Origin of the sequence: Pseudomonas corrugata (assembly GCF_001269905.1) — a bacterium.
In the GTDB taxonomy this organism is placed as follows: domain Bacteria; phylum Pseudomonadota; class Gammaproteobacteria; order Pseudomonadales; family Pseudomonadaceae; genus Aquipseudomonas; species Aquipseudomonas corrugata.
Window position 1 is genome coordinate 170,246 of sequence record NZ_LHVK01000015.1, and the last position, 197,278, is coordinate 367,523.

The window sequence follows — 197,278 nt, forward strand, 5'->3', positions numbered from 1 at the left end:
CCTGGCGACCCTGAATTGTTGACCCTCAAGGCCGTGCGCGCCCTGCGCGAAGCCGACGTGGTGTTGATCGACGATCTGGTCAACGAAGCGGTGCTGGAACATTGCTCCGGTGCCCGCATCATCGCCGTAGGCAAGCGCGGCGGCTGCCGCTCCACGCCACAGGCCTTCATCCACCGGCTGATGCTGCGTTATGCGCGCCAAGGCAAATGCGTGGTGCGCCTCAAGGGCGGCGACCCCTGCATCTTCGGCCGAGGTGGTGAAGAGGCGCAATGGCTGCGTGAGCATGGCGTCGAAGTGGAACTGGTCAATGGCATCACGGCCGGGCTGGCGGGAGCAACCCAGTGCGACATTCCCTTGACCTTGCGCGGCATCGCCCGGGGCGTGACGCTGGTCACCGCCCACACCCAGGACGGCAGCTGCTTGAACTGGCAAGCCCTGGCACAGGGCGGGACGACCTTGGTGGTGTACATGGGGGTGGCGAAACTGAGCGAGATCCGCGAGCAACTGCTGGCGGGTGGCCTGGCAGCGGACACCCCCGTGGCCATGATCGAGAACGCCTCCCTGCCTCATCAGCGAGACTGCCGCAGCGTCCTGGCTTCGATGGAGACCGACGCAGTTGCGTTTCAACTCAAAAGCCCGGCGATCCTGGTGATTGGTGCAGTGGCCGGTGCAGTTGAACTGGCAAAATCCCAATCCGAATGGCGCCAGGCTTCAGTCCTGTAACCCGTCATTGCTCGCGAAGGTGGCGGTGCATTCATACCGCTACCGCGAGCAGGCTCCCACAGGGTTTTTACTTCGTGTTGGGCAAATCGCAGGCAAGAAAAAGCCCGGCATAAGCCGGGCTTTTCCAAAGCTGTGGGCTAATTACTTAGCTTGGGCTTCAACCTGCGCTTCTACGCGACGGTTAACAGCACGGCCAGCGTCAGTGGCGTTGTCGGCAACTGGGCGGGTTTCGCCGTAGCCAACAGACTGAACGCGGGACGATTCAACACCGTACTGGTTGGTCAGAACCTGCTTGACGGCGTTTGCACGACGCTCGGACAGTTTCTGGTTGTAAGCGTCAGGACCGACGGAGTCAGTGTGACCTTCAACAGTGGTGGTGGTTGCTGGGTACTGCTTCATGAAGTCAGCCAGGTTCTTGATATCGCCGTAGCTGTTTGGCTTGACGACCGACTTGTCGAAGTCGAATTTCACGTCCAGCTCAACACGTACGGTTTCAGCAACTGCTGGGCAGCCATCAGCGTCAACGGTTACGTTGGCTGGGGTGTCAGGGCACTTGTCGACGTTGTCGCACACGCCATCGTTGTCGCTGTCGGAGCAGACTTCAGCCGGAGCTGGAACTGGAGCAGCAGCAGGCTTGGAGCCGCCACCGAAGTTCACACCGATACCGACGCTTGGAGCCCACTCGGTGTCGCCCTGGTCGATGTTGTACTGAGCTTCAACGCCGGCACGGGCGTAGAAGTTCTCGGTGAAGTACAGCTTGGCGCCGCCGCCAACGTTGGCGAAGGTCGAACGGTTACGACCGCTGGAACCGTTCTGACCGATGCTCTGGTCGGAGAAACCGGCCGAGACGTACGGACGCAGCATGTCACCTGGGTTGTTGAAGTGGTACAGAGCGTCCAGTGCAGTGTTGGCGCCCTTGATGTTACGACCGTCGTCGGAACGTGCGTTGTGTACTTCGTCGTAGGCCAGACGCAGTTCAACGTCGTCGGTCAGGAAGTAACCAACCGAACCGCCGAACAGGTTGCCGTTGTTCTTGAAGTTACGAGCGCTGTCGAATTGCTCTTTCTTGGCGAAGCCTTCGATTTCAACTGCGCCTTGGCCTTGTGCCAGCGCGCCGAACGAAGTAGCGGCAATAAGAGAACCAATGGCAAAGCCCAAGGTGTTTTTCAGTTTCATCCGTTAAATCCCCATCTGGTGATTGTGAAGCAGTCCCGCAAACCGGGGGACAACTCGGCGGCAAGTCTATCAGAACTTGCCTACACGTAAGAGATATTTGCGCCGAACTTAAGTTTCAGCAATGCCTGCAAATTTCTCACGCAGCTTATCGAGAGCGCGCTTGTAACGCATTTTTGTCGCGCTCAAACCCATGTGCATTATGTCTGCGATCTCTTGGAATTCCAGTTCTGCGACAAATCGTAGCACCAGAATTTCACGGTCGATCGGGTTCACATAAACCAGCCAGCGATCGAGTCCACCCTTTTCCTCGGGCTTGGGCGCCTTTTCCTCAGACGCTTCCTCGAGAGGGTCAAGGCTCAAAGCGTCCATCAAACGACGCTTTCGCCGTTCCTTGCGATACTGTGTGATGCATTCGTTGTAAGTGATGCTATATAGCCACGTCTTGAACTTAGATTTCCCCTCGAAGTTCTTCAGGCCATACAACACCTTCAACATCACCTCCTGACAGACATCATCAGCGTCGCGATCGTTCCCTAGATAACGTGCACAAACGTTAAATAATGTACGCTGGTAACGGCGCATCAACTCTTCGTAAGCACGTGTTACGTGGAACAGCTCCGTATGCGCGCGCGCGACCAACTCCTCATCAGAGAGATCACGGGGGTCATAGCGCGTGGACAACGATTGGGGTTTGTTCAAAACAAGTCGGACCGACGGTCTAGGTCAATGTGCGCCGCAGCCTGCGATAGCAGGCGTTTTGCGGCGGCATACATTAGCAGAGTTTGCCAGGTTAGCGGCTACTCACATGCTGCTCCAGGAGGATCCGATTGGAGAGCGACACCAGTTCGCCCTCCTCGGTCAGCAATGTGGTCTTCACCGTGCCGATCTCCTCGATCTGGCCTTCGACCTCGCCAACCCGCACTTGTTGCCCAACCTCATACAGTTCACGCACATAGATTCCCGCAAGAATCTGGCTGGCGATTTCCCGGCTTCCCAATCCCATCGCCAGCGCAATCGCCAGACCAACGGTAATCAATACGATCACGATCACATGATTGAGCAGGTCGGTCTTGACCTCCAACTGGCTGATCGCGACAGAAATACTGATGATGATCACCAGTCCCTGGGCGATTCGCCCCAGGCCCGAGGCGTAATCCAGCCCTACGCCTTCGGCTGCGCCGCGCACCAGCCCGTTGGCCAGCTGAGCCAGCAGCACGCCGACCAGCAACACCAGGGCGGCTCCGAAAACCTTGGGCAGGTACAGCGCAAGCATGTCGAGGGTTGCCGAAACCCGTTCAAGACCTAGAGATTCAGCCGCGGAAACGAGAAAAATAAGCAACACGAACCAGTAGACAATTTTGCCCACCAGGGTCGAGATCGGTACCTGGATGCCGCCACGGGACAGCAACTTGGTCAGGCCAGTACCGCCCATCAGGCGATCCAGACCCAATTTGGCCAGCAGCTTGGAAAGCAGCGTGTCCAGCAACTTGGCCACGACGAATCCCAACAGCACCACCACCAGTGCACCGAAGAGGTTCGGGATGAAATTGGCCACTTTGGTCCACAGCGCAGTCATTGCCGCGACGAGGCTCTGGGTCCAGAGATTCAGTTCCATATTCAGTCAGCCTTATCAGCGGTGCGGGTAACAGGTTTACGACGGGAAACCGGCGAGACATGGGCCGACCCGTTGTTCAAGGCGATCATCAGCGCGGGCAGCCAACGGCCCAGCAGGCTGAACAGATCGCCGGCGCCGACCTGGCGGTTGGCGGTTTTCAGCACACGCCCCAGGCATGCATCGTCGTCCCGACTGGACGGCGAGGCCTTGAGCATGTCGCGCAAAGACTGTTCAAACGGATCGTGCATACGCACCTCTCGTGATGTCTGTGAAAGACGCGATCAAATTTCGTCGGGTCACATGAAACCTGTCACACCCAGCGCAGACGACGGAACAGCCACCACTGTCCCAGGGCCACGCCGGCCATCAGCAGGCAGGCGACCAGAAAGCCGTAGGGGCTTTGGGAAAATGGAATACCGCCGACATTGATGCCCAGCAGGCCCGTGAGAAAACTCATCGGCAGGAAGATCCCGGTGACGATCCCAAAGCGGTACATCGTCCGGTTCATGCGCACTGAGAGGCGCCGATCCTCAGCCTCCAGCACAAGCCCCACGCGCTCTCGAGTCAATTCCAGCTCCTCGAGATAACGGGTCAGACTGTTGTTCAATTCATTCCAGTAATCGCCGTCGTCCTCGACGAACCACGGCAGTTTGATACGCGACATCTGCCCGAAAATGTCCCGTTGCGGCGCCAGGAATCGCTTCAACCCGGCGGCTCGGCGGCGAATGTGCAAAATGGCATCGTGCTCGGGCGTATACCGTTCGTCGGCATCAAGCATTTCTTCTTCGCCATCGACGATTTCCGAAAGCTGGGAAACCAGATCCTGGACCTTGTTGGTCAGGTACTGCGCCATATAAAGGATGAGTTCCGACGCGGTTTTCGGTCCCTTTCCTTCGGCCAGGTGCGCCAGCAGCTCATCCGTGGCGCGCAAAGGGCGAAGACGCAGGGAGATCACCCGCTGGGCGGACGCAAAAATCCGCACCGAAACCATGTCTTCAGGTTCAGCGCCCGGATTGAGGTTGATGCCCCTGAGGAACAGCAGCAGCTCGGCTTCGGGTAATGGCAACAAGCGCGGCCGGGTGTTTTCCTCCAGTAGCAGATCGCAGTTGAACTCACTCAGTCCGCTGGATTTGCGCAACCAGGTATGGGTCTGCGGATGGCTGCGATCCCAATGCAGCCAAAGGCTTTCGTGCGCCTGCAACTGTAGGTCGTCGAGCTCGGTCCGGGCGATCGAACGCGCGCCGCCCTTGCCATCCAGCACCAGGGCATGCACCAGCCCCCACTGCGCGTTTTCTTCCTCGAACATCCTCATCCCTTACAGCTGTGAAGCTTCATTCAGGCATTTTCAGCGGGCTTGGCGAGACGATCACGCCGTTATTGTCCGCATAGACATATTCGCCCGGACGAAACGTCACGCCAGCAAAGGTCACGGATACATTAAGATCACCGATACCGCGCTTGTCGGTTTTCATCGGGTGGCTGGCGAGGGCCTGGACACCAAGGTCGGTCTGGGCAATGACGTCCACGTCGCGGATGCAGCCGTAGATCACCAGCCCTTCCCAACCGTTGTTCGCGGCTTTCTCGGCCAGCATGTCGCCCAGCAACGCCCGACGCAGAGAGCCCCCGCCGTCGACAACCAGTACCTTTCCATTGCCCTTGAGTTCAACCTGCTCCTTGACCAGGGAGTTGTCCTCGAAGCACTTGATGGTCACGATTTCGCCACCGAACGAATCGCGGCCGCCGAAATTGCTGAACATCGGTTCCAACACCTGCACCAGGTCCGGATAGGTATCGCACAGGTCGGGCGTGAGGTAATGGTTCATCGAACAACTCCTGAAGGGCTGGAACGTCAGACTGAATGAGCAACCGTTTGTGACCGAAACCGTTTAACGCGTCATATCTTAGCCGCAAGCCGACCAGAGCGAAATGCCCTCGTCTCTCAAACCGCCTCGGCTAGAACCGGCCGGGGTGTCGGTAAAGGCATACTCTGCTCCTCCAGCCAATGCGCCACCAGAGGCCAGACCTCAGCGTGGGCAGCCTTGCTGACCAGCATCTCCACATGACCGAAATCGTCACCGAAGCCGTGCTCCCGGCCCAGGCAGACAAACCGCTTGTGCTCGGACCCCACCTGCTCGAAGAGCTTGCGGCAAGCCCAGGTCGGGTCCTGATGATCCCCGGCGGCGCTCACTGCCAGCACCGGCACTGGCACCTCGGCCAAGCCCGCCCACCAGTCCTTATTGGCATCGCCAAAACGCCCGAACAAGCCGTACCAACGCATGCTCTCCAAAGCCAGGCCGATGGGTTCGTCCTCCGGACCGCGCTTGAGTCGGGAGCCGGACAACTGCGCAAAACGCTTGAGGATGAACCGCCCGCTCCACTCCACCGGTGGGATTTTCAACGGCCAGTAGGTGCGACTGACCTGAGTGCCGAAGAACGCCGCCGATGCTACGGCCGCTTCGCCCAGGTATTGGCCGCCCAAGGCCGCCGCCAGGGTGATGCCCCCCAGGGAATGGCCGATCCAATGCGGCACTTGCCCGCTCTGCTCGCGCACAAAGGCGCCGATGGCCGGCAAGTCATAGCAGGCATAGTCGGCCACGCGATTGTTGCGGTAACTCTGGTTGCGCTGGGACAGCCCATGGCCGCGCATCTCGGGAATCCACACATCGAATCCCAACCGCGTCAGATACGCACCCAGGCCCAGCCCCTTGGGCGAGTACCAGAAGCGCCGGTTGGAGAAGCTGCCGTGCAACAGGATCACCGGGACGCCGCGGACCTGTCCGGCGTCGGCCATGCCCAGGCGGGTAACAGCCAGTTCGACGCTGGGGTCCGGGCTGTTGCCGGGTTTCAGCCGGTAGACATCTTCGCTCAGATCGCCACGCCGCTCGGCGCTGATCAGGGCGACAGGAAAAAGGTTGCTGCTGCTTTGCATAATACTCTTGCACAAAAAAGGGCGGCTTCCGACAGGAGCCCGCCCTACTTAAATCAAAGGGGCTTGGCGACAAAGCCTTGTGGGAGCGAGCCTGCTCGCGAATTCAGTGGATCAGGCCCATTGATGGCGACTGACACAGCGCTTTCGCGAGCAGGCTCGCTCCCACAGATTTGCAGCTCAACTCATCGGCATTGCCGTTAGAGGCCCCGCTCCACTCAGGCCGCGCCTTGGCCCTCGGCCAGGAAGAACCACGTTTCCAGCACAGAGTCCGGGTTCAACGACACGCTTTCGATGCCCTGTTCCATCAGCCACTTGGCCAGGTCCGGGTGGTCCGAAGGGCCCTGGCCGCAGATGCCGATGTACTTGCCAGCCTTGTTGCAGGCGGCGATGGCATTGGCCAGCAGCTTCTTGACCGCAGGGTTCCGCTCGTCGAACAGGTGCGCAATGATCCCGGAGTCACGGTCCAGACCGAGGGTCAACTGGGTCAGGTCGTTGGAACCGATGGAGAAACCGTCGAAGAACTCGAGGAACTCTTCCGCCAGGATCGCGTTGGACGGCAGTTCGCACATCATGATCACGCGCAGGCCATTTTCGCCACGGGCCAAGCCGTTTTCCGCCAGCAGGTCGACTACCTGGCTCGCTTCGCCCAGGGTACGCACGAACGGCACCATGATCTCGACGTTGGTCAGGCCCATGTCATTGCGCACGCGCTTGAGGGCACGGCATTCGAGTTCGAAGCAGTCACGGAACGTTTCGCTGATGTAGCGCGAAGCACCGCGGAAGCCCAGCATCGGGTTTTCTTCTTCCGGCTCGTAGAGCTTGCCGCCGATCAGGTTGGCGTATTCGTTGGACTTGAAGTCCGACAGACGCACGATGACCTTTTTCGGCCAGAACGCCGCCGCCAGGGTACTGATGCCTTCCACGAGTTTCTCGACATAGAAGCCGACCGGGTCGTCGTAGCCGGCAATACGCTTGTCGACACTGCCCTTGATCTCTGGCGGCAAGCCGCTGTAGTTCAACAACGCCTTGGGATGCACGCCGATCATGCGGTTGATGATGAACTCCAGGCGGGCCAGGCCCACACCGGCGTTCGGCAATTGCGCGAAGTCGAAGGCACGGTCCGGGTTGCCGACGTTCATCATGATCTTGAACGGCAGCTCCGGCATGGCATCCACGGAGTTCTTCTTGATGTCGAAGCCCAGCTCACCTTCGAAGATATAGCCGGTATCACCTTCGGCGCAGGAAACAGTCACGCCCTGACCGTCCTTGAGCAGTTGGGTGGCATTACCGCACCCCACCACCGCCGGGATACCCAGTTCACGGGCAATGATCGCCGCGTGGCAAGTACGTCCGCCACGGTTGGTGACGATGGCACTGGCGCGCTTCATCACCGGTTCCCAGTCCGGGTCGGTCATGTCTGAGACCAACACGTCGCCGGCCTGGACCTTGTCCATCTCCGAGACGTCCTTGATGATCCGCACCTTGCCGGCACCGATGCGCTGGCCGATGGCACGCCCTTCCACCAGCACGGTGCCGGTTTCCTTGAGCAGGTAGCGCTCCATGACGTTGGCCTGGGTACGGCTCTTCACGGTTTCCGGGCGGGCCTGCACGATGTACAGCTTGCCGTCGTCACCGTCCTTGGCCCATTCGATGTCCATCGGGCACTTGTAGTGCTGCTCGATGATCATGGCCTGCTTGGCCAGCTCGCTGACTTCGGCGTCGGTCAGGCAGAAACGGGCACGCTCGGCCTTGTCCACATCGACGGTTTTCACCGAACGACCTGCCTTGGCTTCGTCGCCATAGATCATTTTGATGGCCTTGCTGCCCAGGTTGCGGCGCAGGATGGCCGGACGGCCGGCTTGCAGAGTACCTTTATGGACGTAGAACTCATCCGGGTTCACCGCGCCCTGGACGACGGTCTCACCCAGGCCGTAGGCACCGGTGATAAACACTACGTCACGGAAGCCCGACTCGGTGTCGAGGGTGAACATCACGCCGGCAGTGCCGGTTTCGGAGCGGACCATGCGCTGCACGCCTGCGGACAGGGCGACCAGCTTGTGGTCGAAGCCCTGATGCACACGGTAGGAAATGGCACGGTCGTTGAAGAGAGAGGCGAAGACTTCCTTGGCGGCACGGATGACGTTGTCCACGCCCCGGATGTTCAGGAAGGTTTCCTGCTGGCCGGCGAAGGAGGCATCGGGCAGGTCTTCGGCGGTGGCCGAGGAGCGCACGGCGACAGCGATATCGGGGTTGCCTTCGGACAGTTTGGCGAAGGCAGTGCGGATTTCGCTGTTCAGTTTCTCGGGGAACTCGGCTTCCATGATCCATTGACGGATCTGGGCACCGGTCTTGGCCAGGGCATTGACGTCATCGACATCCAGGGCATCGAGGGCATCATGGATCTGCTGGTTCAGGCCGCTCAGTTCCAGGAAATCACGATAAGCCTGAGCTGTCGTGGCGAAGCCACCCGGCACCGAGACACCGGCGCCGGCGAGGTTACTGATCATCTCGCCCAGGGATGCGTTCTTGCCCCCCACATGCTCCACATCATGGACGCCGAGCTTATCGAGGGAAACTACGTACTCTACCAAGGTGATCTCTCCACTAACTGTGTTGGAAAAGCTCAAGGCACCGGCGACTCCTGGGGAGCGTTGGCCGGCGATATGGCCTGGACCTGGAAAATAAGTGAGAATGCTGGCCATTGGCGGCCGGCAAATCGCGCCTATCATATCCAAGAAACGCTATTAGCTTAAGGCCCAAGGTGCAAATGAAACGATCTGCTTTCTTTATCTCCGATGGTACCGGCATCACCGCCGAAACCCTGGGCCAAAGCCTACTGGCGCAGTTCGAAAACATTACCTTCGCCAAGCTGACACGTCCGTACATCGACAGCGTCGACAAGGCGCGGGCGATGGTACAGCAAATCAATAAAGCCGCCGAAACCGACGGCTTTCGCCCGATCATCTTCGATACCATCGTCAATCAAGACATCCGTGAGATTCTCGCAACGTCCAATGGTTTCATGATCGACATCTTTTCTACCTTCCTGGCCCCCCTGGAGCAGGAGCTGAGCGAGCATTCTTCCTACTCGGTCGGCAAATCCCACTCCATCGGTCACAACTCCAATTACATGGAGCGGATCGAGGCGGTCAACTTCGCGCTGGACAACGATGACGGCGCTCGCACGCATTATTACGACAAGGCCGACCTGATCCTAGTGGGGGTGTCGCGTTGTGGTAAGACACCGACGTGCCTGTACATGGCGATGCAGTTCGGCATCCGCGCAGCCAACTATCCGCTGACCGAAGAGGACATGGAGCGCCTGCAACTGCCCAGCGCCTTGCGTGCCCACCAGCACAAGCTGTTCGGCCTGACCATCGACCCGGACCGCCTCACCGCGATCCGCAACGAACGCAAGCCCAACAGTCGCTATTCGAGCTACGCCCAGTGTGAGTTCGAAGTGCGCGAGGTGGAAAACCTGTTCCGGCGGGAAAACATCCCCCACATCAACTCCACGCATTTTTCCGTGGAGGAGATTTCGGCGAAGATCCTGGTGGAGAAAGGCGTGGAGCGGCGATTCAAGTAACCGCGGACACACTGCGAGCCCCGTGGGAGCAAAGCTTGCTCGCGATTGAGGCCGCTATCGCGAGCAAGCTTTGCTCCCACAGGGATGGGCTTGACCCGCCTGCATTGGGCATCCAGCGCCCTGGCCTAACGCTTCAACCGCTTGCCCAGTGACTTGTGCATCGCAATGGCCGCGATGCCGCCAATGACAAACGCCTTGGCGCTTTGCTCAAACCCCAGGCGGCGATAGAACCCATGACTGGTGCCTGTGCTGTTCAGACGCACCTGGGTCAGTCCGCGGCCATACAACCACGCTTCCATGTCCTGCACCAGCGCCCGCCCGGCGCCACGCCGAAACCACTCCGGCTGCACATAGCAGAACGCGATCCGGCCACTGACCGAGGCCATCGCGACGCCCACCGGCCGCCCATGCAGGCGTGCCAGGGTCAGGCGCAACCGCGGGTCGGCCAGCCAGGGGCGAATACGCGCTGGGGCATTATTGCGGACCCAGGCGGCTACAATGCGCGGGTCATTACGGTGCTCTGCGGCACAACCGACCCGGATGGAGCGCTCGGCGATCCGGCTGATGATGCCGGCATCGCCAGGCACAGCGGTGCTGATTTCGATGAAGGTGTCCATTGTCGCTGTTTTCCTCAGTCCTTGAGTCGAGCTGAAAAAACATAGACCCGGATGACCCGGATGCGCCAATAGCAATGGTTGCAGGAAGCTTCGAGCAGTCAGCTACCGAACCCCCACCTGCACCGGCATCGTCAATTCCACCCGGAGCCCGTCCGGACGGCTGTCGAAATGCAGGCTGCAGCCACAACGCTGGACAATGGCCTGGACGATTGCCAATCCCAGGCCGCAACCGGTGCTCTGACCGTTGCGCCAGAAGCGCTGGGTCAAGTGCTGGATATCGTCGGCAGCGATGCCTGGACCGTGATCGCGGACCTGGAAACGTACCCGCTGACCAATCATCTCCAGGCTCAGCTCCACTTCGGTGCCCTCCGGGGTATGACGCAGCGCGTTATCCAGCAGGTTGCGCAATGCCGCGATGGACAACACCGCCGGCATCTGCACCGGCGCATCGGATACCCCAGCAGACACATGCAACCTGATTCGCCCGGGATCGCCACTGGCCGCATCCTGAATCGCCAGCCTCGCGACTTGCTCGGCGTTGCACTGTACCCCATCGTCGAAGGACAGACTGCCCTCCACCCGGGCCAGCAGTAACAATTGCTCGAGCGTGCGATGCAAGCGGTCGGCGCCCTCCTCGGCCCTGGCCAGGGACTGGTCGCGCGCGACGCCTTCGGTCATGCGCGCCACTTGCAGGTGCGTTTTGATGGCCGTCAGAGGGCTGCGCAGTTCATGGGCTGCATCGCCGGTCAGCCTTCGCTCGCGCTCGATGGTCTTGCCGATGCGCTGGAACAGCTGATTCTGCGTCTCCAGCAGGGGACGCAGCTCGCTGGGCAATGGATGGATCTGCAAGGGCTCCAGGGAGTCGGCATTGCGGCGCATCAGCGCATCGCGCATGCGGTTGAGCGGTGCCAGGCCCTGGCCGATGCCCAACCACAGCAGGCACAGGCACCCGAGCAGCGCCACCCCTACCGGCACCGAGGCCGCCAACAGAATCGACATGTTCAGGGCTTCCCGTTCGATCTGGCGGTCGGCGGTGGTAATGCGCACGTCGCCCCGGGCCAGGGTGAAACTGCGCCAGGGTGCGCCGTCGATCATCTGGTCGTGAAACCCCATTTTCTGGGCTTCCAGGACCTGTTCCGGGGTGCCATGACTGCGGGCCAGGATTTCGCCGCGCAAGGAACTGACCTGGCAAGCCATGCCACCGGGAATGCTCAACTGCTCGGCGCTGAAATGCGTGCCCTCGCCCTTGCTGGGCAGCGGCGGCAACTGCTCCAGCAGGCCGGCGACCATCCGCGCCGATGCCACCAGGCGCTGGTCGAGAGAAAACATCATCTGGTTGCGCAGATCGCTGAGCATCCATGCCGCCGCCAGGGCCCAGATCAGGGTGAACGCCGCGCCCAGGGTCAGGCTCAGGCGCAATCGCAGGCTCATCACTTGGAGGACTCTCCGCCATCGGCCGGTCCGAGGCGATAACCCAGCCCGCGTACAGTCTCGACAATTCCATTGCCGAGCTTGCGCCGCAGGTGATGAATATGGACGTTGAGGGCGTTGCTTTCCAGTTCGTCGTTGAAGCCGTACACGCTGTCCTTGAGCTGCTCGCTGGACAACACCCGGCCACGGCTGTGCAACAGCGCCTGCAACAGTGACTGCTCACGCCGGGACAAATCCACCGGCTGGCCATCCAGGAGGGCTTCACGGCTGCTGGGATCGTAAGTCAGTCGACCGTGCTCGATCAGGTTGATGCTGCGACCCGCCACGCGTCGCAGCAAGGTGTGCAGGCGCGCCGCCAGCTCCCGTAGGTCGAAAGGCTTGAGTAGATAGTCATCTGCGCCAGCTTGCAGACCGTCGACCCGATCGGTCACCGAATCCCGCGCGGTGAGGATCAGCACCGGAATCTCCAGCCCTTGCTGGCGCAATTGCTTGAGCAGTTTAAGACCGTCTTCATCGGGCAGCCCCAGGTCCAGCACCATGACATCGAACTCGGCCACGCCGATCATCGCCCGCGCCGCCGAGGCCGACCCCACGTGCTCGACGGTCAGGCCCTGGGCCGTGAGACCGGCGACGATCCCGCTGGCGATCAGTTCATCGTCTTCGCAAACCAGTACACGCATGGTAAGCCTCGTGGAAAAAGGTACATTAGGCCGCCGGCCGATTAAGCCGACATTATGCGACGAGTGCGGCAAACATGGGCGATCATTGCGGCAAACCGGCCCTCGCCGTTTAATCGACGGTTAATCGCCAGGCGCCATCGTGCTTTCCACTTGCTTCGTTCTAAGGCTTTATCCATGCGTCGATTGTTTTTGCTGTGGCTGCTGCTGATTTCGGGCCTGGCCCAGGCGGCCAACCCCTTCGAAACCAAACCCGATTTCCTGCCGGTGGAAAAAGCCTTCGTGTTTACTTCCGAACGCCTGGACTCCGGGGAAACCCAGCTCTTCTGGCAAATCGCCGATGGGTACTATCTGTATCGGCAGCGACTCAAATTCGATGGTCTTGCCAACGCGCAGAAACCTGAACTCCCCGAGGGAGAAGCCCACAGTGATGAGTTTTTCGGCGACCAACAGGTCTATCGCCAGGCACTGGAGCTGAAGGTTCCGGCAGGCGTCACCGGCAAGATCAAAGTGGGATTCCAAGGCTGCGCCGATGCAGGACTGTGCTACCCACCTCAGACCCAGGTGGTCGACCTGGGCGGCGGTGGCCCTGCAGTGGTCAACGGCGAAGCGCCGGACCAGGCCCTGGCCAGCGGCCTGCAGCAACGGGCATTGGGCTGGAGCCTGCTGGTGTTCTTCGGCCTGGGGCTGTTGCTGGCGTTTACGCCCTGCTCCCTGCCTATGTTGCCGATCCTCGCAGGCCTGGTCGTCGGCAGCGGTGCCGGGGCTCGACGCGGCCTGGCTCTGGCGGGCAGCTACGTGATCAGCATGGCCCTGGTGTACGCCGCCATGGGTGTGCTGGCCGCGCTGCTGGGCGCCAACCTTCAGGCCTTGCTGCAACAGCCTTGGCTGCTGGGCACCTTCGCCACGGTGTTCGTGGTGCTGGCGCTGCCCATGTTCGGTTTCTTCGAATTGCAACTGCCGACTACATTGCGCGACCGCCTGGAGAATGCCGGGCGTCAGCGCCGCGGCGGCAGCCTGGTGGGCGCAGGGATTCTCGGCGCACTGTCCGGTCTGCTGGTGGGTCCGTGCATGACCGCCCCGCTGGCCGGTGCGCTGCTGTATATCGCCCAGAGCGGCAATGCACTGCACGGCGGCCTGATCCTGTTCGCCATGGGCGTCGGCATCGGCCTGCCGCTGTTGCTGCTGGTGACCGTGGGCAATCGCTTCCTGCCCAAGCCCGGCGCCTGGATGGACCTGGTCAAGGGCGTGTTCGGCTTCCTGTTTCTGGGCACCGCGCTGCTGATGATCCGTCCGGTCATCGACGGCTCGCTGTGGGTCGGGTTGTGGGGGATGTTGTTATTGATCGCCGCCTACAGCGCCTGGCGCCAGACCGAAGGGTTCGGCCGCATGGCCTACACCTGCGGCAGCGCGTCACTGCTGTTTGGCCTGTGGGGCAGCGTGCTGCTGGTGGGTGCTGCCGGTGGTAGTGACGACTTCTTCCAGCCCCTGAAGGTCTACACCGGCGCCCAGGGCGGCGCGACCGTCAGCGTCCACGACGCCTTCGTCACGGTCAGCGAACCTGCCGTTCTGCAACAGGAACTGGACGCGGCCAAGGCCCAGGGTCAATGGGTGCTCGTGGATTATTACGCCGACTGGTGCGTATCCTGCAAAATCATGGAAAAACAGGTGTTTGGCCGAGCCGAGGTGCTGAACGCCTTGAAAGACGTCCGCCTGCTGCGCCTCGACGTGACCGCAGACAACGCCGCCAGCCGCGAGCTGCTCAAGCGTTATCAGGTACCCGGGCCGCCGAGCCTGCTGTGGATCGGCGCCGACGGTGAAGAACGCCGCAGCCAGCGCATCACCGGGGAAGTCGATGCCAAGGGCTTCCTGGAACGCTGGAACAGTACCCGGGACACGAACTGATGCTGACATTCACCCTGGGCACCTTCGCCATCGCCCTTAACCACCTGCTGCTGATCAGTGCCCTGGCGCTGGCGACCTTCGTGGGCTGGCGAGTGGCCAAGCGCGGTGGCGAGAACCCCGAGTCGGTGCTGTTCGTGCTGTTCCTGATCGGGCTTATCGCCGCGCGGATCAGCTTTGTCGTCGCCTATTGGAACCATTACCAGAACGATCCATGGCAGATCGTCGACTTGCGCGACGGCGGCTTCCTGGCCTGGCCAGGCATCGTGGCACTGGTGATCGGGACGTTACTGTGGGCCAGACGTCGACCGGCCCTGCGCCGGCCATTGGGATTCGGCGTCGGCAGCGGCCTGCTGTTCTGGCTGGTGGCGACGATGGCACTGACGATCTATGAACAGGGCACCCGGTTGCCGGACATCGAACTGCGCGACGCCAACGGACAGACCGTGAAACTTACCGACTATCAGGGCGGCCCCCTGGTAATCAATCTCTGGGCCACCTGGTGCCCGCCATGCCGGCGCGAAATGCCAGTACTGGAAGAATCCCAACAGCAGCGGCCGGACCTGACTTTCCTGTTCGTCAACCAGGCCGAAAGCATGCAGAGCGTCAGCACCTACCTCGCCACCCAGGGCCTGAGTCTGGACAACGTCTTGTTCGACGGCAGCGGTCGCCTCGGCCAGGCCGTAGGTTCCATGGCGCTGCCGACGACGCTGTTCTACAGCGCCGACGGCCGACTGCTGGGTAGTCACCTGGGAGAACTGTCGGAGGCGAGCCTGGCCCGAGCCCTGGAAAACTTCGAAACGCCGGGTTCAACTACGGCGCCCCACACCGCCACAAGGAAACCGCCATGCCCCGCCTCCGCCACCTGCTGACTCTGGCCGTCGCCACGGCGCTGTCGCAAGCGCCGCTGCTACAGGCCGAAGAACTGCCAGCAGCCATCAAGAAAATCGAAGCCAAGGGCGCGAAGATCGTCGGCACCTTCGAGGCACCGGACGGGCTACGCGGCTACGCGGCGCAATACCAGAACCGTGGCATGGCACTGTACCTGACCCCGGACAGCCAACACGTCCTGCTCGGCAACCTGTACGACGCCGACGGCAAGGACCTGAGCGCCGAGCCGCTGCAGAGACTGGTTTATGCACCGATGGCCAAGGAAATATGGGCAAAAATGGAGGCGAGCAACTGGATCGCCGACGGCAACAAGGACGCACCGCGCACCGTATACCTGTTCAGTGACCCCAACTGCCCGTACTGCAACATGTTCTGGGAACAGGCCCGGCCATGGGTAAAGGCCGGCAAGGTGCAGTTGCGCCACATCATGGTGGGCATCATCCGTGAAGACAGCCCCGGGAAATCCGCCGCGCTGCTGGCGGCCAAGGACCCGCAAAAAGCCCTGGAGGACCATGAAAGATCCGGCAAGGGCAGCACACTCAAGCCCCTCAAAGACATACCGCCCACCATTCAGGCCAAACTTGACGCCAACCAGCAGTTGATGGATGAGCTGGAGCTATCCGCCACCCCGGCGATCTTCTACATGGATGACAAAGGCGAACTGCAACAGCAACAAGGCGCTCCATCACCGGACAAACTGGTGAAGATCCTCGGACCGAAATAACCAACCCTGGAAATCGTTGTGGCAGCGGGCTTGGCAGGTCAATGTGGGAGCGAGCCTGCTCGCGATTGCAGAGGATCAGCTACGCAAAAACTCAAGCAATGCCTCGGTAACGAACCCTGGGTTCTCCAGATTGGAAATGTGCCCCGCCTCCGGGATCAGCGCATGGGGGCAACCGATCAACCCGGCCATTTCCAGAGACTCGGAAGGTGGCCGTGGTTTGTCCTGGTCACCGCACATCACCCAAGTACTGCCGGCATCCAGCTCTCCCAGGCGCGGCAGGATATCGTCCCGGCCGAAAATGATCCGTCCCAACGGCACGATGCTGTCGCGCAGACGATCAGCCGGCAGCGCGGCCAGTGCGGTGCGCAATTGCCGGTACAGGGGCGACTGCGGATCAATGCCTGGTCGGAAGAAGATCGGCACAACAATGTCCAGCAACGGTTCGGGAATGCTGCCACTGGCTTCGATCTTGTCGAACAGCGAGAAGTAATACTGGCGCGTCGGCTCCGGCTCGACGCCCACATAGGTGTCCATCAACACCAGCGCCTGGAGCCGCTCCGGAGCCATGAACGCCAGCCGTGCCCCCCACATGCCGCCCACCGAGAGCCCCACCAGACTGAAGCGATTGATACCCAACTGATCCATCAACCCCAGGGCCTGGCGAGCCAGGTCGTCCAGGGAAGTCGTGCCCTCAGGCAAACGCCCGGATTGACCATGGCCCCACAGGTCCGGGGCGATCACCCGGTAATGCCGCGACAACGCTTCGATCTGCGGTGCCCACATGCCGTGATCCCACAAATAGCTGCTACCCAGTACCACCACCGGGCCGTGGCCCTGGTCCAGGTAGTGAAGCGGTTGTCCGTCAAGGGTTGCAAAGGGCATCGATGACCTCCTTGTTTGCGTGTAAAAAACCCGGCCAGACTGACGTGCCGTACGACAAGCCGTCAATCGCCAGGCCATCCGTGTTGCGACCGGCACGTGTAAGGTCTGACAGTAGACCGACCCGGTTGCCGGCGATAGCGTGAGATTTCACAACAGTCGATGGGGAAACAGCCATGACCAAAGTCCCTCGCGAGACGTGAGCAAGAAGGGGAAACAGGGACTGCGGTCAATGAGCGTGAGTTGGCACCAGTTCAATCTGGTAAGGCTTGAAAATCGCCAGCAGTTGGCCGTTATCCCGAAGCTTCTGCATCAATTGTCCAAACGTTTCACTGGTAATCGGCGCCTGTGGCCGGATCAGTGCATAGTGGTGGTAAACCTGGTCGATACGTTCGGACACCAGCAACTGGGGACCGACCTCGGGGTTGCGCAGCACGTAATCGTTCAAGTACGAACGGGTCACCAGGGCGATGTCCGCCCGCCCCCGCAAGACCATCAGCAGGTTGCTGTCGTGGGAGTACGTCAGCGTGGCGTTGTATTGGCCAATCAGGAACTTGGGGTCGGCGTTGAACTCGGCAAAGGCGTAGTGGTAGCCGCTGAACAGCGCCAGGCGTTTGCCCCTCAGGTCGGAGAAGTAGCTCTGCTGGCGATCCGGCTGACGTTGGGCGACGAAGACTTCCGCATCTTCCAGCCCCATGTCCACTGCGGTATGAGGCACATCCTTCCAGCCCCAGTCGGGGTTCTCGAAGATCGCCATATCGACCCGGCCTTGCTTGAAATCATTGAAACGGCGGGGAATCGACGTCGGTACCAGTTCGAACTGATAATCGGTCTGGGAGTGATTCAGGGCTTCGACCAACTGCGGAAGCAGGCCGGTGTCGACGCCGTTTTCCGGGCGCACGGTGTAGGGTGGAAAATGCGCAGCTCCGATCCTGACCAGTTGCGCCGCCGAGGCCGGCACCATCAGGAAAACAGCCAGTGCAGCCAGCAAGACACGCGAGGTCATCCTCTTCGGCGAAAACGTCAAGGCACCACTCCCCAAAAGTCCATGCATACATTCAAGCTAGGCGGTTTCAACCACTTAGCCAGCTCTGCGACCCCTTGAAGCGGCCGCTTGATTATTGTTTTTGTTCCAGTACCAGAATCAACGCTTGCTCGGCCAGTTGGTCGAGGCTCAGGCAACCCTCGGCGCGAAACCAGGTAGTGGTCCAGGACAATGCTCCAGTGAGAAAACGCCGGGTAATGAACACGTCTGCGCGAATATACCCGGCATCCTTGGCCCGACCCAATACTTCGAGCCACAAGTCTTCGTAAATATTCCGCAATGCCAGCACTTGCCGCTGCCCTTCCTGAGATAGCGAGCGCCACTCATAGATCAATACCGCCATTGCCTCGCCGGTGCCGCCCATGATCGACTGCAATTCACAGCGGATCAGAGCAAGCACTTGTTCGCGCACACTGCCCGCCTCGGCCAGTGCCGCACGCATCAAGGCGGTGTTGTAGCGGATGGTTTCTTCCATCACCGCCCGCAGGATCTCGTCCTTGCTTTTGAAGTGGTGGAAAATGCTGCCGGACTGAATGCCCACGGCGCTCGCCAGGTCGCGCACCGTGGTGCGTTCGAAGCCTTTGTTGCGAAACAGATGGGCGGCGGTCTGGAGCAGTTTGCCGCGAGCGCTGCCTGGGTCGGTCAATTGTCCGAGGCCAACCAGCTCATGCATCACCGTCAGGGCTTTTTGCTCGTCCACCCATTCTCTCCCGCAGTCGTCGTGGCGCCGGCAATTTAAGCCGAGCCGGCCACCCAGGCAAGCGCTCGGGCAGAATTTGAGTACTCGAATTAACCGTACAGGCCACTAGGCGAATGTATCGCATTTGACTACGCTCAAAGCCATCTGCACGCCGACACCGGGAACCCCACGATGCCTCAATGGCTGGTGATTGATCTGGAGGCCACCACCGATGAAGGTGGCTGGCCGGTAGCCGAAATGGAAATTATCGAGATCGGCGCCACGCTGGTGAACCGTGACGGGCGCGAGCTGGATCATTTCCAGCGTTTCGTGCGCCCCCTGAGACGACCGCTGCTCACGTCCTTTTGCCGCGAGCTGACGCACATCACCCAAGCCAGCATCGACAGCGCGGCGCCCATCTCCGAGGTCTGGCCAGCGTTCGAACGCTGGCTGGCGCCCTACCACGCGAACCTGGGGGGCTGGGTCAGTTGGGGCGACTATGATCGCAAACAGTTGCTCCAGGAATGGCAGCAGCAACACTTGCACAGTGTTCTTGCCCACGTACCCCACATGAATCTCAAGCAACGCTTTGCCAAGGCCCGTCGGCTCGATCGGCCTCTGGGACTTAACGGGGCGTTACAACTGGCCGGCCTGCAGTTTTCCGGTCAACAGCATCGCGCCCTGGAAGATGCGCGCAATACGGCAAGGTTATTGCCCCTGGTGCTGGCGGATTGATCGGTCTGCGCCACAGATGACGAGTGTCGAAGCCTTGTGCATACTGGCCGGCCTTTTTCAGCCCTTTTTTGAGGAATCGCCCATGTTCAAAGTCAACGAGTACTTCGACGGAACCGTCAAGTCGATCGCATTCGGTACGGCTGAAGGCCCTGCGACCATCGGCGTCATGGCTCCAGGCGAATACGAGTTCGGCACGGCCCAGCGGGAAATCATGCACGTTGTGTCCGGCGCCCTGACCGTGAAGCTGCCCGGCGCCACCGAATGGGAAACCTTCGCGGCCGGCAGCCAGTTCAAGGTACCGGCCGACAGCAAGTTCCAGCTCAAGGTGGCGGTCGACACAGCCTACCTGTGTGAATACCGCGCGTAAGAGCTGTCGACACTGCCTACCTGTGAACACCGCCCGTAGGAGCTGTCGAGTGCAACGAGGCTGCGATCTTGTCCCAGGCAGTTGAGTCTTTAGCAAAAGACCAATATCAAAAGATCGCAGCCTTCGCCAGCTCCTACAGAGGACTGCGCAGGATTTACTCGAGCACTTCAACCGGCATGCCGACTTCAAGCCGGCCATTGCTGTCATTGACCAGGTTCTGACCGAACATCGGACCGTCCGGTGTCGAACGATACTGCTGCAAAGTGGCAAAAGGTTCACGGCCCGGATCGCGCTCGCCGGTCTGTGGGTCCACCGTGGTCATGATGCAACGCGAGCAGGGTTTGACCACCCGGAACACCACATCGCCGATACGGATGCGCTTCCACCCATCCTCGGCAAACGCCTGGCTGCCTTCGATCACCAGGTTGGGACGAAAACGCAGCATCTCCATCGGACGACCGACCCGATTCGACAGATCCTGCAGCGAGTCCTGGCCGATCAGCAGTAACGGGAATCCGTCGGCGAAGGCAACCTTGTCGTCGTCCTTGCCATAACCGGCCGCCGTGGTACGTGCAAGTTCCACCGGCACATGCACCAGGCGCGTGGCGTTGCCGATGAATTCGCTGACCCAGGCCCCCGCCTCGTCACCAGCATCCGGCACGCGCAGGGTATCGCGCCAGATAATCACCCCGCGGCGCTGCTCTTCCCCGGCAGAGGGCAGCGGCACGTCGATACTGCCGTAGCCCGGCGCACTGAGGGTCAGACCTCCCGCCTCATTCCACAATGCCGAGAGCTGGCTCATCTTCGCCACGGCCCGCTGGGTCAGGAAGCGCCCACTGGCTTCATCCACCAGCATCCAGCGTCGGTCACCGTCCAGGCCGAGCTTGTCCAGGCCAATCCCTTGCAGGGGCTGGCCCTTACCGGACTTCAACGGATAACGGTACAGCGCGCTCAGACGCAACATGGTCAGCTCCCGGATGGTGAAAAAACGCCACCATATACGAGCCCGCCATCGAAGCAAACCACGATCGGCTTCAGTCGAGCATCAGTCGCTGGCGCACCACGTCGACCAGTTTGTCCGGCTGGAATTTGGAGAGGAAATTGTCGCAGCCGACCTTCTTGACCATCGAGTCGTTGAAGCTGCCGGACAACGAGGTATGCAACACCACGTAAAGCCCACGCAACCGCGGGTCGTTACGGATTTCAGTAGTGAGGCGGTAGCCATCCATTTCCGGCATTTCCGCGTCAGTGAAGATCATCAGCAGCTTATCGGTCATCACCTCACCACTGTCGGCCCAGGCCTTGAGCATGTTCAGGGCCTTCAATCCGTCGCTGGCAATATGCATCTTTATGCCCAACTGACCCAGGGTGTCACGCAGTTGCGACAGCGCGACGTTGGAGTCGTCCACCAGCAACACTTCACGTCCACGGGCACGCTCCAGCACCGGGTCTTCGAGTTTGTCTCGGGAAACCTTGGCATTGTACGGCACGATTTCGGCCAGGACTTTTTCCACGTCGATGATTTCCACCAACTGATCGTCCACCTTGCTGATGGCGGTCAGGTAGTGTTCACGGCCGGCGCTGGTCGGAGGCGGCAGGATCGCTTCCCAGTTCATGTTGACGATGCGATCCACCCCCCCCACCAGGAACGCCTGAACCGAGCGATTGTATTCAGTCACAATAATGGTGCTGTTGGCTCCCGGCACCAGTGGACGCATGCCGATAGCCTGGGACAGATCAATCACCGGCAACGTCTGGCCTCGCAGGTTGACCACGCCACAGACAAATGGATGGCGTTGCGGCATCAGGGTCAACTTCGGCAGTTGCAGCACTTCCTGGACCTTGAAAACGTTAATGGCGAACAATTGCCGGCCCGCCAGGCGAAACATGAGAATTTCCAGGCGATTCTCACCCACCAGCTGGGTTCGTTGATCTACCGTGTCGAGAATGCTGGCCATCGATGACTCCTGGGATTGTTCGGATGAATCCAATAGAACAGCTATCGGCCGCCCAAAGCGGATCTTGACCCCTGACCAAAATAGCTGCGCGCAGGATTGATATCACCTTAACATCATGCTTTACTGCATTCACCCTTCACCCCGCTTGTTCTCCCCGCCGCGCGACCTCGTTTTGCGCATAAGGTTCCCCTGCCTAAGGGATTCCCCTAGGTACAATCAGGTCCAACCTGATATTCCCAATATCCAATAGCCATTAATGTGACGCCATTCTCATTGCTGAACGGAGTCAGGCCTTTGTGTGCGACCGCAGGACATCGGACTTCCAGCCTTTCGGCCGATCCCGCCAGTGCAATCGCTTGCAGGCTCGTCCTTACCCAAGGCAAGGGCGCAACGACGCAGGTTCGTTCGTTGCCGAGCGCTCGGTCCCGTCGTTCGCCTCAAGCGGTTTCCTTTCGCCTGACATGATGTTGTGGAGATAAGCATGCCGAACGATCGTAAGAATTGGCTCCAGCGCTTTCCCGAATTCCTGACCGAAGCCGAGACACTTCTGGCCAAGTCGGAGGAATGCCTGAGCCACCTGCAACTGATCAACAACGACAAGGACGCGATCGATTGCATGCTCAGCTCCCTGCTGAAGCTGGCAAACAAGGCAAATGCCTTGGCGCTGGAAGCCGTTTCGGAGTTTTCTCTGCATATCCATGGCTTACTCAGCCATGCGCAAAACCACATGGAATTGCACGATCAGGCGCTGGAGGCATTGAAGGACTGCTTCACGCTGATGGCATGGCAACTTGAATTGGTCGACCCTGCCACCGGCCAGCTCGGCCTGGACAACAGCGAACAGACCTCGTTGATCGAAGCATTTGCGCTCCAGGTGGGCCAGAATCCCTGCGAGATATTGACCGCAGCACCTCCACTGAGCCTGCTTACCTATTCACAGAAACAAGCGTGATACCGGCGATGCGGGCCCAGCCCGACGCGCGTGCTCCACGGTGCTTTCAAGCCGCCATGCCGAGCGCGACCAACCATGGATGAAGTGGTACTATGTCTCGCGTCAGAGGCTTCAACACGACGACAGGAAATACCGTCAATCTGAAGCCAGCCTCGACCTGAACCATTTACCGACCCGGGCCGTCCCCTGTGCTGACCGGCTCGCCCGCAGCGAACATTCATTGGCTCCATCCGTCATGTACGCCAGCCTCAAGTCATTCATCACCTGGCCACCATCCCGAGAAAACGCCCGCCGGTTCACACTGTTTCTGTGTACCTGCTCGACTCTCGGCTGCCTGCTGATCTATCTGTTCGCCCGTACACTGCCCTTGGGCTTGCTGATATTGAATATTGCGGCCCTGGCCTGTGTCTGGACCCAATACCAGTTGTCGCGAAAGTCCATCAAGTTCCAACCCCAGGAGTTGGCCGACCGGCTGCTCGAAGTCCAGGAAAATGAGCGCCATCGGCTCAGTCGCGAACTGCATGACGACATCGGCCAGCTACTGACAGCGGCGAAACTGCAGAGCGAGTGGCTCAAGCGCCGAGTGCCGGATGATCTGCAAGCGCAGTGCTCGATACTCGGCGAAACCCTGGACGAAACCCTCAACAAAGTCCGCGATGTATCGGCCATTCTCAACCCGAGGCAGTTGACCAGCCTCGGGCTTGAAGCCAGCCTGCGCGCCCACCTGCTCAAGACATTGGCCAATACCCCGGTAAAATGGAGCCTCGACTGCCAGCAGCGCATGACGGGCATCCCGGAGGAAATGGCAGTCGCCGCTTTTCGAATCACTCAGGAAGCAGTCACCAACGTCTTGCGCCATGCCCAAGCGAATAATCTGCTGGTACGCCTGCAGCGCCTGCCAGAAGGCCTGTTCCTGCTGATACGCGACGACGGTCATGGCTTCGCCCCCGCATCCCACCCCGCTCGCGAAGGACAACGCGGCATGGCCGGCATGTCAGAGCGAGTCGAACAGCTGGGCGGCACGCTGGAAGTCACCAGTGAAGCCGGCAAGGGCACGCATATCGAAGCCCGTTTTCCCTGGGCGCCTCGCGCCCTGGCACGGGCCAATAAAAATAAGGTTCTCCATTGACTTGTAACTTGCTTCTGGTAGATGACCATTCACTGATCCGCGCCGGCGTGCGCGCACTGATCATGGACCTGCCCGACTATGCCGTCATCGGTGAAGCCAGTGACGGTACCCAACTGCTGGCGCTGGTCGAACGGCTGGACCCCGATATAGTGCTGCTGGACATCTCCATGAAGAACACCAGCGGCCTGGACGCCCTGCGCGAGCTCAAGCGGGCACGGCCGCGCAGCAAGGTACTGATCCTGTCGATGCATACCGATCCGGCGCTGATCATGCAGGCGCTGGAATCCGGCGCCCACGGATATCTGCTCAAGGATACGACGGCCACTGAGCTGGAACACGCCCTGAACGCACTACGTAACGATGAACACTACCTGAGTCCCGCCATCGCCCATACCGTGATCAACCAGGCCCTGACCCGCACCCAGCAGAAGCATCCGCCCTCCCCTGCCCATACCCACAATCTGACGGCACGCCAGCTGGAAATACTGCGGCTGATCGTGCGAGGCAAATCCACCCGCGAAATTGCCAACGGCCTGAGCCTGAGCATCAAGACCGTGGAAACCCACCGGGCCCAGATCATGAAGCGCCTGCAGATCCACGACGTGGCCGGCCTGGTGCTTTTCGCTGTGCGTGAGCAGATTATCAGCCTGGACGATTGAGCTGCGCCGAGGCGACCAGCAAAGGCGAGTCGGGTGGCAAATGTACACGCAGCGCTTTCGGACGCACTGTGAAGCGCAGGTCATCTACCTGCAAGGGTTCGCCATCCAGATTGATATCCAGGCCCTGGGCCACCTTGATCTCCACCCATGGCAAGCGTGCACGCACGAACATGTTGTCGATGCCCAGACCACCGGCCAGCAAGTCCTTTAGCGTGCTGACCACTTCCTGGGGGGCCGGCAGGACACTGATGTCCAGTAATCCGTCATCGACCAGTGCCTGCGGACACAATTCATGGCCTCCTCCGGCCTGCCGGCCGTTACCGATGCCCAACGCCAGCAGATCGCCCTGCCAACTGAATCCGGGCCCCTGCAATTCGCCATAGGCCGCACTCAACTCACTGAAACGCGTGATTCCGGTAAACAGGTAAGCGGCGCCCCCCAGTACCTTCTTGAGCTCTTCGGAGGTATTCGCCGTGACCTGGCTGCCGAAACCGCCCGTGGCCATGTTGAGGAAAATCCGCCCGCCGACCTCACCCAGATCGATCGGGTGCGGTTCAACGTCCAGCAGATCCAGGGCACGATCCGGCTCCAGCGGGACCCCGATCGCCCGGGCAAAATCATTCGCGGTGCCCAGGGGCAGCAACACCAGACTGGCATCGCCGGGCTTGAGGGCCAGCGTTTCGGCGATATCACGCAAGGTTCCATCACCGCCACCGGCAATCAGCCGCGTATAACCGGCCTCCAGCGCTTCTTCGACACACCGCCGGGCATCGCCCGCCTCCCAGGTCAACCGGACCGCCAGGTCCCAGCCTTGCTTGCGCCTGAGCATCACTGCGGCGCGAACCTCTTCGTTGAGCGCTTGCTTGCCATGCAGAATCAATAGCGCCTTGCCCTTGCTCATCCCTATCTCCGTCGTTGGAAGGTTCCAGGGATTGGGACCGCGCATTTGGCTGAAAAAGCCCTCGCCACGTCAATTTAACCGGAAAATATCCATACCTGGTCCACGGCTAAGCCGCCAGCCGGCGCATCGGAGCGACGTTTCCGCACGCAAAGAGTTTTCTTACAAGACTTGGCGAAACAGCTCAATTGACCCTCCAGCAGTATTGAGACACCTTGGCACTCTGTTGTGCTGGACCGATAAAAAACACTTATTACACAAGGATGTGCTAACCCATGGATGGATACGTCACGGCCCGCAGGGTACGGATCAGTGGTTCGAACAATAGTGGCCGAAGGGATGAAGCGTCCCATGCATAGCCATGAATACAAGCTGTCGCCTCGACAGTTCGCACCTCTCGGGGGCGAGCGGGCCGATGCTCAGAACGAATGCAAAAGTTGCAGCAATCCCGTTGGAGGAGTCGATTTGGAACCGCGCGTCGTTGAACTGGAAACCCACCTTAAGTACATCCGCCGAGACATGGATGAAATCCGTACCGATGTAAAGGTAATCCGACACAGACTTGCCTACTCGGCCGGCGCGGCGGCAGTGATCGTCGGCCTTATGGGCTGGATCGCGAACAGCCGTTTCGATCAACTGGTGACGCTGCTGTCGCGATAAAGCGATGGACGCAGGCATCGGACATCGACTTGTGCCGGAATACACCGCCTGCAGAGGTGGTGTCCCGTCGCACAAATACAGTTTATTTCCGATGGCGTCTGTTGCCGTGAAAGCTGCCGTCAAAAAGTCTGTATCTGCGAGACGGGATATAAGTGGCCTGTGTGGCTATTTCGTGCAGGTCACTAGCCCAGAAGTTCGCTCAAGGGGATGAAGCCCACTTCATCACCCTCGACCAACGTCTGCCCCTCAAGCACCTCTACCAGTCCTTCGGCCCAGGCCGCACTGCGCAGAACCCCGGAGCTCTGATTCCGGTAGATGATTGCCCGGCCGTTTTCCATACGGCCTCGCAGGTATTCTCGCCGACTGCCTGCCTTGGACCAGACAAACCCGGCCGCCACCTTGAACTTCAGCGGCACCACCGATTGAACGCCTTGGCGTCGCAGCAGGTAAGGCCTGGCCAGCAACGCAAAAGTCACCAGGGTCGAGGCAGGATTTCCAGGCAAGCCTATGACCGGCACGCCACGGAAGTGCCCAACCGTCAGGGGTTTCCCGGGTTTGATGGCGAGTTTCCAGAGTGTCAGCTCTCCTTCCTCGCGTAGCACCACGCCCAGGAAATCCGCCTCCCCTACCGATACACCACCGGTAGACAGGATCAGATCAACATCCGACAGCTGGGCCAGGCGGGTCCGGGTAGTCGACAAGTCGTCCGGCAGGATACCTGCGTCAACCACTTCACAACCCAGTCGCTGCAGCCAGCCACAGAGCAGCACGCGGTTGCTGTTATAGATCTGGCCGGGGCCCAGAGGCTGACCGGGCTCGACCAGTTCATCACCGGTGGACAGGACCGCGACCCGGACCTTGCGTATCACATCCAGGGACGCGCAGCCCAGGGATGCGGCCAGCCCCAATTCGATCGGTCCCAGGCGAGTGCCGGCAGCCAGTACCTGTTCGCCAACGGTGGTTTCCTGCCCTTGGGGGCGGATGTTCTGTCCGTTGGACAAGGACTCGGTAAACCGTACTCGCTGGTCGCTTTCAACCAGGACGTTTTCCTGCATTTCCACGCAGTCGGCCCCGGCGGGAACCGGCGCTCCCGTAAAGATCCGCGCGCAGGTCCCGACAGCCAGCGGTTGCGCAGCCTGCCCGGCGAAGATCCGCTGGCTGACCGCCAGCGGTTCACCTTTCCAGTCAGCCAGCCGCAATGCATAACCGTCCATGGCGCTGTTGGGCCACGGCGGCAGATCCAGGGTCGACACCAGATCCTCCGCAAGCACCCGCCCTTGCGCCTCAGCCAGCGGCAGGCGCTCGTGCTGGGTCACCGGCGTGGCCGCGGCCATTGCCAGCAGTTGCTCCAATGCGACTTCGACAGCCATCAAAGCGCCGGTCTTGCCAGGTTTACCCACGGGATTCACAAGGAGCCGCCTGTTTCAGATGGGCCACGAAGTTGCAGGGTCGGTGCCGCGCATCCAGTTGCTCGGCGAGAATCCCGTCCCAACCGGTGCGCACCGCGTTGGTAGAGCCCGGCAAACAGCACACCAGCGTGCCATTGGCCAGGCCCGCCAGTGCTCGGGACTGAACGGTGGAGGTGCCGATGTCGGCCACGGAAATCTGCCGAAACAACTCACCGAAACCGTCGACCTGCTTGTCCAGCAGGCACGCGACCGCTTCCGGGGTGCTGTCACGTCCGGTAAAACCGGTGCCACCGGTGATCAGCACCACCTGCACTACCTCATCGGCAATCCAGCTCGCAACTTGCGCCCGAATCTTGTACAGATCATCTTTGAGCAGGACTCGCGCCGCCAGGTTATGCCCGGCCGCACAGAGCCGATCGACGAAAACCTGCCCGGACGTGTCGGTTTCCAGGGTACGGGTATCACTGACAGTCAGCACCGCGATGTTGAGCGGCACGAAAGGTACATCAGCCTTGGCTTTCATAGCTCGTCCAGTTGTAGGGGAAACAGCCCGGTGTTATATCACAGCGCTTCATTTTTTCGCCTGTGCGGAGACACACCATGACCTCGAATACTGCCCTGCCACCCTGCTCCATCCTGCTGTTGGCCGGTGGCCGCGGACAACGCATGGGTGGGCGGGACAAAGGCCTGGTGGAATGGCAGGGCGAGCCGTTGATCGTCCATCTCCAGCGCAAGACCCGCGCATTGAGCGATGACCTGATCATCTCCTGCAACCGCAACCCTGAACGTTATGCGCTGTATGCCGATCGATTGGTACATGACGATGAAGGCGATTATCCCGGCCCCCTGGCAGGCATCCGGGCCGGCCTAAAGGTGGCAAGGCATCCGTATCTGCTGGTGCTGCCGTGCGATGTACCGCAGATTGATTCCGGTCTTCTCGACAGTATGCGCACGATGGCCAGCCAGCATCCCCACGTGCCGCTGATGGTGCGCCACGGCGAACATTGGGAACCGCTGCTATGCGTCATTCCACTGGCCCTGGCGGCGGCGTTCGAAGAGGCCTGGCGCGAAGGCGAACGCAGCCCCGGCCGTATCATGCGCACACTGCACGCCATTGCATTGCAATGTCCGGCCGACGATCCCCGGCTGGCGAACCTGAACACGCCGGAACTGCTGACGCGACATAAAGGCCACTAGCCAGGAACTTGCGTGAGATGTATACGTCTGAAGGTCAGTAACCTGAAGAATTCATTTTCGGAGAAGTACCATGACACAACGGACCCTCGCCACTTTCATGCTCGCACTGGGCCTCGCCACTCTTGCCGGTTGCGCATCGCCTACAGTGATTACCTTGAATGACGGTCGCGAAATCCAGGCCGTCGACACCCCCCAGTACGATGAAGACACTGGCTTCTACGAGTTCGAACAACTGGACGGCAAGCACACCCGCGTGAACAAGGATCAGGTTCGCACCGTCAAAGATCTGTAAGCCCCGATGCTGCAACCCGATACAGAAAAGCCCGCAATGCAATATTGCGGGCTTTTTGATGACTGCTCGACAAGCGAAGCTACCACTGGAGCGTAATACCGCTTTCGAACACTCGCTCCTCCCCCGTGACCGGATCAATGAAACGCAGCCCCTGGGCCAGCAGTTTAAGGGGATTGGCGTAGTCATCCTCCACATCCCTGAGCACGTCAGGGTAGAACGGGTCGTTGCAGATACCCGCCCCCAGGGCATTCATATGAACCCGCAACTGATGCTTCTTCCCGGTGACCGGAGACAGGCCGTAGCGCCACAGCTCAGCGTTTTTTTCCAGAACCTCGATGGTCGTTTCAGTGTTCGGTTCGCCCGCTCCTTCCTGCATCCGGAAGAATGGTTCGCCATCAATCATCCGGCTTCTATGCACCCGCGGAAAGGTTAGCTGAGGCAACGCACGGGCAATGGCCTGGTAGCGTTTCTCGATCCTTCGCGTCGGGAACAATGACTGGTAAGCCGATCGGCTCTGGGGATTGGCCGAGAACAGCACCAGCCCGGCCGTGTGCCGGTCGATACGGTGCAAGGGCACCAGATGAGGATTGTCCAGCCGCCGGATCAAGCGTCGCAACAGGGTTTGCTCGACGTATTCCCCCGCCGGAGTGACAGGCAGGAAATGCGGTTTGTCCGCCACTACCAGATGTTCATCAACGTACAGGATCGACTCCACGACCGGGATCGGCTTCTCGTCGGCCACTTCACGAAAGTAATGAATGCGCAAGCCTTCACGGTATGGCAGATCAACAGGAATCGCCTTGCCCTCTGCGTCCAGCACCCGGCCCCGGGCAATGCGGTCTCGCCACTGCTCGCGGCTGATGGCACTGAAATGCTCGCACAGGCAATCCAGCACCGTCTGCCAGGAACCGGGGGGCAGGTATAAAGTGCTGGCCTGATGGTGTGCAGCGGAAAACGATGAACCGGACATCGGACACTCTTGAACATTTTGCGGGGCGACATTATCCGACAGTCGCACAAGCCAGCCCAGCAATGATTACCTCACGCCGGAAGCGAGACAGGACGTGCCGCCGCCTCGGTGAACTCCTTCAACCAGCGCAGCACTTCCACCGCCTCCCAGCGACCCGGGTCGTACAGCGCATACAACAAGCCCTGATAGCCCACCACATCCAGTTGCTTGTGATATCCGGCACGCTGGAACAGCGCTTCGATCTCAGCGAAGCAGGTGTTGAAATGCAGCTTGTTGAACGGTGTCTTGCCTTCGGTCACCAGCCCGTCCAGGCGCAGTTCCAGGACAGCCTCGCGCACAACGTCCACGGACATCCTGTTCACGCTGTTCTTCAATTGTTCGACATTGACCAAGGGATGCACTCCAGATAACTGTATAGGCATACAGTAACCGAAGAGCACCATTTTCGCCAATGGCGGTATGAGGACATGACGGACGGACCGGTCAGCGCAGAAAGGCGGCAACCCGATCGGGGTCATCGAAAGGCCAGTCAAGTTCGGCACCGGTATCGACCCGGCGCAGCACCGGAATGCGCAGTCCATAAGCGTCGGACATCGCCTCGCTTTCCGCAATATCCACCAGTTCCACCAGCAAGCCGTGCTCAACGAAAGGCATCAACACCCCTTCGGCAACTTCGCAGAGATGACAACCCAGGGTACCGAACAGTTGGCATTCAGGAGGCATGGCTGGTAGACCCACAAAAGATAGACGGTCATTCTAGGCGCACCCTCGGAAACCGTCGAGCCGGGCATTCCGCATCGGCAAAACGCTGATGCAAATCACTGAACGCAAATGTCTTTTCGACAACCCTGGTCAGCTTTCCCCTTCTACGCTGTCTACCGAGCCTTGAAACGGAGTGTCCCTTGTTTGCCAACCTGCTGATCATTCTCGCCTCGTCACTGGTGGTCATCGCCCTGTTCAGGCGATTGCACCTGCCACCGGTGTTGGGCTACCTGTGCGTCGGGTTGGCCATAGGCCCTACCGCCCTGGACTGGGTGAATGACAGCGAAGAACTGCCGGACCTGGCCGAGCTCGGGGTGGTGTTCCTGTTGTTTTCGTTGGGGCTGGAATTCTCCCTGTCCAGGATGCTTGACCTGCGCCGAGTGGTGTTCGGCCTCGGCAGCCTCCAAGTAGTCTGTTCAGGTGCGCTCCTGGGTGTGCTGCTGGTGCTCTGCGGCGCGCCGGTGCTGGCTGCATTGCTACTCGGCGCCGGGCTGGCGTTGTCGTCGACGGCCATTGTCAGCAAGGAGCTGACCAGCCTCGGGGAAATCTTCAGCAGCCATGGCCAGAACGCCATCGGCGTACTGCTGTTCCAGGACGTGGTCGCAGTGCTGTTGCTGACCCTGGTGCCGGTGTTCGCCGGCAGCAGTTCGCAGGCGTGGTACTGGGCATTGCCCGTGACGCTGGGCAAGACGCTGGTCCTGTTCGGCGGCTTGCTGCTGGCCAGCCGCCTGCTGCTGCCACGCCTGTTCCATGAAGTCGCCGCGTCCCGCTCTGCTGAATTGTTCGTGCTGCTGGCCCTGGTGATCGTGTTGCTGACCGCCTGGCTGACCCATCTGCTCGGCCTCTCACCGGCCCTGGGCGCTTTCCTGGCGGGCATGCTGCTGGGGGAAAGCCATTACCGACACCAGATCGAAGCCGATATCCGCCCGTTCCGTGACATTCTGCTGGGGCTGTTCTTCGTCAGCATCGGCATGCTGATCGATCTGCAACTGTTCGTCGATGACGGGCTGCTGATCCTCGGACTGACCCTGGGATTGATGCTCATCAAGGGCTGTGTGGTCGCCGCCCTGGTGAAATGGCGCGGCAGCGATGGTGAAACCGCCTGGCGCAGCGGCCTGGCCCTGGCCCAGGGCGGCGAATTCTGTTTCGCCCTGATGGCGCTGATGCAACAGAACCGCCTCCTGCCCGCCGACATCGGCGGTCTGCTGCTGGCGGCAACGTTCTGTTCAATGCTGCTCACACCACTCTTGCTGCGGGCCGCACCAACCATCGCCGCACGCCTGCATCGCAAACCCAACGAAGAAGCCCAACTGGACCAGATCAACGCGCTGAACGCGGACCTGTCGGGTCATGTGGTCATTTGCGGATACGGGCGCGTCGGTCAGTCCATCGCTCGGTTTCTGCGTCGGGAGGGCCAGGCGTTCGTTGCCCTGGATGATGACCCGGTCATCATCCAGGAAGCCAGCGTCGGGGAAAGCTGCGTGCATTATGGAGATTCGAGACGAGGGGATCTGCTGGTCGCCGTGGGGCTGAACCGCGCACGATTACTGGTGATCGCGGTCGACAAGACCGACATCGCCTTGACCGTGCTCAGGGCGGCCCGGCGGGTCAACCCGCAGGTTCCGATCCTGGTGCGCACCCGCGACGACAGTCAACTGGCCGAATTGCAGGCCGCCGGGGCCAGCGAAGTGGTCCCGGAGCTGCTGGAGTCGAGCCTGATGCTGGCCTCCCACGCCCTGATCATGCTCGGGCTGCCGGAACAGCAGGTCCGACAGCACGTGGATCAGGTCCGTCACGATCGCTATCGCCTGCTACACGGTTTTTATCCCGGTAACCAGGACAAGGACGCGTGACGACTCAGTCCTGGCTGACCGCACCGATCTTGTGAATCGACAGGTCAGCGCCGTAATACTCTTCTTCCTGGGACAAGCGCAGCCCCAACAGCGCCTTGATCACGCCGTAGACCGCGAACCCGCCGACCAATGCGATGACAATGCCCAGGGCAGTGCCGATCAGTTGGCTGACCAGGCTGACCCCACCCAGGCCGCCCAGGGCGTCCTGGCCAAAGATGCCGCAGGCAATGCCACCCCAGACCCCGCACAACCCATGCAAGGGCCAGACACCGAGCACATCGTCGATCTTCCATTTGCCCTGGGCCGCGGTGAAGCACCAGACAAACAAGGCGCCCGCAATGGCACCAGTCGCCAGCGCGCCTACCGGGTGCATCAGATCGGAACCGGCACAGACCGCCACCAGCCCGGCCAACGGACCGTTGTGCAGGAAGCCGGGGTCGTTGCGTCCAACGAGCAATGCCGCCACTGTACCGCCGACCATGGCCATCAACGAATTGACCGCCACCAAACCGCTCACCCCTGGCAGGGTCTGGGCGCTCATCACGTTGAAACCGAACCAACCGACAATCAGGATCCACGACCCCAAGGCCAGGAATGGAATGCTCGACGGCGCGAACGCCACCAGGCGCCCCTCCCGGTAACGGCCGTTACGAGGCCCGAGCAACAGCACGGCCGCCAGCGCCAGCCAGCCGCCCATGGCATGCACGACCACGGAGCCGGCAAAGTCGTGGAAACTGGCACCGAAGCGGGCCAGCAACCAGGCCTGGAGGCCGAAATTTCCATTCCAGACGACGCCTTCGAAGAATGGATACACGAATGCCACGATCAACACCGTGGCACACAGCTGCGGCGCAAAGCGTGCACGTTCGGCAATACCGCCGGATATGATCGCCGGGATGGCGGCGGCGAAAGTCAGCAGGAAAAAAAACTTCACCAGGCTGTAGCCGTGATCGGTGCTCAGCACCGCGGCCGGTTGCAGGAACGTCACGCCGTAGGAAATCCAGTAGCCTATAAAGAAATAGGCCAGGGTCGAGACGGCAAAATCGCTGAGAATCTTCGACAGCGCATTGACCTGGTTTTTTTGCCGGACAGTTCCAACTTCCAGGAACGCAAAGCCGGCATGCATGGCCAGGACCATGACCGCACCCAGCAGGATGAACAGAGTGTTGGAACTGTGGATCAGACTGTCCACAGCGCTTTGCATATTTTCCATGGTGTTGGCAGACCTGAAAAAGTTGAAAGAAGCACCAAAGCGGCTCGCTCGACCCGTCAACGCACCAAGTTGAGACAGCTCGCTTGCCGATTAAAAGCCGGCGAACCGCTTTGGTGCGTTAAAAATGGCAATGCGATGTTCCGTTGCGAGGTGCTTCGCGGGTTTTGATTATTTGGGTTAAGGTTTTGCGGGCTGCGCCCAGCTTCAGCGCAGTGACACGGGGCGACGCACCAGCACATGGCAAAACCTTGAGCCAAAACAGAGCAAAAGTTGTACCAGCCACTTTCACTGAACCTTCCGGCAAGGCTTACACTCGAACGATTCAGACGTCATTTACGGAGATTCACCCATGGCCAGAACCCAGGCAAAGACTGCTCAAGAAATCCTGATAGAAGATTTTCAGACGCTGGTCAGCGACACCGAACGGCTGCTGGACCATACGGCTACGCTGGCGGGGGACCAGGCCGATGAGCTGCGCAACCAGATCCACGAGACGCTCCTGCGTGCGCGCGACACTCTCAAGCTGACCGAAGATTCCATGCGTGAGCGCGGCCAGGCTGCGGTCATCGCCACCGAGGAGTACGTACAGGCCAACCCTTGGCAGTCTGTCGGCATCGCTGCTGGCGTGGGCTTTCTGATCGGCCTGCTGGCAACACGGCGCTGATGATGGATATCAACGACTCCAGCTCGTCCGAATCGGGCACAGCTTCTTCAGCGCGCCGCCTGGGTGCAGCATTCCTCGGGCTGCTGCACAGCCACGTCGAACTGTTCGGGATGGAGCTGCAGGAACAGAAAGCCCGGACTGTCAGCCTGCTGCTGTTCGCCGGCCTGGCGCTGGTGTTCGCCCTGCTGCTGCTGGTAGGCCTCTCGACCCTGGTGCTGATTCTGGTGTGGGACACCTATCGCCTCGCGGGCATCATCGGCCTGTGCCTGTTCTATCTGTTGGCGGCATTGTTCTGCGGCCTTCGACTCAGGGCAGCGATCTACGATGAATCGACACCCTTCCACGCCACACTCGAAGAACTGAACAATGACCGGGAGCGCCTGCTGCCATGAGTCTGCCTGACATTCCTCAAGCCAGGACCCGCCAGGAAATGCGCAAGGCACTGGTACGCCTGCGCATGGAAATGCATCGCCAGGAAATCCGCCAGGAAACGCGCCAGCTGTTGCAACCGCTGCAGCGGGTACGAGGTCTTGGACAGAGCTGGCACGAAGGCTTCGGTATAAAACATGCGCCACTCTGGGGCATGGCGGCCGTGTCCTTGCTCGGCTTCATCGGTGGCAAACGGACCCGCAGCGGACGCAGCAGTGGCCTGGTTCGCCTGATCCGGCTGGCAACGACGCTGGTACCGCTGATCAAACTGGCCCGCAACGTACGCAAGCCCTGACGGGCTTGCGGGACGCTTCACGAACCGGGAAGCTAGGGCATCTCTATATCAACGGAGCAACCGGCCTTGGATTGGCATACCCTGCTGACTCGCGAACGCCTCGGAAAACCCGTGCACAGCCCGGAAGAGCTGGGCCGTAGCCCTTTTCACAAGGACCATGATCGCATCATCTTTTCCGGAGCCTTTCGTCGCCTCGGACGCAAGACGCAGGTCCACCCGGTTTCCAGCAACGACCACATCCACACGCGCCTGACCCATTCGCTGGAAGTCAGTTGCGTCGGGCGCTCTCTGGGCATGCGCGTGGGGGAAACCATCCGTAGCGCCCTGCCCGACTGGTGCGAACCGAGCGATCTGGGCATGGTGGTGCAATCCGCCTGCCTGGCCCACGATATCGGCAATCCACCCTTCGGTCACTCCGGCGAGGACGCCATCCGCTACTGGTTCCAGCAGGCAGCAGGCCGCGGCTGGCTCGATGCCATGAGCGAGGCCGAGCGCAGCGACTTTCTCAATTTCGAAGGCAACGCCCAGGGGTTCCGGGTCCTCACGCAACTTGAATACCATCAATTCGATGGAGGCACACGACTGACCTATGCCACCCTCGGTACCTACCTGAAATACCCCTGGACCGCCCGTCATGCCGACTCCCTGGGTTACAAGAAGCACAAGTTCGGTTGCTACCAGAGCGAATTGCCATTGCTGGAACAGATTGCCCACAAGCTAGGCCTGCCCCAGCTTGAGGATCAACGTTGGGCACGGCATCCGCTGGTGTACTTGATGGAGGCCGCCGATGACATCTGCTACGCGCTGATCGATCTGGAAGACGGCGTGGAAATGGAGCTGCTGGACTACTCCCAGGTGGAATCGCTGCTCCTGGATCTGGTGGGCGATGATATTCCGGATACCTACCGCCAACTCGGACCTCTGGATTCCCGACGACGCAAACTGGCGATCCTGCGGGGCAAGGCTATCGAACACCTGACCAACGCCGCCGCCCGGGCGTTCGTCGAGCAGCAGGAAGCCTTGCTGGCCGGCACGCTACCGGGCGACCTGGTGGAGCATATGCATGGCCCGGCCAAGCGTTGCGTGTTGAATGCCAAGGACATGGCGCGCAAGAAAATATTCCAGGACAAGCGCAAGACCCTGAATGAAATCGGTGCATACACCACGCTTGAAATCCTGCTCAACGGGTTCTGCGGAGCGGCCCTGGAACAGCATGGGGGTCGCTCACCTTCATTCAAGAATCGTCGTATTCTCGATCTGCTGGGGAACAATGCACCCGATCCCAATGGCCCCTTGCACGCCGCGTTCCTGCGGATGATCGATTTCATCGCCGGAATGACCGACAGTTACGCCAGCGAGATGGCACAGGAGATGACCGGCCGTACCCGCCAGTGACATTCCCCCCGTGGGAGCGAGCCTGCTCGCGATAGCGTCCGATCCGTTTGCCCTCGTGGCGACTGACACTCCGCTTCGGAAGCCGGCTGACTCCCACAACGGATTTGCAACGTCAGGCTCTGTACGAAAAGCCTTGGTACTCGTTCATGCTGCGTTGCAACCTCGGAATGCTCATGTACTCCAGTACACAGCGCTTGCTCGGCTGTTCTCGCGTTGCCTGACCTTCGTCTCAAGACTTCTCGTACAGAGCCTGGTTACACAGTATTGACGACATAATTTCTCCCTGCTTATAAGAGCTGACGCTCTAAAACCTTTTCCTGACCTATAGTCCGCTCATAAAAATGCCCCCCTCTCATTCCCATTACCTACTAAAAACCCAATTACCTCGTAGTACCCCGCTTCTTTTTTTGTAGGAAACTTCCGAAATTGAATATGTACGCCCGTCTCCTCGTACGACCGCGACTGTAACTGGGCTAAGGTGCGCGCTTTATTAAGCTCGCAAGGGACTTTATTCATGAACTCCGTTTTCATTGTCGACGATCATCCGGTCATTCGCCTCGCCGTTCGCATGCTTCTGGAGCATGAGGGTTATAAAGTCGTAGGAGAAACCGACAATGGCGTCGATGCGATGCAAATGGTGCGCGAATGCATGCCGGACCTGGTTATCCTGGACATCAGCATTCCCAAGCTGGACGGATTGGAGATCCTCTCGCGCTTCAACGCCATGACAACCCCCCTGAAAACACTGGTGCTCACGGCACAGTCACCGACTCTGTTCGGTATCAGGTGCATGCAGTCCGGAGCCTCCGGTTATGTTTGTAAACAGGAAGACCTCAGCGAGCTGGTCAGCGCAATCAAGGCCGTATTATCCGGCTACAACTATTTTCCCAGTCAGGCATTGAATCCGGTGCGCCCAGATGATCCGCGCAGTATAGAGCTGGATCTTTTCAAGAACGTCAATGATCGGGAGTTGATGGTACTGCAACTTTTTGCCCAGGGCCGCACCAACAAGGAAATAGCCAAAGGCATGTTCCTAAGTAATAAAACCGTGAGTACCTATAAAAAACGGTTGATGCAAAAACTCAAGGTCAAGTCCCTGGTAGAACTGATTGAAATGGCGAAACGAAACGCATTGGTGTGAGAATAAACAGGATGTTCAGATGCATGAAAGGATGCCTCCTGCTATTGATAGCAGGGTTATATGCAGGATTTCTCGCTGCGGCGCCGGGTGCGCCCGAGCACTACACACTGCTGGGACGCTCCACTTCGGCCCACTCCGAGGTCAGCCTGGATGATGCCCAGCGTGCCTGGCTACTGGGGCGAAAGGAGTTGGTCCTGGGAACCTCCGCACCGGATTACCCGCCTTTCGATCTCTCCACCAGCGGACGCGACTACGAAGGCATGACCGCCGACTACGCCGGGCTCGTCGCCGACGCAACCGGCCTGCCGATCAAAGTCCTGCGGTTCGGTTCCCGTGAGGCAGCGATTGCGGCGCTCAAGCATGGGCAAATAGACTTATTGGGAAGTGCCAACGGTTTCGAAGCCCGCGACCCCGATCTTGTCCTGTCGGCTCCCTATGCCGTGGACCAGCCCGTGCTCGTCACCCGAACCAATGAAACCCGCTCCCTGAGCGAGGATCTCGAGGGGTTGCGGCTAAGCATGGTCTATCACTACCTGCCGTTGCAGGACATTGAAAAACTCTACCCAAAGGCGCACATCACCGCCTACCCGTCCTATCAGAACGCCATAAACGCCGTCGCCTTCGGCCAGGCCGACGTATTCCTCGGCGATACCATTTCCACCCATTACATGATCAGCAAGGGCTACCTGAGCAACATCCGGATGGCCAGCTTCGGCAAACATGAATCTTACGGGTTCGGGTTCGCGCTGCGACGTCGCGACTCCCGCTTGCTGGAGATTATCAACGCCACGCTGAGCCAGATCCCGATCGCCGAGCAAGCCGCGATCTCCAAACGCTGGAGCGCAGGCGCCGACCTCTATCTCACGGAACACAGAATTCAACTGACCGAACGGGAACGACGCTGGCTGACCGGGCATCCGGCAATTCGGGTGGCCGTGAACGAAACCTTCGCCCCGTTCACTTTCTTTGATTCGGACGGCGATTTTCGCGGGATCAGCGCCGATCTGCTGGAGTTGATCCGCCTGCGTACTGGTTTGCGTCTGGAAATTCAGCACAAGCGCAACGACAGCGATGCTATCGCCGCTGTCTTGAACGGTCAGGCCGACCTGATTGCGGCACTTGTGCCGAGCAGCGAGCGACAGCAGCAGTTGAAATTCAGTCGCCCCTACGTCGACAGCTCGTTCGTCCTGCTGACCAGAAAGCAGTCCGACACGCCTGTCACACTCGACCAGTTCGGGACCAGGAGCCTGGCGATCGCCAAGGGCAATCCGGTCATCGAGTGGTTGCGCAAGCGGTATCCGGAAATCAGGATCGTCGAGACCAACGACCCCGCGCACGCCGTTGAACTGCTTGCCCGGGGACAGACCGACGGCAGCGTGAATGCCCTGGTCATGGCCAATTACTTTCTCTCGTCGCATTCGTTCCGGGAGAGGCTGCAGATCAGCAGCACTGTCGGCACCCAGCAGGCCATGTTTTCTCTGGCCACAGCCAAGGACGCCACCGAACTGAACGCCATTCTCGACAAAGCCTTGACCAGCATCGACCCCGACGAACTGGGCGTGATCAACAACCGCTGGCGAGGCTACGTCTCGGCGTCGGAACATACCTGGCGTACCTATAACCGCCTGTTCTTCCAGATCGTTGCGGGCGTCGGCCTGCTATTGCTGATTTCATTGGCCTGGAACGCCTACATGCAAAGACAGATCCGCCAACGACAAAGGGCCGAACTGGCGTTGAACGATCAGCTCGAGTTCATGCGCTCATTGGTCAACGGCACACCTCACCCCATTTACGTGAGGGATCGCAACGGTGTTCTGCAAAGCTGCAACGACAGCTACCTGGAAGTGTTCGATACAAAACGCGAAGACGTCATCGGCAAGAACGTAATGCCCGGATCGATGAGCAATGCCTTCGAAGCCCAGGAATATCAGGCCGACTATCAGCGCGTCATGGCCGAAGGCACCGCCCTGATCGTGGACCGGCCGCTGCACATCGGGGACCGGAAGCTGACGATCTATCACTGGATCCTGCCTTACCGAAACTCCGCCGCACAGGTGCAGGGCATCATCGGTGGCTGGATCGACATCAGTGAACGACGCCAACTCTTCGACGAGCTGCGCGCGGCCAAGGAGCGGGCCGATGACGCGAACCGGGCCAAAAGCACCTTCCTGGCAACCATGAGCCATGAGATCCGCACCCCCATGAACGCGGTGATCGGCATGCTTGAACTGGCGTTGATGCACGCCGACAAAGGCCACGTGGATCGCTCGACAATCGCAGTGGCCTACGAATCGGCCTCCGGCATGCTGGAGCTGATAGGTGACATTCTGGACATCGCACGCATCGAATCGGGTCACCTGAGCCTGGCACCCGAACGGGTCAATCTCAGGGCCATGCTGCAATCGGTCATACGGGTATTCGAAGGCGTGGCGCGGCAGAAGAATCTTGCGCTGTCATTGCAGTTCGAACCGACGGACGACGATCCGGATGTGCTGGTCGATCCTCTGCGATTCAAGCAGGTACTTTCGAACCTGATCAGCAATGCACTCAAATTCACCGAACAGGGCTGGGTAAAGGTCGAGGTCAGACTGACCCGATCCGCCCAGGACGATACCCTGCACATGCAACTGGAGGTCAGCGACAGCGGTATAGGCATAAGCCCCACCGACCTGCAACGTTTGTTCGAACCCTTTGCCCAGGCCGACAACACCGGCCGGATGGCCCGAAAGGGTGCCGGGCTGGGCCTGGTGATCAGTCGCAACCTGTGCCGGATGATGGGGGGTAACCTGTACTTGAACAGCCAGCCGGGCACCGGCACCCAGGTCCGGGTCTGCCTGGAGCTGACCGTCCTGCCCCCGGTAACGGCTGGCGCCCCCCCTGAACCGGTGATAGAAACCGCTACGAACGCCCTGAAGGTTCTGGTGGTGGACGACCATTCGGCCAATCGCTTGTTGATGTCGCAACAGCTGGAGTATCTCGGCCATCACTATCATGTTGCCCATGACGGGGCTGAAGGGCTCAAGACCTGGCTTGAAGGGGACTTCGACCTGGTCATTGCCGATTGCAACATGCCCGTCATGAGCGGTTACGATCTTGCCGGGGCGATTCGCAAGCACGAGTCCGAACAACGACTGCCGCCCTGTACTATTCTCGGGTTCACCGCCAATGCACAACCTGAGGAAAAACAACGCTGCCAGGCCGCGGGCATGGACGACTGTCTGTTCAAACCGATCAGCCTGAGCGCCTTGAGCCAATGGATGAAGGCCATCAAGCCCATCAGCCGCTCAAACATTTTCAATGTACAGAATCTGGACGCATTGACCGGCGGCAACCCCTTGTATACCCGGCGCCTGTTGGAAGAACTGCTCAGCAGCAACAACTCGGACCGCCAGGAACTGCTCGATATCGCCCGCGGCGGGAACCGCCAGGCACTGACCGAAGCGGCGCACAAGATAAAAGGTGCCGCCCGGATCGTGCAGTCGCCCTTGCTGATCCAGCGATGCGAGGCACTGGAGCAGGCCTGCCATGAAGTACAGGCACGCGACCGGATCGACGAATGCACCAGTGCCCTGGAACACGCCATGACCGAGCTGGAGCAGATCCTGGAAACAGAGATCGCCAAGGCAAAATAAACTGGTGTTTACTATGCTGTTGACTCAGCAGTGCGCACCTGGGGCGTTCTCAATGGTGTTCCCCTCCGCGCCCTTGCCTGGCCCGCTTCAATGCACAACGCGGTGCAAAACCATTGAGAACGCCTGACTCCTGGAGTGATTGCAATGCCCAGCGCACCGCGTCCGGAACAACGCCGGTTCCCCCTGCATGTCCACATCAGCGTGATGTTTACATTGCTTCTGTTGCTGACGGGTGTGGTGCTGGGCGTCTTCAACTACCGGCAGACGACGCAGATCATCCTCTCCAGCAGTGAAAAGCTGTTCAACCGGATTGAGCAGGACGTGCGCCTGGACTTGTACGACACCTACGAGCCGATCCGTCACGTGTTGAGCCTGCTGGCCGAGTATCCGGCGACACAGGCATCCAGCCTGGACCAGCGCCTGGCCCTGCTCGGGCCCTTCAGCCAGGCATTGCGTGACAACCCGAACCTGGCGTCGTTGTACCTGGGCGATAACAAAGGCAACTTCCTGATGGTCCGGCCACTGCGCACCGGGGCACTGAAGACCACCCTGAAAGCGCCCGCCAATGCGTTTTATCAGGTCTGGACCCTGGAGCGCGCAACCCCTGCAGGCCCGGTTCGTTCCCAGTCATTGTTCTACGATCAGGCGCTGACGCTCATCGCCCGCGAGGACAACCCCGACGACACCTTTGATCCACGCCGCCGAAGCTGGTTTGGCAGCGCGCTGGAGACTGCCGGCCAAATCACCACCGAGCCCTACGTGTTTTTCTCCAGCCACGACATCGGCACCACCCTCGCCCAGCGTAGCGGCAACCAGGCGGTCATCGGTGCCGACCTGACCCTGGCAGCCCTGTCCCAGACCCTCGCCAAGCACAAGGTTACCGCCGGCACCGAAATTGTGCTGCTCGACCCACTTGGCAACGCAGTGGGCTATCCGGACAGCAACCGGCTGCTCACCGACAACCGCTCGGCTCGCCTGATCAAGGCCCGCGACCTCAATCCGGCCATCGCCGCCGCGCTGGACGAGCGCGATGATGCCTCGCGCCTGGAGGTGTCCGGCCGTCGATGGATCGTTTCCCGCAGCCACATGCAAGAAGGCGGTCCCCAGGGGCTGGAACTGGCGTTACTGGTCCCGGAAGATGAACTGCTGGCCGATGCCTATCGCATGCGCTGGCAAGGCGCGCTGATTACCCTTGCCACCCTGCTGCTGTGCCTGCCCCTGGGCTGGCTGACCTCCAGGATACTGGTCAAGCCTTTGGACGCGCTGGTGCAGGAGGCCGATGCGATTCGCAGCTTCGACTTTCATTACCCGGTGTCCCGCCGCTCCCTGGTGCTGGAGGTCGATCAACTGAGCCTCTCGATGGCCCGAATGAAAGAAACCCTGGCAAGCTTCTTCGAAATCACCGCCAGCCTGCGCGCCGAAACCCGCTTCGCTCCGCTGTTGGAGCGAGTGCTGTTCGAAACCGTGAAGATCGGTCAGGCCCAGGCCGGACTGATCTACCTGCGCGAGAACGACAGCGACCAGGTAAAACCCTATGGGTTGGTGATCGATCAGACCCCGCAGGACCTGGGCGCCTTCGAGTTGCAAGGCCATGCCCTGACCGGCAACGACAGTCCTCCCTGGCTTCAGCAATTGGCTGACGCGGATAACCTCGTCACCTCCCTGGGTTTCGAGCAGGCGGGGGACCTGCAAGGCGTCCTGAGGGCGCTGGACTCTCCACGGGTCCACCTGATCGGCATTCATCTGCGCAACCGTCACCAGGAAACCGTGGGCGTTCTGGTGCTGCTGATCGCCGACAGCGGCACCGAAGCCGACCTGGAAAAACTGCAGCCGGACCGCATCGCGTTCCTGCAGGCCGTGTCCGGTGCCGCCACCGTGAGCATCGAAAGCCAGCGTCTGCAGGCCAGGCAAAAACAACTGCTGGATTCCTTCATCCAATTGCTGGCCGGTGCAATCGATGCCAAGAGCCCTTACACCGGCGGCCACTGCCAGCGAGTGCCGGCCCTGACGTTGATGCTCGCCCAGGCCGCCGCCAACAGCCAGGCACCGGCGTTCGAGGCCTACCGACCGACTGAAGATGAGTGGGAAGCCCTGCACATCGCTGCCTGGCTGCATGATTGCGGAAAAGTCACCACTCCCGAATACGTGGTGGACAAAGCCACCAAACTGGAAACCCTGAACGACCGCATCCATGAAATCCGGACCCGCTTCGAAGTGCTGAAACGCGACGCCTGGGTCGACTACTGGCAAGCCATGGCGATGGGGGGCGAGCCGGCTGCACTGACCCATTCACGCGATGCGACGCTGGCCAGCCTCGACGATGACTTTGCCTTTGTCGCCCGCTGCAACCTGGGCTCCGAAGCCATGGCCGACGCCGATCTGCAACGCCTGCAACGCATCGCACAACGTCCATGGACCCGAACCCTCGACGACCGCCTGGGGGTTTCCTGGGAGGAAAGTCGGCGCCAGGCGCGTACGCCCAAGCCAGCGCTTCCTGTCATGGAACCATTGTTGGCGGACAAGCCCGAGCATCTGTTCGAACGCCACGATGCCGAATTGATCCCGGCGGACAACCCTTGGGGTTTCCAGCTGGATGTTCCGCAATGGAAATACAACCGTGGCGAACTCTACAACCTCAGCATCGCGCGGGGCACGCTGACCCGTGAGGAGCGTTATGTCATCAATCACCACATGGTGCAGACGATCCTGATGCTCAGCCAGTTACCCTTCCCCAGCCATCTGGAGAATGTGGCGGAAATCGCCGGGGGTCATCATGAGAAAATGGACGGCACCGGCTATCCCAAGCGGCTCAAGCGCGAGCAGATGAGCCTGCCGGCGCGCATGATGGCCATTGCAGACATTTTCGAAGCACTGACAGCGGCCGACCGTCCCTACAAGAAAGCCAAGAAACTGAGCGAAGCCCTGCGCATCATGGCCACCATGTGCCGTGACGCCCACATCGATCCCGAGCTGTTCGGGCTGTTCATCGATGAACAGATCTACCTGAGCTACGCCAGCCAGTTTCTCGATCCGCACCAGATCGACGACGTCGACGCGGACAGCCTGTTGGCCCGGGCGGGATTGCGCTCATGCTGATCATGCCGCAATCCCTGTGGGAGCGAGCTTGCTCGCGAGTCGACAGATCAGTGGGCGATGATGTCCACCGTGCCATGCCATCGCGGGCAAGCCTTGCTCCCACAGTGGGATCCATCCATTCAGCAATCGGTCAAACGCAGGAAAATCTGCGCCAGTTGCTCGATGCCTGCCTGGTCCTGTTCACTGAAGCGCGCCAGTTTCGGGCTGTCCAGGTCGAGCACACCGATCAGCCGTCCGTCCTTGACCAGCGGCACCACCAGCTCGCTGTTCGAGGCGCTGTCGCAGGCAATGTGGCCGGGGAAGGCATGGACATCCTCGACACGCTGGGTCTGGCCGGTCGCCGCCGCAGCGCCGCAGACACCTCGTCCGAAAGGAATCCGCACACAGGCGATCTGGCCCTGGAACGGCCCCAGCACCAGTTCTCCGTTGCGATTGAGGTAAAAACCGGCCCAGTTCAAATCGTCCAGCTGACTGAACAGGAAGGCCGAAAACTGCGCAGCGTTGGCGATGAAATCGCGCTCATCCGCCAACAGGGACTCCAGTTGTGCCGATAGCAAGCCGTAGCCATCAAGGCCTGTGCCCGTACTCTTCAAGTCAATCATGCCTTGTGCTCCAGCAGCTTCAGACCCACCCAATATCGGGCAAACTGATAGGCGCAACGGCCATTGCGGTTGCCGCGCCCAGTGGCCCAGCGTACCGCCAAAACGTCCAGTGCATCGTCACGTTGCCAAGCCAGCCCGGCCTTCGCCGCCAGCTCGCCGATCCAGTGTTCCACCACGTTGAGGTAATGCTCCTGGGTAAATGGATAGAACGACAGCCACAACCCGAAACGGTCGGACAACGCGATCTTGTCCTCCACGGCTTCGCTGGGATGAAGCTCGCCGTCGACCCGCTTCCAGTTCTCGTTGTCGCTTTCCTTCTCCGGCACCAGGTGACGGCGGTTCGACGTGGCGTACAACAACACATTGTCCGGCGCCTGTTCGAGGGAGCCGTCCAGCACACTTTTAAGCACGCGGTAATCGCCCTCGCCGGATTCGAACGACAGGTCATCGCAGAACAGCACGAAGCGCTGGGGCAGCCTGGCAACCTGTTCGACCAGCCGCGGCAAGTCGGCCAGGTGATCGCGCTCGATTTCGATCAAGCGCAAGCCATCTGCTGCGTGCTCGGCCAGCAAGGCACGCACCAGGGACGACTTGCCGGTACCCCGCGAGCCCCAGAGCAACGCATGGTTGGCCGGCATGCCATCAATGAACTGCCGGGTGTTGCGGCCCAGTTGCTCGACCTGGCGATCAACGCCGATCAAGTCCGACAGGCGCATGTCGAGGCTGACCTGCAGGGGCAGCAGATAGCCGCTGCGTCCGTCGCGCTGCCAGCGGGCAGCCAGGGTCGCGGTCCACTCGATGGCGGGCCGGGGAGCGGGCAACAGAGGCTCGATGCGGGCCAGCACGGCATCGGCGCGCTCAAGAAAAGCATTCAATCGGGCGTCCACGTCTTCTCCTCGGACAAATTCACAGTAATGATGGCGCTGCTGCGCCGAAACGCCGCTCTCAAGGATGGGTTCATCCCATCCGGCACACACCGGCCGCACCGGTATCCAGAGATGATCAGCTATGCTTGACCGGCGAAGGGAAACGTAAGTGGTTCACCATTCCATGGACATCAGATTCACCCAACGGCTGTCGTATAAGCAGGCCCGACTGACCGTCCTGGTGGGCTTCGTGCTGGGCACCTTGCTCAGCCTGATGCAGATCGGCATCGATTATGCCAGCGAAGACGCATCGATCAACCGCGAGATCCTGTCGTTGCTGGAAATCAGCCACAACCCGGCCTCGCGCATTGCCTACAACATCGACGCCGAACTGGCCCAGGAGCTGGCGTTGGGCCTGTTGCGCTCGCCCGCCATCATCAGCGCCGAGCTGGTCGATAACAACAATGCCGTGCTGGCCAGTGTCAAACGACCCGAGCTGCAGAACGGGTACCGTTTCATCAGCGATTTTCTGTTTGGCGCCCAGCGCCGGTTCGAAGACCGGCTCTACCTGGACCATCTGCCCAACGAATCCCTGGGTGTTTTGCGACTGGACGTCGACACCTATGCTTTCGGCAGTCGGTTTCTGCGTCGGGCCGAAGTCACGTTGCTCAACGGGTTCGCCCGCAGTCTGATCCTGACCGGCCTGTTACTGGCACTGTTCTACGTAATGCTGACCAAACCCCTGGTACGGGTCATCCGCGAGCTGAGCAGCCGCGACCCGAGCAACAACGAACAGAGCAGCCTGGAATGCCCTTCAGGCCATCAATACGATGAAATCGGCGTACTGGTATCGGTCGCCAACCAGCAGTTCGAAAATATCTCCACCGAAATCCAGCAGCGGCGCATGGCCGAAAATCGCCTTACCGAATACCTGGCGCAGCTGGAAAACATCGTCTCGGCTCGCACTGCCGAACTCAAGGCCATCAACGCCCGACTCAGCCAGTCCAACGAAGAACTGGAAGTGGCCAGGCGTACCGCCCTGGACATGGCCGAAGCACGCTCCGCGTTCCTGGCCAGCATGAGCCATGAGATCCGCACGCCATTGAATGGCCTGCTGGGAATGATCGCCTTGTCCCTGGACGGCCCCCTGACCGCCGAACAACAGCAACAGCTATCGATCGCCCATGACTCCGGCAAAGTGTTGGTCGAGCTGCTCAACGACATTCTCGACCTGTCGAAATTCGACGCCGGCCAGCTGGAACTCGAACGCATCCCGTTCGATCTCGGCGCCCTGATCGAAGACACGGCCAACCTGCTTTCGCAGAATGCCGCACCCAGCGTCGAGCTGGCCTGCCTGATTGATCCGCAATTCCCCGCGCAAGTGCTCGGCGACCCGACCCGTGTGCGCCAGATCGTCAGCAACCTGTTGTCCAACGCGCTCAAGTTCACCCGCTTCGGCCGGGTCGATGTGCGATTGAGCGCTTATGAAGGCGGGGTGCGGATTGCGGTCTGCGATACCGGCATCGGCATTCCCCAGGATGCCCAGGCGAGAATCTTCCAGCCGTTCACCCAGGCCGGCGCCGGGATTACCCGCCAGTTCGGTGGCACCGGGCTGGGCCTGGCGCTGACCAACAATCTCTGCGAAGCCATGCAGGGCCGCTTGACGATCAGTTCCGAAGCCGGTTTCGGCAGCCAGTTCTATGCCGATCTGCCTCTGCCCTGCCACACTCCGGCGACGCCGGTCGCCCCCTTGCGTGGCAATATCGTCGCCATTACCGCCAACAGCAGCGGGTTGGCCGAGCTACTGGGCATGCTGTTGCCCGCTTGGGGATTGGACTACTTGAGACGCTCTGTGGATGACAACCTGCTGGGCCTCAAGCCTGATGTCCTGATTACCGACTGCCCTGAATGCCTGTTCAACCTGCGGCCAACCTTCAACGCACCGATCCTGCTCGTCACCGCCTACGGCAGCTTCATGCCCAGCGAGCAGGCCGCCGCCTTGGCTCCCCTGCTTCAACAGGCCCGGCCACTGGCACGTCATGCGTTGTATCAGATCCTGCGTCGTGCCCTGCAGAGCGAGACGATCACCATCGATGACACGCAGATCGAAGCCTTGCCGCCGTCCAGGCGCGCACGGGTGCTGCTGGTGGAGGACAATCCGGTCAACCAACTGGTCGCCAAGGGCATGCTGGTCAAGCTCGGCTGCGAAGTGATTGTCGCCGCCCATGGCGCCGAGGCCCTGGAACAACTGGAACAGCACACCTTCGACCTGGTGCTGATGGACTGCAACATGCCGGTGATGGACGGCTACGAAGCCAGCCGGCAGATTCGCCGTAGCGGTCGCTGGCCAGACCTGCCGATTGTCGCGCTGACGGCCAACGCCATGCCCGAGGAGCGAGAACGCTGCCGGGGTGCCGGCATGACCGATTACCTGTCCAAGCCATTCCGCCGCGAAGAACTGGCAGCGATGCTGGATCAATGGGTGCCGACTACGTCAGCGCTTTGATCTGCCCCAGCAGATGATCGAGCCCCTTACGCAGTTCCCCCAGGCGATCGAGATCAATCCCGCTGTCGCACAGCAGACGGGCCTTGAGGGGACCAACCTGCTCGCGCAACGCCAGACCCGCCGGCAGCAGGCTCAGGTGCACCTCCCGCTCGTCCCGGGCCGAACGCTGGCGCTGGACCAGGCCGAGTTGCTCCAGGCGCTTGAGCAGCGGCGTCAACGTGCCGGAATCCAGCAGCAGCCGTTCACCCAGGGCCTTGACCGTGGGTTGTTCCGGCGCAGCGTCCTGCCACTCCCACAACACCAGCATCGCCAGGTATTGCGGGTAGGTCAGGCCGAGCTGGTCGAGCATCGGCTTGTAGCCCCGGATCACCGCCCGCGAAGCGGCGTACAGCTTGAAGCACAATTGACTGTCGAGCTTCAGCGAATCGACGGGCAGGTCATTCATTTGAGCAGGGCTTCGATCTCATGGGTCAGGTCCTGGGGTTTGGTGGTTGGAGCAAAACGCTTGACCACTTGACCGTCCTTGCCGACCAGGAACTTGGTGAAATTCCACTTGATGCCCTTGGACCCCAGCACACCGGGTGCCCGCTGCTTGAGCTGGACAAACAGCGGATGGGCGTTGGCACCATTGACCTCGATTTTCTTGAACAGCGGAAAACTCACGCCGAAGTTCAGCTCGCAGAACTCGGAAATCGCCCCTTCATTGCCCGGCTCCTGCTTGCCGAACTGATTGCAGGGGAAGCCCAATACCACCAGGCCCTGATCCTTGTAGGTCTGCCACAACTGCTCAAGCCCCTTGTACTGCGGGGTGAAACCGCACTGGCTGGCAGTGTTGACCACCAGCACGGCCTTGCCGGCGAAATCGGCCAGGGTCTTTTGCTCACCCTTGATGGTGGTGCAGGGAATGCTCAGCAGGTTGTCGCTCATGGCAAGGCTCCTTAGAAATGGGACTGGCGTGCAAGATAGCGAGCAATTCAATTGTGTGCAATTTAATTATTCAGCCACCTCCATAGGCCCTGACACAAACCTGTGGCGAGGGGATTTAGCGAAACGTCGCACCGCCCCGCTGGGCTGCGCAGCAGCCCCAAGGAGGGATGCATCGGCCTGATCCTTCAGGTAGACGCCTATTGGGGCTGCTACGCAGCCCAGCGGGGCGGTGCGACGTTTCGCTAAATCCCCTCGCCACAGATCTACTCTCGGGGAACGAGATCCAGGCACACTGAATTGATGCAATAACGCAAGCCCGTGGGCGGCGGGCCGTCGGGAAATACATGACCCAGGTGGGCATCACACTTGGCGCAGACCACTTCGGTGCGGATCATGCCGTGGCTGATATCCCGAACCTCCACTACCGCGCTGCCCTCGATTGGCGCGTAGAAACTAGGCCAGCCGCAACCGGAGTCGAATTTGGTCTGCGAATCGAACAGCGGCTCGTTGCAGCAGACGCAGTGGTACACACCATCGGTCTTGGTGCCGTTGTATTTACCCGAGAACGGCCGTTCGGTGCCCTTCAAGCGACAGACGTTGTACTGCTCGGGGTCGAGCATGGCGCGCCATTCCTCAAGGGTTTTCTCCAACTTTTCCATCATCCCACCTCGGCAATTGAAAAAGCCCGATCCGACGCTTTTCCGCGGGTCGGGCGGCACGTATGATTGCGCCTCGTCAGCGCCAGTCTGGCAGTCGCGTCATGGGTATTCAAACGGATTGTGACGCCACGCCGCGTCAGGCCCGCCTCAGACGCAAGATCACCAGCACGGCCATCCACACGCCGCCTGGATCGTTCATCTTCGGGAACACATCGCCATGCAGGTCAGCAAATCGAACAAGCTCGCCAACGTCTGCTACGACATTCGCGGCCCGGTGCTCAAGCACGCCAAACGCCTGGAAGAGGAAGGCCATCGCATCCTCAAGCTGAACATCGGCAACCCGGCACCCTTTGGTTTCGAGGCGCCCGATGAAATCCTCCAGGACGTGATCCGCAACCTGCCGACCGCCCAAGGCTACAGCGATTCCAAGGGCCTGTTCAGCGCGCGCAAGGCCGTGATGCAGTACTACCAGCAGAAGCAGGTCGAAGGCGTCGGAATCGAAGACATCTACCTGGGCAACGGGGTGTCCGAGCTGATCGTGATGTCCATGCAGGCCCTGCTCAACAACGGCGACGAAGTGCTGGTACCGGCGCCGGACTACCCCCTGTGGACCGCTGCCGTAAGCCTGTCCGGCGGTAACCCGGTGCATTACCTGTGCGATGAACAGGCCGACTGGTTCCCGGACCTGGCGGATATCAAGGCCAAAATCACGCCGAACACCAAGGCGCTGGTCATCATCAACCCGAACAATCCGACTGGTGCGGTGTACTCCAAAGAAGTATTGCTGGGCATGCTCGAACTGGCCCGCCAGCACAACCTCGTGGTGTTCTCCGACGAAATCTACGACAAGATCCTGTACGACGATGCGGTGCACATCTGCACCGCATCCCTGGCGCCGGACCTGCTGTGCCTGACCTTCAACGGCTTGTCCAAGTCCTACCGGGTGGCGGGTTTCCGCTCCGGCTGGATTGCCATCTCCGGCCCCAAGCATCATGCCCAGAGCTACATAGAAGGCATCGACATGCTGGCCAATATGCGCCTGTGTGCCAACGTACCGAGCCAGCATGCGATCCAGACCGCGCTGGGCGGCTACCAGAGCATCAATGATCTGGTCCTGCCACCAGGCCGCTTGCTGGAACAGCGCAATCGCACCTGGGAGCTTCTCAATGACATTCCCGGCGTCAGCTGCGTCAAGCCGATGGGCGCGCTGTATGCATTCCCACGGATCGACCCGAAGGTCTGCCCGATCCACAACGATGAAAAATTCGTACTCGACCTGTTGCTGTCGGAAAAACTGCTGATTGTCCAGGGCACGGCGTTCAACTGGCCGTGGCCGGACCATTTCCGTGTCGTGACCCTGCCGCGAGTCGACGATCTGGAACAGGCCATTGGCCGGATCGGCAATTTCCTCAAGTCCTACCGACAGTAAGCCGTAGCGCGCGAGGCGCCTCACCTCGCGCGCTGTTTGATTCAGCAACATATCCGCTCCGCCGGCTCCGGCAGGCCTTCTACACTGAAACCTCAGCAGCGGACGGGCGACGTGGCCCAACGTTCACGGGGCAAGGGCAGCATCCGGCTTTTCCACAGCCACTTTCAGAAAAGTCTTTCATTCATTTGGGACGTCTGTAGGACACAGTTTGAAATAGTCGCCGAGTTGAATAGCCTGCAGCTGCACCTTATATACCCCGCATAACGCTACATCTTTAGCATGAGGAGATTGCTACCACCATGATGCGCATCCTGCTGTTCTTGGCCACTAACCTGGCGGTCGTGCTGATTGCCAGCATCACCCTGAGCCTTTTCGGCTTCAACGGGTTCATGGCGGCCAACGGGGTTGACCTCAACCTCAATCAGCTGCTGATCTTCTGTGCGGTATTCGGTTTCGCCGGCTCCCTGTTCTCGCTGTTCATCTCCAAGTGGATGGCGAAGATGAGCACCAGCACGCAGATCATCAGCCAGCCGCGCACGCGCCACGAGCAATGGCTGCTGCAAACTGTCGAGCAGCTGTCCCGTGAAGCCGGTATCAAGATGCCGGAAGTCGGGATTTTCCCGGCCTATGAGGCCAACGCCTTCGCCACGGGCTGGAACAAGAACGACGCCCTGGTTGCTGTCAGCCAGGGCCTGCTCGAGCGGTTCTCCCCTGATGAAGTCAAAGCCGTGCTGGCCCACGAGATCGGCCACGTCGCCAACGGCGACATGGTGACCCTGGCATTGATCCAGGGCGTGGTGAACACCTTCGTGATGTTCTTTGCACGCATCATTGGCAACTTCGTCGACAAGGTGATCTTCAAGAACGAAGAAGGCCAGGGCATCGCCTACTACGTGGCAACCATTTTCGCCGAACTGGTACTGGGCATCCTCGCCAGCGCCATCGTCATGTGGTTCTCGCGCAAACGCGAATTCCGCGCCGACGACGCCGGCGCACGCCTGGCCGGCACCAGCGCCATGATCGGCGCGCTGCAACGCTTGCGTGCCGAGCAAGGCCTGCCGGTACACATGCCCGACACGCTGAATGCCTTTGGTATCAACGGTGGCATCAAGCACGGCCTGGCTCGCCTGTTCATGAGCCACCCGCCGCTGGAAGAGCGCATCGACGCACTGCGTCGCCGCGGCTGATAGGTTAGAGCGTCAAAAAGAAGCCCGCAGCAATGCGGGCTTTTTCTTGTACTGCTGTCCGGCCCCCATCGCCATCAACCCATGGAAATCCGATAAACCCGCTCATCCAGTCTGGTCACCCCGGCCTGCAGGAACTTCCAGCTCTCCCCCAGCACATCCTGCTCCTGCAAGACCTCCAGCTTCCAGCTATTCCCCAGCAGCCGCTGCACTTCATCATCACTCACGGAAAATGGCGGGCCGGGCATTTCAGCCTGGTTGTATTCAAGGGTAATCAGCAACCCGACGCAGCGTGGCAGGATGCTTTGCAGGTGTGCCGTGTATCGCTCACGCATCTGCGCAGGCAAGGCAATCAACGCAGCCCGATCGTAAAGCGCCTCGCAATCATCCAGGTCATCCTGGCCCAAGGCAAAGAAATCACCGCAGCGGATTTCCATGTTTCCGGCACGGAACACCTTGAAAGCCCCCTCCTCGCTTACACTCGGCACCAACTGATGCTCATCGAAAAAATCAGTGATGGCCTTTTCCGACAGCTCCACACCCAATACCGAATACCCCTGCTGGGAGAGCCACAACAGATCCAGGGTCTTGCCACACAACGGCACCAGCACACGGCTGCCCTGCTCCAGGCCCATCTGCGGCCAGAAACGCTGCAGGTACGGGTTCACTTGCGATGAATGAAAGCCGATCTGATTCGTTGACCAACGCTTATGCCAAAACTCGGGCTCCATGACTCGCTCCAAAAATTCGATCAAAACAGGTTAAAACTTATATTAGATTTAGATCATTGACCTGACAGAAGATGACCACATCTTAACGCTCAGGAGCTCGCCCATGCTGCCCAGCCTGTTTATTTCCCACGGCTCGCCAATGCTCGCGCTTGAGCCCGGCTACAGCGGCCCGGCGCTGGCTCGCCTGGCTGCACAATTGCCCAGGCCCACGGCCATCGTCATTGTGTCCGCTCATTGGGAAAGCAGCGAGCTGTTGGTCAGCGCCAATCGACAGCCACGCACCTGGCACGATTTTGGCGGGTTCCCCCCGGCCCTGTACCAAGTGCAGTATCCCGCACCGGGAGAGCCGGAACTGGCAGCCAGGGTGGCAGACCTGCTCAATGCCGCGCACCTGCCGGCGCGGCTCGACGTGCAGCGGCCATCAGACCACGGCGTCTGGGTACCGTTGTCCCTGATGTATCCCCAGGCCGATATCCCGGTGGTGCAGGTTTCACTGCCCAGCGACCAAGGCCCTGTGTTGCAGACGCGGGTCGGCCAGGCGCTTGCGAGCCTGCGCCAGCAGGACATCCTGCTGATCGGCTCCGGCAGCATCACCCACAACCTGCGCGACCTCGACTGGAACGCCGGCCCCGAGAGCGTCGAGCCCTGGGCAAAGGGTTTTCGCGACTGGATCGTGGAAAAACTGGCGGCCGACGATGAGGCCGCGCTGCATGATTATCGACGCCAGGCACCCAATGCCGTGCGCAGTCATCCCAGCGACGAGCACCTGCTGCCGCTGTATTTCGCCCGGGGCGCCGGCGCAAGGTTCAGCGTGGTCCACGAGGGGTTCACGATGGGGACATTGGGGATGGATATCTACCGCTTCGATTGACGGGAGGACCGGGTCGCGCCCTTCGCGAGCAAGCCCGCTCCCACAGTGGGGTTTGGGGTTGTTGCGGATATCACGGTTGGTACAGGTCAAGTGTGGGAGCGAGCTTGCTCGCGAATGAAGCACCACCAATCAACCCGAAAGAACACCAGACGACAGGCAAAAAAAATCCCCGAACCAGTCGGGGATTTTTTCATGCTCGATCAATCAACCCAAGGGCCGATCAATCTTCGCGATAACGACGCAGCTTCAGTTGCTTGCCGGCTACGCGAGTGTCCTTGAGCTTGGTCAGCAGTTTCTCCAGACCATCTTCCGGCAATTCCACCAGGCTGAAGCTGTCACGCACCTGGATGCGACCGATGGCTTCACGGGCCAGGCCACCTTCATTGAGGATCGCGCCCAGCAGGTTCTTGGCGGCGATGCCGTCACGGGCACCCAGCGCGGTACGGCAACGGGCACGGCCTTCGGCCAGCGGGATCGGTGCACGACGCTCACGGTCGCCACGGTCCGGACGGTCCCCGCTACGCTCGGGACGATCGCCACGTGGTGCGCTGTTCGGCACCAGTGGACGTTCCTTCTCGATGGCAGCCAGGTTCAGTGCCTGACCATTGGTGGCCTTGCGCAACAGGGCGGCGGCCAGGGCGCGTGGGCTGCAACCGATGTCGGCAGTCAGGCGATCGAGCAGATCACCGTGGGTCGATTCGGCGTCAGCCACCAGCGGCGACAGGCTGTTGGTCAGCTTCTTGATGCGAGCATCGAGAACGGCCTGGGCGTCCGGCAGGCGAACTTCAGCCACCTTCTGCCCGGTAACACGCTCGATGACCTGCAGCATGCGGCGCTCGCGCGGAGTCACCAGCAGCAGCGCACGACCTTCGCGACCAGCACGACCGGTACGGCCGATACGGTGAACGTAGGATTCCGGATCGTACGGCATGTCCACGTTGAACACGTGGGTGATGCGCGGAACGTCCAGGCCACGGGCAGCCACGTCGGTCGCCACAACGATGTCCAGGCGGCCATCCTTGAGGGAGTCGATCACGCGCTCACGCTGGTTCTGGGCAATGTCACCGTTCAGCGCAGCGGCTTTGTAGCCTTTGGCTTCCAGGGCGCTGGCCAGGTCCAGGGTCGCTTGCTTGGTGCGCACGAACATGATCAGGGCGTCGAAGTCTTCCACTTCCAGCAAGCTGAGGACAGCGGATGTCTTCTGGTCGGCGTGAACCAACAGGTGGGCCTGTTCGATCGCGGTGACGGTCTGGGTCTTGCTCTGGATCTTGACGTGTTTCGGGTCCTTCAGGTGACGCTCGGCGATCGCACGGATCGACTGCGGCAGGGTGGCCGAGAACAGTACGGTCTGACGGGTTTCCGGCATGGCCTTGAAGATCACTTCCAGGTCGTCCATGAAGCCCAGCTTGAGCATTTCGTCGGCTTCGTCGAGAACCAGGTGGTTCACGGTGGCCAGGACTTTCTCGTCGCGACGCAGGTGGTCGCACAGACGGCCCGGGGTGGCGACAACGATCTGTGCGCCATTACGGATGGCTTTCAATTGTGGGCCCATCGGCGCGCCGCCGTAGACAGCCACAACAGTTACGCCCGGCATTTGCTTGGCGTAGGTTTCGAAAGCAGTTGCAACTTGCAGCGCCAACTCACGGGTTGGGGCCAGGATCAGAGCTTGCGGCTCGCGCTTGGACGGATCAATGCGGTGCAGGATAGGCAAGGCGAACGCGGCGGTCTTACCCGTACCGGTTTGCGCCTGACCAATCATATCGTGACCGGCGAGAATGATCGGGATCGACTGCTGCTGAATGGCCGAAGGCTCTTCATAGCCGGTAGCGACTACTGCAGCGACAATATTGGGATGAAGTTCAAGAGCGGCGAAGCCGCCGATTTCCTGGGTCATGGGTCTGCCTCTAAGTGCATCCGCAAAGACCCATGCTCCAAAGCTGCACATGCCGTGTTGAGACTCAAGAGTCGCCCTGGCAGCTTTGTCGGCGGGGATTTGCGAAAACGAATGAATGAAAAAGAACGTCGTGGAAGCATCCGTTGTGGGGACATGCAACCGAAGCTGGCTTCGAAAAATTGCGCTACCTTGACGCGGCCCGGCTAAAGGCCGGCGCGCACTATACCGGAATTCGCCTGAAAAGGGAGATTTTTTTAGAGAGGCTAAAACGTTTCACCCGCCGCAGGAAGCTCCTGCTGCCTCAAGTCGCCGGTCGGATAGCCTTGATCAACGGCAGCAACGAATAACCCAATCGCGGTGCAAGCGCTTCGGCCCGTGCGGTCAGACCTTGCATATCCATCGCCTGTTCCAGGTCCGCCGGCACGATCAGGATCACATTGCCCTCCTTCACCGGCAATTCCCAGTAGTGCCGGTGATACAGGCCACGCAACAGCGCCGCGCCCAGCGGCTTGCCGTCGTCGGTGGCCCACTGGTTGATCACCAGCCAGCCGCCGGGGTTCAACCGCTTCTGGCAGTTTTCCAGGAAACCCCAGGCCAGGTGGCCCACACCGGGGCCTACATCGGTGTAGAGGTCGACGAAGATCAGGTCCGCAGGCTCTGCCGTTTCCAACAACTCCAGGGCATCGCCGACGCGGATGTACAGCCGCGGATCGTCATCCAGCCCCAGGTATTCGATGGCCAGGCGCGGCACATCGGGACGCAGTTCGATGGCCTCGACGTCCTCCAGCGGCAGGAACCTGAGGCAGGCCTGGGTCAGTGTACCGGCGCCCAACCCCAGGAACAGCGCGCTTTCCGGCTGCTCGTGGCACAACGCGCCGATCAGCATTGCGCGGGTGTAGTCATATTCGAGCCAGCTTGGATCGGCCGTGAACACGCAGCTCTGCTCGATGGCATCGCCGAATTCGAGAAACCGGTAATCGGCCACTTCGAGGACCCGGATCATGCCGAACTCGTCGTGCACCTCGGCGAGCAGATGCTCGACGCGCTCCTCTGTCATTTCATCTCCTGATGGCTGCCGGGCGGACGGCGGCAAAAGCGCGATTGTCGGCCAAGCGACGGGAACAGGTCACGCACTAATTTGCTGATAACATGGCTGTCCGAGCGTCAATCACCTAGAGATCATGATGAGCCAACCCTGGAGCCCTGACAGCTGGCGCGCCCTGCCGATCCAGCAACAACCCCGCTACCCCGACGCGGCGCACCTGCTGCAAGTCGAGCAGACCCTTGCCAGCTATCCGCCGCTGGTGTTTGCCGGAGAAGCCCGGGAACTGCGCCGCCAGTTCGCCGAAGTCACCCAGGGCCGAGCCTTTTTGCTACAAGGCGGCGATTGCGCCGAAAGCTTCGCGGAGTTCTCCGCGGCAAAGATCCGCGACACCTTCAAGGTGCTGCTGCAGATGGCAATCGTCATGACCTTTGCCGCCGGCTGCCCGGTGGTCAAGGTCGGACGCATGGCCGGGCAGTTCGCCAAACCACGTTCGGCCAACGATGAAACCATCGACGGCGTGACCCTGCCGGCCTACCGGGGCGATATCGTCAACGGCATCGGCTTCGACGAGCGGAGTCGCGTACCGGACCCGGAACGCCTGCTGCAGTCCTACCACCAGTCCACCGCCACCTTGAACCTGCTGCGGGCGTTCGCCCAGGGTGGGTTTGCAGACCTGCATCAAGTGCACAAGTGGAACCTGGATTTCATCGCCAACTCGGCACTGGCGGAAAAGTACAGCCACCTGGCCGACCGCATCGACGAAACCCTGGCCTTCATGCGCGCCTGCGGCATGGACAGTTCGCCGCAACTGCGCGAAACCAGCTTCTTCACCGCACACGAAGCGCTGCTGCTCAACTACGAAGAAGCGTTCGTGCGCCGTGACAGCCTGACCAACGATTACTACGACTGTTCTGCTCACATGCTCTGGATCGGCGACCGCACCCGCCAGTTGGACGGTGCCCATGTCGAATTCCTGCGCGGCGTGAACAACCCGATCGGGGTCAAGGTTGGCCCGAGCATGGACCCTGACGACCTGATTCGCCTGATCGACGTGCTCAACCCGGACAACGACCCGGGCCGGCTGAACCTGATCGCGCGGATGGGCGCGAACAAGGTCGGCGATCATCTGCCCCAGCTATTGCGCGCCGTGCAGCGCGAAGGCAAGCAGGTGCTGTGGAGCTCCGACCCCATGCATGGCAACACCATCAAGGCCAGCAGCGGCTACAAGACCCGGGATTTCGCGCAGATCCTCGGCGAAGTGAAGCAGTTCTTCCAGGTCCACGAAGCCGAAGGCACTTATGCCGGCGGCATTCACATCGAGATGACCGGACAAAACGTCACCGAATGCATCGGCGGTGCGCGGCCGATTACCGAGGATGGACTGTCGGATCGTTATCACACCCATTGCGATCCGCGGATGAATGCCGATCAGTCGCTGGAGCTGGCGTTCCTGATTGCCGAGACGTTGAAGCAGGTTCGGCGCTAACGTCTTTCAAACGCCATCGCGAGCAGGCTCGCTCCCACAGGTGATTCGGTGCACACAATAGTTGTGAACAGCACGGTCAATGTGGGAGCGAGCCTGCTCGCGATGGGGCCCGATCAACCACCGTCGATTCCAGCCAACGCCCCCGCCAACCGAACCCCACTCGCCCGTTGGCAATTGAGCTGAACCCGCTCCAACCCCAACCAGTCGGCCATGCGCCGCAGATTCATCGCCAAGACCTGTATCCCCTCCTCGTCCAACCCCGGCTGCTCCTCATGCACGGCGTGCACCGCCAACCGGCCTTGGGCTCTCTCTGCCCGAAGATCCACCCGAGCAGCGATTCGTTCGTTGTGCAGGAAAGGCAACACGTAATAGCCATACACCCGCTTGTGGGCCGGGGTATAAATTTCCAGTCGATAACGGAAGTCGAATAGCCGTTCGGTACGATTGCGCTCCCAGACCAGCGAATCAAACGGCGAGAGCAAGGCGCTGGCTGTCACGTTGCGAGGAATTTTCCCACCCGGCAGACACCAGGCCGGCTGCTTCCAGCCTTGCACCTGGCAACGCAACAGCTCACCGTTTTCCTCCAGCTCGGCCAGTCGCCCACGGCTGTCGGTCGGATCGAGACGGAAATAATCGCGCAGGTCTTTTTCAGTGCCGACGCCCAATGCTCCGGCGGCATGCAACAGTAAGGCGCGTTGGGCCTGGGCCTCGTCCGGAACCGGTTGTTCCAGGACCGAGGCCGAAAGTACTCGCTCCGGCAAGTCGTAGAGCCGCTCGAAGCCACGCCGCCCGGCCACCGTGACCTCGCCCGCGGCGAACAGCCACTCCAGCGCGTGCTTCTCGGCACTCCAATCCCACCAGGGGCCAGCCTTTTCCGCCCGTGTGGATAGACTGCCGGCGCCCAGGGCGCCTTGTTCCCGGACTGCCGCCAAGACGCGGCGGATGACATCCTGCCGCTCGCGGCCGAAGCGCGCCAATTGCTGATAGATGCCTTCGCCACGTATCGCGCGGGTCATGCGCCAGCGCATCAGCGGATACATCGACAGGGGCAACAGCGACGCTTCGTGTCCCCAGTATTCGAACAGCGTGCGACGCCGCCCCTGGCTCCAGGCCGCTTGATCGAGCAGATCGGGGTTGTAATGACCGAGGCGGGAAAACAGCGGGAGGTAATGCGAACGCACCAGCGCATTGACCGAATCGATCTGCAGCACGCCGAGGCGTTCGATCAGGCGGTTGAGACGTGCGGGTTGCACCGAAGCCGGCGCCAGCCGCCCATTGAATCCCTGAGCGGCCAACGCCAGACGCCGGGCCTGTTTGAGGGTAAAGGACACAGTCGCGGGCATGGAGATCTCCTTCTCTGCTCGCAACCTACCTCACCAGTTACTGATTTGTGTAGGGAGGGATGGCTCATTTGTGCATTGGGTCATCCCAGAATGGCCGAACCACTTCCTGTTCTACATCTGCACGGCTGACGCCGATGTCCTTGAGCGCCTCGTCGCTCAGACCGGCGAGCAATTCGCGCTCGTGGTGCAATTCATACCAGCGGCTAAACTTGTGCAGCAGGTCGCTGAGGGAAAAATGGAATGAATGTCTATCTATCGATACGTATCCTTTCTGACCTTTCATCGTGATGTCCTCCGTGGGGGGTGGTTCAAGTCTCGCCCCAAGGCTAAGATCAATCCAACGAATGTTTCTTATGCAATACATCTCGGAGATTGATCAATTGTCGAGTTACCCGAGCATCGATACGGAAGTGCTGCGGACCTTCGTCGCCATTGCCGACCAGGGCGGTTTTACCCGCGCCGGTGAATTGGTCAATCGCACCCAATCCGCCGTCAGCATGCAGATGAAGCGCCTCGAAGAAGATGTCTTGCAGCGCCGGTTGTTCGAGCGTGACGGGCGCCAGGTCAAGCTCACCGCCGAAGGCCAGGTGCTATTGGGTTACGCCCGGCGCATCCTCAAGCTGCACAGCGAGGTGTTCAACACCTTGCGTGAACCGCATATGGTCGGCACCGTGCGTATCGGCACGCCGGATGACTACGTGATGCGCTTTTTGCCCGGCATCCTGCAGCGCTTTGCCCAGTTCTATCCGCTGATCGAAATTGAAGTGCACTGCGAATCGTCCAAGCAGTTGCTGTTGCGCCAGGACCTGGACCTGTCCATCGTGACCCGTAAACCAGGGGATGAAATCGGCCAGTTATTGCGCAAGGAGCGCTTTGTCTGGGCCGAAGCAGCGTGTTTCAGCGCCCATGAGAAAACACCGCTGCCACTGGCGATGTTCAATAGCGATTGCTTCTGCCGGCAATGGGCCTGCAATGCCCTGGATGCCATGGGCCGCGAATATCGGGTGGCCTACAACAGTTCCAGCCTGTCGGCACTGATGGCAGTGGTGGGCGCGGGCCTGGCGATCACCGCGCAACTGGAAAGCCTGCTGACACCGGACATGCGCGTACTCGGCGAGGCCGAAAACCTGCCGGAGCTGCCTGAGGCCAGCATCATGCTGATCCGCAACCTGCACAATCCATCGCCCATCACCGAGTGCCTGGCCGAGCACATCGTTGAAGGCTTCAAACTTTAAAGGCGAGCAGCACTGCGCACAGCACCAGGAACCCGCAGAACAGTCCGCGCAATAGCCGCTCCGGCATCGCGTGGGCGACCTTCACTCCCCAACTGATGCTCAGCAAACCGCCGACGGCCAGTGGCAAGCCGATCCACCAGTTCACTTGATGGTGGAATGCATAGGTAGCGAGGGTAACGCCGGTGCTGGGCAATGCCAGCGACAGCGACAAACCTTGGGCGACTACCTGGGAGGTACCGAACAGGCTGGTCAGAACCGGAGTCGCAACGACGGCGCCGCCGACACCGAACAGACCGCCCATGGTCCCGGATGCCGCCCCCAATACCCCCAGCCATGGCCAGCCGTGGCGCATCTGCGCTGAAGCCGGTGCGGTGCCGGTAAACATTCGGATCAGGTTATAGGCCGCCAGGACCACCAGGAACGCGACAAATCCGACTCGCATGCTTTCGGCGTCGACACCTACGGCCCAGATCGAGCCGAGCCAGGCAAAGCAGAAGCCCATGGAAGCCAATGGCAGCACGTGACGCAACTCAATGCGATTGCGCTGATGATACCGCCACAGCGCGAGCATCACATTGGGGACCACCATCACCAGGGCGGTACCTTGGGCAATCTGCTGGTCCAGGCCGAACCATACGCCCAATACCGGAATCGCGATCAGCCCACCACCGATCCCGAACAATCCCCCCAAGGTGCCCAATGCAGCTCCCAACACCAGATACAATGCAACTTCGATCACGGACGTTCCCCCTTCATCAGGGCGTCTATCCTACGCAGTTGGTGTCAGTGGGGAAACGCAACATCTGATCAGAACGCAGGAATTATCTGGCGCCTTAAAGGTTCGCACGCTAGATTCGTTGGATTATCGATTGAAGGTTTTGCCATGAGCTCCCAGCGCGACACCCCCGAACCCTGCGAAGCCCTGTTGCTCGATAACCAGGTCTGCTTTGCCCTGCATTCCACATCGCTGATGATGACCAAGGTCTACAAACCGTTGCTGCAAGCCTTGGGCCTGACCTATCCCCAATATCTGGCGATGATGGTGTTGTGGGAGAAAGACGGCTTGACCGTCGGTGAAATCAGTACGCGCCTGCTCACCGACCCCGGCTCGCTGACACCCCTGCTCAAGCGCCTGGAGGCCGAAGGCCTGCTGAGCCGCACCCGCAGCCGTGAAGATGAACGCGTGGTGATCGTCGAACTCACCGAACAGGGCCGCACCCTGCGAGAGAAGGCCCTGGATATTCCACAGTGCATCCTTGGCGCCAGCGGCCAGACCATGGAACAGCTGAAGAAGCTGCAACTGGAGCTGCAGGCGCTGCGCAGCCACTTGCAGGACAGTCTGTAACCCCATCTCCAGGGGGCAGGTCTGCGAAGACATCAGCCCCTCTTCAACTGACCCACCGCTATCGCGAACAGGCTCGCTCCCACAAGGGGTTTGTGATGGACGCGTTTTCCGAGAACATCCCAGTACCACTGTGGGAGCGAGCCTGCTCGCGATGGCGTCACTCCAGCCTCCGCTAAAAAAATTTCATCCAATCAAACAGCTTTAACTCAAGGCTTTCATGGCTATTGAGTTTGAAAAGCAGAACCTCGACCAAAAATTTATCTTGCGCGCTAAATATTTGCTGACTATATTCTCTTCACACCTACTTAGCGCGCAAACATTTAGCGCGATAACACCACCCCAGAAACGAGGCTCTCACCATGCAAACTCTCTACACCGCAATCGCAACCTCCACCGGCGGCCGTGACGGTCGTGCGATCTCCAGCGACAACATCCTCGACGTAAAACTCGCCACGCCTAAAGAACTCGGCGGTGCCGGCGGTGCGGCGACCAACCCGGAACAACTGTTTGCTGCCGGCTACTCGGCCTGCTTCATCGGCGCCCTGAAATTCGTCGCCGGCCAAAGCAAACGCAAGATTCCGGACGACGCCTCGATCACCGCCCATGTTGGCATCGGTCAGATTCCCGGCGGTTTCGGCCTCGACATCGACCTGCACATCAGCTTGCCCGGCCTGGACCAGACCGACGCGCAAAGCCTGGTGGACGCGGCTCACCAGGTCTGCCCGTACTCCAACGCCACCCGCGGCAACGTTGATGTTCGCCTGCACGTGACCGTTTAAACCCACCGATCCGGACCGAATCAAGGAGACTCCCATGAACACGTTCACCAAGGCCCTGACCGGCACCCTTCTCGCACTTGGCGTCAGCAGCGCCTTCGCCGACGGCATCGTCGAGCACAATACCCAGGCGTTTCTCGACGCATTGAATGCCGGCACCGGCAAGCCCCTGGAACAACTGTCGCCGAAGGATGCCCGCGCAGTACTGGTCGGTGCCCAGGCGGGGGTGAAATTGGCCTTGCCGAAGGCGGATGTCAGCGAGAAGACCATCAAGGTCGATGGTCAGTCGATCAGCCTGACCATCGTTCGCCCGGCCGGGGTCAAGGGTGAGTTGCCCGTGTTCATGTTCTTCCACGGCGGTGGCTGGGTCCTGGGAGATTTCCCGACCCACGAACGCCTGGTTCGGGACCTGGTGGCGGGATCGGGTGCCGTGGCGGTGTTCGTCAACTACACGCCCTCCCCCGAGGCGCATTACCCGGTGGCGATCAACCAGGCTTATGCCGCAACTAAATGGGTGGCCGAGCATGGCAAGCAGATCAATGTCGACGGCAAGCGCCTGGCCGTGGCGGGTAACAGCGTCGGCGGCAACATGGCAGCCGTCGTGGCCTTGATGGCCAAGGACAAGGGCACGCCGGCGATCCGCTTCCAGGCGCTGTTATGGCCGGTGACCGATGCGAACTTCGAGACCGCGTCCTACAACCAATTCGCCGAGGGACATTTCCTCAGCAAAAACATGATGAAATGGTTCTGGGACAACTACACCACCGATGCCGGGCAACGTAACGAGATCTATGCCTCGCCGCTGCGAGCCAGCACCGCACAACTCAAGGGCCTGCCGCCCGCTCTGGTACAGACCGCCGAGGCCGATGTACTGCGCGATGAAGGTGAAGCCTATGCGCGCAAACTGGATGCGGCCGGTGTGCCGGTCACAGCGGTACGCTACAACGGCATGATTCACGACTATGGCTTGCTCAACGTGGTCAGCCAGGTGCCGGCAGTGCGTTCGGCAATGCTGCAGGTGTCTGAAGAGTTGAAACAGCATCTGAAATGAAGGATGGCGAGGGGACTGACAGGCCCCCGCAGAAATGAAAAAGCCCGACTCAATGGTCGGGCTTTTTTTCACACAAGACCTCGCTTATTTAGCGCGGCCTTTGTAGGAACCGCCTTCGCGGGTATCGATCTCGATCATATCGCCGATTTCGATGAAGTCAGCAACCGACAGCTCGGTACCGTTCTTCAGTTTGGCAGGCTTCATCACCTTGCCGGAAGTGTCGCCGCGCGCGGAACCTTCGGTGTAGTCAACCTGACGCACGATGGTGGTCGGCAGCTCTACGGAAACCAGACGGCCTTCGAAGAACACGGCTTCGCAGACGTCGGTCATGCCTTCTTCCACGAATGGCAGAACGCTTTCGATGTCTTCGGCGTTCAGCTCGTACATGGTGTAGTCAGTGGTGTCCATGAACGTGTAGGAGTCGCCGCTGATGAAGGACAGGGTCGCTTCCTTGCGGTCGAGGATCACGTCGTCCAGTTTGTCGTCCGCACCGTAAACGGTTTCGGTCTTGTAACCGGTCAGCAGGTTTTTCAGCTTGGTCTTCATGATCGCGCTGTTACGACCCGACTTGGTGAATTCAGCTTTCTGAACCAGCCAAGGATCGTTGTCGATACGAATCACGGTACCGGGTTTGAGTTCTTTACCAGTTTTCATTGCGAATATCCGAATTTGGATGGGATTTACAAAAATCTAGGCCGCGTATCATATCCAATTTCCATAAAACTTCACCAGCGCCGCGGCAAGATCGGGTCGCGAGGCCTGTTCCAGACACCATGCACGGGCATGTTCAGCCAGCGCCGGTTGCTGTTCGCAGGTGGTTTCCCAGTGTCCGGACATGTCCTGGCCGGCATTCCACGCCCGCCAGAGACCGCTCATCGCTTTTTCGGCCGGCCCTGGAAGCCCCTGGGTATATAGCCTGAGAAATGCGTCGAGCTTTTCCAGATGAACGTCTTCTTCCTGCTGGTAGATATGCCAGAGGAAAGGTCGACCTGCCCATTGGGCACGCACGAAAGAGTCTTCGCCGCGCACGGCATTGAAATCGCAGCACCAGAGCAACTGATCGTATTGGTCCTGCCGGAGGAACGGCAGCACCTGTACCGTAAGGGCGCCGCGTCGATGCAATGCACCGATCTTGAGGTTGGCAACCCCGAGCCAACGCTCGACATCTCCCAGCACCCGCCCTTCGGGAACCAGCACGTGGGACGGCTGGGTATCTCCGGCCATCGCATCGAACCAGCTGGCCAGCCCGGCGTTTTCGTAGGCGAACAGCGAAATCAGCCGCGCATCCGGCGTCCGCTCGACGCCCAGCCCTTGCAGAAACATCCGTTGCGCCGCGATATCCTGCTGAAACTGCCGACGTCGCTCCAGTAATCCAGACTCGCGCAGCAAACCTCCGGTCCCTTCGCGAAAGCCGGGGAAAAAGAAATACTTCTGGACATGCCGGTATTTGACCGACGGCAACCCGTGGCAACCGGTCACCCAATCCTCGGCACTGAGGTAATCCAGGTTCATCCACAGCGGCGTGGTCCGGCGCTCCGCCATTGCGTCCATGTAGGCACCCGGCAACTGGCAGGCAAACGCGGCGATCACTACATCGGCGGCATCGGCGCCCGGCCAGTCCTTGGGCCAATGGCGAACATCCACGCCTTGTTGCCATTGCTCGGCCAGCGTCACGTCGATTTCCGGACACAGCCGTTCGAAGGCACGCAGATCATCGACCCATAGCCGGACCGCGCACTGGTGTTCGGCCACCAATTGCCGCGCCAAGCGCCAGGTGACGCCGATGTCGCCAAAGTTATCGACGACGGTGCAAAAAATATCCCAACGCACGGCCATTCCCGATTCCCTGTGGCAAAGCCTTGATTGTCCCGAATAAACCGATGATGCAGAAGAGCCGACGGCGATTAATCTTCATGCGACAATCGTCGCCTATCCATGCCCTTGCCAGGAAGCAACCATGCCCGATCACCCTCCCGCCCCGCGCCTCACCGCCTTGCAACTGACCGTCAGCATCGCCCTGGGCCTGTGGCTGGGGTTCCTCGCCATCGTGCTGACGGGCTGGTTGCTGTCGAAATTCGTCCTGGGTGAACAACTCGCCCCGGTAGCTGCCGCCATGCATCAACTGGCGCAACCTCCGATCGTGCAACCGCCTCCCGAGCCGCCGAGTCCCATGTTCGAGCAATACCAGCAGAACCTTCAGCGCAACGAACAACGACAGGCCCTCGACCAGACCCGCAGCAACCCGCGCAATCAGTCCAACTCCAAATGCCAGTTCTGGCTGGAACAGGACCGGAACGCGCCGAGCGAGAAGACCCGCGCCAACGTTTTGCAATTCTGCGACTGATCATGAACAAACAGACCGTACACCAGTTGATCCTCGACAAGCTCAAGGTCGATCTCGATATCGCCGAACGCGCCGCGCAGACTGCCTACGAAACCGCGACCCACGAAGAGAACATCGCCGAGAACAAATACGACACCCTGGGCCTCGAAGCGTCCTACCTTGCCGCCGGACAGGCCAGGCGCGTGGAAGAAATCCGTCAGGCCCTCGCCCTCTGCCAGAATCTGACCCTCAGAGCCTATGACGAGCAGCGTGGCATCCAGGTGGGAACCCTGATCGGGCTGGAGGATGAAGACGGGCGCCAGCAATGGCTGTTCCTGGGACCGGATGCCGCAGGATTGAAAGTGTCGCTGGTGGGGCAGCCGATCACCGTCATCACCCCTCGCTCACCGCTGGGCCGAGGCCTGCTGGGCAAGTTCGAAGGGGATGAAGTGGAGATCGTCGTAGCGGGCGCCCGGCAACAGTTCGCTATCACCGAAGCGATCTAGTGGCCTGTATGGCTAATTCGTGTACCCGGATTAACGTACAGGCCCCTGGCGGGTGTCAGTGCACAGGTAGCTCGACGCCCTCGAACAGCTCTTCGAGTTCCTGCTTGTTGTGACACTGGATGGCCTTGGCCATGACGTCCCGGGTCAGGTGCGGCGCGAACTTCTCGATGAAATCGCACATGAAACCCCGCAGGAATGTGCCACGACGGAAGCCGATCTTGGTCACGCTGGATTCGAACAATTCGCTGGCATCCAGCACCACCAGGTCGCTGTCGAGCTTGGCATCGACAGCCATCTTCGCCACGATGCCCACACCCAGGCCGAGGCGCACATAAGTCTTGATCACGTCGGCGTCGGCGGCAGTGAACACCACTTTCGGCGTCAACCCGCGATGGCTGAAGGCCTCGTCGAGTTTCGAGCGGCCCGTGAAGCCGAACACGTATGTCACGATGGGGTATTCGGCCAAGGCTTCCAGGGTCAACTTCGGCAGCTTGGTCAACGGATGGCCCTGTGGTACGGCCACGCAACGGTTCCAGCGATAGCAGGGCATCATCACCAGATCGCCGAACAATTCGAGGGCTTCGGTGGCGATGGCAAAATCCACCGTACCGTCAGCAGCCATTTCGGCAATCTGCATCGGCGAGCCCTGGTGCATGTGCAGCGCCACGTCCGGGTATTGCTTGATGAAGTTGCTGATCACCGGAGGCAGTGCATAGCGCGCCTGGGTGTGGGTGGTGGCGATCGACAAGGTGCCTTTTTTCTCGTTGGAAAATTCCTGGGCGATCTGTTTGATACTTTCGACCTTGCGCAGGATCTCGCCGGCCGTGGTGATGATGCGCTCACCGGCCGGCGTCACGCGGGTCAGGTGTTTGCCGCTGCGGGCAAAGACTTCGACGCCCAGTTCGTCTTCCAATAGGCGGATCTGCTTGCTGATGCCAGGTTGTGACGTGTAGAGGCTTTGTGCGGTAGCGGAAACGTTGAGGTCGTGGTGCGCCACTTCCCAGATGTAGCGCAGTTGTTGAAGCTTCATATGTATCCCTCAAAGCAGTTGGACGCCACGGGCGCCAGCGGCGACATATAACTATATGAATGGTCGCAACAATAAATCTAGAACTTTTTATAAAAAGGCCATCATTAAGCCTCAAGCTTCCCCTTGGCGCCGACGCTGTACCAGCGGCACCAGATAGACCGGCACCCGAGCCAACTGCAAAACCCGGGCGGCGGTCCTGCCCAGGGGCGTCTCACCGCTGGCCCCCTGGCAGTGACTGCCCACGATCAGCAAATCGACAGAGAGTTTCGCCGCCTGTTCGAGAATGACCTGGGAAGGATCGCCCTGAAACACCCTGACCGACCTGATCAGCTTCAAATCCTGCTGCCCCTCGCCCAACTCCTCCCGGAAACTGTCGAGAACCCGTTGTTCGATATTGGCCATCACCGTATTCAGACCCTGTCGATGAAATTCGTTCAGCGCCTGCTCGTCGAGATAGCTTTGTAACACCGATTCGGCGAACAGCCCCATCGGTTCCACCGCATGCACTACATACAACTCGGCTTCAAACGTCCGTGCCAACGCCAAGGCATGCTGCATCACATAAGGGGCGTAGAGCCCCAAGTCTGTGGCGTACAGCATCGAGCGAATCATGTGACCTCCTCGCGTGCCAGAATGGCGGAGATGGATTCAGCTTAGCAGTGCCTTGAAGAGTGCGACGGGCCCGGAAAAACCGGACAGTCAGGGCTTCACTTCGTTACTGATACCGTGGGGCACATGACCGGTGGCGACCACCTCGCGAGCCAGTTCGCAATGGCCCGTCTGGTCGTCGAAAAACACATCGGCGGCAAAGGCTTCGAGAAACGCAGACTTGGTCAGGCCACCGAGAAACAGCGACTCGTCCAGGCGGATGTCCCACTCGCGCAAGGTCCGGATAACCCGCTCGTGGGCCGGTGCCGAACGGGCGGTGACCAGTGCCGTGCGGATCGGACAGGCGTCTTCCGGGAACTCCCGTTGCAGTGCGTTGAGCGCCGCCAGGAAGCCCTTGAATGGCCCGCCCCGCAATGGCTCGCGGGCAGACTGCCGCTCGCTGGCCTGGAACGCCTCCAGACCGCCGGTCTGATAGACCCGCTCCGACTCATCGGAAAACAGCACCGCATCGCCATCGAAGGCAATACGCAGCTCCTCACTGGCGGCGCGGCTTGCACCGCCCGACAGGATGGTGGCCGCAGCAAAGCCCGCGTCCAGGGCACTGCGTACGTCTTCGGCATGGGTGGACAAGAAAAGATCACAGCCAAATGCCTTGAGGTAAGGATAAGGACTGCGCCCGCCGACGAACGCAGCGCGGGAGATCGCCAAGCCATAGTGGTGAATCGAGTTGAACACCCGCAAGCCCGTGTCGGCGCTGTTGCGCGACACCAGGATCACCTCGACCCGGGCACGCCCCAGATGCTGGTTGAGGCTCAGCAACTTCTGCACGAGGGCGAACGCATCGCCGGGTTCGAGAACTTCGTCTTCATGTTCGATCTGGTACTGCCGATAGGCCTCGACGCCGCTCGACAGGTACACCTTGTGACTTTCGCTCAGATCGAACAGAGCCCGCGACGAAATCGCCAATACCAGCTTGTCATCGATGTTGCTAGCCATATCGCTCCCCCTTCGCCCGATCAGCGGTTGCGCCGGTCCATGAACGCCAACGCCTGGTACAAGGCTTCGATTTTCGGCAGCTCACAGCCCACCGCTTTCGCCGACGCCAATGGTCGGCCGTAGATCGCATCCAGTTCCAAAACACGTTTGTGGGAATAATCGTGATACATGCTCGGCCAGTAATCGGGCATCCTTTCGGTCATCGCGAACAAATACCCGGCGTAGTCAGGTGCAATGTGATGTCCGCAGGCCCGGGCACCGCGCACCACCTCAGCCATCAGCGCCTGGATCAGTCCGCGGCTGTGGTGGTCGGCCATCAGCGGCGTGGTACTGGCCCCCAACAGCACCGAAAGACCGTTATAGGGCACGTTCCACACCAGTTTCTGCCAGCGCGCCTGTTGCAGGTCGGGCATCGCCTGGGCATCCACGCCGGCGGTACGGAACAGCGCTGCCGCCGCTTCGGCAAGCGTCATGCGTTCAGCCTGGTCGTAACAAGGGCCGCTGTGATAACCGACATTGACCGAGCCGAGGGCCTGGTGGGTGATGACGCCTGGGCCAACGCGGTGCACGCAGATCAGGCACAAGCCTCCCAACAGATGCAGCGATTCAGGCAGCAAGGGACGAAGCGCCTCTTCGACATCGAGGCCGTTCTGCAGCAGCAGGACCTTCGCGCCGTCAGCCGCCGCCTGGACGATGGCCGGGGCCAGGTCGGCATTGCTGGTGGTTTTGGCACCGACCAGCAGCCAGTCGCAGGGCGGCATGTCCGCCGCGCTGTAATACACCTGGACCGGATCGAGGTTCAAGGGCCCGTGGACCGCGCTGTCAATACGCAAGCCGTTCTCGGCCACCGCTGCGAATTCGCTGCGCAACAAAAAGTGCACATCAAAACCGGCGCGCGCCAGCATGACCCCGTAGAACCCGCCGATTGCCCCGGTACCGATAATCCCGATCCGGGGCTTTACGCCTGCCTGCATCTTTGCGACTCCTCTGGTAAAGCTGTGGGAGCAAGGCTTGCCCGCGATGAAGTCTACGCGGTTTACCATGGAACCGAGGCGCCTTCATCGCGGACAAGCCTTGCTCCCACAAAAGCTGGGATAAATCCCCTTTAAACCAGCCCCTGCCCATTGTCGAGCAACCTCGTAACGCGATAAGGTTCGGCTCCCCGACGCGCTTAAATCCGCTGTGCACCGCCGCGCGGGGATCGCTGGCGGCCGGCACCCGTGACCTGACGAGTAACACGATGGCTGATTTACCGATCAATGACCTTAACGTCGCCTCCAACGAGACCCTCATCACGCCTGACCAGCTCAAGCGCGATATCCCCCTGAGCGACGCTGCCCTGCGCACCGTGACCAAGGGGCGGGAAGTCATTCGCAACATTCTGGACGGCACCGACCATCGCCTGTTCGTGGTCATCGGGCCCTGCTCGATCCATGACATCAAGGCTGCCCACGAATATGCCGAGCGCCTGAAAGTGTTGGCGGAGGAAGTCTCCGACACCCTGTATCTGGTCATGCGGGTGTATTTCGAGAAACCGCGGACCACCGTCGGCTGGAAAGGCCTGATCAACGACCCGTATCTGGACGACTCGTTCAAGATCCAGGATGGCCTGCACATCGGTCGCCAACTGCTGCTGGACCTGGCCGAAATGGGCCTGCCCACCGCAACCGAAGCCCTCGACCCGATTTCCCCGCAATACCTGCAGGACCTGATCAGTTGGTCCGCCATCGGCGCGCGCACCACCGAATCCCAGACCCACCGTGAGATGGCCTCCGGCCTGTCTTCGGCCGTGGGCTTCAAGAACGGCACCGACGGCGGCCTCACCGTCGCCATCAACGCCCTGCAATCGGTTTCCAGCCCACACCGCTTCCTCGGCATCAATCAGGAAGGCGGTGTGTCGATCGTCACCACCAAGGGCAACGCCTATGGTCACGTGGTGCTGCGCGGCGGCAACGGCAAGCCCAACTACGACTCGGTCAGCGTCGCGCTGTGTGAACAGGCGCTGAACAAGGCGAAGATCAAGCCGAACATCATGGTCGACTGCAGCCACGCCAACTCCAACAAGGACCCGGCGCTGCAACCCCTGGTGATGGAGAACGTGGCCAACCAGATCCTGGAAGGCAACCAGTCGATTATCGGCCTGATGGTCGAGAGCCACCTGAACTGGGGCTGCCAGGCGATCCCGAAAGACCTCGCCGACTTGCAGTATGGCGTCTCCATCACCGACGCCTGCATCGATTGGAGTGCGACCGAGAACACCTTGCGCAGCATGCACGCCAAACTCAAGGACGTGCTGCCAAAGCGTCAGCGCAGCTGATCGGCCATTTCATCGCACAATAAAAAACGCCGGGCTTTCAACCCGGCGTTTTTTATTGTGGAATCCGTTGCGTCAGAGCTTCGCCGCGTGCCGCTGGTGACGCTCCATGTAGCGCTCCACGTAAGAGCAGGACGGGATCACCGTGTACCCCATGTCCTCGGCGTATTGCAGCGCCTTTTCGGTAAGGGCCGCCGCAATCCCTCTGCCACGCAGAGCGTTGGGCACGAACGTCCGATAGATATCCAGGGTCTGTTTGCCCAGGTCCATATAGGTCAGATAGGCACGATGACCGTCCACAGTGGTCTCGAACTGATGACCAGCCTGGTCATGGTGGATGGACAACGCCTCGCTCATCACTACTCCTCGCGGGTCTGAATGCTGACCCCTACCTTACCGATGTTTTTCCGGCGAAGGAACATCTACGCCACCCCGTGCCTGTCCGGTCACCGAGCGCAAAAAATCAATCACTCAAACCCGAGCACGTCGTGAATAGTAGGCATCAATGACGCAAATGCTCAAGACACACCTGTGATCGGAGGGCAGCCTCGTCGGATTTAGCGACTTGAACGCCACCGTTGCGCTGAAGTCAGCGAAGGCGCAATAGCTGAACATCGCCAGTTGTTGAGTCTTGAGACGAGCGCGCGTAGTTAAAGTCACCAGGCCTTACCAATAAAGATGGCGGAACGCTGCGCAAAAAATGAACAAAAGTGTAACCGTATCAATAAACAGCGACTTTAGCGCCCCCGCAAGAGTTCCTCTCGCCAGCGGAACTTTTGTGCACTGGCGCGCTCCATTCAAGGGCCTGGCGCTGTATATTTTTCAAACAACAGCAAGAAAAATTGCTCGAAAAAGAATCACCGCCTACAATTTTTTTGCTTCTTGCGCTACGTCAGTTTACTTACTACAAGTAATGGGTAGTATGTACGCCGGCTAACTCCTCACTCTGAGGAGACAGTCACTTAATAGAAAGTCCTTGAAGGGGAAAACGATGAACAACGTTCTGAAATTCTCTGCTCTGGCCCTGGCCGCAGTTCTGGCTACCGGTTGCAGCAGCGCATCGAAAGAAACCGAAGCACGTCTGACTGCTACCGAAGACGCAGCAGCTCGCGCCCAAGCTCGTGCAGACGAAGCCTACCGTAAAGCTGATGAAGCTCTGGCTGCTGCTCAAAAAGCACAACAGACTGCTGACGAAGCTAACGAGCGCGCTCTGCGCATGCTGGAAAAAACCAGCCGCAAGTAATAGTCCTTCGGGATTGTTATCGAGCCGACCCATTTTTGGGTCGGCTTTTTTATTGCCCGACGTTTCCCACGGCAATAAAAAACCCGCCGGCGTCGCGAAACCCCGGCGGGCCGAAACAGGACCTTATTGTTGCACGTCGATCGGTGCGCTCGACACCATCGGCGCAGCAGTATTCGGAACAGCGATCTCGACCGGCAGGCCATCTTCGGCGGCCACCACGTCACGCACCACGTTCCAGTCCATGCGCAGGTTGCTGGTAATGTCTTCACGCTTGAGCATCGCGTTGATCACCGCGGTGTGCTTGTCCACCACCGATGGGTCGCCCTTGTCGTCGACCGGTGTATGAGCTTCCAGGTAGACCTTGCCACCGCTCAGGCCCAGCTTGTAGGGGTCGTTGATGATCCGCACCGACGTACCTACCGGAACCATGCTGGCCATCTGCAGGACGTTGTTGTTGAACATACGGAAGCAACCGTGACTGGTACGCGTGCCGATGCCGAATTTCTTGTTCGAGCCATGGATCAGGTAGCCCGGGGTGCCCAGTGTGAACTTGAATGGCCCCAACGGGTTATCGGGACCCGCCGGCACCACGCTTGGCAACGGGTCGCCGTCGGCGGCATGTTCGGCCCTGATAGACGCTGGCGGGGTCCAGCTCGGGTTCGGCGTCTTGGCAATGATGCTCGTGTGGGCGACTGGCGAGCCCCAACCTTCACGACCGATCCCCAGCGGGAAGGTGTAGACCACGTTCCGGCCCTTGGGGAAGTAGTAGAGGCGGTACTCGGCAAGGTTGATCACGATGCCTTCGCGCGGACCTGGCGGCAGGATGAAACGGGTCGGCAGCACAATTTCCGTACCGGCTCCCGGCAGCCAGGGGTCGACGCCCGGGTTGGCAGCGACCATCTCGGTGTAACCCAGGTCATAGGTGGTACCCAGGTCGGCAAAGGTGTCTTCGTACTTGGCCTTGATCACCTGCACCTGGCCGACGATGTCCTCACCCGGCGGTGGCAGAGGCAGCTCCAGTGCAGCAACGGGCCCCGCCATACACAGGGCGGCAAGAGACAGGCAGCGGGCGACGGCAGGCAAGCGCAGCAACATCCGGGACATCCTTCGCAGATCGAATAGAGGTATCAAAACGGCGATTGTACACCGCAGGCCGGTATTACGGGGAGAGCGGCGATGGTGCGTCCGATATGCGTCCTGTGGGAGCCGAGCTTGGTCGCGATAGCGGTGGGTCTGGTTGCATTGCCATTGAATGTACCGACGCCATCGCGAGCAGGCTCGCACAGGGGATTGGCATAGTTCTCGGATGTTGTGACCAACCCGCAATCAGGGTGGCCGGGAGCGGGCTTGCTCGCGAAGGCGGAGTGTCTGTCACACAGATATTGACTGTGCCACCGCTTTCGCGGGCAAGCCCGGCTCCCACAGAGGCCCAGCCTTGGAACCTGGCGACTACAACTCGAATCGCAGCTCCGGCCAGATCGGTGAGGTACCGCGCTTCTGGGACTCGAGGATCGCCCGGCACAGCGAGCACAGGCGATGATCCTGGAATATCCGGCGATCAACGGCAGACCAGCGCGGCTGGGCCGGCAGCAGGCTGCCGCAGAGCGTCCGGTCTGCCGAGCCACCGAGCTCCAGTTGCCGGGTCACCAGATGCACCCGCACTTCCTGGCAGGCGAACAGGTCCAGCTGTTCGTCAGGCTCGATCAGTTGGTAGGCAAACAGGGACCAGGCGGGACGCGGCATCGGGGGCTCCAAATCGGGGGCGCCACATTAGCCGAAAGACCGCCTGTAGAAAAGCTTCAAAGCAGCGGTTTCAGTGTCGGCCAGACATTTTCCAGCAACTTGCCCTGGGCCGCGACGGACGGGTGCAATCCGTCGCCCTGCATCATCCCCGGAACCCCACCGACGTCCTGGAGGAAAAACGGCACCAGAGGCACTTTTTTCTCATCGGCCAGGGTGCTGTAGACCTTGGCGAAGGCATCGGTGTAACGCCGACCGTAGTTAGGAGGCAGTTGCATACCCAGCAGCAGTACCTTCGCACCGCTGGCGCGGGAGCTGTCGATCATCGCCGCAAGGTTTTGTTGCAATTGTGTTGGCGGCTGTCCGCGCAAGCCATCGTTGCCGCCCAGCTCCAGGATCACCAGGTCCGGCTTATGGGCTGCAAGCAGCGCCGGCAGCCGTGCCTGGCCTCCTGCGCTGGTATCGCCACTGATAGACGCGTTGACCACTTTGTCGTCAAAACCCTCGGCCTTGAGCCGTTGCTCGAGCAACGACACCCAGCCTTGCCGGGTATCCAGGCCGAAAGCCGCGCTGATACTATCGCCAACGATCAGGACTGTACCCGCCGCTGCGTTCTGGACCATACACATCAAGGCCAGGCCGGCACTCAAAAACCACACACGCATCGGATTCTCCATGGGCTCAAGCATTCTCACCGCGAAGGACCTTAGCAAAGTGGTTCCCAGCGCGGAAGGTGAACTGACCATCCTGCACGAACTCAGCCTGGAACTGAACAAGGGCGACAGCCTGGCCATTGTCGGCGCATCCGGTTCCGGCAAATCCACTCTCCTGGGCCTGCTGGCCGGCCTGGACCTGCCCAGCAGCGGTGAAGTGACCCTTGCCGGGCAGGCCCTCAGTGCGCTGGATGAAGATCAGCGGGCGCGGATCCGCGCCGAGCACGTCGGCTTCGTCTTCCAGTCGTTCCAGTTGCTCGACAGCCTGAACGCGCTGGAAAACGTCATGCTGCCGCTGGAACTTGACGGTCGCAAGGATGCCCGCGAACGCGCCACCGAGCTGTTGCAACGGGTCGGCCTGGGCCAGCGTCTGACCCACTCGCCCCGCCAGCTATCCGGTGGCGAACAGCAGCGCGTGGCAATTGCCCGTGCCTTTGCTGCCGAGCCCGACGTGCTCTTCGCCGACGAGCCCACCGGCAACCTCGACAGCCACACCGGCGAGCGCATCAGCGATCTTCTGTTCGAACTGAACAAGGAAAGCGGCACGACCCTGGTGCTGGTCACCCATGACGAACGCCTGGCCCATCGTTGCCGGCGCCTGATCCGACTTGAAGCCGGCCAGATGGTCGCGCCCCTGGAGCCTTGATGGCACGCTTGCCGCTGTTGCGCCTGTTCAGTCTCGCTGTCCGTCAATTGCTGCGCGACGCCCGCGCCGGCGAGTTGCGCGTATTGTTCTTCGCCTTGCTGGTCGCGGTGGCGGCAAGCACCGCCATCGGCTACTTCGGCGCCCGTCTCAACGGCGCGATGATGCTGCGCGCCACCGAATTCCTCGGCGCGGACCTGCTGCTGGAAGGCAGCTCGCCTGCCCGCCCCGAGCAAATCCGCAGCGGCACCGAGCTGGGCCTGGTGCATGCCCTTGTCGTGGAGTTCTCGAGCGTCGTCGCCACCGACAACGGTATCCAGCTTTCCAGCGTCAAGGCTGTCGACGATCTCTACCCGTTGCGCGGCGAGCTGAAAAGCGCACCTTCGCCCTTCGCCCCGGAGGAATCCGGCGGACGACCGAAACCTGGCGAGGCGTGGGTCGAAGCCCGGCTGCTGACAGCACTGGACCTGAAGATCGGCGACAGCATCGACGTCGGCAATACCACCTTGCGCCTGAGTCGGGTGCTGACTTACGAGCCGGATCGCGCCGGCAATTTCTACAGCCTCACGCCCCGGGTCATGATCAACCTCAAGGACCTGGAAGCCACCGGCGTGGTACAGCCTGGCAGCCGCGTCAGCTATCGTGATCTCTGGCGAGGCCCGGCGTCCGCCCTGCAAACCTATCGCGACCTGATCAAGCCGGGCCTGGAAGCCAACCAGCGCCTGCAGGATGCCCGCGACGGCAACCGGCAGATCGGTGGCGCCCTGGGCAAGGCCGAGCGCTACCTGAACATGGCCAGCCTGGTGGCGGTGCTGTTGTCCGGCGTTGCGGTCGCGCTCTCCGCCAATCGTTTCGCCAGCCGACGCTTCGATGCCAGCGCACTGCTGCGCTGCCTGGGCCTGTCACGGCGGGAAACCATGGTGCTGTTCAGCCTGCAACTGACGGTACTGGGCCTGCTGGCGAGCCTCAGCGGCGCCCTGCTCGGCTGGATCGCCCAACTGGGACTGTTCGCCTTGCTGCATGACCTGCTACCCGCCACCGTACCGCCCGGTGGCCTGCTGCCAGCAATCGCCGGTATCGGCACCGGACTGGTGGCGCTGGCGGGGTTCGCCCTGCCGCCCCTGGCCGCATTGGGTCGGGTGCCGCCGTTGCGCGTATTGCGCCGGGACATGCTGCCCATCCCGTCCAGCACCTGGGCAGTCTATGGTGCCGCGCTGGGTGCCCTTGGCCTGATCATGTGGCGCCTGAGCCTGGACCTGGTGCTGACCTTCGCCCTGCTCGGCGGCGGTGTCGTCGCCGCGCTGGTGCTCGGCGGCCTGCTGTTGCTGCTGCTCCAGAGCCTGCGCCGGATGCTCGCCCGCGCATCCCTGCCCTGGCGGCTGGGGCTTGGCCAGTTGTTGCGCCACCCCCTTGCAGCGGCCGGCCAGGCGTTGGCATTCGGCCTGATCCTGTTGTCCATGGCGTTGATCGCACTGTTACGCGGTGAATTACTGGATACCTGGCAAAACCAGCTGCCGAAAAACGCCCCCAATTACTTCGCCCTGAACATCCTGCCCAATGACAAGCAGGCCTTCACCGACAAACTGTTGCAGTTGTCGGCACAGTCGGCCCCGCTCTATCCCGTGGTACCAGGGCGCCTCATCAGCATCAACGGCGAGCCGGCCAGGGAGTTCGTCACCAAGGATTCGGCCGGGGACCGGGCACTGCAGCGCGACCTGAGCCTGACCTGGGCCGCGGACCTGCCGGAAGGAAACGTTGTCACCGCCGGGAACTGGTGGCCGCAGCAGCCACCGGACGATATACCGGGGGTTTCGGTAGAAGGCAAAGTGGCCGAGAACCTTCAGATCAAACTCGGCGACCGGCTGGTGTTCAGCGTGGGAGGCGTCAACCGCGAAGCGAAGGTCACCAGCCTGCGGGAGATCAACTGGGACAACTTCCAACCCAACTTCTTCATGATCTTCCAACCCGGCACCTTGAAGGACCTGCCGGCCACTTACCTCACCAGCTTCTACCTGGCCGCCGGTCACGACCAGCAGATTGTCGACCTGTCCCGGGCCTTCCCGGCGGTCACAATCCTGCAGGTCGAAGCCTTGCTGCAACAACTGCGCAGCATTCTGGCCCAGGTGACCCTGGCCGTGGAGTACGTGCTGCTGTTTGTGCTGGCGGCAGGGATGGCCGTGCTGTTCTCCGGCCTGCAGGCCACCCTTGATGAACGGATTCGCCAAGGCGCGTTATTGCGTGCCCTGGGGGCCGAGCGCCCCTTGCTGGTCAAGGCTCGACGCATCGAGTTCGGCCTGTTGGGTGCGGTCAGCGGGTTGCTGGCGGCCCTGGGTTCGGAACTGGTCAGCCTGGTGCTCTACCGCTTTGCCTTCGACCTGCCCTGGCATCCGCATCCATGGTTGCTGATGTTGCCGCTGGTGGGCGCGTTACTGATCGGCGCTGCGGGGGTGTTCGGTACCCGACGGGCACTCAACGCCAGCCCGCTGACAGTGTTGCGCGAGGGTTGATAGACTTCCGTCCTCACCCATCAAAGAAGTTGCCATGAGCCGTTATCGCCCACCTCGCACCGCTGGCACCGCGCTGATCACCCCCGAGGGCGAGGCGCGGATGCGCGCTGAATTCCATGAGCTTTGGCATGTGCGCCGCCCCCAAGTGACCCAGGCTGTCAGCGAGGCAGCGGCCCAGGGTGATCGGTCGGAAAATGCCGAATACACCTACGGCAAGAAAATGCTGCGGGAAATCGACAGCCGCGTCCGTTTCCTTACCAAGCGCCTCGAAGCCCTCAAAGTCGTGAGCGAAAAACCCAGCGATCCCAACAAGGTGTATTTCGGCGCCTGGGTCACGGTCGAAGATGAGGACGGCAACGAGGCCCGCTATCGCATCGTCGGGCCTGACGAGCTGGATCTGAAACAGAACCTGATCAGTATCGACTCGCCACTGGCGCGGGCGCTGATTGGCAAGGCATTGGATGCTGAAGTCAGGGTGCAGACACCGACAGGCGAGAAGCGGGTGTATGTCGTGGACATCACCTATCCATAACCCGGCTGATAAAGGCCGCCTCGAAACATCCCAGCAAACTTGAAGCTTTGACAAGATGACAGCGCTGCGCAAAATGACCGCGCGCGCTGTCTCGCGCCTTTCGCTCAGAACATTATTCAAGGATGAATAATCATGAAGGCTACTCACCATGGATTGGACAGTTGGATGTACAACACCCCTCAGTTATGCAAACTGCGTATCGACGAACTTATTCTGCCCGGCACCCATGACTCCGGCGCAGACAAAAAAGCGCCAAATCCCACTTTGCCTCAGGAAAAGACCCAGGACGTGCCGATCATCGAACAGATCCTGGCAGGCTTTCGTGTGCTCGACCTGCGCGTGGTCTTCTCCGCCAACGCTCCCATCGGCAGCGACAAACGCTTCCAGCTGTTTCACCTCGCCTCCTCCGGACGTACGGTGGGTGGCGACGTTCTGGCGCCGTTGAATGATTTTTACGATGATCCCGACCACAAGGCGGCGAGGGCAAAGGAAATCGTTATCCTGAACTTTCATAAATTCAAGCATTTCAACCGAGCCATCCATCAGGAGTTGCACAGCCTGATCGATTCAAAAATCGGACAACGGCTGCTCCCCCGGAACTGGCGGCGTTCAACGCTGGAAGAGATATGGACCCATCGTCCGGAGAGGACCGTTGTAATTTCCTACAATCACCGCGTAAGGGCAAAGTACTGGAAAGGCGTGGAACATCAATGGAGCGGTCAGAACCTGAACACTACCGCAGCCTTGAAAAGATTCATGGATGAGCAATCGGCACGGAAGAAACCCGACTTCGTATTGCGCTCGATACAATGCGCCAAATACGTGCTGCCCTTTCATCTTCCAGACGACTTCAGTGAAAAGATAGATGAGTGGTTCGAGTCCAGGAACAGCAACAGCTATATCCAGCGCTTCCACATCATCAACACAGACTGGTCGACCCGCAGCCGGATTGTATTCAACTGCATGCACGCCAACGGACTCAGGGCGATGGCCAAGGCAGACAGCCTCAACGCCGGGTGATCAGCCCTTGCCGCGCCACACGGGTCAACTGCCGGATCATTTCAGGGGCATCCGCAGCGCTGGGCGACTGAATGACCGCCAGATCGAAGCTGTCGTTGGCGAAACGTGCCAGGGACTCGCCATCTTCGACAAACTGGATCAGGAATGCAGCGGGCCCGTGACTGCGCCGCGGCCAGCCATCGAGATAACGCAACAGCGTTGGCTGATGGGTACCGCCCAAAAGGATTTTTGGATTGCGCTGCAGGAGGCTCGCCGTGATCGGCGCAAGACGTACAAGGGGACTGGGTGCGTTCATCGTGTCGTGTCTCTGCCTCAAAAAGTCTGCATGGCAGGTGAGAGGCAACACCGAACCAGCGCTTTAGCGGTATTTCGAAGCCTGTTCCAGGCTTCTGACGGTAACTGGATGAGTCACCTGGCGCCCCGCAAGTAGCTGTTTAAATCGGCGCATGAGCAGCATCCTAGAGAAGCCAACCGGCCAGTGTCAAGAATCTGCACTCACAAAAAAGGCCCGTACCAGACGGGCCTTCGATGGTTCGACTCAGTGATCAGCCGGCGATGGCACGATCGACCGACAGCTTGCCAGCCCCCTCGATCAACACCGCAATGCTCGCGGCCAGCAACGCCAGGGCAAACTCATAACCGTTGTTCGCCATGAACAGACCGTTGCCGATGTGCACGGAGAAAATAGCTACCAGGGACAGGAAGGCCAGCCCCAATGCCGCCGGACGCGCCAGCAGGCCCACGATCAAGGCCAACCCGGCAAAAAACTCGGTGCCACCGGCCAATGTGGCCATCACGTAGCCGGGTGTCAGGCCGATGCTTTCCATCCACTGCGCGGTACCCGCCAGCCCATAGCCACCGAACATACCGAAGAGTTTCTGCGAGCCGTGAGCAGCGAAAATGACACCGACGGCGATGCGCAGCACGGTCAGACCGTAGCCGGCACGGGTAGACAGGATTTTGTTGATGAAGGAGCTCATAGGTTCATTTCCTTGGAATGTGTGGGTTGGTCGCCATATTAATCAGTTAAATCCATATGAAAAGCGCAAAAAGTCCGCCATACAAATCTACTTATTCGATCACTTACGCACTACAACCTTCTGATCCTTCGGTTCCAACGACTCCCGCTCCCGATCAAACGCCAGATAGTATTTGTTCACACTATTAACGTAGCTGACGGCGCCCATTCCTACCTGCTCCATGGCAATGCGTTCGACCTGGAAAAACCATTGGTTGGGATTCAACCCTCGCCGCCGCGCCTCGGCACGCATGCCCTGAACACGCTCGGGCCCCATGTTGTAGGCAGCCAGCACAAAGGCCATGCGCTCGCGCTCGTTAAGCTTTGGGCTGGAGAAAAACTTGCGACGGATCATGGCCAGGTACCTGGCACCGGCCTGGACATTGGCATCCAGGTTCTGAATATTGCCAACGCCGACTCGTTGGGCCGCCGCCGGAGTGATCTGCATCAGCCCGGTGGGGCCGCTGCCGCTGCGGGCGCCGGGCTGCAGGGCGGACTCCTTGAAGGCCAGGGCCGCCAGGTTGAGCCAGTCCATGTCCTGAGCTTCGGCGTGTTTTTGCAGCACAGGGCGCAGTTTCTCCAGCCGCTGGCGGTCGGCCCGGGCCAGCGGATAATGAACCTGGTACAAACGGCGGTAGATGCGCAGGAAAGCAGCATCCTCGTTGGACGGTGCCTTGTAGGTCGTCAGGAATCCGTTGATGCTCGCCCGCAGCATGGCGGCGTCGCGGCGAACGAACCAGTGTTCGTTATCCGGCTCACCGATCAGCAACTGCCGGTCGAAACGCAACTTGGGCAGGATCTTGCCCCAACGCTCGGCGATGGGTTGCTCGACAATGGTCAGATGGAAAATGCCGCCCTGGACCATTTCCAGCACATCCTCCACCGCCAGGGTGGGGTCGACCCATTCGATTTTCACCGGCGGTAACTTGAGCAACGCCAGCTTCTGGTTGATCTGGCCCACCGCGTCCCCCGCCGCACTGCCGTTGGGCAACGCCAGAGTCTTGCCGGACAACTGCTCCACCCGCGTGTAGCGTTTCTCCCCCTTGATGCCTACCAGCATCAAGGGCACGTCGCGGCGAATCGGATCGCTGGCACTGACCGCATGACTGGGCAAGGGCTCGAGCAATTCCCCCGGTGCCACAAGGTCGCCCTCTGCGCGCTGCAAGGCACCGAGTAGCTGGTCCTTGGCTTTGGGAATGATCTTGAGGGTGATTTCCTGGCCATCCCGGGCATGGCCGTTGAGGTACTGTTCGAACGCCCGCAACCGATGGTATTCGACGCCGATGGGTTGCCCCTGGACTTCACCGGAACTGTTGCGGCTCTGATTGACCAATACTTTCAGCACGCGACTGCTGCGGATCTGCGCCAAGTCACGCACCGTCCCAGGCGCCACCGCCTGCACCGGGCCAGGCAGCCGCGCCTCGGCCGGCATCGGCAGCAGCAGCGAACAACACAGCAGTAGCAACGCCTGGGGACGTGTCATCCACTCTCCGGAAGGGATACCGCGACCCGCCTTCTTGAAAAACGAGGCTTGGGCCGACAGAAACAGAGCACCTTGGGGCGCTGAAAAGTGCGAAAGACTGGCACAGTGATGGCTTTTATACCAATCCGACCTGTCTCGTGGCCTCAACAGACAGCCTCAACTCGTTGTAGTTCTTGGCTTTTCTTATAAATCTACAGCTCTGATATGCTTTCCGGCCTTTGGGCCGAGGTAGCACCATGCAACTCATCGATATCGGCGTCAACCTGACCAACCCCAGTTTCACCGATAAACACCAGGCGGTGCTTGAGCGCGCCTATGAAGCAGGGGTCTGCCAACTGATCCTGACCGGCACCAGCATCGAGGGCAGCGAACAGGCTCTCGAACTGTGTCAACAGCTGGACGAGACCGGCAAGCGCCTGTTCTCCACCGCCGGCATCCATCCCCACAGCGCCAGCGACTGGACCACCGACAGCGCCAGGCATCTCAAGGACCTGCTGGGGCAAGATCACGTCCGTGCCGTGGGAGAATGCGGACTGGATTTCAACCGGGACTTCTCCCCTCGTCCGCAGCAGGAGAAGGTGCTGGAAGAACACCTCGCCCTCGCGGCGGAGCTGCAACTTCCGGTCTTTCTTCACGAACGCGATGCCGACCAGCGCTTGCTGGAGATCCTGCGGGACTTCCGCGACCGTCTGCCGGCCGCAGTGGTGCATTGCTTTACCGGTGAGAAAAAGGCGCTGTTCAGCTACCTTGACCTGGACCTGCACATCGGTATCACCGGCTGGATCTGCGATGAGCGCCGGGGCACGCATTTGCACCCCTTGGTACGCGAGATCCCTCGCGGCCGGCTGATGCTCGAAAGCGATGCGCCCTACCTGCTGCCCCGCACCCTGCGCCCCAAACCCAAGAACGGTCGCAACGAGCCGGCCTTCCTGACGGAGGTTTTGCGGGAAATCGCCTTGCATCGGGGCGAGACCCAAGAAGACCTGGCCGCTCACAGCACAGCGTGCGCGCGGGCGTTTTTCGGGCTGCCCGCGATCTCCTGAGCCGCCCAAATCCCTTGTGGGAGCCTGCTCGCGATAGCAGTGAATCAGCTTGCAAGTCAGTGGCTGGCACTCCGCTATCGCGATCAGGCTCGCTCCCACAGGGAATCCGGGCCAGCCCATGGTTCCTAGCATCAGGTCTGTTGACCCACATCAACACTCCACCTCCCGGGATAGCGGCAACATAATGGCACCTTGCCAAAACTGTTTCCGCTATCAGAGAAGACCTTCCATGGGTGCCTGGCTTAGCAATATCTCGCTGAAATACAAATTCTGGGCGGTCAACGCGGTCGCCTTTGTAACCACCTTGCTGCTCGTGCTCTATGCACTGCAGCTTGAACAACAGGCCCGCAATGATGCGGCCCGGGTGAATGCCCAGGCCCAGGCGCGCCTGCTCAGCGCCTGGCCGGTCGGTCAGCCGTTGCCCAAGGCCGAGAATCTGCTGTCTTTCCAGCAAGGCCAGATGCCTACATTCAATAATCAATCGTTGCCTTCACTGGCGCAGGCGCAGGGCTGGGTCGATCTCGATATCAAGCCACTAGTCGGCAATCAACCGTTATTGGGTGCAGAAGTGATCCGACGCGGCGACGGTCAACAACTCGCCGTCCTGGCCCAGGGTGCAAGCCTGAGCCAGGTGTTCGGCGAGCGTTTCAGCCAATACGCCGCAGCAGTGTTCGTATTGATGCTTGCCATGCTGGGTGCGTCGCAATTGTTGATCCGCTTCCTGTTGAGCCAGCTCAACACGCTGAAGGACGTGATGCTGCATGTGGAGAAAACCGGCGATCTGTCCGCCCGCGTACCCCTGGCCTGCGAGGACGAAGTGGGACAGATGGCCGCCGCATTCAATGCCATGCAAGCCGGTTATCAACGGGTAGTCGATACCGTGGCCAGCACCGCCCGGCAACTGGACAGCGGCGCGGCGCGATTGGCCTCGAGCATGAGCGAGGTTCGCCACGGCATGCTTGGGCAGCAGAGCGAAACCGATCAGGCGGCGACGGCGATCAATGAGATGTCCGCCACGGTGTATCACATCGCCCAGCATGCCGGCGCCACTCGCGACCTTTCGAAAACCGCCGACACCCTGGCTGGTAATGGTCGCGACGTGGTCAATCGTGTGGAACAGTCAATCACCGGCCTCTCCTCCGGGGTGCAGCAGACCGCCGAAATGATCCAGCGCCTGGCCGAAGACAGCCAGAAGATCAACAGCGTGGTCAGTGTGATCCACAGCATCGCGGAGCAAACCAACCTGTTGGCCCTCAACGCAGCCATCGAAGCGGCACGGGCCGGGGAAATGGGCCGGGGGTTTGCCGTGGTAGCCGACGAGGTACGCAATCTCGCCAAACGGGTACAAACCTCAACGGATGAAATCACCACCATGGTCTCGGCCCTGCAGGCGGGCACCCAGGACGCGGTGGACTTCATGCAGGAAAGTTCCTACAAGGCCGACGATTGCGTACAACAGGCCCGCGAGGCCGGCGAGGCGCTGGAGCAGATCACCGGGGCGGTGGCCCAGATGCGCGAGAGCAACACCCAGATCGCCGTCGCGGCCGAGCAGCAAAGCCAGGTTGCCGAGGAAATGAACCGGGCGGTGGTTAGTATTCGCGACGTGACCGAAAACACCGTACGCCAGACTGTGGACTCGGCCACCACCAGTCATGAACTGGCGACCCTGGCGGGCGAATTGAGCAAGGCGATCGGGCAGCTCAGACTCTGAAACCGCCATCGCGGGCAAGCCTTGCTCCCACAGGTCCATGTGTGCTTTGTGGGAGCAAGGCTTGGCCCTCACAGGTCCATGCGTGCTTTGTGGGAGCAAGGCTTGGCCCTCACAGGTCCATGCGTGCTTTGTGGGAGCAAGGCTTGGCCCTCACAGGTCCATGCGTGCTTTGTGGGAGCAAGGCTTGCCCGCGATGGCTTCATCCGAGAACTGACTCTGACTCTATCGCTCCCATAGCCAACCGCGATTCGCCGCCCTGCCCCGCCATGCCTATTCTTGTATCAACAGATGTCAGGCATAAGGAGCAGCATCATGCACAAACGTCACCCTACCCTTGCAGGCTGGCACTGGCACACCTTCAACCCAGCCCATCTGGTGTTGCAACTGATCGCCGTGCCATTGCTCATCATCGCATCGCTGCTGAGCATCTCGGGCGCGCTCAACCTTGACCTGGCGGACATCAGCATCGGTATCATCGCGGTATTCGCCTCGCTGGGACTGCTGCGCCACACTCATTGAGCGCCCACATACCTCAGCCGAAAATCGTCACCGTCTGCCGGCTCATGGCGATCAGGCGGCCATCGGCGCTCCAGAACTTCGCAGCGACGTGACCGTAGCCGTCCTGGGCATACTCGATCTCGGCCAGGTACTTGCACCAGTCCAACGTCGTGAGTGCTGGCACCGGCTGGACGAATTCGATGGTCCAGGTGAGCGTGCTGCCCGGCGCCATTTGTGTCAGGTGAGGCAGTAGCGCGGGCGGCCAGGCATCCACCAATGCGAGGATGTGGGCTTCGTTGAGCGGCTCTTCCTTGACATCCCCGCGCAACCGTACCCAGCCGCCCATGTTGCGGGATTTATTGCCGGTGAACGGCAGGCCACCAACGCTCCAGCACATTGCCAGGTGACGCATGAACTCCGGCGTGCCGCCCTTGATGTAAGGCAGCTCCTGGCAATGCTCGATACTTTTGAACTCGGGCGCGGGGTCTGCCTGCACCGCCACCACGGAGGAGCGCGACGCACCGAAGCTGCCTTGCACCACTGTCACCACTTGGCCGTTCTGCATCGCGCGCCCCTGCACCTGGCTGACCGCTTTGCCTTCACGCAACACTTCGACTTCAAAACTGACGGGCACGTCCGGTTCGACCGGGCCAACGAAGGTGATTGCCAGCGAACGCACCGGACGATCCGCCGGCACCCGTGCGCGCATCGCCTCATATTGCAGTGCCGCCACCAGCCCACCAAAAGTGGCGCGTCCCTGACCCCATTCAGGGGCGATGGTCACGGCGTCTGGCTGACGGCGCACGGCATCGATCAAATCGGAAAAGCGCATGGCAACCTCGAAAGCGTGGGAGAAGGATGAAGGATCTTAACCAGCCGGGATCAGCGACACAGCGCTCATTCCGGCCAAAGAGGCTGACAGATAGGCCGCCACACTTTAATCAACGCACAGAGCATTGTGGGAGCGAGCCTGCTCGCGATGGCGGAGGTCGGTCAGCATGGGGCAAGCTGAGCCGGCGCTATCGCGAGCAGGCTCGCTCCCACAGGGAGATAGAGGGAGGTTTTTTCAGGATTTCTCGAAGCAGCTCGCGATCAGCTTATCGAGCACCTTGTCAGCCTTGGCTTCGGCCTCGGTCATGGTAGTGCGCCAGACCGGCACACAGGGTTGCAGGTCGTGTTCCCGTTCAGCCTGGGCCAGCCATTGCCAGCAGTCGTGCCAATCGCCCAGGGCGCCTTGGGCGGACTTGAGTCGTGGCATGGCCGATTCCGGCAGGCGATCGAGTTCCGGGTAGGCTTCGATCGCATAGCGCACGCGCTTGATCAGCAGCCGCAACCGGTGGCGGTCATGGGCCGGATCACGCAACGCTTCACCGAGTTTTTTCCATTGTTTGTCCAGACGCTTTTCAATGCGTTTGCGCAAGCCCTTTAGCAGCCCCTGATGCTGGGCAGCGCGAACGAAGCGCGGAAATGCATCGAGGATCATCAACAGCTGCGCCAACTCCCGGCTAGCGGCCACGGCTGGATAGGCCTGGGCCATCTGCAGCCGGCGCCGTTGCGCCGCGCTGGTCTTGCCGTGCAGCTCAAGATAAGCCGCCAGCACTTCCCGGTCACGCAGCGGCGTGGTCAGGGCACCAACCGCTGAAGCGGCTGTTTCCAGCTGTTCAACACCCGGCAAGCCGCGCAATGGGCGGAGCAAGCTGCGCAAACGGCGAACCGTGGTCCGCAGGTCATGCAGCGCTTCACTGTCGGTATGGGCATTCAAGCGGGCCTGGCAGGCCAGCAGGCGGACTTCCAGGCCAAGAATCCTGGCCACCAGCCGATCGATCATAAGGGCGTACTCCGTACGCAGTTGCAAGCCTCAAGCTTCAAGCTGCAAGTAGAGGCGTGTCGCATGCTTCTCTCCTGCAGCTTGTCGCTTATAACTTGCCGTTGATCTTATCGTCCCGCACGGGACTCGCGGATGTAGAAGCGAGCTTTCTCGGCCTTTCTGGAGCAGCCTTCGAACGCTTCGAACTGCTGCTGGGTCTTGGCACCGGTCAGCAGCGACAGGGCCTTGGAGTAGCTGACAGTACCGGCAAAGCCTTCGGCCTTGGCCAGGTCCAGTTCATGCCAGGCGGCATCGAGCTGGGTACCGCAGCTGTCACGATAAGCTGTTTTGCCTGCACAACCAGCCAGGGCCAGAACCATCAGGGATGCTACTAGGGGCAGGCAGATCCGGGCTTTCATCATTACACCTCAGTCAGGTCAAACAGTCGTGCTGGTAAGACGGCCTTAAAGGCAAAAAGTGCCTTGTGCCGAGCGCCTTAATTCAAGTGTGGGCGAGCATACAAAAATGTCACTCCCGCGTGTCAAATAACGACGTTTGTGCCACAACGATTGAGCCGGGCCGTCGATCAGTGCATTGTTGAAGTCTGTTCGACAAGAGGCAGGGTCATGACAAAACGTGTCGCATTGGTATTGGGTTCGGGCGGCGCCCGAGGCTACGCCCATATCGGGGTGATCGAGGAAATCGAACGACGTGGCTATGACATTGCCTGCATCGCCGGCTGTTCAATGGGTGCCGTGGTGGGTGGAATCTATGCCGCCGGCAAGCTCAGGGACTACCGCAACTGGATCGAAAGCCTGGATTACCTGGACGTTTTGCGGCTGGTGGACGTCAGCTTCCGCCTTGGTGCGATCCGCGGAGAAAAAGTCTTCGGACAGATCCGCAAGATCGTCGGCGAACTCAATATCGAAGACCTGCGCATTCCCTACACCGCCGTAGCCACGGACCTGACCAACCAACAGGAAATCTGGTTCCAGGAAGGTTGCCTGCATCAGGCAATGCGCGCCTCGGCGGCGATTCCCAGCCTGTTCACGCCAGTGATGCAAGGCAACCGCATGCTGGTGGATGGTGGCCTGCTCAATCCGCTGCCGATCGTGCCGGTAGTATCGAGTCACTGTGACCTGATCATCGCAGTCAACCTCAATGCCACCAACCAGCGACAATACAGCCTGCCGGTCATCCCGCGTCCCGCTGCGTTCAAGAGCCGATTCGACAATCTCATCAGTTCCCTGGGGTCGAAATTGCCATTTCGTCGCAAGCAGGCCGAGCAATTGTTGCTGCTGGAGCAGGAAGCGTTGAAGGCCGAGGCCGCCGACATCAACCCCTGGCTCGAATCCGCCGAGCCTGAAGGCCAGCAACCGGCCGCCGCGCCCGAGACTGAAGGCGCACCGAAGTCCGCCACCGGTTCATTCATCATCGATAACGTCGGCCCGGCCTCGTTGCTGGATTTGATCAACCAGAGTTTCGAGGTGATGCAAACCTCGCTGGCCCAATACAAAATCGCCGGGTATCCGCCGGATGTATTGATCAACGTACCGAAACGGGTGTGCCGGTTCTTCGAGTTCTACAAGGCGCCGGAGTTGATCGCTCTGGGGCGGGAGATTGCCAGTGACACTCTGGATCGGTATGAAAGTGAACAGAGCTGAAGCAACACCTTGATCCTGTGGCGAGGGGATTTATCCCCGTTGGGGTGCGAAGCAGCCCTAAAATCAGACAACTCGGTTTGCCAGCTTTATCGAGTCGACGGGTTTGGGGGTGCTTTGCACCCCAGCGGGGATAAATCCCCTCGCCACAACAGTGCTTGGCTGAAGACCGAGAGGTTAAAACCCACCCTCTCCCAACAACCGATACCCCACCCCCGCCTCGGTCGCAATGAACCGGGGACGCGTCGGGTCGTCGGCCAGTTTTTGACGCAGGTGGCCGACGACGATGCGTAGGTAGTGACTGTCTTCGGTGTGGGTCGGGCCCCAGATGTCCTTGAGCAACTGTTGTTGGGTGATGACCCGTCCGGGGTGCCGCGCCAGTTGTGCCAGCACGGCGTATTCCTTGCGGGTCAGGGCCACTTCGGCGCCGTCCAGCAGGACCCGTCGATAGGCCAGGTCCACCGTCAGCGGACCAAACGTCAGCGCCGCTTCCCGGGCCTCGCCTGCCGGTGCCTGGCGCAAGAGAGCGCGGACGCGGGCCAGGAATTCCTGGATGCCGAACGGCTTGGTCACGTAATCGTTGGCGCCGTTGTCCAGCGCCTCGACTTTCTGGGCTTCACTGGCCCGCACCGAAAGCACCAGCACCGGCACCGTCGACCATTGGCGGAACTCGCACAGCACCTGCTGACCATCCATGTCCGGCAGGCCCAGGTCGAGCACCAGCAGATCAGGCTTATTCAATGCCGCCAGGGCCAGGCCGTCAGTCCCTGTACCGGCCTCCAGCACCTTGTAGCCCTGGGAGACCAGGCTGATGCGCAGGAATTTGCGGATCTGCGGCTCATCATCGATGACCAGGAGGGTCGCGGTTTGGCTCATGGATTCGGTTCACTGAAAATCAAATGGCAGAGAGTAACGCAGCCCGGCTCAAGCTTCATCGCCCATGTCCGGTTGTGCCTGCAATGGCAGGTGCAAGGTGATGCAGGTGCCACGCCCATCGAGGCCTTCGCCCACACTGATGCGCCCACCATGGGCACCCACCATGCCCTGACAGATCGCCAACCCCAGACCCGTGCCCTGCCCGCCCCGATCGCCGCGCGCAGCGGTGTAGAACATGTCGAAGATTTTCTCCCGCTCTTGCTGGGGGATCCCCGGCCCTTCATCGGCCACGGCAAAAAACACTTCACCGTCCGTCGCACCTGCGCTCAGCGACAGACGTCCGTGGGGCGGCGAGAAACGCGCGGCATTTTCCAGCACGTTCACCAGGGCCTGTTCGATCAGCGCCGCGTGGACATACAGCAATGGCAATTGGGCAGGCACCTCGACGCTGACCATCAGCGGCGCCAGCATCGCCCTCAGGCGGTTCAACGCGCTGCCGACGATATCGGCCGGCGCCACCCAGTCCCGCGCCAGTTTCAGGGCTCCGTGGCCGAGGCGGGTCATGTCCAGCAGGTTCTGGATGTAGCGATCCAGGCGTTCGGCTTCATCGCGGGTGCCTTCGAGCAATTCGCGACGATCCGCCAGCGGGATCGCCTCCCCCAGTGCCAGCAGGCTGTCGATGCTGCCACGCATGGCGGTCAACGGCGTGCGCAGATCATGGGAGACCGAGGCCAGCAAAGCGCTGCGCAGTTGCTCGGTCTCGCCGTGCAGGCGCGCCGCCTCAAGATCCTGAGCCAACTGCGCCCGGGCCAGCGCCTGGGCCAGCGGCTGGCTGAGGGCCGCCAACCAGCGACGCCGTTGACCGCTCAAAGGACTGTCGTCTTTCGAACGCACGCCCAGCAACGCCAGCGGTCCACCCTCCACCGACAACGGCCACCACCACCAGCGCCCGAGCGGCAGTGTCCCGGTACCGGCGCCGGCCGGCTGGTCGTGCTGCCAGGCCCAATCGGCCGCCGCACGTTCGGCCTCGACGAACGTCAGCACCTCAGCGGTCTCGACCTTCCAGCCACTCTGGCCTTCTCGATTGAGCAGACACAGCTGCAAGTCATGCCAACCGTTGAAGTGCTGCGCGGCGGCGCTGATCACCGCCTGACGGTCGGTGGCAGCCGTGAGCTTGCGGGACAGATCAAGCAATTCGCCGGTTTCCTGCTGAGTGTCGCGCAGCGCCTGCAACTGCCGACGCTGACGGGCAGCAAGATTGCCGGTCAAGGCCGCCATCAGCAGGAAGAACGCCAGCGTCAGCACATCTTCGTCACGCTGAATGGTGAAGGAAAAGTTCGGCGGGATGAACAAAAAGTCGTAGGCCAGGAACGACAGTGCCGCACAAGCCAACGCCGGGCCGAGGCTGCTGCGCACCGCCACCAGCAAGACCGCCATCAGAAACACCAGGGAGATGTTGGGCAACTCCAGCAGCCCGGAAATGCCCCAGGCCAATGCACTGGCCGCTACGGTCGCCAACAACGCCAGCACGTAGTCGAAACCAGTCTGGACGCGACTTGAATAAACGCGGGCTGGACGCAGTTGCTCATCGCTGTCCAGCACGTTGATCTCCAGCCCCCGGGCATCGCGCAACAAGCGTGAGGCCAGGCCGCCGCCAAACCAACGCCTGCGCAGGCGCGGTCGGGACTGCCCGACCAGGAGCAGCGTGGCCCGACGTTCGATGGCATGCTGAATCAGAGTCCTGGCCACTTCGCCGGCCCGCAGCAGTACCACCTCACCGCCCAGACGCTCCGCCAGTTGCTGGGCATTCTGCAGGCGCTGGCGCGAGGTCTCGTCCGGAGCGCCACCGTTGTCCACGTGCACCAGGCTCCACGGCAGATGCCGACGCTGGGCGACGCGACTGGCATGGCGCACCAGGCGCTCGGCTTGGGTATCGCCGTCGACTCCCACCAGTAATCGACCACGCACCACCGGGGCGGCCTGCCCCAGTTGCCGATAGCCGAGCGCCAGATCGTTGTCCACTTGCGCAGCGGCGGTCTGCATCGCCAGCTCACGCAGGGCCGTCAGGTTGGTCTGGGTGAAGAAAGCATCGATCGCCGCACGGGCCTGCTCGGGCACATAGACCTTGCCATCACGCAGGCGCTCCAGCAGTTCTCGGGGCGGCAGGTCGATCAGCAGCAGCTCATCGGCTTCCTGCAGGACCCAATCCGGCAGTGTTTCTCGAACCTGCACCCCGGTGATGCCGCGTACCTGGTCATTGAGACTTTCCAGGTGCTGGACATTGACGGTGGTGTAGACGTCGATGCCGGCAGCAAGCAGCTCTTGAATGTCTTGCCAGCGCTTGGCGTGGCGACTGCCGGGAGCATTGCTGTGGGCCAGTTCGTCAACCAGCACCAGCTTTGGCCGGGCGGCCAGCAGACCGTCGAGGTCCATCTCCTCAAGCATCACGCCACGGTATTCGGAGCGCACCAAAGGCTGCTGCACCAGGCCACCGAGCAGCGCTTCGGTTTCGGCTCGACCGTGTGTCTCCACCACGCCGGCGATGACCTTCACGTTCTGACGCAACTGGGTATGGGCCGCTTGCAACATGGCGAAGGTCTTGCCGACACCCGGTGCCGCGCCAAGAAAGACCTTGAGCCGACCACGGCCAGTACGGGGCAGTTTGGCTAACAGGGCGTCGGCGCGGCCGGAGTCGCTCATGGTGTGGTTCTCTTGCTTTCGGATATTGATGGTATGCCCATTCTCACAGGCGCCATGGAACCCTTGTGGGAGCGAGCCTGCTCGCGATGACGATATATCAGCTTGCAGATGTGTGACTGATACACCGCTATCGCGAGCAGGCTCGCTCCCACAAGGGGGGATTACAGCTTTTCCAGCGCCAGGTTCAACGCCAGCACATTCACTACCGGCGGCCCCACCAGAGGTCGCTCGATGTGAGTGTCGAGCAACTGCTGCAAGGTCGAGACCGGCAGGTTGCGCGCGGCGGCGACTCGCGCCAGTTGATAGGCAATCGCTGCCGGTGGCAAGTGCGGATCCAGCCCGCTGCCGGAGGTGGTCAACAGCGCCAGCGGTACTGGGCCCTGACCCGGTACCAAAAGCGTGTGGGCATCATCGATTATCCGCTTGGCCAGCGCCGGATTGCTCGGGGAAAGGTTGCTGGCGCCGCTGGCAACCGTGGCGAAGGTGCCGGCCGAGGGACGTGGATGGAACCAGGCATCCCCCTGGAATTCCTGGGCGATCAACAGGGAGCCGCGCACCTTGCCGTCGGCACCCTCGACGAGGCTGCCGTTGGCCTGGACGGGAAAGGCGGTTTGCGCCACTGCGGTGACCAGCAAGGGGTAGGCTATGCCGGTGATAAAGGTCATCAGAAGTAACAGGCTCAGGGCCGGACGAATTAGCATAGACATACAGAGATCCTCAGTTGAAACCTATTTGTGGCAAGGGGTTAGCTGCACGCTTCAAACTTCAAACCAGCCCCAACGCCGTCAGCAACACATCTATTCCCTTGATCCCCACGAACGGCACCACGATCCCACCCAGGCCATAGATCAACAGATTGCGCCGCAGCAACGCCGCCGCGCTCGCCGCCTGCACCCGCACGCCGCGCAGGGCCAGGGGGATCAGCACCACAATGATCAATGCGTTGAACACAATGGCCGAGAGAATGGCGCTCTGCGGGCTGCTCAGGTGCATCACGTTCAATACGCCGAGCTGTGGATAAATCGAGGCGAACAACGCCGGCAGGATCGCGAAGTACTTGGCGATGTCATTGGCTATGGAAAAGGTGGTCAGTGCCCCACGGGTCACCAACAGCTCCTTGCCGACCTGCACCACGTCCAGCAACTTGGTCGGGTCGCTGTCGAGGTCGACCATGTTGGCCGCCTCCCGCGCCGCTTGTGTGCCGTCATTCATCGCCATGCCGACATCGGCCTGGGCCAGGGCCGGGGCGTCGTTGGCGCCGTCGCCGCACATGGCCACCAGTCGACCGTCATTTTGCTCATGGCGGATACGCGCCAGTTTCTTCTCCGGCGTGGCCTCGGCCAGCACGTCGTCGACGCCCGCTTCGGCGGCAATCGCGGCGGCGGTCAGCGGATTGTCGCCAGTGACCATCACGGTACGGATGCCCAGCTTGCGCAGCTCGGCGAAACGCTCGCGGATACCCGGCTTGACCACATCCTTGAGATGGATCGCGCCCAGCAACTTGCCGTCCACGCACACCAAGAGGGGCGTGCCGCCGCTCTGGGCAATCTGGTCGACCTCTCGGGCCAGCATCGATGGTAACTGGTTGCGCGGCAGGCCGATAAAATCCAGCAGCGAATCCACCGCCCCCTTGCGATATACCCGCCCCTGATGATCAACACCGGACAAACGGGTTTCAGCGCTGAACGGTACCGCGGTCAGCGATTCCAGGGCAGGCTCGGGCTGCGGGTGCAACGCTCGCAGGTGTTCCACGATGGACTTGCCTTCAGCGGTGTCGTCGGCCAATGAAGCCAACAGCGCCCCTTCGGCCAACTCCTTCACGCTCACCCCCGGAGCGGCATGAACCGCTGCACAACGACGATTGCCGAACGTGATGGTGCCAGTCTTGTCCAGCATCAGCACGTGCACGTCCCCCGCCGCTTCCACCGCGCGACCGGATTTGGCGATCACGTTCAAGCGCACCAGCCGATCCATCCCGGCGATGCCGATGGCCGACAGCAACCCGCCAATGGTGGTGGGAATCAACGTAACCAACAGCGCCACCAGGAAAACCAGTGGCAAGCTGCTGTTAGCGAAGTGGGCGAAGGGTTGCAACGTCACCACCACCAACAGGAAGATCAGAGTCAGGCCGATCAACAGAATGTCCAGAGCCACCTCGTTCGGCGTCTTCTGCCGCTTGGCGCCTTCGACGAGGGCGATCATACGGTCCAGGGTCGACTCGCCGGGGTTGCTGGTAATGCGCACTAACAACCAATCGGAGACCAACCGGGTGTTGCCGGTGACCGCTGAACGATCACCGCCGGATTCACGAATAACCGGCGCAGACTCACCGGTGATCGCCGCCTCGTTGACCGCGGCGATGCCCTCGATCACTTCGCCATCGCCCGGAATCATCTCCCCTGCCTCCACACGCACCACATCGTCTTTGCGCAAACGGGTGGCGGGAACGACTTCAAAGCCATTGGCGGTCCGACAACGTGCGCTGAGGCCTTCGCTGCCAGCCTTGAGGCTGTCGGCCCGCGCCTTGCCGCGCCCTTCGGCCAAGGCTTCGGCGAAGTTGGCGAACAGCACGGTGAACCAAAGCCAGAGCGCGATCTGCGCGGCAACGAACGTCGGCACGGCACTGTCGGGAATCAAGCACAGCACAGTGGTGAGTATTGCCGTCAGCTCCACCACCAGCATCACCGGTGCACGGTGCAACTGGCGCGGATCGAGTTTGACAAAAGCTTGTATCAAAGCCGGCCGCCACAGGGCGGAGATGGCGGTTTTCGCTTGCGGTGCCTGGGTGGGAACCGCGTGGGGTGCGGGCATATTCATCATCGGATCCTCAGAAGCCCATGCTCAGGTGTTCGGCAATTGGGCCCAGGGCCAGGGTCGGCAGGAAGGTCAGGCCGCCCATCAACAAAATAGTCACGGTCAGCAAGGTCACGAACAGCGGGCCGTGGGTGGGGAAACTGTTCTGGCCGATCGGGGCGGTTTTCTTCAGCGCCAGGCTGCCGGCCAACGCCAGCACCGGCAGGATGTAGCCGAAACGGCCGATCAACATGCCCAGGCCCAGCATCAGGTTATGGAACGGCGTGTTGGCGCCAAATCCAGCAAATGCCGAACCGTTGTTTGCCCCCGCCGACGTGTAGGCGTACAGCAACTGGCTGAAGCCATGGGCGCCAGGGTTGCTCACCGCAGCGGCAGGCCCGGGCAGGCTTGCGGCGACGGCGCCCAGCACCAGCACGCTCACCGGCATCACCAGCAGAGTCACCACCAGCAGTTGCACTTCCCGGGCACCGAGCTTCTTGCCCAGGTATTCCGGCGTGCGACCAATCATCAAGCCGGCCAGGAACACTGCAATCAGCACGTTCAGCAACATCCCGTAGAGCCCGGCCCCGACCCCACCGAAAATCACTTCGCCGACCATCATGTTCACCAGCGCGACCATGCCACTGAGGGGGTTGAGGCTGTCGTGCATGGCGTTGACCGAGCCGTTGGACGCCGCCGTGGTGGTCACCGACCACAACACCGACGCGGTGGTGCCGAAACGCGCCTCCTTGCCTTCCAACGGCGCGGTCTGCTCCACGGCCGCATCGGCCAATGCCGGATTGGGTTGGTACTCGGCCCACAGCGAAGTCGCGCCACCGATCAGGAAAAGCGCGAGCATGCAGGCGATGATCGCCCGACTCTGACGCAGATCCTTGACGTAGTGGCCGAACATGAACACCAGCGCGGCGGGAATCAGGATGATCGAAGCGAGCTCGAACAAGTTGCTCCAGGCTGTCGGGTTCTCGAACGGATGCGCCGAGTTGACGCCGAAGAAACCGCCGCCGTTGGTGCCCAGTTGCTTGATCGCAATCTGGCTGGCGGCCGGCCCCAGTGGAATCACCTGGTCGGCCCCTTGCATCGTCACGCCGTGCACATAGTGCGCAAACGTCTGCGGCACGCCCTGCCACACCAGGAACAAGGCCAGTAACATACACAACGGCAAGAGTCCGTAGAGGGTGGCCCGGGTCATGTCGACCCAGAAATTGCCCAGGGTCCTGGCCGACTTACGCCCGATCCCGCGACACAGCGCCACCAGCACAGCCAGGCCAGTGGCGGAGCTGACAAAATTCTGCACGGTGAGACCAATCATCTGGCTCAGGTAGCTCAGGGACGCTTCACCGCTGTAGGACTGCCAGTTGGTGTTGGTCATGAAACTGACGGCCGTATTGAAAGCTTGAGTCCACTCCATGCCTGGCACTTGTTCGGTGTTGAGTGGCAAATGCCCCTGTAACAGCAAAATCGCGAACAGCGATACGAACCCCGCCAGGTTGAAAGCGAGCAAGGCCAGGGTGTATTTCTGCCAGGTCTGCTCGACCTGAGGATCCACCCCAGACAACCGATAGCAGCCTCGCTCCAGCGGCCCGAGAACCGGGGAAAGCCACGTGCGCTGCCCTTCCATGACCTTGTAAAAGAACCGCCCGAGAAATGGAGCCGGGATCAGTACCAGCGCGAAAAAGGCAATGATCAGCCCGTAGTCATAACCGTGCATAACCGCTCCTAGTTCCGGTCTGCGCGCAACAGCGCAACCAGCAGATAAATGAACAGCGCCACTGCCAGCAGCAATGACACCCCGTCCAGGACACTCATGGGGTTTCTCCGTGGTGCGGCGTCGTGCCGCGTGTGGAGTGATTGTCGGCAGGGAGGCTGTAAAGGAACGAGATCGAGAGTTGGGTCGAGGAATAAAGAATTCGTAAAAATGAACGATGGCCTGCTGGCCGCGTTATGAGATACATCCGGTAGAACAGGGGTAGTATTGAACCACTGCGAGCAACCTTCGCTCATAAGTAGTAGGTGTTGCGGATTGGGTGAACAACGCCCACTGGCCCGCCCTCAAGGAGAGTCCTATGCCCTGGTATGCCTGGCTGATTTTGATCGTTGCAATCGGCTCGATCGTCGGAGGCCTGATGATGCTGCGCGACACTGCTAACAAGGTCGAACTGACTGATGAGCAACGCAAGCGCGTGGCCGAGAGGAATGCGGAGATGGATGCGAAGGAGGCCAAGGATCGTTGATGGCTTGAGCTGCGTACCGCTTTCTGTGGCGAGGGGATTTATCCCCGCTGGGCTGCGCAGCGGCCCTAAAACCGAGCACCCAGCCCTAACAGGAAAACCGCTTGGCCGGTTTACGACTGCTGCGCAGTCGAGCGGGGCGGTGCGACGTTTCGCTAAATCCCCGCGCCACAAAAGAAGTGTTATTTCTCCCAATCCGCCTTGGCAATCTGCAAGCCATGCAACCCCTTGTAGGCCGCCCGCTCGGGCTGGCTCCAGCCTTCGAGTAACGCATCCTCCAACTGATAGATCTCCACGCCCAGCGGACGACAGACACTGAGCGGATCCTGTGCGTCCGGCCCCCACATTGCCAATGACAGGTCACCGCCAGGGCAAGTGGACAAGGCGCAGAGCAGATCGATCTCGGCAAAAAACTCCAGGTAATCGCCCTTCTGCGCCGGACAGGCCTTCATGAAGTACATGTCGTCATGGTTGAGCCCGGTGCACTGGAAAATATTCAACACATCGTGCACGTCGAACTCTGTAAGACCGTGAGGCAATACCGCACGGGTCAGGTTCGAATGGCAGTGATGATGGAAATCCTCACCGGTCAGCATCCTGTTCACGTAGGGGTCACAACGAGTCCCCAGCAAGTCGTGTAGCCGTCCGCCATGCTCGTCGATGCCGTAGCCGGCCAGGCTGTCATCGGTGATGGTCACCAGGGGTCTCAAGAAAGGCAGGTTCGACCAGAGCCGGTCATGAGTGCTGACATGAGCGCCTTGCAGTTGCCGGGTGCGCGCCGCCCACAACCGCTCCCGCGGATCGTGGGCATTCCAGACGTTGAAATCGCCTACCTGCGGACCTACCGGAGTGGTGACGCGAAACACGTGGCCGGCCGGCACATGCCAGGCACGACCGGTGCGGATCGGCACTTCGAATTGCTCGATCAGCGTGCGTTTGTCCTGCTCGGCGCGGATGCGGTCGTAGAAGGGTTTATCCACCTGCAGGGCCGAGCCTTTGCTGACCTGGTAGGCGGCTGGATAGTCTTTGTACATGGCGCGGTCCTTTGATCAGTGTTTATTAATGGGAGTCATCAACTGCAGGAGCATTTGCTCGGAATCGTCGAGATAGAGGCTCATTGCCTCCTGCGCCGCCTGTTTGTCGCCTTCAGCCAGCCAATCATGGATCTGCCGGTCGCGGGCCAGCCACGGCGCCTGGAAACATGGTTCATCAGGCGCCGAAAAAAACGCCAGGCGCAACTGCGCAACCACGTTGGTGAAAAACTCGTCGAGTAAAGGGCTGCCCATCAACCCGACAATGTGTTGATGGAAAGCCAGGCTATGGGTCCCGACCGCGCGCCAATCTTCACGCTCCCGGGCCAGCTCGGCCGCCTCAAGCGCCTCGAGCATCCGGTTGGATCGATACGCGCCCAATGGCTGGCTGTTCATGATCGCCTGAAGCTCCAGGGTGCGACGGACCTTGAACAGATCCCGTACATCGTCACCGTCCAGTCTGCGGACCATCACCCCCTTGTTGCGCACATAACGGGTCAGCCCTTCCTGCCCCAAGCGATGCAACGCCTCACGAATGGTATTGCGTGAGGCGTTATAGGCCGAGACCAGATCGTTTTCCACCAAGGCCATGCCCGGCAGGAGGGAACCACCGATGATGTCGGCGCGCAGTTCGAGGGTGATCTGGTCGGCGAGGGAAAGACCCGTCTTCATGCTCAATGCCTCTTGATTGTTCAACAATCGATTGGTATTGAGTAATCATGATCTATGCCAAGTTTTATTACTTATCGGATGCCGCCGAATCGTTGCCTGGTTTCTTTTTCGCCAAAATGCAAAAGGCCAGTCATTCGACCGGCCTCTTTCGCTATCTCACTTCAATTCACTTCCAGCTTGTCGAGATTTCTGTCCAGGATCGCCTTGCCAATTCCCTTGACCTCCAACAGTTCCTCAACCGAAGAGAACGCCCCATTTGTTTCTCTGTATGCAACAATCGCCTTCGCTTTGGCCTCACCTATACCCGCCAGCTCTCGCTGTAGCGTAGGGGCATCCGCCTCGTTAAGGTTCACTTTGGCGTCTTGCGGCTTCGCCGCGATGTCCACTGCCTGCGGCGGCGTCTCCGTTCTGGCTGAGGGTGCAGCAATGGCCGCAATAGAGGCGCTGGTCAGCAGGGCAAAGACCAGGGAGTAGAAATAGCCTGTACGCATAAGTGACGCTCCATGACATCGTTAAGAGAGAAGCAGCTTTTCCGAAGCTGCCTCTCAAACTTAGGCGATGATGAATCGCTGTCAAAAATGTGTACGTTACAGATTATGTAATAATCATGGCTCAAGGCGACGCTGCTGGTAGATCCAGTCAACAATCTCTCCGTCCGGGGCATACCCGCTGACAGTATCCCGAAGCAATTGGCGAACACGGGTGTAGTCATCGTGTTCAATCGCAGCCAGCAGCTCAGCCAGCCTGGCCTTGAGCACATCCCAGGGAAGATGATCTTCGTTGGCACTCATGATCATTGGATGCTGGGTAGCAACGACGTTGTCACCAATCAACAACTCTTCATAAAGCTTCTCACCGGGCCGCAGGCCTGTGAACTTGATTGAAATATCACCGTGAAGGTTTTTCTCCGAGCGGACACTCAAGCCAGACAGGTGAATCATTTTCTCCGCCAGTTCGACAATTCTCACCGGTTCGCCCATATCGAGAACGAACACATCACCACCCAGGCCCATGGAGCCTGCCTGAATCACTAGCTGTGCGGCCTCCGGAATGGTCATGAAATAACGCGTGATCTTCGGATGGGTAACGGTCAACGGTCCGCCGGATTTGATCTGTTTATGGAACAGGGGGATAACCGAACCGGACGATCCCAACACATTGCCGAACCGGACCATGGTGAAACGAGTTTTGTTGACTCGAGACACATTGGCGTTGTCGCCGAACAATACGGGCGCCAGCTCACGGCTGAGGGCTTGCAATGTCAGTTCCGCGAGCCGCTTGGTACTACCCATCACATTGGTGGGGCGTACGGCTTTATCAGTGGAGATCAAGACGAAGTTCGATACACCCGCCTGCAATGCAGCCTGGGCAGTGTTCAGCGTCCCGATGACATTATTCAGGACGCCCTCGGCAATATTGTGCTCGACCATAGGGACATGTTTATAAGCCGCAGCGTGATAGACCGTATCGACATTCCAGGTCTTCATCACATCCAATAACTTGGCCTGATCCCGCACCGATCCCAGTATGGGAAGTAAACGAACAGACAGGGACTCCCGGGCAGCTCTAGGTTCAAGTTCGGACAAAATGCTGTAAAGATTGAATTCGCTATGTTCATACAACAAAAGCGTGGTGGGCTTGAGCGCCAGGATCTGCCGGCAGAGTTCAGAGCCTATTGATCCGCCTGCCCCAGTGACCAGAACCGACTGTCCAGTGATGCAATGCTCAAGCAAATCAGGCTGCGCAGGGACCGGGTCACGCCCGAGCAGGTCCGCAATATCCACCTCCTGGATGTCATCAACCTTGACCCGGCCACTGGCCAAGTCCATGAAACCCGGGACGCTACGTACATGCAGCGGGAACCCCTCAAGCAAGGTCAAGATCTCTCGACGACGACCACGGGACGATGAAGGTATTGCCAGTAGGATCTCCTGCGCCCCCGTTGTATCGATCATTTTTTGAATCTGCTTGGGCTCGTAGACTTGAAGCCCGGCGATGACGCGGTCTGCGATGCTGCTGTCATCGTCAATGAACGCGACCGGTCGCATTGCCCGCCCCATTCGCAGGGCGGCCACCAGTTGGTTCCCAGCGGCTCCGGCGCCATAAATAGCAACCTTGGGCAAGCCGTCGTCACGGTTGGTAAACGGGACATGCTGGGCAGCGGTGAACCAGTCTCCCAGAAAGTACTGGCGCATCATCAGGCGTAAGCCGCCAATCATGATCAGGCTAAGCCACCAGTAATTGAAGATGATCGAGCGAGGTACGACCGTTTTATGATTGCTGTACCAATACACTACGAGGGCCAGCAGCAAAGCAGAGAGGCTGACCGCTTTACAGATGGTAATCAATGCGTCGTTACCGAAGTAACGCATGACGGCGCGGTACATACCAAAGCGGATGAAGATCGGAATGGCGACCAGAGGGGCGGATGCGAAAAGCCAAAGGTGCGTTTCGATCGGAGTGGCCAATGCCTCCACACCTAGACGAACGACAAACGCGAGCCATAGCGCGACCCAGACCAGGATTACGTCTGTAGCCACCTGAATCGCCCGCTTGTGGCGTCTTGGCAACCCCAGCAAAGCCGTTCTCAATTTACCCATAAATTCCTCATGCACCCCTGGGTAGCTCCTAAAACAGATCCATTCCTGATGCCTGCGGCGATGCCATCGACCTTTGGACAACGGATAAACGAAAAACGTGAACCTCACCCTGAACTCAGGCCTTCTCAAGCTCACCAGCATGAAACCTGACAGCCAGCAATACTAACGGTATATAAGCCACAACCAAAGCTAGCGCTCCGTCCAGACTCCATAGCATGACGCATGCTGCGATAGGCAGCAGCCAAAACACGTTGATCACTGCCACTGCCAGTGTCACGGGTAAATGTCGACCATATTGGCGTGAAGCGAATTGATAAGCGTGACTGCGATGAGCCTCGTAAACCCTGTCCCCTCGTAAAAGGCGCCGTATCAAGGTTACGGTAGCGTCAACGACAAATACGCCCAATAAAATGAGCCAGACCCATAACAACTTTGGTGAGGCCCAGGCCGCCTGCAGCGAGAGGATTCCCAGAATAACGCCGAGAAATCCACTACCCGCATCTCCCATAAAAATACGGGCGGGGGGAAAATTCCAATACAGAAACCCCGCCACCCCCATGGCAAGCACTAAAGGAGCCACAATCAGGGTTTCAAACCCACCTATCCAATAGAGCACACTGGCTCCAAGACAAGCACAAATCGCTTCGACGCTGGCAATACCGTCGATACCATCCATGAAGTTATAAAGATTGAGCATCCAAACCAGATAAAAGACAGCCAGAACATCTCCAAGCCAAGCTAACTCAAAATGAAGACCAAACAACGTAATTGCCGGCAAACCGCCCAGCCAGTACAACGCCCAGACTGCCGCCGCAAAATGCCCCAACAAACGCCAACGGGCAGCTATATGACCATGATCATCCAGGAACCCAAGCACTGCAATTCCCGCCCCGGCACCCAACATCGCCCACATACCTGGCCAGGTCAGGAATTCGGTAGTGACCAATATGGGCAATGCCAAGAGGAAGCTGAGGACAATTGCCACGCCGCCTCCACGAGGAGTTGGTACCGTATGTGAGCTGCGGGCGTTAGGAACGTCGATGATGCTTCGGAGCAACGCATAACGACGCAGTAACCAGGTAAGCGCACCTGAAAAACCCACAACTAGTAAAAGTAATAGCAACGTCACAGTCATAAGATCCAAACCGAAGCCCCATTTCGAACCTGATTACAGCCAGCTAATATGTCAATCGGAGCGCTTTTCACGCCAATTGCGTCCGACCTTGACCAACGCGTCCTGTGCGTTCTCCTCCGGATGCCAATCCAACAAGCGACGGGCTTTGGCTGAATTAACTTGCAGCGAGCAAAACAGTTGAACATATAAGTTTTGACGACCAATCAGCTTCGCACCGAACGACGCCAAGCGAATCGGAACGGAAAACAAACGTAAGCGCTTACCCATGCCCTCGGCCATAGATTGCACTATCTCGGTCGTTGATAAATCATGACAATCGGCTATCAAAAATAGTTCTCGCGCCGCATTTGGATGCTTTATGCACACCTCGAGAAATCCCACCAGATTTCCAAGCGACACCATGCTTCTCTTATTATCTACAGCTGCAAAAGGAAGCGGTAACCCAGCAGAAACCAGCCGTAAAAGTCTGGCAAAATTTCCTGGGGCGCCTGCATCATAGACCAATGGTGGACGAACAATAACAAGCTCAACGGGAGAATGCGCCAGCATCGCCCCAAGTTGCAATTCGGCTTCGTATTTCGAAACGGCATAATCCGCATGTGGCTGCACAATCGACAGCTCATCGAAAGGGCCGAGGCCAGTTTCCGAACCATTAACACCAATTGAGCTGATAAATATAAAACGTCTCACGTCCGCGTCGATAGCACACTGAGCCAAACGCACCGTCGCTTCACAATTAACTGCACGGTAACGCTCAAGAGCCCCGCAGGCTTGCTCGCTCAGTATATGGGCCCGCCCAGCCAAGTGAACGATACAGTCAATACCGAGGTCTTTAATATCCAGCATGGCATTACTTTCAAGATCCGCCACCAGATACCTTACATGTTCGACAGGGTCAGACAGCTTCCGCACTACGGCGTGCACTTCGTAGCCGCTCTCTAAAAGCTTCCGGCACAGCGCTCTACCAATGAATCCATTAGCTCCCGTTACCAGAACCTTATGCCCCCCTCCTCGACTATTGATATTCACGGCCAGTAAGCCCTCGCCCAATTGCAAAATACAAGAGCCCTGCGCGTGCCATCTCAGCTGGATTGAATACGTTTCGTCCATCCACAACGATTGGATAACGAAGCGTTCTCTTCAACCAATCAAGCTCAAGTGCCCTGTAAGCTTTCCATTCAGTACAAATGACCAGAGCGTCAGCACCCTCGACGGCATCCTCCCGCGAATGACACAATTCAAGGTCATCGCGAAAGCCATAAATTCTTTTGCATTCTTCCATGGCCTCAGGATCATGAGCCTTGACCGAGGCTCCCGCGGCCCATAAAGCCTCCATCAGCGTTCGACTAGGGGCGTCTCGCATATCATCGGTGTTTGGCTTGAAGGCGAGTCCCCACAGTGCAATGCACTTTCCTTTCAACTGCCCGTCGAACGCCTGAAGCAGCTTTTTAAACAATATATCTTTCTGACGATTATTGACCGCCTCGACAGCTAATAGGAGTTCAGGTTGATAGCCTGTTTCCTGAGCCGTCCGGGCCAGAGCCTGAACGTCTTTGGGGAAACATGATCCACCGTAACCGCATCCCGGATAAATAAAGTGATAACCAATCCGTGGGTCAGAGCCCATACCAAGACGAACACTTTCGATATCTGCATCAAGGCGCTCAGCCAAATTGGCCAACTCATTCATGAAGCTGATCTTGGTTGCCAGCATCGAGTTAGCTGCATACTTCGTCAACTCAGCCGAACGAATATCCATGAACATAATTTTGTCATGATTCCGGTTGTAGGGCGCATAGCAATTACGCATGGCTTCAACGACTTTTTCCGAATCAGTACCTACGATAATTCGAGGTCCCTTTGTGAAATCATCAATGGCGGCTCCCTCCTTAAGAAATTCGGGATTGGAGCACACATTGAACTCTACGACCTTATTCCTGGCTTCGAGCTGCTCTTGTATCGCGACCTTAACTTTATCAGCGGTGCCCACCGGAACAGTTGATTTATCAATGACCAGCTTTTCACTGCTCATATAAAGGCCTATAGTTCTAGCCACTGCTAAAACATACTGCAAATCGGCTTTTCCGTCCTCATCCGGAGGAGTACCAACGGCAATGAACTGCAAGAATCCGTGTTCAACTCCCTCTACCGCGTCTGTCGAAAATCTCAGCCGTCCAGCCTGGACGTTATTGAAAATGAGTTCATCTAGGCCAGGCTCATAGATGGGTATAACCCCCCTATTCAACCCATCAATCTTTTCCTTATTGATATCAATACACATCACCGAATGCCCAACATCAGCCAGACAAGCGCCCGTGACAAGCCCTACATACCCACTACCAAATACTGTAATTTTCATCAAAACCAACTTTTAATTATTTTTCCGACAGCAGATTATCAAAATACTTTATTGTCTTCTCCAAGCCCTGATCAAGCATTATCGTCGGCTGCCAGTCGAGAATTTGCTTAGCATAGCTAATATCGGGTTGCCGCTGCTGTGGATCGTCTTGGGGCAACGGCTGAAAAACAAGCTTAGAGTTTGAACCGACCAATTCAAGCACGCGCTCAGCCAACTGTCTAATTGTAAACTCTCCTGGATTCCCCAAGTTAACTGGTCCAGTGACCTCGTCGGCCGTATTCATTAGGCGCAGGAAGCCTTCAACAAGATCATCTACATAACAGAAGCTACGTGTTTGCTGTCCTTCACCATAGATCGTGATATCTTCACCACGAAGCGCCTGAACGATAAAATTGCTCACCACCCGACCGTCATTTGGGTGCATGCGTGGACCGTACGTATTAAAGATGCGTGCAATTTTTATACGGACGTTGTGTTGACGATGGTAATCGGAAAACAGAGTCTCAGCGCAACGTTTCCCTTCGTCATAGCAAGAGCGAATACCAATAGGATTCACTTTTCCCCAATAAGATTCTGGCTGCGGATGCACCTCGGGATCACCATAAACTTCACTGGTGGACGCCTGAAAGATTTTCGCTTTGGTGCGCTTGGCAAGGCCAAGCATATTAATAGCACCATGGACATTTGTCTTCAGGGTCTGCACTGGATCAAACTGATAATGAACCGGCGACGCGGGGCAAGCCAGGTTGTATATTTCGTCAACTTCCACATGCAACGGAAAAGTAACATCATGCCGAAGAAGCTCGAAATAAGGATTAGCCAGCAAGTGGGCGATATTACGCTTTGCTCCCGTGTAAAAGTTATCAACACACAACACTTCCGCGCCTTGATCAAGCAGTCGCTCGCATAAGTGGGAGCCTAAGAATCCAGCGCCGCCAGTCACCATTACACGTTTCATAATCCCTTCCTCAAGACCCTATAATAAAATCCACCTAATGCATGAGTAAGCGTATAAAACGCCGCCTGAACACTGGAGGTTCCCGGATATTCTTTATGCACCATATACATACGTTCGAGCATATACTTCTTTGAGCCCGAAATTTGACCGGCAATTCGTCGATAACTCAACAAAGGGTAAGAGAGCTTTATGCTTTCACCTACCGCTTCATGCACTCTTAGCCAGCAATGATAATCCTCAACAGCTTTATAGCGAATATCTTCGTTAAAAGGAAAACGCAACATAACCTCCTTTTTCAAAACGACACTAGAAGTCGGAATCCGCCCCTTTATCCGCTGCTTAGCAAAACTGATCTGTTCACAGCCAACAGTTCCTACACTCTGAAAAGACAAAAGCTTATCGTCAGTAAAATCTTTCATCTGGGTGCAGCAAAAACTTACGTTATGTTTCTCAAGTGCATCCATCTGTAAGGTCAGTTTTTCTGGATGCCAGATGTCATCTGCATCCAGAAAAGCTATCCATGAGCCTGTCGCGTTGCGAACGCCAATATTTCTGGGGGCTGCGGGAGCACCATTATTACGATCTAAAGGAATAAGCTTGACTCTCGAGTCTTTCTCTACAAATGACTGAACAACCTGGCGAGTCGAGTCCTTCGAGCAGTCGTCTACAACAATCAGTTCCCAGTCATCATAAGCCTGGTCAATCACAGACTGAATTGATTTCCCGATTAACGCCTCTGCGTTATAGGATGGCATGATTATGGAAACCAGTTCCCGAGCTAACTCACTCAACCTCTATCTCCTCTTGGCATCTTAGCCCTAACATTATCGACCCAGCGCAGTCCAAAACGTCGTTGAATCGGAAGCGGCTTCAGCTTGATACGTTCTACCGTATGGCTTGCCAATTTCTTCCACTCTTTATTCTTCAAAGCTGCAACGACTTCATCTTCATCCCGGTTGTCGGTAGAAAAGGAAGAGTCATCGGCAACCATCTTACCTGTCCTCAGCATGGAGATGAGTCGCTCAGGATCGGCCCCTTCAAAATACTCGTAACGAATCGTTTCCAAAGCACGGACATATTCCACATACTGAGGAAAACGATGGGATCGCAGATAAAGGAAACGCAAGGTCTTACGGATGACCATATCTGGATCCAGAGGTATAAGTGCTCCACTCGCATACAAGGATTGCTTATCGCGAAAGACCCTGACAAAGCCAGCCTCCTGGTAAGTCGACGGTCCCATGCAAATCACCTGCTTACCACAAACCCCCGCCTCTACTGCCGAACTTCCACCGTTCAAAACGACAATATCGGCCTGCTGAATAAGATCATAGGTACTGGCTTTCTGCTCACTGGAAATACAGTAAATACTATTCCTTTCAGTCCATTCCTTATATAAAGACAACGAACGGTCGCCCACAGCCTGACCGATATTTTCCGCCCAGTTCGGATGGCAACGGACTACCACTTGCTCAGGCTTTATGGAAAAAGCTTCGAACAAATCATCTAATGCCTTCGTGTTATCTTCCCAATCGGTTCGCCATTCGTTATGTCCGGCAAATTCGTTTTTACTGCTTGGGATAACCAGAACTTTCGGACCGTCACTATTTAATGGCCAAGGCGCAGGCTCCGGGTTCTGATTATATAACCGCCACTCGAGAGAATTAGTTTGTAAAAACCGTTCTCCGGCTAGCCGACCAGCCAGTTTCGCCTGCGTAAGAGTCAGCGGTTTATTATCGTACTCTTTGACCATTTGACTTAAAGCCCTAAGAGACAAACAATTTGCATTTGGAATTAAATGAATTCCATCGCCAAACCAAGTCCGTTCATGTGTGACGTAAGGAATTTGCATTTGCTCACAAGCATAAGTTATCGCGCGCGTCAAATCCATACGCCCGTTGAAACAAACAACGCCTTCAAGCTTATTATCCTTTATCCAGCGCGATGCACCTTCGTAAACTTTGTCGATAGGCTCATACAAACTTTCCCTAATAGCAACCACTTGGGGTTCGTTCCACTCTGCTTCAGACTCAGTTCGATTCAAAGTACACGAACTGGACAGTGCCAACTCATCCAAAATTTCTTCATGCAAGCTTCCAGACTTACCAGTCAAAGAGGTAATATTTTGCACAGGAAAGCTTCTAACACCACCCAATATACATTTAGGACACTCTGATATTTTTTGCTTACCCTTAATAGCACGAGAATAGCAATTAGAAACCGCGCTATCACAGGTCAGAAAAAAAACCTCATGATTATCTTTTGCGACAGTGGTAGCTAAATAATAGAGATGCTCGACGTGAGGTCGAAATGAGAACACATTAACAAATCCAATTCTCATCGTGACATCCTCATCGAACGAATAGAGATATAGATAACACTTGCCGCACACAGCGACACCAAGACAAATATAAACATGATAACATTCAGGGATGACAGCACCGGCGCTACCAGCAAAGTATCCAATAAGGCAACATAAAAAATAATCTTGAACACCCCCGCAGAGCGCAACAACAAAAAGTTCATCCATGCAAGCATAGCTCCTAGGAGCGAAGCACCTACAGCAACGCCAAGCCAGCCATACTCATAGTAAATGGAACCTGGTAGCGAGTTGAATAACCCAGCATATGGATAGTTACCGTCTACCGGACCGCCAATTTTGGCATACAACGCCAGTACCCCACCCCATAGCGCTGAGCCCCCCGCATCACCAGGCATGTACTGAATACTTTCCGAAAGCACCCAAAATGTATGAGTTACATATAGCGCCGTGAGTAGGAGATAATTCTTTAAATCACATGAAATCCCCACGCTGCACGCTTCATAGGATTGAGTTTTTATGCCATGTAAATGATCAACAAAGCTATTCAGATATGACTCCGAGTCATTTCCTCCGACAGAGGCTCTAGCGTAAAAGACATACATAATCACTATCAGACATAGCATTCCAGAAACAAACATCCAAATCAAAGATCTCACCTTGAACAACTTAGAATAAATTTCACGACCAGAGCTCCCGCGAGCAATCATTACCGCAACGAAACTTACAGCCAGTACGGCTATCAGAGATCGTCCCCCTAAAATATATGACCCAGTAAGCAGCGCAACAAAAATTAAAATTGCCAACTTGCGCCTTTGTCCTACTGAAAAAAACTCATAGTAATAAATCAAAAACACGAACGCAAAATAATACCAAAACTGCAAAAGATTCCCAACCACACTAAAAATCGACGAAACCCCCTCTCCGGTCGCCCTTTCATTATTCAGGCGAGTTCGTATTTCGACAAAATTATCATTAATAAAATCGACTCCTTGATAAAGCGAGCGATCAATTATCAAAAAAAAGAGCCCCACTATTGAAACCCAACATGAAAATCGCATCACCAAATATAGTTCTCGGGGTGGTTCGCGAAAAAGTTTCGGTACTGAGCAAGGCGCAAGCAAATGCAAACTCAAGGATAAAGCAAAATATGCGAGGGAGAGCAAGATGTAAAATAGAGCATATACTCCATAGGCGGGATATACGTCTGCAAAGGCAGAAGTGAATGGAATGGATATCTCCAAGACGACAAAAAACAGCGCCACCATTAAAACTATGATAATGGGCGAAAACATTTGCCTTAATTTTTTACTTGTAACTATCAATTCCACTCACTCACCACGTATTTATTGATCTAAAAAATCATAACTCAGAGGAGTATTTTTCTTGATATCTACCACAGCAACCTTACCTAAAACACTCTCCAGATACTTGGGTGCCAGGCCATACCCCGGACGGACACTCCTGATATTCTTGAGGCTTATGCGTTCACCTTTTGCAATATCTTCTACAACATATAAAGACCGTCTGAACTGAACATTCCCCTGCTCACTTGATTTACAACCATAATCAACCTTACCCAACGCTGCCCACGCTGTTTTGCTATCCCGACACAACGCTAGCAATTCAGATGGCTCGAGCGAAAAACTATCATCTGGACCGCCGCCGCTTCGATCCAGTGTGAAGTGTTTTTCGATGATCGATGCCCCCAGTGCAACGCTAGTAACCGCCGTTGTGTTATCTAGGGTATGGTCAGACAAACCTGTTACTAGACCATGACGTTGGATCATGTCTGGTATCGTACGTAAATTGTAGTCAGAGGCCGGAGCAGGATAGCCACTTACACAATGAAGAACCGCAAGCTCTTTACAACCACCCTCGCGAGCAGCGTCTATAGCTTCCGCTATCTCCTCAGCGTCAGCCATACCAGTCGAGATAATCATTGGCTTCCCTGTACTTGCCGCATATTTTATCAGTGGCAAGTCAACAGCTTCAAACGAAGCAATTTTATAAGCCGGCGCCCCCAGACTTTCTAGAAGATCTATCGCGGTATTATCGAACGGGGAGCTAAAGATGGTGATTCCTAGTTTACCTGCGTACTCGAACAAGGAGGTGTGCCACTCCCATGGCATTTGAGCTTCACGATACAAGTCATACAAATATTTACCACTCCACAAACCTCCCTTTATTTGAAACTCAGAGGTTTTGGAATCAAGGGTTATGGTATCGGCGGTGTAGGTTTGTAGCTTTACCGCGTCTGCGCCTGCCTTTTTGGCTGCTTCAATTATCTTGAGCGCAGTGGATAACTTTCCATTATGATTAGCGGAAAGCTCAGCAATAACATATGGAGGGTGCGCCCCCCCTATTTTGCGTCCATTTATAGAAATTTCCGGATTCATACATTCAACCCTTGGATAATTTTAATATTTTTTCATACATAGTAGGTCGACGTAACTCCCACTCGAGAGAGAGAAGCCCCAACTTATAGACATCCACATATTGACCATCAACCAAATGGTGCTCCCGCAAAATGCCTTCAACCTTAAAATCGAATTTCTGGTGAAGCTTTATTACTGCCGAATTAAAAGCCAACACTTCACACATTAACTTATGCAGATACATATTATAAAATGCGTAGTCCAAGGCAAGAAATTCCATCTTACTTCCCGCCCCCTTTGGAGCTTCGGGGCTAGCATAGAATGCCCAAGATGATATTGCATTCACAACATCCAAATCATTAAAACCAACTATTCCAGTTGGCTTTCCATCAAGCTCATACATAAAGTAACGTTGATCGCTACGAAGCTGAACCCGCTTCCACCAAGCTAAATGTTCTTCAAGACTGATTTCATGCCTTGTGTACATATTAGCTCTAACGTTCGGAGCATTCCGCCAAGCGAGCATCAACTCAAGCTCATCGTCATTAATTTCACGAAGTTTACCGAGCGCTTCCATTTTAGTACCCATCGACACGACTGACTTCAGTTATTTTTTTTATTAACAATTCACAACCGCCCCCGTCAGTGACTTGCTTTGAAGACTCACTTAGCGACTTTAGCAACGCAGGATCATTGACGACATTATCAACCGCCCGTGCCAGTTGCGAAACGACATCCCCATCCAATGAGATCATTAAGACTGCGTTTGCACGGGCCAATTGAGCAGCGGCAAATCTCTGATTATCGGCCAACACGACCATGATAGTAGGCACTCCAAGACAACAACGCTCCCAAGATGTCGAACCGGCCGCTCCAATTGAGAGATCGCTATCAGCCATTAGCTGTGCCATGTTACTAACATTTACTTTAACTTCGGTGTGCCAAGGCAACATGTTCGCTAGCTGCTGAATATCTTCAAGCCATGGAGCCGTTGCCCCCATCACGATAGTGACCCGACAACTTTTAGGTAGCGCTGATAGCTTTAATCCTTCAAGCACCTGCCGCGTCATATTGTCTTTATCAACACCTCCCAGGGTAATCAGCACATTTTCAAGCCTGTGCTGAGCTCTCCTGATCAAACTGCTAACTCTTAGCCTTCTAAAGTCCGGCTGAAGCAACGCATATCTTGATCCGCATAGAACAGCACAACGGGAAGGCACTAGAGAAAAATAATCACCAGCCTCACGCCCTAAAGTCTGATCTAACAAAACATCACTAGCATGCGCTCGATTTACCAGATCATCTATGACTAATAGCTTAACTCCTTTCCGCTTTAATTTCAGTTCCCAAGCTATATCTAGTGCATAGTGGTCGACAACTAGCCAGTCAGGTTGCAAAATATCCAATAGACACGAACACTGCTCAGCATCAAGGTCCTGAGTTACGCCTAGCCAATCGTGATACAAGGGTTTGTCAGCTATTTGTAGTGAAGGCGCGGAGCTCCCATCGGTCATCAATCCATGTGCGTTGAAACCTTTACCGCGAATAATATGCAGGAGATTTCCTGGAAGCTCCCGACAAATAAAGTAGCATTCTGCGCCTTCTGCTTTCAGCGCCTCGGCCAGCGTCAGGCAACGCATGACATGCCCACTCCCCATTTGCAGCGAGGCATCGGTCCGAAACACCACTTTCATACCATTCACGGCCGCCCAGCCTCCGCTTGAAGGGCTCTATGCAGCCACTCCGCACGGGTCCAATCCTCTGGCGTATCGATGTCTTGTACTCGGTGACGTGGTAACAACACCGCACTGGACTCATGACCGAAAATCACAGTCCCTGCCAACCATGCGCTCGTCAACCCCCAATAAAACTGCCCGGCATCGTGAAAACTCTCCTCAAGATCCTGAGAGCGAGTGCTGAACTGCTCAGCGTCAAACATTTCAACGTGCCCCGACTCTGTCAAACGAATCGCTCGCTGAATTGGAAATGCGTAACTGGTCACCGAGAACGCGTACTTGCTTTCCGTCTGTTCAAGAATAGTCAAACCACGCCGTAAATCTTCAGGGTCGACAAAAGGAGCGGTAGCATAGAGGCAACACACCTGACGAGCCTCATACCCATCAGCCTTGAGCGCTTCGATAGCATGCTGGACGACCGGGATGGTTCCGGTGTAATCGTCAGATAGCTCCGCCGGACGCATGAAAGGCACATCGGCTCCGTACTGCCTGGCAACGTTTGCTATTTCGTCGTCATCCGTTGAGACAATGACTTTATCAAAGCAGCCACTCGTCAGCGCCCCTTCAATTGACCAAGCGATCATCGGCTTGCCGCAAAATATCTTGATATTCTTTCGCGGGATTCGCTTGCTGCCACCTCGGGCAGGAATGACGGCCAACCTCATGTCGCCAAAGCCTTAGCAATAGCAGCGACGACCTGATCTTGCTGTTCATTACTCATTGTCTGAAACATTGGAATACTGATGGCTTCACGATAGTATTCCTGCGCCATTGGAAAGTCTTCAGGCTTGAATCCCATCTGCGCGTAATATGGCTGAGTGTAGACCGGAATGTAATGAAGATTTACGCCTATTCCTTGCTCACGCAAAGACTCGAACACTTGCCGATGACTTTTAGCTATTTCGCCCAGCTTTAGGCGAATTACATACAGATGGAGTCCTGAGTAACTGTCTGCATGTTGCCAAGGGATTACTACTGGCAAGGCTTCCAACAAATCGTTGTAGCGAGCGGCTAGCTGATGGCGCCTGGTAATGTATTGGTCCAGACGCTCCATCTGGCTTATGCCAAGAGCAGCCTGTAGCTCGGTCATCCGATAATTGAAACCAAGATCAATTTGCTGGTAATACCAAGGGCCGTCAGTTTCATGCGTCATTAGTTGCGGATCACGCGTAATCCCGTGACTGCGTAACAGAGTCATTTTATCTGCCAAATCGGAGTCGTTGGTTAGAGCCATCCCTCCTTCGGCGGTTGTAATGATCTTGACCGGATGAAAGCTGAAGACTGTAATATCACTGTATCTACCATTGCCTATATATTCGCCTTGGTATTTTCCACCGACTGCGTGTGAAGCGTCTTCGATCACCTTGAAACCAAATCGTTTAGCCAGTTTGTGAATGGCTTGCATATCACAAGGCTGGCCACAGAGATGAACCGGTACAACCACTTTTGGTAAAGTACCTTCTCTCTCAGCCAGCTCCAACTTACGCTCCAGCGCTTGAGAACAAAGGTTGTAGGTACGAGGATCGATATCCACAAAGTCAACCTGAGCACCACAATACAATCCGCAATTTGCAGAGGCTACGAATGTAATGGGGCTTGTCCATAAACGATCGCCCGGACCAAGCCCTAAGGCTAGGCATGCGACATGAAGCGCAGATGTAGCACTGTTCATTGCCAATGCATAGCCGGCACCCACGTGACTAGCAACTTGCTGCTCGAAACGCGGCACCATAGGGCCCTGCGTAAGGAAGTCGGACTTCAACACCTCGACTACCGAATCAATGTCCGCTTGGGTTATATCCTGACGACCGTATGGAATCATAAATCAGATACTCCCGATCTTCGCTTCGTTAGCGGTGATCCAATTACGCAGATCTTCGTCACTCATCCATTCAGTATTATTGTCGCTGGCGTAAACAAAACCTTCTGAAACTTTCTTACCGTCCTTGATACGGCTCGGACAAGTCGCCCATTCATTGATAACAGGTAAAATCTTGAAGTGCTCCGGGTACTCATAAGTGTAATATGAATCCTCGGCACTGATCATTTGCTCGTGCAATTTTTCCCCAGGACGAATACCGACGATTTTTTGCTTAGCATCAGGCGCTACGACCCGAGCAAGATCAGTCACTTTCATCGACGGGATTTTCTTCACGTAGATCTCACCGCCCTCCATGTCCTCAAAGGCGTGCCAGACCAGTTCGACCCCCTCCTCCAACGAAATCATGAAACGGGTCATGCGCTCGTCGGTAATAGGCAATTCCCCCTTATCCTTGATCGACATGAAAAACGGGATCACCGAACCGCGCGAGCCCATGACGTTGCCATAACGCACCACTGCCATGCGGGTTTCATGACCGCCAGCATAGGAATTACCCGCAACGAACAGCTTATCGGACGCCAACTTCGTCGCACCGTATAGATTGATCGGGCTGCTGGCCTTGTCAGTAGACAACGCAACGACGCGCTTGATGCCTTTGTCGATACAGGCATCGATCAGGTTCATCGCACCGTTGATGTTGGTCTTGATGCACTCGAAAGGGTTGTACTCAGCGGTGGGAACGATCTTCGTAGCGGCGGCGTGAACAACATAGTCAACCCCGTCAAGGGCGCGATACAGACGCTCTTTGTCACGAACGTCGCCGATAAAGAAGCGAACACGCGAATCGCCTTCAAACTTCTTCGCCATGTCCCACTGCTTCATCTCATCTCTCGAAAAGATGATAATTTTCTTGGGGTTATATTTGGCCAGGGTCATTGGCACAAATGTATTACCGAAAGAGCCGGTGCCGCCGGTTACCAAAATCGTTTTATTGCTTAACATCTAGACGCCCTCAAACCCAAAGCGAAACTTAATTATTTTTGCAGGACCACCTACGACTATCGCCCCTACCGGAACATCTCTGGTCACCACGGAGTTCGCACCGATCACCGCATGCGATCCAATTTTAACACCGGGCATTATAACCGCATTTGCCCCTACCCAGACATCGTCACCAATCTCGATTGGCTTATTGTAGTTCGCTAGAAAATCCTCTCGAGCGATTCGGCGCTCCTGCTCCCGGATGCTCACCCCAGCATAGCGGTCATGCACATGCGAGGCAGAGGAAATGAAAATATTTGGCGCTAAAAGACACTCGCAACCAATAGAAACGTCACCGTTTATGGTGACGTTCCGTTGGACTGTCGTCCCTTCACCGACAGAAATTCTCGCCATTGCCGAAAGCTCAACGCCATCATTTAGCCACACGCCGTCACCCAACTGAATCGTTCCGGCGCCCGCATTCAGTAGCGCTTTTTTTACAGTCGTTCGCCGTCCGATCAATATGCGTCCCCCTTTGGAAACTCTTGCAAAAGGAGAAATCAGCGACCTTCTTGAAAGAGCCAAAATGAATAAGCAGAGAATCCGAAACTGCACATATATTCCATCATATATTTTTCTTAACAAGACTTACTCTCCAAGAGGCATAAACCAAAACTATCAACGATACAGAAAAACCAACACACATCAATAGCACATACCCAAATACACCTTCAGACCGAAACCAAAAGCCGTAGAGAAGCGTCAGAAAGGAAAAAATAGCCAACATAGCAAGTTGAATCATCAGAAGTTTGTTTCTCTGAGACATAACTAACAAATAAGATGAGTAAAAATCAGCTGCCCGTAAAATCGCACAACCCCAAAAAACAATACTTATGCCAACCCCCACCTCAAGCCATTCCGTTGCGAACCAGCGACTCTGCAGAAGCCATAAAAGACATGACAATATTACCGACAAAAATATGGATACAAAAAAAGAAATTCTGACAACATATTTGAATCCAGCACTAGGATCCTCTCGACAGATTTCGGGAAGCAAGGTGATCACTCGGGTATTTATCAATTGCTGTATTGATAGACCCACCATTACAACAAGAGAGAGATAAGAAAATCTAGAAAACTCCTGCGCACTCATAAAGTATGCGGCAAAAACCCTGTCGACATACTGCATAAAAGCACCAACACACGTAACAGGAACGAATTTAAGGCAATCAATTATAAAGTCCCAACCAGGGAGTTTCGCATTCACAAGCCACAACATAAGAGACTTCAAACAAAGGATAACACCTATGCTGACCTCGGCCAAAATTGCAAACTCAGCATTTTTTGTAGCCAACGCCACAGCAAGACCAGCCAAAGCAACAAATAAATTTCGATAAAATAATCGCCTAGCATAATCCACAAAATTTTTCTTACTTTTTACCACCATTAAATCGACAGTAAAAATAAAAAACACCAGAACCTGAACAAACGACAGCAACAAAATAGAAAATGGGGCTCCAGCCCAGAAACTATATACAACCAATCCAACAAGAGCAGCCAACCAACATCCACTACCAAACCATTTCACATTTGAGGAAAACTCCGACAACCGCCCCTCATCCTCAACAAGCAATGGCATTTCAGAATGACATTTAATTATCACTCCCGACCCAACAACCAGCACTCCCAACCCTACAATCAATAAATAGTAATTTATTAGAGCGTATTGATCTGCCGAAAGTAGATGGGCATAGGCAAAACCTTTAAGTGCGGCAATCATAGAAGCAGCGCCGGCAAATAAAAGATAAGACCATGCGCTCAGCCTATACGAATATTTTTTGAGCATTCCTATCGCCAACACAGCTAATTTCCGAGTAAGTATTAATTGAATATTCGAACTGCAGCATGAGTCTGGCACTAGAAACAGGGGTCATTCCTTTATGTACAGTGATAGTATCCTCTATCAAACAGGTTCCGGCAGGCCCCAACACCTTTACTATATTTTCCTCTCCATAGCCTGAAACGATCTCCTCATCCGTAAAACGACGCGACCTGAACATCGGAGACTTATATTTAATTTTTCTATTCGAAGTTTTCACAAAAACATGCGGACCTGCCTGATCATCCACATCAGTCAAATAGAAGAAAAACTTAACAAACTTTAAGTCATCCAAATCAAAATGAAAGACATGTGCATGACGCGCCCTATCCTCCTCACTTGCGTTAGCCGGAAAAGTCCACCACATATTGACACTCATTAATTTAGGTGGAACCTTCAAATAGCTTGCGGCGACTGAAAGCAGATATGGATCATTGGCAATTTTAGCAATCATCGCATCGTGTTCTGCGTTAAAGTATTGAGCCAGAAGAAGCTCTTTTTTCAGCGACGTTTCTGCCTTCGCCTTGTCTCTCAGATAAAAACCTTTTGTCTGATCCCGATCAGCAAAACATGGATGCGCTTCAGCGTACTTCAAAAGATATTGAATCGCTTCCGCCGGCAACCTAGGCCCAACCAGCGCGCCGCTTGCCTCTAACTCTGAGACTACCGAAGCAATGTGCGCCTCATCAAACTCAACAAAAGACTCATGCTTTCGCTTTATCTGCTCCTCAAAAAAAACGCCCAATCGCCTTTTATTAAAAAAAGCCACGAGTTTCCAAATTAAATCTCTGACCACTCTGCGCTTAAACAAGCCCCGCATAACTTTATATTTTGTTAGCATAGCTTCTTCTGCATCCCTATTCTAAAGTATCTCTGCGGTCTAGGTGTGAGCTCATTTTACGCATACCGTCCCTTAGGGCTGCACCATACACCAGCTACAGAATCCATTGCTGATCTCGGACAATTATGTGAAAAAACAGCTCCAAGAGCGTATTATCCACCAGCATCGAAAACACGACAACCAAGGCATTCAGGCTACCCGTCCAGAGCAGCGATGCTTCGCTGCCCCCAATGGATCGTACCCCTGACTGAAAAACACCGCCCACCCTAAAAAAGAAAAAGCCCGCCGTCGTAAAGCTTTATGACGGCAGACTCTTAAACTAGTCAGGCTTCAAATCCGGCCGACCAAATTTTACCCTATTTAGTCGGACGCAAAACAAAACGAATCAAAGCAATAAACCCGGCCAATATAAAGCCAGTGATCGCCCCCAACACAACAATCAACATTTTCTTGGGTTTAATAGGACTCTCCGGCACCTCAACACTACCATCCTGCCGATAAACCGAAATACGCTCAGGATCAATATTCAACTTACGGTAAAAGTTGTAGCGCATTTGCAGTGATCGAAGATCTGATATAAATGCATCATCAGATGTCCTCGACTCCAACGCATTGACTTCCGCCGCCAGCGCCTTGCTGCCTCGCTGATAATCCATCTTGCTACCCGTATCAACAGTGATATCAACAGCAGCAGAAGAGTTTATGGTCGGAGTTGTCAACCCAATCGCTTCGGCGATCTTCAGAGCCTCTCGTAGCTGTTGAATCCGATCCTCACGCAGCCGCTGCGCGGTTTCACGCAAGCTAACGATCCGCTGCTCGATATTCCGCGCCTTTACAGAAGCCTCAGTCGTAACGTTCTTGATAAGCTCCGATTCCGCGGCCTCACTGGCGCGCTGCACATAGGCCTTAGCCCATTCTGTCGCTCGGACAGGGTCCCCGCCTTGTACGGTTACCGAGAAACGATCAGGAGTATCCTTACCCGGTCCCTTGACGACCAGCTCTCGAGAGAAACGCTCATATACACGATCAAGCGCTCCCTTTCGTTGGGACTCATCAAGCGAGGGAAGATAGATTTCATTGAAGAATTTTTGGCGAATCGACTCCGCCTGAAGATTCCGAGCAAACACGTCATAGACATGTCTAATGGAATAAGTATCAAGATCAGTACTTTTCCCCCGCCCGTAATTCAACTCAGCAATACCATTCTGAGTAGGCGGCATAATGAAAAGCTTGGCTTCGTAAACTGGCTTACTAAGAAATGCGTAGGCGGCCGCGCCAATAGTGACCAACAACGTCACCCCCACAATCAACCACTTCTGAGCCCAAAGCCCACGCACAAGCTCTATCAGATCTATCTCATCAGAGCCACGTACTTCAGCACGGTCATTTTGCATGTAAGGCCTCGCCACCTTTGTTTGACATCACGCTTGCAGACAAACTGAACGCATGAAGAGACAGGACAGCAGGCAAAGCCCCGATGAACACCGTAACAAACCGATTCAAATTAAACACAAACCAAAACACCCGTAGTCAAAAATATTGTTGGCAGCGATCCTTACTACAAGACTACCAGGCTCACACTCCGTTATTTCAGTCGCCGCCGCATTCCATTGAACCATGTCAGCAACGGACCAATGATCATACCCATCAGCAGCGCCACCAGCACGAAAACCGAAACCGGTAGCTGCGGAGCCGACCAGCCAAGAAACAGCAAACCAACAGGCTGATTGTTTTCGAGCACGAACAGAACAATGACTGCAGCCACGAGCAGTCCTAGTGCGACAAGCACCAAACGCTTAAAGTTCCCCACAAATACCTCTTTACTTTTATGCGACGTCAAAACTCATCACCCTCCTCCTCATTCACCCGATCCCTGAGCTCCTTGCCCGGCTTGAAATGAGGTACGAATTTGCCGTCAAGGCTCACAGACTGACCGGTTTTAGGGTTACGTCCTACCCGCGGAGCGCGATAATGCAAGGAAAAGCTGCCGAAACCACGGATTTCGATACGATCTCCCGTAGCCAGGCATTGGGACATTTGCTCAAGCATGGTCTTGATAGCCAGCTCCACATCCTTGGATGAGAGTAGCCCTTGATGGGTGACAATACGTTCGATCAATTCCGACTTCGTCATATTTTTCCCTTCTTTTTCAAGCAGCTAGGAAAATCGCTTGAAAAGGTTTTAGCATGGTCGAAGGGATTTGAACAGCCCAAGTATTGACATTCATCTTTATTCCCCTGTCGCTCTTCCCACACAGATGCGGGATCTTCCTCAAGCTACCGACACATGACCAACATCGTCCGCGTCAGATAACCCGCCGGATTGAAGCCGAAGGGATAAGAGCTTTCATCCTTCGCATCGTCGGATCGGGTAATCACTTTATAACCCGCCCCCTTGCACTCCCTGGCAGCCCGCTTATGACACTTATCCCAACCGGAGCCCAACCCTGAGCAATCGATCTCGATACCGCTGACACCGCGTACTGCGTGGGTCTTGGCGTTTGTGGAGCAAGCTGCCAGCGCCAATACCACTAACACAAGAAAGAGTCTGTTCATTCAAGTCCCACAGGCAGGGTTTCCATCCAATTTCAAACGGCCCCTGATCGCCATATAGATATTTGATCCACTTAACAAAAGAGACCGTTCTATCAAAGAATTGGTTTCATCGTGGCATGCATGAGCCCCCCCCGTAGGCATGCCCAGTCGGAAAGCTGAAATGAACGAAATCACAGCCACAAAAAAGGGCGACCGAAGTCGCCCTTTTTACAGAAAATCAGAACTCAGTTCTGTTTTTCCGCTTGTGCAGCACGCAGCAGGTCACCCAGGGTGGTCGCTACTGGAGCATCCGAAGCAACTGGCTTGTCGCGCAGGCTCTGGATAGCTTCTTTCTCGTCTTCAACGTCTTTCGACTTGATCGAGAGCTGGATTACGCGGCTCTTGCGATCAACGCTGATGATCTTGGCTTCTACTTCTTCGCCTTCTTTCAGAACGTTACGCGCGTCTTCAACGCGGTCACGGCTGATTTCGGAGGCTTTCAGAGTCGCTTCGATATCGTCGGCCAGGGTGATGATGGCGCCTTTGGCGTCAACTTCTTTCACGATACCCTTAACGATTGCGCCTTTGTCGTTCTCTTGAACGTACTCGGAGAACGGATCGCTTTCCAGTTGCTTGATACCCAGGGAGATGCGCTCGCGCTCTGGGTCAACCGACAGGATAACGGTGTCCAGCTCGTCGCCCTTCTTGAAGCGGCGTACGGCTTCTTCGCCCACTTCGTTCCAGGAGATGTCGGACAGGTGAACCAGGCCGTCGATGCCGCCGTCCAGACCAATGAAGATACCGAAATCGGTGATCGACTTGATGGTGCCGGAGATCTTGTCGCCCTTGTTGAACTGGCCAGAGAAGTCTTCCCATGGGTTGGACTTGCACTGCTTGATGCCCAGGGAAATACGACGACGCTCTTCGTCGATGTCCAGAACCATGACTTCCACTTCGTCGCCGACTTGTACGACTTTCGAAGGATGGATGTTCTTGTTGGTCCAGTCCATTTCGGAAACGTGTACCAGGCCTTCAACGCCTTCTTCCAGCTCAGCGAAGCAGCCGTAGTCGGTGAGGTTGGTAACACGAGCGGTGACGCGGGTGCTTTCTGGGTAACGGGCTTTGATAGCGACCCATGGATCTTCACCCAGTTGCTTCAGGCCCAGGGAAACACGATTGCGCTCGCGATCGTACTTCAGAACCTTGACATCGATCTCGTCGCCAACGTTGACGATTTCCGAAGGATGCTTGATACGCTTCCAGGCCATGTCGGTGATGTGCAGCAGGCCATCGACGCCACCCAGATCGACAAATGCGCCGTAATCGGTGAGGTTCTTGACGATACCCTTGACCTGCTGGCCTTCCTGCAGCGATTCCAGCAGAGCTTCGCGCTCGGCGGAGTTTTCGGCTTCCAGGACACTGCGACGGGAAACGACAACGTTGTTGCGCTTCTGGTCCAGCTTGATGACCTTGAATTCCAGCTCTTTGCCTTCCAGGTGCGTGGTGTCGCGCACTGGACGGACGTCAACCAGGGAACCTGGCAGGAACGCACGGATGCCGTTAACGTCGACAGTGAAGCCGCCTTTAACCTTACCGTTGATAACGCCCTTGACCACTTCCTCAGCTGCGAAAGCCGCTTCCAGAACGATCCAGCATTCAGCGCGCTTGGCTTTTTCACGGGACAGCTTGGTTTCACCAAAGCCATCTTCAACCGAGTCCAGAGCAACGTGAACTTCGTCACCGACATTGATGTTCAGCTCGCCAGCATCGTTGTAGAACTGCTCAAGCGGGATGAGTGCTTCAGACTTCAGACCAGCGTGAACGGTTACCCAACGAGCTTGGTAATCGATATCAACGATAACACCGGTGATGATGGAGCCTGCCTGAAGGTTCAGGGTTTTCAGGCTTTCTTCAAAGAGTTCCGCAAAGCTTTCGCTCATTTTAATTCCTGTTGATTAGGGCGAAGAATACGCCCGCCTCCACACCCCAGACGGTGTGGGTTAGTTTCATATAGAAGAAGCACCGCAGGACTATGACTGGTCCCCTGCGGAGCTTCCTGTCACCCGGCGATATCGCGAATGGCGATCTCGCTCATGATGCGTTGCAACACCTGGTCGATGGACAACTCCGTGGAATCCAGCTGTATCGCATCAGCCGCCGGTTTGAGCGGGGCTACTGCGCGCTGGGTGTCACGTTCATCACGTGCACGGATCTCACCTAGCAGACTCGACAGACTAACATCCTCGCCTTTGCCCTTCAACTGCAAATATCGGCGACGAGCCCGTTCCTCCGCACTGGCGGTGAGGAAAATTTTCAATGGCGCGTCCGGAAAGACAACCGTGCCCATGTCGCGGCCATCGGCCACCAGCCCCGGCGGCTCCAGGAACGCACGCTGGCGCTGCAGCAACGCTTCGCGTACCGCCGGCAGCGCGGCGACCTGGGAGGCCCCGGCGCCCACGGTTTCGGTACGGATGACGTCGCTGACTTCATCGCCCTCCAGGACGATTCGCTGCAGTTGACCATCGGTCGCCGCAATGAATTGCACATCCAGATGCGCCGCCAGAGCCTTGAGCAGCTCCTCGTTGGTCAGGTCCACGCCATGGTTGCTGGCCGCAAACGCGAGCAGGCGATACAGGGCTCCGGAATCGAGGAGGTTCCAGCCCAGTTGTCTGGCCAGAATCCCGGCGATGGTGCCCTTGCCCGAACCGCTCGGGCCATCGATGGTGATGACCGGTGCCTTGATGTTCACGACTGTGCCTCTTTTGCCACTCGAATGCCGACCTGTTCGCACAGCGCCAGGAAGTTCGGGAACGACGTCGCGACGTTGGCACAGTCATGGATGCGAATCGGCGCGCTCGCCCGCAGGGACGCAACACTGAAGGCCATGGCGATGCGATGGTCGCCGTGACCATGGACTTCGCCGCCGCCGATCTGGCCGCCATCGATGATGATGCCGTCCGGCGTCGGCTCGCATTTGACGCCCAGGGCCAGCAAGCCATCCGCCATCACCTGGATACGGTCCGATTCCTTGACCCGCAACTCTTCGGCGCCGGTCAGCACCGTCCGCCCCTCTGCACAGGCGGCAGCCACGAACAGCACCGGGAACTCGTCGATCGCCAGCGGAACCAGCGCCTCGGGAATCTCGATACCCTTGAGTTTAGCCGCTCTTACGCGAAGGTCCGCCACCGGCTCGCCGCCCACTTCACGCTGGTTCTCCAGGGTGATGTCGGCGCCCATCAGGTGCAGGATATCGATCACGCCCGTGCGGGTCGGGTTGATGCCTACGTGCTCGAGCACCAGCTCGGAGCCTTCGGCGATGGACGCGGCCACCAGGAAGAACGCCGACGAAGAGATGTCGCCCGGGACTTCGATGTGGGTCGCGGTCAACTTGCCGCCCGACTCAACGGACGCCGTAGCGCCATCGACCGTGACCGGATAGCCAAAGCCACGCAGCATGCGCTCGGTGTGGTCACGGGTCGGCGCCGGCTCGGTGACAGTGGTCTTGCCTTCGGCATAGAGACCGGCCAGCAGCAGGCAGGATTTCACCTGGGCACTGGCCATTGGCATGGTGTAGGTCAGGCCCTTGAGTTTGTTGCCACCACGGATGACCATCGGCGGACGACCGTCGGCGGCCGTCTCGATGACCGCGCCCATTTCCCGCAGCGGGTTGGCCACGCGGTTCATCGGCCGTTTGGACAGCGACGCGTCGCCGGTCAGAGTGCTGTCGAAATCCTGCGCGGCCAGCAGGCCGGACAACAGGCGCATCGAAGTGCCGGAGTTACCCAGGTAGATCGGGCCTGGCGCAGGCTTGAGGCCATGCAAGCCAACACCGTGGATCGTCACGCGACCGTGGTGCGGCCCTTCGATGACCACCCCCATGTCGCGGAACGCTTGCAGCGTCGCCAGGGCATCTTCGCCCTCGAGGAAGCCTTCCACCTCGGTCACGCCTTCGGCCAGGGAGCCGAGCATGATCGAGCGGTGGGAAATCGATTTATCGCCCGGTACACGAATACGCCCGCTCAGGGAGCCACCAGGTTGTGCCAGGAAAATCAGATCGTTGGAATTCATAGCGTCCACATAGGCCCGACGGGCCAGGATTTTACTGAAATGCTCGCGGGCCACCCTGGCGCGTGTGAAAACGCCCAGCAATTGGTGCCCGTCCCCTGCATCGACCGCGTCGCGCAAGGCGTCGAGGTCGCTGCGAAATGTATCGAGTGTGCGCAGGACAGCTTCGCGATTGGCGAGGAAGATGTCGTGCCACATGACCGGGTCGCTACCGGCGATTCTCGTGAAATCGCGGAAACCGCCGGCAGCGTAACGGAAGATCTCAAGATTTTCATTGCGTTTGGCCAATGAATCCACCAGACCGAACGCCAACAGGTGCGGTAAATGGCTGGTGGCGGCCAGGACTTCGTCATGACGCCCGACTTGCATGTGCTCGACATCGGCGCCCAATTCTCGCCACAAGCGGTCCACCACCGCCAACGCAGCCGGATCGGTCTGATCCAGAGGCGTCAATATGACCTTGTGACGACGAAACAGCCCGGCGTTGGAAGCTTCCACACCGCTCTGCTCGGAACCGGCAATCGGATGACCCGGAACGAAGCGTGCCGGCATCCCGCCAAAGGCTTCGGTGGCTGCGCGCACGACGTTGCCCTTGGCACTGCCGACATCAGTCAGAATCGCCTGCCCCAGGTCCATGGTCGCCAGCCGTGCCAGGAGTTTCTCCATGGCCAGGATCGGCACCGCCAGCTGAATCACGTCAGCCCCTTGGCACGCAGCCGCCAGGTCGTCTTCGCAGCGGTCCACTACGCCTAGTTCCACCGCCAGCTTGCGCGACTGCGGATCCAGGTCGACGCCGACCACCTCGCGGCACAGACCGCTTTCGCGCAAGCCCTTGGCGAACGAACCACCGATCAACCCCAGACCGACCACCACCAGGCGACCGATCATAGGTGCAGCAGGTTGCAGCGAGGTGACATCAACCACGAGCCAGGACCTTGCTCAGCGCCTCGAGGAAACGGCTGTTTTCCGCTTGCAGGCCAACGGTGATACGCAGGTGGTTCGGCATGCCGTAATTGGCCACCGGACGCACGATCACGCCTTCACGCAACAGGCCCTGGAACACCGGTGCAGCAACACGACCCAGGTCGACGCAGATGAAGTTGCCTTTCGATGGAATCCAGCCCAGGCCCAACTCACGGAAACCCGCTTCCAGCTGCTGCATGCCGGTCTCGTTCAGACGACGGCTCTGAGCCAGGTATTCCTCATCCTGCAACGCGGCGCAGGCGGCAGCCAGGGCGAAGCTGTTGACGTTGAACGGCTGGCGCACGCGATTCAGCACGTCGGCCACCACGGCGGTGGACAGGCCGTAGCCGACCCGCAGCGATGCCAGGCCATAGGCCTTGGAGAACGTGCGCGAAACCAGCAGGTTCGGGTACGCCGCGAGGAAGTCCAGGCCATCGGGCAGGTCACTGCCTTCGGCGTACTCGATGTACGCCTCGTCCAGCACCACCAGCACGTGCTCCGGGACGTCCTGCAGGAAGTCGTCCAGGGCCTGGGCGTCGAACCAGGTGCCGGTCGGGTTGTTCGGGTTGGCAATGAACACCACCCGGGTGTTGGCGTCGATGGCCGCCAGCATGGCCGGCAGATCGTGCCCCCAATCCTTGGCCGGAACCACGTGGGCATCGGCACCGACCGCCTGGGTGGCGATCGGGTAGACGGCAAACGCATGCTCGCTGAATACCGCATTGAGGCCCGGCGCCAAATAGGCACGCGCCACCAGTTCGAGAATGTCGTTGGAACCGTTGCCCAGGGTCACCTGGTTCAGCTCGACACCACAGCGCTCGGCCAGCAGGCTTTTCAAGGCAAACCCGTTGCCATCGGGGTAGCGGGTCAGCTCGGCCAGTTCGTCACGGATCGCCGCCAGCGCCTTGGGACCGGCACCCAGCGGGTTTTCGTTACTTGCCAGTTTGACGATGCTGGCCGGATCCAGATCCAGCTCGCGAGCCAGTTCGTCCACGGGCTTGCCCGGAACGTAAGGCGAAAGTTGTTGCACGCCTGGCTGTGCCAGGGCGAGGAAGTTGCCACTCATTTGCTATCCGCCCTTAAAGAACTGCCTTGGGGTAGGAACCCAGCACCTTGAGTGCCACTGCTTCCTGACTGATTTTCTCCAGCACACCTTTTACCAGCGGATCGCGGTGGTGGCCGACGAAATCGATGAAGAACACGTAGGTCCATTTGCCGCTACGCGAAGGACGGGTCTCGATCCGGGTCAGATCGATGCCATTGTCATGGAACGGCACCAACAGCTCATGGAGCGCACCGGGCTTGTTGCTCATGGAGACGATAATCGAAGTCTTGTCGTCCCCGGTCGGTGGCACTTCCTGGTTGCCGATCATCAGGAATCGCGTGGAGTTGTCCGGACGATCCTCGATTTTCTCAGCCAGACGGGTCAGTCCATAGAGGCCGGCCGCCATATCCCCGGCGATCGCCGCCGAGTTCCACTCACCCTTGACCCGCTTGGCCGCCTCGGCGTTGCTCGATACCGCCACGCGCTCGACATTCGGATAATGGGCATCCAGCCATTTGCGGCACTGAGCCAGGGACTGGGCGTGGGAATAGATCCGGCTGATGCTGTCGGTTTTGGTGTTTTCGCCCACCAGCAGGTGATGGTGGATGCGCAGCTCGACTTCGCCACAGATCACCATGTCATGCTCGAGGAAGCTGTCCAGCGTGTGGTTGACCGCGCCTTCGGTGGAATTTTCCACCGGCACCACGCCGAAATTCACCGCGCCGGCCGCGACTTCGCGGAAGACTTCGTCGATGGCCGCCATCGGCTTGCTGATCACTGCGTGGCCGAAGTGCTTCATGGCGGCGGCCTGGGTAAAGGTCCCCTCAGGGCCCAGGTACGCCACTTTCAGCGGTTGCTCGAGGGCCAGGCACGACGACATGACTTCACGGAACAGCCGCGCCATTTCTTCGTTGCTCAGCGGACCCTTGTTGCGCTCCATGACCCGCTTGAGTACCTGAGCCTCACGCTCGGGGCGATAGAACACCGGCACTTCCCCCTCGGCAAGGGAGGCCATTTTCACCCGGGCGACTTCCTGGGCGCAGCGCGCGCGCTCGCTGATCAGCTCCAGGACTTTTTCGTCCAGGGCATCGATGCGCAGGCGCAGCGCCTTGAGTTCTTGCTCTGACATCAGCCGTGTTCCTTCTCGAACTCCGCCATGTAGGCGATCAATGCGTTGACCGCATTGATATCCACGGCGTTGTAGATGGAGGCGCGCATGCCACCGACCGAGCGATGGCCCTTGAGGTTCAGCAGCCCGCGCTCGTCGGCACCTGCCAGGAACGGCTTGTCGAGGCGGTCGTCGGCCAGGCGGAACGGTACGTTCATCCAGGAGCGGTCGGTCTTGTTGATCGGGTTGCTGTAGAGGTCGCTGGCGTCGATGAAGTCGTAGAGCACGCGCTGCTTCACTTCATTGAGCTTGCCGATGGCTTCGACACCGCCCTGTTCTTTCAGCCACTCGAACACCAGGCCCGACAGGTACCAGGCCAGGGTCGGCGGCGTGTTGTACATCGAGCCGTTGTCGGCCGCGACCTTGTAGTTGAGCATGGTCGGGCACAGGGAACGGGCACGACCCAACAGGTCCTCGCGAATGATGTTGACCAGGATACCGCTCGGGCCGATGTTCTTCTGGGCGCCGGCGTAGATCATGCCGAAACGGGAGACATCCACAGGGCGCGAAAGAATGTCCGAAGACATGTCGGCCACCAATGGCACGTCACCGGTTTCCGGGATCCAGTTGAACTCCAGGCCGCCGATGGTTTCGTTCGGTGCGTAATGAACGTAGGCCGCGTCCTTGGACAGGTTCCACTCGTTCTGACCGGGAATGGCGAAATAGTCGTAGGGCTTGGCGGTAGCGGCAACGTTGACGTGGCCGTAACGCGAGGCTTCTTCAATGGCTTTCTGCGACCAGATACCGGTGTCGATGTAGTCAGCCTTGCCACTCTCCGGAAGCAGGTTCAACGGGATCTGGGCAAATTGCTGGCTGGCGCCGCCCTGCAGGAACAACACCTTGTAGTTGGACGGGATGTTCAGCAGATCACGCAGGTCCTGCTCGGCCTTGGTGGCAATGGACACGAACTCATCGCTGCGATGGCTCATTTCCATGACGGACAGGCCCTTGCCATGCCAGTCGAGAAGTTCACCCTGGGCACGCTTCAGGACCGCTTCAGGCAGCGCCGCCGGGCCGGCACAGAAGTTATAGGCTCTCTTGCTCACATCCAATCTCGCTCTGATCTGGTGGTCACACATTAATACGGTATCAGCGGGTGTCCATTGTGGGAGCAAGGCTTGCCCGCGATTACAGACTTGCATTCAAAATGAATGTCGACTGATCTATCGCTATCGTGGGCAAGCCTTGCTCCCACAGCTCGCTCCCACAGTTGCGCTGTCATGCACAGTCTCGCAAACTTTCAAAAGGGACAAACAACAAGGGGGCGAATCTTCATCCGCCCCCTGCGTGTCCGCTTATTCCTGCGGTTCTTCTTCGTCTGCGGCAGCGTCAAGCGATTGATCGTCGCCGGCCATGTCGTCGACATCGGCACCCAGGGTACCGTCGAACGCCACGTCGTCCTCGCCTTCCAGCTCCTCGCCTTCGACTTCCGAAGGCTCCTGCACCCGCTCAAGCCCCACCAGCGTTTCATCGCTGGCCAGCTTGATCAGTGTCACGCCCTGAGTATTACGGCCCAGACTCGATACTTCGTCGACCCGCGTACGCACCAGGGTGCCCTGGTCGGAGATCAGCATGATCTCTTCGCCATCGAGCACCTGGACTGCACCGACCAGACGACCGTTACGCTCGTTGCTGACCATGGCGATCACGCCCTGCCCGCCACGCTTGTACTCGGGGAACTCGCTGATGGCGGTACGCTTGCCATAACCACGCGCCGAAGCGGTAAGGATCTGGCTGCCTTCTTCGGGGATCAGCATGGAAATCAGCTTCTGGCCTTCAGGCAGGCGCATGCCGCGCACACCGCGGGCAGTGCGGCCCATGGCGCGAACGTCGGATTCCTTGAAGCGGGTGACCTTGCCACCGTCGGAGAACAGCATGACCTCACGCTCGCCATCGGTGATGGCAGCCGAAATCAGTACGTCACCTTCGTCCAGTTCCAGGGCGATCAGGCCCACGCTGCGCTGGCGACTGAAGGACTCCAGCGGGGTCTTCTTGACGGTGCCGTTGGCGGTCGCCATGAAGATGTAGTGGCCTTCGGTGTATTCCTCGACCGGCAACATGGTGGTGATGTACTCACCGTCGTCCAGGGGCAGCAGGTTGACCAGCGGACGGCCACGGGCAGCACGGGACGCCTCGGGAATTTCGTAGGTCTTGAGCCAGTACACCTTGCCCTTGCTGGAGAACAACAGCAGCGTGGTGTGGCTGTTGGCAACCAGCAGGTGGGCGATGTAGTCCTCGTCCTTGACGCCGGTAGCCGATTTGCCTTTGCCGCCGCGACGCTGGGCCTGGTAGGCAGCCAGCGGCTGGGTCTTGGCGTAGCCACCGTGGGAAATGGTCACCACGCGGTCTTCTTCCGGGATCATGTCACCCAGGGTCAGGTCCAGGCGCGCATCGAGGATCTCGGTGCGGCGCACGTCGCCGTATTCGGCGCGGATCACTTCCAGCTCTTCGCGGATCACTTCCATCAGGCGCGTGGCGCTGTTGAGGATGCGGATCAGCTCGCCGATCTGGTTGAGGATCTCCTGGTACTCGGCCAGCAGCTTCTCGTGCTCCAGGCCGGTCAGGCGGTGCAGGCGCAGTTCGAGGATGGCTTGCGCCTGTTCCGGGGACAGGAAGTACTTGCCGTCGCGCAGACCGTATTGCGGGTCGAGGTTTTCCGGACGGCAGGAATCGGCCCCGGCACGCTCGACCATGGTCATCACCGCACTGGACTCCCAAGGCGTGCTGACCAGCGCTTCCTTGGCTTCCGACGGCGTCGGCGAGGCCTTGATCAGGGCAATGACCGGGTCGATGTTCGACAGGGCAACGGCCTGGCCTTCCAGGATGTGACCACGCTCACGGGCCTTGCGCAGTTCGAACACGGTACGACGGGTGACCACTTCGCGACGGTGACGCACGAAGGCTTCCAGCAGGTCCTTGAGGTTCAGGATCCGCGGACGGCCATCGATCAACGCAACGATGTTGATACCGAACACGCTTTGCAGCTGGGTCTGGGCGTAGAGGTTGTTGAGGATCACCTCAGGCACTTCGCCACGGCGCAGCTCGATCACGACACGCATGCCGTCCTTGTCGGACTCGTCCCGCAGCTCGGTGATGCCCTCGAGCTTCTTCTCCTTGACCAGCTCGGCGATCTTCTCGATCAGGCGAGCCTTGTTCAACTGGTACGGGAGTTCGGTGATGACGATCTGCTGGCGACCACCGACCTTGTCGATGTCTTCGACGGTTGAGCGCGCACGCATGTAGATGCGGCCGCGACCGGTACGATAGGCTTCGATGATGCCGGCACGACCGTTGATGATCGCGGCGGTCGGGAAGTCCGGGCCGGGGATGTACTGCATCAGCTCATCGACGGTCAGCTCCGGGTTGTCGATGAGGGCCAGGCAACCGTCGATCACTTCACCGAGGTTGTGCGGCGGGATGTTGGTTGCCATGCCCACGGCGATACCGCTGGAACCGTTGACCAGCAGGTTCGGGATACGGGTCGGCATGACCGCCGGGATCATTTCGGTGCCGTCGTAGTTCGGCACCCAGTCCACGGTTTCCTTGTGCAGGTCGGCCAGCAGCTCGTGGGCGAGCTTGGTCATGCGCACTTCGGTGTATCGCATGGCCGCGGCGTTGTCGCCATCCACGGAGCCGAAGTTGCCCTGGCCGTCTACCAGCAGGTAGCGCAGGGAAAATGGCTGCGCCATCCGGACGATGGTGTCGTAAACGGCAGTGTCACCGTGCGGGTGATACTTACCGATCACGTCACCGACGACACGGGCGGATTTCTTGTACGGCTTGTTGAAGTCGTTGCCCAGCTCGCTCATCGCGAACAACACGCGCCGGTGCACGGGCTTCAAGCCATCGCGCGCATCCGGCAGCGCCCGCCCGACGATTACGCTCATTGCGTAGTCGAGGTAGGACTGTTTCAGCTCGTCTTCGATATTGACCGGGAGGATTTCTTTGGCCAGTTCGCCCATGAGAAGCCTGATTCCTTTTTCTGGTGAAACCTCGTCACATCCAGACGGGACGAACGAAGCTCGCCGCTACAGGGCGGTGCCATGCAGCGACTTACGACAAATCAACGAGTTATGCCATGGATCTGCGCAGTAAAGACCGCTTCGTGAAGCGGCCCTGGAAACCGCCGGATGTTATCACAAGAGCCGCCACGCACCTATCCCCCAGATGCGCATGGAGCATAGTTAGTTGACCGGTGACAGGCTGATATGGGACGAGAGGGGCTTAGAAGCGCTGCGACTGAAGAATTTGTGCTCAAATGCAAGGAGATCTGCAGGTTTCAAAGGCCTCTTCGCGAGCAGGCTCGCTCCCACAGGAGTGCGTTGTGTGCCCGGGGCTCCCGACACAACCCGGCTCCATGTGGGAGTGAGCCTGCTCGCGATGGCGATGCACCTGACAAAATGGTCTCAATGCAGCCGCTTGCGACACATCAATTGCGCCATCTTCGCGGTGTCCGGACGCTCGACGATGCCCTTCTCGGTGACGATGGCATCAATCAGGTCAGCCGGGGTGACGTCGAACACCGGGTTGAACGCATCAACCTCCGCGCCGACCCGCTTGCCTCCAACTTCCAGCAGTTCGCGCCCGTCGCGTTCTTCGATCGGGATGTCTTCGCCACTGGCCAGGCTCATGTCGATCGTCGAACTCGGCGCCACCACCATGAAACGCACGCCATGATGCATGGCGCAGACCGCCAGTTGATAGGTGCCTATCTTGTTCGCCACATCACCGTTGGCGGTGATGCGATCGGCGCCGACGATTACCCAGGTCACACCCTTGGTCTTCATGATGTGGGCGGCAGCGGAATCGGCGTTGAGGGTCACCGGGATGCCCTCGTTGGCCAGCTCCCAGGCCGTGAGGCGCGAGCCCTGCAGCCACGGACGGGTTTCGTCGGCGTAGACCCGCTCGACCATCCCCTCGATGAATGCACCGCGGATCACCCCCAGGGCCGTACCGAAGCCACCGGTGGCCAGGGCACCGGTATTGCAATGGGTGAGGATGGCCTGGGCATTGCCCTGATGCTTGCGGATCAGGTCGACGCCGAGTTGGGCCATGGTCAGGTTGGCTTCACGATCACTTTCGTGAATGGCGATAGCCTCGGCCTCAAGGGCAGTCAGCGGCTCGGCATGCGTTTTCAAGCGCACCAGCCGGTCACGCATCCGATCCAGGGCCCAGAACAGATTCACTGCCGTCGGCCGGGACTCGGCCAACAAAGCGAAATCAGCCTCCAGCGCCGCTTCCCAGTCCCCACCCTCGGCCATCCTCGCCCGTGCCGCCAACACCACGCCGTAAGCCGCACTGATGCCGATAGCCGGCGCGCCGCGCACCACCATCGCGCGTATGGCCTCGGCCACGCCGGCCGCACTGGTGTAGGCAATCCAGTTTTCCTCGAACGGCAAAACACGCTGATCCAGCAGGTAAAGGGCGCCATCCCGCCAATCGATGGCCTTCACCTTCTCCGCAGCCAACAGTTGATCGCGCATCCTACACTCCGCACTCTTGAACAAAGCCGCCGATTATAGCGATCCCTGCATGATGACGCTCGGGTATACTTCGCCATCCTTTATAACCCACGGAACCGATCCACGATGCCCAAGCCTGCCGTTGCGCTCGACTTATTATTGCTGCCAACCTGGTTGGTGCCTGTCGAACCTGCCGGTGTAGTACTCAAGGATCATGGCCTCGGCATCCGCGACGGTTGCATCGTGTTCCTCGGCCCAAGGGCCGAAGCCCTGAGATGCGAGGCTGCCCAGGTCCGCGAGTTGCCGGGCATGCTGCTCAGCCCGGGCCTGATCAACACCCATGGACATGCGGCGATGACCCTGTTCCGCGGCCTGGCCGACGACCTGCCCCTGATGACCTGGCTCGAACAGCACATCTGGCCGGCCGAGGGCAAATGGGTCGACGAGGACTTCGTGCGCGATGGCACTGACCTGGCGATCGCCGAGCAGATCAAGGGCGGCATCACCTGTTTCTCTGACATGTATTTCCACCCCAAGGTTGCCAGCGAACGCGTCCATAACAGCGGCATCCGTGCGCAAATCGCCATTCCGATCCTCGACTTCCCGATTCCAGGGGCCGCCAGTGCCGACGACGCCATTCGTCAGGGCATCGAATTGTTCGGCGACCTCAAGCACCATCCACGGATCAAAGTCGCATTCGGTCCGCATGCGCCCTACACCGTGGGCGACGAGAACCTGGAGAAAATCCGCGTGATTGCAGAAGAGTTGGACGCGGCCATTCACATGCATGTTCACGAAACCGCCTTCGAAGTTCAGCAGGCCGTGGATAACACCGCCGAGCGGCCGCTGGCTCGCCTGGGGCGACTCGGCCTGCTGGGGCCACGTTTTCAGGCCGTGCACATGACTCAGATCAGCGATGACGATCTGGCCTTGCTGGTAGAAAGCAATTGCAGTGTGATCCATTGCCCGGAATCGAACCTGAAGCTGGCCAGCGGTTTTTGCCCGGTGGAGCGGTTGTGGCAGGCCGGCGTCAATGTCGCGGTCGGCACCGACGGCGCGGCGAGCAACAACGACCTGGACCTGCTGGGGGAAACCCGCACTGCTGCCCTGTTGGCCAAGGCTGTCGCCGGCTCGGCCACGGCCCTGGATGCCCATCAGGCGTTGCGCATGGCCACGCTCAATGGCGCGCGGGCGCTGGGTATAGAGGGCACCGTCGGTTCCCTGGAAGTCGGCAAGGCCGCCGACCTCGTGGCCTTCGATCTGTCGGGACTGGCACAACAACCGATATACGACCCGGTGTCGCAGTTGATCTACGCCACCAGCCGCGATTGCGTGAAACACCTGTGGGTGGCCGGCAAGCCGTTGCTTGAGGACGGCCAACTGACCCGCCTGGACGAACCGCAACTGACCGCCACGGCCCAGGCCTGGGGTCGCCGCATCAGCGGTCACGACGAATAACCATGCCTCTTGAGCCACGGCTCGGGGCAACTGACTTTTTCAAGTTTTTCGAGGATCTGCACATGAGCAACGTCGACCACGCCGAAATCGCCAAATTCGAAGCCCTGGCTCACCGCTGGTGGGACCGTGAAAGCGAATTCAAGCCGCTGCACGACATCAACCCGCTGCGGGTCAACTGGATCGACGAACGGGTCAACCTGGCCGGCAAAAAGGTACTCGACGTCGGCTGCGGCGGCGGCATTCTCAGCGAAGCCATGGCCCAGCGCGGCGCGACGGTGATGGGCATCGACATGGGCGAAGCGCCGCTGGCGGTGGCGCAATTGCATCAGTTGGAATCCGGCGTCAGTGTGGAATACCGGCAGATCACCGCCGAAGCCCTGGCCGAGGAAATGCCCGCCCAGTTCGACGTGGTCACCTGCCTGGAAATGCTCGAACATGTGCCGGACCCCTCCTCGGTCATCCGCGCCTGCTTCCGCATGGTCAAGCCCGGTGGACAGGTGTTCTTCTCCACCATCAACCGCAACCCGAAGGCGTATCTGTTCGCCATCATCGGCGCGGAATACATCATGAAACTGCTGCCACGGGGCACCCACGACTTCAAGAAGTTCATCCGCCCTTCCGAGCTGGGCGCCTGGAGCCGCGCGGCAGGCCTGACCGTCAAGGACATCATCGGCCTGACCTACAACCCGCTGACAAAGCACTACAAGCTCGCCGCCGACGTTGACGTCAACTACATGATCCAGACCCTGCGCGAGGAATAAGTCGATGCGTCTCAAAGCGGTTCTCTTCGACATGGACGGCACGCTGCTCGATACCGCGCCGGACTTCATCGCCATCTGCCAGGCCATGCGCGCCGACCGTGGCCTGCCACCGATGAATACGCAGCACATTCGTGACGAAATTTCCGGTGGCGCCCGCGCGATGGTCGCGGTGACCTTTTCCATGGACCCGGAGTCACCGGGCTTCGAGGATCTGCGCCAGGAGTTCCTCGACCGCTACCTCAAGGGCTGCGCCGTCCACAGCCATCTGTTCGACGGCATGGCCGAGGTACTGGCCGATATTGAAGCGGCCAACCTGATCTGGGGCGTGGTCACCAACAAACCGGTGCGCTTCGCCGAGCCAATCATGCAGCAACTGGGCCTGGCCGAACGCTCGAAGGTACTGATCTGCCCCGATCACGTGAAAAACAGCAAGCCGGACCCAGAGCCGCTGACCCTGGCGTGCAAGATGCTCGACCTGGACCCGGCCAGCGTGTTGTTCGTCGGCGACGACCTGCGGGACATCGAGTCCGGGCGCAGCGCCGGCACCAAGACCTGCGCAGTGACCTACGGCTACATCCACCCGGACGACAACCCCAGGCACTGGGGCGCGGACGTGGTGATCGATCATCCGCTGGCGTTGCGCGAAGTGCTGGATAACGCGTTGTGCAGTTGCTGAACTGACTACTTCGTGTGGCAAGACAAGTAAGTAGATTTTTTGTGGCGAGTGGATTTATCCCCGCCGAGGTGCGAAGCGCCTCCAAGAGATGTCAGTCACTGCGTTGTATCAAGCAATACGCAAGGGGTCGCTTCGCGACCCAGCGGGGATAAATCCCCTCGCCACAATACAACCCGTCGCCACACCGTGCATCACCACGCATCGTTATGTTTCGTGAGGTTTTTATGTTTGATTATTCCGCCCGCCCCGACCTGCTCGCCGGCCGGGTCATCCTGGTCACCGGTGCCGGTCGCGGCATCGGCGCGGCTGCCGCCAAGGCCTACGCCGCCCACGGTGCCACCGTGCTGCTGTTGGGCAAGACCGAAGCCAACCTGATCCAGGTCTACGATGAAATCGAAGCGGCTGGCCATCCACAGCCGGCGGTGATTCCATTCAATCTCGAAACCGCCCTGCCCCATCAATACGACGAACTGGCGGCCATGATCGAAGCCGAGTTCGGTCATCTGGACGGCCTGCTGCACAACGCCTCGATCATCGGCCCGCGCACACCACTGGAACAGCTGTCCGGCGAGAATTTCATGCGGGTGATGCACGTGAACGTCAACGCCATGTTCATGCTCACCAGCACCTTGCTACCTCTGCTCAAGTTGTCCACGGATGCGTCCGTGGTGTTCACCTCAAGCAGCGTTGGTCGCAAGGGTCGGGCGTATTGGGGCGCTTATGGGGTGTCCAAGTTTGCCACCGAAGGGCTGATGCAGACCCTGGCCGACGAAGTCGATACCGTCGCGCCGGTGCGTGCCAACAGCATCAACCCTGGCGCCACCCGCACGAGCATGCGCGCCCAGGCCTATCCGGGGGAAAATCCGCTCAATAATCCGACCCCGGAAGAGATCATGCCGGTCTATCTGTACTTGATGGGACCGGACAGCAAAGGCGTCAACGGCCAGGCCTTCAACGCGCAGTAAAAACTCGCCCCTACGTTGCGGCGGTTTACCGTCGCAACGCTCGAATTCTTCGGTAGCAAGCCAGACGAACCGCCAAAGCCATGTCGCGCAACGCCGGGGGGATATTCGTGTTTTTTTCACTTCATTGATTTGTAATGGATTTTCCCGAAGTGAACAGACTGGCACGACTTTCGCTCTAACCCTTCCAAACACGCCATGTCCGGCGGGGAACGGAGATAGATACGAGGCCTGCGTCAGCCAAGGAAAGCAGACTAAACTCAAATCAGCATCCTATGGGACTGACGGGACGGTACGACGCGCAGCCCAAAGCCCCCCTCACCCAGCCTGCCAGGACAGATTTGCTTAGGGGCTCACGCCAAATGAAAACGCCCATCCAGACCAACGCGATTGATTTCGACAGCGCCAAACTGCAGCGCCTGGGCTTCGGTCAGCCGTCACCGCTCGTCGCGCGGTCCGTCAGTCTTTCGCAACTGCGCCAGCAATTGAGTCAGCAATTGCAGACCAGCCTGGAACCACAACGGATCCTGGGCTTGTTTTTCCGCGAGGTTCAACGACTGGTGCCCCTGGATGCACTGGCCTATCAACACAAGCCCAGCGATCTGCGACTGGAGTTCGGTCAACGCGGACATCATCTGCTCAGCTACAACCTCAGCCATGAAGACGAACAGTTGGGCGAATTGGTATTCCGTCGCAATCAGCGTTTTAGCGACGCGGAGCAGAGTGATCTCGAGTCAGTGATGTCCACCCTGTTGTTTCCACTGCGCAACGCCCTGCTCTACCGCGCCGCAACCCAGAGCGCCCTGCGCGACCCGTTGACCGGAACCGGCAATCGCATCGCCATGGACCAGGTCATGGGGCGGGAAATCGACATGGCCAGGCGTCACATGCAACCGTTGTCGCTGCTGATGCTAGACATCGATCACTTCAAGCGCATCAACGATACCTATGGCCACGGCGCCGGCGATGAGGTGCTCAAGGCCGTTGCCGAGTCGATCAAGGATCAGTTGCGCAACGTGGACATGGTGTTCAGGTTCGGCGGAGAGGAGTTTCTGATCCTGCTTTCCAATACCGGTCGGGAAGCCGCTGCCACGATTGGCGAGCGATTGCGCTATGCCGCCCAACTGCAGGATTATTTCGCAGCCGGCGTCAGGATTGAGCTAACGGTCAGCCTCGGCTGCGCGACGCTGCTGCCGGGTGAGTCCATGGAAAGCCTGCTCCGCCGGGTCGACAGCGCGTTGTATGTGGCCAAGCGCGAGGGGCGGAATCGGTTGGCAATGGCGGGTTGATTGAGAACACGCGAGCCAGACTGAGTGTGGGAGCCGCACGCGAAGGCGGTGGCATGTTCAATATTTCTACTAGCTGGCCCACCGCTATCGCGAGCAGGCTCGCTCCCACAGGGATACGAGGTGAGTCTGATTACATCAAACAATAATGTGGAAGCGAACCTGTTCGCGACAGCGATCCGATAGCCAACCTCCCCGTTGGCTGACCGCACCTCTTTGCAGGCAGACCCGCTCCCACATCGTCAGCTAGGCGTCAGCTCCCGGCCAGCGCCAGGCGCTCGCGTGGGGATGCCGACTTTTCGGCGACCTCCGACTGTTCCAGTTGCATGCAACGCTCCAGAAACAGATACATGTAATCGTAGCTTTTGCACACCGCCTGGCGCAGTTCGGTCTGCAATGCCTGGCTCGGATTCATGCCCCCCAGGGTGCAGATGATTTCCAGCGCTTCCCACGGGTGGGCGTCGTCGTACTGGGCGTGCATCTTCAGCCATTTCATGGCTCGCTTGCGATCTTCCTCGGCGAAGGCCGCCGCATAGATGCCGCTGGAACACACCAGGGCCGACCACTCCCCGGTCGCGCCTTCAATCGCATAGTTGGTCGCTGCGATGGCCACGATCAACGAGTCCGAAGAGCTGGTATGCCAGCACCAATGGCTCAACGCGTGGAGTTCGGGCGGTACCTGCTGTGCCTGCAGATCCTCCAGCGTCACACCGTGGGCGGCGCTCCAGTTCACCCAATAGTCGGCGTGATTGAGTTCGACACGGATGTTGCGCATCAGCCAACGACGGGCCATGTCCTCGCCGGGATGGCGGGCAAAGCGGGTCTTGGTGAGGTTCTGTGCCATGTATAAGGCGAACTGTTCAACAACCGGCCAACCACCGATGAGGTAGTGGCGCATGGTCTTGGCGCTGAGCTTGTTGTCGCGCATGCGTTGATACAGCTCGTGTTCGACAACCCGGCGCTTGCTCTCGCCGCAATCGGCAATGAGCTGCTGTGCCCATTTCGGATAGCTTTTGGCGTCCATGAGCGGGCCTGTTCGGTTGAATGTGTCGATCACTGTCGGGCTCCTTTTGATTGTGATTTTTTTCCGGATCAACAAGAGGCTCAGCGGAACGTGCCGGGGGCCTTGAATAACAATGGCTGGGGCCGGGCCGGCCTGCATTGCAACGTGTCACAGGTAAACAACTGCGGGCGCTCGATGACATACCCCTGAGCGTAATCCACTCCAATCTCCAGCAATGCCTGCTCGATCTGGGCAGTTTCCACAAACTCGGCAATGGTGCGCTTACCCATGACGTGGCCGATGTGGTTGATCACCTCGACCATTGCACGGTTAATCGGGTCGTCCAGCATATCCTTTACGAAACTCCCGTCGATCTTCAAGAAGTCTACAGGTAAATGTTTCAGGTAAGCGAATGAAGACATTCCGGCGCAAAAGTCGTCCAGCGAGAAGTAACAACCCAAGCTCTTGAGTTCATTGATAAAGCGAATGGCACTGCCCAAATTCGAAATAGCGCTGGTCTCTGTAATTTCAAAACAAATCATTTCCGGTGGAATCGAATACGCCGCGAACTGTTGACGCAGGAAGTCGAGAAATGCCTGGTCTCCGATAGTCGTGCCTGACAGATTGATCGCACACATCGCCATGGGGCCCTGCCGCGAATCGTTCAGGCACTGGCGGATGATCTTGAAGACATTTTCCACCACCCAACGGTCCAGGGACGTCATCAGGCCATAGCGCTCCGCCGCTGGAATGAAGCTGTCCGGCAAAATCATCCGTCCAGCTTCATCGTGCAGGCGCAACAGGATCTCAATATGCCCGCCGCCATGGTCGCCAGGCCCCAGGGCGGCGATTTCCTGGGCATAGAGGCAGAAGCGGTTTTCCTCCAGGGCCATGTGCAAGCGCTGGACCCAGGCCATCTCACCGAAGCGCAGGGACAGCTCCGAATCGTCGGCATGGTAGACCTGGACTCGATTGCGGCCTTTTTCCTTGGCCATGTAGCAGGCCATGTCGGCGGCACGCAGGGAAGCTTCCAAAGTCGTCGGGTTCTGGGCGATGTGCACCAGGCCGATGCTCACGGTGGTCACGAACGGCCGGCCTTTCCAGACAAAGTGCAGGTTCTGCACGGTCTGGCGCAGCCCTTCGGCGATCTTCTCCGCGGCCTCCGGCGAACAGTTCTCCAGCAAGATACCGAACTCATCCCCGCCCAACCGGGCCAGGGTGTCGTTTTCCCGCAGGCCCGATTGCAGCAACGCGCAAATGTGCCGCAACAATTCGTCACCCGCCGCGTGGCCACAGGTGTCGTTGACCAGCTTGAACTGGTCCAGGTCGAGGAACATCAAGGCATGGCGCCCGGCCTGGCGCGTCAGGTTATGCAGGGCCTGCTCCAGCCGGTACTCGAATTCCCGGCGATTCGCCAGGCCGGTCAGCGCATCATGGGTAGCCTGCCACGACAGGTTGGCAATGTACTGGCGCTCCTGGGTCATGTCGTGCAAGACCAGTACGGCGCCGCTGACCTTGCCCGCATGGCGGATCGGCGCACCCACCAGAGTCACCGACACCGTACTGCCATCCAGGCGCTGGATCAGTTTGGAATGTTCGCTGCCGCCACCGAGCCGGTCACTGAGAATGTGTTCGATCAGCGTCAGGCTTTCGGTCTGGGCATTGTCGTCAAGCAGATTGAACAGCGCGGCCAAGGGCAGCCCGGTGGCATGCTCGGCCTTCCAGTGGGTCATCGCCTCGGCGGCGGGATTCATGTACGCAATGGCGCCTTCGACGTCGGTAGTGATGACGCCATCGCCAATGGATTGCAAGGTGATCTGCGCACGCTCCTTCTCCAGTTGCAAAGCGTTGGCGAACACCTGTCGCTGGGCCAGCAGCTTGTGGGTACGTAACAACGCCAGGACGATGAGCCCCAGCGCGGTGGCAAAGTTGATCACCAGCAACAGGCGCAGAATAAAGCGCGATCCCTCACCCAGCGCGTCGCTGAAAGCCTTGGCTGCTGGGGTTACGGAGTCGTTGATGGCAAAGATCTGCGCCTTCCAGCCCCGGATATCGGCCTCTGAAGCACTCCCTTCGGTAATGCTTTCGTGCATCTGCCGGGCGACATTATCCAACTCGATCAGATAACCGTCGCCCACCGTCCAGAGATCGATGGCTTCTTCCAGATAACTGAAATGACGGAAATTCAGATAGAGCCAGATCACGCTGGCCACATCGTCCGGGTGGTTTCCCCCCTGGAGGATACCCGCCCGCGCCGCTTCCAGGTCAGGTGGTTGACGATCCAGTGCCACCCGCAAGTCATGCCCGCCCTCGGGCACGGCTATGGCTTGCTGGTATTTGCGGAAAATCGCCTCATCACGGCTGTCGGCGTAGAGATTGAGGTAGTAGATGGCGTCTTTCTGCCCCTTGGACCAGAGGCTTTCCCCCGCTACATAGCCGCGAACTGCCGACAACACGTAGAGACTGACGCCCCCGAGTAATGCCTGAAATAGCACAACGGCAATGAAGGGCCAGACGATGCCCAACAACCGAGGCGTTCCGAGAGTCCGCTTTTGCTTCATGAGGTCCCTTGCACAGGCATTGCCAATGAGCACCCGGGAAAAATCCGCTTCTGATTCCAGAGCCTAGGCCAGTTTTCGACCCTTGGAACGGCTGGATCGGAGAATCGACAGGCTTTGGGTGGAAATTCGAAGAAACCGGGGGCGTTCAGCTGACTTTTTTGGATACTAAGCGCAGAAAATCACAGGAAACTCAAGGCTGCTGTATCTGTTGCAAATGACCGTAGAGTCGCGCGTACAGGCCACCCTCGGCGATCAACTGCAAATGGTCGCCGTCTTCGGCGATTTGCCCCCCGTCGAACACCAATACCCGATCCGCCTGTTTCACGGCTGATAACCGGTGGGCGATGATCAGCGTGGTGCGCCCGCTCAGGAAACGCGACAGCGCCTGATGGAGGTTGTACTCGGTGGCGGCGTCCAGTGCAGAGGTCGCTTCGTCGAGAATCACCACCCGCGGCTCGGCCAATACCATGCGGGCAATGGCCAGGCGTTGACGCTGTCCACCGGACAGCCGCACCCCGGCACGCCCGACCACACTGTCCAGCCCTTGGGGCAACGCGCGCACCGTAGTATCGAGTTGGGCAATGGTCAATGCCCGCCAGCAGGCCTCGTCGCTGCAGTCGCGCCCCATGGAGAGGTTGGCTCGTACCGTGTCGTTGAACAACGCAGGATGCTGCAACACAACCGCGACATTTTCCCGGATGGTTTCCAGGCCGATTTCCTGCTGCGTGGCGCCGCCAAACCGGATACTGCCCGACTTCGGTGTATACAGGCCCAGCAATAGCTGCACCAGGGTGCTCTTGCCGCCACCGCTGGCGCCAACGATGGCGACCTTTTCGCCGGGGGAGATGGACAGGTTCAACTGATCGAGCACCAGTTCCTCACCATAACCGAAGCTCAGCCCCTGGATGTCGATGCCCACGGTATCACGGCCTTTGAACGGATCGATGCCGCCGCTGTACTGCGGCTCGTCGGCCCGGGCCAGGAGTTCGTTGATACGGCTCAATGCGCCGCCGGCCGCATAATAGGCGTATTGCAGGTTCAATAGCTGCTCCACGGGACCGATCATGAACCAGAGGTAGCTGAACACCGCCAGCATCTGGCCGATGGACAGGTCGGAAAACAGCACGGTGAGCATCGCCGCCGCACGAAAAATGTCGATGCCGAACTGAAACAGCAAGCCACTGGCGCGACCCGACGCGTCGCTTTTCCACTGGGAATTGACCGCATAATCACGCACCTCCCGGGCGCGCTGGCCCAGGCGTCCGAGGAAAAAGCCCTGGCGGTTACCGGCACGCACCTCCTGGATCGCGTCCAGGGTTTCGGTCAATGCCTGGGTGAAGCGCGAGGTGCTGTCGTTCTCCAGCTTCTTGAGGTGCTTGACCCGCTTACCCAACTGCACCGTGGCATAGATCACCAGTGGATTGAACAACAGGATCAGCAGCGCCAGTTTCCAGTGCATCCACATCAGGATGCCGGCGGTGCCCACCAGCGTCAGCATCGCCACCAGGAAACGGCTGAGGGTTTCGCCGACGAATTTATCCAGGGTGTCCAGGTCGGTGACCAGGTGAGCGGCCACGGTACCGCTGCCCAGGCTTTCGTATTCACCCAGGGAAATACGCTTGAGACGCCCGATCAGGCGGATACGGATGCGATAGACGATGTCTTTGGCGAGCCCGGCAAACAAGCGCGCCTGTAACACGTTGAACAGCAACGCGCCGCACCGAAGGGTCAAGGTCGCCAGCAGCATCAACCCGATATAGCCGGCAGCACTCTGCCAGCCCGTCGGCAAGGCGTGGTTCATCACCTTCAGGGCGGCGTCGCCACGCCCCAACAGCACTTCGTCCACCAACAGCGGCAAGAGCAAGGGGATCGGCACACTGCACAGCGTCGCCAGCACGGCCACGCCGTTGGCAATCCACAGGGCTTTCTTGTGTGTGAAGGCCAGGCGACGGATTTCCGCCCAGCTCAATCGATCGACGCGCTGTGGCTCAGAAGTGCCATCCGGCAGGTCAGGCACAGGCCGCGCGCTCCAGCCAGCGGCCAAGCAATGGAGACAACTGACTCAAGGGCTGATAACCGTTGGTGAGCAAGGCGAGTTGCCCGTCGCGCTCGGCCAGTAGCGTGGGGAATCCGGCAATGCCGAGGTCCTGCACCCAGGTGAAATCCGCAGCGGTGGCAGCATGTTGATCAGCGCTGTCAAACGCCGCGGCAAATTCAATGCGTGGCAACCCGGCCTGTTCGGCCAGTTCCACCAGGACGCTGGCACGGGTCACGTCGCGACCTTGCACATAAAAAGCCTGCTGGATCAGCTTCAGCAACTTCCAGGCCAGGTCCGGTGCCAGGCTACGGGCCGTCACCAGCGCCCGGCAGGCCGGCTCGGTGTCATAGACAAAACCGTCCGGCAACGCGCCCTCCAGCTTGAACGGCTGGCTGGTGGCCTCGGTGACAGCCTGCCAATGCTCCAGGATGTAACGCCGGGTAGTGGGCTCCAGGGCCGAACCGCTGCCCGTGCGCAAACCACCCACCACCAGATGCAGTTCCACACCCCGGGCCCGCGCCTGCTCGACCAATGCTTCGGCCACCGGCGCGAAGCCCCAGCACCAGGAACACATCGGGTCCATGACATACAGCAGGCGTGGCGGCATGGTTCAGGCCTCGGAGGATGATTGCTTGTAGTTGTAGCCGATCGGGTGCGGCATGTTGCGAGCCTTGGCCAGTTCGATCTGCTTTTGCCGGTCGATGGCGCTGCGGCGAGTCTTCTCGCTCAGCTTGTCCCAGCAATGCGGGCAACTGATGCCAGGCACATAGTGCTCCGAAGCGCGATCCTCCAGGCTAACCGGTGTACGGCACGCATGACATTGATCGTAGTCGCCTTCGCTGAGATCGTGGCGAACGGTCACGCGGTTATCGAACACAAAACAGTCGCCGCGCCATTTGGTTTCTTCCTGGGGAACCTCTTCGAGGTATTTCAGGATGCCACCCTTGAGGTGGAAGACCTCGTCGAAACCCTGGCTGAGCATGTAGCTGGAGGCCTTTTCACAGCGGATGCCGCCAGTGCAGAACATCGCGACCTTCTTGTGCCGGGCCGGGTCGAAGTTGGCCTTGATGTAGTCGGGAAACTCGCGAAAGCTGGTGGTCTTGGGATCGATTGCGCCTTCGAATGTCCCGATGGACACTTCGTAGTCGTTACGGGTATCGATCAGCAACACTTCCGGATCGCTGATCAGCGCGTTCCAGTCCTGGGGTTCGACATAGGTGCCGACCTGCTTGTTCGGATCCACGCCTTCGACGCCGAGGGTGACGATTTCTTTCTTGAGCTTGACCTTGGTGCGGTAGAACGGCTGCTCGTCGCAGTACGACTCCTTGTGATCGATGTCGATCATGCGAGGGTCGTTCTTGAGCCAGGCCAGCAAGCCGTCGATGCCTTCGCGGGTACCGGAGACCGTGCCGTTGATGCCTTCTTCGGCGATCAGCAGAGTGCCTTTGATACCGTTATCGAGCATCGCCTTGAGCAAGGGCTCACGCAGCTCGACGTAATCTTCCAGGGTGACGAACTTATACAGTGCCGCCACGACAATGGGTTGTGTCATGGGTGTTTCTCCAGGTGGCTACCCTCGTAAAGGGTGAACCGGATGCAAAAAAAACGCGCCGGGTCAGCGGCGCGTTGCGGATTCTAACAAAAACATTGGCGTTACAGGACTGGATTCCAACTCTGCGAAGGGGTTTATCCCGCCTGAACCAATCTGGAGGAGCTGCCGAGTGCAACGAGGCTGCGATCTTGTCCCTGACAGTTGAATCGCGAGCACTCAGATCAAAATCAAAAGATCGCAGCCTGCGGCAGCTCCTACCCGCCACCGGCACAGGTCGGTGAAGCCGGGGCGGCGTCGATTTGTGCCCATTCTTCGGGGGTGTAGGTGTGCAGCGCCAATGCATGGAATTCGCCCATCAGCTCACTCAGCGTGCCGTAGACCTTCTGGTGGCGCTTGACCCGATTAAGCCCCTCGAACTGCCGACTTACCACCACCGCCTTGAAGTGGGTCTGCAGCCCACGGCTGTGCATGTGGCTTTCATCCAGCACCTGCAGATGCTCGGGCTGCAGGAGGCCGAGTGTCGATTCGATGCGTTGTTGCATGCTCATACCTGGCTCCGTTTAAGGCTTCTTCTTGGCAGGGGCAGCAGCTTTCGGCTCGAGCTCGGCGGTCATGTCCGCCAGCAGCTTGTTCACCACCGGCACCGCGCTTTCAAGCTTGGCCTGGGTGAGTTGGGCCGACTGCTGGGTCAGCTGTGGCATTTTTTCCAGGACTTTCTTGCCCAGAGGCGACTGGTAGAAGGCCACCAGGTCCTTGAGCTCCGATTCGCTGAAGTTGGTGGTGTAGAGCTTGACCATGTCCGGCTTGAGCTTGTTCCAGCCAATGGCTTGGTCAAGCGCGGCGTTGGCCTTGGCCTGGTAGGTTTCCAGGGTGGCTTTTTTCGACTCGGGAGCCTTGGTCTGTTCGAAGCGCTGGGCAAACATCTGCTGCACCTGCATGTACACCGGAGTGCCCAGTTTGTCGGCGTGTGCCAAGGTCAGGAACGCTTCGGCGCTGGCGTTGTGGCTGGCGGTATCGGCGAGAACAGGACCGCTGGCACACACCAGAGCAACTGCGGTACAGATGGCGCGAAGACGGGTCATCGAGTTTCCTTATCTAACTGGCGAGGTAAAACCTCAAGGGCGGTCATTCTGCGCCTAAAAAACGCCGGTCCTCAACCCCGGCGCTTGCCGTCTCCGATTGACGGACCGAACCGACCACTCCTAGATTGAGGGAACCGGCGCCGCCCCACAGGGCCTAAACTGCGCATTCAGACCTATCAGGAGTTTGACCCAATGAGCCGTATCGAAACCGACAGCCTTGGCCAGGTTGAAGTCCCGGAGGACGCCTACTGGGGCGCCCAGACACAGCGTTCCATGATCAACTTCGCCATCGGTAACGAACGCATGCCACTGTCGGTGCTGCACGCCCTGGCCCTGATCAAGAAAGCCGCCGCGCGGGTCAACGACCGCAATGGCGACTTGCCCGCCGACATTGCCCGATTGATCGAACAGGCCGCCGATGAAGTACTGGCCGGCCAGCATGACGATCAGTTCCCGCTGGTTGTCTGGCAGACCGGCAGCGGCACCCAGAGCAACATGAACGTCAACGAGGTGATCGCCGGGCGCGCCAACGAGCTGGCGGGCAACCCCCGCGGCGGCAAGACCCCGGTGCACCCCAACGACCATGTCAACCGCTCCCAGAGCTCCAACGACTGCTTCCCCACGGCCATGCACATCGCTGCCACGCAGGCCGTCCATCAGCAATTGTTGCCGGCCATCAGCGAATTATCCGGCGGGCTGGCGGAACTGGCGGCGCGCCACATGAAACTGGTCAAGACCGGCCGCACCCACATGATGGACGCCACGCCGATCACATTCGGCCAGGAGTTGTCGGCCTTCATCGCCCAGCTCGACTATGCCGAACGGGCAATCCGCGCCGCGCTGCCGGCGGTCTGTGAACTGGCCCAGGGCGGCACGGCGGTCGGCACCGGGCTCAATTCGCCCCACGGTTTCGGTGAAGCGATTGCCGCTGAGCTGGCGGCGCTGTCCGGTTTGCCGTTCGTCACCGCGCCAAACAAGTTTGCGGCACTGGCGGGGCATGAGCCGCTGACGACGCTTTCCGGCGCACTGAAAACCCTGGCCGTGACCCTGATGAAAATCGCCAACGACCTGCGCCTGCTGGGCTCCGGCCCTCGGGCCGGCTTCGCCGAAGTGAAATTGCCGGCCAACGAGCCGGGCAGTTCCATCATGCCCGGCAAGGTCAACCCGACCCAGTGCGAAGCCTTGTCGATGCTGGCCTGCCAGGTCATGGGCAACGACGTGACCATCGGCTTTGCCGCCAGCCAGGGCCATTTGCAGTTGAACGTGTTCAAGCCGGTGATCATCCACAACCTGCTGCAATCGATCCGCCTGCTCGCCGACGGCTGCAGCAACTTCCAGCAACATTGCATCGCCGGGCTCGAGCCCGATGGCGAGCAGATGGCGGCGCACCTGGAGCGTGGGTTGATGCTGGTGACGGCGTTGAACCCGCATATCGGCTACGACAAGTCCGCCGAGATCGCCAAGAAAGCCTACAGCGAAGGGCTTACCCTGCGCGAGGCAGCGTTGCAGTTGGGCTATCTGACCGATGAGGAGTTCGATGCCTGGGTGCGACCGGAAAACATGCTGGAGGCCGGTAGCCAGGGCTGAGTTTTCTGCTGGCAGACAGTCAGTCTTCGCGAGCAAGCCCGCTCCCACATAGGTCTTCATTGAACACAAGTTGTATGTTCGACCAAGATCCATTGTGGGGCTTGCTCGCGAAGAACGATAACTCGGTCTATCGCCCTACCGCCAACCGCTCACGCCGGGCCCTGAGCCCGGCAATCAGCGAAGGCCCCAACGCCACCAACGCTGAGCCCACCACCACCAGCACGGCCCCGCCATACCCCAACAGATTGATCTGCTCGGCATGCACATAATCGGGCCACCACCAGGCAGCCACGGCTACCGCAGCGAAGGTCACCAGCGGCGTGATCGCCAGGGTCGCGCTGACCCGTGAGGCTTCCCAGTGAGCCAGCGCCTCGGCAAATGCGCCATAGGCAATCAGGGTGTTGAGGCAGCAGGCAAACAACAGCCAACCTTGCAAAGGGCTCAGTTGCAGCGCTTCCAACGGATGGACCCACGGCGTGAGCAGCAACGCGCAGAACAGATAGATCACCATCATTACCTGCAACGAATTCCACACCGTCAACAACTGCTTCTGACCCAATGCGTAGAACGTCCAGACAGCCGACGCCAGCAACACCATCAAGACCCCGGCGGTGTATTCGCTCAGGGAGGTCAGCAACTCGGCAAGACGCTGGTTGAAAAACAGCGTGAAGCCGATCAGCAGCACCATCAGGCCCATCCCCTGCCCCAGGCTGAAACGCTCCTTGAACACAAAGAGGCTGGCGACCAACAACAGGATAGGCCCCATCTGCACCACCAACTGCGCGGTGCCGGGGCTCAAGCGACTCAGCCCCATCAGGTACAACACGTAGTTGCCGACCAGCCCCAGCACCGCCATGGCCACCAACCAGCCGCCGCGCGGACCAAGCACCTTGCGGCTGGGCAGGCGTCGGGTGGCAGCAAGATAGATGAAGAGCAAACCGCCGGACACCAGCAAGCGAAACCAGGTCACGGTGACCGGGTCCATCACTTGCAGTACCTGTTTGAGCTTGATCGGCAGGATTCCCCACAACAGCGCGGTCAACAGGGCGAGGAACAGGCCGTAGACCCAGCGACCGGACGAAATGTGCATGCAATCCCCGAGGCTCAAGAAAAGAGCGACTATTCTAGGGGGAGAAGCGTCGGCGACACAGGGACAGTTACGCACTAACAGTTCGAAGGTCGTTCGCGAGAAGGATAGATGGCACATTGCCGCCCATCGGCTGAGCAAGCGCCAGTTGATGTCAACGAATAAACTTCACACAACCGATATTTACGCTTCTTGGAGCCCCCATGCTTGGCAAACGCGCCCAGGACCTCGCCCCTGCGATGGTCTTTCCCAGTGACCGGATCTGTCGGATAAACGGTGAATTCTATTTCAGTACCCGGGAAGGAACCCAGGAAGGACCGTTTGCCAGTCGTGAGGCTGCAGAACAAGAAGTCGCGGCGTATATAGAGCGGGTGCAGAAGGCGCTTGAGATCGCCAGCTGACCCCCGCCCAGCCTGTGGCGAGGGGATTTATCTGTGGCGAGGGGATTTATCCCCGCTGGGCTGCCAAGCAGCCCTGCAGCTGACTCAATCTATCTGATACACCGAGTCGCCTGGTTTTGGGGACGCGTCGCGCGCCCAGCGCGGATAAATCCCCTCGCCAAAAATAGTGTCTTTTCTCAGCTTCGCGTTTAACGCACAGCCTCGAACAACCCCGTCGCTCCCATCCCACCGCCCACGCACATGGTCACGATGCCATAGCGCAGGTTGCGCCGTTGCAGCTCCCGCACCAGATGTCCGACCTGGCGCGAACCGGTCATGCCGAACGGATGGCCGATGGCAATCGAGCCGCCGTTGACATTGTATTTTTCATTGTCTATTTCCAGGCGATCACGGCTGTACAGGCACTGGGACGCGAACGCCTCGTTGAGTTCCCACAAATCGATATCGGCGATCCGCAGCCCCTTGGCCTTGAGCAGTTTCGGCACCGAGAACACCGGACCGATGCCCATTTCATCCGGCGCGCAACCGGCCACGGTGAAGCCGCGGAAAAAGGCCTTGGGCCTGAGTCCCAGCGCCAGGGCCTTTTCCAGGCTCATCACCAGGGTCATCGAAGCGCCGTCGGATAGCTGCGATGAGTTACCCGCCGTCACCGAACCGTCTTCGGCGAACACCGGCTTCAGGCCTTCCAGGCTTTCGTAGGTGGTGTCCGGGCGGTTGCAATCGTCGCGGTCAACCACGCCGTCAAGCATCTGTACCGCACCGGTATTTTTATCCTCCACCTTGTACTTGACCGCCATCGGTACAATCTCGTCATTGAACAACCCGGCCGCCTGGGCCTGGGCAGTGCGCAGCTGGCTCTGCAAGGCGTAGCGATCCTGCGCTTCGCGGCTGACCTGGTAACGGCGGGCGACAATTTCGGCGGTCTGGCCCATGGGAAAATAGATCCCGGGTACCTGTTCCTTGAGCAGCGGATTGATCAGGTTGTCGGTGTTGACGCTTTTCATCGTCAAGCTGATGGACTCCACCCCGCCGGCGACAATGATGTCGCTGCAACCGGAAGCGATCTGGTTGGCGGCAATGGCGATGGCTTGCAGGCCCGAGGAACAGAAGCGGTTGAGGGTCATGCCAGCGGTGCCGATACCCAGGTGGGAAAGCACCGCCACGTTACGACCTATGTTGTAGCCCTGAGCACCCTCGTTGGAGCCGGCACCGACGATGCAATCTTCGACGCTGGCCGGGTCGATGTCGTTGCGCGTCAACAGTGCATTGACGCAATGGGCCGCCATGTCATCCGGGCGGGTCATGTTGAACTTGCCGCGAAACGACTTGGCCAGGCCGGTCCGTACGCTGTCGATGATCACTACTTCACGCATGGCTGTTCCTCATTGTTGTAGGCGGTCAAGAATGGATCGAGCATAAATCCACCCCATAACCGACTGCGACAATCATTCACCCCGCATATGCGACCTCATCGCGAGCGGCCTGTACGGTTAACCCAGGTGCACGAATCAGCCCTGCAGGCCCATTGGCTATTTCTTGCGAGCCAGTTTCTCGCTGCGCTTGAAAGCCGCCTCCAGCGCTTCGCTGAGGGTGCGCAATACCTTGACGCGTGCCCAGCGCTTGTCATTGGCCTCTACCAGGGTCCAGGGAGAGATTTCGGTACTGGTGCGGTCGACCATGTCACATACCGCCGACCGGTAGGCGTCCCACTTGTCACGGTTGCGCCAGTCATCCTCAGTGATCTTGAAGCGCTTGAAGGGGATTTGCTCCCGCTCCTGGAATCGCTCGAGCTGGGTCTCCTTGTCGATGGCAAGCCAGAACTTGACCACCACCACACCGGCGTCGGCAATCTGCTCTTCGAAATCATTGATCTCGCCATAGGCCCGCAGCCAGTCGGCCCGACTGCAAAAGCCTTCGACCCGCTCCACCAACACCCGGCCATACCAGGAACGGTCGAATACGGTGAATTTTCCCCGCGCCGGAATGTGCCGCCAGAACCGCCACATGTAAGGGTGGGCACGCTCTTCTTCGGTGGGCGCGGCTATCGGCACGATGCTGTACTGGCGTGGATCGAGCGCCGCGGCAACCCGCCGGATCGCTCCCCCCTTGCCGGCCGCATCGTTGCCTTCGAACACCGCCACCAGGGCGTGTCGACGCATGCGTTTGTCCCGCAGCAAGCCGGCGAACCGGGCCTGCTCGGTGATCAGTTGTTCCTCGTAATCGTCCTTGTCCAGGCGCAAGGTCATGTCCAGGCTGTCGATCAGGGTCACCTGGTCATCCAGCGCCGGTAGCGGTGTCACGTTGACTTTTTCCGGTCTGGTCTTCACCCGGTCAAGCGCATGGCGCATGCCTTCGAGCAAGATCCTGCCCACCGTGAGGCTGCGATAACAGGTGTCCACGCCTTCGATCACATGCCACGGGGCGTAATCTCGACTGGTCCGGCGCAACACCCGCTCGCCGTACTTGACGAACCTGTCGTAGGTCTGGGATTGCTGCCAGTCCAGTGGACTGATGCGCCAACTGTGCAACGGATCATCCTTGAGCCCCTTGAGCCGGGCTTTCATCTGCTTCTTGGACAGATGAAACCAGAACTTGAAGATCAGCGCGCCTTCATCGCAGAGCATTTTTTCCAGGCGCTCGGCGGCATTGATCGCCTGATCGAGCCGAGGGTCCTTGAACTCGCCGTGAACCCGCCCCTGCAACATCTGGCTGTACCAGTTGCCAAAGAAAATCCCCATGCGCCCCTTGGCCGGCAACATCCGCCAGTAACGCCAGGCCGGTGGCCGCGCCAGCTCTTCGTCAGTCTGCTGGTCGAACGTGCGCACCTCGATCAACCGCGGGTCCATCCACTCGTTGAGCAACTTCACCGTCTCGCCCTTGCCCGCGCCCTCGATACCGTTGATCAGCACTATGACCGGGAAGCGGCTTTGCTGATGCAACTCGAATTGGGCTTCGAGCAGTGCTTCACGCAGAGCCGGCACTTCGGCCTCATAGGTGTCTTTATCGATGGCGTGACCGATTTCGGCGGATTCGAACATAGGCAGCTCCTTCCTGGGGTTGGGGCAAGACTAGCGGATTGGACGCCGTCCGGTGTAGAGCCGAACGCGAAGCGTCCGTAGAGGCATTCCCACGCGGAGCGTGGGAACGAGGCTAGAATAGCGTCCCGGATTTCACTGAGCCTGCCATGCCCCCCGTACAGCACCACGCCCAACTCGACTGGGATGACCAGGGTCTGCCCCGTTCGCGGGTGTTCGACGATGTGTATTTCTCCGACCAGTCGGGTCTGGAAGAAACCCGCTATGTGTTCCTTGAACAGAACAACCTGACCGAGCGCTTCGCCGCGTTGCCGGATCACGGGAGGTTGGTGATCGGTGAGACGGGGTTCGGCACTGGATTGAATTTCCTGTGTGCCTGGCAGTTGTTCGAGCAATGCGCGCCCGCCGGGGCGCGACTGCATTTTGTCAGTGTCGAAAAATACCCGCTGAGCCCCCAAGACCTGCGCCGGGCCCTTGCCCTGTGGCCGTCACTCAAGCTTCAGGCCGATCAGTTGCTGGGGCAGTACGTTGCGATCCATCAAGGTTTCCAGCGCCTGACGCTGGCAGGCGGACGGGTGACGCTGACCTTGATGATCGGTGACGCCCTGGAGCAGTTGCCGCAACTGGATGGTCAAATCGACGCCTGGTTCCTGGATGGCTTCGCTCCGGCCAAGAACCCCGACATGTGGACCGCCGAGTTGTTCGCCGAACTGGCCCGGCTGGCGGCACCTGGCGCCACCCTGAGCACCTTCACCAGCACCGGTTGGGTGCGGCGATTGTTGAACGCGGCGGGCTTCAAGATGAAGCGCACGCCGGGCATCGGACATAAATGGGAAATCCTGCGGGGCGCGTTCCTCGGCTGGCCGACGTCATCGGAGCAAACCGCCCCCCTCCCGGCAAAACCCTGGTACGCCCGTCCCGCTCCGCCCACAGGCGAACGTCGGGCCTTGGTAATTGGCGGGGGCCTGGCCGGTTGCGCCAGCGCGGCAAGCCTCGCGGCCCGTGGCTGGCAAGTGACATTACTGGAACGCCATGCCGGGTTGGCCGAGGAAGCGTCCGGTAACCCCCAGGGGGTGTTGTACCTCAAGCTGTCGGCCCACGGCACAGCGTTGTCCCAGATGATCCTCAGCGGTTTCGGCTATACCCGGCGCTTGCTGGAACATCTGCAAAGGGGCATGGACTGGGACGGCTGCGGTGTCCTGCAGTTGGCCTTCAACCACAAGGAAGCCGAGCGCCAGGCGCAACTGGCAGCAGCGTTCCCAACCGATCTGCTGCACACACTGGACCAGTCCGAAGCCGAGGCGCTGTCCGGCATCGGCCTGGCCTGTGGCGGTCTGTTCTATCCCGAAGGGGGGTGGGTACATCCGCCGGCGCTGTGCCGCTGGCAGGCCTCGGGCTCGTCGATCAGGATGTTGCCCCACCATGAAGTGCTGGATCTGCGCCGCGTCGATGGCCAGTGGCAAGCCTGGGACGGTGAGCGCTGCCTGGCCAGCGCACCGGTGGCGATCCTTGCCGGCGCCGCCGAGATCAAGCGTTTCGAAGCGGCCGCCGACCTGCCCCTCAAACGCATACGCGGGCAAATCACCCGTCTGCCGCAGACCGACCGCAGCCAGGGCCTGCGCACGGTTGTCTGCGCCGAGGGCTATGTAGCCCCGCCGCGAGTGGGCGAGCATACCCTGGGCGCCAGTTTCGACTTCAAGAACGACGACCTGACGCCCACCGCCGCCGAACATGCCGGCAACCTGCAAATGCTCGAAGAAATCTCTCTGGACCTGGTGAACCGCCTGGACGCAGACGTCCTGGATCCAGACCGCCTCGAAGGCCGCGCGGCGTTCCGTTGCACCAGCCCGGACTACCTGCCGATTGTCGGGCCGCTGGCAGACGGCCAGGCATTTACCAAGACGTATCATGCCCTGAGCAAAGATGCCCGCCAGGTTCCGGACAGCCCCTGCCCCTGGCTCGATGGCCTGTACATCAACAGCGGCCACGGCTCCCGCGGCCTGATCACCGCGCCGCTGTCCGGCGAACTGATCGCCGCCTGGCTGGACAACGAACCCCTGCCCCTACCCCGGAGCGTGGCCGAGGCCTGCCATCCGAACCGGTTTGCGCTGCGGGCGCTGATCCGCGGCAAAGCTTGACGCAGCTGAACGCCCACCGCCAAACCTGTGGGAGCGAGCCTGCTCGCGATGGCGGTGGATCAGCTGGCTTTAATGTTGACCATGCCGCCGCCATCGCGAGCAGGCTCGCTCCCACAAAGGCCCTACGACATCCCATCAACCCGCCCCACCCGTCGCCTTATAACGCATCGATCTAAAACTCACGGCAATCCCATCGGTCAGTTCCAGGGTACCCACCATTTCGGCGAGTACCCTCCCCAACGGAAAAACCGGTAAGGACTTATGTGCGGATTAGCTGGAGAGTTACGTTTCGATCAACAACCTGCGGACCTTGCGGCCGTAGAACGAATGACCCATCACCTGGCCCCTCGCGGCCCCGATGCGTGGGGTTTTCATAGCCAGGGCCCGATCGCCCTGGGCCATCGGCGCCTGAAAATCATGGACTTGTCCGATGCCTCGGCCCAGCCGATGATCGACAATCAACTGGGCCTGTCCCTGGCCTTCAACGGGGCGATCTATAACTACCCGGAACTGCGCAACGAACTGGAGACATTGGGCTACGCCTTTTGCTCCGGTGGCGACACCGAAGTGCTGCTCAAGGGCTATCACGCCTGGGGCGAAGCGCTGCTGCCCAAGCTCAACGGCATGTTCGCCTTCGCCATCTGGGAGCGTGATGCCAAACGCCTGTTCATCGCCCGCGACCGTCTCGGCGTCAAGCCTTTGTATCTTTCCCGCACAGGCCAACGCCTGCGCTTTGCCTCGGCGTTGCCGGCACTGCTCAAGGGCGGCGACATCAGCCCGATGCTCGACCCGGTCGCCCTCAACCATTACCTGAATTTCCATGCCGTGGTCCCGGCACCTCGCACCCTGCTGGCCGGCATTGAAAAGCTGCCGCCTGCCACATGGATGCGGGTAGAAGCCGATGGCAGCATCGAGCAGAAAACCTGGTGGACCTTGCCCTATGGTCCCCGGCCAGATGAGCAGAACCTGTACCTGGAAGACTGGATCGACCGCGTGCTCGACAGCACCCGAGAAGCCGTCGCCATTCGCCAGCGGGCCGCCGTGGATGTAGGGGTGCTGCTTTCCGGTGGTGTGGACTCGAGCATGCTGGTGGGGCTTCTGCGAGAAGTGGGCGTGGACGACCTGTCCACGTTCTCCATCGGTTTCCAGGATGCCGGCGGCGAACGGGGTGACGAGTTCCAGTATTCGGACCTGATCGCCAGGCACTACGGCACCCGCCATCACCAATTGCGCATCGACGAAAAAGAAATCATCGAGCAACTGCCGGCAGCCTTCCGCGCCATGAGCGAGCCAATGGTCAGCCATGACTGCATCGCTTTCTACCTGCTATCGAGGGAAGTGGCCAAGCACTGCAAAGTGGTGCAAAGCGGCCAGGGCGCCGACGAGTTGTTTGCCGGTTATCACTGGTATCCCCAAGTGGACGGCGCCAGTGATCCCTATGCGGCCTATCGCGCCGCGTTCTTCGATCGCAGCTATGAAGAGTACGCCGCCACCGTGCAGCCAAAATGGCTGACCGCCAACGACGCCGCCGGTGACTTCGTCAAGGAACACTTCGCTCAACCGGGCGCCGATGCTGCCGTCGACAAGGCCCTACGCCTGGACAGCACCGTGATGTTGGTGGACGACCCGGTCAAGCGTGTCGACAACATGACCATGGCCTGGGGCCTGGAAGCACGCACACCGTTCCTGGATTACCGGCTGGTGGAACTCTCGGCGCGGGTTCCGGCGAAATTCAAACTGCCCGACGGCGGCAAGCAAGTCCTCAAGGAAGCGGCCCGGCGGGTAATTCCCGGCGAAGTCATTGATCGCAAGAAAGGCTATTTCCCGGTGCCGGGACTTAAGCACCTGGAAGGCAACACCCTGGCCTGGGTCCGCGAATTGCTGCTGGATCCGAGCCAGGATCGCGGCCTGTTCAACCCGGCCATGCTCGACCGCCTGCTCACCGACCCCAACGGTCAGTTGACCCCGCTACGCGGCTCCCGCCTGTGGCAACTGGCGGCGCTGAACCTGTGGCTCAGCGAGCAAGGAATCTGATCGATGAAACCCCACACAACGGTTCACAACCAACGGCTGCTGCGCGGCCAGGCGCCTTCCTACGAACGCTTGCAGGCGCGCCTGGCCGTAGACGGCAGCGAACTGGGCGCCGCCCCGATTGCGGTGCATTGCGGCTGGGGCCGACTGCTGATCGGCCACACCTTCCCGGACCCGGCGACACTGGGCCGGGAGTTACTCAACGAACAACCCGGCGAACGTGACATTGCCCTGTACGTCGCGGCCCCCCAGCAGGTGCTGGGGCTGGAACCGGCGCAGTTGTTCCTCGACCCTTCCGACACCTTGCGCCTGTGGTTCAGCGACTATCGACAGGCCACACGGGTGTTTCGCGGCTTCCGGATTCGTCGCGCCCAGAACGACACCGATTGGCAAGCCATCAACCAGCTCTACCAGGCCCGTGGCATGCTGCCGGTCGATCCACAGCGCTTGACGCCACGTCATCAGGGCGGGCCGGTCTACTGGCTGGCCGAAGACGATGACAGTGGCGCAGTCATCGGCAGCGTCATGGGGCTCAATCACCAGAAAGCCTTCAACGATCCGGAAAATGGCAGCAGCCTCTGGTGCCTGGCCGTGGACCCGCAGTGTTCACGACCCGGTGTTGGCGAAGTGCTAGTGCGTCACCTCATCGAGCATTTCATGAGCCGAGGCTTGAGTTATCTCGATCTGTCCGTACTGCATGACAATCGCCTGGCCAAGAACCTCTATGCCAAGCTCGGTTTTCGTAACCTGTCGACGTTCGCCATCAAGCGCAAGAACAGCATCAATCAACCACTGTTCCTGGGGCCTGGACCCGAGGCCCAGTTCAACCCTTATGCGCGGATCATCGTCGAGGAAGCGCACCGCCGAGGCATCGAAGTACAGGTGGACGACGCCGAAGGCGGTTTGTTCACCCTGATCCACGGTAGCCGTCGGGTACGTTGCCGCGAATCCCTGAGCGACCTGACCAGCGCCATCAGCATGACCTTGTGCCAGAACAAGAGCCTGACCCATAAAGTCCTGAAGAACGCCGGCCTGAACCTGCCGGCACAACAGTTGGCAGGCAATGCCGATGACAACCTGGCGTTCCTCGACGAACACGAGCGGGTGGTGGTCAAGCCGCTGGATGGTGAACAGGGTCAGGGCGTGGCGGTGGACCTGCGCACCATCGAAGAAGTGCAGAGTGCCATCGAGGCGGCCCGGCAGTTCGACAGCCGGGTGTTGCTGGAAAGCTTTCACGAAGGGCTCGACCTGCGCATCCTGGTGATCAACTTTGAAGTGGTGGCGGCGGCGATCAGGCGGCCTGCGGAAGTCATCGGCGACGGCCAGCACACCATTGGTGCCTTGATCGAAGCCCAAAGCCGTCGACGACAGGCGGCCACCGGAGGGGAAAGCAAGATTCCGGTTGACGCCGAAACCCAGCGCACGCTGAGTGCCGCAGGGTATGACTACGACAGCGTGCTGCCGTCCGGTGAGCACTTGTTCGTACGACGCACTGCAAACCTTCACACGGGCGGCGTCCTGGAAGACGTCACCGACACCCTGCACCCGACCCTGGCCGATGCGGCGGTACGCGCGGCACGCGCCCTGGACATCCCCATGGTCGGCCTCGACCTGCTGGTGCCGGCTGCCGATCAACCCGAGTACGTGTTCATCGAAGCCAACGAACGCGCCGGCCTGGCCAACCACGAACCACAACCCACTGCCGAACGCTTTGTGGATCTGCTGTTTCCCCATAGTCAGGGGGTGGTCTGACACCCCCCATAGTGGACTGATCGTTCCCACGCTCCGCGTGGGAATGCCTCAAGGGACGCTCCGCGTCCAGATGACGCAGAGCGTCACCGGCTGCATTTCCACGCAGAGCGTGGGAACGATCGGATACGCAAACGTTCAGGAGTTTCCATGATCAGCAAAATCCCCGAACCGAATCTCGAATACCTGCAAAAAGTCCTGCTGGAAATGCTCGCCATCCCCAGCCCGACCGGCTTCACCGACACCATCGTGCGCTATGTCGCCGAACGCCTCGAAGAGTTGGGTATACCTTTCGAAATGACCCGCCGCGGCACGATCCGCGCCACCCTCAAGGGTCGCAAGAACAGTCCCGACCGGGCCGTGTCGGCCCACCTGGATACCATCGGCGCCACGGTGCGGGCCATCAAGGACAACGGTCGCCTGACCCTCGCGCCGGTGGGCTGCTGGTCCAGCCGGTTTGCCGAAGGCAGCCGGGTCAGCCTGTTCACCGACACCGGCGTGATCCGCGGCAGCGTGTTGCCCTTGATGGCGTCCGGGCACGCCTTCAACACCGCCGTGGATGAAATGCCCATCAGTTGGGATCACATTGAATTGCGCCTGGACGCGTACTGCGCCACCCGTGCCGATTGCGAAACCCTGGGAGTGGGTGTCGGCGATTACGTCGCCTTCGATCCCCTGCCGGAGTTCACCGAGAGCGGCCACATCAGCGCGCGTCACCTGGACGACAAGGCCGGAGTCGCGGCGTTGCTGGCGGCGCTCAAGGCAATCGTCGACAGCGGCGAGGAGCTTCTGATCGACTGTCACCCCCTGTTCACCATCACCGAGGAAACCGGCAGTGGCGCAGCCGCAGCGCTACCCTGGGACGTCAGTGAGTTCGTCGGCATCGACATCGCGCCCGTCGCGCCCGGCCAGCACTCCAGCGAACATGCCGTGAGCGTGGCAATGCAGGATTCGGGCGGGCCCTACGACTATCACCTGTCACGACACTTGCTGAAACTGGCCAAGGAGAACGAACTGCCGGCACGCCGCGACCTGTTCCGCTACTACTTCAGCGACGCCCACTCGGCCGTCACTGCTGGCCATGACATCCGCACTGCCCTGCTCGCCTTCGGCTGCGATGCCACCCATGGCTACGAACGCACCCATATTGACAGCCTGGCCGCCCTCAGCCGTCTGCTCGGTGCCTATATCCTCAGCCCACCGGTGTTCGCCAGCGATGCGCAACCGGCCCAGGGGTCTCTGGACCGTTTCAGCCACCAGATCGAACACGATGCGCAGATGGAGAGCGATACCCGGGTGCCTTCGGTGGATAGCCTGGTGGGGCAGCGTTCGGATAACTGACAGAGGACTCTTGCTTTCCGGGGATTGCCATCGCGAGCAGGCTCGCTCCCACAGGGACGAGTGGCGTAGATCCACTGTGGGAGCGAGCCTGCTCGCGATGAGGCCGCAATAGGCACCGCAAATCCAAGGCTAGCCGCGAAGGTCCATAGGCCGTAGCATTTGCGACATTATCCAGCCGAGGTCCACCATGCTGATCCCCCACGACCAACTCGAAGTCGACACGCTCACTCGCCTGATCGAGGACTTCGTGACCCGCGACGGCACCGACAACGGTGACGACACTCCCCTGGAAACCCGTGTGCTACGCGTCAGACAGGCTTTGACCAAGGGCCAGGCGATGATCGTCTTCGATCCGGAGAGCGAGCAGTGTCAATTGATGCTCAAGCACGACGTGCCCAAACACCTATTTGACTGAGCACGCCTTGCGGGCGACCTGACTCTTCTTTCTCTGGATCTTTTCGTATATCTCGAAGCGATGAACATCTATGTGCCGCGGCGCTTCCACGCCAAACCGCACAGTGGTGCCGTTGACCGACAGCACACGAACGGAAATATCATCACCGATGGAAATCAGTTCACCCACGGCACGGCTTAGTACGAGCATGGTTCTTGTCCTTAAGAAGGTCTGAACCCTGACCATGCCCGGCCTGTTTCCTGTTCACAAGACACGGAGAAGAATTCAGTAAACCCCTACAAACAAGACTCTGAGAACTGAAGGAAACTTCCTGCAAGAACGGCTCGGACCGCGCAGTTTTCAAGGCCCCGAGAAACGAGGGCCGAACAAAATCACACTGGCGCCCAGCATGCAAAGCGCCACGCCGATCCAGTCGGAACCCAGCGGTCGTACCCGCTCCACCATCGCCAGCCAGGCTATGGAGGCGATGATGTAGATGCCGCCATAGGCGGCGTAGGCACGACCGGCATAGGTCGCTTCAGCGCGGGTCAGCAACAGGGCGAATACCGTCAGGCTGAGCACCGCCGGTGCGATCCACCAGGCGCTCTTGCCCTGGCGCAACCACATCCAGAACGCGAAGCAGCCAGCGATTTCGAACAGCGCAGCGAGAAAGAACCACAGATAGTTGAGCATGCAGTTGTCCATCAGGAAGGCCGGATGGCGTCATCCTGAGGACACTGCATATCAAGGTCAAGTCGGGTTCTGTCGGGCCTTGGCGCGCATCTTGTCGGCCATGGTGGTCATTTCGTCATACAGTAACTGCGGGTTCTTCTGCTTCATCGCCCAGGCCATGCGGCCCTGTTCGTGAGGCAGGATCATGAACTCACCCTGGGCCACCCGCTGGAAGATGTAATCAGCGATATCGGCGGCGGTGATGGGCGAGCTTTCCAGCAACTTGCCTACCTGGGCCTTCATGGCCGGGGTCGGACCACGGAAGGAGTCCAGCAGGTTGGTCTGGAAGAACGACGGACAGACCACATGCACGCCGACTTCCTGCTGCGCCAGTTCGACCAGCAGGCTTTCCGACAACGCCACCACTCCAGCCTTGGCCACGTTGTAGTTACTCATGGCCGGCCCCTGCATCAGTGCCGCCATGGACGCGATGTTAATGATCTTGCCGCGGCTCTTTTCCAGCAACGGCAGGAAGGCCTTGCACCCCTTGACCACACCCATCAGGTTGATCGCGATCTGCCAGTCCCAATCTTCCAGGGACAACTCACTGAAGAACCCGCCCGAGGCTACGCCGGCGTTGTTGACGATGATGTCAATGCCGCCGAGCTTCTCTTCGCAGGCCTGAGCGAACGCCGTCAGTTGACTGTAATCACGCACATCGCAGCGCTGGACAAAGCCGTCGCCGCCGGCATCACGCACCAGCCTGAGGGTTTCCTGAAGGCCTGGCTCACTGACATCCGACAAGGCCAGGCGCCAGCCTTCGCGGGCCCAGCGCAGTGCGATTTCGCGGCCCAGGCCCGAGCCGGCACCGGTGATCATCATGCGATTTTGCATAGGAAACAGCCTTGTTGTTCCGGGAGAGATGGGCCGAGTGTAGCGAAGGCGCCAGCGGGACCCACGCTCCATCAGATTGCTGAATGGCGGGGGCAAACCGTAATGGGTTGTGGAGGCCATGGCGAGGAAGCTTGCCCCCGCTCGGTTGCGCAGCAGTCGGACGATACTGGGGCCGCTTCGCCGCCCAGCGGGAGCACACTCCCTCGCCACAGGTTTTCTGGCTGCCTGGCAGGCACCAGGCTCTGTACGAAAAGCCTTGATACTCGTTCATGCTGCGTTGAAAACAGCCTCGGAATGCTCACGTACTCCAATACACCGCGCTTGCACGGCTGTTTTCGCCTTACCTGACCTTCGTCTCAAGACTTTTCGTACAGTGCCTAAAAAACTTTGAATTTTTTACAGGACGTTACGGTCGGATTTAATAAGCCGCCCCGATTTAATGCAGCGTGCTGGCAGTTGAAAGTTCTATCACTCCAAAACTGACCAATAAGGAAATCAACAATGGGCACAATACTCATCATTATTCTGATCCTCCTGCTGATCGGCGGCCTGCCGGTCTTCCCACACTCCAGAAGTTGGGGTTATGGCCCATCCGGCATCATCGGCGTAGTGTTAGTAGTGCTGTTGATACTGCTGTTACTGGGCAAGATATAAATCAATAGCCAAAAAAAGAGGCCTTTTTAAAAGGCCTCTTTTTTATGCGTCGTCGTTAATCAGTCCGGCTTGCCATCTACTACGCCGGCGGTGTTATCCAGCAGGCTCTTGGTAGCGGTTTGCAGGAACGATTCAAGTTGCAGCTTCATCTGCGCAGTGTCCTGCGCTTGCGGGATAATTTCCGCATGCGGGTTGGAACCCAACTCATAGCGGTACATCTTCGGTGCCATCTCCTTGTCTTTCGGCAGTACCAGGATCCTGTCGTCACGAATGATCGCTGTAGTCTGTTCGCTCCCCGACGGCTTGATCACACCAAAGCCGGCATCGCCTTGCGGCAGGTTCAACAGGTCACGGCCCCAGCACTGGTTGCGCACCTGTCCGCCGATCCGCCCCATGATGGTGGGAACGATGTCGACCTGGGTACCCACCGTGTGGTTACGCTGGCCGAATTTTTCCTGGATACCCGGACCGATCAACAGCATCGGTACGTTGAATCGCCCCAGGTCCATCTCGGTGATCTGGCGCTCGTTACCGAAACCATGGTCGCCGACTACGACGAACAGCGTCTCCTTGAAGTAAGGCTCCTTGCGTGCCTTCTCGAAGAACTGGCCCAACGCCCAGTCCGAGTAACGCATGGCGGTCAGGTGTTCGTTGAGGCTGCCACGGTCGGTGACCCGCTCCACAGGCAGCGGGGTCGGCAGAGCATAAGGCGTGTGGTTGGACAGGGTTTGCAGCAACGCATAGAACGGCTTGCCGTTTTCCCGCGCCTTGAGCTCGATCAGGCCACGGTCGAACATGTCCTGGTCGGACACGCCCCAGGTCGGATCGGAAAACACCGGGTTGACGAAGTCGTTTCGCCCGATGAAGTTGGTCATGCCCTGGTTGCTGAAGAAACCCGACTGGTTGTCCCAGGCGAAATCGCCGTTGTAGACATACACGTCGTCGTAATCACGGGCACTGAGCAACTGTGGCAGGCCCGACAGCTTGTGGCTGCCTTCCGGCGTCTGCATGAGGTATTCGAAACCGGGCAGGTTCGGAAAGCACGCCATGGTGGCGAACATGCCCTGGTGGGTATGGGTGCCATTGGAGAAGAAGCGGTCGAACAGCAGGCCCTCCTTGGACAGTTTGTCCAGGTAAGGCGTGATGTTGCCGGGTGCGCCCAGGGCGCCTACCGAGTGACCGGCCATGCTTTCCATGAGGATCACGACCACGTTCTTGATCGGCAGCGTCTTGTCGGCCGGCGGCGTGTAGTCGCGGCGCACGGCAGCAGTGGCGGTATCCACCAGCTTGTCGTCGGGCAACACCAGCATGTCGCGCACGGTTTGCTGCGCCAATGGCTGCTCGAGGGTGGCTTTCCAGATGTTGTCACGGTCTTCGGACATCCGGCTCTTGGCCGCCGTCACCAGCGACAGCGTGCCGTTGAGGCCCAACTGATTGGCGAAGTTCGAATCGGTGGTATAGACGTCACCCCAACGCAGCGGCGGCCCCTGACGCAGGGTGCCACGGGCCGCAACCACGGCCATCATCAGGCAGACGACGAACACCACTACTCGGCCGTACCACGGCGCGATCTGACGGGTACTGATGCTACCACCGCTGAAGGGGCCACGCGGACGGGTTGCTCGGTCTGCGCCCTTGAACGCCAGGCTCAGGATAATGGTGCCACCGGCCCAGGCCAGCAGGTAGCGCACCACCGGGAAACCGTACCAGAGCATGCTCATCACGGTTTTCGGGTCTTCCTTCACATACTGGAACACCAGACCGTTGAGGCGTTGGTGGAACTCACGGTAGAAGTCCAATTCCATCAAGCCCAGGAACAACGCAATGCTGGAGGTGACGGTCAGCCAGAAACGAAAGAAGCCGCGGGCCGCCATGGCGCGGACACTGAACAGCGCCAACAGCAGCGGAACGCTGAGGTAGACCACCAGGCGCAGGTCAAAACGCAGGCCGTTGGCGAAGGCTTCAACGAAAGTCGAGGCCGGGGTATCGAGGATCATCTGGCGGTTATAGACCAGCAGCGCCACGCGCAGCAGGCTGAACATCACCATCATCACCAGGGCGCAGAGCAATGTGTAGGCCAGGTGCGATTTGACGGTTGGTTGCAACAGGCGATGCGTGCTTCGCTGCTGACTCAGGGCGTCCGGAATTGCCATGTCGTTTGAGGACCCTATTGGAGTTGAAAGTGACAAAGTACCAAGGCACACCCTCCGCTGACCAAAGCCTGGCCCGGGGTTTGCGCAAGAGCGCAGATGTTGCACGAACGGCTACGGCATTGCCATTAAATAACCGGCGGCAATAAAAGCGCGGGAGATTGTCCGCAAGATTTTGTGAAAATTTTGTTCAATGAATATCTGGAAACACAAAATGCCTGAACCAACCTCAATATCAGGCCGCCCCTATTGTGGCGAGGGGATTTATCCCGGCTGGGCTGCGCAGCAGCCCCATCCCAGAAACCCAATCAGCCTGACACACCAAGTTGCAACTAGTGGGGCTGCTTAGCAGCCCAGCGGGGATAAATCCCCTCGCCACAAAAAGCCCCCTCAGCCAAATCAGTCGTTACTCGGCTTGTTGATCGCCTGCAACACGTACTGCGGCATGGCAAACGCACCGAGATGAATCTCAGGGTTGTAGTAGCGGGTGACGATGCCACTGCCGATGAACCGCTCGTGCAGGGTTTCACGGGAGAGTTTGCGGTATGCGCTATCGGTCGAGCCCCAGGCGAAGGTCATGGCGCCGCCGATGTAGGTCGGCACGGCAGCCTGGTAGAAATGCCAGTCGGCAAACAGGCCTCGTAGTCGGCCGGCGGTGGTCTGCACTTCGCCCAGTTGCATGAATGGCGTGCCGTTCTGAGTCACCAGGATGCCACCGTCGTTCAGGCAGCGGTGGCAAGCCTGGTAGAAGTTTTCCGAGAACAGCACTTCACCCGGGCCGATCGGGTCGGTGGAGTCGGAAATGATGACGTCGAACTTCTCCTGGGTGGTGGAGACGAAACGCATGCCGTCGTCGATCACCAGGTTCAGTCGCGGGTCGTCGTAGGCCCCCTTGGAATGGTTGGGCAGGAACTCCTTGCACATGTCTACCACTGTGCCATCGATTTCCACCATGGTGATGTGCTCGACGCTCAGGTGCTTGGTCACCTCGCGCAACATGCCACCATCACCGCCACCGATGATCAGCACACGCTTGGCCTTGCCGTGAGCGAGGAGAGGCACGTGGGTGAGCATCTCGTGGTAGATGAATTCATCGGCTTCGGTGGTCTGGATCACGCCATCGAGCGCCATCACTCGCCCCATGCGCGGGTTCTCGAAGATCACCAGATGCTGGTGCTCGGTACGCACTTCGTGCAGCAGCTTGTCCATCCGGAAACGTTGGCCGTAGCCTTCGTAGAGGGTTTCCAGGTAGTCGCCGGTCGGGGTGGTCGTCATGGTCAGGTGCTCCGATAGCTCACAAAGGCGCGCATTCTACGACGATGGGGATGACAGGTCGAACCTTGCAGGAGCGATGTAGGAACTGCCGAGCGAAGCGAGGCTGCGATCTGTGCCCAGACAATTGAGTCTCCAGCGAGAAGATCGCAGCCTTCGGCAGCTCCTGCAGGTCAGAGGAGCAAGCACTTTTCAGTGGAACTGGCGCCCCAATCCCCCCGGTACGCCTTCGATAGTAGTGTCTTCCCAAGGCCCGTTCGGACTGACGGAACGGCTCCAGCCGTTGTTCCAACGGTAGTAGGTGCGCTGACGGTAGAAGGTATTGGGCTGGTTATCCAGTACATAGACCCCAAGCTTGGCATCCCAGTGACTGTTGCCCCCAGGCGGCGGGGCGAAACTGGCAGACGTGCGCGGCAGCGGCTTGGCCGGTTTGTTCGGAGTGACCGGTTTGCCTGGTGCGGTGGACGGCACCGGTTTGGTGGTCGGCCCCGAAGGCGGAATGGGTGGCAGCGGTGTCGAGGGCTCCGGCGGACGATGAACCGCACATGCGCTCAAGCCCAGGACGAGCGTCAGCAGAGTGATACGGGCGATGGCGGTCATGGTGCAGGTTCCTGTCATTGGTCCGGACTGTCGATGGTCAGTTGTTGCGGCGCCGTGGTACTGCTCGCCAGCGGTTGGCTGCGGCCGATCCACTCACCGGAAGTCGGCTGCCCGGCTCGGGAAATACGCGCCACCAGTTGGACTTCAGGGAAGTTCGACAGTTTCAGTTGCGGCATCATCGCGTCCGCGTCCCCGAGCTCGACGCTGACAGGCAGGTCGGCGACAGTCAGGCGCTTGGCCGCCAGCGGCGCAGGCGGGCCGGAAACCGCGCGGGCAAAGATGAATACACTGTCACCCGGCTGCACCTTGGCCTTGAGCGCAGGCGCCAGGTCGACACGTACCTTGAGCAGCGCGCCAGTCTTGGCCGCCGGAGCCTGAGTTACCTTGCCGCCGCTGGCTTGCAGCTTCTCGGTGGCGCGGGCAATGCCGCCTTGCAGCGCCTCGCGGGATTTGTCGCCCTCCGGCAGTTGCGCCAGCAGACGCCCCCAGTAATCAATCGCGTCCTGATAACGCTCGCCTTCAAAGGCAGCGATACCCAACAGGCCCAGGCTGGTGACTTCCTTGGGATCAAGCTTCAGGGCCTCGTCGGTCAAGGCCTGGACCTTGTCCGACCACTTCTTGCCATCGGCAAAATACTGCGCCTGGGCCCACTGCCCCAGCAGCTCGGGCTGCCGCCCCGCCACCGCCACGGTACGCTCGAAGATCTTCGCCGCATCCGCTGGCCGATCCTGTGCCATGTAGGTACGCCCCAGGAAATACAAGCCCTCGGCGGAATTCGGCTGTGCCGCCACCGCCCTTTCCAGGCGCCGGGTCATTTCTTCCATCGACTGCGGCGCCTGGGCGAATTCGCGGGTCAGTTCGACCTTGTCGCTCGCGCCGAAATGCAAGTACAGGCCCAGGCCCAGCACCGGCACCAGCACGGCGGCAAGAAACGGCAACGGTTTGCCCATGCGCGATTCGCGCGGCGTCTCGGCGCCCTCGGTATCGGCGAGCAGTTCCCGGGCGGCTTCGGCGCGTCCCGTATCCAGTTGCGCGGCGTTGAGCACGCCCTCCGCCTGCTCGGCCTGCAACTCGGCGACGCGCTCCTGATACAGCGCCACATTGAGCGCGGTACGGTCCTCCTCCCGCTGGGCGCGACGGACGCGCAGCACGGGGATCAACAGAAAACTCAGGGCAATCAGGAGAAGCAGACCTGCGGCGAGCCAGAAATCAATCATGCTTGGTGTTATCCAACAGTTGGTCGAGGCGCTGGCGCTCTTCGACGGAAAGCGTGTCCGGAGCGGCGGTTCGCTGCACCCGGCGGCGGCGCACGATCAGCGCGATGACGACGAAACCGCCGAGCAACAACCCGGCGGGGCCGAACCAGAGCAGCGCGGTCTTGGAGGACAGGGCCGGGTTGTAACGCACGAACTCACCGTAGCGGTCCACCATGAAGTCGATGATCTGCTGGTTGTCCTTGCCCTCGCCGAGCATGCGGAAGATTTCCTTGCGCAGGTCGGCGGCAATCGGGGCGTTGGAGTCGGCAATGTCCTGGTTCTGGCACTTGGGGCAGCGCAGTTCCTTGGTCAGCTCGCGAAACCGCTCGCGTTCGCCTTCGTTGGCGAATTCATAGGTGTCGATGGCGGCATGGGCCACGCCCGCGAGACTCAACCCCAGGACGACGGCGGCTAACCAGCGCTTCATGGTTTGGCCTCGTCCACCAGAGCCTGGTACTTGGCGGCGAGTTTTTCGCGCCACACCTGCTCGTCGATCACACCGACGAACTTGTCACGGATGACGCCCTTGGCGTCGATGAAGAAGGTCTCCGGAGCCCCGTAGACCCCCAGGTTCAGGCCCAGGGAGCCCTCTTCATCACGAATGTCCAGTTGATACGGGTTGTGGAACTCGGCGAGCCATTTCAAGGCATCAACGTTGACGTCCTTGTAATTGACGCCGTAGATCACCACACCTTTCTCGGCCAGCTTATTCAGCACCGGATGCTCGACCCGACAGGAAATGCACCAGGTGCCCCATACGTTGACCAGTGCCGGCTTACCCAGCAGATCGGCGCGGGTCAGCGTCTTGTCGCCCTGCACTGACGGCAGGCTGAACTCCGGGAACGGCTTGCCGATCATCGCCGAGGGTAACTCGGACGGGTCCAGAAAAAGCCCCCGGTACAGAAAGACCGCCACCACCAGGAACAGCGCCAGCGGCAGTACCATCAACCAACGTTTCATGCAGTGGCTCCCGTCACACCCAGGGCTTCACGCACCCGGGTTTTCACCTTGACTCGATAACGCCGATCCAGCGCCGCCAGCGCCCCGCCCAGTCCGGTCAGCAGACCACCGAACCAGATCCAGCGTACGAACGGCTTGACGTGCACCCGCACCGCCCAGGCGCCATCGCCCAGGGATTCGCCCAATGCCACATAGAGATCGCGAGTAAACCCGGCGTCGATTCCGGCCTCGGTCATTACCGATTTCTGTACGGTGTACAGGCGCTTCTCGGGATGCAGCACCGCCACTTCCTGGCCGTCACGAGTGACCCGCACCGTGCCCTTATCGGACGTGAAGTTCGGGCCTTCGAAATGTTTGGCGCCCTCGAAAACAAACTGGTAACCGGCCAGGTCCATGGACTCTCCCGGCGCCAGGCGCAGGTCGCGCTCGGCGCTGTTCTGGCTGGACAGCACCACGCCCAGGGCGCAGACGGCGATGCCCAGGTGGGCGACCTGCATGCCCCAGTAGCTGCGGGTCAGAGTCGGCAGGCCCTTGACCAGGCCTTTGTGACGGGTCTTGTCGAAGATGTCCCGAACTCCGGCCAGCAATACCCAGGCTGCCAGCACGAAGGTCGCCAGCACGGCCCAGTTGAAATCGCCATAAGCGATCCCGGCCACCACCGCCAGGGCGGCGGTGCCCAGCAGCACCGGCGTGAGCATGCCCAGCAGCCATTTGACCGGCGTGTCTTTCCAGCGCACCAGTACACCGACTGCCATCACCACCATCAGGATCGCCATCAGCGGAATGAACAGGGCGTTGAAGTACGGCGGCCCGACCGACAGCTTGGCCCCGGAGAGCGCATCGAGCACCAGCGGGTACAACGTTCCCAGCAGGATCATCGACGCGGCCACCACCAGCACCAGGTTGTTGCCCAGCAGCAGCGTCTCCCTGGACCAGAGGTTGAAGCCAACCTGGCTCTTGACCACTGGCGCCCGCAGGGCGAACAACGTCAGCGAGCCGCCGACCACGAACAGCAGGAACATCAGGATGAACACCCCGCGCTCGGGGTCCGAGGCGAAGGCATGCACCGACGTCAGCACGCCGGAACGCACCAGGAAGGTCCCCAACAGGCTCAGGGAGAATGCGGCGATGGCCAGTAACACGGTCCAGCTCTTGAACACGCCACGCTTTTCCGTGACCGCCAGTGAGTGAATCAGTGCCGTGCCCACCAGCCAAGGCATGAACGAGGCGTTTTCCACCGGATCCCAGAACCACCAGCCGCCCCAGCCCAGTTCGTAGTAGGCCCACCACGAACCGAGGGTGATGCCAATGCCGAGGAAGGCCCAGGCGACGATGGTCCATGGACGCGACCAGCGGGCCCAGGCAGCATCGAGGCGACCGCCCAGCAACGCAGCGATGGCAAAGGCGAACGCCACGGAAAAGCCGACGTAGCCCATATAGAGCATCGGCGGGTGAACGATCAGGCCGATATCCTGCAACAGCGGATTGAGGTCGCGGCCATCCATCGGCATCTGCGGCAGGATCCGTTCGAACGGGTTGGACGTGACGATCAGGAACAGCAGAAAACCGGTGCTGATCATGCCCATTACCGCCAGCACCCGGGCCAGCATCACCTGGGGCAGTTGCCGGGAGAACACCGAGACGGCGAAAGTCCAGCCGGCGAGAATCAGGGCCCAGAGCAGCAGCGAACCTTCATGGGCGCCCCACACCGCACTGAACTTGTAGTACCAGGGCAAGGCGCTGTTGGAGTTGCTCGCGACATAGGCCACGGAAAAATCATCAGTCATGAAGGCGTAGGTCAGGCAACCGAAGGCGAACACCATGAAGGCGAACTGGCCCCATGCCGCCGGCTGGGCCAGGCTCATCCACAGGCGATCGCCGCGCCACGCACCGAGCAGCGGCACCACGGCTTGCACCAGCGCCAGGCACAGCGCCAGGATCATCGCCAGGTGGCCCAACTCGGGAATAAAGATGCCAGTGTTCATCGATCAGCCCTCCTTCACGGGAGCGGGCGCCGACTGACCACTGTCTTTCAGAGCCTTGGTCACTTCCGGCGGCATGTATTTTTCGTCGTGCTTGGCCAGCACTTCGTCGGCCACCACCACGCCATCGGCGTTGAGCTTGCCCAGGGCAACGATGCCCTGTCCTTCACGGAACAGGTCCGGGAGGATGCCGCGATAAGTAATGGTCACGGTCTTGTTGAAGTCGGTGACGTTGAATTTCACGTCCAGCGAATCCCCGGAACGCACCAGCGAGCCCTTCTCCACCATGCCGCCGGCCCGGATGCGGGTGTCCTTGGGCGCTTCGCCATTGGCGATCTGGGTCGGGGTGTAGAACAGATTGATGTTTTGCTGCAGGGCGCTCAAGGCCAGGCCGACCGCAGCACCGACACCCACCAGGATCGCCAGAATGATGACAAGACGTTTTTTGCGCAGCGGATTCACTGACCATTCTCCCGGCGCAGACGACGCGCCTCTTGTTGCAAATACCGCTTGCGGGCCAGGATCGGCACCGCCACGTTGAGGACCAGCACCGCCAGGCAGATGCCATAGGCCGACCAGACATACAGGCCATGATGGCCCATGGCGAGGAAATCGCCGAATGAAGCGAAACTCATCGAGCGGCCTCCAGGCTGTTCTGTACTTCGGCTTTCACCCAACTGGCCCGGGCTTCGCGCTTGAGCACTTCCAGGCGCATGCGCAACAACAGCACCGCGCCGAAGAAACAGTAGAAACCCAGGGCGGTCAGCAGCAGCGGCAGCCACATTTCCACGGGCATCGCCGGTTTTTCCGTGAGGGTGAACGTCGCGCCCTGATGCAGGGTGTTCCACCACTCGACCGAGTATTTGATGATCGGGATGTTGATCACGCCGACAATCGCCAGTACCGCGCAGGCCTTGGCGGCGCTCTCACGATTACTGATGGCGTTGCCCAGCGCAATAAGACCGAAGTACAGGAACAGCAGGATCAGCATCGACGTCAGTCGGGCATCCCAGACCCACCACGAGCCCCAGGTCGGCTTGCCCCAGATGGCGCCGGTGACCAGCGCCACGGCGGTCATCCAGGCGCCGACAGGCGCGGCGCATTGCAAGGCCACGTCGGCCAGCTTCATCTTCCACACCAGCCCGACAACGCCACACACTGCCAGCATCACGTAGATGGACTGGGCAAGCATCGCCGTCGGCACATGGATGTAGATGATGCGAAAGCTGTTGCCCTGTTGATAATCCGGCGGCGCGAACGCCAGGCCCCAGACCACGCCGATGCCAATCAGCAACAGTGCGGCGATGCTCAGCCAGGGCAGCAATTTGCCGCTGATGCCGTAGAACCACTTGGGTGAGCCGAGCTTATGAAACCAGGTCCAGTTCATTGCTGTTTCCATCACGGTTACGGCACGCAGTCACGCGCCGCCGGGTCTGCCTTAACTTCACAGGAAGTGGTCGTTTTTTGACCAGGCCTCATTATTATTCGCCGACGCTGATCTTCAGGCCAGCGGCTATTGCAAAGGGTGTCAAGGTTATCGCCAGGGCGGTCAGGCTCCCCAGCCAGAGCAGATAACCGATCGCCGGCATGCCCTGCAAGGCGGCCTGCAAGGCGCCACTACCGAGGATCAACACCGGGATATACAGCGGCAGGATCAGCAACGCCAGCAACAGGCCGCCGCGCTTCAAGCCCACAGTCAGGGCTGCCCCCACCGCACCGAGCAAACTCAACACCGGTGTGCCCAGCAGCAGCGAGACCAGCAGCACCGGCATGCACGCGGCGGGCAACCCCAGCATCATCGCCAGCAGCGGCGAGAGCAATACCAGCGCCAGGCCGGAAAAAACCCAGTGTGCCAGTACCTTGGCCAAAACCAGAAGGGCCAGGGGGTGCGACGAAAGGACCCACTGTTCCAGGGAACCGTCTTCGAAATCACTGCGGAAAAGCCCGTCCAGCGAGAGCAGGACCGACAAAAGCGCCGCCACCCAGACCAGTCCTGGCGACAAGGTTTGCAACAATTGAGTCTCCGGTCCGACGGCCAACGGGAACAGCGCAATGACGATCGCGAAGAACACCAACGGGTTGGCCAGTTCAGCCGGGCGGCGGAACAACAGGCGCGCTTCGCGGGCAAGCAACAGGCCAAACACACTCATACGGCCCAGTTCCCCAGATCAATACTGCGATAACCGGACGGCATCCGGGCCAGTGTGTGGTGGGTGGTCAGGAGCACCATACCACCGCCCTCGCAATGCCGGGCCAGGTGTTCCTCAAGCTGCGCCACGCCCTGCTTGTCCAAGGCGGTGAACGGTTCGTCGAGAACCCATAGCGGCGGGCTGTCCAGGTACAACCGGGCCAGGGCCACGCGACGTTGCTGACCGGCGGACAAGGTATGGCACGGCACGTCTTCGAAGCCGCGCAATCCCACCATGGCCAACGCCTGCCAGATCGTCTCACGGTCGGCGGGTCGATGCAGCGCACAGAGCCAGCTGAGGTTTTCTTCGGGGGTCAGCAGATCCTTGATCCCGGCGGCGTGGCCAATCCAGAGGAGGTTGCGGGCCAGTTCACTGCGCTGGTCCTGCAAGGGCTGGCCGTTGAGCAGCACCTGGCCGGCGGTCGGCTGCATCAACCCGGCCAGCAGACGCAGCAGGCTGGTCTTGCCACTGCCATTGGGACCACTGACTTGCACCATATCGCCAGGCGAGAGTCTCAATTCGAGATGTTCGAAAAGCAGCCGCAAGTCACGCTCACAAGCGAGGCCGACAGTTTGCAAGAGAGGACTGGTCAAGGGATCGCGGGCCTTATACGGTTTAAGTCGGCGGTGCAGCGGCCGTTAAAGAGATGCAGCATAGATGCATTGATGGCCTGTTCCACAGAGCTGCGTCAAACAATTGCAAGGTTTTCGCCGCTCCCTGAAAGACGGGCGGCATTATACATGCCATGCCCCCAGAGGGCGTTCTCAATTAGTTCCAGGGTAAGACCGCAGATGACAGGCGACATGAACATCCAGCCGCTGCCCCAGCCCACGGTAACAACGCGTACGCCGGCGGTCGGTGGCGAGCTGCTCAAATTGCTGACGCCCGTCGAGGGCCTGATCGCTGCCGGCCAGACGGCCAGTGCGGAGGTGTTGTCGCTCAAGCAGGCGGACCAGACTTTCCAGCTATTGCTCAAGGTCACCCTGGATAGCGGCCGCCAGACCACCGTACAGGCCACCAGCGCCCAGCCGTTGCCACAAGGCACCAGCCTGGCGGTGACCCAGCCATCCGCCAGCAATCTGGCGATTACCGTACAACAGGCCGTTGCCTCCAGCGTTGCGACCCTGACCCGGATCGACACCACGCAGTTGCCGGTCGGCACCTTGCTGCAAGGCAAGGTGATTACCAGCCAGGCGTTGCCCCAGTTGCCTGGACAACCGGCGGTGTATCGGTCGCTGGTGAGCCTGCTCAACACCGCTCAGGCCGGCAGCACCCTGGATATCGACAGCCCCCAGCCGCTGCGTATCGGCATGCTGTTGAGTGCCCAGGTGCAGGACGCCCAGGCCTTGAAGTTCATTGCGCTGAGCAACCGCCAGGAACAACTGGCCGTGAGCCAGCAACTGCTGACCCAGGTTAGTCGCCAGGGTTCGCTGGACAGCCTGATCAGCGCCCTGCAGGAGCTGCCCGCCACGGATGGGACCGGCGTCGAGCTGCGTGCCGCGGTGACGCGCCTGCTCGCCAACCTGCCGGATGTGCAGCAATTGAGCACGCCCAAGGGCCTGGCCCAGGCTTTGGCCGCCAGCGGTGTATTCCTGGAAAGTAAACTGCTGGCCGGACAACCTCCGAGCCTGGCTGCGGACCTCAAGGGTGACCTGCTGAAGTTGATCGCCCAACTGACCACGACCCTGCCCGCTTCCACCAATCTCGGCGCAGTCATTGCCGCCAACACTTTGGCCCAGGCCCTGCCCAGCTTCGTGCGCAACGCCCTGGGCACCCTCGGCCAGGTCAGCGCGAAGCCGCAACCCACCAGCTTCCCCCTGCCTTCGCGCCTGCTGAAGGGCCAGGACGACGAAGGTGACCTGGAACACCTGCTGCGCCTCGCCGCGGCTGCCGTGTCGCGCCTGCAGAGTCACCAACTGTCGAGCCTGGAGCAGACGGGACTGACCGACGACGGGCGGTTGATGAGCACCTGGCAACTGGAGATCCCGATGCGCAACCTGCAAGACATCGTGCCGTTGCAGGTCAAGTTTCAACGGGAGGAAACCCCGCCGCGGGAACAACCCAACGAACGGCGAGAAGATCGCGAGGCCAAGCAGCAGCTCTGGCGGGTCGAGCTGGCATTCGATCTGGAGCCGCTGGGGCCGCTGCAGGTCCAGGCGCAATTGCTCAGCGGCAGCCTGTCGAGCCAGTTATGGGCGGAACGGCCCTACACCGCAGACCTGATCGGACGCAACCTCGCGGCACTGCGCGAGCGTCTGGTGACCTGCGGCGTGAACGTTGCAGATCTGGATTGCCATGTCGGCATCCCGCCCAAAGGCCCCAAGACCCGACTCGAACAACGCTGGGTGGACGAAACCGCATGACAACCCACACCGAACCGCGCCAGGCCATCGCCCTCAAATACGACGGCCACCACGCACCGACCCTGACCGCCAAGGGCGATGAAGCCCTGGCCGAGGAAATCCTGCGGATCGCCCGGGAAAGCGAAGTGCCGATCTATGAGAATGCCGAACTGGTGAAGCTCCTGGCCCGGCTGGAACTGGGGGAGAGTATTCCGCAGGAGTTGTACCTCACCATCGCCGAGATCATCGCGTTTGCCTGGAAACTCAAGGGCAAGTTTCCCAAAGGGTTCGACCCGCATGCACCGAGTGTGGAGAAGGATGTGACGGAGCGCGGGGATGATTACTGATTCCAGGCCACATGGCTACAGCGAAGAAGCCTGTGGGAGCAAAGCTTGCTCGCGATTGGGCACCGCCAGTCGAGAATGCCATTGACTGTCCTACCGCTATCGCGAGCAAGCTTTGCTCCCACAGGTTCCAGGGCGTTTGATCCTTGACTGGAAGCGATCATCAGCCCCTATGCAACTTGCTCATCAACTCCGCCTCGGCCTGGGTCAAGCCGCAGGCCTGGGTCAGCTCGTCGATACTGGCGCCCATGCCCACCAGCCGTGCGGCCTGGGCGAAGGACAGGCTCGAGGGGTCTCGCTGTTCCAACTGGGCCAGTTTGTCCGGCAACGGGCCGACCACGGCACGCAGCTCATGGATGGCTTCACCCATGCGCACGGTACCGTTCTGGTAATCGTCGACACGCTTGGCCAGGTCCTTGATGCGCTGATCACGCAGCGCATCGCCTTGGGCCTGCTGAGCGGCGATCTGCCGCTGGGCTCGTATATACGCCAGGAACATCGCCAGCGTGCCTGCCCAGAAAAGGAACAGGACAATGACTGCTACCTCAAGAATCAATCAGATACTCTCCAGTTCCGACCACTCTTCTTCGCTCATCATTTTTTCCAGCTCGACCAGGATCAGCAACTCGTTGTTCTTGTTGCAGACGCCCTGGATGAACTTGGCCGATTCTTCGTTACCGACGTTAGGCGCGGTTTCGATTTCCGACTGACGCAAGTAAACCACTTCAGCAACGCTGTCGACCAGGATACCGACCACCTGCTTGTCGGCCTCGATGATGACGATACGAGTGTTGTCGTTGACCTCGGTGGAGTTCAGGCCAAAACGCTGGCGGGTATCGATCACCGTGACCACGTTGCCACGCAGGTTGATGATACCCAGCACGTAGCTTGGCGCACCCGGAACCGGAGCGATCTCGGTATAGCGCAGCACTTCCTGCACGCGCATTACGTTGATGCCGTAGGTTTCGTTATCGAGTTTGAAGGTGACCCATTGCAGGATCGGATCTTCGGAACCCTTGAGAGACGACGCCTTATCATTCATACCCTGACCCCTCGAAAAACCGCCTGTGGCGGTATGTTCTGCGCCGTGACGCTGTGCGCCACCGACTGTGTTATTTCGGTTTCTGGACCGGCTTGGTGCCGCCCAGGTGTTTTGCCCCGCCACTGGCGATCAGCTCGGCCAGCTCGGAAACGTCCAGCAAGGCGCACATGTGCTCTATCACCGTACCCGCCAGCCATGGCCGTTGACCTCGATGACTGCGCCACTTGATCTCGTTCGGGTCCAGGCGCAGCGAACGGCTGACCTGGTGCACCGCCAATCCCCACTCGTAACCCTGTACCGAAATCACGTATTGCAGGCCCTGGCGAAAATCATCGCGATAACGGTCCGGCATCACCCAGCGCGCGGTATCCAGTACCTTCAGGTTGCCGGCCTGGCTCGGCAGGATCCCAAGGAACCAATCCGGCTGGCCAAACAGCGGCGTCAATTCATGCCCGGCCAGGGAGTAAATCGACCCCAGGCACACCAGTGGCACCGCCAGGGTCAACCCGGCCACATCGAACAGCAGGCACTCGAACGGCTCCGCGGCCCAGGCCGGACGGTCGTCAGTCTCAACCGGCGGTGGCGTGTTGCTCGGTGGCAGATGGACTTCCACCACCGGCGTCACCAGCCCCTGCAACAACGGTGCAACGGTGGAAACCGCCGCCAGCACTGGCGCCGGTGCCTCCATGACTTTCACCGCTGGCCTGGCGAACGGTGCCTCCACCGCTGCGGCAATCACTGACTTGCGTGCATCACGGGCCTGCTCCTCAAGCACCGCCGCCTGAAACTCATCCAGCACCCCTTCGGCTTCGACCGGCGCGGGCAAAGCCTCGGGCACGATCGGTTCCGGTGGCAATTCTTCGGTCGCTTCCTGCAACAGCCCGTCCAGGTAGGACTGCAAGGCCATTTGCGGACGCGAGGTTGTCTTGATCGGGCGGCTCATGAAAACAGTGCGCCGCATATGAACGTTATCGGCATGGGTGCCATCAGACTTGAGCCTGCAGAGCGTTTAGACGTGTTCAATCAGGCCACCTGCTGAGGAACAAGCTGCTGGGCCAGCAGGTGCTTGAGCAAGGCCCGGTAGGCCAGTACGCCACGGCTTTTGCCATCGAACTGGGAAGGGGTCACACCGGCGCGGCTGGCATCGCGCAAGCGCGTGTCGACCGGGATGTAGCCTTGCCAGATTTCATCCGGGTACATATCCCGCAAAACGCGCAGGGTGCCCATGGACGCCTGGGTACGGCGGTCGAACAGGGTCGGCACGATATTGAACGGCAGCGACTGTTTGCGTGAGCGGTTGACCATCGCCAAGGTATTGACCATCCGCTCCAGCCCCTTGACCGCCAGGTGCTCGGTCTGCACCGGGATCACCAGTTGCTGGCTGGCCGCCAAGGCGTTGACCATCAGCAAACCCAGCAGGGGCGGACTGTCGATGATCGCGTAATCGAAATCCTGCCACAGTTGCGCCAGACTCTTGGCGATCACCAGTCCCAAGCCGCCCTGCCCCGGCGACTGCCGCTCCAGGGTGGCCAGCGCCGTACTCGAAGGCAACAGCGAAATCCGCTCGTCGCTCGTGGACAGCAACAATTGCCCCGGCAAGCCCTCAGGCACATTGCCCCTGTGCAGGAACAGGTCGTAGTTGCTGTGCTCCAGGCTATCGGGATCGTAGCCAAAATAGCTGGTCATCGAGCCATGGGGGTCCAGATCGACAATGACCACACGCTTGCCCGCCTCTGCCAGTAATCCGGCTAAAGCGATGGAAGAAGTGGTCTTACCCACTCCACCTTTTTGATTGGCAACTGCCCAGACTCTCATTCGGATCGTTCCTCCCGACCGAAACGGGCTCGGCCGAGAAATAGCTCGGTTATAAAGCGGGTGACGGAGAATTGACGGCACTCTGTCTTCCCGGTGTCTTGACCGGGGTTGGTGCAGTTTGTGTGCCAGCCCGCTTCAATGCGGCGTCCGGCGTTGCGTTGGCCGTGCCGGTACCGGTCAGGCTACGGCGTACATCAAGGTTGCGTGACACCACCAACACCACGCGCCGATTTTTTGCTCGCCCTTCGACGGTGGCGTTGTTGGCCACCGGCTGGAACTCGCCATACCCCACCGATGCCAGGCGACCGGGGTTCACACCCTGCATGGCAAGCATGCGGACGATGCTCGCCGAACGCGCCGAAGACAGCTCCCAGTTGGTCGGATATTGCGCGGTGCGGATCGGCTGGTCATCCGTGAACCCCTCCACATGGATCGGGTTGTCGAACGGCTTCAGGATCGCCGCCACCTTGTCGATGATGTTGAACGCCATGTCGCTGGGCATGGCGTCGCCGCTGCCGAACAAGAGGCTGGAGTTGAGTTCGATTTCCACCCACAACTCGTTGCCGCGAACGGTCATCTGGTTGGATCTGATCAGGTCGCCGAATGCCGCACTGATGTCGTCGGCGATGCTTTTCAATGGGTCGCTGCCACCGGCAATGCCGGCATCGACCTGCTCGGAGTCACGGACCAGCGGCTTGGCCGGCGTGGTCGTCTTGGGCCGTTCGTCGCCAATGGGAATCGGCTTGAGGGCGCGGTCCGAGTCGGTAAAGACGCCGATCAATGCCTCGGAAATGACCTTGTACTTGCCCTCGTTGACCGAGGAGATCGAGTACATGACCACAAAAAAGGCGAACAGCAATGTGATGAAGTCGGCGTAGGACACCAGCCAACGTTCATGATTGACGTGCTCTTCATGATGCCTGCGACGCGCCATGGTCCATTACTCCCATTAATCCATGAAGCCTTGGAGCTTCAATTCAATGGAGCGCGGGTTTTCACCTTCGGCGATCGACAGAATTCCTTCCAGCAACATTTCGCGATAACGCGACTGGCGCAAGGCAATTGATTTGAGTTTGGCGGCAATCGGCAGCAGCACCAGGTTGGCACTGGCCACACCGTAGATGGTGGCAACGAACGCCACGGCGATACCGCTACCCAGTTGCGAGGGATCGGCCAGGTTGCCCATCACGTGGATCAGGCCCATCACCGCACCGATGATGCCGATGGTAGGCGCATAACCACCCATGCTTTCGAAAACCTTGGCCGCTTCGATATCGCGGCTTTCCTGGGTGTAGAAATCCACTTCCAGGATGCTGCGAATGGCTTCCGGCTCGGCGCCGTCCACCAGCAACTGCAGGCCTTTTCGCGAGTAGTTGTCAGGTTCGGCATCGGCCACGCCTTCCAGGCCGAGCAGGCCTTCCTTGCGGGCAGTCAGGCTCCAGTTCACGACGCGGTCAATACCGCCGGCCAAGTCGACCCGCGGAGGAAACAGAATCCAGACCAGCACCTGTATGGCGCGCTTGAACGCACTCATGGGCGATTGCAACAATGCAGCGCCAATGGTGCCACCGAGCACGATCAATGCGGCAGGGCCGTTGGCCAGGGCGCCGAGATGACCGCCTTCCAGATAGTTGCCACCAATGATGGCAACGAACGCCATGATGATGCCGATCAGGCTGAGGACATCCATTACAGGCACGCCTCGACCAGGTACCTACCGATGTCGTCCAGCCCGTACACCGCGTCGGCCAGGTCCGCTTTGACAATCGCCATCGGCATGCCATAGATCACGCAACTGGCTTCGTCCTGGGCCCAGATCGCACTGCCGCCCTGCTTGAGCAGGCGTGCGCCTTCGCGACCATCGGCGCCCATGCCGGTCAGCACCACCGCCAGAACCTTGTCACCGTATGATTTGGCTGCGGAACCGAAGGTAATGTCCACACATGGCTTGTAGTTCAGGCGCTCGTCACCCGGCAGGATCTTCACCGCGCCGCGCCCGTCAACCATCATCTGCTTGCCACCTGGAGCCAGCAACGCAAGGCCAGGGCGCAGGATATCGCCGTCCTCGGCTTCCTTTACGCTGATGCGGCACAACTTGTCCAGGCGCTCGGCGAACGCCTTGGTAAAGGCCGCTGGCATGTGCTGGATCAACACGAGGGGGGCCGGGAAGTTGGCCGGCAACTGGGTCAGGACCCGTTGCAACGCCACCGGACCACCGGTGGAAGTGCCGATGGCGACCAGTTTGTAGGCCTTGCGCTTGGGGGCCGGCGACGATGCACTGGCCGGGGCCGGGCGTGCGGGCGCAGGGGTCGGGGTACTGCGAACCGGGGGCGGATTGAAGCTACCCGACGACGGTGCAGGACTCGGTGCAGCCACAGGCGCGGGAGCCGGTGGGGTGTAGGCACTCACACGGCGGTTGCTGCGGGAAATGCTGTGGACCTTCTCGCACAGCAACTGCCGAACCTTGTCGGGATTGCGCGAGATGTCCTCGAAGTTCTTCGGCAGGAAATCCACCGCACCGGCGTCCAGCGCGTCGAGGGTGACACGGGCGCCTTCGTGGGTCAGGGACGAGAACATCAATACCGGAGTCGGACAGCGCTGCATGATATGCCGCACTGCGGTGATGCCGTCCATCATTGGCATCTCATAGTCCATGGTGATCACGTCCGGCTTGAGTGCCAGTGCCTGATCGATTGCCTCTTTGCCATTGGTCGCGGTACCGACGACCTGAATCGTCGTGTCCGCCGAGAGAATTTCCGAGACGCGGCGGCGGAAGAACCCCGAATCGTCCACCACCAGGACTTTAACTACCATAAACACTCCGTTAGACGAGGCGCGGCGCTGGGCCGCCCCCCTCCAGAATCAAATACGCCGCGCGGCGTAACGCTTGAGCATGCTCGGCACATCGAGGATCAGCGCAATGCGACCGTCGCCGGTGATGGTAGCGCCGGACATGCCCGGGGTGCCTTGGAGCATCTTGCCCAATGGCTTGATAACCACTTCTTCCTGGCCCACGAGCTGGTCAACGACGAAGCCGATCCGCTGGGTGCCCACCGAAAGGATTACCACATGGCCTTCGCCCTGCTCCACATGCGCCGCGGAGCTGATCAGCCAGCGCTTGAGGTAGAACAGCGGCAGCGCCTTGTCTCGCACGATTACCACTTCCTGGCCGTCCACCACGTTGGTGCGCGACAGATCAAGGTGGAAAATCTCGTTGACGTTGACCAGAGGGAAAGCAAACGCCTGGTTGCCCAGCATCACCATCAGGGTCGGCATGATCGCCAGGGTCAACGGGACCTTGATGAGGATCTTCGAGCCAGAACCTTTGACCGAGTGGATGTTGATCGAACCGTTGAGCTGGGAGATCTTGGTTTTCACCACGTCCATCCCCACGCCACGACCCGACACGTCGGAAATTTCGGTCTTGGTCGAGAAGCCGGGGGCGAAGATCAGGTTGTAGCACTCTGTGTCGCTCAGGCGGTCGGCGGCGTCCTTGTCCATCACGCCGCGTTTGACGGCGATGGCACGCAGCACCTCGGGATCCATGCCTTTGCCGTCGTCGGAGATCGACAGCAGGATGTGGTCGCCCTCCTGCTCGGCGGCCAGGATCACCTTACCGCTACGGACCTTGCCCGCGGCTTCACGTTCTTCCGGTGATTCAATGCCATGGTCGACCGCGTTGCGCACCAAGTGGACCAGCGGGTCGGCCAAGGCCTCGACGAGGTTCTTGTCGAGGTCGGTTTCTTCACCCACCAGTTCCAGATTGATTTCTTTCTTGAGCTGGCGAGCCAGGTCACGTACCAGACGCGGGAAGCGTCCGAAGACTTTCTTGATCGGCTGCATCCGGGTCTTCATGACGGCGGTCTGCAGATCGGCCGTGACCACGTCGAGGTTCGACACGGCCTTGGACATGGCTTCGTCCTGGCTGTTGAGGCCCAGGCGCACCAGGCGGTTACGCACCAGCACCAGTTCGCCGACCATGTTCATGATCTCGTCCAGACGCGCGGTATCGACCCGAACGGTGGTCTCGGCTTCGCTGGTTGGTTTGTCTGCCGGTGCAGACGCGGCCGGTGCACGGGCAGGCGCAGCTGCGGCAGCAGGCTTGGGTGCGGGAGCCGGTGCCGGCGTCTCGGCCTTGGGTTCCGGTGCCTTGGCAGCAGGTTTTGGCGCCGCCTTGGTTGCCGGAGCGGCAGTTGGCGCGGCAGAGGCCGTGCCGACTTCGCTGAACTTGCCTTTGCCGTGCAAATCGTCGAGCAGCGATTCGAATTCCTGATCGGTGATCAGGTCGCTGCCGGCCGCTGCGGCGGCAGGCTTGTTCGGAGCCGGCGAGGAGGCAATGGCCGACTCCAGGGCATCAACGGCAAAAGTACCCTTGCCATGCAACTGATCGAGCAAGGCTTCGAATTCATCGTCGGTGATGTCGGAGCTGTCGCCCGCGGGTTTCGGCGCGGCAGGGGCTGTCGTCGGGACAACCGCATCGACGGCGAACTGGCCTTTGCCGTGCAGTTGATCGAGCAGCGACTCGAACTCCGCATCCGTGATCTCATCGCTGGCCACGCCGCTATCGGCGGGCGCAGCAGCGACAGGAGCCTGGGCCTGGGCCTGGGCTTCGGCCTTGACGGCACTCAGGGAGTCCAGCAACTGTTCAAATTCGTTATCGGTAATATCGCCCGATTCCTCGGCGACTGGCTCCTCGGCGACGGGTTCTTCAACCGCGGTCTCGACCGGAGCGACTTCGTCAGCCGATTGCGGCTCGGCCAGGCGCGACAGCGCAGCGAGTAACTCAGGGGTGGCGGCGGTGATCGGTGAACGGTCACGCACCTCGCTGAACATGCTGTTGACCGCGTCCAGCGCTTCGAGCACCACGTCCATCAATTCCGAATCCACGCGACGCTCACCCTTGCGCAGGATGTCGAACACGTTCTCGGCAATGTGGCAGCACTCCACCAGCTCGTTGAGCTGAAGGAAGCCGGCGCCTCCTTTTACAGTGTGGAAACCGCGAAAGATTGCATTAAGCAAATCCGCATCATCCGGTCGGCTTTCCAGCTCGACCAATTGCTCGGACAGTTGCTCTAGAATCTCGCCGGCCTCAACCAGGAAATCCTGAAGGATCTCTTCATCGGCGCCGAAGCTCATTAATGGGGTGCTCCTAAAACAGGGCTAAAATCCAAGGCTGGACAGCAAATCGTCCACATCGTCCTGACCGGACATAACGTCTTCTCTTTTATCGGCATGAATTTGCGGACCTTCACCCTGAGAGAGATGTTTTTGTGGATCTTTTTCAGCAAGCATCGCTTCACGGTCGTGTTCGATGCCCGCAAAGCGGTCGACCTGGCTGGCCATCAACACCAGTTTGAGCAGATTGCTTTCGACTTCGGTGACCAATTGGGTGACGCGCTTGATCACCTGGCCGGTCAGGTCCTGATAGTCCTGAGCCAGCAGAATATCGTTGAGGTTGCTCGCGACCGCGCGGTTATCGGCGCTGCTGCGTGTCAGAAAACCGTCGACCCGACGTGCCAGCTCCCGGAATTCTTCCGCGCCTACTTCACGACGCATGAAACGGCCCCAGTCGACGCTCAAGGCCTGGGCTTCATCGCCAAGACCGTTGACCAGAGGCGTGGCACTTTCCACCAGGTCCATGGTGCGGTTGGCGGCAGCCTCGGTCAGTTTGACTACGTAGGACAGTCGCTCGGTCGCGTCAGTGATCTGCGAGACCTCCTCGGCCTGGGGCATGTTCGGATCGATCTGGAAGTTGACGATCGCGCTGTGCAGTTCACGGGTGAGCTTGCCGACTTCCTGGTACAGACCACGATCCCGGGTCTGATTGAGCTCGTGGATCATTTGGACAGCATCGCCGAAACGACCTTTTTCAAGGCTGTCGACCAGTTCGCGGGCATGTTTTTTCAGGGTCGATTCGAAATCGCCCATTGAAGCTTCATTATTCTCCATAGCTCCCCCGTGGCGCCGTTAACCGATGCGTTCGAAGATTTTTTCGATCTTCTCTTTCAACGCCTGGGCCGTGAAGGGTTTGACCACATAGCCGTTCACACCGGCTTGGGCCGCTTCGATGATCTGCTCGCGCTTGGCTTCGGCGGTGACCATCAGCACCGGCAGGTGCTTGAGTTTTTCATCAGCGCGCACATGGCGCAGCAAGTCGATACCGGTCATGCCGGGCATGTTCCAGTCAGTCACCAGAAAGTCGATGCTCCCGCTGTTGAGAACCGGGATGGCAGTGGTGCCATCGTCAGCCTCGACCGTGTTGGTGAACCCAAGGTCACGCAACAGGTTTTTTATGATCCGCCGCATCGTTGAAAAGTCATCAACGATGAGGATTTTCATGTTCTTGTCCAATTCGACCTCCAAGCAGTCTTAAACGCGTGCAGCACCTGAACGCGCCATTTCAATCAATCCGGTACAGCATTCGACAACGGTGCGGGACACAACGGATCGAGACTGCGCAACGCGTGCCACGCAAACCCTGTTCGCAACCTCCCCGCACCGACTGTCAGCGCGCTCGCCACTCCCCCAAACGCCCCCGCAAACGGGCGGCGCACTGGCTGTGTAACTGACTGACCCGCGATTCGCTGACCCCCAGGACTTCACCGATTTCCTTGAGGTTCAGCTCTTCGTCGTAGTACAGCGCCAAGACCAGTCGCTCACGCTCCGGCAAATTGGCAATCGCATCGGCCAGCGCGCTCTGGAAACGTTCGTCTTCCAGGTCACGCGCAGGCTCCATGTGAGTACTCGCGCCATCCTCGTGCAGCCCTTCATGATCGCCGTCCTGCAACAGGTCGTCGAAACTGAACAGGCGGCTGCCCAAGGTATCGTTCAAAATCCCGTAATAATCATCGAGACTCAACTGGAGTTCGGCCGCAACTTCGTGATCTTTAGCGTCTCGTCCGGTTTTCGCTTCAATAGCGCGAATGGCGTCACTGACCATGCGGGTATTGCGGTGCACCGAACGGGGTGCCCAGTCGCCCTTGCGGACTTCGTCGAGCATCGCGCCGCGAATGCGGATGCCTGCGTATGTCTCGAAACTGGCACCCTTGCTCGCGTCGTATTTGTTCGCCACTTCGAGCAAGCCGATCATGCCCGCCTGGATCAGGTCTTCGACCTGGACACTGGCCGGCAACCGCGCCAGCAAGTGATAGGCAATGCGCTTGACCAGGGGCGCGTAACGCTCGATCAACTCGTATTGGGCGTCCCGTGCCGATTTTTTGTAGAGGTGGTTGTAACCGCTGGCTGTCATAACACGGGCCCTGCTGTTTGTTGCACGAGACGCTCGACGAAAAATTCCAGATGCCCGCGCGGATTGGCCGGCAGTGGCCAGGTATCCACCTTCTGGGCGATAGCCTTGAACGCAAGCGCGCATTTGGAACGGGGAAAAGCTTCATAGACGGCACGTTGCTTCTGGACGGCCTTGCGAACGCTCTCGTCGTACGGCACGGCGCCGACGTACTGCAGGGCAACGTCCAGGAAGCGATCGGTGACCTTGGTCAGCTTGGCAAACAGGTTGCGCCCTTCCTGGGGGCTCTGGGCCATATTGGCCAGGACGCGGAAGCGGTTCATGCCGTAGTCGCGGTTCAATAGCTTGATCAGGGCATAGGCGTCGGTGATGGAGGTGGGTTCGTCGCAGACCACCAGCAGCACTTCCTGGGCGGCGCGCACGAAGCTGACGACCGAATCACCGATACCCGCCGCCGTGTCAATCACCAGCACATCGAGGTTGTCGCCGATGTCGCTGAATGCCTGGATCAGGCCAGCGTGCTGGGCCGGGGTCAGATGAACCATGCTCTGGGTGCCGGAAGCCGCCGGCACGATGCGAATCCCGCCCGGCCCCTGCAACAGTACGTCGCGCAGCTCGCACCGGCCTTCGATGACGTCCGCCAGCGTGCGTTTGGGAGTGAGCCCCAGCAGCACGTCGACGTTCGCCAGGCCCAGGTCGGCGTCCAGCAGCATGACCCGTCGGCCAAGCTCTGCCAGAGCCAGGGACAAGTTCACTGACACGTTAGTCTTGCCGACGCCACCTTTGCCGCCGGTCACCGCGATCACCTGTACGGGATGCATGCTGCCCATGTTCGTTCTTTACCTGTCTTACTTAGACGGAGGCCACATTACTGGCTGCGCGTTCACATACGGAACATTGCCTGGCAGACCATCGATGTAGGTACAAAAAATATTCATGATTACCTCAGCCAACCTGCTTGGTCGGGCTGTGGTAGATATCAGCGAACATATCAGCCATGGCTTCTTCGCTGGGTTCGTCCTGCATTTGCACACTCACGGCACGGCTGACCAGTTGGTGGCGACGCGGCAGATGCAAATCATCCGGGATCCGCGGTCCATCAGTCAGGTACGCCACCGGCAGATCGTGACCGATCGCCAGGCTCAATACCTCGCCCAGGCTTGCCGTTTCGTCCAGCTTGGTCAGGATGCAACCGGCCAATCCGCAGCGTTTGTAGCTGTGGTAGGCGGCGGTTAGAACCTGTTTCTGGCTGGTGGTTGCCAACACGAGATAATTTTTTGACTTGATGCCGCGCCCGGCCAGGCTTTCAAGCTGCATGCGCAGAGCCGGATCGCTGGCTTGCAAGCCTGCGGTATCGATCAGCACGACGCGCTTGCGCAAGAGAGGTTCGAGCGCCTGGGCCAGGGATTGACCCGGATCCACATGGGTCACCGACACGTTGAGAATCCGGCCCAGGGTCTTGAGCTGTTCCTGGGCGCCGATACGGAAGCTGTCCATGCTGACCAGGGCAATGCTCTGGGCACCGTACTTGAGTACATAACGGGCGGCGAGCTTGGCCAAGGTAGTGGTCTTGCCCATGCCGGCCGGGCCGACCATGGCAATCACCCCGCCCTCTTCCAGCGGCTCGACTTCCGGCGTGGCGATCATGCGCGCCAGATGCGCCAGCAGCATGCGCCAGGCCTGGCGAGGTTCATGGATATCGTTGATCAGCGCCAACAGGTCGCGGGCCAGCGGGCCGGACAGGCCGATGCGTTGCAGGCGGCGCCACAGGTTGGCCTGGGCTGGACGACTGCCTTGCAGTTGGTTCCAGGCCAGGGAGCCGAGCTGGACTTCCATCAGCTCGCGCAGGCTGTTGAGTTCGAAACGCATCGAGTCCAGCGCACGCGGATCGACACCAGGCGCCGCTGCGGCCGGGGCAGGCGCAGGGCGACGCGGCTCGGCCGGGGTCGGCTCGATCAGCGGTTCGGCAGCGGTCAGCGGCAGGCCTGCGGTCAACGGCTGACCGGCAAACAATTGACGATTGGTACCCGCGACAGCCTCGCCTTCGCTGCTGCGCAGGCTCAATTCGGCCTGGGCGCTGGCGATTCGCGACTGGGTCTTGCGCAGCTCATCCTCAAGCTCCATGTTCGGAACCCGCGGGGCCAGCGCAGACAGCTTATAGTCCAGAGCAGCCGTCAGCTCGACACCGCCGGCGATCCGGCGGTTGCCGATGATGGCTGCTTCGGCGCCCAGTTCGTCACGAACCAGCTTCATGGCCTGACGCATATCGGCGGCGAAAAAACGCTTCACTTGCATAACCCACTACCTCAGCCGTTGGGCCCTACTGTCGCAACAATGGTCACTTGCTTGTTGTCCGGTATTTCCTGGTACGCCAGCACATGCAGCCCCGGAACCGCGAGGCGACCGAATCGCGAAAGCATCGCACGAATCGGACCCGCCACCAGCAAGATCACCGGTTGGCCTTGCATCTCCTGCCGCTGGGCTGCCTCGATCAACGAACGTTGCAGCTTCTCGGCCATGCTTGGCTCCAGCAGAACGCCCTCTTCCGAGCCTTGCCCTGCCTTCTGAAGACTATTGAGCAATATCTGTTCCAACCTTGGCTCCAACGTGATCACAGGCAGCTCCGACTCAGTGCCTACAATGCTTTGGACGATTGCGCGGGATACGCCGACCCGCACCGCAGCCACCATGGCGGCGGTATCTTGACTCTTGGATGCGTTGTTGGCGATGGCTTCAGCAATACTGCGGATGTCACGTACCGGCACCTGTTCGGCCAGCAGCGCCTGCAAAATCTTGAGCAACTGCGACAACGAAACCACGCCGGGCACCAGCTCTTCGGCCAGCTTCGGCGAGCCTTTGGCCAGCACCTGCAGCAATTGCTGGACTTCTTCGTGACCAATCAGCTCGCTGGAGTGTTTGTACAAAATCTGGTTCAAATGGGTCGCAACTACCGTACTGGCGTCCACCACGGTGTAACCGAGGGACTGGGCCTGGGCCCGCTGACTGATTTCAATCCACACCGCTTCCAGGCCAAAAGCTGGATCCTTGGCGGTAATGCCGTTGAGCGAACCATAGACCTGACCCGGGTTGATCGCCAGTTCGCGGTCCGGGTAGATCTCGGCTTCAGCCAGGATCACCCCCATCAGCGTCAGGCGATAGGCGCTGGGCGCCAGATCGAGGTTGTCGCGGATATGCACGGTGGGCATCAGGAAGCCCAGGTCCTGGGACAACTTCTTGCGTACCCCTTTGATCCGCGCAAGCAGTTGGCCGCCCTGGTTGCGATCCACCAGCGGAATCAGGCGATAGCCGACTTCCAGGCCAATCATGTCGATAGGGGTCACGTCATCCCAGCCCAGCTCCTTGGTCTCGAGGGCACGGGCCGGCGATGGCAACAGTTCCTGCTGGCGCTTGACCTCTTCCAGTGCCTGGACTTTCTGCACGTTCTGCTTCTTCCAGAACAGATAGGCACCGCCTGCCGCCACGGCTGCCATGCTCAGGAAGGAAAGGTGCGGCATACCTGGCACCAGGCCCATCACTGCCATCAGTCCGGCAGCCACGGCCAGGGCCTTGGGCGATGCGAACATCTGCCGGCCGATCTGCTTGCCCATGTCTTCGGAGCCCGAAGCACGGGTCACCATGATCGCCGCAGCTGTGGATAACAACAGTGATGGCAATTGCGCCACCAAACCGTCACCAATGGTCAGCAAGGCATATACCTTACCCGCATCACCGAAACTCATATGATGCTGGAAGATACCGACGGCCACGCCGCCGATCAGGTTGATGAACAGGATCAACAGGCCCGCGATGGCGTCACCGCGTACGAACTTGCTCGCACCGTCCATGGAGCCGTAGAACTCGGCTTCCTGAGCCACTTCCAGACGACGAAGCTTGGCCTGACTCTGATCGATCAGACCGGCGTTGAGATCGGCGTCGATTGCCATCTGCTTACCGGGCATGGCGTCGAGGGTGAAACGCGCACTCACCTCGGAAATACGCCCGGCACCCTTGGTGACCACCACAAAGTTGATGATCATCAGGATGGCGAAGACCACGATACCGACCACGTAGTTACCGCCGATCACCACCTCACCAAAGGCCTGGATTACCTTACCTGCGGCGGCGTGACCTTCCTGGCCGTGGAGCATGACCACGCGGGTGGACGCCACGTTCAGCGCCAGGCGCAAGAGCGTGGCCACCAGCAGGATGGTCGGGAACACGGCGAAATCCAGCGGGCGCAGGGCATACACACACACCAGCAACACCACGATCGACAGGGCAATGTTGAACGTGAAGAACACGTCCAGCAGGAACGGTGGCACCGGCAGCATCATCATGGCGAGCATGACCATCAGCAACAGCGGGACGCCCAGATTGCCCCGACTGAGGTCTACGACATTGCTGCGCGCGGCGCTGAGTATCTGAGAGCGATCCACCAAAATTCCCCGTTCCTGTGAAGCAAACTTTTGACGCCCGGTACAGGCGCAGACGGGGTATTGCAAGAAGCCTTCCAACTTTTGCCAGACCTGGAAATACAAGCCCGGGAGCACAAATAAGGACCCTGTGGGAGCGAGCCTGCTCGCGATGGCGGTAGTTCAGTGATGACGGAATTGACTGGAAGGCCGCTATCGCGAGCAGGCTCGCTCCCACAGGGTCTGTCACCAGCAGGACCCGGCGCACACCTTATTCTGGATCGCGGCGCAGATCCGGCGGGATCGGCAAATCCTTGAGTGGATCGGGGCGCTTGCCCTTGCCGGCGCGGTGCTGGCGGATCTGGTAGACATAGGCCAGCACCTGGGCCACCGCCAGGTACAGCCCGCCAGGAATTTCCTGGTCGAGCTCGGTGGAGTAATAGATCGACCGCGCCAGGGCCGGCGACTCCAGCAGCATCACTTCATTGGCCACGGCGATCTCACGGATCTTCAGCGCCAGGAAATCGCTGCCCTTGGCCAGCAACACCGGCGCGTTGCCTTTTTCCGGGTCGTACTTGAGCGCCACGGCATAGTGGGTCGGGTTGGTGATGACCACGTCGGCAGTCGGGATCGCCGACATCATCCGTCGCTGGGACACCTCATGTTGCAACTGGCGAATCCGCTGCTTGACCTCTGGCTTGCCCTCTTGCTCCTTGTACTCGTCGCGGACCTCCTGCTTGGTCATCATCAGTTTCTGCTTGCTCTGATACAGCTGGATCGGCACGTCGATGGCTGCGATCAGAATCAGGCCGCAAGCCATCCACAAGGTGCTCCAGCCCACCAATTGCACGCTGTGGATGATGGCCTGTTCCAACGGCTCATGGGCGATGCGCAGCAGGTCGTCGATGTCCGACTGCAACACGGTCAACGCCACGAACAGGATCAACAGGAATTTCCCAAAGGCCTTGAGGAGTTCCATCAGGGCCGAAGTGGAGAACATGCGCTTGAGGCCCGACAGTGGATTCATCCGACTGAACTTGGGGGCCAGACTACCGGCGGCGAACAGCCACCCCCCGAGTGAAATCGGGCCGATGAAAGCGGCCAGGAGCAAGAAAATCAGGATCGGTTGCACCGCCACAATCGCGATTTTTCCCGAGTGCAACAAGTACTGCGCCATGGCCCCCGGACTGAGCAGTACTTCGCGCGGCAGGGAGAAATTCAGACGCATGATTTCCAGCAGGTCCAGGGCCAATCCCCCGCCATAGATCAGCAGTCCTCCAGCGCCGGCCAGCATCACGACAAGGGTATTGAGCTCCTTGGAGCGCGCAATCTCGCCTTTCTCCCGGGACTCGCGCTTGCGCTTGTCCGTGGGATCTTCTGTCTTGTCCTGGCCACTCTCGCTTTCGGCCATGGTTCAGCGTGCCTGTGCCATTTCGCGTAGCAGCAGCAGGGCCTGGGTGGCCAGGGGCTGATACTGATTGAGAATGTCCCCCAGAGTGACCCAGAAGATCACCATGCCCAGCACCAGGGTCAGCGGAAACCCGATGGAAAAAATATTCAACTGTGGCGCCGCCCGGGTCATCACCCCAAATGCGATGTTGACCACCAGCAAAGCCGTGATCGCGGGTAGTACCAATACCATCGCAGCCCCCAGGACCCAGCCGAGCTTGCCGGCGACCTCCCAGAAATGGTTGACCAGCAGCGCGCTGCCCACCGGCATCGTAGTGAAACTCTCGGTCAGCACCTCGAACACCACCAGGTGCCCGTTCATGGCGAGAAACAGCAGCGTCACCAGCATCGTCAGGAATTGACCGATCACCGCCGTGTTCACGCCGTTCGTGGGGTCGACCATGGACGCGAAAGCCATGCCCATCTGAATCGAAATGATTTGCCCGGCCACCACGAACGCCTGGAAGAACAGTTGCAGCGAAAACCCCATCAGGGTCCCGATGAGGATCTGTTCGGCCACCAGCATCAGCGCACTGAGGTCCAGGGCATGAACCGGCGGCATCGGTGGCAAACCGGGCGCGATGACCACCGTGATCGCCAGGGCGAAATACAGGCGCACGCGTCTCGGCACCAGGGTCGTACCGAAGACTGGCATGCTCATCAACACGGCAGTAACGCGAAACAGCGGCAAGACGAAAGCCGCTACCCAGGAGCCGATCTGGGTGTCCGTCAGCGCGAGCATCGACATCGGGTCAGCCGATCAACTGCGGAATACTGCCGTACAACCGCAGGATGTATTCCATGAAGGTTTGCACCAGCCAAGGCCCGGAGACAATCAGCGTCACCAGCATGACCAGCAGGCGTGGCAGGAAGCTCAGGGTCTGTTCGTTGATCTGGGTCGCGGCCTGGAACATCGCAACCAGCAGACCCACCAACAGACTGGGAATAACCAGGATGGCGACCATCATGGTCGTCAACCAGAGCGCTTCGCGGAACAGGTCTACCGCTACTTCAGGAGTCATATCGCCCTACCTGCAAATGGTCTAAACACCGCCGAAGCTGCCAGCCAGGGTGCCGATGATCAAGGCCCAGCCATCCACCAGCACGAACAGCATGATCTTGAACGGCAGGGAAATGATCAGCGGCGACAGCATCATCATCCCCATCGCCATCAGTACGCTGGCGACTACCAGGTCGATGATCAGGAACGGGATGAAAATCATGAAACCAATCTGGAACGCGGTCTTCAGTTCGGACGTGACGAACGCGGGCACCAGGATGGTCAGAGGTGCCTGATCGGGACTGGCGATGTCGGTACGCTTGGACAAGCGCATGAACAGCTCCAGGTCACTGCTGCGGGTCTGGGCCAGCATGAAATCCTTGATCGGCACTTCAGCCTTGGCCACCGCATCCTGGGCAGTGATCTTTTCCGCCAGGTAAGGTTGCAGCGCATCCTGGTTCACCCGGTCGAACACCGGGGCCATGATGAACATGGTCAGGAACAGCGCCATGCCGGTGAGGATCTGATTCGACGGCGTCTGCTGCAACCCCAGGGCCTGGCGCAGAATCGAAAAGACAATGATGATCCGGGTGAAACTGGTCATCAGCATGACAAACGCGGGGATGAAACTCAGCGCGGTCATGATCAGCAGGATCTGCAGGCTGACCGAGTATTCCTGGGCCCCCTGGGCGTTGGTGCCGAGGGTAATTGCCGGGATCGACAATGGATCGGCGGCGAACGCCAGCGGCGCGGCCAGCATCAAGGCCAGCGCCAACAGAATGCGCAACGGCATTACTTCTTATCCTTCTGGTCTTTACCCAGCAATTCCATGAGGCGCTGGGCAAATTCGGGGGTGGCCTGGTCGGTGGCGGGCACCTGCACCGGCTCCTTGAGGACATGCAACGCAGTGATGGTACCCGGACTGAGGCCCAGCAGGATCTGCTCGTTGCCGACCTGCACCAGCACCAACCGGTCCCGCGGGCCGAGCGCCCGCGAACCGACGATATCGATGACCTGCCCTTTGCCGGTCGGCCCCGCCTGCTGTACGCGCCGCAACAGCCAGGCCAGCAAGAAGATCACCCCCAGCACCAGCAACAGGCCGAGCACCAGTTGCGTGAGCTGTCCGGCCATGCCGCTGCCGGCCGTCGACGCCGTGGTCGCGGTACTCGCAGGTTCGGCCGCCAGAACGCTGAATGGCAGCATCAAGGCGATAGCGAAAAGACCTTTCACTCAGCGCAGCTTCTTGATGCGTTCGCTCGGGCTGATCACGTCCGTCAGGCGAATGCCGAACTTCTCGTTGACCACCACCACTTCGCCATGGGCAATCAGGGTGCCGTTGACCAGCACGTCCAGCGGCTCACCCGCCAGGCGATCCAGCTCAATCACCGAGCCCTGGTTGAGTTGCAGCAGGTTGCGGATGTTGATGTCGGTGCTGCCTACTTCCATGGAGATCGACACAGGGATATCCAGAATCACGTCCAGATTCGGCCCGTCCAGCGTCACCTGCTCGTTGCTTTTCGGCACGCTGCCGAACTCTTCCATCTGCAGGCGATTGGACGCTTGGGCACCCGTGTCGGCGGCCAGCAAGGCGTCAATGTCGGCCTGTCCGGTTTCACCGGCTTCTTCCAGGGCAGCAGCCCACTCATCAGCCAGCGACTGGTCGTCCTGGTTGTTCATATCATCAGCCATCATTTGTCCTCGGCGGGCAAAAATCAGTTAAAAACGTAAATTCAGCTACAAATCAAAGCGTTCGACATTACTCAGCGGCGTTCGATCGGCTCGATCACCTGCAACGCCAGGTTGCCTTTGTGAGAGCCCATCTTGACCTTGAAGGCCGGCACGCCGTTCGCACGCATGATCATGTCTTCCGGCATTTCGACAGGAATGATGTCTCCCGGCTGCATGTGCAGGATGTCCCGCAGCCGCAACTGACGCCGGGCAACCGTCGCGCCGATCGGCACGTCGACATCCAGCACGTCCTGGCGCAGGGCGTTGATCCAGCGCTCGTCCTGATCGTCGAGGTCGGACTGGAAACCGGCGTCGAGCATTTCGCGCACCGGCTCGATCATGGAGTACGGCATGGTCACATGCAGGTCCCCGCCGCCACCGTCGAGCTCGATATGGAAGGTCGATACCACGATCGCCTCGCTCGGACCGACGATGTTGGCCATGGCCGGGTTCACTTCCGAGTTGATGTACTCGAAGTTCACTTCCATGATCGCCTGCCAGGCTTCCTTCAGGTCCACGAAGGCCTGCTCCAGCACCATGCGCACCACCCGCAACTCAGTCGGGGTGAACTCACGGCCCTCGATCTTGGCATGACGACCGTCACCGCCGAAGAAGTTGTCCACCAGCTTGAATACCAGCTTGGCGTCGAGGATGAACAGCGCGGTGCCGCGCAAGGGCTTGATCTTCACCAGATTGAGGCTGGTGGGCACGTAGAGCGAGTGTACATACTCCCCGAACTTCATCACTTGCACGCCACCGACCGCCACATCGGCCGAGCGACGCAGCATGTTGAACATGCTGATGCGGGTATAGCGGGCGAAACGTTCGTTGATCATTTCCAGGGTCGGCATGCGTCCGCGAACGATGCGATCCTGGCTGGTCAGGTCGTAGCTTTTGACGCTGCCCGGTTCAGCAGCGTTTTCGGTCTGCACCAGGCCGTCGTCGACACCATGCAACAACGCGTCGATTTCGTCCTGGGACAACAGGTCCTGCACGGCCATGGCGGGTTCCTACTGCAATACGAAGTTAGTGAAAAGCAACTGTTCGATCACCACTTTGCCGAGCTCTTTCTGAGCCACTTCCTGCACGCTGGCCGTGGCTTTCTGACGGAGCATTTCCTGGCCGACGGGGGTAGCGAGGGTGTCGAAATTCTGTCCGGAGAACAGCATCACCAGGTTGTTGCGGATCAGCGGCATGTGCACCCGCAGCGCTTCCAGGTCAGCCTGGTTGCGGCCCAGCAATGTGATGCTGACCTGCATGTACCGTTGACGGCCATTCTGGGTGTAGTTGGTGACAAATGCAGGTGCCATGGGCTCGAAAATCGCCGGCTGCTTGCCCACCGGTGCGGCTTCCACCACAGCCGCCGCCTTGCTTTGAGCGTTGTGCATGAAATACCAGGTTGCCCCCACGGACACACCGATCGCCAGGAGCAAACCCACCACGATCAGGATGATCATCTTGAGTTTGCCTTTGGTTGCAGGGTCTTTTACAGCTGCTGCTTCGCTCTTCGCCATGCCAATAATCCGTCACTAATCGGGGGGTTTACGGTTGCATGGCAAGGCAGGAGCAAGTGTTATGCCAGAAGCAATTTGCGCCACCCTAAAACAACTGTGGGAGCGGGCTTGCTCGCGAAGG

At 59.4% G+C, this 197,278-nt stretch carries 193 protein-coding genes (1 of these 193 only partly in view); 58 read left to right on the forward strand and 135 right to left on the reverse strand.

Annotation, left to right across the window (positions count from 1 at the left end):
• Positions 1-723: the 3' portion of a uroporphyrinogen-III C-methyltransferase gene (gene cobA, locus AD665_RS20900; protein ID WP_053193528.1), read on the forward strand. 33 nt of this gene lie to the left of the window's left edge; 723 of the gene's 756 nt are visible here — the last part of the coding sequence; the start codon falls outside the window, past its left edge; the stop codon is at positions 721-723.
• A gap of 141 nt (positions 724-864) precedes the next feature.
• Here cobA and AD665_RS20905 read toward each other — a convergent pair whose 3' ends face one another.
• The 8 genes from AD665_RS20905 to ppsA form a co-directional block, all read right to left on the reverse strand.
• Complete coding sequence (locus AD665_RS20905) at positions 865-1,899, reverse strand: OmpA family protein (RefSeq protein ID WP_024776750.1); 1,035 nt, start codon at positions 1,897-1,899, stop codon at positions 865-867.
• Between the two features lie 108 nt (positions 1,900-2,007).
• Complete coding sequence (sigX, locus tag AD665_RS20910; RefSeq protein ID WP_025212681.1) at positions 2,008-2,598, reverse strand: RNA polymerase sigma factor SigX; 591 nt, start codon at positions 2,596-2,598, stop codon at positions 2,008-2,010.
• 91 nt (positions 2,599-2,689) lie between these two features.
• On the reverse strand, positions 2,690-3,514 hold the full coding sequence (locus AD665_RS20915) for a mechanosensitive ion channel family protein (RefSeq protein ID WP_024776748.1): 825 nt from the start codon (positions 3,512-3,514) through the stop codon (positions 2,690-2,692).
• 2 nt (positions 3,515-3,516) lie between these two features.
• Complete coding sequence (locus AD665_RS20920) at positions 3,517-3,762, reverse strand: hypothetical protein (RefSeq protein ID WP_014337331.1); 246 nt, start codon at positions 3,760-3,762, stop codon at positions 3,517-3,519.
• A gap of 62 nt (positions 3,763-3,824) precedes the next feature.
• On the reverse strand, positions 3,825-4,820 hold the full coding sequence (locus AD665_RS20925; RefSeq protein WP_024776747.1) for a zinc transporter ZntB: 996 nt from the start codon (positions 4,818-4,820) through the stop codon (positions 3,825-3,827).
• Positions 4,821-4,845: 25 nt separating this feature from the next.
• Positions 4,846-5,337: a ribonuclease E activity regulator RraA gene (gene rraA / locus AD665_RS20930; RefSeq protein ID WP_024776746.1), complete on the reverse strand. Its 492-nt coding sequence runs from the start codon at positions 5,335-5,337 to the stop codon at positions 4,846-4,848.
• Positions 5,338-5,453: 116 nt separating this feature from the next.
• Positions 5,454-6,443, reverse strand: coding sequence for an alpha/beta fold hydrolase (locus AD665_RS20935; RefSeq protein WP_053193531.1), 990 nt, complete (start codon positions 6,441-6,443; stop codon positions 5,454-5,456).
• A 215-nt stretch (positions 6,444-6,658) separates the two neighbouring features.
• Positions 6,659-9,034 carry a phosphoenolpyruvate synthase gene (gene ppsA / locus AD665_RS20940; protein WP_024776744.1) on the reverse strand — a complete coding sequence of 792 codons (2,376 nt, stop codon included), beginning with the start codon at positions 9,032-9,034 and terminating at the stop codon, positions 6,659-6,661.
• Positions 9,035-9,210: 176 nt separating this feature from the next.
• On the opposite strand from ppsA, the gene ppsR reads away from it, so the two are divergent.
• Positions 9,211-10,029 carry a posphoenolpyruvate synthetase regulatory kinase/phosphorylase PpsR gene (gene ppsR / locus AD665_RS20950; protein ID WP_024776743.1) on the forward strand — a complete coding sequence of 273 codons (819 nt, stop codon included), beginning with the start codon at positions 9,211-9,213 and terminating at the stop codon, positions 10,027-10,029.
• Between the two features lie 125 nt (positions 10,030-10,154).
• Here the strand turns inward: ppsR and AD665_RS20955 are convergent, their stop codons facing one another.
• The 3 genes from AD665_RS20955 to AD665_RS20965 form a co-directional block, all read right to left on the reverse strand.
• Positions 10,155-10,646 carry a GNAT family N-acetyltransferase gene (locus tag AD665_RS20955; protein ID WP_024776742.1) on the reverse strand — a complete coding sequence of 164 codons (492 nt, stop codon included), beginning with the start codon at positions 10,644-10,646 and terminating at the stop codon, positions 10,155-10,157.
• Between the two features lie 102 nt (positions 10,647-10,748).
• Positions 10,749-12,080, reverse strand: coding sequence for a sensor histidine kinase (locus AD665_RS20960; protein WP_053193534.1), 1,332 nt, complete (start codon positions 12,078-12,080; stop codon positions 10,749-10,751).
• Positions 12,077-12,757 carry a response regulator gene (locus tag AD665_RS20965; RefSeq protein WP_053193537.1) on the reverse strand — a complete coding sequence of 227 codons (681 nt, stop codon included), beginning with the start codon at positions 12,755-12,757 and terminating at the stop codon, positions 12,077-12,079. Before AD665_RS20965 ends, AD665_RS20960 begins: the two co-directional genes overlap by 4 nt.
• A gap of 174 nt (positions 12,758-12,931) precedes the next feature.
• Between AD665_RS20965 and dsbD the strand changes: the two genes are divergently transcribed.
• The 3 genes from dsbD to dsbG are packed head-to-tail and all read left to right on the forward strand — an operon-like array spanning position 12,932 to position 16,271.
• Positions 12,932-14,659 (forward strand): protein-disulfide reductase DsbD, encoded by a 1,728-nt coding sequence (gene dsbD, locus AD665_RS20970; protein ID WP_053193538.1) that lies wholly within the window; start codon positions 12,932-12,934, stop codon positions 14,657-14,659.
• Positions 14,659-15,528 carry a TlpA disulfide reductase family protein gene (locus AD665_RS20975; protein WP_024776738.1) on the forward strand — a complete coding sequence of 290 codons (870 nt, stop codon included), beginning with the start codon at positions 14,659-14,661 and terminating at the stop codon, positions 15,526-15,528. Before dsbD ends, AD665_RS20975 begins: the two co-directional genes overlap by 1 nt.
• Positions 15,504-16,271 carry a thiol:disulfide interchange protein DsbG gene (dsbG, locus tag AD665_RS20980; protein ID WP_053193542.1) on the forward strand — a complete coding sequence of 256 codons (768 nt, stop codon included), beginning with the start codon at positions 15,504-15,506 and terminating at the stop codon, positions 16,269-16,271. Before AD665_RS20975 ends, dsbG begins: the two co-directional genes overlap by 25 nt.
• Before the next feature lie 75 nt (positions 16,272-16,346).
• Here dsbG and AD665_RS20985 read toward each other — a convergent pair whose 3' ends face one another.
• The 3 genes from AD665_RS20985 to AD665_RS20995 all read right to left on the reverse strand — a co-directional run bounded on the left by AD665_RS20985 (position 16,347) and on the right by AD665_RS20995 (position 18,895).
• Positions 16,347-17,153: an alpha/beta fold hydrolase gene (locus tag AD665_RS20985; RefSeq protein ID WP_053193545.1), complete on the reverse strand. Its 807-nt coding sequence runs from the start codon at positions 17,151-17,153 to the stop codon at positions 16,347-16,349.
• A 226-nt stretch (positions 17,154-17,379) separates the two neighbouring features.
• Positions 17,380-18,156 (reverse strand): substrate-binding periplasmic protein, encoded by a 777-nt coding sequence (locus tag AD665_RS20990; RefSeq protein WP_053193548.1) that lies wholly within the window; start codon positions 18,154-18,156, stop codon positions 17,380-17,382.
• A 112-nt stretch (positions 18,157-18,268) separates the two neighbouring features.
• Positions 18,269-18,895, reverse strand: a complete 627-nt coding sequence (locus tag AD665_RS20995) for a TetR/AcrR family transcriptional regulator (protein WP_024776734.1) — start codon at positions 18,893-18,895, stop codon at positions 18,269-18,271.
• Between the two features lie 171 nt (positions 18,896-19,066).
• Here AD665_RS20995 and AD665_RS21000 point away from each other — a divergent pair, with 171 nt between their 5' ends.
• Together AD665_RS21000 and ppnP are read left to right on the forward strand one after the other, a co-directional pair.
• On the forward strand, positions 19,067-19,609 hold the full coding sequence (locus AD665_RS21000) for a 3'-5' exonuclease (RefSeq protein ID WP_024776733.1): 543 nt from the start codon (positions 19,067-19,069) through the stop codon (positions 19,607-19,609).
• 82 nt (positions 19,610-19,691) lie between these two features.
• Complete coding sequence (gene ppnP / locus AD665_RS21005) at positions 19,692-19,976, forward strand: pyrimidine/purine nucleoside phosphorylase (RefSeq protein ID WP_024776732.1); 285 nt, start codon at positions 19,692-19,694, stop codon at positions 19,974-19,976.
• A 154-nt stretch (positions 19,977-20,130) separates the two neighbouring features.
• Here ppnP and AD665_RS21010 read toward each other — a convergent pair whose 3' ends face one another.
• Together AD665_RS21010 and AD665_RS21015 are read right to left on the reverse strand one after the other, a co-directional pair.
• Positions 20,131-20,940, reverse strand: coding sequence for an MOSC domain-containing protein (locus tag AD665_RS21010; protein ID WP_053193551.1), 810 nt, complete (start codon positions 20,938-20,940; stop codon positions 20,131-20,133).
• A gap of 70 nt (positions 20,941-21,010) precedes the next feature.
• The gene (locus AD665_RS21015) at positions 21,011-21,934 is read right to left on the reverse strand and encodes a chemotaxis protein CheV (protein WP_024776730.1); all 924 of its coding nucleotides are present in this window, start codon (positions 21,932-21,934) and stop codon (positions 21,011-21,013) included.
• A gap of 481 nt (positions 21,935-22,415) precedes the next feature.
• Between AD665_RS21015 and AD665_RS21020 the strand changes: the two genes are divergently transcribed.
• The 3 genes from AD665_RS21020 to AD665_RS21030 all read left to right on the forward strand — a co-directional run bounded on the left by AD665_RS21020 (position 22,416) and on the right by AD665_RS21030 (position 24,674).
• Positions 22,416-22,886, forward strand: a complete 471-nt coding sequence (locus AD665_RS21020; RefSeq protein WP_024776729.1) for a hypothetical protein — start codon at positions 22,416-22,418, stop codon at positions 22,884-22,886.
• Positions 22,887-23,121: 235 nt separating this feature from the next.
• The gene (locus AD665_RS21025) at positions 23,122-24,015 is read left to right on the forward strand and encodes a sensor histidine kinase (RefSeq protein WP_024776728.1); all 894 of its coding nucleotides are present in this window, start codon (positions 23,122-23,124) and stop codon (positions 24,013-24,015) included.
• Positions 24,012-24,674 (forward strand): response regulator transcription factor, encoded by a 663-nt coding sequence (locus tag AD665_RS21030; protein ID WP_024776727.1) that lies wholly within the window; start codon positions 24,012-24,014, stop codon positions 24,672-24,674. Before AD665_RS21025 ends, AD665_RS21030 begins: the two co-directional genes overlap by 4 nt.
• Here the strand turns inward: AD665_RS21030 and yegS are convergent.
• Positions 24,658-25,575 (reverse strand): lipid kinase YegS, encoded by a 918-nt coding sequence (gene yegS, locus AD665_RS21035; protein ID WP_024776726.1) that lies wholly within the window; start codon positions 25,573-25,575, stop codon positions 24,658-24,660. The genes AD665_RS21030 and yegS overlap by 17 nt on opposite strands.
• A 348-nt stretch (positions 25,576-25,923) precedes the next feature.
• On the opposite strand from yegS, the gene AD665_RS27925 reads away from it, so the two are divergent.
• Entirely contained in the window at positions 25,924-26,232 is a 309-nt protein-coding gene (locus tag AD665_RS27925) for a hypothetical protein (protein ID WP_024776725.1), read from the forward strand.
• A gap of 182 nt (positions 26,233-26,414) precedes the next feature.
• On the opposite strand, the gene AD665_RS21045 is transcribed toward AD665_RS27925, so the two are convergent.
• Together AD665_RS21045 and moaB are read right to left on the reverse strand one after the other, a co-directional pair.
• Positions 26,415-27,602: a molybdopterin molybdotransferase MoeA gene (locus AD665_RS21045; RefSeq protein ID WP_162164401.1), complete on the reverse strand. Its 1,188-nt coding sequence runs from the start codon at positions 27,600-27,602 to the stop codon at positions 26,415-26,417.
• Between the two features lie 22 nt (positions 27,603-27,624).
• Positions 27,625-28,164: a molybdenum cofactor biosynthesis protein B gene (moaB, locus tag AD665_RS21050; protein WP_024776723.1), complete on the reverse strand. Its 540-nt coding sequence runs from the start codon at positions 28,162-28,164 to the stop codon at positions 27,625-27,627.
• A gap of 77 nt (positions 28,165-28,241) precedes the next feature.
• Between moaB and mobA the strand changes: the two genes are divergently transcribed.
• Positions 28,242-28,838, forward strand: coding sequence for a molybdenum cofactor guanylyltransferase MobA (gene mobA, locus AD665_RS21055; RefSeq protein WP_024776722.1), 597 nt, complete (start codon positions 28,242-28,244; stop codon positions 28,836-28,838).
• Between the two features lie 70 nt (positions 28,839-28,908).
• Positions 28,909-29,130, forward strand: coding sequence for a YgdI/YgdR family lipoprotein (locus tag AD665_RS21060; protein WP_024776721.1), 222 nt, complete (start codon positions 28,909-28,911; stop codon positions 29,128-29,130).
• A gap of 79 nt (positions 29,131-29,209) precedes the next feature.
• On the opposite strand, the gene AD665_RS21065 is transcribed toward AD665_RS21060, so the two are convergent.
• The 3 genes from AD665_RS21065 to AD665_RS21075 all read right to left on the reverse strand — a co-directional run bounded on the left by AD665_RS21065 (position 29,210) and on the right by AD665_RS21075 (position 30,823).
• Positions 29,210-30,100: a pseudouridine synthase gene (locus AD665_RS21065; protein WP_024776720.1), complete on the reverse strand. Its 891-nt coding sequence runs from the start codon at positions 30,098-30,100 to the stop codon at positions 29,210-29,212.
• 71 nt (positions 30,101-30,171) lie between these two features.
• Positions 30,172-30,492, reverse strand: coding sequence for a transcriptional regulator (locus AD665_RS21070; RefSeq protein WP_024776719.1), 321 nt, complete (start codon positions 30,490-30,492; stop codon positions 30,172-30,174).
• Between the two features lie 91 nt (positions 30,493-30,583).
• Positions 30,584-30,823 (reverse strand): glutaredoxin family protein, encoded by a 240-nt coding sequence (locus tag AD665_RS21075; protein ID WP_024776718.1) that lies wholly within the window; start codon positions 30,821-30,823, stop codon positions 30,584-30,586.
• 179 nt (positions 30,824-31,002) lie between these two features.
• Here AD665_RS21075 and AD665_RS21080 point away from each other — a divergent pair, with 179 nt between their 5' ends.
• Complete coding sequence (locus AD665_RS21080; protein ID WP_053193554.1) at positions 31,003-32,715, forward strand: cation:proton antiporter; 1,713 nt, start codon at positions 31,003-31,005, stop codon at positions 32,713-32,715.
• 4 nt (positions 32,716-32,719) lie between these two features.
• Here the strand turns inward: AD665_RS21080 and AD665_RS21085 are convergent, their stop codons facing one another.
• A complete protein-coding gene (locus tag AD665_RS21085; RefSeq protein ID WP_024776716.1) occupies positions 32,720-33,928 on the reverse strand; it encodes an ammonium transporter in 1,209 nt (402 codons plus the stop codon).
• A 349-nt stretch (positions 33,929-34,277) separates the two neighbouring features.
• Here AD665_RS21085 and AD665_RS21090 point away from each other — a divergent pair, with 349 nt between their 5' ends.
• The 7 genes from AD665_RS21090 (at position 34,278) to AD665_RS21125 (ending at position 44,580) form a co-directional block, all read left to right on the forward strand.
• Positions 34,278-34,592, forward strand: a complete 315-nt coding sequence (locus AD665_RS21090; protein ID WP_024776715.1) for an ElaB/YgaM/YqjD family protein — start codon at positions 34,278-34,280, stop codon at positions 34,590-34,592.
• Positions 34,593-34,594: 2 nt separating this feature from the next.
• A complete protein-coding gene (locus AD665_RS21095) occupies positions 34,595-34,984 on the forward strand; it encodes a phage holin family protein (RefSeq protein WP_024776714.1) in 390 nt (129 codons plus the stop codon).
• Positions 34,981-35,316 (forward strand): hypothetical protein, encoded by a 336-nt coding sequence (locus AD665_RS21100; RefSeq protein WP_047701523.1) that lies wholly within the window; start codon positions 34,981-34,983, stop codon positions 35,314-35,316. Before AD665_RS21095 ends, AD665_RS21100 begins: the two co-directional genes overlap by 4 nt.
• 66 nt (positions 35,317-35,382) lie before the next feature.
• A complete protein-coding gene (locus tag AD665_RS21105; RefSeq protein ID WP_024776712.1) occupies positions 35,383-36,711 on the forward strand; it encodes a deoxyguanosinetriphosphate triphosphohydrolase in 1,329 nt (442 codons plus the stop codon).
• Positions 36,712-37,225: 514 nt separating this feature from the next.
• On the forward strand, positions 37,226-37,852 hold the full coding sequence (locus tag AD665_RS21115) for a response regulator transcription factor (protein WP_024776711.1): 627 nt from the start codon (positions 37,226-37,228) through the stop codon (positions 37,850-37,852).
• A 23-nt stretch (positions 37,853-37,875) separates the two neighbouring features.
• Positions 37,876-41,484, forward strand: a complete 3,609-nt coding sequence (locus AD665_RS21120; protein WP_392396946.1) for a transporter substrate-binding domain-containing protein — start codon at positions 37,876-37,878, stop codon at positions 41,482-41,484.
• Between the two features lie 144 nt (positions 41,485-41,628).
• A complete protein-coding gene (locus AD665_RS21125) occupies positions 41,629-44,580 on the forward strand; it encodes an HD domain-containing phosphohydrolase (protein WP_053193563.1) in 2,952 nt (983 codons plus the stop codon).
• 119 nt (positions 44,581-44,699) lie between these two features.
• On the opposite strand, the gene AD665_RS21130 is transcribed toward AD665_RS21125, so the two are convergent.
• Together AD665_RS21130 and AD665_RS21135 are read right to left on the reverse strand one after the other, a co-directional pair.
• Positions 44,700-45,182, reverse strand: a complete 483-nt coding sequence (locus tag AD665_RS21130) for a GAF domain-containing protein (protein ID WP_024776708.1) — start codon at positions 45,180-45,182, stop codon at positions 44,700-44,702.
• The gene (locus AD665_RS21135; RefSeq protein ID WP_053193566.1) at positions 45,179-46,069 is read right to left on the reverse strand and encodes an ATP-binding protein; all 891 of its coding nucleotides are present in this window, start codon (positions 46,067-46,069) and stop codon (positions 45,179-45,181) included. The genes AD665_RS21130 and AD665_RS21135 overlap by 4 nt, the downstream gene beginning before the upstream one ends.
• A gap of 163 nt (positions 46,070-46,232) precedes the next feature.
• On the opposite strand from AD665_RS21135, the gene AD665_RS21140 reads away from it, so the two are divergent.
• Entirely contained in the window at positions 46,233-48,554 is a 2,322-nt protein-coding gene (locus AD665_RS21140) for a hybrid sensor histidine kinase/response regulator (RefSeq protein ID WP_053193568.1), read from the forward strand.
• Here AD665_RS21140 and AD665_RS21145 read toward each other — a convergent pair.
• The 3 genes from AD665_RS21145 to msrB form a co-directional block, all read right to left on the reverse strand.
• The gene (locus tag AD665_RS21145; protein WP_024776705.1) at positions 48,538-48,999 is read right to left on the reverse strand and encodes a MarR family winged helix-turn-helix transcriptional regulator; all 462 of its coding nucleotides are present in this window, start codon (positions 48,997-48,999) and stop codon (positions 48,538-48,540) included. The genes AD665_RS21140 and AD665_RS21145 overlap by 17 nt on opposite strands.
• Positions 48,996-49,481, reverse strand: coding sequence for a glutathione peroxidase (locus AD665_RS21150; protein WP_024776704.1), 486 nt, complete (start codon positions 49,479-49,481; stop codon positions 48,996-48,998). The genes AD665_RS21145 and AD665_RS21150 overlap by 4 nt, the downstream gene beginning before the upstream one ends.
• Positions 49,482-49,744: 263 nt before the next feature.
• Positions 49,745-50,140: a peptide-methionine (R)-S-oxide reductase MsrB gene (gene msrB, locus AD665_RS21155; protein ID WP_024776703.1), complete on the reverse strand. Its 396-nt coding sequence runs from the start codon at positions 50,138-50,140 to the stop codon at positions 49,745-49,747.
• 217 nt (positions 50,141-50,357) lie between these two features.
• Here msrB and AD665_RS21160 point away from each other — a divergent pair, with 217 nt between their 5' ends.
• Both AD665_RS21160 and htpX read left to right on the forward strand, forming a co-directional pair.
• On the forward strand, positions 50,358-51,569 hold the full coding sequence (locus AD665_RS21160; RefSeq protein WP_024776702.1) for a pyridoxal phosphate-dependent aminotransferase: 1,212 nt from the start codon (positions 50,358-50,360) through the stop codon (positions 51,567-51,569).
• Between the two features lie 299 nt (positions 51,570-51,868).
• Positions 51,869-52,756 (forward strand): protease HtpX, encoded by an 888-nt coding sequence (gene htpX / locus AD665_RS21165; RefSeq protein WP_024776701.1) that lies wholly within the window; start codon positions 51,869-51,871, stop codon positions 52,754-52,756.
• 74 nt (positions 52,757-52,830) lie between these two features.
• Here the strand turns inward: htpX and AD665_RS21170 are convergent, their stop codons facing one another.
• A complete protein-coding gene (locus AD665_RS21170; protein WP_053193571.1) occupies positions 52,831-53,484 on the reverse strand; it encodes a thiopurine S-methyltransferase in 654 nt (217 codons plus the stop codon).
• 103 nt (positions 53,485-53,587) lie between these two features.
• Between AD665_RS21170 and AD665_RS21175 the strand changes: the two genes are divergently transcribed.
• The gene (locus AD665_RS21175; protein WP_053193575.1) at positions 53,588-54,355 is read left to right on the forward strand and encodes a DODA-type extradiol aromatic ring-opening family dioxygenase; all 768 of its coding nucleotides are present in this window, start codon (positions 53,588-53,590) and stop codon (positions 54,353-54,355) included.
• Positions 54,356-54,575: 220 nt separating this feature from the next.
• Here AD665_RS21175 and AD665_RS21180 read toward each other — a convergent pair whose 3' ends face one another.
• Together AD665_RS21180 and AD665_RS21185 are read right to left on the reverse strand one after the other, a co-directional pair.
• Positions 54,576-56,249, reverse strand: a complete 1,674-nt coding sequence (locus tag AD665_RS21180) for a DEAD/DEAH box helicase (protein WP_024776698.1) — start codon at positions 56,247-56,249, stop codon at positions 54,576-54,578.
• Between the two features lie 301 nt (positions 56,250-56,550).
• Positions 56,551-57,306: a spermidine synthase gene (locus tag AD665_RS21185; RefSeq protein ID WP_053193579.1), complete on the reverse strand. Its 756-nt coding sequence runs from the start codon at positions 57,304-57,306 to the stop codon at positions 56,551-56,553.
• A 127-nt stretch (positions 57,307-57,433) separates the two neighbouring features.
• Between AD665_RS21185 and AD665_RS21190 the strand changes: the two genes are divergently transcribed.
• Complete coding sequence (locus AD665_RS21190) at positions 57,434-58,780, forward strand: class II 3-deoxy-7-phosphoheptulonate synthase (RefSeq protein ID WP_024776696.1); 1,347 nt, start codon at positions 57,434-57,436, stop codon at positions 58,778-58,780.
• Positions 58,781-58,893: 113 nt separating this feature from the next.
• Here AD665_RS21190 and AD665_RS21195 read toward each other — a convergent pair whose 3' ends face one another.
• Together AD665_RS21195 and AD665_RS27105 are read right to left on the reverse strand one after the other, a co-directional pair.
• Positions 58,894-60,123 (reverse strand): winged helix-turn-helix domain-containing protein, encoded by a 1,230-nt coding sequence (locus tag AD665_RS21195; RefSeq protein WP_024776695.1) that lies wholly within the window; start codon positions 60,121-60,123, stop codon positions 58,894-58,896.
• A 64-nt stretch (positions 60,124-60,187) separates the two neighbouring features.
• Complete coding sequence (locus AD665_RS27105; protein WP_041020071.1) at positions 60,188-60,406, reverse strand: DUF1127 domain-containing protein; 219 nt, start codon at positions 60,404-60,406, stop codon at positions 60,188-60,190.
• Between the two features lie 97 nt (positions 60,407-60,503).
• On the opposite strand from AD665_RS27105, the gene AD665_RS21205 reads away from it, so the two are divergent.
• Positions 60,504-61,358, forward strand: coding sequence for a LysR substrate-binding domain-containing protein (locus tag AD665_RS21205; RefSeq protein ID WP_024776693.1), 855 nt, complete (start codon positions 60,504-60,506; stop codon positions 61,356-61,358).
• Here AD665_RS21205 and AD665_RS21210 read toward each other — a convergent pair.
• Entirely contained in the window at positions 61,348-62,097 is a 750-nt protein-coding gene (locus AD665_RS21210) for a sulfite exporter TauE/SafE family protein (protein ID WP_024776692.1), read from the reverse strand. The genes AD665_RS21205 and AD665_RS21210 overlap by 11 nt on opposite strands.
• Before the next feature lie 144 nt (positions 62,098-62,241).
• On the opposite strand from AD665_RS21210, the gene AD665_RS21215 reads away from it, so the two are divergent.
• The 3 genes from AD665_RS21215 (at position 62,242) to AD665_RS21225 (ending at position 64,530) form a co-directional block, all read left to right on the forward strand.
• Positions 62,242-62,703 carry a MarR family winged helix-turn-helix transcriptional regulator gene (locus AD665_RS21215; protein WP_024776691.1) on the forward strand — a complete coding sequence of 154 codons (462 nt, stop codon included), beginning with the start codon at positions 62,242-62,244 and terminating at the stop codon, positions 62,701-62,703.
• A gap of 359 nt (positions 62,704-63,062) precedes the next feature.
• Positions 63,063-63,482, forward strand: coding sequence for an organic hydroperoxide resistance protein (locus AD665_RS21220; protein WP_024776690.1), 420 nt, complete (start codon positions 63,063-63,065; stop codon positions 63,480-63,482).
• A 34-nt stretch (positions 63,483-63,516) separates the two neighbouring features.
• Complete coding sequence (locus AD665_RS21225; RefSeq protein WP_024776689.1) at positions 63,517-64,530, forward strand: alpha/beta hydrolase; 1,014 nt, start codon at positions 63,517-63,519, stop codon at positions 64,528-64,530.
• An 84-nt stretch (positions 64,531-64,614) separates the two neighbouring features.
• Here the strand turns inward: AD665_RS21225 and AD665_RS21230 are convergent, their stop codons facing one another.
• Both AD665_RS21230 and earP read right to left on the reverse strand, forming a co-directional pair.
• Positions 64,615-65,184, reverse strand: coding sequence for an elongation factor P (locus AD665_RS21230; RefSeq protein ID WP_007955690.1), 570 nt, complete (start codon positions 65,182-65,184; stop codon positions 64,615-64,617).
• 48 nt (positions 65,185-65,232) lie between these two features.
• Positions 65,233-66,366 carry an elongation factor P maturation arginine rhamnosyltransferase EarP gene (earP, locus tag AD665_RS21235; protein ID WP_024776688.1) on the reverse strand — a complete coding sequence of 378 codons (1,134 nt, stop codon included), beginning with the start codon at positions 66,364-66,366 and terminating at the stop codon, positions 65,233-65,235.
• Positions 66,367-66,487: 121 nt separating this feature from the next.
• Between earP and AD665_RS21240 the strand changes: the two genes are divergently transcribed.
• Positions 66,488-66,874: a cytochrome b/b6 domain-containing protein gene (locus tag AD665_RS21240; RefSeq protein ID WP_024776687.1), complete on the forward strand. Its 387-nt coding sequence runs from the start codon at positions 66,488-66,490 to the stop codon at positions 66,872-66,874.
• Between the two features lie 2 nt (positions 66,875-66,876).
• Positions 66,877-67,359 carry a GreA/GreB family elongation factor gene (locus AD665_RS21245; RefSeq protein ID WP_024776686.1) on the forward strand — a complete coding sequence of 161 codons (483 nt, stop codon included), beginning with the start codon at positions 66,877-66,879 and terminating at the stop codon, positions 67,357-67,359.
• A gap of 55 nt (positions 67,360-67,414) precedes the next feature.
• Here the strand turns inward: AD665_RS21245 and cysB are convergent, their stop codons facing one another.
• From cysB to AD665_RS21265, 4 genes are all read right to left on the reverse strand, one after another.
• A complete protein-coding gene (gene cysB, locus AD665_RS21250) occupies positions 67,415-68,389 on the reverse strand; it encodes an HTH-type transcriptional regulator CysB (RefSeq protein ID WP_024776685.1) in 975 nt (324 codons plus the stop codon).
• A 111-nt stretch (positions 68,390-68,500) separates the two neighbouring features.
• A complete protein-coding gene (locus AD665_RS21255; RefSeq protein WP_024776684.1) occupies positions 68,501-69,001 on the reverse strand; it encodes a universal stress protein in 501 nt (166 codons plus the stop codon).
• Between the two features lie 87 nt (positions 69,002-69,088).
• Positions 69,089-69,994, reverse strand: a complete 906-nt coding sequence (locus tag AD665_RS21260) for a 5'-nucleotidase (RefSeq protein ID WP_024776683.1) — start codon at positions 69,992-69,994, stop codon at positions 69,089-69,091.
• 20 nt (positions 69,995-70,014) lie between these two features.
• The gene (locus tag AD665_RS21265; RefSeq protein ID WP_024776682.1) at positions 70,015-70,968 is read right to left on the reverse strand and encodes a putative 2-dehydropantoate 2-reductase; all 954 of its coding nucleotides are present in this window, start codon (positions 70,966-70,968) and stop codon (positions 70,015-70,017) included.
• A 266-nt stretch (positions 70,969-71,234) separates the two neighbouring features.
• Here AD665_RS21265 and AD665_RS21270 point away from each other — a divergent pair, with 266 nt between their 5' ends.
• On the forward strand, positions 71,235-72,311 hold the full coding sequence (locus AD665_RS21270; RefSeq protein WP_024776681.1) for a 3-deoxy-7-phosphoheptulonate synthase: 1,077 nt from the start codon (positions 71,235-71,237) through the stop codon (positions 72,309-72,311).
• A 72-nt stretch (positions 72,312-72,383) separates the two neighbouring features.
• Here the strand turns inward: AD665_RS21270 and AD665_RS21275 are convergent, their stop codons facing one another.
• Positions 72,384-72,665: a GNAT family N-acetyltransferase gene (locus tag AD665_RS21275; RefSeq protein WP_024776680.1), complete on the reverse strand. Its 282-nt coding sequence runs from the start codon at positions 72,663-72,665 to the stop codon at positions 72,384-72,386.
• A gap of 634 nt (positions 72,666-73,299) precedes the next feature.
• Here AD665_RS21275 and oprI point away from each other — a divergent pair.
• Complete coding sequence (oprI, locus tag AD665_RS21280) at positions 73,300-73,551, forward strand: outer membrane lipoprotei OprI (RefSeq protein WP_024776679.1); 252 nt, start codon at positions 73,300-73,302, stop codon at positions 73,549-73,551.
• A gap of 123 nt (positions 73,552-73,674) precedes the next feature.
• Here oprI and AD665_RS21285 read toward each other — a convergent pair whose 3' ends face one another.
• From AD665_RS21285 to AD665_RS21295, 3 genes are all read right to left on the reverse strand, one after another.
• The gene (locus AD665_RS21285; RefSeq protein WP_053193582.1) at positions 73,675-74,646 is read right to left on the reverse strand and encodes a L,D-transpeptidase family protein; all 972 of its coding nucleotides are present in this window, start codon (positions 74,644-74,646) and stop codon (positions 73,675-73,677) included.
• 354 nt (positions 74,647-75,000) lie between these two features.
• A complete protein-coding gene (locus AD665_RS21290) occupies positions 75,001-75,294 on the reverse strand; it encodes a hypothetical protein (RefSeq protein WP_024776677.1) in 294 nt (97 codons plus the stop codon).
• Positions 75,295-75,350: 56 nt separating this feature from the next.
• Positions 75,351-75,956, reverse strand: coding sequence for an arylesterase (locus AD665_RS21295; protein ID WP_024776676.1), 606 nt, complete (start codon positions 75,954-75,956; stop codon positions 75,351-75,353).
• A 10-nt stretch (positions 75,957-75,966) separates the two neighbouring features.
• Between AD665_RS21295 and AD665_RS21300 the strand changes: the two genes are divergently transcribed.
• From AD665_RS21300 to AD665_RS21315, 4 genes are all read left to right on the forward strand, one after another.
• On the forward strand, positions 75,967-76,650 hold the full coding sequence (locus AD665_RS21300) for an ABC transporter ATP-binding protein (protein WP_024776675.1): 684 nt from the start codon (positions 75,967-75,969) through the stop codon (positions 76,648-76,650).
• On the forward strand, positions 76,650-79,154 hold the full coding sequence (locus tag AD665_RS21305; RefSeq protein ID WP_024776674.1) for an ABC transporter permease: 2,505 nt from the start codon (positions 76,650-76,652) through the stop codon (positions 79,152-79,154). Before AD665_RS21300 ends, AD665_RS21305 begins: the two co-directional genes overlap by 1 nt.
• 34 nt (positions 79,155-79,188) lie before the next feature.
• A complete protein-coding gene (gene greB / locus AD665_RS21310) occupies positions 79,189-79,686 on the forward strand; it encodes a transcription elongation factor GreB (protein ID WP_024776673.1) in 498 nt (165 codons plus the stop codon).
• A gap of 132 nt (positions 79,687-79,818) precedes the next feature.
• Positions 79,819-80,706, forward strand: coding sequence for a PI-PLC domain-containing protein (locus AD665_RS21315; RefSeq protein WP_024776672.1), 888 nt, complete (start codon positions 79,819-79,821; stop codon positions 80,704-80,706).
• Here the strand turns inward: AD665_RS21315 and AD665_RS21320 are convergent.
• The 3 genes from AD665_RS21320 to AD665_RS21330 form a co-directional block, all read right to left on the reverse strand.
• Positions 80,693-81,001 carry a hypothetical protein gene (locus AD665_RS21320; protein WP_024776671.1) on the reverse strand — a complete coding sequence of 103 codons (309 nt, stop codon included), beginning with the start codon at positions 80,999-81,001 and terminating at the stop codon, positions 80,693-80,695. The genes AD665_RS21315 and AD665_RS21320 overlap by 14 nt on opposite strands.
• 250 nt (positions 81,002-81,251) lie before the next feature.
• The gene (locus tag AD665_RS21325) at positions 81,252-81,686 is read right to left on the reverse strand and encodes a DoxX family protein (RefSeq protein WP_024776670.1); all 435 of its coding nucleotides are present in this window, start codon (positions 81,684-81,686) and stop codon (positions 81,252-81,254) included.
• A 99-nt stretch (positions 81,687-81,785) separates the two neighbouring features.
• The gene (locus AD665_RS21330; RefSeq protein ID WP_024776669.1) at positions 81,786-83,207 is read right to left on the reverse strand and encodes an MltF family protein; all 1,422 of its coding nucleotides are present in this window, start codon (positions 83,205-83,207) and stop codon (positions 81,786-81,788) included.
• A gap of 236 nt (positions 83,208-83,443) precedes the next feature.
• On the opposite strand from AD665_RS21330, the gene AD665_RS21335 reads away from it, so the two are divergent.
• From AD665_RS21335 to AD665_RS21345, 3 genes are all read left to right on the forward strand, one after another.
• A complete protein-coding gene (locus AD665_RS21335; RefSeq protein ID WP_024776668.1) occupies positions 83,444-84,250 on the forward strand; it encodes a TatD family hydrolase in 807 nt (268 codons plus the stop codon).
• A 229-nt stretch (positions 84,251-84,479) separates the two neighbouring features.
• Positions 84,480-85,961: a methyl-accepting chemotaxis protein gene (locus tag AD665_RS21340; RefSeq protein ID WP_024776667.1), complete on the forward strand. Its 1,482-nt coding sequence runs from the start codon at positions 84,480-84,482 to the stop codon at positions 85,959-85,961.
• A gap of 312 nt (positions 85,962-86,273) precedes the next feature.
• Complete coding sequence (locus AD665_RS21345) at positions 86,274-86,480, forward strand: hypothetical protein (protein ID WP_053193583.1); 207 nt, start codon at positions 86,274-86,276, stop codon at positions 86,478-86,480.
• Between the two features lie 13 nt (positions 86,481-86,493).
• On the opposite strand, the gene AD665_RS21350 is transcribed toward AD665_RS21345, so the two are convergent.
• The 3 genes from AD665_RS21350 to AD665_RS21360 form a co-directional block, all read right to left on the reverse strand.
• On the reverse strand, positions 86,494-87,291 hold the full coding sequence (locus AD665_RS21350) for an acyl-CoA thioesterase (RefSeq protein WP_053193586.1): 798 nt from the start codon (positions 87,289-87,291) through the stop codon (positions 86,494-86,496).
• Positions 87,292-87,525: 234 nt separating this feature from the next.
• Positions 87,526-88,287, reverse strand: a complete 762-nt coding sequence (locus tag AD665_RS21355) for a CHAD domain-containing protein (protein WP_053193588.1) — start codon at positions 88,285-88,287, stop codon at positions 87,526-87,528.
• A gap of 107 nt (positions 88,288-88,394) precedes the next feature.
• Positions 88,395-88,685, reverse strand: a complete 291-nt coding sequence (locus tag AD665_RS21360) for a hypothetical protein (protein ID WP_024778753.1) — start codon at positions 88,683-88,685, stop codon at positions 88,395-88,397.
• Between the two features lie 207 nt (positions 88,686-88,892).
• On the opposite strand from AD665_RS21360, the gene AD665_RS21365 reads away from it, so the two are divergent.
• Positions 88,893-89,930, forward strand: a complete 1,038-nt coding sequence (locus AD665_RS21365) for a patatin-like phospholipase family protein (protein ID WP_024778752.1) — start codon at positions 88,893-88,895, stop codon at positions 89,928-89,930.
• A gap of 174 nt (positions 89,931-90,104) precedes the next feature.
• On the opposite strand, the gene AD665_RS21370 is transcribed toward AD665_RS21365, so the two are convergent.
• The 6 genes from AD665_RS21370 to kdpF form a co-directional block, all read right to left on the reverse strand.
• Positions 90,105-90,803, reverse strand: a complete 699-nt coding sequence (locus tag AD665_RS21370; RefSeq protein ID WP_024778751.1) for a response regulator — start codon at positions 90,801-90,803, stop codon at positions 90,105-90,107.
• A 48-nt stretch (positions 90,804-90,851) separates the two neighbouring features.
• Entirely contained in the window at positions 90,852-93,503 is a 2,652-nt protein-coding gene (locus tag AD665_RS21375) for a sensor histidine kinase (protein WP_053193591.1), read from the reverse strand.
• Between the two features lie 161 nt (positions 93,504-93,664).
• Entirely contained in the window at positions 93,665-94,210 is a 546-nt protein-coding gene (kdpC, locus tag AD665_RS21380; protein WP_024778749.1) for a potassium-transporting ATPase subunit KdpC, read from the reverse strand.
• Positions 94,211-94,268: 58 nt separating this feature from the next.
• Positions 94,269-96,320, reverse strand: coding sequence for a potassium-transporting ATPase subunit KdpB (kdpB, locus tag AD665_RS21385; protein ID WP_053193594.1), 2,052 nt, complete (start codon positions 96,318-96,320; stop codon positions 94,269-94,271).
• A 10-nt stretch (positions 96,321-96,330) separates the two neighbouring features.
• Positions 96,331-98,025: a potassium-transporting ATPase subunit KdpA gene (kdpA, locus tag AD665_RS21390; RefSeq protein ID WP_024778747.1), complete on the reverse strand. Its 1,695-nt coding sequence runs from the start codon at positions 98,023-98,025 to the stop codon at positions 96,331-96,333.
• A gap of 8 nt (positions 98,026-98,033) precedes the next feature.
• Entirely contained in the window at positions 98,034-98,123 is a 90-nt protein-coding gene (gene kdpF, locus AD665_RS21395; RefSeq protein WP_003218754.1) for a K(+)-transporting ATPase subunit F, read from the reverse strand.
• A 257-nt stretch (positions 98,124-98,380) separates the two neighbouring features.
• On the opposite strand from kdpF, the gene AD665_RS27110 reads away from it, so the two are divergent.
• A complete protein-coding gene (locus AD665_RS27110) occupies positions 98,381-98,548 on the forward strand; it encodes a DUF2897 family protein (RefSeq protein ID WP_003183831.1) in 168 nt (55 codons plus the stop codon).
• Between the two features lie 179 nt (positions 98,549-98,727).
• On the opposite strand, the gene AD665_RS21400 is transcribed toward AD665_RS27110, so the two are convergent.
• The 32 genes from AD665_RS21400 to mtnA form a co-directional block, all read right to left on the reverse strand.
• The gene (locus tag AD665_RS21400; RefSeq protein ID WP_024778746.1) at positions 98,728-99,579 is read right to left on the reverse strand and encodes an urea carboxylase-associated family protein; all 852 of its coding nucleotides are present in this window, start codon (positions 99,577-99,579) and stop codon (positions 98,728-98,730) included.
• A 15-nt stretch (positions 99,580-99,594) separates the two neighbouring features.
• Positions 99,595-100,248 carry a GntR family transcriptional regulator gene (locus tag AD665_RS21405; RefSeq protein ID WP_053193596.1) on the reverse strand — a complete coding sequence of 218 codons (654 nt, stop codon included), beginning with the start codon at positions 100,246-100,248 and terminating at the stop codon, positions 99,595-99,597.
• 161 nt (positions 100,249-100,409) lie between these two features.
• Positions 100,410-100,739, reverse strand: a complete 330-nt coding sequence (locus AD665_RS21410) for a ComEA family DNA-binding protein (protein WP_053193600.1) — start codon at positions 100,737-100,739, stop codon at positions 100,410-100,412.
• Positions 100,740-100,853: 114 nt separating this feature from the next.
• Positions 100,854-102,848 (reverse strand): polysaccharide biosynthesis protein, encoded by a 1,995-nt coding sequence (locus AD665_RS21415; protein WP_053193603.1) that lies wholly within the window; start codon positions 102,846-102,848, stop codon positions 100,854-100,856.
• Positions 102,849-102,963: 115 nt separating this feature from the next.
• Positions 102,964-103,983, reverse strand: coding sequence for an MraY family glycosyltransferase (locus AD665_RS21420; protein ID WP_053193606.1), 1,020 nt, complete (start codon positions 103,981-103,983; stop codon positions 102,964-102,966).
• Between the two features lie 51 nt (positions 103,984-104,034).
• On the reverse strand, positions 104,035-105,012 hold the full coding sequence (locus AD665_RS21425) for an NAD-dependent epimerase/dehydratase family protein (protein ID WP_231994995.1): 978 nt from the start codon (positions 105,010-105,012) through the stop codon (positions 104,035-104,037).
• Positions 104,999-106,342, reverse strand: coding sequence for a UDP-glucose dehydrogenase family protein (locus AD665_RS21430; protein WP_053193609.1), 1,344 nt, complete (start codon positions 106,340-106,342; stop codon positions 104,999-105,001). Before AD665_RS21430 ends, AD665_RS21425 begins: the two co-directional genes overlap by 14 nt.
• Before the next feature lie 16 nt (positions 106,343-106,358).
• Positions 106,359-107,300, reverse strand: a complete 942-nt coding sequence (locus AD665_RS21435; RefSeq protein ID WP_053193612.1) for a UDP-glucuronic acid decarboxylase family protein — start codon at positions 107,298-107,300, stop codon at positions 106,359-106,361.
• Positions 107,297-108,091, reverse strand: coding sequence for a glycosyltransferase family 2 protein (locus tag AD665_RS21440; RefSeq protein WP_170167964.1), 795 nt, complete (start codon positions 108,089-108,091; stop codon positions 107,297-107,299). The genes AD665_RS21435 and AD665_RS21440 overlap by 4 nt, the downstream gene beginning before the upstream one ends.
• Positions 108,088-109,641 (reverse strand): capsule biosynthesis protein, encoded by a 1,554-nt coding sequence (locus AD665_RS21445; protein ID WP_053193616.1) that lies wholly within the window; start codon positions 109,639-109,641, stop codon positions 108,088-108,090. Before AD665_RS21445 ends, AD665_RS21440 begins: the two co-directional genes overlap by 4 nt.
• Positions 109,638-110,951 (reverse strand): oligosaccharide repeat unit polymerase, encoded by a 1,314-nt coding sequence (locus AD665_RS21450; RefSeq protein WP_147460426.1) that lies wholly within the window; start codon positions 110,949-110,951, stop codon positions 109,638-109,640. The genes AD665_RS21445 and AD665_RS21450 overlap by 4 nt, the downstream gene beginning before the upstream one ends.
• Positions 110,952-110,966: 15 nt before the next feature.
• Entirely contained in the window at positions 110,967-112,019 is a 1,053-nt protein-coding gene (gene pseI, locus AD665_RS21455; protein ID WP_053193621.1) for a pseudaminic acid synthase, read from the reverse strand.
• A 4-nt stretch (positions 112,020-112,023) separates the two neighbouring features.
• Positions 112,024-112,575, reverse strand: coding sequence for a UDP-4-amino-4,6-dideoxy-N-acetyl-beta-L-altrosamine N-acetyltransferase (gene pseH, locus AD665_RS21460; RefSeq protein ID WP_122319485.1), 552 nt, complete (start codon positions 112,573-112,575; stop codon positions 112,024-112,026).
• 1 nt (position 112,576) lies between these two features.
• Positions 112,577-113,692, reverse strand: coding sequence for a UDP-2,4-diacetamido-2,4,6-trideoxy-beta-L-altropyranose hydrolase (gene pseG, locus AD665_RS27115; protein ID WP_055135270.1), 1,116 nt, complete (start codon positions 113,690-113,692; stop codon positions 112,577-112,579).
• A 5-nt stretch (positions 113,693-113,697) separates the two neighbouring features.
• Entirely contained in the window at positions 113,698-114,399 is a 702-nt protein-coding gene (gene pseF, locus AD665_RS21470; protein ID WP_024778735.1) for a pseudaminic acid cytidylyltransferase, read from the reverse strand.
• On the reverse strand, positions 114,396-115,556 hold the full coding sequence (gene pseC / locus AD665_RS21475; RefSeq protein ID WP_053193630.1) for a UDP-4-amino-4,6-dideoxy-N-acetyl-beta-L-altrosamine transaminase: 1,161 nt from the start codon (positions 115,554-115,556) through the stop codon (positions 114,396-114,398). Before pseC ends, pseF begins: the two co-directional genes overlap by 4 nt.
• 3 nt (positions 115,557-115,559) lie before the next feature.
• The gene (pseB, locus tag AD665_RS21480; protein ID WP_024778733.1) at positions 115,560-116,558 is read right to left on the reverse strand and encodes a UDP-N-acetylglucosamine 4,6-dehydratase (inverting); all 999 of its coding nucleotides are present in this window, start codon (positions 116,556-116,558) and stop codon (positions 115,560-115,562) included.
• Positions 116,559-117,182 (reverse strand): acyltransferase, encoded by a 624-nt coding sequence (locus AD665_RS28030; protein ID WP_269458257.1) that lies wholly within the window; start codon positions 117,180-117,182, stop codon positions 116,559-116,561.
• Complete coding sequence (locus AD665_RS21490; RefSeq protein ID WP_147460427.1) at positions 117,163-118,383, reverse strand: hypothetical protein; 1,221 nt, start codon at positions 118,381-118,383, stop codon at positions 117,163-117,165. The genes AD665_RS28030 and AD665_RS21490 overlap by 20 nt, the downstream gene beginning before the upstream one ends.
• Positions 118,361-119,257: a phytanoyl-CoA dioxygenase family protein gene (locus AD665_RS21495; protein ID WP_053193639.1), complete on the reverse strand. Its 897-nt coding sequence runs from the start codon at positions 119,255-119,257 to the stop codon at positions 118,361-118,363. The genes AD665_RS21490 and AD665_RS21495 overlap by 23 nt, the downstream gene beginning before the upstream one ends.
• Before the next feature lie 356 nt (positions 119,258-119,613).
• A complete protein-coding gene (locus AD665_RS21500; protein ID WP_053193642.1) occupies positions 119,614-120,651 on the reverse strand; it encodes an LPS O-antigen chain length determinant protein WzzB in 1,038 nt (345 codons plus the stop codon).
• A 191-nt stretch (positions 120,652-120,842) separates the two neighbouring features.
• Positions 120,843-121,067 (reverse strand): LapA family protein, encoded by a 225-nt coding sequence (locus tag AD665_RS21505; protein WP_024778731.1) that lies wholly within the window; start codon positions 121,065-121,067, stop codon positions 120,843-120,845.
• Positions 121,068-121,093: 26 nt separating this feature from the next.
• A complete protein-coding gene (gene ihfB, locus AD665_RS21510) occupies positions 121,094-121,390 on the reverse strand; it encodes an integration host factor subunit beta (RefSeq protein WP_003183877.1) in 297 nt (98 codons plus the stop codon).
• A gap of 143 nt (positions 121,391-121,533) precedes the next feature.
• Positions 121,534-121,812 carry a hypothetical protein gene (locus AD665_RS21515; protein WP_024778730.1) on the reverse strand — a complete coding sequence of 93 codons (279 nt, stop codon included), beginning with the start codon at positions 121,810-121,812 and terminating at the stop codon, positions 121,534-121,536.
• A gap of 224 nt (positions 121,813-122,036) precedes the next feature.
• Positions 122,037-123,731 carry a 30S ribosomal protein S1 gene (gene rpsA / locus AD665_RS21520; protein ID WP_024778729.1) on the reverse strand — a complete coding sequence of 565 codons (1,695 nt, stop codon included), beginning with the start codon at positions 123,729-123,731 and terminating at the stop codon, positions 122,037-122,039.
• Between the two features lie 119 nt (positions 123,732-123,850).
• Positions 123,851-124,540, reverse strand: coding sequence for a (d)CMP kinase (cmk, locus tag AD665_RS21525; protein ID WP_053193645.1), 690 nt, complete (start codon positions 124,538-124,540; stop codon positions 123,851-123,853).
• Positions 124,537-126,744, reverse strand: coding sequence for a bifunctional prephenate dehydrogenase/3-phosphoshikimate 1-carboxyvinyltransferase (locus AD665_RS21530; RefSeq protein ID WP_024778727.1), 2,208 nt, complete (start codon positions 126,742-126,744; stop codon positions 124,537-124,539). The genes cmk and AD665_RS21530 overlap by 4 nt, the downstream gene beginning before the upstream one ends.
• Before the next feature lie 28 nt (positions 126,745-126,772).
• Complete coding sequence (gene hisC / locus AD665_RS21535; RefSeq protein ID WP_024778726.1) at positions 126,773-127,885, reverse strand: histidinol-phosphate transaminase; 1,113 nt, start codon at positions 127,883-127,885, stop codon at positions 126,773-126,775.
• Positions 127,886-127,898: 13 nt separating this feature from the next.
• Positions 127,899-128,993: a prephenate dehydratase gene (gene pheA, locus AD665_RS21540; RefSeq protein WP_024778725.1), complete on the reverse strand. Its 1,095-nt coding sequence runs from the start codon at positions 128,991-128,993 to the stop codon at positions 127,899-127,901.
• Positions 128,993-130,078: a 3-phosphoserine/phosphohydroxythreonine transaminase gene (serC, locus tag AD665_RS21545; RefSeq protein WP_053193691.1), complete on the reverse strand. Its 1,086-nt coding sequence runs from the start codon at positions 130,076-130,078 to the stop codon at positions 128,993-128,995. Before serC ends, pheA begins: the two co-directional genes overlap by 1 nt.
• Before the next feature lie 249 nt (positions 130,079-130,327).
• On the reverse strand, positions 130,328-132,994 hold the full coding sequence (gene gyrA / locus AD665_RS21550; protein WP_024778723.1) for a DNA gyrase subunit A: 2,667 nt from the start codon (positions 132,992-132,994) through the stop codon (positions 130,328-130,330).
• Positions 132,995-133,438: 444 nt separating this feature from the next.
• A complete protein-coding gene (gene mtnA, locus AD665_RS21555) occupies positions 133,439-134,515 on the reverse strand; it encodes an S-methyl-5-thioribose-1-phosphate isomerase (RefSeq protein ID WP_053193647.1) in 1,077 nt (358 codons plus the stop codon).
• A 105-nt stretch (positions 134,516-134,620) separates the two neighbouring features.
• Here mtnA and AD665_RS21560 point away from each other — a divergent pair, with 105 nt between their 5' ends.
• The 5 genes from AD665_RS21560 (at position 134,621) to AD665_RS21580 (ending at position 139,640) form a co-directional block, all read left to right on the forward strand.
• On the forward strand, positions 134,621-135,952 hold the full coding sequence (locus tag AD665_RS21560) for a TRZ/ATZ family hydrolase (protein ID WP_024778721.1): 1,332 nt from the start codon (positions 134,621-134,623) through the stop codon (positions 135,950-135,952).
• Between the two features lie 62 nt (positions 135,953-136,014).
• The gene (gene ubiG, locus AD665_RS21565) at positions 136,015-136,713 is read left to right on the forward strand and encodes a bifunctional 2-polyprenyl-6-hydroxyphenol methylase/3-demethylubiquinol 3-O-methyltransferase UbiG (RefSeq protein ID WP_024778720.1); all 699 of its coding nucleotides are present in this window, start codon (positions 136,015-136,017) and stop codon (positions 136,711-136,713) included.
• 4 nt (positions 136,714-136,717) lie between these two features.
• A complete protein-coding gene (gene mupP, locus AD665_RS21570) occupies positions 136,718-137,389 on the forward strand; it encodes an N-acetylmuramic acid 6-phosphate phosphatase MupP (RefSeq protein WP_024778719.1) in 672 nt (223 codons plus the stop codon).
• Between the two features lie 224 nt (positions 137,390-137,613).
• Positions 137,614-138,354 carry a YciK family oxidoreductase gene (locus AD665_RS21575; protein ID WP_024778718.1) on the forward strand — a complete coding sequence of 247 codons (741 nt, stop codon included), beginning with the start codon at positions 137,614-137,616 and terminating at the stop codon, positions 138,352-138,354.
• A 359-nt stretch (positions 138,355-138,713) separates the two neighbouring features.
• Complete coding sequence (locus tag AD665_RS21580; RefSeq protein ID WP_053193652.1) at positions 138,714-139,640, forward strand: GGDEF domain-containing protein; 927 nt, start codon at positions 138,714-138,716, stop codon at positions 139,638-139,640.
• A 250-nt stretch (positions 139,641-139,890) separates the two neighbouring features.
• On the opposite strand, the gene AD665_RS21585 is transcribed toward AD665_RS21580, so the two are convergent.
• From AD665_RS21585 to AD665_RS21615, 7 genes are all read right to left on the reverse strand, one after another.
• Positions 139,891-140,661, reverse strand: coding sequence for an iron-containing redox enzyme family protein (locus AD665_RS21585; protein WP_392396945.1), 771 nt, complete (start codon positions 140,659-140,661; stop codon positions 139,891-139,893).
• Positions 140,662-140,741: 80 nt separating this feature from the next.
• Entirely contained in the window at positions 140,742-143,201 is a 2,460-nt protein-coding gene (locus tag AD665_RS21590) for an EAL domain-containing protein (protein ID WP_024778715.1), read from the reverse strand.
• A gap of 190 nt (positions 143,202-143,391) precedes the next feature.
• On the reverse strand, positions 143,392-145,218 hold the full coding sequence (locus tag AD665_RS21595) for an ABC transporter ATP-binding protein (protein ID WP_024778714.1): 1,827 nt from the start codon (positions 145,216-145,218) through the stop codon (positions 143,392-143,394).
• On the reverse strand, positions 145,211-145,846 hold the full coding sequence (locus AD665_RS21600; protein WP_024778713.1) for a DsbA family protein: 636 nt from the start codon (positions 145,844-145,846) through the stop codon (positions 145,211-145,213). Before AD665_RS21600 ends, AD665_RS21595 begins: the two co-directional genes overlap by 8 nt.
• A 3-nt stretch (positions 145,847-145,849) precedes the next feature.
• The gene (gene trhO, locus AD665_RS21605) at positions 145,850-146,791 is read right to left on the reverse strand and encodes an oxygen-dependent tRNA uridine(34) hydroxylase TrhO (RefSeq protein ID WP_024778712.1); all 942 of its coding nucleotides are present in this window, start codon (positions 146,789-146,791) and stop codon (positions 145,850-145,852) included.
• Between the two features lie 254 nt (positions 146,792-147,045).
• On the reverse strand, positions 147,046-147,339 hold the full coding sequence (locus AD665_RS21610) for a BolA family protein (RefSeq protein WP_053193655.1): 294 nt from the start codon (positions 147,337-147,339) through the stop codon (positions 147,046-147,048).
• Positions 147,340-147,351: 12 nt separating this feature from the next.
• Positions 147,352-147,873 carry a DUF2059 domain-containing protein gene (locus AD665_RS21615; protein ID WP_024778710.1) on the reverse strand — a complete coding sequence of 174 codons (522 nt, stop codon included), beginning with the start codon at positions 147,871-147,873 and terminating at the stop codon, positions 147,352-147,354.
• A gap of 192 nt (positions 147,874-148,065) precedes the next feature.
• Between AD665_RS21615 and AD665_RS21620 the strand changes: the two genes are divergently transcribed.
• Positions 148,066-149,460: a class II fumarate hydratase gene (locus AD665_RS21620; RefSeq protein ID WP_053193658.1), complete on the forward strand. Its 1,395-nt coding sequence runs from the start codon at positions 148,066-148,068 to the stop codon at positions 149,458-149,460.
• Positions 149,461-149,587: 127 nt separating this feature from the next.
• Here AD665_RS21620 and AD665_RS21625 read toward each other — a convergent pair whose 3' ends face one another.
• Positions 149,588-150,550 (reverse strand): DMT family transporter, encoded by a 963-nt coding sequence (locus AD665_RS21625; RefSeq protein ID WP_053193660.1) that lies wholly within the window; start codon positions 150,548-150,550, stop codon positions 149,588-149,590.
• Between the two features lie 200 nt (positions 150,551-150,750).
• On the opposite strand from AD665_RS21625, the gene AD665_RS21630 reads away from it, so the two are divergent.
• On the forward strand, positions 150,751-150,948 hold the full coding sequence (locus AD665_RS21630) for a DUF6316 family protein (protein ID WP_024778707.1): 198 nt from the start codon (positions 150,751-150,753) through the stop codon (positions 150,946-150,948).
• A gap of 188 nt (positions 150,949-151,136) precedes the next feature.
• On the opposite strand, the gene AD665_RS21635 is transcribed toward AD665_RS21630, so the two are convergent.
• Together AD665_RS21635 and pap are read right to left on the reverse strand one after the other, a co-directional pair.
• Positions 151,137-152,321, reverse strand: a complete 1,185-nt coding sequence (locus AD665_RS21635; protein ID WP_053193663.1) for a thiolase family protein — start codon at positions 152,319-152,321, stop codon at positions 151,137-151,139.
• 156 nt (positions 152,322-152,477) lie between these two features.
• Complete coding sequence (gene pap, locus AD665_RS21640; protein WP_024778705.1) at positions 152,478-153,986, reverse strand: polyphosphate:AMP phosphotransferase; 1,509 nt, start codon at positions 153,984-153,986, stop codon at positions 152,478-152,480.
• A gap of 146 nt (positions 153,987-154,132) precedes the next feature.
• Here pap and mnmC point away from each other — a divergent pair, with 146 nt between their 5' ends.
• The 5 genes from mnmC to AD665_RS21665 all read left to right on the forward strand — a co-directional run bounded on the left by mnmC (position 154,133) and on the right by AD665_RS21665 (position 161,657).
• Positions 154,133-156,121 carry a bifunctional tRNA (5-methylaminomethyl-2-thiouridine)(34)-methyltransferase MnmC2/FAD-dependent 5-carboxymethylaminomethyl-2-thiouridine(34) oxidoreductase MnmC1 gene (gene mnmC / locus AD665_RS21645; protein ID WP_053193665.1) on the forward strand — a complete coding sequence of 663 codons (1,989 nt, stop codon included), beginning with the start codon at positions 154,133-154,135 and terminating at the stop codon, positions 156,119-156,121.
• A gap of 261 nt (positions 156,122-156,382) precedes the next feature.
• Positions 156,383-158,155: an N-acetylglutaminylglutamine amidotransferase gene (locus AD665_RS21650; protein ID WP_053193668.1), complete on the forward strand. Its 1,773-nt coding sequence runs from the start codon at positions 156,383-156,385 to the stop codon at positions 158,153-158,155.
• A 3-nt stretch (positions 158,156-158,158) separates the two neighbouring features.
• The gene (ngg, locus tag AD665_RS21655; protein WP_024778702.1) at positions 158,159-159,904 is read left to right on the forward strand and encodes an N-acetylglutaminylglutamine synthetase; all 1,746 of its coding nucleotides are present in this window, start codon (positions 158,159-158,161) and stop codon (positions 159,902-159,904) included.
• Positions 159,905-160,051: 147 nt separating this feature from the next.
• Complete coding sequence (locus AD665_RS21660; RefSeq protein ID WP_024778701.1) at positions 160,052-161,242, forward strand: osmoprotectant NAGGN system M42 family peptidase; 1,191 nt, start codon at positions 160,052-160,054, stop codon at positions 161,240-161,242.
• Between the two features lie 187 nt (positions 161,243-161,429).
• Entirely contained in the window at positions 161,430-161,657 is a 228-nt protein-coding gene (locus AD665_RS21665) for a YheU family protein (protein WP_024778700.1), read from the forward strand.
• On the opposite strand, the gene csrA is transcribed toward AD665_RS21665, so the two are convergent.
• The 3 genes from csrA to AD665_RS21680 form a co-directional block, all read right to left on the reverse strand.
• Complete coding sequence (csrA, locus tag AD665_RS21670; RefSeq protein WP_024778699.1) at positions 161,646-161,846, reverse strand: carbon storage regulator CsrA; 201 nt, start codon at positions 161,844-161,846, stop codon at positions 161,646-161,648. The genes AD665_RS21665 and csrA overlap by 12 nt on opposite strands.
• Positions 161,847-161,996: 150 nt before the next feature.
• Positions 161,997-162,329, reverse strand: coding sequence for a YnfA family protein (locus tag AD665_RS21675; protein WP_024778698.1), 333 nt, complete (start codon positions 162,327-162,329; stop codon positions 161,997-161,999).
• 57 nt (positions 162,330-162,386) lie between these two features.
• Positions 162,387-163,202, reverse strand: a complete 816-nt coding sequence (locus AD665_RS21680) for an SDR family oxidoreductase (RefSeq protein ID WP_024778697.1) — start codon at positions 163,200-163,202, stop codon at positions 162,387-162,389.
• 501 nt (positions 163,203-163,703) lie between these two features.
• On the opposite strand from AD665_RS21680, the gene AD665_RS27120 reads away from it, so the two are divergent.
• Positions 163,704-163,856 (forward strand): DUF3309 family protein, encoded by a 153-nt coding sequence (locus tag AD665_RS27120; protein WP_018606531.1) that lies wholly within the window; start codon positions 163,704-163,706, stop codon positions 163,854-163,856.
• 59 nt (positions 163,857-163,915) lie between these two features.
• On the opposite strand, the gene AD665_RS21685 is transcribed toward AD665_RS27120, so the two are convergent.
• From AD665_RS21685 to ccmA, 12 genes are all read right to left on the reverse strand, one after another.
• Positions 163,916-166,009 carry an LTA synthase family protein gene (locus AD665_RS21685; RefSeq protein WP_024778696.1) on the reverse strand — a complete coding sequence of 698 codons (2,094 nt, stop codon included), beginning with the start codon at positions 166,007-166,009 and terminating at the stop codon, positions 163,916-163,918.
• Positions 166,010-166,405: 396 nt separating this feature from the next.
• Entirely contained in the window at positions 166,406-167,281 is an 876-nt protein-coding gene (speE, locus tag AD665_RS21690; RefSeq protein WP_024778695.1) for a polyamine aminopropyltransferase, read from the reverse strand.
• Positions 167,282-167,470: 189 nt separating this feature from the next.
• Complete coding sequence (locus AD665_RS21695; RefSeq protein WP_024778694.1) at positions 167,471-167,878, reverse strand: hypothetical protein; 408 nt, start codon at positions 167,876-167,878, stop codon at positions 167,471-167,473.
• Between the two features lie 14 nt (positions 167,879-167,892).
• Positions 167,893-169,095: a c-type cytochrome biogenesis protein CcmI gene (gene ccmI / locus AD665_RS21700; protein WP_024778693.1), complete on the reverse strand. Its 1,203-nt coding sequence runs from the start codon at positions 169,093-169,095 to the stop codon at positions 167,893-167,895.
• A complete protein-coding gene (locus tag AD665_RS21705; protein WP_024778692.1) occupies positions 169,088-169,561 on the reverse strand; it encodes a cytochrome c-type biogenesis protein in 474 nt (157 codons plus the stop codon). The genes ccmI and AD665_RS21705 overlap by 8 nt, the downstream gene beginning before the upstream one ends.
• Entirely contained in the window at positions 169,558-170,094 is a 537-nt protein-coding gene (locus AD665_RS21710; RefSeq protein ID WP_024778691.1) for a DsbE family thiol:disulfide interchange protein, read from the reverse strand. Before AD665_RS21710 ends, AD665_RS21705 begins: the two co-directional genes overlap by 4 nt.
• Entirely contained in the window at positions 170,091-172,079 is a 1,989-nt protein-coding gene (locus AD665_RS21715; RefSeq protein ID WP_024778690.1) for a heme lyase CcmF/NrfE family subunit, read from the reverse strand. Before AD665_RS21715 ends, AD665_RS21710 begins: the two co-directional genes overlap by 4 nt.
• A 3-nt stretch (positions 172,080-172,082) precedes the next feature.
• Positions 172,083-172,538 carry a cytochrome c maturation protein CcmE gene (gene ccmE, locus AD665_RS21720; protein ID WP_024778689.1) on the reverse strand — a complete coding sequence of 152 codons (456 nt, stop codon included), beginning with the start codon at positions 172,536-172,538 and terminating at the stop codon, positions 172,083-172,085.
• On the reverse strand, positions 172,535-172,711 hold the full coding sequence (ccmD, locus tag AD665_RS21725; protein WP_024778688.1) for a heme exporter protein CcmD: 177 nt from the start codon (positions 172,709-172,711) through the stop codon (positions 172,535-172,537). Before ccmD ends, ccmE begins: the two co-directional genes overlap by 4 nt.
• A complete protein-coding gene (locus AD665_RS21730; RefSeq protein WP_024778687.1) occupies positions 172,708-173,463 on the reverse strand; it encodes a heme ABC transporter permease in 756 nt (251 codons plus the stop codon). The genes ccmD and AD665_RS21730 overlap by 4 nt, the downstream gene beginning before the upstream one ends.
• 94 nt (positions 173,464-173,557) lie before the next feature.
• Complete coding sequence (gene ccmB / locus AD665_RS21735) at positions 173,558-174,226, reverse strand: heme exporter protein CcmB (protein ID WP_024778686.1); 669 nt, start codon at positions 174,224-174,226, stop codon at positions 173,558-173,560.
• Positions 174,223-174,858: a cytochrome c biogenesis heme-transporting ATPase CcmA gene (gene ccmA, locus AD665_RS21740; RefSeq protein WP_024778685.1), complete on the reverse strand. Its 636-nt coding sequence runs from the start codon at positions 174,856-174,858 to the stop codon at positions 174,223-174,225. Before ccmA ends, ccmB begins: the two co-directional genes overlap by 4 nt.
• Positions 174,859-175,056: 198 nt before the next feature.
• Between ccmA and fliK the strand changes: the two genes are divergently transcribed.
• The gene (gene fliK / locus AD665_RS21745; RefSeq protein ID WP_024778684.1) at positions 175,057-176,628 is read left to right on the forward strand and encodes a flagellar hook-length control protein FliK; all 1,572 of its coding nucleotides are present in this window, start codon (positions 175,057-175,059) and stop codon (positions 176,626-176,628) included.
• Positions 176,625-176,954, forward strand: a complete 330-nt coding sequence (locus tag AD665_RS21750; protein WP_024778683.1) for an EscU/YscU/HrcU family type III secretion system export apparatus switch protein — start codon at positions 176,625-176,627, stop codon at positions 176,952-176,954. Before fliK ends, AD665_RS21750 begins: the two co-directional genes overlap by 4 nt.
• A gap of 160 nt (positions 176,955-177,114) precedes the next feature.
• Here the strand turns inward: AD665_RS21750 and AD665_RS21755 are convergent, their stop codons facing one another.
• The 22 genes from AD665_RS21755 to fliL all read right to left on the reverse strand — a co-directional run bounded on the left by AD665_RS21755 (position 177,115) and on the right by fliL (position 197,157).
• Positions 177,115-177,507 (reverse strand): DUF2802 domain-containing protein, encoded by a 393-nt coding sequence (locus AD665_RS21755; RefSeq protein WP_024778682.1) that lies wholly within the window; start codon positions 177,505-177,507, stop codon positions 177,115-177,117.
• Positions 177,508-177,993 carry a chemotaxis protein CheW gene (locus AD665_RS21760; protein WP_024778681.1) on the reverse strand — a complete coding sequence of 162 codons (486 nt, stop codon included), beginning with the start codon at positions 177,991-177,993 and terminating at the stop codon, positions 177,508-177,510.
• 70 nt (positions 177,994-178,063) lie between these two features.
• Positions 178,064-178,936: a CheW domain-containing protein gene (locus AD665_RS21765; protein ID WP_024778680.1), complete on the reverse strand. Its 873-nt coding sequence runs from the start codon at positions 178,934-178,936 to the stop codon at positions 178,064-178,066.
• An 80-nt stretch (positions 178,937-179,016) separates the two neighbouring features.
• Positions 179,017-179,808 carry a ParA family protein gene (locus tag AD665_RS21770; RefSeq protein WP_024778679.1) on the reverse strand — a complete coding sequence of 264 codons (792 nt, stop codon included), beginning with the start codon at positions 179,806-179,808 and terminating at the stop codon, positions 179,017-179,019.
• Between the two features lie 49 nt (positions 179,809-179,857).
• Positions 179,858-180,742: a flagellar motor protein MotD gene (gene motD / locus AD665_RS21775; RefSeq protein WP_024778678.1), complete on the reverse strand. Its 885-nt coding sequence runs from the start codon at positions 180,740-180,742 to the stop codon at positions 179,858-179,860.
• Between the two features lie 15 nt (positions 180,743-180,757).
• A complete protein-coding gene (locus AD665_RS21780; protein ID WP_024778677.1) occupies positions 180,758-181,498 on the reverse strand; it encodes a flagellar motor protein in 741 nt (246 codons plus the stop codon).
• Positions 181,498-182,622, reverse strand: a complete 1,125-nt coding sequence (locus AD665_RS21785; RefSeq protein WP_053193671.1) for a protein-glutamate methylesterase/protein-glutamine glutaminase — start codon at positions 182,620-182,622, stop codon at positions 181,498-181,500. Before AD665_RS21785 ends, AD665_RS21780 begins: the two co-directional genes overlap by 1 nt.
• Before the next feature lie 48 nt (positions 182,623-182,670).
• Positions 182,671-184,944, reverse strand: a complete 2,274-nt coding sequence (locus AD665_RS21790) for a chemotaxis protein CheA (protein ID WP_024778675.1) — start codon at positions 184,942-184,944, stop codon at positions 182,671-182,673.
• Positions 184,945-184,968: 24 nt separating this feature from the next.
• Entirely contained in the window at positions 184,969-185,757 is a 789-nt protein-coding gene (locus AD665_RS21795; protein WP_024778674.1) for a protein phosphatase CheZ, read from the reverse strand.
• A gap of 18 nt (positions 185,758-185,775) precedes the next feature.
• Positions 185,776-186,147 (reverse strand): chemotaxis response regulator CheY, encoded by a 372-nt coding sequence (locus AD665_RS21800; protein WP_003183998.1) that lies wholly within the window; start codon positions 186,145-186,147, stop codon positions 185,776-185,778.
• Between the two features lie 166 nt (positions 186,148-186,313).
• Positions 186,314-187,057 (reverse strand): RNA polymerase sigma factor FliA, encoded by a 744-nt coding sequence (fliA, locus tag AD665_RS21805; RefSeq protein ID WP_024778673.1) that lies wholly within the window; start codon positions 187,055-187,057, stop codon positions 186,314-186,316.
• Positions 187,054-187,884 carry a flagellar synthesis regulator FleN gene (gene fleN, locus AD665_RS21810; protein WP_003184001.1) on the reverse strand — a complete coding sequence of 277 codons (831 nt, stop codon included), beginning with the start codon at positions 187,882-187,884 and terminating at the stop codon, positions 187,054-187,056. Before fleN ends, fliA begins: the two co-directional genes overlap by 4 nt.
• 115 nt (positions 187,885-187,999) lie before the next feature.
• Positions 188,000-189,349: a flagellar biosynthesis GTPase FlhF gene (gene flhF, locus AD665_RS21815; protein ID WP_024778672.1), complete on the reverse strand. Its 1,350-nt coding sequence runs from the start codon at positions 189,347-189,349 to the stop codon at positions 188,000-188,002.
• 11 nt (positions 189,350-189,360) lie between these two features.
• Positions 189,361-191,490 carry a flagellar biosynthesis protein FlhA gene (gene flhA, locus AD665_RS21820; protein ID WP_024778671.1) on the reverse strand — a complete coding sequence of 710 codons (2,130 nt, stop codon included), beginning with the start codon at positions 191,488-191,490 and terminating at the stop codon, positions 189,361-189,363.
• A gap of 247 nt (positions 191,491-191,737) precedes the next feature.
• The gene (gene flhB, locus AD665_RS21825) at positions 191,738-192,877 is read right to left on the reverse strand and encodes a flagellar biosynthesis protein FlhB (RefSeq protein ID WP_053193675.1); all 1,140 of its coding nucleotides are present in this window, start codon (positions 192,875-192,877) and stop codon (positions 191,738-191,740) included.
• Positions 192,878-192,880: 3 nt separating this feature from the next.
• Positions 192,881-193,663: a flagellar biosynthetic protein FliR gene (gene fliR, locus AD665_RS21830; RefSeq protein ID WP_024778669.1), complete on the reverse strand. Its 783-nt coding sequence runs from the start codon at positions 193,661-193,663 to the stop codon at positions 192,881-192,883.
• Positions 193,664-193,667: 4 nt separating this feature from the next.
• A complete protein-coding gene (gene fliQ, locus AD665_RS21835) occupies positions 193,668-193,937 on the reverse strand; it encodes a flagellar biosynthesis protein FliQ (RefSeq protein WP_024778668.1) in 270 nt (89 codons plus the stop codon).
• Between the two features lie 21 nt (positions 193,938-193,958).
• Positions 193,959-194,708, reverse strand: coding sequence for a flagellar type III secretion system pore protein FliP (gene fliP, locus AD665_RS21840; protein ID WP_024778667.1), 750 nt, complete (start codon positions 194,706-194,708; stop codon positions 193,959-193,961).
• A complete protein-coding gene (gene fliO, locus AD665_RS21845; protein WP_033034509.1) occupies positions 194,708-195,118 on the reverse strand; it encodes a flagellar biosynthetic protein FliO in 411 nt (136 codons plus the stop codon). Before fliO ends, fliP begins: the two co-directional genes overlap by 1 nt.
• Before the next feature lie 27 nt (positions 195,119-195,145).
• The gene (fliN, locus tag AD665_RS21850) at positions 195,146-195,604 is read right to left on the reverse strand and encodes a flagellar motor switch protein FliN (protein ID WP_024778665.1); all 459 of its coding nucleotides are present in this window, start codon (positions 195,602-195,604) and stop codon (positions 195,146-195,148) included.
• Positions 195,605-195,675: 71 nt separating this feature from the next.
• The gene (fliM, locus tag AD665_RS21855; protein WP_003184019.1) at positions 195,676-196,644 is read right to left on the reverse strand and encodes a flagellar motor switch protein FliM; all 969 of its coding nucleotides are present in this window, start codon (positions 196,642-196,644) and stop codon (positions 195,676-195,678) included.
• Positions 196,645-196,653: 9 nt separating this feature from the next.
• Positions 196,654-197,157, reverse strand: a complete 504-nt coding sequence (fliL, locus tag AD665_RS21860) for a flagellar basal body-associated protein FliL (protein ID WP_024778664.1) — start codon at positions 197,155-197,157, stop codon at positions 196,654-196,656.
• Between the last annotated feature and the right edge of the window lie 121 nt (positions 197,158-197,278).

Bases quoted from the DNA above. Each gene is read 5' to 3' on its own strand.
- kdpF (WP_003218754.1), bottom strand. From the start codon at position 98,123: ATGAGTGTCCTGGACGGGGTGTCATTGCTGCTGGCAGTGGCGCTGTTC.
- cysB (WP_024776685.1), bottom strand. From the start codon at position 68,389: ATGAAGCTTCAACAACTGCGCTACATCTGGGAAGTGGCGCACCACGAC.
- AD665_RS21120 (WP_392396946.1), top strand. From the start codon at position 37,876: ATGAAAGGATGCCTCCTGCTATTGATAGCAGGGTTATATGCAGGATTT.
- AD665_RS20990 (WP_053193548.1), bottom strand. From the start codon at position 18,156: ATGACCTCGCGTGTCTTGCTGGCTGCACTGGCTGTTTTCCTGATGGTG.
- AD665_RS21170 (WP_053193571.1), bottom strand. From the start codon at position 53,484: ATGGAGCCCGAGTTTTGGCATAAGCGTTGGTCAACGAATCAGATCGGC.
- AD665_RS21420 (WP_053193606.1), bottom strand. From the start codon at position 103,983: ATGACTGTGACGTTGCTATTACTTTTACTAGTTGTGGGTTTTTCAGGT.
- AD665_RS21490 (WP_147460427.1), bottom strand. From the start codon at position 118,383: ATGCTCAAAAAATATTCGTATAGGCTGAGCGCATGGTCTTATCTTTTA.
- AD665_RS21730 (WP_024778687.1), bottom strand. From the start codon at position 173,463: ATGAACTGGACCTGGTTTCATAAGCTCGGCTCACCCAAGTGGTTCTAC.
- oprI (WP_024776679.1), top strand. From the start codon at position 73,300: ATGAACAACGTTCTGAAATTCTCTGCTCTGGCCCTGGCCGCAGTTCTG.
- AD665_RS21275 (WP_024776680.1), bottom strand. From the start codon at position 72,665: ATGAGCGAGGCGTTGTCCATCCACCATGACCAGGCTGGTCATCAGTTC.
- AD665_RS21045 (WP_162164401.1), bottom strand. From the start codon at position 27,602: ATGGCTGTCGAAGTCGCATTGGAGCAACTGCTGGCAATGGCCGCGGCC.
- AD665_RS21360 (WP_024778753.1), bottom strand. From the start codon at position 88,685: ATGAAAGCCCGGATCTGCCTGCCCCTAGTAGCATCCCTGATGGTTCTG.
- AD665_RS21800 (WP_003183998.1), bottom strand. From the start codon at position 186,147: ATGAAAATCCTCATCGTTGATGACTTTTCAACGATGCGGCGGATCATA.
- AD665_RS21585 (WP_392396945.1), bottom strand. From the start codon at position 140,661: ATGGACGCCAAAAGCTATCCGAAATGGGCACAGCAGCTCATTGCCGAT.
- AD665_RS21175 (WP_053193575.1), top strand. From the start codon at position 53,588: ATGCTGCCCAGCCTGTTTATTTCCCACGGCTCGCCAATGCTCGCGCTT.
- AD665_RS21790 (WP_024778675.1), bottom strand. From the start codon at position 184,944: ATGAGCTTCGGCGCCGATGAAGAGATCCTTCAGGATTTCCTGGTTGAG.
- AD665_RS21220 (WP_024776690.1), top strand. From the start codon at position 63,063: ATGCAAACTCTCTACACCGCAATCGCAACCTCCACCGGCGGCCGTGAC.
- AD665_RS21500 (WP_053193642.1), bottom strand. From the start codon at position 120,651: ATGCAAAATGACCGTGCTGAAGTACGTGGCTCTGATGAGATAGATCTG.
- ccmI (WP_024778693.1), bottom strand. From the start codon at position 169,095: ATGATTGATTTCTGGCTCGCCGCAGGTCTGCTTCTCCTGATTGCCCTG.
- motD (WP_024778678.1), bottom strand. From the start codon at position 180,742: ATGGCGCGTCGCAGGCATCATGAAGAGCACGTCAATCATGAACGTTGG.
- fliK (WP_024778684.1), top strand. From the start codon at position 175,057: ATGACAGGCGACATGAACATCCAGCCGCTGCCCCAGCCCACGGTAACA.
- csrA (WP_024778699.1), bottom strand. From the start codon at position 161,846: ATGCTCGTACTAAGCCGTGCCGTGGGTGAACTGATTTCCATCGGTGAT.
- AD665_RS21225 (WP_024776689.1), top strand. From the start codon at position 63,517: ATGAACACGTTCACCAAGGCCCTGACCGGCACCCTTCTCGCACTTGGC.
- AD665_RS27105 (WP_041020071.1), bottom strand. From the start codon at position 60,406: ATGAAAGGTCAGAAAGGATACGTATCGATAGATAGACATTCATTCCAT.
- AD665_RS21580 (WP_053193652.1), top strand. From the start codon at position 138,714: ATGAAAACGCCCATCCAGACCAACGCGATTGATTTCGACAGCGCCAAA.
- earP (WP_024776688.1), bottom strand. From the start codon at position 66,366: ATGGCCGTGCGTTGGGATATTTTTTGCACCGTCGTCGATAACTTTGGC.
- AD665_RS21085 (WP_024776716.1), bottom strand. From the start codon at position 33,928: ATGGAAAATATGCAAAGCGCTGTGGACAGTCTGATCCACAGTTCCAAC.
- AD665_RS21750 (WP_024778683.1), top strand. From the start codon at position 176,625: ATGACAACCCACACCGAACCGCGCCAGGCCATCGCCCTCAAATACGAC.
- AD665_RS21620 (WP_053193658.1), top strand. From the start codon at position 148,066: ATGAGCCGTATCGAAACCGACAGCCTTGGCCAGGTTGAAGTCCCGGAG.
- AD665_RS21100 (WP_047701523.1), top strand. From the start codon at position 34,981: ATGAGTCTGCCTGACATTCCTCAAGCCAGGACCCGCCAGGAAATGCGC.
- ubiG (WP_024778720.1), top strand. From the start codon at position 136,015: ATGAGCAACGTCGACCACGCCGAAATCGCCAAATTCGAAGCCCTGGCT.
- AD665_RS21185 (WP_053193579.1), bottom strand. From the start codon at position 57,306: ATGACAGAGGAGCGCGTCGAGCATCTGCTCGCCGAGGTGCACGACGAG.
- AD665_RS21705 (WP_024778692.1), bottom strand. From the start codon at position 169,561: ATGAAGCGCTGGTTAGCCGCCGTCGTCCTGGGGTTGAGTCTCGCGGGC.
- greB (WP_024776673.1), top strand. From the start codon at position 79,189: ATGAGCCGTTATCGCCCACCTCGCACCGCTGGCACCGCGCTGATCACC.
- hisC (WP_024778726.1), bottom strand. From the start codon at position 127,885: ATGAGTGGCAACTTCCTCGCCCTGGCACAGCCAGGCGTGCAACAACTT.
- AD665_RS21515 (WP_024778730.1), bottom strand. From the start codon at position 121,812: ATGAACAGACTCTTTCTTGTGTTAGTGGTATTGGCGCTGGCAGCTTGC.
- AD665_RS21240 (WP_024776687.1), top strand. From the start codon at position 66,488: ATGCCCGATCACCCTCCCGCCCCGCGCCTCACCGCCTTGCAACTGACC.
- AD665_RS21230 (WP_007955690.1), bottom strand. From the start codon at position 65,184: ATGAAAACTGGTAAAGAACTCAAACCCGGTACCGTGATTCGTATCGAC.
- mobA (WP_024776722.1), top strand. From the start codon at position 28,242: ATGACCTCGAATACTGCCCTGCCACCCTGCTCCATCCTGCTGTTGGCC.
- AD665_RS21715 (WP_024778690.1), bottom strand. From the start codon at position 172,079: ATGAACACTGGCATCTTTATTCCCGAGTTGGGCCACCTGGCGATGATC.
- dsbG (WP_053193542.1), top strand. From the start codon at position 15,504: ATGCCCCGCCTCCGCCACCTGCTGACTCTGGCCGTCGCCACGGCGCTG.
- pseG (WP_055135270.1), bottom strand. From the start codon at position 113,692: ATGAAAGTGGTGTTTCGGACCGATGCCTCGCTGCAAATGGGGAGTGGG.
- AD665_RS21370 (WP_024778751.1), bottom strand. From the start codon at position 90,803: ATGAGCCAAACCGCGACCCTCCTGGTCATCGATGATGAGCCGCAGATC.
- AD665_RS21765 (WP_024778680.1), bottom strand. From the start codon at position 178,936: ATGAGCCGCCCGATCAAGACAACCTCGCGTCCGCAAATGGCCTTGCAG.
- AD665_RS21190 (WP_024776696.1), top strand. From the start codon at position 57,434: ATGAGCCAACCCTGGAGCCCTGACAGCTGGCGCGCCCTGCCGATCCAG.
- AD665_RS21145 (WP_024776705.1), bottom strand. From the start codon at position 48,999: ATGAATGACCTGCCCGTCGATTCGCTGAAGCTCGACAGTCAATTGTGC.
- trhO (WP_024778712.1), bottom strand. From the start codon at position 146,791: ATGACACAACCCATTGTCGTGGCGGCACTGTATAAGTTCGTCACCCTG.
- AD665_RS21625 (WP_053193660.1), bottom strand. From the start codon at position 150,550: ATGCACATTTCGTCCGGTCGCTGGGTCTACGGCCTGTTCCTCGCCCTG.
- AD665_RS21340 (WP_024776667.1), top strand. From the start codon at position 84,480: ATGGGTGCCTGGCTTAGCAATATCTCGCTGAAATACAAATTCTGGGCG.
- AD665_RS21675 (WP_024778698.1), bottom strand. From the start codon at position 162,329: ATGCTCAACTATCTGTGGTTCTTTCTCGCTGCGCTGTTCGAAATCGCT.
- AD665_RS27110 (WP_003183831.1), top strand. From the start codon at position 98,381: ATGCCCTGGTATGCCTGGCTGATTTTGATCGTTGCAATCGGCTCGATC.
- AD665_RS27120 (WP_018606531.1), top strand. From the start codon at position 163,704: ATGGGCACAATACTCATCATTATTCTGATCCTCCTGCTGATCGGCGGC.
- AD665_RS20920 (WP_014337331.1), bottom strand. From the start codon at position 3,762: ATGCACGATCCGTTTGAACAGTCTTTGCGCGACATGCTCAAGGCCTCG.
- moaB (WP_024776723.1), bottom strand. From the start codon at position 28,164: ATGAAAGCCAAGGCTGATGTACCTTTCGTGCCGCTCAACATCGCGGTG.
- AD665_RS21695 (WP_024778694.1), bottom strand. From the start codon at position 167,878: ATGACCGCCATCGCCCGTATCACTCTGCTGACGCTCGTCCTGGGCTTG.
- AD665_RS21325 (WP_024776670.1), bottom strand. From the start codon at position 81,686: ATGAGCTCCTTCATCAACAAAATCCTGTCTACCCGTGCCGGCTACGGT.
- AD665_RS21560 (WP_024778721.1), top strand. From the start codon at position 134,621: ATGCCCAAGCCTGCCGTTGCGCTCGACTTATTATTGCTGCCAACCTGG.
- AD665_RS20965 (WP_053193537.1), bottom strand. From the start codon at position 12,757: ATGCGTGTACTGGTTTGCGAAGACGATGAACTGATCGCCAGCGGGATC.
- AD665_RS21010 (WP_053193551.1), bottom strand. From the start codon at position 20,940: ATGTTGCGTCTGAGCGCGCTGTACCGTTATCCGTTGAAGTCCGGTAAG.
- kdpB (WP_053193594.1), bottom strand. From the start codon at position 96,320: ATGAATATGCCCGCACCCCACGCGGTTCCCACCCAGGCACCGCAAGCG.
- fleN (WP_003184001.1), bottom strand. From the start codon at position 187,884: ATGGGCAGCATGCATCCCGTACAGGTGATCGCGGTGACCGGCGGCAAA.
- AD665_RS21150 (WP_024776704.1), bottom strand. From the start codon at position 49,481: ATGAGCGACAACCTGCTGAGCATTCCCTGCACCACCATCAAGGGTGAG.
- AD665_RS21160 (WP_024776702.1), top strand. From the start codon at position 50,358: ATGCAGGTCAGCAAATCGAACAAGCTCGCCAACGTCTGCTACGACATT.
- AD665_RS21095 (WP_024776714.1), top strand. From the start codon at position 34,595: ATGGATATCAACGACTCCAGCTCGTCCGAATCGGGCACAGCTTCTTCA.
- AD665_RS21125 (WP_053193563.1), top strand. From the start codon at position 41,629: ATGCCCAGCGCACCGCGTCCGGAACAACGCCGGTTCCCCCTGCATGTC.
- AD665_RS21410 (WP_053193600.1), bottom strand. From the start codon at position 100,739: ATGCGTACAGGCTATTTCTACTCCCTGGTCTTTGCCCTGCTGACCAGC.
- htpX (WP_024776701.1), top strand. From the start codon at position 51,869: ATGATGCGCATCCTGCTGTTCTTGGCCACTAACCTGGCGGTCGTGCTG.
- AD665_RS21195 (WP_024776695.1), bottom strand. From the start codon at position 60,123: ATGCCCGCGACTGTGTCCTTTACCCTCAAACAGGCCCGGCGTCTGGCG.
- AD665_RS20985 (WP_053193545.1), bottom strand. From the start codon at position 17,153: ATGCCCTTTGCAACCCTTGACGGACAACCGCTTCACTACCTGGACCAG.
- fliQ (WP_024778668.1), bottom strand. From the start codon at position 193,937: ATGACTCCTGAAGTAGCGGTAGACCTGTTCCGCGAAGCGCTCTGGTTG.
- AD665_RS21245 (WP_024776686.1), top strand. From the start codon at position 66,877: ATGAACAAACAGACCGTACACCAGTTGATCCTCGACAAGCTCAAGGTC.
- mupP (WP_024778719.1), top strand. From the start codon at position 136,718: ATGCGTCTCAAAGCGGTTCTCTTCGACATGGACGGCACGCTGCTCGAT.
- AD665_RS21415 (WP_053193603.1), bottom strand. From the start codon at position 102,848: ATGGGTAAATTGAGAACGGCTTTGCTGGGGTTGCCAAGACGCCACAAG.
- AD665_RS21065 (WP_024776720.1), bottom strand. From the start codon at position 30,100: ATGTCCGGTTCATCGTTTTCCGCTGCACACCATCAGGCCAGCACTTTA.
- AD665_RS21025 (WP_024776728.1), top strand. From the start codon at position 23,122: ATGTACGCCAGCCTCAAGTCATTCATCACCTGGCCACCATCCCGAGAA.
- AD665_RS21290 (WP_024776677.1), bottom strand. From the start codon at position 75,294: ATGCCGCGTCCCGCCTGGTCCCTGTTTGCCTACCAACTGATCGAGCCT.
- AD665_RS21630 (WP_024778707.1), top strand. From the start codon at position 150,751: ATGCTTGGCAAACGCGCCCAGGACCTCGCCCCTGCGATGGTCTTTCCC.
- flhB (WP_053193675.1), bottom strand. From the start codon at position 192,877: ATGGCCGAAAGCGAGAGTGGCCAGGACAAGACAGAAGATCCCACGGAC.
- AD665_RS21000 (WP_024776733.1), top strand. From the start codon at position 19,067: ATGCCTCAATGGCTGGTGATTGATCTGGAGGCCACCACCGATGAAGGT.
- fliN (WP_024778665.1), bottom strand. From the start codon at position 195,604: ATGGCTGATGATATGAACAACCAGGACGACCAGTCGCTGGCTGATGAG.
- AD665_RS21315 (WP_024776672.1), top strand. From the start codon at position 79,819: ATGAAGGCTACTCACCATGGATTGGACAGTTGGATGTACAACACCCCT.
- AD665_RS21400 (WP_024778746.1), bottom strand. From the start codon at position 99,579: ATGTACAAAGACTATCCAGCCGCCTACCAGGTCAGCAAAGGCTCGGCC.
- AD665_RS21115 (WP_024776711.1), top strand. From the start codon at position 37,226: ATGAACTCCGTTTTCATTGTCGACGATCATCCGGTCATTCGCCTCGCC.
- AD665_RS21305 (WP_024776674.1), top strand. From the start codon at position 76,650: ATGGCACGCTTGCCGCTGTTGCGCCTGTTCAGTCTCGCTGTCCGTCAA.
- AD665_RS21710 (WP_024778691.1), bottom strand. From the start codon at position 170,094: ATGAAACGTTGGTTGATGGTACTGCCGCTGGCGCTGTTCCTGGTGGTG.
- ngg (WP_024778702.1), top strand. From the start codon at position 158,159: ATGAAACCCCACACAACGGTTCACAACCAACGGCTGCTGCGCGGCCAG.
- AD665_RS21575 (WP_024778718.1), top strand. From the start codon at position 137,614: ATGTTTGATTATTCCGCCCGCCCCGACCTGCTCGCCGGCCGGGTCATC.
- AD665_RS27925 (WP_024776725.1), top strand. From the start codon at position 25,924: ATGCATAGCCATGAATACAAGCTGTCGCCTCGACAGTTCGCACCTCTC.
- AD665_RS21295 (WP_024776676.1), bottom strand. From the start codon at position 75,956: ATGCGTGTGTGGTTTTTGAGTGCCGGCCTGGCCTTGATGTGTATGGTC.
- fliO (WP_033034509.1), bottom strand. From the start codon at position 195,118: ATGCTGCCATTCAGCGTTCTGGCGGCCGAACCTGCGAGTACCGCGACC.
- gyrA (WP_024778723.1), bottom strand. From the start codon at position 132,994: ATGGGCGAACTGGCCAAAGAAATCCTCCCGGTCAATATCGAAGACGAG.
- AD665_RS21770 (WP_024778679.1), bottom strand. From the start codon at position 179,808: ATGAGAGTCTGGGCAGTTGCCAATCAAAAAGGTGGAGTGGGTAAGACC.
- ccmB (WP_024778686.1), bottom strand. From the start codon at position 174,226: ATGAGTGTGTTTGGCCTGTTGCTTGCCCGCGAAGCGCGCCTGTTGTTC.
- AD665_RS21060 (WP_024776721.1), top strand. From the start codon at position 28,909: ATGACACAACGGACCCTCGCCACTTTCATGCTCGCACTGGGCCTCGCC.
- AD665_RS21435 (WP_053193612.1), bottom strand. From the start codon at position 107,300: ATGAAACGTGTAATGGTGACTGGCGGCGCTGGATTCTTAGGCTCCCAC.
- AD665_RS21635 (WP_053193663.1), bottom strand. From the start codon at position 152,321: ATGCGTGAAGTAGTGATCATCGACAGCGTACGGACCGGCCTGGCCAAG.
- AD665_RS21680 (WP_024778697.1), bottom strand. From the start codon at position 163,202: ATGCAAAATCGCATGATGATCACCGGTGCCGGCTCGGGCCTGGGCCGC.
- AD665_RS21015 (WP_024776730.1), bottom strand. From the start codon at position 21,934: ATGGCCAGCATTCTCGACACGGTAGATCAACGAACCCAGCTGGTGGGT.
- kdpA (WP_024778747.1), bottom strand. From the start codon at position 98,025: ATGCACGGTTATGACTACGGGCTGATCATTGCCTTTTTCGCGCTGGTA.
- AD665_RS20925 (WP_024776747.1), bottom strand. From the start codon at position 4,820: ATGTTCGAGGAAGAAAACGCGCAGTGGGGGCTGGTGCATGCCCTGGTG.
- AD665_RS21375 (WP_053193591.1), bottom strand. From the start codon at position 93,503: ATGAGCGACTCCGGCCGCGCCGACGCCCTGTTAGCCAAACTGCCCCGT.
- AD665_RS21610 (WP_053193655.1), bottom strand. From the start codon at position 147,339: ATGAGCATGCAACAACGCATCGAATCGACACTCGGCCTCCTGCAGCCC.
- AD665_RS20905 (WP_024776750.1), bottom strand. From the start codon at position 1,899: ATGAAACTGAAAAACACCTTGGGCTTTGCCATTGGTTCTCTTATTGCC.
- AD665_RS21090 (WP_024776715.1), top strand. From the start codon at position 34,278: ATGGCCAGAACCCAGGCAAAGACTGCTCAAGAAATCCTGATAGAAGAT.
- fliR (WP_024778669.1), bottom strand. From the start codon at position 193,663: ATGTCGATGCTCGCGCTGACGGACACCCAGATCGGCTCCTGGGTAGCG.
- AD665_RS21650 (WP_053193668.1), top strand. From the start codon at position 156,383: ATGTGCGGATTAGCTGGAGAGTTACGTTTCGATCAACAACCTGCGGAC.
- fliP (WP_024778667.1), bottom strand. From the start codon at position 194,708: ATGCCGTTGCGCATTCTGTTGGCGCTGGCCTTGATGCTGGCCGCGCCG.
- AD665_RS21530 (WP_024778727.1), bottom strand. From the start codon at position 126,744: ATGATCGGTCGCCTGGTGGTGGTCGGTCTGGGGTTGATCGGTGGTTCG.
- AD665_RS21075 (WP_024776718.1), bottom strand. From the start codon at position 30,823: ATGCCTCCTGAATGCCAACTGTTCGGTACCCTGGGTTGTCATCTCTGC.
- msrB (WP_024776703.1), bottom strand. From the start codon at position 50,140: ATGGAAAAGTTGGAGAAAACCCTTGAGGAATGGCGCGCCATGCTCGAC.
- speE (WP_024778695.1), bottom strand. From the start codon at position 167,281: ATGACGACCACCCCGACCGGCGACTACCTGGAAACCCTCTACGAAGGC.
- mtnA (WP_053193647.1), bottom strand. From the start codon at position 134,515: ATGCGCGATCAACTGTTGGCTGCGGAGAAGGTGAAGGCCATCGATTGG.
- AD665_RS20915 (WP_024776748.1), bottom strand. From the start codon at position 3,514: ATGGAACTGAATCTCTGGACCCAGAGCCTCGTCGCGGCAATGACTGCG.
- AD665_RS21430 (WP_053193609.1), bottom strand. From the start codon at position 106,342: ATGAAAATTACAGTATTTGGTAGTGGGTATGTAGGGCTTGTCACGGGC.
- AD665_RS21270 (WP_024776681.1), top strand. From the start codon at position 71,235: ATGGCTGATTTACCGATCAATGACCTTAACGTCGCCTCCAACGAGACC.
- fliL (WP_024778664.1), bottom strand. From the start codon at position 197,157: ATGGCGAAGAGCGAAGCAGCAGCTGTAAAAGACCCTGCAACCAAAGGC.
- AD665_RS21350 (WP_053193586.1), bottom strand. From the start codon at position 87,291: ATGCGCTTTTCCGATTTGATCGATGCCGTGCGCCGTCAGCCAGACGCC.
- mnmC (WP_053193665.1), top strand. From the start codon at position 154,133: ATGCCCCCCGTACAGCACCACGCCCAACTCGACTGGGATGACCAGGGT.
- yegS (WP_024776726.1), bottom strand. From the start codon at position 25,575: ATGAGCAAGGGCAAGGCGCTATTGATTCTGCATGGCAAGCAAGCGCTC.
- AD665_RS21330 (WP_024776669.1), bottom strand. From the start codon at position 83,207: ATGACACGTCCCCAGGCGTTGCTACTGCTGTGTTGTTCGCTGCTGCTG.
- AD665_RS21320 (WP_024776671.1), bottom strand. From the start codon at position 81,001: ATGAACGCACCCAGTCCCCTTGTACGTCTTGCGCCGATCACGGCGAGC.
- pap (WP_024778705.1), bottom strand. From the start codon at position 153,986: ATGTTCGAATCCGCCGAAATCGGTCACGCCATCGATAAAGACACCTAT.
- AD665_RS21265 (WP_024776682.1), bottom strand. From the start codon at position 70,968: ATGCAGGCAGGCGTAAAGCCCCGGATCGGGATTATCGGTACCGGGGCA.
- pseI (WP_053193621.1), bottom strand. From the start codon at position 112,019: ATGAATCCGGAAATTTCTATAAATGGACGCAAAATAGGGGGGGCGCAC.
- AD665_RS21795 (WP_024778674.1), bottom strand. From the start codon at position 185,757: ATGGAGAATAATGAAGCTTCAATGGGCGATTTCGAATCGACCCTGAAA.
- rpsA (WP_024778729.1), bottom strand. From the start codon at position 123,731: ATGAGCGAAAGCTTTGCGGAACTCTTTGAAGAAAGCCTGAAAACCCTG.
- AD665_RS21255 (WP_024776684.1), bottom strand. From the start codon at position 69,001: ATGATTCGCTCGATGCTGTACGCCACAGACTTGGGGCTCTACGCCCCT.
- AD665_RS20935 (WP_053193531.1), bottom strand. From the start codon at position 6,443: ATGCAAAGCAGCAGCAACCTTTTTCCTGTCGCCCTGATCAGCGCCGAG.
- AD665_RS21130 (WP_024776708.1), bottom strand. From the start codon at position 45,182: ATGATTGACTTGAAGAGTACGGGCACAGGCCTTGATGGCTACGGCTTG.
- AD665_RS20975 (WP_024776738.1), top strand. From the start codon at position 14,659: ATGCTGACATTCACCCTGGGCACCTTCGCCATCGCCCTTAACCACCTG.
- AD665_RS21345 (WP_053193583.1), top strand. From the start codon at position 86,274: ATGCACAAACGTCACCCTACCCTTGCAGGCTGGCACTGGCACACCTTC.
- dsbD (WP_053193538.1), top strand. From the start codon at position 12,932: ATGCGTCGATTGTTTTTGCTGTGGCTGCTGCTGATTTCGGGCCTGGCC.
- AD665_RS21685 (WP_024778696.1), bottom strand. From the start codon at position 166,009: ATGGCAATTCCGGACGCCCTGAGTCAGCAGCGAAGCACGCATCGCCTG.
- AD665_RS21365 (WP_024778752.1), top strand. From the start codon at position 88,893: ATGACAAAACGTGTCGCATTGGTATTGGGTTCGGGCGGCGCCCGAGGC.
- AD665_RS21335 (WP_024776668.1), top strand. From the start codon at position 83,444: ATGCAACTCATCGATATCGGCGTCAACCTGACCAACCCCAGTTTCACC.
- ppsR (WP_024776743.1), top strand. From the start codon at position 9,211: ATGAAACGATCTGCTTTCTTTATCTCCGATGGTACCGGCATCACCGCC.
- pseC (WP_053193630.1), bottom strand. From the start codon at position 115,556: ATGATTCCATACGGTCGTCAGGATATAACCCAAGCGGACATTGATTCG.
- AD665_RS21445 (WP_053193616.1), bottom strand. From the start codon at position 109,641: ATGAGAATTGGATTTGTTAATGTGTTCTCATTTCGACCTCACGTCGAG.
- AD665_RS21615 (WP_024778710.1), bottom strand. From the start codon at position 147,873: ATGACCCGTCTTCGCGCCATCTGTACCGCAGTTGCTCTGGTGTGTGCC.
- AD665_RS21785 (WP_053193671.1), bottom strand. From the start codon at position 182,622: ATGGTAGTTAAAGTCCTGGTGGTGGACGATTCGGGGTTCTTCCGCCGC.
- AD665_RS21405 (WP_053193596.1), bottom strand. From the start codon at position 100,248: ATGAAGACGGGTCTTTCCCTCGCCGACCAGATCACCCTCGAACTGCGC.
- AD665_RS21660 (WP_024778701.1), top strand. From the start codon at position 160,052: ATGATCAGCAAAATCCCCGAACCGAATCTCGAATACCTGCAAAAAGTC.
- pheA (WP_024778725.1), bottom strand. From the start codon at position 128,993: ATGTCAGAGCAAGAACTCAAGGCGCTGCGCCTGCGCATCGATGCCCTG.
- ihfB (WP_003183877.1), bottom strand. From the start codon at position 121,390: ATGACGAAGTCGGAATTGATCGAACGTATTGTCACCCATCAAGGGCTA.
- kdpC (WP_024778749.1), bottom strand. From the start codon at position 94,210: ATGTCTATGCTAATTCGTCCGGCCCTGAGCCTGTTACTTCTGATGACC.
- pseH (WP_122319485.1), bottom strand. From the start codon at position 112,575: ATGGAAGCGCTCGGTAAACTTCGTGAAATTAATGACGATGAGCTTGAG.
- pseB (WP_024778733.1), bottom strand. From the start codon at position 116,558: ATGTTAAGCAATAAAACGATTTTGGTAACCGGCGGCACCGGCTCTTTC.
- AD665_RS21020 (WP_024776729.1), top strand. From the start codon at position 22,416: ATGCCGAACGATCGTAAGAATTGGCTCCAGCGCTTTCCCGAATTCCTG.
- AD665_RS21780 (WP_024778677.1), bottom strand. From the start codon at position 181,498: ATGGATGTCCTCAGCCTGATCGGCATCATCATGGCGTTCGTTGCCATC.
- AD665_RS21285 (WP_053193582.1), bottom strand. From the start codon at position 74,646: ATGTTGCTGCGCTTGCCTGCCGTCGCCCGCTGCCTGTCTCTTGCCGCC.
- AD665_RS21590 (WP_024778715.1), bottom strand. From the start codon at position 143,201: ATGAAGCAAAAGCGGACTCTCGGAACGCCTCGGTTGTTGGGCATCGTC.
- AD665_RS20955 (WP_024776742.1), bottom strand. From the start codon at position 10,646: ATGGACACCTTCATCGAAATCAGCACCGCTGTGCCTGGCGATGCCGGC.
- AD665_RS21300 (WP_024776675.1), top strand. From the start codon at position 75,967: ATGGGCTCAAGCATTCTCACCGCGAAGGACCTTAGCAAAGTGGTTCCC.
- flhF (WP_024778672.1), bottom strand. From the start codon at position 189,349: ATGCAAGTGAAGCGTTTTTTCGCCGCCGATATGCGTCAGGCCATGAAG.
- AD665_RS21180 (WP_024776698.1), bottom strand. From the start codon at position 56,249: ATGACCCAGGAAATCGGCGGCTTCGCCGCTCTTGAACTTCATCCCAAT.
- AD665_RS21260 (WP_024776683.1), bottom strand. From the start codon at position 69,994: ATGGCTAGCAACATCGATGACAAGCTGGTATTGGCGATTTCGTCGCGG.
- AD665_RS21495 (WP_053193639.1), bottom strand. From the start codon at position 119,257: ATGCTAACAAAATATAAAGTTATGCGGGGCTTGTTTAAGCGCAGAGTG.
- AD665_RS21760 (WP_024778681.1), bottom strand. From the start codon at position 177,993: ATGAATGATAAGGCGTCGTCTCTCAAGGGTTCCGAAGATCCGATCCTG.
- AD665_RS21600 (WP_024778713.1), bottom strand. From the start codon at position 145,846: ATGCCGCCACGCCTGCTGTATGTCATGGACCCGATGTGTTCCTGGTGC.
- AD665_RS21355 (WP_053193588.1), bottom strand. From the start codon at position 88,287: ATGATCGATCGGCTGGTGGCCAGGATTCTTGGCCTGGAAGTCCGCCTG.
- ccmD (WP_024778688.1), bottom strand. From the start codon at position 172,711: ATGAGTTTCGCTTCATTCGGCGATTTCCTCGCCATGGGCCATCATGGC.
- AD665_RS21665 (WP_024778700.1), top strand. From the start codon at position 161,430: ATGCTGATCCCCCACGACCAACTCGAAGTCGACACGCTCACTCGCCTG.
- pseF (WP_024778735.1), bottom strand. From the start codon at position 114,399: ATGAGGTTGGCCGTCATTCCTGCCCGAGGTGGCAGCAAGCGAATCCCG.
- ppnP (WP_024776732.1), top strand. From the start codon at position 19,692: ATGTTCAAAGTCAACGAGTACTTCGACGGAACCGTCAAGTCGATCGCA.
- rraA (WP_024776746.1), bottom strand. From the start codon at position 5,337: ATGAACCATTACCTCACGCCCGACCTGTGCGATACCTATCCGGACCTG.
- AD665_RS21215 (WP_024776691.1), top strand. From the start codon at position 62,242: ATGAGCTCCCAGCGCGACACCCCCGAACCCTGCGAAGCCCTGTTGCTC.
- fliM (WP_003184019.1), bottom strand. From the start codon at position 196,644: ATGGCCGTGCAGGACCTGTTGTCCCAGGACGAAATCGACGCGTTGTTG.
- AD665_RS21140 (WP_053193568.1), top strand. From the start codon at position 46,233: ATGGACATCAGATTCACCCAACGGCTGTCGTATAAGCAGGCCCGACTG.
- fliA (WP_024778673.1), bottom strand. From the start codon at position 187,057: ATGACAGCCAGCGGTTACAACCACCTCTACAAAAAATCGGCACGGGAC.